The following is a 230686-nucleotide window of genomic DNA, read 5'->3' on the forward strand; positions in this document are numbered from 1 at the left end:
CCGGGTCTTCCTGGGCGCGGCCGCCCTGCACTGCACCTCGGCGCACCTGCGCAACGACGACGCCGACTTCCAGGTCCTCGGCGGGCAGAAGGTCTTCCCGATCCACCACGAGCTGCTCTCGATCGGCAAGCCGGCCGGCGAGGCGGTGGCCGGTGTGACCCGCTCGGAGCTCGACCCGGCCGACGCGGACAAGCCGGTGATGCTGGTCAGCGGCTCCTTCACCGGTGAACTCAACGTGGACATCGGCGAGATCCGCGAGCTGGACCCGGACGTCTACCGCGACGTGGTGCGCCTGTGGACCCCGCCGGTGTGGCCGGACGAGGACCGGGACGCGATGGTGGACGTCTCCTTCAAGGGCACCGGCACCGAGCCGTTCACCGCCGACGACTCCGTCCTCGGCGTGCCCGACATCTGGGACGTCTTCATGTGCAACGTCGCCCTGGACCACCGGGCCTACGAGGTGCTGCCGCTGCTGCCCTCGCTCAGGACCCTCGGCTGCGACTACGTCCTGCTGCACGCCCTGGTGCACTCCCGGATGCCCGGCGTCGTCCACAACCGCCACATCGTCAACTACTACACGCCCGAGCGCCGCACCGGCGACGGCTTCGTCTCCTACCAGATGGGGTTCGTCAAGCTCCTGCTCTCGATGCTGTACCTCTACCCGGTCTACGGCGGGATGATCGACCTCGGCCGCGGGCTGCTGGACGAACGGCACGGGCTGAAGATCGAGCCGATCATCGAGCTGGCGCGGGCGAGCGTCGACTGGGACCGGGCCGGGAACGAGCACTGCCTGGACGTCCTGGACCGCTCCTACCGCAAGCTGGGCGGCAAGTACGCCGACCTCGCGGACGCGGTGGCCGGGCGGCGGGAGCAGCTCCTGGACGAGGCCCGGGAGGACGCCGAGCGCTGGGTGGTGCTGATGGAGGCCTGGGCGGGCATGGCGGCCGCGGCCCGCGCCGAGGGCCTGCACCCCGTCGTGGACGGGGCGGCCGGGTGAGCGACGAGTTCCTCATCCGGCAGCTGACCGACGGCGACTGGGACGCCGTGGTCGCGCTGGAGCACGACGCCTACGCGGCCGACGGCCTGTCGGAGGGCCGGGAGGCCCTGCAGTCCCGCGCCCTCGGCTCGCCGGAGACCTGCTTCGTGCTGGAGCAGGACGGCACGGTCCGCGGCTACCTGCTGAGCCTGCCGTACCCGCCGCTGCGCTGCCCGGACCTCGCCCGGGCCGAGGACGCCGCGTTCGAGTCGGACAACCTGCACGTGCACGACCTGGTGATCGCCGAGGACCTGCGCGGCCGGAAGGTCGCGCTGGAGTTCATGCGGTACTTCCGGGCGCGGGCCGAGGAGATGGGCTTCGAGCGGATCTCGATGGTCGCGGTGCGCGGGGCGGACATCCTGCTGCGGATCATCGGCTACCGCTCGCACCGGGAGGTGGCCGTCCCCGCGTCCTACGGGCGGCGCGCGGTCTACATGTCGATGCCGGTGCACTGACCTGCGGGTGCACCACCACTCCTCCGGCCCTCCGGGCTCCGGTGACCGGCAGTCCCCGAAGGGGGGCTCCCTGCGATGAGCAGTGCCTCATCGCAGGGAGCCCCCCTTCGGGGTACCGGCGTCAGGCGCGGGGAGCCCCCCTTCGGGGAACCGGCGTCAGGCGCCGAGCTCGGTGGTCAGCCAGTCGTGCACGGCGACGGCGCACTCCTCCGAGAACTCCTCCAGCATGCTGAAGTGGTGGCCCGGGACGGTCGACGCCTCGTGCTCCAGCGGCCAGGACGAGCGCCACTCCTCGGTCTCACCGGCCTCGGACGACGGGTGCCGCAGCGGGTCCTGCGCCCTCACCAGCAGCGTCGGAACCGGCACGGCCTCCGGGTGCCACTCGGCGAACACGTCGAAGTACCCGCCCATCGCGCTGAACCGGGTGTCGTCGATGCTTCCGAAGACGTCGCCGCGGTCGAGCATGGTGTCGATGAACCCGTACTGGATCGAGGCCGGCGGCGGGCTGTCCGGGGCGTAGGTGTCGAGCAGCACCAGGGCCGCCGGCCGCACACCGCCCCGTTCCAGCCGCCGCGCCACCGCGGCGGCCGTCCAGCCGCCGGACGAGTGCCCGAGCAGCACGAACGGCCGGTCGCCGAACCGCCGCTCGATCACCTGGGCCTGCTGCTCCACGATCGTCTCCAGATCGGCGGGCAGGAGCTCACCCTTCACGAAGCCCGGCAGCGGGAGCGACAGCACCTCGCGCCGGCCGCCCAGCGGCGCGGAGAAACGCGCGTACTGGTACGGGCTGGACAGCGCACCCAGGGTGGGGAAGCAGACGATCGCCGCCCCGGCCGCCCCGGCCGGTGCCGATGCCAGCGTCACCAGGTCCGACGCCAGCGCGACCGGCGCCGGGTCCTCGAACTTCTCCCTGATCCTGGCGGCCGCGATCAGCAGGTCGAGACCGTGCTCCAGCTTCGCGCGCTCGTAGGCCTGGGTGAACATCGAGGCGAGAAAGCCGTCGGAGACCGGCGCCGAGGCCGGGACCGGCCCCCGGGGAACGGTGCGGGCGCCCGCCGGACCGGTCTGCCGCTCCACGGCCGCCCCCTCCCCCGGCCCGGCCGGGCCCTGGGCGGCGAGTTCTCCGCACAGGCTCCGGACCAGCGCCTCCGGGGTCGCGTAGTCGAGCACGAGGGTCGACGGCAGGCGCAGCCCCGTCACGTCGTTCAGCCGGTTCCGGAGCTCCACCGCCGTGAGCGAGTCGAACCCCTGCTCGATGAACCGGGAACGACGGGCCCGCCTCGGGCACCGGTCGGCGCAGTGGCAGGGGGGCTTACCCGGAATTCATATCCGGATGAATGCAGCCGGAATCAATTCCTCGGACCATTTTCGAACATGCTGGGACGGCCTGGGGAATCATCGACGCAGCGCATTTTTCAGGGGAACGGGAACGCGCCGGACACAGCCATGAAGCTTTCCGTGGAAGGCCGTCGGGAGTCGTCTCGAAAGTGCCCCGGGAGGGGGACTGTGGAGTAGGGGGTGCCGCACGGCCGGAAGAATTCCGGCCCGATGTCGGCGGATAAGGTCAGGCCGCCGCGCTCGACCCGTTCAGATGGTCCGCGAGGAAATTCATCACGTCGGCGTCCCGGTCGGTCAGATGGAAGCGCCCGCCGGGGAACACTTCCAGCCGGAAGTCCCCGGAGGTGAGTTCTCTCCAGGCCCGGGCGCCGTCGATCGAGGTCCGGGGATCGGCGTCGCCGGTCAGGGCGGTGATCGGGGAGGCCAGGGCGGCACCGGGCTCGGTGCGGTACGTCTCGGCGGCGCGGCAATCCGATCGCAGGGCCGGAAGGACCATGCGCAGGATCTCCTCGCTCGCGAACACCGACGGATCGGTGCCGCTCGGTTCCCTCATCTCCGCCACGATGCCGCCGTCGTCGCGGAGGTGGACCCGCTCGTCGGGGCCGGGGCGCGACGGCGCCCGTCTGCCGGAGACGAAGACCCTGCTCAGGCCCTGGCCGTCCTGCTCCAGGCGTCTTGCGACCTCGAAGGTGGGAGCGGAAACGCTCCCGGCAGGATCCGGCACACCGACCCCACGACACCGCGCTCTCCGGAATTCCACCGGGCCGGCCGCATGTGGGCAGCCGGAACCGACATCACCGGACAGAAGGGTGTGACACTCGTGAGCATCGGCGCCGAAACGCCGCTCGGGCACAACTGCGTGTCCGATGAAATCCTAGAACATCCCCCGTGATCGTTTCTAGCTTTTCGATCGAAATCGTACCCCAGGGCAGTTGATCAAGCAACCCTCGCCCAACCGGGCGAATCACGGCCGTAAACACCACGCCGACCTGGGAAAACGGCCCCTGGGCCGATTTGCCCGCCCGGTTCAGCCGCAGACGATCATTTCCGGCCGATCCGGTCGCTTCGGACAGCCGTCGCGACGCCGCGGCGGACCCCCGCGGGAAGGACAGTTCGGCAGCGGTCCACCATTCCGGAATCACCGTCGGGGCAGCCGGGGAATATGCCACCCTCCGTAGTCGGACACATCGCGCACAACAGGTCCGCGTCAAGGAATGCCGGTCGGCGCCGCGCCCGCTCGACTCCGCAGAGTCACCACCTGGCGGACGCCGGCGGCCTGGAGACGCTCTCCATGCGCAGGCTCGGCGAGGCCGTCGGGGTCGAGGCGATGTCCCTCTACAACCACGTGGCCGACAAGGAGGACCTGCTCGACGGCATGGTCGACCTCGTCTTCGGCGAGGTCGAGCCGCCCGCCGTCGGCGACCACTGGCACGGGGCGATGCGGAAGCGGGCCCGCTCGATGCGCCTCGCCCTGTCCCGCCACCGGTGGGCGATCGGGCTGATGGAGTCGCGGTCGAACCCCGGCCCTGCCACCCTGCGCCACTACGACGCGGTCCTCGGCTGCCTCCGCCGGGGCGGACTCTCGCTGACGCTGACCGCCCACGCCGTCTCGGTGCTAGACGGCTACGTCTACGGGTTCGCGCTCCAGGAGAAGGCCCTGCCCCTCGACTCCCCGGAGGAGACCGCCGCCCTGGCGGAGTCGATCATGAGCCGCTTCCAGGAGGGCGAGTACCCGTACCTGGCCGAGATCGCGACCGCCCACGTCCTGCGTCCGGGCTACTCCTACGGCGACGAGTTCTACTTCGGACTCGACCTGATCCTCGACGGGCTCGAACGGGCGGCCGGGGCACCGGAACGCGACTGACCCGGGCGGCGGGCCGGCACGCCCGCCCCGGACCGGCACGCACACCGCGGACCGGCGCGCGCACCCCGCCCCCACAACTCCCCCGGCCCCGCAGCCCACTTGGCCGCACACGGCCCGGCACCGCACACCGCCGGCCGGCTCACCGGACCACCGGCCCCACCGACCCGCCGGGGCCCGGACCGGCGGCGCCTCCCGCGAGGACGGCCCGCGGCCGGATCCACTCCGCCCGAGCCGGCTGCGCCCCCGCCCGCCCCGCGCGCGCCGGGCACCCTCGCCGGGCGCCGGTCCGACCCCGCGCCCGTCACCGCGGCGTTCGGTTCCAGCGGCAACCAGCCGACGGGAAGGCCCAGTTGAGCGGATCCGACCGGCCGCCGCGGCCTGCGGCGACCCCGGGGCGGCACGGCTCCGCCGGACCGGCCCGGCGGAGCCGGCCGCACCCCTCCGACCCGGACCACTTCCGCACCACCCGTCACAATGCACGCCTTCCTCCCCAGGAATCCCGTGCATTCACACTTCAACCGATCAAGCTTCAAATATCGACCACACGTTTCAGACAACACCCCCTTCGAGTGGCCCCGATGCTCTAGATTGACTTTCGCCTCGCTCAGTCGGAAGCGGAGCGGCAAATAACGATCTACGGGTCCGGTGCTGCGTACTGCCAGCAGCCGCACCCTCAGCGGAAGACGTGGAGGTGATCGGTTCTCGGCGCCCGGGAGGGAGTCTTGAACGTGGACAGCAACCGCTGACGGTCACCCACACACACCCAGTACTCCGGCGGGATATTCGCATCCGCCGGCACCGGGGTGGGACATTCGCGCAGAGCCGCAATCAGCGGTTCGCCATTCGGGGGGAGGCGGGGCCTCCCGAAGCTGGGAACAGCGCGGCACGGGAGGCGGGGCCTCCCGAGGGGAGGAACAGGGCGGGAGGTGAGAGCCTCCCGGGGGGAGGAACCGTGTGGAGCGAACACGTCGAACCCACTGCTGACCTGGACGGGGCCGTGAAGCAGGGGGAAGGCGAATTACTCGGCCCGTTCATACCGGCACGGGGGCGTCGGACGAACGGGAGAATCAGCCGGCCCGAGATCGAGTGGGAGCAGCAGTACCGTCGCGCCGTGATCATCTGCGATACCGCGGCCACCGCCTTCGTGGTGGCGGCGATCGGCCGTTTCTTCGGAGTTAGGGACGCGGCCAACTGGCACGAGAAATGGGGAATTCTCGCCTTCTTCACCGAGCTGTTGGTGATGGCTTCACTTGCGATGACCCGGTCATGGGCTCCGGCCGTACTGGGCCAGGGCGCGGAGGAATTCCGCCGGCTCGGACGGTCGCTTTTCACGGCCGCCGTCGTGCTGGCACTCGGCGGGATCGCGCTCACATCGCGCAACATCAAGCTCTGGATCTTCGTCGCGATCCCCGCGATCACGCTCGTCACCATGACCGAGCGGTACCTGCTGCGCCTGTGGCTGCACAAACAGCGGAAGGAAGGGCGGTGCCTGCGCCCGGTGCTCGCCGCCGGGAGCCCGGCCACCGTGAGCGACCTGATCGCCCGGACCCGCAAGTTCCCGCACCTCGGCTGGCGGGTGGTGGCGGTGTGCACGCCGTACGGTCTGGGGCACAACCGGGACCGGCTGGACGAGGTACCGGTGGTCGGCCGGCTGACGGACGTCGCCAACCACGTGCGGCGCGACGGCTACCGGGTCGTGGCGGTCACACCGGACCCGCACTGGTCACCGGACCGGCTCCAGCGGCTGGCCTGGAACCTGGAGGGCGGCGACGCCGAGATGGTGGTGGCCCCCGTGCTGATGGAGGTGGCCGGCCCGCGGCTGCACGTCGACGCGGTGCTCGGGATCCCGATGCTGCGGGTCAGCATGCCGGCCTTCACCGGGGGCCGCCGGGCGGTCAAGGAGGTCGTCGACCGGCTGGGCGCCACGGCCCTGCTGGTGCTGTTCGCCCCGCTGATGCTGCTCGTCGGGCTGCTCGTGGTGATGGACAGTCCGGGCGGGGCGTTCTACCGGCAGCACCGGGTCGGCAAGGACGGGCGGCAGTTCACGCTGTACAAGTTCCGCACCATGGTCGCCGGCGCCGACCGGGCACGTGCCGAGCTGGCCGACCGCAACGAGGGCGCGGGCCTGCTGTTCAAGCTCCGCCGGGATCCGCGGGTGACCCGGCTGGGAGGGGTGCTGCGCCGGTACTCGATCGACGAGCTCCCGCAGCTCCTCAACGTGGTCACCGGCTCGATGTCGCTGGTCGGCCCGCGGCCCCCGCTGCCGGAGGAGTCCGCCGCGTACGGGCCGGACATCCGGCGGCGGCTGCTCGTCAAGCCCGGGCTCACGGGCCTGTGGCAGATCAGCGGGCGCAGCGACCTGCCGTGGGAGGAGGCGGTGCGGCTGGACCTGCGGTACGTGGAGGACTGGTCGCTCGCCCTGGACGCGGTGATTCTCTGGAAGACGCTGCGCGCGGTGCTTCACGGCCAGGGGGCCTACTGATGTGTGGGGGGCGTCGACCGATCGACGCGCGGACGGCGGGCCGAGAGGGCCTGCCCGAGGGGAGGAACGGGTCATGAGGGTCAGTGTCCTGGGGCTCGGCTACGTGGGCTGCGTGTCGGCCGCGTGCCTGGCCAGCCTGGGCCACGAGGTCATCGGGGTGGACGTCAACCGGGTGAAGGTCGACCTGGTCAACGACGGCAAGGCCCCGGTGGTCGAGGAGCGGATCGGCGAGATGATCGCGGAGGTCGTGCGGGCCGGCAGGCTGCGGGCCACCGACGACGTCCGCGAGGCGATCCTGGGCAGCGACGTGTCACTGGTGTGCGTGGGCACGCCGTCGGAGCCCAACGGGAGCCTGTGCACGACGTACCTGGAGCGGGTGACCGAGCAGATCGGTGCCGCGGTGGCCGAGCGGGGCGGGCGGCAGACCGTGGTGTTCCGCAGCACCATGCTGCCGGGCACCTGTCTGAACCTGCTGGTGCCGATCCTGGAGAAGTACGCCGGCGGCACGGCCGGGGTGGACTTCGGGGTGGCGGTCAACCCGGAGTTCCTGCGCGAGGGCACGAGTGTGCGGGACTTCTTCGACCCGCCGAAGACGGTCATCGGGGAGCTCGACCCGGCGAGCGGCGACGTCGTCGCGGCGCTGTACGACGGGCTGCCCGGCGAGGTGTTCCGGGTGCCGGTGCCGACGGCCGAGGCGATCAAGTACGCGGACAACGCGTTCCACGGCCTCAAGATCGGCTTCGCCAACGAGCTGGGCGCGGTGTGCCGGGCGCTCGGGGTGGACTCGCACCAGGTGGTCGACGTGTTCCTGGCCGACCGGAAGCTGAACATCAGCCCGGCCTACCTGCGGCCCGGGTTCGCCTTCGGCGGCTCCTGCCTGCCCAAGGACCTGCGCAGCCTGGTCCACGCGGCGCGGCAGGCCGACGTCGCGGTGCCGATCCTCTCCCACGTGCTGGCCTCCAACGCCGAACACCTGCAGCGCGCGGTGGAGTTGGTCGAGCGCACCGGCAAGCGCCGGGTGGGGCTGTTCGGCCTGTCCTTCAAGCCCGGGACGGACGACCTCCGCGAGAGCCCGCTCGTCGAGCTGGCGGAGAGGCTCTTCGGCAAGGGCTACGACCTGCGGATCTACGACCCCAACGTGAACCTCTCGCGGCTGCTCGGCGCGAACCGCGAGTACATCGAGACCAGGCTGCCGCACCTCGCGCAGCTGCTCACGGACTCCGTCGACGAGGTGCTCGACCACGCCGAGGTGTGCGTGGTCGGGACCAGGGACCCGGCCGTGCTGGCGGCGCTGCCGCACGGCGACAGCCCGGTGGTCGTCGACCTCATCCACCTTCCCGACGCCGAGGCGCGCCGGGCCGAACAGGGGTACGTGGGCCTTGCCTGGTGACGCGACGGGCGGCGACGGGCGGGGACGCCGCGCGCTGGTCCTGGTGGAGAACCTCTCGGTGCCGTTCGACCGGCGGGTGTGGCAGGAGTGCACGACGCTCCGTGACGCGGGCTGGACGGTGGACGTCATCTGCCCGCAGGGGAGCAAGCGGGACACGGAGCCGGAGGCGGTGATCGACGGGGTGCGGATCCACCGCTACCCGCTGCGCGCGGCCACCGGGGGCCCGGCCGGCTACCTGCGGGAGTACGGATCCGCGTTGTGGCACACGGCGCGGCTGGCCCGCCGGGTCGGCCCGGTCGACGTGGTCCACGCCTGCAATCCGCCCGACCTGCTGTTCCTGCCGGCGCTGTGGCTGAAGCGGCGCGGCGCCCGGTTCGTCTTCGACCAGCACGACCTGGTGCCCGAGCTGTACCTCTCCCGGTTCGACCGCGGCGAGGACCTGCTCTACCGCGGTGTGTGCGCGCTGGAACGGATGACCTACCGGGCCGCGGACGTCGTGCTCGCCACGAACGAGAGCTACCGGGACGTCGCGCTGCGCCGCGGCGGCCGGCGGCCGGACGACGTCTTCGTGGTGCGCAGCGCGCCCGACACCGAGCGGTTCCGGCCGGTGCCGCCGGAGCCGGAACTGAAGCGCGGCAAGCCCCATCTGCTGTGCTACCTGGGCGTGATGGGGCCGCAGGACGGCGTCGACTACGCGCTGCGGGCCCTCGCGAAGCTGCGCGACGAGTGCGGGCGGACCGACTGGCACGCGGTGTTCGTCGGCGGCGGCGACACCTTCGACGCGATGGTGGAGCTGTCCCGGCGGCTGGGGCTCTCGGAGCAGGTGGAGTTCACCGGGCGCGTGCCGGACGCCGACCTGGTGCGGTACCTGTCCACCGCGGACGTGTGCCTCTCCCCCGACCCGCGCAATCCGCTCAACGACGTGTCGACCATGAACAAGGTCCTGGAGTACATGGTGATGGGCCGGCCGATCGTCTCGTTCGACCTCCGGGAGGCGCGGGTCTCCGCCGGTGACGCCGCCGTCTACGCGCCGGCGAACGACGAGGCCCGGTTCGCCGAGCTCGTCGCGGAGCTGCTGGACGATCCGGAGAAGCGGGCCCTGATGGGCAAGGTCGGCCAGGAGCGGATCAACGGGCCGCTCGCCTGGCGGAACTCCCAGCGGTCGCTGCTCGCCGCCTACGCCGCCGCCTGCCGTGACCGCGCCCCGGTGTCGGCGGGCGGCCCGGGCCGCGCCGGGAAGAGGCCGCGCCGTTGAGCGACGAAGCGATACGCCTGGTCGCGATCGGTCGGATCCTCCGACGGCGCTGGCGGCTCCTCGCCGTCCTCGCCGTGGTGGGTGCGCTGGTCGGCTACGGCGGTTCCCTGCTGTTCCCGCCGCGGTACACGACGTCGGCGTCGGTGCTGCTGCCGGGGGCGTGGCAGGAGCGCGAGCTGATGACCCAGGCGCAGATCGCGACCAGTTCGGTGGTGCTCGACCGCGTGGCCGCCGAGCTGGCGCGGTCCGGGGGCGGCGGGGCGCTCGGGGTCGGCGAGCTGCGGGAGCGGGTGGCCGCCGCGGCCGCGGACGGCAACATCATCAAGATCTCGGGGACGGGCGACACCCCGGAGCAGGCGCAGCGGCTCGCCGACCTGGCGGCCCAGCAGTTCGTGGCGTTCGCCGCGCGGCTCTCGGGCGACGGCAGCGAGCCGGAGGCGACGCAGCCGCAGGCGCTGCGGGAGCTGGTGGCGCAGGCCAGCCGCCGCATCACCGACCTGGCCGACGCGGCCGATCCGGGGCAGACCGTGGAGAGCGTGCAGACCCGTACCGAGCTCGCGAAGCTGCGGACCGCGCTGCAGGAGGCCGTCAACAAGCTGGAGCAGGTCGACCCGGCGGCCGGCAAGGCCAACATGGTCGTCATGGGGGCCGCCACCCGGCCGGCCTCCGAGGCGCCGCCGACGGCGGTGCAGCTCACCGTCGGCGGGGCGCTGCTGTTCCTGCTGGCCGGGGTCATCGGCCACCTCGCCGCGGCCCGGGTGAGCCGCCGGCTGCGCACCGGGCCGGAGATCGCCGCGGTGCTGGGTTCGGCGTTCCTCGGCACCGTCGACGTGTCCGGTGACCGGTCGGCGCGGCGGACGGGGGGCGGTGGCCCGCGGGCCGCGCTCCGCCGGCTGCTGGGGACGGACGTCCGGTGGGACCTGCCGAGCCCGCACGCCTCCGGTGACGAGGCCAGCCGGCAGGTCCGCTACCGGCGGGTGTGCGCCCGCCTGCGCGACCAGTCGCCGTCTCCGCGGCAGCTGCTGGTCGTCGTCCCGGACGGTGACGAGCCGGCCCGGCGGGCCGCCGGGCAGCTCGTCGCCGAGGCGGGGGGCGATCCGCTGCTGCGGGTGGTGGGGGTGCCGGTGGAGCGGCCGCTGGTGCCGGACCGGGGGGACGAGTCCGGTGCGCTGGTCGTCCTCAGCGCGGGCACCTGGACCGACGGGGAGCTCGCGGGTATCGCGGAGGCGTGTGCGGACGCGGAGCACGAGGTCGTCGGCACGGTCGTCGCCGCGGCGGTGCGGGCCCGTTCGAAGCAGTCGGCCGGCCGTCGTCCGGAGGGTGCCGTGCCGGTGCTCGTGGGCGCCGAGGACACGGGGAGTGGCTCGGGGTGACGACCAGTACGACATCGGAGCCGTCGGCGGCCGCTCCTCTGGTGGACCTGCAGTCGCTGGTGGTCGCGGTGCGCAGGCGGCGGCGCTTCTGGTGCCTGCTGGCGCTGCTGGGGCTGCTGGCCGGTTCGGCGGCGGCGGTGCTGCGGCCGGCGCCGCCGAGCGCGGTGACCACGGTCCTGGTCGCGCACCAGGCGGACCAGCCGAACGACCCCGGCACGCTGATCCGCACCGACGCGGCCCTGCTGAAGACCGTGGGGATCGCGGATGCGGCCCTGAAGGCGCTCGGGTCGGCGGAGCAGCCGGAGGACTTCCTGCTGGAGTACGGGGCGATCGGCCTGACCAACAACCTCCTGCAGATCAGCGTGACGGGCGGCAGCGAGGAGGAGGCGGTGGCCCGGGCGAAGGCACTGGCCGACGCGTTCGTCGCGGACCACGTGCGGCGGATCAAGGAGACCGCGGACGCCGAGGCGAAGTCGCTGCTGGACCAGCGCGACCGGATGCAGGAGGAGCTCACCCAGGTCAACAAGGACATCGGGGACGCGCCGCAGCAGAGCGGGCCGAAGGCGTCCGCGAAGCTGGAGGCGCTGTACGCCAGCCGGGCCGAACTCACGTCGCGGATTGCCGACTTCAGCCGGCGCGCCGCGGAGGCGCACGTCGGCACGCCCCGGCTGGTCGCCGGTACGCAGATCGTGGACGCCCCGCACGCGGTGCGGCTGTCCCTGGTCACGACCGCCGCGACGGACGCCGCGATCGGGCTCGTCCTCGGGCTCGTCGTCGGGCTCACGGTGGCGGCGATCGGCTCGGTGGTGGCGGACCGCCCGGTGCTGCGCCGGGACATCGCGGCCAACCTCGGTGCCTCGGTGATCGCGGAGCTGCGGCCGGTGCCCCGGCGGCCGGTCGGCCGGTGGCAGCTCGGCCGGGCCAGGGCGGCGCGGGCCAGGCTCACCACGACGCTGGTGCGCACGGTGCGCGGTTCCGCGGAGGCGGTGTCGCTGCTGGACCTGGGCTGTGCGCGCACGACGAGCGCGGTCGCCCTGGACCTCGCCGCGGCGCTGGCGGAGGAGGGGCCGGTGGTCGTCGTCGACGGCCTGCCCGGCCCGCAGCTCACCAGGGGCCGTCCGAAGCAGGGCGGCCCGACCGTGGTCCGCGGTGAGCGGGCCGGGGACGCGGCGGGCCAGGAGCGCCGGATCGGTGTCGGCTCGGTGGCGCCGGGCACGGCGTGGACGGACCTGCAGTACCTGGGCGCGCGGACCGTGCTCGTGGTGCGGGCCGGGCACGGCAGTGCCGCGTGGCTGCACACCGTGGCGCGGCAGCTCGCCGACCAGCGCATTCCGGTGGTCGGGGTGGTGCTGGTCGACCCGGATCCGCGCGACCGGACCGACGGCACGCTGTGGGACGGTCCGCGCACCGCGACGCGCGGCCGGTACGAGCGGCCGGCCCGGCCCGCCGGCACGGGCCGCCGCAGGACGGGACTGACGACGATGTGGACCGCGAGGGTCCCGGACAGTGATCAGGAGGTGCGGTAGGACATGTGTGGCATCGCGGGTACGTACCGGTGGCCGGACGGGAAGGTCGTGACCGACCTGCTCACCGAGACCCTCGCCCACCGCGGTCCCGACGGGGCGGGCCGGTACAGCCACCCCGTCGGCGACGGCGAGGTGCACCTGGGGCACCGGCGGCTGGCCATCGTCGACCTGTCCGGGACGGGCGCCCAGCCGATGGTCAGGGACGGCCTCGTCCTGACGTACAACGGCGAGCTGTACAACGCGCCCGAGCTGCGGGCCGAACTGGCGGCCTCCGGGGTGCGTTTCCGGGGCACCTCCGACACCGAGGTGCTGCTGGAGGCGTGGCGGCGCTGGGGCACGGACTGCCTGCCCCGGCTGCGCGGCATGTTCGCGTTCGGGGTCTTCGACGAGCGGACCGGCGAGCTGGTGCTCGCCCGTGACCAGCTCGGCATCAAGCCGCTGTTCCTGCTGCGGCGGGGCGGGGGCCTGGTGTTCGCCTCGGAGCTCAAGGCGCTGGCCGCCGCCACCGGCGGGTCGCTGGAGGTGGACCCGGGGGCGATGGTGGCCTCGTTGCTGTACTACTGGGTGCCGGACTCGCGGTGCGCGTTCCGCGAGGCGGAGAAGCTGCCGCCGGGGAGCTGGCTCCGGTGCCGGCCGGACGGCCGGGTGGACCGCGGCCGGTTCTGGCACCTGCGGGACGTCGCGGCCGAGGGCCGGGAGCGGGCGCTCGCCGGGGAGCTGCCGGACATCGCGGCGATCGTCGAGGAGTCGACCCGGCGCCACCTGCTCTCGGACGTGCCCGTGGCGACCTTCCTGTCCGGCGGGCTGGACTCCAGCTACCTGACCGCGCTGGCGGCCCGCGACCGGCCCGGGATCTCCGCCTACACGATCGGCTTCCGCGCCGAGGACGCCAGGTTCGAGGCGATGCCGGACGACCTGCGCTACGCCCGGCAGGTGGCCGAGCAGTTCGGCGTCGACCTGCACGAGATCGAGATCGCGCCGGACGTGCTCGACCTGCTGCCGCGGATGACGTACCACCTGGACGAGCCGATCGGCGACCCCGCGGCGATCAACACCTTCCTGATCTGCTCGGCCGCCCGGGAGGCCGGGGTCAAGGTGATGCTCTCGGGGATGGGCGCCGACGAGCTGTTCGCCGGCTACCGCAAGCACCTGGCCAACCGGCTCGCGCTGCGCTACCAGCGCGTCCCGCGGCCGCTGCGGCGCGGCCTGTCCGCGGCGGTGGGCCGGCTGCCGGTCGCCACGGCGAGCCGGGGGTTCCGGTCGGTGCGGTTCGCGAAGCGGTTCCTCTCCTTCGCCGACCTGCCGGAGGAGACCGCGTTCCGGCGCAGCTACACCATGTACGACCGGGACGAGCTGCTGGCCCTCCTCGACCCGGACCTGGCCGGGACCGTCGACGACGTGCTGACCGAGCACGCGGACACCTACCAGGACAACGACCTCGACGACTTCGTCAACCGGATGTGCCTGGGTGACGCCCGGATGTTCCTGCCGGGTCTGAACCTCGCCTATACGGACCGGTCGAGCATGGCCGCGTCGACCGAGGTGCGGGTGCCGTACGTGGACGTCGAGGTGGTCAGGGCGGCGTTCGCGGTGCCCGGCGACCGCAAGATCGTCGGGCGGCAGGGGAAGGCCGTCCTCAAGGAGGCGGCCACCTCGGTCCTGCCCCGGGAGATCGTGTACCGGCCCAAGGGCCTGTTCAGCGCCCCGCTGCGGGCCTGGATGAGCCGGGACCTGGCGCCGCTGGTGCGCGAGGTGGTGAACGACGGCGTGCTCGTCTCGTCCGGGTTCCTGCGCCGTGACGCGCTGGCCCGGCTCGTCGCGGCGGACGCCGCCGGGCAGCAGGACTACTCCAAGCACCTGTGGCACGTGCTGACCCTGGAGTACTGGTACCGCGGCGCGACCTCCGGCGCCGGCTCCGGCGCGGGCTCCGGCGCGGGCCCCGGCACCCACTCGACGACGTAGCGCCCGGTCGGCGGCGCGGTGCCCGGCGCACGGCGCGGTGCCCGACGGCGCAGTGCTCAGTTGACGGCTCAGAATCAAGGGGACTTCCGGTGAAACAGGTTGTGCAGAACTACAAGAGCGGTGAGCTGGCCGTGCTCGACGTGCCGGTGCCGGGGTGCAAGCCCGGCGGGGTGCTGGTCCGCAGCGCCTTCTCGCTGATATCCACCGGGACCGAGCTCATGAAGGTGTCCGAGGCCGGCATGTCGATGGTCGGCAAGGCCCGCTCCCGTCCGGACCAGGTGGCGAAGGTCATGCAGAGCGTGGCCACCAACGGGCTGCCCGCGACCTACCGCAAGGTGATGGGCAAGCTGGACTCCTACACGCCGCTGGGCTACTCGCTGTGCGGGGTGGTCGAGCAGGTCGGCGCCGGGATCGACGACGTGAAGGTCGGCGACCTGGTGGCCTGCGCCGGCAACGAGCACGCGCTGCACGCCGAGCTGAACTGGGTGCCGAAGAACCTGTACACCCCGGTGCCGGACGGCCTCGCGCCCCGGCACGCGGCCTTCGGCACCGTCGGGTCGATCGCCCTGCAGGGCCTGCGGCAGGGCGAGCCGCAGCTCGGCGAGACGGCGCTGGTCGTCGGCCTCGGGCTGATCGGCCAGCTGCTGGTGCAGCTCCTCGCCGCCGCGGGGGTCCGCGTGGTCGGGGCCGACCCCGACCGGGCCCGCTGCGAGCTCGCCGAGCGCCTGGGTGCGGCGGCCGCCGGCGATCCCGGGTCCGCAGCGGTGGAGGCGGCCGTCGCCGAGCTCACCGGCGGCCACGGGGTCGACCAGGTGTACCTGGCCGCCGGCGGCGGCAGCAACCAGCCCGTCGAGCTGGCCGCCCGGCTGAGCCGGGACCGCGGCCGGGTCGTCGACATCGGCAAGTGCCGCCTGGACCTGCCGTGGAACGCGTACTACGAGAAGGAGCTCGACGTCCGGTTCTCCCGCTCGTACGGCCCGGGGCGCTACGACCCGGGGTACGAGCTGGAGGGGCGGGACTACCCGATCGGCTACGTGCGCTGGACCGAGCGCCGCAACCTGGCGTGCTTCCTCGACCTGCTCGCCCGCGGCCGCGTCGACGTCGAGCCGCTGATCTCGCACGTGGCCGACTTCGACGACGCCGTCGAGACGTACCGGCGGCTGAAGGACGGCGAACTGAAGGCCGTGGCCGTGCTGTTCCGCTACCCCGGCCCCGCGGCGGAGGAGAAGGCGCCGGCCCCGGAGGTGGCGGTGCCCGCGGTGCGGCGCGGCGGCGGATCCTCCGCCCCGGTCCGGACCGTGCCGGCCCGGGCCGCCAGGACGCCGGTGCGGCTGGCGTTCGTCGGCGCGGGGAACTACGCGACGTCGATGATCCTGCCGCACCTGTCGCAGCGCGACGGCGTCACGCTGTCCACGGTCGTCACCACGACGGCGCTGTCCGCGGCCAACGCGCAGCGGAAGTTCGGCTTCGCCCAGGCGACCACCGACCTCGACGCGGTGCTGGGCGACGAGTCCGTCGACGCGGTGTTCGTGGTCACCCGGCACAGCTCGCACGCCGAGCTGACCCGCCGGGCGCTGCTCGCCGGCAAGACGGTGTTCGTGGAGAAGCCGCTGGCCCTCACCGAGGACGAGCTGGCCGGCGTGCTCGCGGCGGTGGAGGAGTCCGGCAACGACCGGCTGCAGGTGGGCTTCAACCGCCGGTTCGCGCCGCTGCTGCGGGAGGCCAGGACCAGGTTCGGTGCCCGGACCGGTCCGGCGAGCCTGCGCTACCTGGTCAACGCCGGCCGGCTGCAGCACGGCAGCTGGTACCTCCAGCAGGACTCCGAGGGCTCGCGGTTCGCCGGCGAGGGCGGGCACTTCATCGACACGGCGAGCTGGCTGCTGGACGCCGACCCGGTCTCGGTGTACGCGGTCGCCCCGGCCGGCAACGAGGACCTCCAGGTCGTGCTGCGCTACCCGGACGGCTCCACCGCCTCCCTCAGCTACGTCACCACCGGCGCGTCCGGCTTCCCCAAGGAGACGCTGGACCTCGTCGCGGACGGCAAGGTGCTGAAGCTCGACGACTTCGTCCGCGCCTCGGTGCACTTCGAGAGCACGGCCGGGCGCAGGCGGTGGGCCAGCTCGCGGCTGCCGAAGGCCCGGGACAAGGGCCAGGCCGCCGAACTGGCCGCGTTCGTCGCGGCCGTGCGGACCCGCGGGCCGATGCCGGTACCGCTGGAGTCGCTGGTCGCCACCACCGCGGCCACCCTCGCCGTGCAGTCCGCCCTGTCCGGCGGCGCACCGGTGACGCTGGCGGGGCCGCGATGACCATGGGTGCGGGCTGGTACCTGCGGCGGCTGTCCCGGATGGGACCGCAGGAGGTCGGCGGCCGGGTGGGCGACGCGGTGCGCAGGCGGCGGTGGCGGTCGGCGCCGCCGCACCGTCCGCCGGTGACGGGTGCCCGGTTCACCGCCGTGCTGCCCGCCGGGGCGGTCGCCGCGGTGCCGCCGGACGCCGCCAAGCGCCTCGTCGCCGAGGCGGACCGGCTGCTGGACGGGCACGCCGAGTGGTTCGGGGTGGAGCGGGACGATCTGGTCGACCCCGACTGGTGGCGCGACCCGAAGACCGGGCGGCGGGCGCCGTCCGGCTACGCCTTCGACGTGCCGTACCGGGACGAGGACGCGGTCGGGGACGTCAAGCAGATCTGGGAGCCGTCCCGGCACCAGTACCTGACCGTGCTCGCCGCCGCCTACGCCGTCACCGGGGACGAGCGGTACGCCGAGCGCGTGGCCGGGCACCTGCGGTCCTGGTGGGCGGCCAACCCGCCGCTGCGCGGCGTGCACTGGGTCAGCGGCATCGAGCTGGGCATCCGCCTGCTGTCCTGGGTGTGGGTGCGCCGGCTGCTCGACGGCTGGCCGGGCGCGGCCGGGCTGTTCGAGGACAACCCGGTGGCGCTGGACCAGATCTGGCACCACCAGCGCTGGCTGGCCGCCTTCCCCAGCCGGGGGTCGTCGGCGAACAACCACGTCATCGCCGAGGCCGCCGGGCAGTTCGCCGCGGCCTGCGCGTTCGGGTGGTTCCCCTCCTCGACGCGCTGGCGGTCCGCCGCGCTGCGGTCGCTGGAGCGGCACCTGCGCGCCAACACCTTCCCCTCCGGCCTCAACCGCGAGCTGGCCACCGAGTACCACGGGCTCGTCCTGGAGCTCGGCCTGGCCGCGGTGGCGGAGGCGGACGCCGCGTCCGTGCCGGTCCCCGCGACCGTGCGGCTCGTCCTGCTGCGGATGACCGACGCGCTCGCGGCCGTCGTGGACAACCGCCTGCGGCCCCCGCGCCAGGGGGACGCGGACGACGGGCACGGCCTGGTCCTGGACGGCGCGGGCACCGACCGCTGGGGCTCGCTGCTGGCCACCGGGGACGCCGTGTTCGGCCGGCTCGCCTGGTGGCCGGCGGTGACCGGCACCGATGTGCGCACCCCGCTGCTGGCCGCGCTCGTCCGGCCGTACGGGCGGAACGGGACGGTGACCCGCCCGGCCGAGCGGCCGGCCCACTTCGCCGACGCGGGGATGACCGTGCTGCGCGGCCCGGAGGAGATCTGGTGCCGCTGCGACGGCGGTCCGCACGGGTTCCTGTCGATCGCCGCGCACGCCCACGCGGACGCGCTGTCCGTGGAGGTCCGGCACGACGGGGTCGACGTGCTCGCCGACCCGGGGACGTTCTGCTACCACGGGCAACCCGAGTGGCGGCGGTACTTCCGCTCGACGCTGGGCCACAACACCCTGCAGCTGGACGGCGGTGACCAGTCCGTCTCCGGCGGCCCGTTCCTGTGGACCCGGCACGCCGGCAGCCGCGTCCTGGCCGCGGACGCCTCCGAGGAGGGCGTGGCCCGCTGGGCCGCCGAGCACGACGGCTACCGGCCCTCGGTGCACCGCCGCCGGGTGGAGCTGACCGCCGCGACCCGGGAGCTGCGGATCGTCGACGAGGTGCACGGACCGCGCCGGCCCGTGCGCCTGGCGTTCCACCTCGGCCCGGCGGTCACCGCGGACCTGACGGGGAACCGGGCGGTGCTGACCTGGAGCCGGGGCGGCGAGGACCGCTCCGCGGTGCTCGACCTGCCCGGGCAGCTGTCCTGGTCGGCGCACCGCGGCGAGACCGACCCGCCGCTGGGCTGGTACTCCGCGGGCTTCGGACGCCGGGAACCCGCCACCGTGCTGGTCGGCGACGGCTTCGCCGACGGCACGCAGGGGTTCACCACCGTGCTCGGGTTCCGCGGCTAGGGGGGCGCGTGAGGATCAGGAGACGGCACCGGGGAGCGTCGGCGGCGGCGGCGCTGGCACTCGCCCTGCTGGTGGCGACCGGCTGCACGAGCACGCCGGACGCCCCGGCGGAGGTGACCGCCGCGCCGTCCGGGCCGGCGGCCGTGGCCCGGGTGTGCGGCGCCCCCGCGGCGGGGCCGGCGACGGCCCCGGCGGGCGCGGTGACCGTCGACCCCGCGGTGGTCGACGACCTGGCCGTGAAGACCAGGGACAACCCCCCGCACACCACGTTCTGGCTCCTGCCGGGCACGCACACCCTCGAACCGGACCGCTACGCCCAGGTGATGGCCAAGGAGGGGGACACCTACGTCGGCGCGCCGGGCGCGGTGCTCGACGGCCGGAGGACCAACAACTACGCGTTCAGCGGCACCGCCCCCGGCGTCACCATCCGCCACCTGACCGTGCAGGGCTTCGTCGCGCCGCACGACGAGGGCGTGGTCAACCACGACATGGCCGACGGCTGGGTGATCGAGCACGCGACCATCCAGGAGAACTCCGGCGCCGGGCTGATGGCCGGTGCCCGCCAGCAGGTCCGCGCCAGCTGCCTGCGCAACAACGGGCAGTACGGGATGAACGCCTACAAGACCGGCGACACCATCAAGGGGCTGCTGGTCGAGGGCAACGAGATCGTGGGCAACAACACCGACGACTGGGAGCGGCGGCAGCCGGGCTGCGGCTGCACCGGGGGGATCAAGTTCTGGGCCGTCGACGGCGCCGACGTCCGCGGCAACTGGGTGCACGACAACCGCGGCGCCGGGCTGTGGGCGGACAACAACAACAACGACTTCCTCGTCGAGGACAACCTGCTGGAGTCCAACGACGGCACCGCGCTGATGTACGAGACCAGCTACAACGCCGTCATCAGGAACAACACGATCCGGCGCAACAACTGGGTCGAGGGCCGCCGGCACGCGGCCGCCGGCGACGACTTCCCGTACGCGGCGGTCTACGTGTCGGAGGCCGGCGGCGAACCGCGGGTGCCGGCCCGCACGGACCGGATCGAGGTCTACCGCAACGTCCTGGAGGACAACTGGTCCGGGATCACCCTGTGGGAGAACGCCGACCGGTTCTGCAACAGCCCGGCCAACACCTCCACCGGCTACTGCACGCTGCTGGTGAAGGACACCCGGAGCTGCGCGAAACCGGCGATCGACACCGCACCGCTCTACGCCGACTGCCGGTGGAAGACCCAGCGGGTGGACGTCCACGACAACCGCTTCTCCCTCGACACGTCCGTCGTCAAGTGCACGGTGGAGTGCGCCCGGATGGCGGTGCTCTCCAACTACGGCACCTATCCGGACTGGTCGCCGTACAAGGGCAAGCGGGTCTCCCAGGCCATCACCCTCGAACAGGACAACCGCTGGCACGACAACACCTACCTCGGACCGTGGAGCTTCGTCATCGACGACCCGGACCGGAGGCTCGACGCCGCGAAGTGGCAGGGCGAGCCGTACCGGCAGGACGCGGGCAGCACCTTCGCCCCGCAGGCCGGTGGTTGAGGTGGGCGGGGAACCGGTGCGCGGCGCGGCCGCGGGCGGCGGACCGGCGGGCGGGCCGGGCACGGCGCTCCCCCGGCCCGCCGCCGGACGGCGGACCGGCGGCACGCCGAAGGCCGTCTGGGTCGTCTGGGCGCTCCTGGGCCTCAACACGCTCGGCTCCGCCGGGGCGAAGACCATCGTCAGGCTGCCCCGCTCCCTCATCCAGATGGCCACCATGGGCGCGCTGGTCTCCGCGTTCGCGCTGGCGCTCGCCCTCAACCTCAGGCTGCGCATCCGCGCCGGCGCCTTCCTGTTCCTGCTCAGCCTGCTGCTGGTGCCGAGCATCATCTCCAGCCTGCACCTGGAGGTCGGCGTCGGCGCGCTGTTCCGCTGCGCCCGGCTCACCATCTTCATCGCCACGCTGTGGCTGCTCAGCCGCTGGTGGAACGGCAGCCTGATGCTCGTCCGCACCCACATCCGGATGTACTTCGGGGTGCTCGTGTCGGTGGCCGCCGGCCTGGTCATCTCCCCGGGCACCGCCATGCCCGAGTACTACGGCGGGCGCCTGGTCGGCGCGCTGTGGCCGCTCACCCCGCCGCAGATCGGCCAGTACTCCGCGGTGATCATCGGACTCACCGTGCTGCTCCTGCTGGACCGCCGGACCACCGGGACCAGTGCGGCGGTGGTCATCGTGCCGACGCTCGTGCTGCTCGCGATGACCCACACCCGGACGGCCACCGTCGGCCTGCTCATCGGGCTGGCGCTGGCGATCGGCTCGCTCGTCCTGACCAGCGCCGCCGCCCGCCGGTTCTTCGCCTGGGCGGTGGTCACCTCCACGGTGGCCGCGGTGGCGTTCTCCTCCGCCCTGCAGGCGTGGTTCATGCGCGGACAGAGCAAGGAGAACTTCTCCAACCTCACCGGCCGGGCCAAGGTCTGGGACGCCCTGCTGACGGCGCCCCGGACGCTCCCCGAGCGGGTGTTCGGCACCGGCCTGGGCGACAAGTCGTTCGGCGGGCTGCCCATCGACAACAGCTGGCTGGCCGTCTACAACGAGCAGGGCCAGCTCGGCATCGTCCTCGTGGCGGCGATCCTCCTCTCGCTGGGCGGGATCGCGCTGCTGCGCCCGCCCTCGCTGCCGAGGGCCTGCGCGATCTTCCTGATCAGCTACGTCGCGATCTCCTCGTACACCGAGGCCGGACTCGGCGACGCCTCGCCCTACCTGCTCCACCTGGCCCTGGCCGCGTCGCTGCTCGCGGCACCCGCCCCGGCACCCGCCGCGGCCATCCCCTCGACGGCGCCCGCGGGACCGCGGCGTCGCATCCCGCGCTGGGACCGGAACCGGGAGGTGACCTGACCATGCACGTCCTCGTGGTGCACAACCGCTACTCCTCGGCGCAGCCGAGCGGCGAGAACAGGGTCGTCGACGAGGAGGTGGGGCTGCTGCGCGCGGCCGGCCACCGGGTCGACGTGTTCGAGCGGCGCAGCGACGAGATCGCCGGCCGCTCGCTGCTCGGCAAGGTCGCGGTGCCGCTCCTGGTGCCGTGGAACCCGGCGGTCCGCACGGAGCTCGCCGACCGGCTCCGCGCCGAGCCGCCGGACGTGGTGCACGTCCACAACGTCTTCCCGCTGCTGTCGCCGGCGGTGATCGCCGCCTGCGCCGACGCGGGCGTGCCGGTCGTCGCCACGCTGCACAACTACACCCAGGTCTGCCCGCCCGGCACGCTGCACCGGGACGGCGGGGAGTGCACCGAGTGCGTCGGCACGGTGGCGTCGCTGCCCGCCGTCCGGCACGGCTGCTACCGGAACTCGCGGCTCGCGACGGTGCCGCTCGCGGTCAGCCTGGCGGTCAACCGGCGGCGGTGGTGGTCCGGGGTGGAGCGGTTCCTCTGCATCTCCGCGGCGCAGCGCGACATCCTGGTGCGGTCCGGCATGCCGGCCGAACGGCTGGTGGTGAAGCACAACTTCGTGCCCGACCCCGGGGTCCGCCGGGCGGACACCGGCGAGCACCTGCTGTTCCTCGGCCGGCTCACCGAGTCCAAGGGCGTGCGGCTGCTGATGGCGGCGTGGGACGCGCTGGCCGCGGAGGGCGGCGTCGGCGTCCCGCTCGTGCTCGCCGGGGCGGGGCCGCTGGAACCCGAGGTGACCGCCTGGGCGGCGGGCCGGGACGACGTGCGCTACGCCGGCCTGTACGACCCGGAGCAGTGTCGGCGGGCCGTCTCGCGGTCGGTCGCCGTGGTGGCTCCCTCGCTGTCCATGGAGACGTTCGGCCTGGTGGTCGCGGAGGCGATGGCGGCGGGGGTCCCGGCCGTCGCCGCCGGTCACGGCGCCTTCGTGGAGCTGGTGCAGGACGGGGTGACCGGGCTGTTGCACCGGCCGGGCGACGCGGCCTCGCTCGCGTCCTGCCTGCGCCGGATCACGGCCGACCCGGCCGGCAACCGGGAGATGGGCCGGACGGCCCGGACCCGGTACGACCGGGCCTTCAGTCCGGCGGTCGGGCTGGAGCGCCTGGTGGAGGAGTACCGCACCGCGATCGCGGGGCGGTCCGGCGGCGCGGACGGCGCGCCGCCGACGGGAACGACGAACGCTGGCTCGCGGCGGGACGCCCGCGCGAGCAGGAAATGGGGGCAGTAGATGACACGATGCCGACTCTGCGGCTCGACGGCGCTGGGGAGCGTCGTCGACCTGGGGGCGACCCCGCCGTGCGAGAGCTTCCTCGCCGCGGACGAGCTGGACCGGCCGGAACCGACGTACCCGCTGCACCTGCGGGTCTGCACCGACTGCTGGCTCGCCCAGATCCCCCCGCTGATCACGCCGGAGGAGACGTTCACGCAGTACGCGTACTTCTCCTCGTACTCGACCTCCTGGGTGGAGCACGCGCGCACCTTCGTCGACGGGGCGGTGCCGCGGCTGGGCCTCGGCCCGGACTCGTTCGTGGTCGAGGTCGCCAGCAACGACGGGTACCTGCTGAAGCACGTGGTGGACCGGGGCATCCGCTGCCTCGGCGTCGAGCCGTCGGTGAACGTCGGTGCCGCGGCGCGGGAGGCGGGCGTTCCCACGCTCACGGAGTTCCTGGACCCGGCCACCGGCGCGGCCGTCCGCGCCGAGCACGGCCCGGCGGACCTGGTCGTGGCCAACAACGTGTACGCGCACATCCCCGACGTGGTCGGGTTCACCCGGGGGCTGCGCGCCCTGGTCGCGGACGACGGCTGGGTCTCCATCGAGGTGCAGCACCTGCTGACCCTGATCGAGGAGAACCAGTACGACACGATCTACCACGAGCACTTCCAGTACTACACGGTCGCGTCCGCGGCCCGGGCGCTGGAGAGCGGCGGACTCACGCTGGTGGACGTCGAGCTGCTGCCCACGCACGGCGGTTCCATCCGGCTGTGGGCCCGGCCGGCCGCGGTGGCCGGCGAGCCGACCGGGCGGGTGGCCGACGTGCTGGCCCGGGAGAAGGCCGCCGGGCTGCAGGAGCTGTCCGGGTACACCGAGTTCTCGGCCCGGGTGGCGAAGGTGCGCCGGGACCTCCTGCGCTTCCTCGTCGAGGCGGCCGAGCGCGGCGAGACGGTCGTCGGCTACGGCGCCCCGGGCAAGGGCAACACCCTGCTCAACCACTGCGGCGTCCGGCCCGACCTGCTCCCGTACACGGTCGACCGGAACCCCTACAAGCACGGCAGGTTCACCCCGGGCACCCGGATCCCGATCCTGCCGCCGGAGCAGATCGCCACCGACCGGCCGGACTACGTCCTGGTCCTGCCGTGGAACCTGCGCGACGAGCTGGTCGAGCAGCTGTCCTACGTGCACGCCTGGGGCGGCCGGCTGGTCTTCCCCATCCCGGAACTCAGCATCGTCGAGGTGAAGCCGTGAAGGTCGTCCTGTTCTGCGGCGGTTACGGGCTGCGGATGCGCAGCGGAACCTCCGACGACGTGCCCAAGCCGATGGCGATGGTCGGCCCGCGGCCGCTCATCTGGCACGTGATGCGCTACTACGCGTACTTCGGGCACACCGAGTTCATCCTGTGCCTCGGGTACGGGGCCCACCACATCAAGGACTTCTTCCTCAACTACGAGGAGACGACGTCCAACGACTTCGTGCTGCGGGGCGGGCGGACCGAGCTGCTGTCCACCGACATCGCCTCCTGGACGATCACGTTCGCCCAGACCGGCATCGAGTCGCCGATCGGCGAGCGGCTGCGCCGGGTGCGGCACCACCTGGACGGCGACGAGATGTTCCTCGCCAACTACGCCGACGTGCTCACCGACGCCCCGCTGCCGGAGATGATCGACGCGTTCGCCCGGCGCGACGCCGGTGCGTCGATGATGGTGGTGCCGCCGCAGTCCTCGTTCCACTGCGTGGAGCTGGGCGAGGACGGCCTGGTGGGGGGCATCACCGCGGTGAGCGAACTGCCGCTGTGGGAGAACGGCGGCTACTTCGTGCTCCGCCAGGAGGTCTTCGACCACATCCCGGAGAACGGGGACCTGGTCGCCGACGGCTGCACCCAACTGGCCAAGCGCGGAAGGCTGGTGGCCCACCAGCACCGCGGCTTCTGGAAGCCGACCGACACCGTGAAGGAGCGGGCCGCGCTCGACCTCGCCTACACCCGGGGCGACCGCCCGTGGGCCGTGTGGGAGCGGGGCGCCGCGGCGGCGGGTGCGGCCGGCGGGACCGGCGCCGGGCCGGTGACCGCGTGATCCGGCTGGGCGCCGGGCGTCCGGACCGGGTCGTCGCGCTGGGGGCGCACTGCGACGACATCGCGATCGGCGCCGGCGGCACGCTGCTGACGATGTGCCGCGCGCGGCCGGGCCTGCGGGTCGACGCGCTGGTGCTCTCCGGCGGCGGCGGCGAGCGGGAGCAGGAGGAGCGGGACGCGCTCGCCGCCTTCTGCCCGGACGCCGACCTGCGCCTGACCGTGCTCAAGCTGCCGGACGGCAGGCTGCCCGCGCACTGGGACGAGGCCAAGGCCTCGGTCGAGGAGCTGCGCGGGCGGACCGAGCCGCAGCTGGTCCTCGCGCCGCGCACCGAGGACGCGCACCAGGACCACCGCGGACTGGCGCAGCTGGTGACCACCGCGTTCCGCGACCACCTGGTGCTCGGCTACGAGATCGTCAAGTGGGACGGCGACCTGGGCCGTCCGACGGCGTACCAGCCGCTGTCCCCGGAGGTCGCCGAGGAGAAGGTGCGGCTGCTGCAGGAGCACTACCCCTCGCAGCGGCACCGGCCCTGGTACGACCGGGAGGCCTTCCTCGGGCTGGCCCGGATCCGCGGCATCGAATGCCACGCGCGCTACGCCGAGGCGTTCGCCGTCGCCAAACTCGTTCTCGATCTGGAGGGATGAACCTTGCGCGTACTGCTGACCGGTCACCAGGGCTACCTCGGCACCGTGATGGCCCCGGTCCTCGCGGCGGCCGGGCACGAGGTCGTGGGGCTGGACGCCGGCCTGTTCGCGGACTGCGTCCTGGGCCCGGTGCCCGCGGACCCGCCGGGGCACCGGGTGGACCTGCGCGACGTCACGGCCGAGCACGTGGCCGGGGTGGACGCCGTGATCCACCTGGCCGCGCTGTCCAACGACCCGCTGGGCTCGCTGGCGCCGGACCTCACCTACGACATCAACCACCACGCCTCCGTGCGGCTGGCCCGGCTGGCCCGGGACGCCGGGGTGCGGCGCTTCCTGTACGCGTCGACCTGCTCGGTCTACGGTGCCGCCGGCGGCGACGACCTGGTGACCGAGGACGCCCCGCTGCGCCCGGTGACGCCGTACGCGGAGTCCAAGGTGCGGGTGGAGGACGACCTGCACGCCCTGGCCGACGACGACTTCACCCCGGTGTACCTGCGCAACGCCACCGCCTTCGGCTTCTCGCCGCGGCTGCGCGCCGACATCGTGCTGAACAACCTGGTGGGCCACGCGCTCCTGTCCGGCGAGGTGCTGGTGCTCTCCGACGGCACGCCCTGGCGGCCGCTGGTGCACGCCGCCGACATCGCGCGGGCCTTCGCGGCCGCGCTGGCCGCGCCGCGGGAGGCGGTGCACGACCGGGCGTTCAACATCGGCAGCGAGGCCAACAACGTCACCGTCGCCGAGATCGCCGGGCAGGTCGCCGAGGCGGTGTCCGGCGCGAAGGTGGTGATCACCGGGGAGAACGGTGCCGACCCGCGGTCCTACCGGGTGGACTTCTCCCGGTTCCGCGCCGCGCTGCCCGGCTTCGACTGCGAGTGGACGGTGAAGCGGGGCGCGATCGAACTCGCCGACGCCTACCGGGAGTTCGGGCTGACCCGGGAGGCCTTCGAACAGCGCTTCACCCGGCTGGCCGTGCTGCGCGCGGCGTCCGGGGCCGGCACCGTCGACGACACCCTGCGGTGGCGCCGATGACCGCGGTGGGCGACCGGATGCACGCCCTGGTGGAGCGGCTGTACCCGATCTGCCGGAGCATCACCGGCGACGGCGTGCGCGCCACCCTGGACATCGTCGGCGAGCACCTCCCGCTGCGCGTGCACGAGGTGCCGACCGGGACGCGGGTGCTCGACTGGACGGTGCCGCAGGAGTGGAACATCCGGGACGCGTACATCGCCGACGGCACCGGCCGGCGGGTCGTCGACTTCGCCGCGTCCAGCCTGCACGTGCTCGGCTACAGCGTCCCGGTGGCGGCGACCATGCCGCTGTCCGAGCTGCGCGGACACCTGCACACCCTGCCCGAGCACCCGTCCTGGGTGCCGTACCGCACCAGCTACTACAAGCCCGAGTGGGGGTTCTGCCTGGCCCAGGAGACCCTGGACGCGATGCCGGACGGCGAGTACGAGGTGCGGATCGACTCCACGCTCGCGGACGGCCACCTCACCTACGCCGAGCACGTCGTCCCCGGGCAGGTCGCCGACGAGGTGATCGTCTCCTGCCACGTCTGCCACCCGGCGCTCGCCAACGACAACATGGCGGGCGTCGCGGTGGCGGTCTTCCTGGCGCAGGAGCTGGCGGAGCGGACCCCGTACTACACCTACCGGTTCATCTTCGCGCCGGGCACCATCGGGGCGATCACCTGGCTGGCCCGCAATGCGGAGCGGGTGGGCGGCACGGCCCCCGGTCAGGCGGAGCCGGGCACCGGGGGAAGGGTCGAGCACGGGCTGGTGCTGGCCTGCGCCGGCGACCGCGGCCGGCTGACGTACAAGCAGAGCAGGCGCGGCGACGCGGAGATCGACCGGGTGCTGCGGCACGTCCTGCGCGAGAGCGGGCGACCGCACCAGGTCACCGAGTTCACGCCGTACGGCTACGACGAGCGGCAGTACTGCTCGCCCGGCTTCGACCTCGGCGTCGGATCGCTCAGCCGGACCCCGTACGCCGGGTACCCCGAGTACCACACCTCGGCGGACAACCCGGACTTCGTCTCCCCGGAGGCGCTGGCGGACACCCTCGCGGTCTGCCGGGAGGCGTTCGCCGTCCTCGACCGCAACCGGCGGTACCTCAACCTCAGCCCGTACGGCGAACCGCACCTGGGCCGGCGCGGATTGTACGACTCGCTCGGCGGCCGCAGCGACGCCAAGCAGGCGCAGCTGGCCATGCTCTGGGTGCTCAGCCTCTCCGACGGCGGGCACAGCCTGCTGGACGTCGCCGAGCGGTCCGGGCTGCCGTTCGACACCGTCGCCGCCGCGGCCGACGCCCTGCACGGCGCCGGGCTGATCAAGGCATGACGCGGATGGGCACCGAGGAGGAGCGGAGGACGGAACCGGCGGGCCCGCCCGGGCGGGCCCGCCGGACCTCCGGCCGGAGCGTCGCCGGCCGGCTGTCCTGGGGACTGGCCGACCAGGCGGTCTCCAGCATGACCAACTTCGCGGTGGGCGTCTTCGTGGCCCGCTCGCTGGGGGTGACCGCGTTCGGCGTGTTCAGCCTGGCCTGGCTGACCTACGGCCTGGTGCTCAACGTCGCCCGCGGGCTCGCCACGGACCCGCTGATGGTGCGGTTCAGCGGCGTGCCGGAGGCGGTCTGGCGCGCCGCGGCGGCCCGGTCGTCGGGGACCGCGCTCGTCATCGGCTCCTCCCTCGGCGCCGTCTGCTCGCTCATCGGGCTCGGCCTCGGCGGCCGGATCGGGCCCGCGTTCGTCTGCCTCGGCGCCGCCCTGCCGGCGCTGCTGCTCCAGGACTCCCGGCGGTTCGCGTTCTTCGCCGCCGGAGCCGGGCGGAAGGCGTTCACCAACGACCTCGTGCAGGGCGTCGCGCTCGTCCCGGCCATGGTCGTGGCGTCCCGGGTCAACACCGTGGCCGCCTTCCTGCTGGCCTGGGGCGCCGCCGCCGCGGTGGCCGCCGGGTACGGCTTCCTGCAGTCGGGCATCCGGCCCCGGGTGACCGCGGCCCGCGGGTGGCTCCGCGAGCAGCGCGACCTCGGCACCCGGTACCTGGCCGAGAACGTCAGCCTCAGCGCCGCCGGCCAGCTCCGGGCGTACGGGCTGGGCGCGATCGTCGGGGTCGGTGCGGTGGGGACGGTCCGGGGCGCCGAGCTCCTGCTCGGCCCCTTCCTCGCCCTGCTGATGGGACTGTCCCTGGTCACCGTCGCGGAGGCGGCCCGGGTGCTGCGGCAGGCACCGGACCGGCTCGGCGGGTTCTGCCTCCGGCTGGGCGGCGGGCAGGCCGCCGCCGCGCTGCTGTGGGGCTCCGCGCTGCTGCTGATGCCGGACCGGATCGGCGAGCTCGTCCTCGGCGACGTCTGGCACTCGTCCTCGGAGCTCATCGTGCCGGCCACCCTCGGCGTCGCCGGGGCCGGGCTCGGCAGCGGCGCGGCGGCCGGCCTGCGCGCACTCGCCGCGGCCCGGCGCAGCCTGCGCTGCCAACTGTTCGCCTCCGCCTGCTACCTCGGCGGCGGGCTCGGCGGAGCCGCCCTGGCCGGCACGGCCGGCTCCGCCTGGGGCGTCGCCACCGCGACCGCCTGCGGCTCGGCCGTGTGGTGGTGGCAGCTGAGGGCCGCCCTGCGCGAGCACCACCGAACTCCCGTCCCCCGTGTGGAGGACGGCATCCCCGAAGTGAGGACTCCATGACCGCCGTACCCCGGTTGAGCATCGGGCTGCCCGTCTACAACGGTGAGGAGTACCTCGCCGAGTCGCTCGACGCCCTGCTCGGCCAGACCTACGAGGACTTCGAGCTGGTCATCTCCGACAACGCCTCGACCGACGCGACGCAGGACATCTGCCGCCGCTACGCCGCGCGGGACACGCGCATCCGCTACCTCCGGCTGCCCCGGAACATCGGCGCCTCGCCGAACCACAACCACGTGTTCACCGAGTGCCGCGGCGAGCTGTTCAAGTGGGCCTCGCACGACGACCTGTACGCCCGGGACCTGCTGCTGCGCTGCGTGGAGGCGCTGGACGAGCGGCCGGACGTGATCCTCGCGCACGCCGACCAGGCGGTCATCGACGGCGAGGGCCGGGTGAAGGTCCCCTACGACTACGGGCTCGCCACCGGCTCCCCGCACGCGCCGGAGCGGTTCCGCAGCATGCTGTTCGAACCCGGCGGCGACGACTTCTACGGGGTGATCCGGGCCGACGTGCTGCGCCGGGTCAAGCCGCTCGACAGCTACCACCACGCGGACCGCACCTTCGTCGCCGAGATCGGCCTGCGCGGGCGCTTCCACCAGGTGCCGGAGCTGCTGTACTTCCGCCGCGACCACCCCACCCGCGCCGAGCGGGCGAACCCCTCCAAGCGCTCCCGGTGCGTCAACCTGGACCCGCGCCGGGCCGGGCCGCTGCACCCGACGCCCCGGCTGCTCGCCGAGTACGTCTGGGGCTTCGTCGCGACGATCCAGCGGGTGCCGCTGTCCCCCGCCGACCGGCGCGCGTGCTACGGCCACCTCGCCGCCTGGGCGGCCAGCCGGGCCCGGCCGGGCGCCGGCGAGCGGGTCGAGGACCGCTCCCCGGTCGACCCGGACCGGCTCTCCGTCTCCGTGGACGCCCTGGTCGCCGGGCGCGAGGGGAGGCGGGCATGACGGCCACCGGGAGAACCCCGGTGCGGGTCGGGGTGTTCGGCCTGCTCGGCTCCGGCAACCTCGGCAACGACGGCTCGCTCGAAGCCCTGCTCGGCTACCTCCGCACCGAGCACCCGGACGCGGTCGTCGACGCGCTGTGCGGCGGGCCCGAGGCCGTCACGAGCCGGTACGGGATCCCCGCGACCCGGCTGCACTGGTACCGCGGCGAGTACCGGACCGCGTCGCGGGCGGGCTCGATCGCGGCGAAGGGCCTCGGCAAGCTCGTCGACGCCGTCCGCACCGCCGCCTGGGTGCGCCGGCACGACGTGGTGATCGTGCCGGGGATGGGCGTCCTGGAGGCCACCCTGCCGCTGCGGCCGTGGGGCTTCCCGTACGCGCTGTTCCTGCTCTGCGCGAGCGGCCGGCTGCTGGGCACCCGGGTCGCGCTGGTCAGCGTCGGCGCGGCCTGGATCCGCAGCCGGCCGACCCGGGCCCTGGTGCGCTGGTCGGCGCGGCTGGCCGCCTACCGGTCGTACCGGGACGCGCCGTCCCGCGAGGCGATGCGGGCGATGGGCGTGGACACCCGGCGGGACGAGGTCTACCCGGACCTCGCCTTCTCCCTGCCGGCGCCGACGCCGGCGCCGGACGCGCCCGACGGCCCGGCGGGCCCGGTCTGCGTCGGCGTCATGGCCTTCCACGGCGGGAACGACGACCGCGCCCGGGCGGAGGAGATCCACCGGCGCTACCTCGACGGGACGACCCGCTTCGTCCGCGCGCTGGTCGAGGACGGCAGACGGGTCCGGCTGCTGATGGGCGACGACGTCGACAGACCGGTGGTCGCCGCGATCCTCGACGCGGTGGACTCGCCGCTGCTCACCGCCGCCTCGCCGGCCTCGCTGGCCGACCTGATGCGGGAGACGGCCGCCGCCGACACGGTGGTGGCGACCCGGTACCACAACCTGATCTGCGCGCTGAAGGCCGGCACCCCGACGCTCGCCCTGAGCTACGCGGCGAAGAGCGAGGCGCTGATGGCCCGGATGGGGCTGGGCGAGTACTGCCACCCGGCCCGCGAGGTCGACGCCGACCGGCTGATCGAGCAGTTCCGGGCGCTGGAGAAGCAGTCGCCGGAGCTGCGGCGGACCCTCGCCGAGCGGAACCTGGCCGCCCGCCGGGAGCTGGAAGGGCAGTTCAGCTCGTTGACGGCGGCCGTCTTCCCGGCGGCCGGCCGCGGCCGCGGCCGTTCCGGTGCCCAGGACCGGGGACAGGGCCGTGACCGGGACGGGGACCGGGAACAGGACCGGGACCGCGGCCGGAACCACGGCCACCCGCAGAACCGTGCCCACGCACACGACCACACCCACGACCACGCCCCACGGGAGGCTCCATGAAGGTGACCGAAGTCCCGGCGATCGCCGGCGCGTACCTGTTCGAACCGACGCCGTACGCCGACGAGCGCGGCTTCTTCTGCCGCACGTTCGACGCCGAGGTGGTCCGCTCGGTCGGCCTCGACCCGGACGCCTTCGTCCAGCACAGCGTGTCCCGCTCGGTCCGCGGCGTGCTGCGCGGCCTGCACCTGCGCTCCGGCGCCGGCGAGGCCAAGCTGGTGCGCTGCTCGTACGGGAAGGTCTTCGACGTCGTCGTGGACCTGCGGCCGGACTCGCCGACCTACCGCAACCGGGCCTTCTTCGAGCTGAGCGGCGAGACGCAGGTGAGCGTGTACATCCCGGCGGGCTGCGCGCACGGGTTCCAGGCGCTGACCGACACCGCCGACGTCTCGTACCGGATCGACCGCCCGCACGACCCGGCCGAGGACGTGACGATCGCCTTCGACGACCCCGAACTCGCCGTCCCCTGGCCGCTGCCGGCCGTGTCGGTGTCCGAGCGGGACCGGAAGGCGCCGAGCCTCGCCGAGGTCCTCCGGCACGAGGGGCGGCCGGCGTGAACACCCAGGACACCCGGGACGCCCGGGACACCCCCGACAGCCCCGACACCCCCGACAGCCGCGACACCCGGGGCCCGCAGGACGCCGCCGACGGGTTCAGCCTGCCCCGGTCGCGGCGGGCGAACGAGCGGCTGCACGCGCTCGTCCCCGGCGGCGCCCACACCTACGCCAAGGGCGACGACCAGTACCCCGAGAACCTGGCGCCGGTCATCAGCCACGGCCGCGGCGCCCACGTCTGGGACGTCGACGGCAACCGCTACGTCGAGTACGGCTCCGGCCTGCGGTCGGTCAGCCTCGGCCACGCCCACCCGCGCGTCCTGGAGGCGGTGCGGCGGGAACTCGACCGCGGCAGCAACTTCGTCCGGCCGTCGATCGTGGAGGTCGAGGCGGCGGAACGCTTCCTGGCCACGGTGCCGACCGCCGAGATGGTGAAGTTCGCGAAGAACGGCTCCGACGTCACCACCGCCGCCGTGCGGCTCGCCCGCGCCGTCACCGGGCGCCCGCGGGTGGCCGTCTGCGGCGACCAGCCGTTCTTCTCCGTCGACGACTGGTTCATCGGCACCACTCCGCTGTCCGCCGGTATTCCGGCCGAGACCACCGAGCTCACCGTGGCGTTCCCCTACGGGGACCTGGCCGCCACGGAGGAGCTGCTCACCCGGTACCGGGACGAGGTCGCCTGCCTGGTCCTGGAACCGGCCGGCCACGCCGAACCGCCGCCCGGGTACCTCGCCGGCCTGCGCGAGCTGGCCGACCGGCACGGCTGCGTCCTGGTCTTCGACGAGATGATCACCGGCTTCCGCTGGTCCGAGGCGGGCGCCCAGGGCCTGTACGGCGTCGTCCCCGACCTCTCCACCTTCGGCAAGGCGCTGGGCAACGGGTTCGCCGTCTCCGCCCTGGCCGGGCGCCGCGACCTGATGGAGCTGGGCGGGCTGCGGCACTCCGGCGACCGGGTGTTCCTGGTGTCCACCACGCACGGTGCGGAGACGCACTCGCTGGCCGCCGCGATGGCCGTGCAGACCACCTACCGGGAGGAGGGCGTCACCGCCCGGCTGCACGCCCTCGGCGAGCGGTTGGCCGCCGGTGTCCGCGAGGCCGCCGCGTCCGAGGGCGTCGGCGACCACCTCGTCCTGAGGGGCCGGGCCAGCAACCTCGTCTTCGCCACCCTCGACGAGGACCTGCAGCCGTCGCAGCGGTACCGCACCCTGTTCCTGCGCCAGCTCCTCGCGGGCGGAGTGCTGGCCCCGTCCTTCGTGGTGAGCAGCGCGCTCGACGAGGCCGACATCGCGCACACCGTCGACGTGGTGGCCCGGGCGTGCGCCGTGTACCGGAAGGCGCTGGACGCCGCCGACCCCGCCCCCTGGCTCGCCGGTCGGCCGGTGAAGCCGGTGTTCCGCCGCCTGGCGTGACGTCCCGTCGCGTCACGCCACCGTGGTGTGGCGTGACGTGGCCCGGCCTGACGTCACGTAACACGGCGCAACGTCAGCGCCCTTCCCGCAGAACGACTTCGGCCGTCCGGTCGACCGACCACGCGGTCGCCGGCACCACCGCCAGCGCGGTGCACCAGCCGCCGAAGGCGTCGGTCGGGTAGTGCGCGCCCAGCGCGACCTGCGCCCAGCCCATGACGGCGCCGGCGGGCAGCGCCGCGGCGAGCACGAGCAGGACGCCGGTCCGCCCGCCGGGGCCGCCGCCGAGCCCGTCCCGGCCCCGGCGGCGGGTCGCGAGCAGCACCGCCACGACGGCGAGCGCCGTGGCGAAGGCGGTGTGCCCGCTCGGGTAGGACAGGTACCCGCCGTGGATGGTGCGTCCCACCAGGTGCTTGAGCAGCGTCGTCGCCCCCACGGTGATTCCGGCGCCGGCGACGACCAGCACCGCCGCGCGAGGACGCCGGAGCAGCAGGCAGCCCGCCACCATGGCCACGACCAGCGCCGCGGCTCCCGCCGGCTCCCCCAGGGCGTCGACCGCCAGCGCGACGGACCGCCACGGCGGCCCCACACCGTCCACCTCCGCCTGGATCCGCGCGTCCACCGCGGTGGGCCCGCCCTCGCCGGCGTACCGGATCCCGAGCACGAGGACCAGCAGCGCCGCGAGGGCCGCGACCAGTCCGAGCCCCGCGCGCAGCGACGGGGGCAGCACCACGGCCGCCGGCCGGCGGCCGGCCGCACGCACCGGTCCTGACGTCCGATCGGGCTCCACCTCTTCAGGCATGGGCCGAGTATGTCAGCGGCCCACCGGCGCCTGCAGCCGTTCACGGGAACGGCTCCGCCCGGACCGGGCCGGGGCTCCGGCGGGCGGCGCCGGGGGTCACGGCGGGCGGCCCGCCGGTCGCTCCGCCGCGGGGGAGGCGCCCCGCACCGGCGGGCCCGCCGGCCTTCGCGCGCGATCCCCGCCCCCCGTTCCACGCCCCCCGTTCCACGCGACCGAACGACGGAAACGGAATCTTTAACTCCGCCGTCGATGCGCCGGGATTCCGGCCCCATCCAGGAGAAACTCGGCGGACACCGCGCCACAGCCGGACGTGTACGAGCCCCCGATCCCTTGTCCTCGGGCCAGTTTGACCTTGACCTGGCCGTGTCAATGCGGCAGGATACCCCGGGGTCGCAACATCATTTTCCGGTTGCACGTTCCCGTACCCGCACTGCTGAAATGCCCGCAGAACTGCTGCTTTTGGTCGCCACTCGACGTCAAGGAGCTTTGTGTGAGTTCAGCGCACGACGGTACCGCATTGAGTAAGAAGCAGTCCCTTGCCGGCATCCTGGCACGCGCGCGCTCCAGGATCACCGAAGGGCCCAGCCCTCGCCAGGACCGGAACAATGTGCTGCTTTCTCATTCACAGAACACACTGTGGTTCGTCGACCGGTTGCGGAGCGGCCTGTCGACCTACAACGTCGCTTTCCTGTTCCGGCTCGAAGGCGACCTCGACATCGGGGCCCTGACCGATTCCTTCACCAGCATCGTCATGCGGCACGAGGCGCTGCGGACCCACGTCCTCGTGGAGAACGACGAGTACTTCCAGGGGATCGTCGAATCCCCCGAGGTCGTCATCGAGCGGACGAGCGTGGAATCCGAGGGCGAAGCCGACCGGATCATGGCCGAACTCGCCGAGACCCCGCTGGACCTGACCGAGTTCCCGCTGTGGCGGGCCACCCTGGTCACGGTGGGGAAGGATCTCCACCACTTCGGCTTCGTCGTCCACCACATCGTCTTCGACGGCGTGTCGACGGCGATCTTCTTCGAGGAGCTGGAGCAGGAGTACAACGCCCGGCGGGCCGGCACCCTGCCCGAAGTAGAGCCCCCGACCGTCCAGTTCGCCGACTTCAGCCTGTGGCAGCGTAAGCGGATGAGCGCGGGGGCGTGGCAGGAGAGCGTGGACTTCTGGTCCGAGACGCTCCGCGACGTCGATGTCATGGACATACCCGGTGACCGGCCGCTTCCGCCCGAGACGACCTACGCCGGCGCCGCGGAGGTGACCACCCTGCCGGGTCTGGCGGCACAGGTGAACGACCTCGCCTCGTCCCTGTCGACCACGCCGATCACCGTCTACGCCACGGCGATGGGCTGTCTTTTCAGCAAGTACTCGGGGTCCGAGGACGTCATCTTCGGAATGCCGACGGCCAACCGCTCCGAAGTCGAATGCGAAAGAACGATCGGCTTCTTCATCAACATGTTGCCGCTGCGTTTCCGGATCGACCCCGGCACGACGTTCCGGGAATCCCTCGCGGACGTGCAGCGCCGTTTCCGCGACGGCCAGGCCCACGGGCGGCTCCCCCTTGAGGAGATCATCGCCGGGGCCGGCGTCAAGCGTGAATCGGCCCGCTCCACCCTGTTCCAGTACACGCTGACGATGAACGAATGGGCCGAGCCGCTCAAGCTCGACGGAATCACCGCGGTCGAGAACGAGCCCGACACCACGCACGCGAAGTTCTTCCAGTCCTGGACGGTCACCCGGAAGGGCGCGGACCTGGAGATCCACACCGCGTACAACACGGACGTCTTCGACGCGGCGACGATCGCCACGATGCAGCGCGCCTTCGTCGGGATCCTGCGCCGGGCGATTTCCCTGCCGGACGCCACCATCGGCGAGTCGTGGGCCCGTGACGAGGAATCCCGCGCGGTTCAGGCGGTTCTCGGAAAGGGCCCGGAATTCCCGTCGCCCGGCGGCAACGTCTTCACGCACTTCTGCGCCGTCGCGGACGAGCACGCGCAGCGCCCGGCGGTGAGCACGGCCGACACGACCCTGACCTACGGCGAACTCCGGCACCGCGCCGAGGCGCTCCGCGCCCACTTCGCGGCGTCCGGCGTCGGCCCCGGCGACCGGGTGGGCGTCGCGCTCGAACCGTCCCCCGACTTCCCCGCGACCGTCCTCGCGCTGCTGGCGCTGGACGCCGTGTACGTGCCGATCGACGCGATGAACCCGCCGGGCCGCATCGCGTCGATCATCGGCGGCGCCGACCTGCAGCGCGTGGTCTGCGACGCGACGACGGCCGGTGTCGCGCCCGGGCTGGAGTTCCGCCTGCCGGCGGACCTCCCGGCCGCGACGACGCTCCCGGGGGCGGCCCCCGGCGGCGACTCGGTCGCCTACCTGATGCACACCTCGGGGAGCACGGGGACGCCGAAGGGCGTGCTCGTCACCCACGACAACATCCTGGGGTTCATCCGGAACGTCCGGACGCTCTTCGAGCTCACTCCGCAGGATCGTTTCCTCGGCTACGCCTCGTGCGGGTTCGACGTGTCGGTCTTCGAGATGTTCGGCGCGCTGCTGACGGGCGCGTCGCTCCACCTCGTGCCGTCCGCGATGCGCCTCGACATGTCCGGCGTGCAGCGGTTCCTGGAGGAGCACCGCGTCACGGTGACCGACCTGCCGCCGTCGGTCATGAAGCTGCTCGACCCGGCACCGCTCGACGACCTGCGGATCGTGTTCGTCGGCGGCGAGGCCTTCTCCCACGAGCTGGTACGGGCCTGGGGCCGGGGCCGTCGCATCTTCAACGGGTACGGCGTCACCGAGTGCACCGTCACCAGCATCGTCGAGGAGCTCAAGGAGCCGCTGACGACCGCCGCCCTGCCCATCGGCGCCCCGATGGACAACCACGTCGCGTACGTGCTGGACGCGCGGAACGTGCCGGTGCCGCAGGGCGTCATCGGGCAGCTGGCCATCGGCGGGGTCGGACTGGCGGCCGGGTACTGGAACCGGGACGAGGACAACCGGCGGCGGTTCATCCCCGACCCGTTCTCCGAGGACCCCTCGGCCCGTCTCTACCTGACCGGCGACCTCGCCCGGCACAACGGCGACGGCCGTCTGGTGTACGTCGGCCGGGCCGACAAGCAGGTCAAGATCAACGGCGTGCGCATCGAGATCGGCGAGATCGAGAGCGCCGTCCGCGGCGCCCGCGGGGTGCTCAACGTCTTCGTGCAGGTCCAGCAGGAGCAGGACCAGAAGCGGGTCGTCGCGTACTGCGCGACCGGCGGGGCGGGCGACGTCACCGAGAACGCGCTGCGCGAGCACTGCCGCAGGCACCTCGTGTCCACCATGGTGCCGGCCAAGTTCGTGCTGCTGGACGAGCTCCCGATCAACGCGAGCGGCAAGATCGACGAGCGCGCCCTGCCGGCCGTGGACGCCACCGCCGAACCGGAGGAGGCGGACCGGCTCACGGACGTCGAACGCCGGATGATGACCCAGGCGTTCGGTCCGATCCTCGGCCGCACCGACTTCGCGAAGAACGTCAGCTTCTTCGACCTGGGCGGGACGAGCCTCCAGGCCGCCCAGCTGATATCCAAGATCAAGAAGATCTTCGCGACCGACGTCTCACTGGCCGCCTTCTTCGCGGACTCCAGCGTGCAGAGCCTGGCCCTGGAGGTCGAACGCTCCAGGCTGGCGAGTCTGTCCCCCGAGGAACTCCAGCAAGCCATCGAGGAGATGACCGAAGAGGACGTCACCCGGCTCCTGGCGGAGTGACGGCCGGTCCCCGATCGCAACGGCAGGGAACGTGTGATGCAACGTGAAGGCGAACGCCTGAACGCCTACCTCCGAACGAGGTCGGCGGCGGCGGACACATCAAGCCCCATCGAACTGAGCCTCTCGGCCGCCTCCGGCCGGGTGCTCCTGTTCGCCCACCCCGTGGGCGGCAGTCTGCTGGCCTACCAGCCGCTGGTCCACCGGCTCACCGACCACAGGTGTCTCGGGCTGGAGGCGTCCTCGCGGACGCCGGCGGACGGCGGACCCGTCGAATCGGTCCAGGACCTCGCCCGGCGCTACGTCGAGGGGTTCGGCGCGGACGTCCCCGCGGTCGACGTGGTCTGCGGCTGGTCGTTCGGCGGTGCCCTCGCCTGGGAGGTCGCCTGCCTGCTCGCGGAGCGCGGCAACCGCCCCGGGGTCGTGCTCCTCGACTCGACCTGGGCGTGCGGCGACGTCCCGGTGTGGACACCCGCCGAAGCGGTGCAGGGCTTCCTGCTCGACGTGCTGCGGCAGGGCGGGCGCGAGGCCGAGGTCACCGCGCAGACGCCCGCGGAAGCCGCCGCGGTGCTGGACATGGATCCGGAGACGCTCACCGAGCGCCTGGAGATCTTCACCCGCAACCGACGGCTCGTCTGCCGGTGGCAGCCGACACCGGGCGACCTCGACGTCGTCTCGGTGCGCGCCGTGGAGTCCCTCAAGTCCGACTGGAGCGCGGCGACCACGGGCAGCGTGCGGATCCACGACCTGCCCGGCGACCACTACGGCCTGCTCGGCGAGGCCGGCAACGTCGCGGCGATCGAACGGATCATCAGGGAGGAGCACCCCGCCGCCGGGTCCGGACGGCCGGACGAGGCCCGCCGCACCCGCGGGAGCGACGACGCCCACGACACCCGCGAGTCGGGGGAGGCCCACCAGCCCGACGCGGCCGACCTACACGCCTCGCTGGCGAAGCTCGTGGACACGCCGCACTGGCGCGACCTCGTGATCCGCTCCCGCCGGATGGACCCGGACGCCATCGCCGAGGCCTACCGGGAGCTCGGCCGGCGCGGGCTGCTCACGCCCGACTGGCCGCGCGAGTTCGGCGGCGGCGGCACCCCGACGCGGCTCGCCATCGAGCTGTTCGAGGGCTTCTGCTCGACCGGCCTGCCGGACCTCGTGTACGCGCTCACCGTGCAGATCGTCGGGAACTTCGTCCTCAAGTCCGGTTCGGAGCGGCTGAAGCGCGAACTGCTCCCCCGCATCAGCCGGGGCGAGGAGTTCTCCACCGTCCTCTACAGCGAACCGCGCGCCGGCAGCGACCTCGCGGCGCTCCGGACCAGGGCGGAGCGCCGCGGCGACCGCTACGTCCTCAACGGCGTCAAGGTGTTCAGCATCTACAGCGACCTCGCGGGCTCGGCGCTGGTGTCCGCGCGCACCGGGGAGGGCGGGAGCAAGTACGACGGCATCACGCTCTTCGTCGTCGACCTGGCCGCGGACGGCGTGACCGTCGAGCTCGTCGAAACGGTGCAGCGCGAACGGATGTGCCGGGTGCGCCTCCAGGACGTCGAGGTCGAGAGCTGGCGCCGGGTGGGCGAGGAGGGCCGCGGCTGGGCCCTGCTGGACGGGGCGCTGGCCATCGAGCGCACCGGCATCGACCACGTCGTCCGGGCGGCGCGGTGGCTCAGGGCGCTGCGCGGGACGGCCGGCCGGCCCCGGAGTGCGGAACGCCTGGAACGCCTCGAAGGCCAGGTCGAGTGCGCCACGACGCTGGCCCGCTCCGCCACCGAGGTCTTCCTGCGGGCCGACGTCAAGGCCATCGACACCGCCGTCGCCAAGCTGTACACGAGCGAGACCTGCCAGCAGGTCGGGCACGAGGTGCTCCGCCACTGGAGCACGCTCGGCAGGGCCACCGGCGTCGACGACCTGGTCCACGAGGAGCTGTTCTCGGGGCTGACCGAGTCGCCGGGGCTCACGCTGTCCGCCGGCACCTCGGAGATGATGCTGTCCACCATCTCGGCCGACCTCAAGGAGGAGTACTCCCGGCGCTGCCTCGGGATCCTGCACCTCTTCGGCGGGGAGCTGGTCGACACCGTCCTGGAGGTCCTCGAACCCGTCGGCGCCGGCGTCCGGGTGGAGCCGCTGTTCGCCCACTCGCCGGCGCGGCGCACGGCGCTCGCGGCGACCCTGGCGGAGCTCGGCCTCGACGCGATCGAGCGGCCCGAGGAGGAGGGGGGCCTCGGCCTCGGCCTCACCGTCGGCTGCGCGGTCAACCTGAGCCTGGGGTACCTCGGCTACGAGAACGCCTACCGGCCGTGCGCGCTCCCGGGCCGCGCGGCCGAGGCGGGCGACGGCGGCACCGCCCACGACGGCTGCCCTTCCCCCGCGTGCAGGCTGCGCCACGCCGGCTACGTGCTGGGGCTCGGCATCGGCCTGTTCCGCAGCGCCTGGGAACACGCCTCCACCCGGACCCAGTTCGGCCGGAACCTCGTCGAGTTCGACGCCCTGATGTTCCCGCTGATCCGCGGGTACGCCGACCTGAACGCCCTGGGCGCACGCCTCCACGAGATCGCGGAGAACGTGGCGGACGCCGACGAGGGGGTCCTCTCCCGGTTCGAACTCGTCGAACAGGACGCCCTGGTGCGCGTCGTGCGGGCCGCGATGCAGGTCCTGGGCGCCCAGGGGATCACCGAGTGGTCGGTCGCCTCGCGCTTCTACATGAGGTGCGCGGAGAACATCGGGCTGCTCGACCACGAAGGCACGGTGACGGACGACTGACCCGGACTGCGGTTCCGGCGGCCCGCCGCCGACGACGATTCCACGCTCCACCGGATCGTACGAGCGTTTTCGAGTGTCGTGAATCCCATGCGAAGGTGGTCTTTCGATGCGCGTTTCCCTCACGGGCCCCGAACCCTCCGACACGATTTCCCAGGAATTGTACGAGGAATCCCAGTACGCGGTGCGGAACATGCATTCCGTGTGGCAGGATCTGCGGAAGAGCGACGGTCTCACGCGGCAGCGGACCCCGGACGGCCAGGATTTCCTCGCGGCCGTGCGGTACGAGGACGTCCGTGACGTCCTGAACGATCCCGCGACGTTCTCCTCGGCCTACAGCACCATGCTCACGGTGCGCGGAGACGGCGACGTGGCGGCCGGGGCGGCCATCCACCTCACGGACCCGCCGCTGCACCCCGACGTCAAACGCGTCTTCACGCCGCTGATGACGGTGCCGGCGACACAGCGCCTCCAGCAGAGCATCACGGACCGCATGTCGGAACTCTTCGAGACGATCCGCGGACGGGAGTCCTTCGACTTCTGCGACGCCATGGTCACCCTGCCCATGACGATCACGGGAATGCTGATGGGCATTCCCCAGGAGCAGTGGACCGTCACGGGGCGGGCGACGGTCCGCGCGATGGGAGGGGTGGACCCGGCCGGGTCGGAGTACCAGCGCCGGTTCGCCCTCTTCGAGGCGCACACGACCATCATGACCGTGCTCGGGGACGTCCTGGAGAACTCCCCGCCCGCCGACTCGGTGAGCGGCCGCTGCCCGGCCACCGCCCGCGTGGTGGCGGACGAGGACCGGAACGTGCCGCTGCTCAACGCGTACGCGTTCCTCATGGGCGCCAATCCGACGGTGCCCCAGACCATCAACCAGACGCTGATCCTGCTGGCCGGCGACGACGACCTGTGGTCGTGGTTCACCCGCCAGGAGGAGACCGACCAGCGGTTCGTCGACGAGGCGCTCCGCTGGGCGAGCCCGGTCAACCACGTCCTGCGGCGCACCACCGGGGACACCGTGCTGGCCGGCACCGGGATCCCGGCGGGGTCCCTGGTCTCCGCCTGGATCGCCTCGGCCAACCGCGACGAGGAGGTTTTCGCGGATCCGTACAGCTTCATTCCCGACCGTTCCCCGAACCGTCACCTCGCATTCGGACTCGGCGTCCACCGGTGCATCGGTCAGCATGTCGCCGGACTCGGTATGAAGATATTCTTCGATCTCTGGCGAAAGAACGTGCGATCCTTTTCCCTGGACGGCGACCCCAAGCACCTCATCTCGAACTTCCTGAACGGCGTAGTGTGTCTGCCGCTGGCAGTGACCTGGAAGTAGCCGGAAACCGGCGGCCGGGCCGAGGATTCACCACGCGGAAGGCAATTCGGATGAGCGATTTCGTCACCACGGTCGTCGGACCGGACGACTGGCCCACGGTCGGTGCTTTCTTCGAGCCGAAAGGGCTCGTCGAGAACTGCTGGTGCACGTACTTCCGGATGACGGCCAAGGAACGCTCCTCCTGCGGCTCCGCGGCACGCAGGGACCGGCTCCGCGACCTGGTCGAGGCCGGCGAACGGGTGGGCGTCATCGGCACGGTCGACGGCGTTCCCGTCGGCTGGATCGGAGTCGGCCCCCGGCTCGGCTTCCCGAGGCTGCGGGGGTCCCGCGCGGCGAAACTCGTCCCGGGCGACGACCCGGAACGGATCTGGTCCATCGTGTGCCTGTACCTGGCGCGCGAGCACCGCCACCAGGGACTCGTCCGGGTGCTCGTCGACCGGGCGGTGGACTGGGCGCGGGACGAGAAAGCAGAAATCATCGAGGCCTATCCCGAGGACGACCGGAACCCCGCGGCGGAAGTCGAACGCGGAAGCTTCCACGGCAGGGTGACCACCTTCGAGTCCTGTGGCTTCACCGTCGTCGAACCCCGGTTGCAGCACAGGGCATTGGTACGGAAGGATCTCCGTTGACTGTTCACCGAGTGCTTGAGCTCGAACCCTTTCTGAACAACCAGGCGGCGACCACCCCGGAGAACCTCGCCGACGGTCGACTGAACGTGTGGCGCAACTCGCTCCCGGCGCAGCCCGCGCCCCTGGAGCTCCTCGTGGACGACGTCCCGCTGCGCAGCGCCCGGCTCGACGGGCACGGCCCGGACAACGTCCTCTGTGCGGGCCAGCGGATCGAGGTCCCGGAGCGGCGGTGGGACTGGCTCTACGTCATCGGCTGCGGCGAGCGCCGCGTCAGGGACGTCGTCACCTGGCACTTCTCCGACGGCACCGTGGACCGGGACCACTTCGCGCTCTCCGACCTGTGGGAGGGCCGGTCGGGCTTCGGTGAGGAGCTCGCGCTGCGCACCGACGTCATCCACTACCCGCACCACGTCCAGGAGCGCATCGGAATCACGCTCTGGTGCCAGCGCCTGCCGATCACGACGCGCAAGCCGCTCGGCGCCCTGTCGTTGCCCAGGAACCCGGCCGTCCATCTCTTCGCCATGACGCTCGTCGGCCGGCAGGTGAACGCCGGCTCCGACGGCGATCCGCAGATACAGGGAGCCAGCCGTGAACTCAGGTAGTACGAGCGGCGCGCCGGCGCGCGCGGCCCGGTGGGACGGTGCCCCCGGCACCTACCCCCAGTGGTACGAGGACCCGTTGAGCTGTCTGCAGACCACCCTGGGCAGCATCCTGATGGAGCACGGCCTGCGGCCCGTCGAGGTGCTCGGCCTCGCCTGCGAGTTCGCGTTCGCGCCGGACGACGTCATGGCCGAGGAGTTCTACCGCCCCGCGCAGAGCGGCCTGGGCGTGGCGGCCGACCTGTGCCCGTACCACGACGTGGAGTCCGCCTGGACGACCGGCGCGGACGCGGACGACCTGATCGGGCTGATCGAGACCCACGCCGGCGTCATCGTGGCGGTGGACAACTACCACCTCCCGTTCCGCCCGGCCTTCCACGACGTGCACGCGGCCCACCTGGTGGTGGTGCCGGCCTGGCGCCGGACCGCGGACGGCGCCGTCGAGTTCTACGTCTCCGACGCCCAACCGCCCGCCTTCCAGGGATGGTTGGCCGCCGAGCACCTGGTGGCCGCCTGGACGTCCGGCAATCCGTCCGACACCCAGGACGTCTTCTTCTCCAGCCGGGAGATCGGCGGCCGGGTGCTGACGACGAAGGTGGGGTCCCGGCCGGGCGGGCTCACGGCCGACCTGGTCGCCCGGGCGCTCCGCGGCAACCTCGACCGCTGGACCGACGGCACGGCCGAGGCGTCGGACCGCGTGTGGACCGGCCGGAGCGGGCTGCGGCGCTTCGTCGAGCGGCTCCAGGAGGGCGGCGGCGACCCCGCGGACCTCCGCAGCGCCTACACCTTCGGCTGGGCGATGCAGGCGCAGGCGTTCCTGCACGGCCGGCTCGTCCAGGAGTTCGCGCACCGGTCGGGGCAGGACCACCTGCCGGAGGTGGCCGCCTCGGCGGACCGGGTCGTGTCGGCCTGGTCGAACGTGCGGCTGCTCAGCGCGCACGCGGCGGTCACCGCCGGGATCACGGACCTCATACCGCGCCGCGGCGCCGAGCTGGTGCACGCGTACGAGCAGCTGGCTGTCGACTGGCAGCTCGCCCTGTCGAAGGATTGGACGGACGTCTCATGAGTGGCGGGTCTTGGGGCGAGCTGGCGCTCGCCGGGGGCGAGCCCGTACTGGGGTCGCTCGCGCCGGTGGACTGGCCGAGGACGACGGACGCGGACCGCGCGGCGGTGCTGTCGGTGCTGGACTCGAACCTCCTCGTCTCCGACCGGACGAACGGGGTGACCGCGGTCGAACGGCTGGAGCGGTCCTGGGCCGACTACCTGGGCGTGCGGCACTGCGTCGGCGTGAGCAACGGGACGACGGCCATCGAACTGGCGCTCCTCGCGCACGGCGTGGGCCCCGGCGACGAGGTCGTGGTCCCCGCGCTGACCTTCGTCGCGACGGCGATGGCGGTGGTGCACGTCGGGGCGACCCCGGTGTACGCCGACGTCCACCCGGTCACCTACACGATGACCGCGGAGAGCCTCGCCGCCGAGATCACCGAGCGGACCAAGGCCGTCGTCCCGGTCCACCTGCACGGGCTCAGCGCCGACCTGGCCGCGATCGGCGAGGTGGCGCGCCGGCACGGCTGCGTGGTGATCGAGGACGCCGCGCAGGCGCAGGGCGCCCGCTACCGGGGCGTCCCGTCCGGGGCGTCCGGCAACACGGCCACGTTCAGCCTGCAGATGACGAAGAACCTCCCCACCTGCGGGGAGGGCGGCCTGGTGGTGACCGACGACGAGCGCGTCGCCGACCGGATCGTCCAGCTGCGGCAGTTCGGGGAGACGATCCGCGCGGACCGCCCGCGGCGCTACGTGAGCCACCGGCTGGGCTTCAACGCGAAGCTGAACAACGTCCAGGCGGCCTACACCGTGAGCCAGTTGGAGCGGTTCGACGAGTACCACGCGGCCCGGCGCGCCAACGTCGAGGCCTTCCTGTCGCGGCTGCGCCACCTGGACGGCCTGATCTGTCCGTCGGAGCCGGACGGCTACGAGCACGCGTGGCACATCCTGCGCTTCGCCGTCGACTTCGAGCGGCTCCTCCCGGGCGTGGAGACGGGGGCGGCGCGGAACCTGCTGATGCGGGCCCTGCGGGCCGAGGGAATGCCGGCGACCAGGTACCAGATGATGCCGCTCCCGGAGCAGCCGGCGCTGCGCGCCCTGTGCCACCAGACGCCCGCGTCGTGGCCGGTGACCCAGGACGTCGTCGACCGGAGCTTCACCCTCCAGCAGCGCCACCTCCCGCCGGACGCGGGGCCGTTGCTGCAGAGCTTCGCCGACGCCGTCGAGAAGGTCTGGTCGCAGCCGAAGGTCCTGCAGGGACTCGCGGAAGGTGCGGTCCGCTGAGCAGGCCCGAGCACCGGCCGACGGTCGCGCAGCTGGAGGTCCGCGCCCGGGCCGTCCGCGAGCACATCGTGGACATGTGCTCCGGTCCCGAGGGCGGCCACCTGGGCGGCTCGATGTCCGCCGTCGAGATCCTGGTCGCGCTCTTCTTCCACACGATGAACATCGACTCCGACGACCCCGAGTGGAAGCAGCGGGACGTCTTCGTCCTGAGCAAGGGCCACGCGGCGATGGCCCTCTACGCCACGCTCGCCGAACGGGACTTCATCGGCCGCGAGGAGGTCGGCACCTTCTGCCGGCCGGGGAGCAGACTGGCCACGCACGGCAACGTCGCCGTCCCCGGGGTCGAGTTCGCCACCGGCTCGCTCGGCCACGGACTCGCGCTGGCGAACGGCACCTCGTGGGCGCAGCGGCAGGCCGGCGGGTCCCCCGCGAACACCTTCGTGCTCCTCGGTGACGGCGAGCTGCAGGAGGGGACGGTGTGGGAGGCGGCCCAGGTGAGCCGCGCCGTGGGCGCCGACAACCTCGTGGCGGTGATCGACGTCAACGACTTCCAGCAGACGGGGGCGGTGCGCGAGGTGAGCGACGGCGCGCCGGTCGCCGACCGCTGGGCCGGCTTCGGCTGGCGCACCGTCGAGGTGGACGGGCACGACCTGGCGGCGCTCTGCGCGGTCCTCGACGAGGCGGCCCGTACGAAGGGGCCGACGGCGGTGGTCTGCCGCACGGTCAAGGGGAAGGGCGTGGGCGCGCTCGCGGGCCGGGCCGCCTCCCACTTCGTCCTCCTCGACACCGAGCGGAAGCGGGCGCGCGTCAGGGCCAGCATGGGCCCCGCGGTGCCTCCCGCGGCCACCAAGGGGGTTCCCGAGCATGCCTGAGACCGAGTCGACCCTGTCGGAGACCGTGTCGGAGACCGCGTCGGCGGTGCTGGAGGCCGACCGGGCGGCGGTGCCGGAGGCCGGCCCGGCGGCGGACGGCGGGCCGCCCTGGCCGGTGGTCGAGCCGGAGCGGGTGAGCACCAGGGCGGCCTTCACCGACGCCCTGCCGGAACTCGCGGTGCGCCACAACGTGCTGGTGGTGGACACCGACACCGGGAGCATCAAGGCGACGCCCGGGATGGACTACCTCAACGTCGGCATCGCGGAGAACGCGGCCATCGGGTTCGCCGCGGGCGCGGAGCACTGCGGGCGGCGCGCCCTGGTCTGCACGTTCGCCGCCTTCTCGGTGAGCCGGGCGTTCGAGTTCATCAAACTCGACGTCGCCTACCCGCGGCGGCGCGTGTGCATCGTCGGCACGCACGGCGGCGCCAGCGGGGGCTGGCTGGGGCCGACCCACCACGCCACCGAGGACCTGGCGCTGATGAACGCGCTGCCGAACATGCGGGTGGTCGTCCCGGCCGACGCGCGCCAGGCGGTCTCCCTGCTGGAGCAGTGCCTGGAGTACGACGGGCCGACCTACCTGCGGCTCGGCCGCAAGGCCTCGCCGGTCTTCGCGGGACTGCCCGAACCGGAGCTCGGCGTCCCCCAGGTGGTCCGCGCCGGGCGTGACATCGCCCTGGTCGCCACCGGGCCGGAGATGCTGGCCACGGCCCTGGAGGTCGCGCGGGGGCTCGCCGACGCGGGGTACGGCGCGCAGGTCGTCAACGTCCACACCGTCGACCCGGAGTCCGCGGGCGCCGTCGGCCGGGTGATCGCCGCCGAGTGCCGGTGGATGGTCACGCTGGAGGAGGCGTGGACGTCCGGCGGCATGGGCGCGCAGGTCGCGGCCGCGGCCGGGGCCCGCGGGATCCCGTGGCTCCCGATCGGCGTGACCGGCTTCCTCCCGCCCGACGGCCACGGCTCCCTGCTGGAGGCCAGTGGCCTCACCACCGAATCCGTACTTCGCCACGTGCTGGAGTTCGTCACGTGCTGAGGTCCGTCACCCACCCGAAGTGATCGAGAGAGGACACACGGCCATGGAAACGAAGTGCGTCAGCTGCGACGGCCCGCTGCTGATACCGGAGGACGGCTACCAGGGCGAGATCGTGAGCTGCCCGGGGTGTGCGGCGGAGCTGGAGATCCAGTCCACCGACCCGCTGGAGCTGGCCCTCGCCCCCGAGCCCGAAGAGGACTGGGGTGAATGATCCGGGGAGGACGCCGGCACCCCTCGGGATCCTCCTGTCGACCGTCCGGTTCGAGGAGCGGCGGCTGCTGTCGGAGCTGGAGCGCCGCGGCGTCCCGGCCGTCCGGCTGGACCCCCGCGCCATGTCGTTCGCACCGGGGGACACCGAGGGGCTGCGGGGGCTGACGGTCCTCAACCGTGAGATCTCCAGCCAGCGTGCGGCGCTCACCGCCGAGTCGCTGGAGGCGTTCGGTGCCCGGCCGCTGAACGGCGCCGCGGCGACCCGGGTGTGCGGCAACAAGTGGTCCACCTACCTGCGGTTGACGGAGCACGGGATCCCGACGCCGACGACCCTGCTGGCGCCGACCCCGGAGACCGGCCTGGAGGCGGTCGAGTCGATCGGCTACCCGGCCGTGATCAAGCCCCTGAGTTCGTCCTGGGGCAACCGGGTCAGCCTGATCACCGACCGGTACGCGGCGGACGCCGTCCTGGAGCACTGCGCCGCGCTGCCGTCGGCGGTCGCGCGCACGGTGATCGTCCAGGAGGCGGTCCGGCCGGGCTCGCCGGACATCCGGGGGATCGTGGTCGGCGGCGTCTGTCTGGGCGCCGTCGTCCGGTCGAGCGGTGACTGGCGCAACAACGTGGCCAGGGGCGCGACGGTGGAGCCGCTCCCGCCGGACGAGGAGGTCGACCGGCTGTGCGTCCGGGCGGCCGCCGCCGTGGGCGCGACGATCGCCGGGGTGGACCTGGTCCGGCGTGCGGACGGCGGCTACACGGTGCTGGAGGTGAACTCCCGCGTCGAATTCCAGGGGTTCGAGCGTGCGACGGGTGTCGACGTCGCCGCCCGGATCGTCGAGGCCTGTACGGCCGAGCCGAGTGAGGTGAGGGAACCGGTATGAAGCGCATCGCAGTGGTGGGCGGCAGGGGTTTCGTGGGGGGTGAGCTCCTCCGCCTGCTCGTCCACCACCCCGGGGTGGAGGTCACCGCCGTGACCTCCGACACCAACGCCGGCCGTGCCGTGGAGACCGCGCACCCGCCGCTGCGCGGGAGCGGACTGCGGTACAGCCGGCGGGCGGACCTGGAGCCGGTCGACCTCGTCTTCCTGGCCGGCGTCCACGGGTCCACGGCGGAGATCGTCGACGAGGTGGCGGCGCTCGCGCCGAAGATCGTCGACCTGACCGCCGACTTCCGGATCCGGGACGCCGCGCTGATGGAGCGCTACTACGGCTGGAGCCGTGACGGGGCGCACGCCGAGGCGTTCGTCCGCGGGCTGCCGGAGCTGCACCGCAAGCAGATCGTCGACGCGAGCCGGGTCGCCGTCCCCGGCTGCATGGCGACCAGCGCGATCCTGAGCCTGGCGCCGCTCGCGTCCCGGGGGCTGCTCCGGGACGTGCAGGTCGACGCGCGGACCGGGAGCAGCGGCTCCGGCGCCTCCAGCGGCGACGCCAACTCCCACGCGCTGCGCAGCGGGGTGATGCGGGTGTTCGCGCCGTTCGACCACCGCCACGAGGCCGAGGTGTCCGAGGCCCTCCGGGTGGACGTGTCGATGACGGTCACCGCGACGCCGCAGGTCCGCGGCGTGCAGACGCTGGCGAAGGTGGCCGTCGGGGAGGTGGGCGAGCGGGAGCTGCTCGCCATGTACCGGGAGGACTACGGTGCGGAGCCGTTCGTCCGCCTGGTGAACAGCCCGCGCGGGACGTACCGCTACCCGGACCCGAAGGTCCTGCTCGGTTCGAACTTCTGCGACGTCGGCGTCGTCGCGGACAACCGCGGCAGGGCGCTCGTGATGGGGAGCCTCGACAACCTCGTCAAGGGGGCCGCGGGTGGCGCGGTGCAGTGCATGAACCTCATGCTCGGTCTGCCGGAGACGTGCGGACTGACCTTTCCCGGTCTGCACCCGGTGTGACCGCGATGAGGATCGTGGTGAAGTGGGGCGGCAGCCTCCAGGAGAACAGCGGCGCGATCGCCGACGACCTCGCGGCCCTGTGGCGCGACCACCGCATCGTGGTGGTGCACGGCGGGTCCCGGGACATCGACGACACGATCGGGGAACTCGGCCTGCCGCGCCGCACCCTGCGGTCACCGGACGGCATGGTGACGCGGTACACCGACGCGGCGACCCTCGGCGCGCTCATGATGGCGATGCGGGGGCGGACCCAGGCCCGGATCGTCTCGGAGCTGGGGGCCCGCGGCGTCACGGCCGTGGGACTGTCGGGCATGGACGGGGGGCTGGTCCGCACGGAGCGCAAGACGGCGATCCGCGCGGTGTTCGGCGACAGCGTCCGGGTGGTGCGCGACAACTTCGCCGGCCGTGTCGTCGGTGTGGACACGACCGTCCTGGACGCCCTGCACGCGTGCGGCATGGTCCCCGTCGTGTGCCCGCCGGGCATGACGGCCGACGGGCAGGCCACCAACGTCGACGCGGACCGGATGGCCTGCGCGATCGCGGCGGCCTGGCGGGCCGACCGGCTGCTGCTCTTCACGGACACGCCGGGCGTGCTCGCCGACCGCGACGATCCCGGGTCCACCATCGCCTCGCTGAGCCGGGACGACGCCAAGGGCCTGGTCCCCGGGCTGAGCGGCGGCATGCGGATGAAGGTCGCCGCGGCGGTGGAGGCGCTGGGCAAGGGCGCCCGGGCGGTCCAGGTCTGCGACGGCCGGGTGGACTCGCCCATCACAGAAGCTCTACGAGGGAGCGGAACCCTCATCGGAAGGGGCCATGGGTCACCGTGACGATTCGCCAACTCAGTACCCAAGCAGGAGAGCTGACCGACGCTGACGCCGTCGCCCTGCTCGCCGAGGTGGTGGCGGTCCCGTCCGTCTCCGGCAGCGAGCGGCGGCTGGCGGAGCGGCTGCGGGACGTCGCGGCCGGGTTCGGCGCGCAGAGCCGTCTGGACGACGTGGGGAACGTGCACGTCACGGTCGGGCGCGGAACGCGCACGGTCATGCTGCTCAGCCACCTGGACACCGTGCCGGGCGAGGTCCCGTTCGAGCACGGCGAGAGCCTGGTGCGCGGCCGGGGGGCGGTCGACGCCAAGGGGCCGTTGACGGCGATGCTCGTCGCGGCGCTCACCAGCCGTCATCTCGGCCTGCGCATCCACTGGGTGGGCGTGGTCGAGGAGGAGACGCTCTGGTCGCGGGGCGCCGAGCACGTCCGCACGAGCGTGCCCGTCCCCGACGCCGTGATCGTGGGCGAGCCGAGCGGGGCCTCGTCGGTGACCATCGGCTACAAGGGGATGGTCGAGCTCGGGGTGCGCTGCGAGGTCCCGCGCGAGCACACCGCGACCCCCGGGCCGAAGTCCAGCGAGATCCTGGTGCGCGCCCTCGGCCGGCTCTTCGAGAGGTACGGGGCGCGGGGGAACGACGGTTTCGGGGAGGTCGGCATGATCGTCAGGGACGGCGTGTTCGAGCCGTTCTCGAGTTCGTGCTCGCTGGTGTTCCGGACCCCTCCGGGCACCTCGGCCGAGGAACTGCTGCGCGAGGTCTCGACGGTCCTCGGCGAGCCGGTCGAGGTGTCGGCGGTGTACGACGTGCCCCCCGTGGTGGTCCCGCGGACCTCCCCGTGCGTGCGTGCGCTGTCCCGCGCCATCGCGGGCGAGGGGCTCAGGCCCAGCCACAAGCTGAAGACCGGCACGAGCGACATGAACACCCTGAGCAGGACCTGGAAGGTGCCGATGGCCACCTACGGGCCCGGGGACTGCCACCAGGACCACACCGACACCGAGCACATCCTGATCCAGGAGTACCTCGACGGCGTCCGCGTCCTGCGGGCCGCCCTGCGCGAACTGGACAAGACCCTCCCGGAGGCAGCGTCATGACGGAACAGCCGAGTCTGCTGGCCCTGTGGTGCGTTCCGCGGTCGCGGTCGACCGCGTTCGAACGCGCGATGTACGAGCGCGGCGACTTCCTGGTGCTGCACGAGCCGTTCTCGCGGGTGTGCGACTTCGGCGAGGCGGAGGTCGCCGGCCGTACGTGCCGCAGCCAGGAGGAGGTGATGGCCGCCCTCGTCGACACGGCGGCCGACCGGCCGGTGTTCTTCAAGGACACCACCGACTTCCGCTTCGACCGGCTCGGTGCGAACCCGGACTTCCTGCGGCGCTGCCGGCACGCCGCGATGGTCCGCAACCCCCGCGACACCGTGCGCTCGCACCTCGTGATGCAGTCCGACGCCACGTCCTCGGCCATGGGGTTCGGGCACCTGTGGGACATCGTCTCGACGGTGACGTCCGCGGGGCTGCCGATGCACCTCGTCGACGGCGACCGGCTGGTCGGCGACCCCGGGACCGAGATGCGCCGGTACTGCGCGGCCATGGGGATCGACTTCGTCGCCGAGGCGCTGGCCTTCAGGCAGGAGCCGCCGGCCAGTTGGAAGACCACCGAACGCTGGCACGCCGCCGCCGGCGAGTCGAACGCCCTGGGCTCCTCCCCCACCGGGAGGAAGCAACTGCCGGAAGGCCTCGAACGGACCGCCCTTGAGTTCGAGCGGGACCAGCTGCCCTACTACGAGCGGATCACGGCGGCACTGGGCCGGGGTGGCTCCTGACCCGCCGTCCGGCCGGTCCGACCCAATCATGACAACCTCCGAGCGACGTACGGCCCAGGACATTAGGTTGTCATCAGTGCCGGATCACGACGGCCCCGGCCCGGACCGACCCGACGGCCCCAGGTGTCAGCCGGCTTCGGTGCACCGTCGAACGGTGCCCGACCACACAGGACGACGCGTACGTGGAAGAACGACGGAGGAGCGGACATGACGTTAGGCCGTAGCTTCACCAAGCTGTGGTTGTCGCAGGGGTTGTCGAACCTGGGCGACGGCTTGGTGCTGGCGGCTGTACCGCTCCTCGTGGTGACGATGACCCGGGACCCGATGCTGGTCTCGGGGATGACGGTGGCCCAGTTCCTGCCCTGGGTGATCTTCACCCTGCCGGCCGGAGCGCTCGCCGACCGCATCGACCGGCGCCTCATCATGGTGTGGGGCAACGCCATCCGCGCCGTCGGCTTCGCCCTGCTCGTCCTGACGCTCGTGGCCGACCTGCGCAGCATCGTGGTCCTCTACCTCGCGGTGTTCCTCGCCGGCACGGCGGAGACCCTGGTGGACAACGCGGCCCTGACGGTCCCGCCGCGCCTGGTCGAGCGCAGCCAGCTGGAGCGGGCCAACGGGCGCCTGTTCGCCACCCAGTCGGCCATCAACAACTTCGTCGGACCGACGGCGGGCGCCGCCCTGTTCGCGCTGTCGGCGATCCTGGTGTTCTTCTCCACCGCGGGGCTCTTCGCACTCGCCGCACTGGCCGCACTCACGCTCCCCCGGATGCTGCCCACCGCGAGCGACACCAGCGACTCCAAGCACACGCCGGGAGAGGTCGTCCGCAGCATCCGGGAGGGCTGGTCCTACTTCTGGAACCACCGGCTGCTGCGGCGGGTGGCGTTCATCTCCGGCTCGATCAACCTGTTCTCCTCCGCCACCGGCGGCCTGCTCGTCCTCCTGGCGACCGGCCCCATGGGGGTCGCCGAGTCCTGGTACGGCCTCTTCATCGCGGTGCCGGCCGTGGGGGCCGTGATCGGCTCGCTGATCGCGGCGAGGGTGGTCCCGGCCATCGGCGGCGGGCCGGTCACCTGGCTCGCCGCGCTGGTGCCGGCCGCCAGCTACGTCGTCCTCGGCCTCAGCGGGAACATCGTCCTCTCCGAGATCGTGATGTTCCTCGCCGCCATCGCCACGGCCCTGAACCAGATCGTGGTGAGCACGCTCCGCCAGGCCGCCGTCCCCGACGAACTCCTCGGCCGGGCCACCGCCGGGTACCGCCTGATCGTGCTCGGCGCCGTACCGGTCGGCGCGCTCCTCGGCGGCGGACTCGGACGCTGGCTCGGACCCGAGCGCACCTTCGTCGTGTGCGGCATCGGGCTGGCGCTCGCCGCCCTCGTGTTCGCCTCGCGGGTGACGACCCGGGCCCTGCGCGAGGCCGAGCGACCCGTCCAGCCCGCGACCGCCGACCAGATCTCCTGACACGACCCGAACGCCCGGAAAGAGCGCGCCCTGATGAGCCTGATGTTGTCCCACACGACCGTCGACGCACGTGACCCGTACGCGCAGGCGCAATGGTGGTGCGAGATGGCCGAGTTCACCCCGAAGGACGGGGTGCGGCCGGGATCCGACGAGTGCTACGTCGTCAACGGGCACGGGTACACGGTGCTCTTCATCCTCGTGCCCGACGGCAAGACGGTGAAGAACCGGGTGCACTTCTGCATGCGGCCCGAGGGGCGCTCGCAGGACGACGAGGTGGAACGCGCGGTCGCGCTGGGTGCGAGCGTCGTCACCGACTTCCGGCAGTCCGACGGCTGGGTGGTGATGGCCGACCCGGAGGGCAACGAGTTCTGCATCCTGGCCGACCGCTGAGCGGCCGGCGGACGACTCCCGGCCGGTGCCCCGATCCCACGAACGACCCGAACGTACCCACCGCGAAAGGTATGGATCCCGTGACCGCGAACCGTGACACCGTGTGCAAGGCCGAGTACGAGCAGCCGGCCGACGAGCTGGAGGAGCAGGTCGCCGCCGTCATCGCAGAGGTGCTGGACGTCGACCTGGTGGGCCGGCGCGACAGCTTCTACGACTTCGGCGGCACCTCGCTCGCCGCCATCCGCATCTGCGCCCGCATCGAGCGCCGCCTCGGCTTCCGCGTCGACCCCGCCTGGCTGCTGGAGTACGACGAACTGGCCGACTTCGCCGAGCAGATCCGGCTCGGTGCGGCGTGACCGGGCCCCGGACCGGGACGCGGACCGCGCCACCGCTGCGGACCGTGCACGCCGCGGTGGCCGAGTGCGCCGACCGGGCGCCCCACGACCTCGCCCTGGTCCAGGGCGCGGAGCGCGTCGACTACCGGACCCTCACCGGCGCGGCGCGGGTCCTCGCGGGCCGGCTCGCCGCCTGGGGCGTGCGGCCGGGGGACGTCGTCCCCCTGCTGGTGCCGCGCGGCGCCCAGCTGATCGCGCTCCAGCTCGGCGTGCTGATGAGCGGCGCGGCGTACGCCACCCTCGACCCGCGCTGGCCCCCGACCCGCATCGCGTCGATCCTGGCCCAGCTCGACGACCCGGTGGTGGTCGGCCGGCCCGGCGACGAGCCCCTCGGCGTCACCCGGACGCTCGCCCCGTCCCCGCTCTCCGCGCTCGCCATCGGTTCGAACGAGCCGGGCGGCCCGTTCGAACCGGTGGCGGCGGCGCTGGACGATCCGGCGATGGTGTTCTTCACCTCCGGCAGCACCGGTGTCCCCAAGGGGGTGCTGATACCCCACCGCGCGGTCACCCGGATGTTCGGCCCGGGCGGGCTGGACGGGTTCGGACCGGGCCACGTCACCCCGCAGGTCGCGCCCGCCGCCTGGGACATGTACGCCTTCGAGCTGTGGGGCCAGCTGACCACCGGCGGCGCCTGCGTCGTGGTCGACGAGAGCCACCTGATGCCCAGCCGGCTGCGCACCCTCGTCGCCGACGAGGGCGTCGACACGATCTGGCTGACGACCTCCCTGTTCAACCTGGTCGTCGACGAGGACCCCGGCGCGTTCGACGGCCTCGGGACCCTCTACGTCGGGGGCGAGAAGCAGTCCCCCCGGCACGTCGCGCTGTTCCTGGAGCGCTTCCCCGACCTGCCGATCTGGAACGGCTTCGGTCCGGCCGAGAACTGCATGCTGACGACGGTGCACCGGATGGCGCCGGCCGACGGCGCCGCGCCCGCGGGCATCCCGGTGGGCGTGCCGGTCCCCGGCACGACGGTGGTCCTGCTGCGCGAGGACGGGTCGCCGGCGCCGCGCGGCGAACGCGGCGAGATCGTCGCGCTCGGCTCCGGCGTGGCCCTCGGCTACCTGAACAACGAGACCCTGACCCGCGAGCGCTTCCCCACCCTGGAGGTCGCGGGCGGGCGGCACCGCGTCCTGCGGACCGGCGACGTCGGCATGTTCGACGAGGACGGGATCCTGCACTACTACGGCCGCCGCGACCGGCAGATCAAGCTCAGCGGGAACCGGATCGAACTCGGCGACGTCGAGGCCGCCGCCTCCGCGATCCCGGAGATCCGCACCTGCGCCGCCGTCGCGCGCGCCGACGCGGGCGGCACCGTCGAGCACATCGCGCTGGTCTACACCCTGGTCGACGGCGCCGAGCTGGCTCCGCGGGACGTCCGCAGGAGGCTCACCACGAGGCTCCCCGCGTACGCCGTACCCGCCAGGTTCGAGCAGGTGGACGATCTGCCGCGGCGCGACAACGGCAAGGTCGACCTGCAGGCTCTGGAGAGGCGCCCCGTCTGATGCGCGAATTCCCGCAGACCTTCGAGCAAGAGGCGCTCTGGATCGCCGACCAGTTCATGAGCGATCCCTCGCCGTTCCTGGAGACGTGGGCGCAGCACATCACGGGGCCCCTCGACGTCCCGGCGCTGGAACGCGCCCTGGCCTCGCTGGTCGAGCGGCACGCCGTGCTCCGCAGCGGCTTCGTGCTCGGCGACGGCGGCCCCGTGCAGTGCGTCGACCCGGCCGGGACCGTGCCCCTGGAGCGCCTCCCGTGGCCCGGCGGCGACCTGCACGGGACACTGCGGCGGGCCGGGCAGCGACCGCTCGACCTGAGCGTCTCGCCGGCCAGGCTGACCCTGTACGACTACGCGCCGGACCAGTACGTCCTGCTGCTGCAGATCCACCACGTCGCCGTCGACGACGCCTCGCTGGTGCTGCTCGACCACGAGCTGTCCGCGCTGTACACCGAGGAGACCGGCGGCGGACCGGCGGACCTCGCACCACCGGGACCGTCGCTCGGCGAGCACGCCGTCCGGGCCCGGGCCGCCGGGATCGCCCCGGAGGACCTCGCGTTCTGGGCCCGATTCCTGGACGGGGCGCCCGCGCTCGCCCACCTGCCGCCCCGGCGGCGTCCGCTCGCCGCACGACGGGGGCCCGACTGCGACTGCGTGCGCGCCACCGTCCCCGCCGAGCTGGGCGACGCCGTCCGCGCGGCGGCGCGCTCGCTGCGCACCACGCCGCACGTGCTGATGAGCACCTGCATGGCGCTCACCGCCGCCGCGGTGAACGGTGAGGACGTCGTCATCGGGACCCCGGTGTCCCGGCGCGGCGCGCCGGACCTCGACAACGTCTTCGGCTGTCTGACCGACCTCCTGCCGGTGCGCTACCTCGTCCCGTCCGACGCCGTGTTCAGCGAGGTGTGCGCCGGCGCGAAGCGCGGCTCGCTGGAGGTCCTCCGGCACCGCAACGTGCCCTACGCCCGGCTCGGCGGCGGCGTCACCCGCACCCGGGGCGTGCTGTCCGGCGAGCACCTGGGCCGCATCTGCCTCGTCCTCGACCAGTCACCGAGCCGGCTGGAGCTGCCGGGGCTGCGCTGCGAGCGGGTGCACGTCGGGGGAGCCTCGGCGAAGTTCGACTGGCTCCAGTACGTCGTCGCGGACGGCAGCGGCTGGGACGTGCGGGCCGACTACGCCACGGACCACTTCACCGCGGACGAGGCGGCGCTGACGCTGCGGCAGTGGCTGACCGCCCTGTCGGTGGCCTCCGACGACCCCGACGTGCCGGTGCGCGAGCTGTTCGGCCGGCTGGCCGCGACCGCATGAGCGGCGCCCCGCGGCCGGCCGCCGCGCCCCTGGCGGCCACGGACGCCGTGGCGCGGGTCGGCGGCGCGCGCACGGGCCGGGCGGGTACGGGCCGGGCGGGTACGGGCGGCAGCTGTACGCGCGGCACCTGTACGGGCGGGGCGCACCGTCCGCCGCCGCCCGGACCGTGACCCCGTCCGCACGGACGCCCGGGCCGGGCGGGCCGGTGGGAACTCCCCCGCCCCCGGACCGGGTCACACGGCGCCGGACCGCTCCTCGGACGGGTCGACCCGCCGCGGGAAGACAACGCTGGACCACGAGAAAGAGAGCGACACGCAGGTGAAAACGGAGCTGCGAACCGACCTGGCAAGGCGCGAGTGCGAGTGTGGTGCGACGGTATGGCTGACGGGACTGCCCAGCTCGGGCAAGACGACGATCGCCCGCACCGTGGCCGATCGCCTTCGGGGCGAGGGGCACAGGGTGGAGGTCCTCGACGGTGACGAGTTCCGCCTGACCATCTCCTCGGGCCTCGGCTTCAGCCGCGAGGACCGGCACACGAACGTCCAGCGCATCGGGCTCGTCGCGGAGGTGCTGGCCCGCAACGGCGTGCTGGTCCTGGTCCCGGCCATCGCTCCCTACGCGGACAGCCGGCAGGCCGTGCGGGAACGCCACGCGACCTCCCGCACCCCGTACCTGGAGATCCACGTCGCCACGCCCTCCGGCACCTGTGCCGAGCGCGACGTGAAGGGCCTGTACGCCAAGCAGGCGGCAGGGGAGATCACCGGACTGACCGGGGTCGACGACCCCTACGAGGCGCCGGAGGCGCCTGACCTGCGCATCCCCGCACACGAGCAGTCGGTCGCCGAATCCGCGTCGGCACTGCTGCGCCTCCTGGTGGAAAGGCGTCTGATATGAACTCCGGTCACGCCGACCTGCTCGCGGACCACGCCCCCGTCCTCAGTCACCTGGACGCCCTGGAGTCCGAGTCGGTGCACATCTTCCGCGAGGTGGCGGGTGAGTTCGAGCGGCCGGTGATCCTGTTCTCCGGCGGCAAGGACTCCATCGTCATGCTGCACCTGGCGCTGAAGGCGTTCGCACCGGCGGCGGTGCCGTTCTCGCTGCTGCACGTGGACACCGGGCACAACTTCCCCGAGGTCATCGACTACCGCGACCGCGTCGTGGCCGAACTCGGGCTGCGCCTGCACGTCGCGTCCGTACAGGAGTTCATCGACCGCGGCGTCCTGCGCGAACGCCCCGACGGCACCCGCAACCCGCTGCAGACCGTGCCGCTGACAGAGAGGATCCGGACCGAGCGGTTCGACGCGGTGTTCGGCGGCGGGCGGCGCGACGAGGAGAAGGCCCGGGCCAAGGAACGGGTCTTCTCGCTGCGCGACGAGTTCTCGCAGTGGGACCCGCGCCGCCAGCGCCCCGAACTGTGGCAGCTGTACAACGGCCGCCACGCCCCCGGCGAGCACGTCCGCGTCTTCCCGCTCTCCAACTGGACCGAGCTGGACGTGTGGCAGTACATCGCCCGCGAGAAGATCGAGCTGCCCGGGATCTACTACGCGCACCGGCGGCCCGTCTTCCGGCGCAGCGGCATGTGGCTGACCGCGGGCGACTGGGGCGGACCGCGGGACGGCGAGACGGTCGAGGTCCGGCTGATCCGCTACCGGACCGTCGGCGACATGTCCTGCACCGGCGCGGTCGACTCGGACGCGACGACCATCGAGAAGGTCATCGCCGAGATCGCCGCGTCCCGCCTCACGGAGCGGGGCGCCACCCGCGCCGACGACAAGCTCTCCGAAGCCGCGATGGAAGACCGCAAGCGCGAAGGGTACTTCTAGAGATGAGCAGCGACAGCACCACCGCCGGTGACCCGGCCGCCCCGCCGGCCACCACCCTGCTGCGGTTCGCCACCGCCGGATCCGTCGACGACGGCAAGTCCACGCTCGTCGGGCGCCTGCTGTACGACTCCAAGTCGGTGCTCGCCGACCAGATGGAGGCCGTGGAGCAGGCCTCGCGCTCGCGCGGCGCCGAGGGGCCGGACATGGCGCTGCTCACCGACGGGCTGCGCGCCGAGCGCGAGCAGGGCATCACCATCGACGTCGCCTACCGCTACTTCGCCACCTCCCGGCGGCGGTTCATCCTCGCCGACACGCCGGGCCACGTGCAGTACACCCGGAACATGGTGACCGGCGCCTCCACCGCCGAGCTGACGGTCATCCTGGTCGACGCCCGCAACGGCGTCGTCGAGCAGACCCGGCGGCACGCCGCCATCGCCGCCCTCCTGCGCGTCCCGCACGTCGTCCTCGCGGTCAACAAGATGGACCTCGTCGACTACCGGGAGCCCGTGTTCGCGCGGATCGCCCGGGAGTTCACGGCGTACGCCACCGAGCTGGGCGTCCCCGAGGTGACCGCCATCCCGGTGTCGGCGCTGCGCGGGGACAACGTCGTCGAACCGTCCGCGCGGATGGACTGGTACGGCGGCCGCACCGTGCTGGAGCACCTGGAGTCGGTGGAGGTGGGCGACGGGGCGGCGGGCGGCTCCTCCCGCTTCCCCGTCCAGGTGGTGATCCGGCACGAGGGGGAGCGCCACTACGCCGGCCAGCTGCTCACGGGCCGGTTCCGGGTCGGCGAGACGGTGACGGTGCAGCCGTCCGGCCGGGTCACCACCATCGCGGCGCTCGACCTCCTCGGGCAGTCGGCGGACGTCGTGTCGGCGGGCTCCTCGCTCAGTGTCCGGCTCGCCGACGAGATCGACGTCGGCCGCGGCGACATGCTCACCTCCGGACCGCGGCCGCCGCGGATCACCAGGGAGATCGACGCGACGGTGTGCCACGTCGCGGACGCGCCGCTCACCGTCGGCCAGCGGGTGCTGCTCAAGCACACCACCCGCACCGTGAAGGCGATCGTCGAGGACATCCCGTCGCGGCTCACGCTCGACGACCTCTCCCAGCACCCGCGGCCCGGCCGGCTCGTCGCCAACGACATCGGCCGGGTCAGGGTGCGCACCGCCGACCCGCTCGCCGTCGACTCCTACGCGGACTCCCGGCGGACCGGCTCGTTCCTCCTGATCGACCCGGCGGACGGCACCACGCTGGCCGCCGGCATGGTGGGCGACTCGTTCGCGGCCGCGGCGCCGGCGTCGGCGGCCTCCGCGGCGGCGTCGGGCTCCGACGCGGACGGGTGGGACTTCTAGGCCCTCGCTCTCGGATCCCACCGGCCGCGTGCCCCGCCCTGGCGGGGCACGCGGCCGGTGCGGCGTGACGGACGGCCCCGGGGCGGACACCGCTCCTCCTCCTTCGCCGGGACCGGAGGGGTCGCCTGTTCGCCGTCGAATCGATCGGACATGACGGTGTCCTCCCGTCCGTACGGATCGGGATGGGCGTGCATTTTCGGCCACGGCGAAATCCAGCCGAAATAATCGCACGAACGGGATCGGACGGTAGTATCGGTTTCCGCGCCTGACCGGTGATCAAGCACTCGCCGTTCATTGGACATTGATGTCAGAGGGGCGTCGGCCGCCCCTCGGGTGGGGACGACGTGGGAAGTCGACGAGCCGCGCCCCCCGCTCCCACCCTCCGCACCGGAACCGACCACCCTTGGGACCGGCATGAATCCAGAGAGCGTCCATTGGTTTCCATAGCTCATTCCGATCTCGACGTCTTTCCCCTCTGTCTCGGCGGCAGCGTCTTCGGATGGAACGTCGACGAGCAGACGTCCTTCCGCATTCTCGACGCCTATGCCGAAGCGGGCGGGAACTTCATCGACACCGCCGACTCCTACTCCCAGTGGGCCCCGGGGAACACCGGCGGGGAGTCCGAGTCCGTCATCGGCGACTGGCTGGCCGCGCGCGGCGGGCGGGACCGCTTCGTCATCGCCACCAAGGTGGGCCGGCTGAACGGACTGTCCGGGCTCACCGCGAAGGTCGTCCACCGCGCGGTGGAGGAGTCCCTGCGCCGTCTGCGGACGGACCGCATCGACCTCTACTACACCCACGCGGACGACCCCGGCACCCCCCTGGAGGAGACCCTCACCGCCCTCGACGAGCTGGTCACGGCGGGGAAGGTGCGCCACACCGGCGCATCGAACCTCAGCGGCGCCAGGCTGGCCGAGTCCGTCGAGGTGTCGAGGCGTGCGGGCCTCGCCCCGTACGTGGCGGTCCAGCCCGCCTACAACCTCATGGAACGCGAGCCCTTCGAGAGCGGGATCGCCCCGGTCTGCGAGCGCGAGGGCATCGCCTGCGTCCCGTACTTCGCGCTGGCCCAGGGCTTCCTGACGGGCAAGTACCGCGAGGGCGCGCCGGCCGTCACGAGCATCCGCGGCGACGCGGCACGGCCGTACGGCGAGACGGCCCGCGGCCGCGCGGTGGTCCGGGTCCTGGACTCGGTCGCCGCCGAGCACGGCACCGCCCCCGCGGCCGTCGCGCTGGCCTGGCTGAGGGCACAGCCCCACGTCGTGGCCCCGCTCGCCAGCAGCAGGACGCCCGAGCAGCTCGCCGACCTGGTCCCGGGCGCGACCCTGGAACTCTCCCCGGCCGAACTGCGGGCGCTGGACCTGGCGTCGCGGACCACCGAGGCGGACCGCCGTGCGCACGCCGGCTGAGGGCGGGGTCGCCGTGTCCACCGCCCCCCACACCGTCGTGATCGGGTTCGACGCCCTCAAGTCGTTCATCCCGGTGGCGCGCGACGAGTACGAGGCCTGCACCCCCCAGGATCCGCCCTCCTGCTTCGCGCTCCTGCTGGGGACCGTCGTCGACGGTGTCGCCGCCGTCACCTCGACCCACTTCGCGACCAACGTCCGGGCCACCGACCCGCAGGCGCTGGAGGAGTTCGCGAGGTCGATAGGGCCGTGCTTCGGAGCCGCCTACCGGAACCCGCGCCGGGGATTCTGGTGCAGCTCGCAGGACCTGCTCCGGATCCACCGGCAGGCGGACCGCGACGGCGTCGAGATCCTCGGCTCGGTGCACCTGCATCCGGACTGGCACCGGATCGGCCCGCCCGAGGAGCGCGGACTGCGGATCAGTGAGGAGCCGACGCCGATGGACCGCTACATGTTCGACAACAGCCGGTACCCGGTGAACATGATCTGCTACCTGGAGTCCGGCCCGCAGGGGGTCTCCGCCGCGCTCGCGGCCTGGGGTCCTCCCCCCGAGGGCGGGGACGCGGCGCCGTGCCCCCGCCTCCAGCTGAGGTTCGGCGCGTCCTGACGGACGGCGGGGACCCGGCGGGGGTTCCGGTGCTGCGGTCCGCTGCAGCACCGGGCCCCCGTCAGGCCCGCCCCGTCATGCCTACCGCCTCAGGCCTGCCTCCGCGCGCCCACCGCCTCACGCCTGCCGGCGGGCGCCGATGGCCGCCGCGCCCAGCACACACGCCGCGGCGGCCGTGAGGTAGGCGAGGTGGTAGCCCGCGAGCTGGTCGTCGGTGGTCGCCGCGACCAGGACCATCACCGCCACCCCCACACTCGCGCCGATCTGCTGCGTCACGACGTTCACCGCCCCGGCGACGGCGTGCTGCTCCCCCGGGACACCGCCGAGCCCGGCGGACGTCATCGAGGGGAAGTTCAGCCCCTGCCCGATGCCGCTGAGCACCAGGCCGGGCAGCACGTACAGCACGTAGTTCCCGTCGTCCGGCGTGCCCACCCACAGCCCGGTGCCCACACCGATCAGGACCAGTCCGACCGCCATCAGCGTTCGCGGGGCGTACGTGGCCAGCAGGCGCCCGGTGGCGAAGTTGGCGGTGAGGAACACGGCCAGGGACATCGGCACCAGGGCGAGGCCGGACTCGAACGGGGAGTAGTCCAGCATCCCCTGCAGGTAGAGCGGTGCGAAGAACAGCATCCCGACCGACCCCATGTACTGCAGGAACGCCGCCAGGCTCGCGGCCCGCACCGAGGCGATCCGGAACAGGCCCAGCGGGAGCACCGGGTCGTCGGTGCGGTGCTCCCGCACGACGAACAGCACCAGGAGGACCGCCGCCGCGGCGAGCAGGCCCCACGCCGAAGCGCCGTCGCTGCTCACGCCGACGATCAGCAGGGTGAGGCCGAGGGTTCCCGAGAACGCTCCGGGCAGGTCCAGCCGCCCGCGGTGCCCGGCACCGTCGGGCAGTCCGGCGCGCGTCGCGGCCAGCACGGCCGCCCCCAGCAGCACCGAGAACCACAGCACCGAGCGCCAGCCGAAGAACTGGGTCAGGACGCCGCCCAGCATCACCCCGCCGCTGAAGCTCGCGGCGCCGACCGCCGCGTACACGCTGAGGGCCCGGTTGCGCGCCGGACCGGCCGGGAAGGTCTCGGTGAGCAGGGCCAGCGCGGCCGGCCCCGACAGGGCGGCGCCGATGCCCTGGGCGGCGCGCGCGCCCAGCAGCACCCCGGTCCCGGGGGCCACCGCCCCGACCAGCGCGGACACGGTGAACAGGGCGACACCGACCTCGAACACCCGCCGCCGTCCGAGGACGTCGGCGAGGCGGCCGCCCACCAGCAGGAACCCGGCGAACGTGACGGCGTAGGCGGTCATGACCCACTGGAGCGTGCTGTCGCCCAAGTGGAAGCGCTCTCCGATGGACGGCAGTGCGGCGTTGAGCACTCCGAGACCGCTCACGTCCAGCGCGAGCGCCCCGGCGAGTACGCCGAGTGCGAGGCCCGGACGGTGCAGCGACTGGACCACGGTGTCGGTCATGCGCGCCTGCCGTCCCGGTGACAGCCGGCGGTGGCCCGGCCGGTGTGGTCGCCGCGCCGCGGCCCGCTGGACGCTCCCCGGGGAGTCTGCGGCCCGGTGGCCCCGGACCGCGCACCGGGAGGGGCGGACACGGGTACTCGGTGGTGCGGGGAAGGTCCGGCCGGGGAGCCGCCAGTGCGAACTGACGCTGTATCAGGAATCTCAACTGCCATGGTGGTCAGCTTGCATCGGCCACTCATCCGCTGTCCACCCCACCCCGTGCGCACACGACGGTCGAGTACCCTCCGGCGGTTTCCCCCGGTCGGCCCGGCCCTCGCGGGCGCCGGGGGAGGCGCCGGGGAAGGCGCCTCGGACGAGGCCGCGGACGGGGCCGCAAAGGGCTTCCCATGGAACCTTCAGGCCCTCACCTCTGAGGGGAACGAACCGGACACTTTAGCGATCAAATCTCGCCACTCCCCGAGCAGTCGCCCGAACCTGCGCAATCCTGTGGTCGATGCACTCTTCGTGCACGTGGGTGGGTGGGGAGATCCAGCGCTGCGGAGTCCTCGGCAGCGGAAGCGCCCGGCAGACCGATCGTCAAGAGCCATATGCGCCGGCGGCAGTTACACAGTTGACCTGCTGATTCTTGCTTTGCGTTCACCCGAGCAACCTCGAAGACCCTGATCCCCGCCACGCGCCGCCGAGCCGTGCGGCCGGAGTCCCGGGCATTCCTGCGCGCCACGAGAGGAGCGGCATTGCCCCAGCGTGAGCCCACCCATGTCATGTGCAGGTCGAGATCATCCGCGTCCGCGCATCCGCCGGCCGAGGCTCCGGACGCCCGGCACGGGTCGCCGGCCTGCCCCAACGTGCCTCCCCCCTAAGCCTTTTCACCCCACACCCAGGACACCGCCGACGGTGCGGACGAGCCGTCCCGCGGGTCGGAACGGTGCCGTACCACCGCAGGCAACCGCCCGCTCCCCCTCCCTGCCCCGCTCCCTCATCCCCGCCCCGCTCCCTTCATCCCTTCCGGTCTCCCCCGCCGCCCGTCGGCCCCACCCCGCCCCCGGTGCGGCGGACCGGAGACCCGCCTCCGCACGAGCGGCCCCCGGGTCCCGCCGCCCGTGCACCGACCGCCCCGGGCCGTGACCGCCCACGGCCGCCCGCGGCCTGCCGTGAAACCCGCCACCCGCCCGTCCCATCCGCCCTGCTGAGGGAGTCGCCATGCCCCAAGAGCGCGCAGCGCGAGACCTGTCCGCCGTCACCGATTTCCTGCTCTCCCGCTTCGCCGAGTCGGTGGACGTGCCGGCGGGTGCCGTGGACCGCACGGCACCGATGCACCGGTACGGACTCGACTCGCTGAGGTCGGTGACCCTCGCGGCCTCGCTGTCGGAGTTCCTCGGCTGGAAGGTGCCGGCCACCTGGATGTGGCAGTACCCGACCGTCGACGGGCTGGCCCGCGCACTCGTCGAGGGCCCTCGTGCCGCGGAGCCCGCCCCGAGCCCCGGGCGCCGCGCCCCCTCGTACGAGCCGGTCGCGATCGTGGGCATCGGCTGCCGGTTCCCCGGGGGGCCGGACCCGTCCGCGTTCTGGCGGCTGCTGGTCGAGGGCGGCGACGCCGTCGGGCCGGTACCGGCCGCGCGGCGCGAGCTCCTGAGGGACCGGGTGCGCTGGGGCGGGTTCATCGACGGCATCGACCGCTTCGATCCGCTGTTCTTCGGCATCTCACCCCGCGAAGCCGTCCAGATGGACCCGCAGCAGCGGCTGATCCTGGAGCTGTCCTGGGAGGCCCTGGAGGACGCGGGCATCGCCCCGAACAGCCTCATCGGCAGCGACACCGGCGTGTTCATGGCCTCCTGTTGGGGCGACTACGCCGCCCTGGCGCACTACCGCGGCCCCGACGTGCAGATCACCCCGCACACCGCGACCGGCATGCACGACGGCATCATCGCCAACCGCGTCTCCTACGTCCTCGGCCTGCAGGGCCCGAGCATGGCCATCGACGCCGCCTGCGCCGGCTCGCTGGTCTCGGTGCACGTGGGCTGCCAGTCGATCTGGCTGGGCGAGAGCGACCTGGTGCTGGCCGGCGGCGTGAACCTGAGCTTCGTCTCCGACTACTACACCGCCATGGACGCCATGGGCGCGCTCGCCCCGGACGGCCGCTGCAAGTCGTTCGACGCCCGCGCGGACGGCTACGTGCGCGGCGAGGGCGCCGGCGTCGTCGTGCTCGCCCCGCTCAGCGTGGCGCTGGAGCGCGACCTCCCCGTGTACTGCCTGATCAAGGGCAGCTCCTCCAACAACGACGGCCTGAGCAACGGCATGACGGCGCCGAACCCCCAGGCGCAGGAGAAGATGCTCCGCACCGCGTACCAGCGGGCGGGCATCGCGCCCCACCTGGTGGACTACGTCGAGTGCCACGGTTCCGCGACGCCCCTCGGCGACCCGATCGAGGCCAACGCCATCGGCGCGGTCCTGGGCGGCGGCCGCACGGAGCCGCTGCGGCTCGGTTCCGTCAAGTCCAACGTCGGGCACCTGGAGGCGGCGGCCGGCATCGTCGGCCTGGTCAAGCTCGCGATGTCGGTGCGCAACGGCGTGCTGCCGCCGAGCCTGCACTACAGCGCGCCGAACCCGCAGATCATGTTCGACGAGTACAACCTCACCGTCCAGGACCGGTTGACGCCGTGGCCGCGCCGGTCCGACGCCCGCCGCGGAGGCGTCAGCTCGTTCGGGTTCGGCGGCGCGATCTGCCACGTCGCCGTCGAGGAACTGCCGCGCCCCGAGAGCTCGTTGCTCCTGCTGGCCGCCGACTCCCGGGAGGCGCTGGCCGAGCGGGCCGCGGCGGCGCGCGACGGCGAGGACCTGCGTGCGCTCTGCGCCCGCACACCCGGCGACGGCGCCTTCCGGCTCGCGGCCACCGCCCGCGACATGCCCGAACTCAGGGGCCTGCTCGACGCCTTCGGCAGCGGCGCGACCGCCCCCGGGCTGAGCGTCGGCGAGACGGCCGGGCGGCGGCCCCGGGTGGCCTTCCTGTTCTCGGGCAACGGCTCGCAGTGGGTCGGCATGGGCCGGCAACTGCTGGCCGGTGCACCGGTGTTCCGCCGTTCCCTGATGAGGTCCGACCGGCGGATGCGGGAGCTGCTGGGCTTCTCGCCCGTCGACCAGCTGCTGGCGCCCGACGGCCGGCTCGACGACATGGACGTCTTCCAGCCGCTGCTCTTCTCCCTCCAGGTCGCCCTGGCCGAGCTCTGGCGCTCCCTCGGGGTCGAACCGGACGTCGTCCTGGGGCAGAGCGTCGGCGAGTTCGCCGCCTCCCACGTCGCCGGTGCGCTCGACTTCGAGGACGCCTCCCTGCTGGCCGCCCACCACGGCCGGCTCCTCCAGCAGCTGGCCGTGGGACGCGGCGAGGGCATCGTGGTCATGAAGGCCGCGGACGAGGTCCGGCCGTACCTGACCGGCGGGCTCACCCTCTCCGGCCGCAACGGCCTGAACTCCACCCTGGTCACCGGCACCCCGCAGGAGATCGACGACCTCGTCCGGCGGCTGACCGACGAGGACGTCACCAACCACCGGGTGCGGATGGGCCACGCCCCGCACTCGTCGCTGGTCGACCACGTCCTCGCCCCGCTGAAGGCCGAACTCGCCGGTATCCGGCCCCGGACCACCCGCATCCCGATGATCTCGACGGTCACCGGCGCGCTCGTCGACGGCCCGGAACTCGGGCCCGACTACTGGGCGGACAACCTGCGCCGGGAGATCCTGATGGTCGACGCACTGACGCGGCTGCGCGACCACGACGTCGACGCGGTGGTCGAACTCAGCCCGCACCCCGTCCTGCTGAAGTCGGTGGCGGAGATCCTGCCGGCGGCCACCCTGCCCTCGATGCGGCGCGGCGCCGACGAGGCCGCGACCCTGCTCGGCTCGCTCGGCGCCCTGTACACCTCCGGACTCCCCGTCGCCGCCCACCCGTTCCTGGCGGGCGACCGGGGCCGCCACACCGCCCCGGGCCGCGGCGACACCGCGCCCGCCGGGCAGCTGCACCTGGTCCCCGTCACGGCCCGCACGGCGGACGCGCTGGCCGACACCTGCCGCGAGCTGTCCAACCACGTCGAACGCGATCCGGGCCTGCGGGTCGCCGACCTCGCCTACACCCTCTCCGCCCGGCGCAGCCACCACGGCCACCGGATCGCCCTGTTCGCCCGCGACCGGCAGGACGTCCTGGACGGCCTCGCCCGGGTCGCCGCCGGGCAGGCGCACCCCGACGTCCTCCGGGGCACGGTCACGGGCGCCGCCGACCGCCGGGTGGCCCTGGTCTTCTCCGGCGGCGGCACCCAGTGGGTCGGCATGGGCCGTGAACTCCTGCGCTCCCACGCCGGCTTCCGCACCTGGATGCACGCCTGCGACGCCGCCGTGCGCGCGGCCGGCGGCTGCTCGGTCCTCGACCTGCTCGCCGCCCCGGCCGACGAGGCCAGGTACGAGGAGATGGACTTCCAGCAGCCCGTGCTGTTCTCCCTCCAGGTGTCGCTGGCGAAGGTCTGGCTCGGGCTCGGCGTCCAGCCGACCGCCGTCGTCGGGCACAGCCTGGGCGAGGTCGCGGCCGCCTGCGTCGCCGGCGCGCTGTCACTGGACGACGCCGCCCGCGTCGTGGTCGCCCGGTCGCACCTGCTGGAGCGCAAGGCCGCCGCGGGCGCCATGATCTCGGTCGACCTGCCGGAGGCGGAGCTGCTGCCCCGGCTCGCCCCCTACGCCGCCCACGCGGCCGTCGCCGTGGTCAACAGCCCCACCAGCGCGGCGGTCTCCGGCTCGCCCGAGGCCGTCGACGCCCTGGAGGCCGACCTCAGGCGGGACGGCGTCTCGGTGCGCAGGATCCGGGTCGAACGGCCGGTGCACAGCCCCGGCATGGACCCGCTGCTCCAGCCGCTGCGCGAGGGCATCGACGGCATCACCCCGCTGACGCCCGGCATCGACTTCCACTCCACCGCGCTGGCCGACGCCGTGAACCCGGTCACCGACGTCGACTACTGGGTGCACAACCTGCGCAACCAGGTCCGGTTCGCCGGGACGATCGGCGCGCTGGTCGACCGGGGCATCGGCACGTTCATCGAGATCGGCCCGCACGAGACGCTGCGCGGCGCGGTCGAGGAGATCGCCCTGACCCGGGGCGCCCGGGTGCACGCGGTCAACTCCCTGCGGCGCGAGGAGAGCGACGTCCGCTGCCTGCTGGACGCCGCCGCCTCGCTGTACGTCAGGGGCCTCCCGCTGACCTTCGACACCCTGTTCGCCGACGACGTCGAGGTCGTGGAGACCCCGCTCGTCCAGTGGCAGAAGGACCGCCACTGGATCGACACCGAGCCCGGCCGGGCCCCCTCGCCGGCCCCGGCCGCCGAACCCGCCGTCGGTGCCGTGTCCGCGACCGCGTCCACCACCACGGCCGCGGCCGCCCCGGTGGAGCAGCGGCCGGCGGAGGACCTGCCGGCCCCGGAGCGGCCGGTGGCGGAGGTCGTCCTCGCCGAGCTCGCCGACGCGCTGGGCGTGCCGGTGGGCCGGTTCGACGCGGACGCCGGTCTGCGCGACTTCGGCCTCGACTCGATGCTGGCGATCCGCCTCGTCAACAGGATGCAGTCGCTGTTCGGGCACCGGGTGTCGCCGGTGGTGTTCCTGGACGGCCGGAGCATCACCGAGGTCGTCGGCCACTTCGTCGGACTCCTCGGCGGGCCTGCCGCGCCCGCGGCACCGGCACCGGCACCGGCCTCAGCACCGGCACCGGCACCGACCCAGGCGCCCGCCCCGGTCCACGCCACCGCACCCGCATCCGCGCCCGCGCCCGCACCGGACCGGACGTTCCTCGACGAGCTGTCCGAACTGGACGCCGAGGAACTGGTGGAGGAGCTGGACGCGCGCGGACTGCTGGAGGCCACCGACGCACCCGCGTCGGAGCAGCTGCGCGCCGGCGGCCACGGCCTCGAACTGGCACCGGCCTCGCACGGCCAGGCCTCGCTGTGGTTCATGCAGATGGTCGCGCCGGACGCCGTGCCCTACAACTTCATGGTGACGGCCCGGATCCGGGCCGCGGTCGACGAGAAGGCACTGGAACGCGCCGTGCGGGCCGTGCTGGAGCGGCACCCCGCCCTGCGCACCCTCTTCGTGGAGGCGGGCGGCAGGCCGTACCAGGTCATCCTGGACGAGCCGGTCTACGAGTTCGTCGCGGTGGACGGCTCCGGTCTGGACGACGAGCAGGCCCGCGAGGAGCTGGCCCGCCACGGCCACGAGCCGCTCGACCTGGACTTCGGGCCGATCGTGCGGATCGTCCTGCTGACGCGCGGTCCGGCCGACCACTACCTGCTGGTGCTCGTCCACCACATCGCCTCGGACGCGGCGTCGGCCGACGTCATGATCCGCGAACTCCAGGAGTACTACGAGGGCGCCGACCCCGCCGGCAGCGCGCCCGCCGCCCCGTACACGGAGTTCGTCGCCTGGGAGCGGCAGTGGCTGGCGGGGCCGGCGGCCGGCGCGGCCCTGGACTGGTGGTCGGCGAAGCTGGCCGACCCGCCCGCCCGCCTCGACCTCTCCAGCAAGGAGCGGCCTCCGGGCGTCACCTACGAGGGCCGCGACCTCGCGTTCCGCTGGAGCGCCGCGGAGACGCGCCTGCTGCGGGAGTTCGCGGTCCGCGAGGGCGTGTCGGTCAGCACCGTCGTCCTCGCCGGATTCTTCGCCACGCTCAACCGCGCGGTCGGCACCGAGGACTCGGTACTGGCCACCGCCATCGCCCAACGCTCCGAGCCCGGTTGGGAGTCCGCCATCGGCTACTACCTCAACACCGTGCTGGTCCGGGCCAACCCCGCCGCCGGGCGCAGCTTCCGCGACCTGCTCCGCGAGGTCCACGCCTTCTCGCTCGGCCTCCTGGAGCACATGAACTACCCGCTCGACCTGCTGGCGTCCCAGCTGAAGCCGCCGCGCTCCGAGGGCCGCTCCCCGTGGTTCGACGTCGTCGTGAACTGGCTGTCCTCGGACGCGTTCCCCCGGTCGGTCAAGCTCTTCCACGGCGTCGGCGACACGCTCTCGCCCGGCGGCGCCCTGCCCCTCGAACCGCTCCAGGTCCGCCGGCACCTCGCCAAGTTCGACCTGGAGATCTCGATGGCCGACATCGACGGCGAGGTGGCCGGCCACGTCCAGTTCAAACCGAGCTACCTGGACAGGCGGACCGTGACGGCACTGCTCGCGCTGTACCGCACGGTGCTCTTCGACTCGATCGCCCAACCCGACCTGGCCCTCGGCGACATCGCGCCGACCGGCCTTCCCGAGGAGACGGACCAGTGACCGAAACCCTGCACTCCGAGTTCGTCGCGCAAGCGGTCAAGAACCCCGACGCGACCGCGGTCTACTCCGACGCCGGCGTCCTGACCTACGGCGAACTGAACGAGCGGTCCCGGGTGCTGGCCGAGCGGCTCGTCGCCGACGGCGCGGGACCGGGCGTCCCGGTCGGCATCTGCGTCGAGCGCACCCCCGACCTGCTGGTCGGGATCCTGGCCGCCCTGCGCTCCGGCTCCTGCTACCTGCCGCTCGACCCGAACTACCCCGCCGACCGGCTGACCTTCATGGTCCAGGACAGCGGGACCCGCCTGCTGCTCACCACGCCCGCCTCCCGGGCCGCCTGCCCGGCCGGCCCGACCGTCGTCGTGCTCGGCGAGGGCGTGACGACCGAGCCCGGCGCGCGGCCCGTGCCGGTCGTGCCCGAGGACACCGCGTACGTCATCTACACCTCGGGCTCCACCGGCAGGCCCAAGGGCGTGGCCGTCCGGCACGCCGGCGTCGTGGCGATGCTCACCGAGATGGACCGGGTGCTGGAGGGCTGCGACCTGAGCGGGGTCTCGGCGGCCAGCTCGGTCTGCTTCGACATGTCCGTGATGGAGATCTTCAACGCACTGTGCCGCGGCGGCGCCGTCGTGCTCGTCGAGAGCGCGGTCCACCTGCCGGAGAGCCGGTACGCCGACCGGATCACCCACCTGAACGTGGTCCCGTCGGTGATGAACGGCCTGCTCGACGCCGGGGCCCTGCCCCCGAACGTGCGCTCGGTCGTGTTCGGCGGCGAGGCCCTGCGCCGCAAACTGGCCGACCGGACCTACCGGGAGACCGGCGCCGAGCGGGTGTTCAACGCCTACGGCCCCACCGAGGGGACCGTCTTCTGCTCGTTCGGCCCCGTCCCCGAGGACGGCACCGACGAGCCGACCATCGGGCCGCCGACCACCGGCGACCGGGTCTACGTGCTCGACGGGGAGCTGAGGCCGCTCCCACCCGGCGAGGCCGGCGAGCTCTACCTCGGCGGCGCCGGCCTCGCGCACGGCTACGTCAACCGGCCGCGCACCACGGCCGAGCGCTTCGTGCCCGACCCGTTCCGCAGCGGCGAGCGCATGTACCGCACCGGGGACGTCGTCGCGTTCACCGAGGACGGCGAGCTCCGGTTCCTCGGCCGCACCGACCACCAGGTGAAGCTGCGCGGCTACCGCATCGAGCTGGAGGAGGTCGAGGCCCGGCTGACCGGCTGCCCCGAGGTCCGGGAGGCCGCCGCCGCCGTCCGGGGCAACCGGCTCGTCGGCTACGTCGTGCCCGCGGGCGACGGGGCCCCGGCGGACGGCCCCCGGTTGGACGCCGCGCTGCAGAGCGCCGTCACCGGCAGGCTCGCCGTCGAACTGCCCGACTACATGGTGCCGGCGACGCTCGTGTTCCTGCCCGCCCTCCCGCTGGGGCCGGGCGGGAAGCTCGACCGCAACGCGCTGCCCGAGCCGCCGGCCGCCGCGGGCGGGCCCCTGACCCCCGCGAGCACGCCGACCGAGGTGGCCCTGTCGGAGATCTGGGGCCAGCTGCTCGACCTCGAACCGTCGGGCATCGACGTGCAGTCCGCCTTCTACGACCTCGGCGGTGACTCGCTGCTGCTCATCCGCCTCGCCCGGCTGATGACCCGCCGCTTCGACCGCCGGGTCCGCGTGCCCGACCTCTTCAGCTTCCGCGACATCTCCTCCCTCGCCCGCTGGCTCGACGACGAGAGCGGCGCCACGCCCGAAGTGGTCGAGTCGGCCCGCCGGCGCGCCACCGCCCGCCGTGCCGTGCTGCGCGGCCGCGGCGGCGGCACCACCGGCCGCTGAGTCCTCCGGCGCCGGGCCCTCCGGCGCCGAACCCTCCGCAGCGCCACCCCACCCGTCACGAAGCAGGAGCCTTCCCATGACCGACAACCCCGAGCAGGACTACGACCCGGGCGACGTGGCCGTCATCGGCATGTCCCTGCGGGCACCCGGAGCCCGCACCAAGGAGCAGTTCTGGGACAACCTCGTCCACGGCAGGGAGTCCGTGTCCTTCCTGGCCAAGGACGACATCCACGTCGACGAGACCCTGATCCACAGCCCGTTCTACGTGCGGGCCTGCGGGGTGCTGGACACCTACGACAAGTTCGACCCGTCGGTGTTCGGCATCAGCGACCGGATGGCGGCCGCGCTCACCCCCGAGAACCGGCTGTACCTGGAGAGCGCGTGGGAGGCGCTGGAGGACGGCGGCTACGACCCGGCCCGGCTCAAGGCCGAGGTCGGCATGTACGGCGCCAACAACCCGCAGACCGCCGCGCTCTACAGCTCCCCGCCGGACCGGGTGTCGGTCGGCCCCGAGGCGATCGAGGCCAGCCTGGCCTGGTCGCCGGACACCATGACCTCCAACGCGCTCTACTACATGGGGCTGATCGGCGAGGCCGTCACCGTCGCCTCCGTCTGCGCGGGCTTCCACTACGCGGTGCACCTGGCCTGCCAGTCGCTGCTGCTCGGCCAGACCGACGTGGCGATCGCCGGCGGCGCGATGGTCCGCCTGCCGCACCCGCGCGGTCACCTGTGGGAGGAGAACCGCATCCTGTCCAGGGACGGCCACTGCCGCCCGTTCGACGCCAACGGCACCGGCACCGCGCTGTCCAGCGGTGTCGTCACCCTGCTGCTGAAGCCGCTGGGCCGGGCCGTCGCCGACCGCGACCACGTCTACGCCCTGGTCAAGGGCTCGGCCGTCAACAACAACGGCGTCAGCGCGATGGCGTACGGCCTGGCCCAGCCCGAGCGGCTGAGCGCGTGCATCGCCGCCGCCATGGAGGTGGGCGGCGTCACCCCGGACACGGTGTCCATGTACGAGGCCAACGGGCTCGGCCTGCCGATGACCGACGAGCTCGAAGTGCACGCGGCGGGCATGGCGTTCGGGAAGCAGACCGCGACCACCTCGATCGGCGGCGTCAAGGGCAACGTCGGCCACGGCGGCGTGGTGTCGGGCGGCTTCGGCGCGGTGAAGGCCGCACTGGCGATCCACCACCGGACCCTCCCGGCCACGATCAACCTGACCGAGGTCAACCCGGACCTCGACTTCCCCGGCACCCCCTTCGTCCCGCAGGTCGAGGGGGCGTCCTGGGAGCCGGAGGCCGGCATCCGCCGCGCGGGCATCACCTCGATCGGCGGCGGCGGCTACAACGCCCACCTGCTGCTGGAGGAGGCGCCCGCGGCCGCCCGGCGCGCCCCCGAGGAGGAGGGCCGGCCCCGGCTGGCCACCCTCTCCGCCATGGACGACGCCGCGCTGGCCCGTCAGCGCGCCCGGCTCAAGGAGCGGCTGGAGGCCGACCCCGGGCTCCGGCTGGACGACGTCTGCTTCACCCTCAACCTCGGCCGCAAGGTGATGGGGCGCCGCTGGGCGGCCGTGGTCCGCAGCCGCGCGGAGCTGGTCGCGGCACTGTCCGACGACGCCCGCGGCCCGGTCACCACCGCCGCCGCCCCGCGGACGGACCCCGGCGCCTTCACGCGCACCGACGACGGCATCGTGCCCTCCGGCACGGACGCGCAGGCGCTGGCCGACCTGGCCGCCGCCTGGGTGACCGGGGCGCAGGTGGACTTCGACGCCCTGCACCGCGGGGAGGCCGGCCACCGCGTGCCGCTGCCCACCTACCCGTTCCAGCCGCGCCGGTTCTGGCGCACGGACTGGTGAGCATGAGCACACCGGCGCTGGACACCCTGGACCTGGGTGACCCGGCCACCTTCGCCGACCACGACCTCGGCGGGTTCTGGCGCACCCTGCGGGACACCGCGCCGGTGCACTGGAACCCGCCGGCCGACGGCCGCCGGGGGTTCTGGGTGCTCACCCGCCACGACGACATCACCGCCACCTACCGGGACAACGTGAACTTCACGTCCGAGCGCGGCAACGTGCTCGTCACGCTGCTGGAGGGCGGCGACGCCGCGGCCGGCCGGATGCTGGCCGTCACCGACGGGCACCGGCACCACGAGCTGCGCAAGATCCTCCAGCGGGTGCTCTCGCCGAGGGTCCTCGACCAGGTCGCGCGGACGGTCCGGACCAACACCCGGCTGTGGATCCGCGAGGCGGTCGAGTCCGGCGGCTGCGACTTCGCGGAGCAGATCGCCGGCCGGATCCCGATGACCACGATCTCGAACCTGCTCGGCGTCCCCGAGCAGGACCGGGACTACCTGCTCAGCCTCACCAAGGCCGCGCTGTCGGCCGAGGACGAGGACGTCGACGAGGTCGACTCCGAGATGGCCCGCAACGAGATCCTGATGTACTTCATGGACGTCGTCGAGGAGCGGCGCGAGTCCCCGGGCGACGACGTGATCAGCATGCTGATCGGCAGCTCCATCGACGGCGTGCCGCTCTCCGACGAGGACGTCGTGCTCAACTGCTACAGCCTGATCATCGGCGGCGACGAGACCAGCCGGCTGACGATGATCGACTGCGTCCACACGATCGCCGCCCGGCCGGAACAGTGGCGGCGGCTCAAGCACGGCGAGGTCGAGGTCGAGACCGCCGTGGACGAGGTGCTGCGCTGGGCGTCCCCCACGATGCACTTCGGGCGCAGCGTCGTCCGGGAGACCGAACTGCACGGCGTACGGCTGCGGCCGGGCGAGATCGTCACGCTCTGGCACGCCTCCGGCAACCGGGACGAACGGGTCTTCGCGCGGCCCGGGGAGTTCGACCTCGGCCGCACCCCGAACAAGCACATGGCCTTCGGCTACGGCCCGCACTTCTGCGTCGGCTCGTACCTGGCCAAGGTGGAGATCGCCGAACTGCTCAAGGCCCTGCGGGACTTCACCACCGGGTTCGAGCAGACCGAGGAGGCGCTGCGCATCCGGTCCAACTTCCTGACCGGGTTCTCCACGATGCCGGTGCGGTTCGCACCCGATCACTCCGGACTGAAAGAGGTCGACCGATGAGCGGCAACCCCTTCGACGGCGGCGAGGGCGACTGGCTGGTCGTGGCGAACGACGCCGGGCAGCATGCGCTGTGGCGGCCCCACCTGGACCTGCCGGACGGCTGGCGGACCGTCCACTCCTCCGCCGACCGCGACGGCGCCCTCGACTACGTCGAGCAGCACGCCGCCACGGCGGCGGGAACGCCGGCGACCTGACGCTGACACACACCGGCCAACGACCGCAGGAGCGCGGATGAACATCTACATGTCGGGACAAGGGGCCTTCGCGGTGCAGGTCGCGGAAGCCCTGCTGGACAGGGGACACAAGATCGTCGGCGCGGCCGCGCCCCGCCTGCGCAAGGGGAAGTCCGACGAGGGCGACGCGATGTCCTGGGACCGCCTGCGCTCCTGGGCCTACCACCGGGACGCACCGTGGACGGACTCGGCCGAACTGCGCGCCGTACACATCCCGGACGGGGTCGACCTCATCGTCGCCGCACACTCGCACGCCTTCCTCGGCCGGCACACCCGCGCCAGGGCCGCCGTCGCCACCATCGGGTACCACCCCAGCCTGCTGCCGCTGCACCGCGGCCGGGACGCCGTCCGGTGGACCGTCCGCGACGGCGACAGGGTGGCGGGCGGGTCCGTCTACCACCTCACCGAGCGCACCGACGGCGGCCCGCTCGCCGCCCAGGAGCACCTGATCGTGCCCCCGGGCTCGACCGCGCAGAGCCTGTGGCGCGACCACCTGGCGCCGCTCGGCGTGCGGCTCCTCCTGAAGGTGGTCGCCGACCTCGCCGCGGGCCGGCGGATCGAGGTCCCGCAGGACGAGAGGCTGGCGACCTGGGAACCCGCGATGGGGGCGCCGCCGCTGTTCAAGCCCGAGCTGATCGCGCTTCCCGGCACGACGCCGGTCGACAGCAGCAGGTGGGCGCTCTACGAACGGTGACGCCCGCGCGCCGTTCCGAGCCGCGGCCCCGCACACGACCGGTGTGCGGGGCCGCGGCGCTCGCACCGCCGGGGCGGCGCGGCGGCGTCCGGCCGGACGCGCCCCAGGTGTCGCTCACCGGCGCACCGGCGCACTCGCGCACCTGCACGCACCTGCACGCACCTGCACGCACCTGCACGCACCGAATCGTGCGCCTTCAACGTCTCGACGGGGCACCTAGAATGAGGGACCATCGCGAGTGGTCGGTCCGCGCACGCACCGAACGTGCGCACGGGGTAAGGGAAGAGGTGTGCCGTGCCCGACGCAGGCTCCGTTGCGTCCACGCTCGCGGCGAAGCTGGACCGGCTGTTCGACGTCGTCCGCCGCCCGGACCGTGAACAGTACAGCCACGAGGAGGTGGCCCGGGCCTGCCGGGAGGCGACCGGCGAGAGCTTCTCGGCCACCTACCTCTGGCAGCTCAGGACCGGCCGCCGGGACAACCCGACGAAGCGGCACCTCGAAGCGCTGGCACAGTTCTTCCAGGTACCGCCGATGTACTTCTTCGACGACCGGCAGAGCGCCCGGATCGCCGAGGAACTGGCCCTGCTGGGCGCACTGCGCGACGCGGGCGTACGGGACGTGGCGCTGCGCGCGGTGGCCCTCTCCCCCGAAGGGCTCGGCACGATCAGCGACATGATCGAGGCGATCGCCCGCCGCGAGGCCGGTGGCAGGTAGCGGAAATCGACGTCGAAGCGGTTCTCCCGGCGCTCACCCGTCCGTAGGATCGCCTCCCGACCAAGGGCGGTCGGACACCAGGGGGTACGGGCGTGGGGCATTCGGGTGGGGTCGATCACGAACTCTGGCGTCGATGTCGGGGGATCGCCGAGTCGATACCGCTTCCTGAACCGTTCGGAATCGCGGAGCTGAGCGAATCGCTCGCCCGGCTGCGTGGCAGACCCATCGAGCTGATCCCCCTCTCCGGCCCGGCGCCCTCACCGTGCGGGGTACTGATCAGCACCGACCGGGCCGACTACATCGGCTACGCGGTCGACACCACCGCGCTGCACCAGCAGCACATCGTGCTGCACGAGGTCGGACACCTGCTCTGCGGCCACACGGGCGGCGCGGGGCTGAGCACGGCGGTCTCGCGCACGCTGGCCCCCGCGCTCTCGGAGGAGCTGGTCCGGAGGGTGCTCGGCCGGTCGGTGTACACGGACCGGCAGGAGCAGGAGGCCGAGCTCGTCGCCTCGCTGACGCTGCACCGGGTGCTGCGGCGTCCACGGCCGTCGGCGTTCGGCCGGCTCGGCGACGGGATGGCGCAGTTGTGGCACGCGGTCGGCCAGCCGCGGCCGCGGGGCGCGGCGTGGCGCGGGTGACCGGGCTCCCGGCTCCGGCGGCCTGCCTGGCCGGTGCGGCGGCACTCTGGAACGACTGGGGCGGACGGGTCCGCGCCCGGCGCGACCACCGCAGGCTGGACCCGCTCTGGTCGGCCGTGCGGGCGGCGCTCCCGGAGATCGAACTCGTCACCCGGGACGAGCACTCCGGACGTGCGGGGACGCACCGGCAGGACATCCGGTTCGCGCTGTACCGGCGGATCATCGAGATCCGGGACGGCCAGCTGTCCCTCCGCTCCCACCTGCACCCCCACGTACCCCTCTGGGTGCGGGAGGTGGCCGGACCGACCGGTGCCGAGGAGTTCGCCGTCGTGCTGGAGGCCGCCGCGATCGCCGCCGGTCTGGAGGCGGCCCGGGCACGGCACCACTTCCCGGCCGGCCCCGGCGAGGGGTTCGTGCCGCACCCGCTGGTGGCCGAGCTCCGCGAGGAGGCGTCCTGGCTGGTCAAGGTGGCCGCCGCCTACACCGGTTCGCCGGCCGTGGCCCATGTCCGGCGGCGGGTGCGGGAGGAACTGGCCAGAGCCGCCGTGCCGCACTGACCCACCGGGCCGGGCCCGCGCCGCCACGGGGGCGGGCGCAGTCCGGGCCCGCGCGCAGCCCCGGGGTGCCGGTCGGGCCTCCCGGCCCGCCGCACGGGGGCGACGGCGGGCCGGGAGGCCCGGGCCCGGGCCGCAGCCAGGGCGGACTCGGGGCGGACCCGGGCTCAGGCCCGGGACAGCTCCGGCATCAGCTCGTACACCTGCTCGGCGGAGTCCGGGTCCGCCTCCAGGCAGGCGAGCAGGTCGGCCCTGGCGGTGTCCGCCCGGTCGAGTCCGATCAGACAGCGGGCCCGCTGCAGCCGGGCGTCCACGTCCTCGGTGGAGTCGACCACCTCGTCGAGCAGCCGGACGGCCTCCGCGAGGCGCCCGGCGTCGTGGTGGACCACCGCCAGGTTGAACCGGATGCCGGGCTCCGGGGAGAGCTCGACGGCGCGCGCCAGGTTGCTTCCGGCCCCGTCCAGGTCTCCTTCCTGGTAGCGGAGTTCACCGATCAGCGCCCAGGCCTGGGCGCAGTCCGGGTCCGCGGCGAGCGCCTCCGCGTAGGCCCCGGCGGCCGCCGCGTTGTCACCGTCCGCGACCAGCAGCTGACCCTTCAGGCAGAGCAGCCGGGGGTTGTCCGGGGTGCTCGCGAGACCGGCCCGGACGTCGGCCCAGGCGAGCTGCCGCGCGCCCGATTCGAGCAGCAGGGCGGCCCGGTTGAGGCGGGCGTCGGCGAACTCCGGGTCGAGCTGGAGCACGTACCCGAAGTCGGCCACCGCGGCCTCGGTGTCGCCGAGTTCGGCCAGGACGTCGGCCCGGTTGAAGTACGCCTCGGGGAAGGGCGGCGAGAGCCGGATGGCGCGGTCGTAGTCGGCCAGCGCCTCCTCCGGCCGGCCGAGGTCGCGCCAGAGCATGCCCCGGTCGAAGTGGTACTCGGAGTAGTTGGGGTCGCACTCGATCACGGCGGTGTAGTCGGCGACGGCTTCGGCGTGGCGGCGCAGGCCCGCGAGCACCTGCGCGCGGTTGTAGCGCAGCACGGACCGGTGCAGCGTGTGCTCGTGCGGCTCCAGGGTCTCGTCGAGCCGTGCGATGCAGCCGTCGAGCAGCTCCAGCGCCGCGCCGAGGCGGCCCTGGTGGACCTCGATCAGCGCGAGGCCGTTGCGGTTGAACACGACGCGCGCCTCCCGCTCCTTCGGGTCCGGGTGCCAACTGGCGAAGGCGATGGCCTGGTTGACCCAGCCGCGGGCGAGCTGGTGGTCGCGCCGGCCGGCGTCGAAGTGGCGGGTGTGGAGCATGGCCGTGGCGTACGCGGCCTGCATGTGGACGTCGGGCGAGGTGCTGAGCGCGCGGGCCTCGTCGTACAGCGGCAGTGCGCGCTCGGCGAGGCCGAGGGCGGCGAAGGAGGTGGTCATCTTGGTGGTGAAGGCCCACCAGTTGGTCGGGTCGCCGTCGTGGGTGACCAGCTGCCGGCCGCGGGCGCCGATGTCCACGACGGCGTGGTAGAAGCCGAGGTCCATGCAGTGGTCGAGGGCGTGGCGGAGCGTGGCGACGCCGGCGCCGGACGGGTCGCCGCCGTGTTCCGCGTGCCAGGCGATGGCGCCGAGGCGCAGCGAGGACTCGCCGACCGTCTCCAGCTCGGCCCGCCGCAGGTCGTGCAGCCGGGCGCGCTCGGAGTGCGGCATGGCCAGGTAGGCGGCGACCTCGTCGGGGTCGTCGCCGACCCCGTCGGCGGCGATGTAGGCGCGGCCGAGCGCGGCGGCGCCGATCGACGCCAGGGGGGTGTCCGGGTTCGTCCCCGTGTCCGCGCCGGTGCCCGGTGCGTCGAGCACTGCGCAGTGGGCGGCGAGTGCGGTCGGCAGCACCTCGCGCCCGGGGCCGTCGGGGTGCTCCAGCGGTTCGGTGCCGGTGGTGACCACCACCGTGAGCAGCTCGGGATCGATCCGCCGCAGCAGGACGGCGAGGAACTCGCCGTCGGTGGGGTCGGCCCGGTGGGCGTCCTCGACGACCAGCGCGCGCGGTCCCGTCCCGGACGCGCGCAGGTACGCCTCCAGGAACTCGACCAGGCCGTGGGCGATCCGCAGGGTGCGCAGCGCGGAGTAGAACCTGGTGCGCTCCTTGGGGACGGCCAGCGAGGTCAGCGTCTCGCGGGTGGCGGGCACCAGGCCGTGGAGTTCCGGGGTGGTGGAGAGGATCTCGATGTCGTGCCCGGTGACGGCCTCGGGACAGCGCGCGAGCGCGTCCGGGACGATCGCGCGCAGGATCGATCCCACCGCCGTGTAGGGCCCGCGCAGACGGCGGTCCGCGCTGACCAGGGCGAGGACGGGCGGCAGGTCGAGCCGCTCGCGGGCGTCGACGCGGTCGGGGCGCCCGGCGGCGCGGACCCAGTGGTGACGGTGCTCGGCCATGACGCAGCTGCCTTTCGTGCTTCGGTGCGATGACGTGGTGGCGTGGTGGCGTGGTGGCGTGGTTCCGGTGGCGGTGGCGTGGTGGCACGGGGCGGGTGCCGCGGGGAGGGGGAGGGTCAGGCCGGCCGCGCGGTGGTGCGGGCGGCTCGGGCGGCGCGGCGCTCGCGGGCGGCGAGGACGAGGACGGCGCCGGTCTGCGCGAGGCTGAGCACCATCAGGGCGAGCGAGTCGAGGCGGCCCGCCACCGAGGCCTGGCCGCTCAGCCGGAGCCACATGTCGTGCAGCAGTCGGTAGGCCGTCGGCACGACGACGCCGGCGAACACCGTGAGGGTGAACGCGTAGCCCACGAGCATCAGCCAGGCGTACCAGCGGGCGGCCCTCCGGTCGACCGGGTGGTGGGCGTCCAGGTCCAGCGGCGGGCGGCCGGTCGCCCGCCGGAGGGCGTTGCGCAGCACGTCGGCCGCGGCGGCGTGCAGGTTCACGGTGCCGAGGACGGTGCTGAGCAGGACGTAGAGGTCGGTCCGCAGGTAGAAGAAGCCCTGCCAGGCGAGGCGCAGCACGGTGGCGTAGGCCATCGCGAGGCAGAACGACGCGGTGCCGCCGCCCGTCGCGTCGGCGACCAGGGTGAGGACCGCGATCGCCAGGACGTCCGCCAGCATGCCCGCCATGATCGGCAGGTAGCGCTGCCGTCGCGGCACGCTGACCAGTCCGTCGAGCGAGGTCTCCAGGACGAGGTAGACGAGGCGGCGGCCCACCGAGAGCCTCGACCGCAGGCCGAGCCGGCGGCCGGCCAGCGCGTGGAAGGCCTCGTGCAGGGCGAGCAGCGGCGCCTGGCCGAAGAACAGCATCAGCACGACGAGGGTGTAGGACGGGCTGAAGAAGATGTGGTCGATGCTCGGGACGAGGCGGGGGGTCCGGACCATCTCGACCACCGCGAGGGCGGTCACGAGGGCGTAGCCGATCAGGGCCGGCCGGCTGAAGACCAGTCGGCCCAGCCGCTGCCAGCGGACCGGCGCGGCCTCGTCCACCGGGGCGGAGTCCGGGCGGAGGAGGTCCAGGTCCGCGAGGACCTCGACCAGGTCGGCGATGTCGACGCTCTCGCCGTGCACCGCCTCGTAGCGTTCGGCGGCCTCGCGCGGCGTGGCGCCGTCGGCCAGCATCCGGACCAGTTCGGCGCCGTCGGCCGGGAAGACGGCGTAGGTGTCGGTCTCCGGGCTGCCGATGGTGACCTCGTCGGCCTCCGGCAGGTAGACGAGCCGGCGGAGCGGCAGCGGGCGGTCCAGGTCGGAGCCGGGGGCGCCGGAGTCGCTGTCCACGGAGGCGTGCACGGATCCTCCTGGGTAGGGGGCTGGGGGCGGGGGGAGCGGTGCCGGCCGACCGTGCCGCGTCGGGCCGGCACCGCGTCCCCGTTCCCGGGGAGGGGTGGGATCAGACCTGGACCATGCAGTCCCACGGCAGGTACAGCGCGCGCGCCGTGCTGGTCAGGCGGACCGGGCCGGCCTTGCGAACGACGATCTTCTTCATGACGGACACCTCTTTCCTTGGTCGGTTATCAGGAAGCCATGAGCTGAGATGAATCGACATCTGATGTCCAGTCACATCAGCTCGGGCAGCACCAAGACTGCTGACGGTGAGGCGATCGCGTCAAGGGACCGAGACGGCCGACGCCGGGCGACACCGGGCCGACACAAGGGATTGCGCAGGTCGCGAGCGGCGTCCGGTAAGCGGTACCACCGGCTCCGGGCCGGATCCGCGCGGCCCGCCCGGGAAGGCCGCGCGCCAATATATAAACTGAAATGGATGGCCTGGCAGGGGTGAGCTACCTCAGCTGGGAGCCCGGAACGGCGAACGGCCGGCTCCCGGAGGAGCCGGCCGTCGGATCGCCCCGCGGGGCGGGACAGGGCAGGGCAGGGTGGGCGGGGCGGTCGGGGGTGCGGCAGCCGCACCCCCGCCCCGTCAGAGGGTGCGGGTCAGGCGCTCCGTGAGCAGCCTGGTGAAGCGGGCCGGGTCGGGGAGGTCCCCGCCCTCCGCGAGCAGCGCGCCGCCGTACACCAGCTCGGCGACCTCGGCCAGCCCGGGCGCGTCGGCGTTCGCCTCGTGCGCCGAGCGCAGCGCGGTGACCAGCGGGTGCGCGGGGTTGAGCTCCAGGATCCGCTGGACCGGGGGCACGGACTGCCCCATCGCCCGGTACATCTTCTCCAGGGTCGGGGTCATGTCGTGGGCGTCCCCGACGATGCAGGCCGCCGACGTCGTCAGCCGCGACGACAGGCGGACCTGCTTCACCTGCCCGGACAGGGCCGTCGCCAGCCACGGCAGCAGGGCCGCGAACTCCTCCTCGCGCCTGGCCTTCTCGGCCCCGGCGTCCTCGTCGGCGTCCTCCGGGTCGTCGAGGTCGACCTGCCCCTTGGCGATGGACTGCAGGCGGTGCCCGTCGAAGGCGGGCACCCGGTCGACCCACACCTCGTCGACCGGGTCCGTCAGGATCAGGACCTCGAACCCCTTGGCGGCGAAGGCCTCCATGTGGGGCGAGTTCTCCACCGTGGCGCGGTCCTCGCCGGTCAGGTAGTAGATCGCGTCCTGGCCGTCCTTCATGCGCCCGACGTACTCGCGCAGGGAGGTGGACTTCTCGGCGTCGTGGGTGGAGGCCGCCGACACGAGCTCCAGCAGGGCCTCCGTGTTGTCGGTGTCCTCGATCAGGCCCTCCTTCAGCACCCGGCCGTACTGGGTCCACAGCTTCGCGTAGCGCTCGGCGTCGCCGGTCTGGACGCCCTTGAACGCGCCGAGGACCTTCTTGACCAGTCGCCGGCGCACGCCGCGGATCTGGCGGTCCTGCTGCAGGATCTCGCGGGAGATGTTCAGCGACAGGTCGTGGGCGTCCACCACCCCCTTCACGAAGCGCAGGTAGTCCGGCATCAGCGCTTCGCAGTCGTCCATGATGAACACGCGCTTGACGTACAGCTGCACGCCGCGCTTGGCGTCCCGCGAGAACAGGTCGAACGGCGCCTGCGACGGGATGAACAGCAGCGCCTCGTACTCGAAGGTGCCCTCGGCGCGCATGTGGACGGTCTCGGCCGGCGGGAGCCAGTCGTGGCTGATCTGCTGGTAGAACTCGTGGTACTCGGCCTCGGTCACCTCGCTGCGCGGCCTGGCCCACAGCGCCTTCATCGAGTTGAGCGTGTCGACCGCGGGCGTCGCGGCGGCGTCCTCGTCGGCGGTCTCCCCGGCGGGCTCGGCGGCGCGCTCGGCGGCCATCCGGATCGGCCAGCGGATGAAGTCCGAGTACTGCTTGACGATCCGGCGGATGTTCGCCGCGGCCAGGTAGTCGGCCAGGCCGTCCTCGCTGTCGACCGGCTTGAGGTGCAGGGTGACCGAGGTGCCCACGGGCAGTCCCTCGGCCTCGCTGATCTCGTACGTGCCCTCGCCGTCGGACTCCCACCGGGTGCCCGTGTCGGTGCCGGCCCGCCGGGTGCGCAGGGTGACCCGGTCGGCGACCATGAACGCCGAGTAGAAGCCGACGCCGAACTGCCCGATCAGGTTCTGCGCCGCGGCGGCGTCCTTGGTCTCCTTGATCTTCTCCAACAGGCCCGCGGTGCCGGACTTGGCGATCGTGCCGATCAGCTCGACGAGGTCCTCGCGGCTCATGCCGATGCCGTTGTCACGGACGGTCAGCGTGCGGGCGTCCCGGTCGACTTCCAGGGCGATGTGGAGGTCGGACGTGTCGGCGTCCAGGCCCGAGTCGATCAGCGATTCCAGCCGCAGCTTGTCCAGTGCGTCCGAGGCGTTCGAGATCAGCTCCCGCAGGAAGATGTCCTTGTTGGAGTAGATCGAGTGGATCACCAACCGGAGCAACTGGCGTGTCTCGGCCTGGAATTCCAGCGTCTCGACAGTGCTACCCACGCGTGGGCCCCTTTCCTGGAAGTACGTGCTAACGATTACGGCAAGTGCCCGGGTGACTCCCCGTCGGCACCGAAATGATAGGCGCACCGCCGGACGGGGGCTGCAGAACCGGGGTGCGGGCAGGGGTGCGGGTAGGGGTGCGGCCCCGGACGGGCGCCGCCGTCCCTACCCGCAGGTAACGATTCCTCCTCCGGCCCTGGACACCCGGGCGGCACTGGTTCACGATTCACCACCATGACCCCTCCCCCGATCCCCCGGGACTCCGCACACACCGCACTCCTGGACGCCGTGCTCGGCGTGGCCGAGGAGACCGCGGCGCTGCTCCACGGCGGCGCCGACACCGGGGCCCGGATCCCCGGCGCGGAGTGGACGGTGGGCGAGGCCGCGGCCCACCTCGCCCAGGCCAACGAGCTGATGGCCGACCTGGCGGCGGGCGAACGGCGGACCTACGGCGACGGCACGCCGTCCGGCCTGGCCGCGGCCAACGCGTCGGCACTGGCCGCCTACCCCGAACGCGGAGCGGCGGTCCTCGGCGGGGAGATCACCCGGCACGCCCGGGCGTTCGCCGAGGCGTTCACCCGCAGGCCCCCGACGACCCCGGTGCTCACCCCGCTCGGCCCGATGGACCTCGCCACCCTGGGCTCCTACCTGCTCACCCACATGCTCGGCCACGGGTACGACCTCGCCGCCGCCCTGCGGCAGCCCCACATGGTCGACCGTCACCGCGTCGAACTGTCCGTGCCGTTCCTCATGACCGCCATGCCCCGGGTGGTCGACGGCCGCACCGCCGCGGGCCACACCGCCCGCTACGACCTGGGGATGCGCGGCGGCCCCCGTTTCACGGTCGACTTCCGGGACGGTGCCGCCGTCGTCTCCCCCGGACCGGCGGGTCCGCCCCGACTGCCGGATCCTGACCGAACCGGTGACCTTCCTGCTGCTCGCCCTCGGGCGGCGCGGGCCGCTCTCGGCGCTGGCCCGGGGGAAGGTCTTCGCCTGGGGGCGCCGGCCCTGGCTCGCGCCGGGGTTCCCGCTCCTCTTCAAGGCCCCGTAGGACCGGGAGACCCCGCGGCGCCGCCCGGCCGGGGCCGGTCGGCCGGGGCCGGGTCTGCCGGTCGCCGGTCAGCCGTCCTCCGGTCAGCCGTCGATGCGGTGGGCGGCCCAGAACGGCGCCAGGTCCTCGGCCGCGGCCGCCTGGGCCGCGGCCTTGAAGGCGGGGGTGCTGCTCACGCCGTACCAGTGCTCGCGCGCGTAGCCGCGGAGCAGGCCCTCCATCACGTCAGCGCCCAGCAGCCTGCGCAGGTCGTGCAGCGCGCACGCCCCGTAGTCGTAGACGACCGTCCCGTACCGGTCCCGGTGCTCGTCCCAGTACGCCATGCCGTTGGTGATCCGCTCCTGCGGCGAGGACCACGCGACACCGCTCCAGCAGCCCGCACCGTCCCGGCCGAGGGCGAGGTCGGTGGCGTACTCGGAGAACGACTCGTCCAGCCAGGGCCGGCCGTACTGGTCGTCGCCGACGATGCCGTACCACCACTGGTGGGCGACCTCGTGGGTGAGCGCGGTCCGGTTCACCCGGTCCAGGACGAACCCCGGGTACTCCATGCCGCTGAACCAGAGGTCGCCGTCCAGGACGGCGTCCAGTTCGGCGTACGGGTAGGCGCCGAACGCACGGGAGTGCGCGTCCACCGCGCGCTCCGCCACGGCGAGCATCGCCCGCGCGTCCGCCGCCCTGATACCGGCCGTCGTGTGGACGGTGATCGCGGTGCCGCCCCCGGAGCGGCCGGAGACGGTGCCGAACGGCCCGGCGGCCCACGCGAAGTCGCGCACCTGCCGGGCGGTCGCCGTGGTGACGGTCCGGCCGTCGGCGCCCGGGGCGTCGGTCGAGCCGCCGGTGGCGGGGACGCCCAGGCCGGCCGGGTGGTCCAGCACGACGGAGAAGTCGGCGGCCAGGGTGTAGAAGGACTCCCCGGTGTCGGTGTACGGGCCGAGGTGCCAGCCGTCGGCGTCCCGCACCGCGAGCACGGGCAGCGCGTTGCCGAAGTAGCTGTACGCGCCGTGCCGTCCGAACCGGTCCGCGCTGTCGGTGAGTTCGGGCGCCCGGATGGTGAGGTCGAAGCCGATCGTGTGGTGCCCGCCCGGTCCGAGCGGGGCCGGGAGGACGACCCGCAGGACGGTGCAGTCGGCCGAGAGTCCCGCCACGGGACCGGACGCGGGGGCGGACGCGGGCGCGGGACCGGACGCGGGGGCGTCCTCCGCGGCTCCGACCAGGTCCGTCACGGTGACGGCCGGCTTCGAGCAGCCCCCGTGGGCGTTGCCCCAGAGCCTGAGGTGGACCTCGTGGAGCGGCTCCGCCGAGACGTTGGTGAAGCTCACCGCCTCGTGCCCGGACCACTCGCCGCCCGAGGCGTCGCCGGTCAGCGCGACCGTGTACGAGGCCGCCGCCGGGGTCCGGTCCGGTTCGTACCGCCCGGTGCCGGGCAGGACGAACGCCCCGCCCGCGGACCGGGGCCCGCCGTCCGCGGGCACGGGGCGGCCGGGGCCGGGGCCGGAGCCCCGTCCGGGCGGCACGAATCCGGTGGCGGTGGCGGTCAGCGCGAGACAGCCGAGGAGGGCCGGCAGGAGCCGCACGGACCTACTCATCCGCGCTCCCCTCCCCCGGTCGCCCCGTCCACGGTCCACGGTCCCCGGAGGCCGGAGGCCGGCGGACGGCGGGCGGCGGGCGGCGGGCGGAAGGCAGGCGGCAGGGCCCGGACCGGGTTCCCGGTCCGGCACCCGGCCCGTGACGGTCGTCGTTCACCGGCGGCCCAGGCCCTCCCGCTGCCGCAGCACCGCCCGCTCCACCGCCCGGTCCACCGCCGGCAGGCTGGCGGCGATGTCCGTGTGCACCACGTACTCCACCGAGGCCACCGTGTGCAGGCCCTGCACCAGGAAGGTGTACTCCCGGCCGCGTTCCAGCAGCAGGACGATCGGCTTGTCGAAGGCGCTGGCCCAGCCGATCTCGATGTGGGTGCCCGGGGAGGCCGGGTGGCCCGGCAGGGCGACGAAGACGTCGGCCTTGCGGATCTCGTCCTGGTCGAGCCGGGTGCACTGCTCGGGCCGCATCAGCTCCGCGCCCCACGCCTCCCGGCGGTGGGCGTTGTGGACGGAGAGGCCCTGCGCCTCGAAGTGCTTGATCAGGACGTCGAACGGGGCCCGGGCGTCGGCCGGCATCTCGCCGGTCTCCGGGTCCAGGAGCTGGATGAAGGGGCCGGCGAGGAAGATCGAACGGATGCCCGGGGCGGGGCGGGAGTCGTCGGGCGGCGTGACGGTCATGGGGATACCTCCGGAGCGGCGCCGGTGCGCGGTGTCGGGTGGGGGCCGACCGGCGGAGCGGTCGTGGGCGGCGGGCGGTGGACGGGTCAGTCCTTGCGGAAGCACTGGATGAAGGCGTCACCGGTGGTGCCGCCGTGGGTGTACTCCGTGGTGTCGTACGCGACGAACGGGTGCCGCTCGACCCGGATCGTGCGGAAGTGCGGCAGGTACTGCCAGCGCAGCTCCGGCTTGGTGCTGAAGAACGGGATGAAGACACCGCCGGGGCGCAGCACCCGGACGACCTCCGGCATGGTCCTGGCCCACAGCTCGGCGTCCGTCCAGACGTCCATGTCGAGGGCCGGGTCGAAGAACATCCCGTCGATGCTCTCGGACGGCAGCTCGAAGACCCGCTCGAAGAAGTTGCCGCGCTCGATGGCGAGGTTGCCGGGCAGCTCGGGGTGCCGGGCCCGGAACAGGTCCTCGACCTCGTCGAAGAGTTCCAGCACGGTGTGGCTGCGGGTCGCCGGGTTCCCGGCGATGCGCAGCGCGGACAGGCCGAGGCCCAGCCCCACCTCGTAGAAGTCCCGGCCGTACTCGCAGAGCATGTCGGCGCTGGCCCACATCAGCTCGCGCTCCCAGGCCTGCATGGCCTGCTCGCCGCCGATGCTGAGGGTCACCTCGCCGTTCTGCTCGATCAGTTCGATGGCCGGCTTGGTCTGGCTCTCCATGGTTCTCCCTGGGGTTGCGGGTGGGTCAGGCGCTCCGGGGGACGACCCCGAAGTGCCGCCGGGCCGTCGAGACGGCCAGGTCCTGCACGGCGAACACCGTGAAGTAGTAGGCCTGCGGAGCCGTACCGGGGGCGAAGCGGACGCGGAAGGTGACGTCCTCGGCCCGGCCGCCGGTGAGCCGCAGCCTGGTGGTGGCCGGCTCCGCGGTGGCGTCCTCCCGCAGGTAGGACGGGACGAAAAGGCCGAGCCGGACCGGTCCGGTCCGGGCGGCGGTGACCGTGGCGCGCACCTCCAGCACCCCGCCCTGTTCGACCGCGTCCGGGGCGTGGGCGAGCAGGGCGGGGGCGTCCGGGATCCGGAAGGTGACGTCGCCGCAGCGCATGCAGACGGCGCAGGTGGTGTCCAGGACCTGCGGGAGCAGGCCGCGCCGGGTGAACTCCTGCGCGGGGCGGCCGCAGTGGCAGGTGACCTCCCGCACCTGCGGGTCCAGGCTGCTCCGGTCGCCGAAGTGCGCCGGGTAGTTCATGAGCTCGGTCTCGGGGTCGGCCGCGACCTGTTCGGTGATCGCGTGGTCGAGGGACTGCAGGTCCGCGGTGAGCGAGGTGCGGATCTGCTCGGGCGACTGGTCGGCGAGGTGGGTGGGCCGGGCGACCCAGAGGTCGACCTTCCGGGCCAGTTTGGTCAGCCGGGGCCGCAGCGGGTGGTTGTGCGGCAGCAGGTCCGAGGCGAGGTAGGCGGTGAGCCGGGCACCCACGGTGAGCAGCAGCGGGTCGGGGCGGTGGTCCGCGGGGGCGGGGGGCGGCGGGGTGTCGTCCGGCGCGCCGGGGAGTCCGAAGCGCATGAACGCCGGGTAGGGGTGGGAGCCCGCCAGGCTGGCGTTGAGGGTGTCGACGGAGTCCGCGCCGACGAGGGCGCCGTGCATCCACGCGACGTTCTCGGGCCGGTCGGAGTCGTGCACGGAGACGGCCGACACCACCGTGCGGGCCGGGCCGTCGAGCGCGTTCAGCAGCAGCTGGTACTTCGGGTCGTACAGGGCGAGGTCGGCGAGCGGTCCGCTGTTGCAGGCGCTGAGCACCACCTCGACGGCCTCCACCCGGTTGAGGGGCACCAGCTTGTCCTCGGGCTTGTAGCAGGGCAGTCCGTAGGCGCAGCGCGGGCCGAGCAGTCCGGGCACGGCCGGGGCGGTGCCGTTGAGGCCGCAGATGGTGAACTCGCCGAGGTTGACGCTGTCGTCCTTGCCGTGGCCCTGGAAGGCCACCCGGCGCCACCGGGTGCCCAGGATCTCCGCCTGGATGTCGGAGCGCTCGAAGTCGCGGTCGTCGAAGACCCGCACGCCGGACGGCCGGGGCGGCCGGTCGGTGTCCGTGAACAGGCCCACCGCGTCGACACCGGGGGCCGGTTCGGCGTACTGCTTGGCCACGTTCCAGGCCACCGAGGCGCCGTCCCGGCCGCTCAGCAGGGTGAGTCCGTGCCGCGGGCCGCGGTAGGTCGCCATCAGCAGGGCCCGGACGGGGTCGAGGGTGAGCCGGTCGTAGCGGCCGACCACGAGCAGCGAGCCGTCGTGCCGGGCCCGGAAGGCGGCGGGATCGGCGAGTTCCTCCTCGGTCGCCCAGGTCCGGGCGAGCGGGCGGGCCAGTTCGGCGAGTCCGTCGGGCAGGTCGGCCCCGCCGAGGAGGATGCCGACGTCCAGCGGGTGCGGCTGCCGCAGTCCGCCGTACAGCCGGTGGGCGAGCTCGACGCTCACCGCCAGGTCGGGGCGGCCCTCGGTCGGGACCGGCACCGCCAGGACCTCCGGGTCGTCGAGGAACTCCTTGACGGCCTGGGGTAATTGCCGGTGGGTGACCTGGCGGAACAGGGTGTCCGGGCCGGGCGGGCGGCCGGACCGCTGTTCCGGCCGGTCGGAGCGCCGGTCGGCGGGGGCTGCGTTCAAGAGGGACCACCTCGGGTCGTCCGCGCCCGGTGGGCGGGAGGGGTAGGAGGGATGGGAAGGGTGAGAGGGGTGGGAAGGGTGGGAGGGGTAGGGGGGACGGTCGCGGCGCCGGGTGCGGGACGCCGGGTGAGCGGGGCGAGCGGGGCGACGGGCCGGCGGATCGGGCCGGGGCCGGGGGGCCGCCGGGTACTGCGGGTGCCGCGGGGGCCGCGGGGGAAGCTCGGCCCGCTGCCGGGACGGGACCAGGTGGCCGGCCGCCCGGCCGTCACGCCGCGCACTCCACCACCGGCGCCGACCGCCGGGTCAGCAGTCCCCGGCAGGCGAAGGCGGTTCCGGCCGCGGCCAGGGCGGTGCAGGTGGCCACGGCGAACACCGCCCTCGGCCCGAGCGGGTCCATCAGCAGCCCGCCGACCTGCTGTCCCAGCGCGTCGCCCAGGACGGTGGCCAGCGACGCCCAGGTGAACGCCTCCGCCAGTGACCGCCCGTCGGCGATGCCGCTCACCAGGGTCATCTCGCTGGCGGAGACCAGGGCGATGGGCGCGCTGCCCACCGCGAGCGCCACCGCCAGTCCCGCCTGGGAACCGGCGAGCAGTGTCAGCCCGGTCCCGAGCGCATAGGCCAGCAGCAGGCGGGGGAAGCGCACCTGGGGGGCCACCCGGGACTGCGACCGGCCCAGCCAGAGGGCGCCCAGCGCACTGCCGATCCCCCAGCACGCGTACACCAGACCGGCGCCGCCCGGGGCACCGTGCTCGGCGACGAAGGCCGGGATCGCCAGGGTCAGCAGTCCGACGGGCACCGCGGAGACGGCCATGATGCCGGCCAGCGCCAGCAGGGCCGGTTCCCGCAGCGGGCCCAGCAGCTGCCGCGGCTCCTTCGGGGCCTCGGGGCCGGCGCCGTCCGGATCGGCGCCGCCGCCGCCCTCGGTGCCCGGCGGCAGACGGGTGTGCGCGAGGCCGAGCGTGCCCAGCCCGCCCAGGACCGCGACCGTCGTCAGGGCCAGGCCCGCCGAGCCGACCAGCATCAGCGCCGCCAGCATCAGCGGCGCCCCGATCACCAGGACCTCGGTGAGCAGGGCCTCCCAGAGGTAGGCCGTCTCGCGCTCCTCCTCGCGGAGCGGCAGCCGGGCCCAGAGCGAGCGCATGCAGGCGTTCGCGGGCGGCAGTACCACCCCGGCGACGACCGCGGCCGCCGGCTGCTCCCAGCCGCCCGGGCGGGTCGCCCACACCAGGACGGCGAGTGCCGCCGGGTAGGCGACGGCCGTCACGGTCAGCACCGCCGACCGGCCGCGGCGGTCGAGGCGGCGGGCGATCAGCGGGCTGCCGAGGGCCATCCCCAGGGTGTACAGCGCCGCGACCAGACCGGCCTGCGCGTAACTGCCGCCCTGCTCACGGACGGTCAGCACGATGGCCAGTGACATCAGGTAGACCGGGAGCCTGGAGACGACGCTCCACCAGGCCGCCCCGGCCACCCGCGGGCGGGTGAGCAGGTCGAGGAAGCGACGGGGCAGGCCGCTGGTCACGTGGTCGGTCTCCGTTCCGTGGCCGCCCGGGGCGGCGGGGTCGGGGCGGGGGTCGGGGGTCTGGTGGGGCGGAGGCCCGGAGTCGCGCGGGCCTCGCGGGCCCAGCGGGACTCGCGGGCGGGGATCAGAGGGGGACGGCGTCGGCCTCCCGCTCCGGCACCACCTCGATCGCGAACCGGTCGAGCACCTCGCGCATGCGGGCTTCCACCTCCCCCACCGACCGTCCTACGACATGGGCGTACCCCGAGGCGTTGTGCGAGGCCCGCCGGGCCGTCACCGGATCACCGGCGCCGACCTTGAGCACCGCGTCGACGACCCCCGGCATCGCCAGGATCTCCTCGCGGGAGGTGATCCGCCGGATCCTGCCGGAGCCGGGCAGCGGCAGCAACAGGTCGCCCGCGCACCGGCGTTCACGGTAGTCGAGTTCCGGGCGGCGGCCGAGGTAGACCGCCAGGGTGGCCCCGAACACGTCGAACCCGTACGCGTGGCCGTGGTTGGCGGGGATCTCGCAGCCCGCGAGCCGCAGGCCGATCTCGCCCGCGTACACCTCGCCGTCGATCAGGAAGAACTCCATGTGCGCGTAGCCGTGGTCGATGCCCATCCCGGTGACGATGCGCTGGACCAGCGCCCGCAGGTCGACCGGCGGTCCCTCGCCGGTGCCGACGCTGATGTTGGCGTTCATCGCGCCGTCGACGATGTCCAGCGGGCGGCAGGGCATCGCGCTCGGCCAGGCGTCCAGCACCTCCCCGTCGAGGATGAGCGCGCAGACCTCCCACTCGGTGCCGCCGAGGTGCTCCTCCACCATCCAGCGCCGCGCACCGAGGTCGATCCCGGTGAGGTCGCCCGGCCCGGAGAGCCGGTGGGTGTCGACGCAGGCGAACGAGTCCACCGGCTTGAGCACCAGCGGCCAGCCGTGCCGGCCGGCGAACCGCCCGATCTCCCCGGCCGACCGCACCCGGGCGAACTCCGCCGTCCGCAGGCCGAGTTCGCGGAAGCGCTGCTTCATCGCGGCCTTGTCCCGGACCAGGGTCACCTGCGGTCCGGTCAGGTGCGGCAGGCCGGCCAGCCCCGCGAACCGCTGGGCCGCGGCCTGCCGGGGCTCCGACGGGTTGCAGAACCGGGTCGGCGGCACCGGCAGCCCGGCGGCCCACTCCCGGTACCGCTTCGCCTCCTCCTCCGCCGGCACGCCCTCGCGCACCCAGAAGGCGGGCAGGTGCGCGGTCTCGACGAGGTACTCCTCCGGCAGGTCCTGCGCCGTCTCGGCGAACCTCAGCAGGACCAGCCGGCCGGACAGTTCCCGGGCCGCGTACCGGGTGAAGGTGGACGGCCGGTCGTCCACCATCAACAGCACCTCGGCGCCCGTCACACCGCCTCCAGCACCTGGCGGACGGCCTTGGCCGCGAGGGCCTGGTCCTCCTCGGACAGCTCCGGGGAGAGCGGCACGCACAGGGTGCGGTCCAGGAGGTCCCTGGTCCGGGCGAAGCCGTCGCGGCTGAGCGCGAGCGGGCCCTCGGGGGCGTGGTTCCACGGGAAGCCGTCGCGGTAGATCGAACGGCGGCCGGTGAGCACCGGGTGCTCGGGCAGCAGGTACTTCCCGAGCGTCCAGTTGGCGATGCCGGCCGCGGTGAGCGCGGCCACTGCGGCGTCCCGCAGCTCCCTGCTCTCGCACCGGAACCGCAGGCTGACCTTCACGTCGCCGGCCGCCCGGGGCCGGACCTCCAGGTCGGGGCGGTCCGGGAGCTCGGCCATGGCGATGGCGTACATCCGCTCCAGGCCGGCGAGCAGCGTGTCGAGGTGCCGGAACTGCTGGCACTGCACGGCCGCGACCTGCTCGCTGGTGACGAAGTTCTCGCCGAAGTGGGCGTCCTGGTCCCAGGTCGGGTAGTGCCCCGGCACCCGCGCCGAGCCGTGGTCGTGGTAGCGGCGCATGGTCGCCCAGGCCCGCTCGTCGTTCGTGACGAGCAGCCCGCCCTCGCCCGAGGTGAGGACCTTGTTGTGGTGGAAGCTGAACGTCCCGGCGTACCCGGCCGTCCCCACGTGCCGGCCGTCGGGGAACCTCGCGCCGAGGGACTGCGCGCAGTCCTCGACGAGGTACGGCACGCCCTCCGGCAGCGGCGCCACGGTGCCCTCCATGTGGGCCGTGATCACCCGCTGCGCGTCGGGCGGCAGCAGCGTCGGGTCCATCGAGAGCGAGTCGTCGGCGTCGACCAGCACCGGGACCAGGCCGCAGGACAGCACCGCACCGGCCACCGCGACGAACGTGACCGCCGGGATGTGGACCAGGTCGCCGATCGCGGGGCGGGTGGAGATCAGCGCCAGCCGCAGCGCCTCCGTGCAGTTGTGGACGGCCAGGGCGTGACCCGCGCCCAGCCGGTCGGCGACCGTCCGCTCCAGCCGGGAGGCCATGCTCTCGGTCTCGGTCTGGTAGCGGAACAGGACCTGGTGCTCGATCACCTCCTGCAGCTCGGCCATGTCGGACCAGTCGAGGTAGTTCGCTCCGTAGGGCAGGAAGCGCTGCCCGAGCCGCTTGTCGAGAGAGCTCATGGTGTGTCGGACTCCGTGATCGGCTGCGCCGCACCGTCGACGACCATCTCCTGGCCTCGGTAGTTGCGGAGCAGCAGGCCTTCGGGGGTGGGGGTGTAGGAGGGCTGCGCGATGGGGATCTTGCCGATCCTGGTGGTCAGCACGTACTGGGGGACGCCGAACCCGGTGATGTGGCCCTGCAGGCCGGCCATGATCTCCCAGCCCTTCTCCACGGACGTCATGAAGTGCGAGACCCCGGTGACGTTGTCGCAGTGGTAGAGGTAGTAGGGCCGGACCCGGATCCGCAGCAGCTCGGTCATCAGGGTGCGCATGGTGTCGACGTCGTCGTTGATCCCGCGCAGCAGCACCGTCTGGTTCCCGACCGGGATCCCGTGCCGCAGCAGGCGGTCCACGGCGGCCGCGGCCTCCGGGGTGATCTCCTTCGGGTGGTTGAAGTGGGTGTTCAGCCAGACCGGGTGGTAGCGGGCGAGCATCGAGCAGAGCCCGTCGGTGATCCGCTGCGGCAGCAGCACCGGGAACCTGCTGCCGATCCGGATGATCTCCACGCTGGGGATGGCGCGCAGCCCGGAGATGATCTCCTCCAGCTTGCCGTCCTGGTAGGAGAGCGGGTCGCCGCCGGTCAGCAGCACGTCCCGGATCTCGGGGTGGTCGGCGATGTAGCGCAGGTCCTCGTCGTAGGAGCCGCCCTCGTCGTCGCGGAAGTACGTGCCCTCGACGTCGGTGGTGTGGAACTTGCGCGTGCAGTGGCGGCAGTAGACCGGGCAGGCCTCGGTGATCAGCATGATCACCCGGTCCGGGTACTTGTGCACCACCCGGTTGGTCTTGCGGTAGAAGGTGTCCCCGACCGGGTCGACCTCGGCCCCGGGGAACTCCATCAGCTCGCCGAGCGCCGGGACCGCCTGCTGCCGGACCGGGCAGTCGGGGTCGTCCGGGTCCATCAGCGACGCGTAGTACGGGGTGACGCTCCAGCGGTACTTGCCCGCCACCCCGGCGATCGCCTTCTCCTCGTCGGTGCTGAGGTTGATCCACTGCCGGGCCTTGTCGGCGGTGGTGATGCGCCGGCGCATGTGCCAGCGCCAGTCGTCCCAGTCGGTCTCCGGGACCCTGGGGCGGATCAGTTCGGGGCGGGTGACGGCCGTGGCTTCGCGGAGGGTGTCGGAGGTGTCGGACATAGCGGCTCCAGCACGACGCGGACGACGTGGGTGAGGTGGCCGGGACCGGCGTGGCCGGACCGGCGGGCTGACGAGGTGGGGGAACGGGCTGGTGCGGCGGTCACCCGGATGGGGCCGGGTGGCGGCGGGGCCGTGGGGGGCGCGATTGCGGGGGCGGTGGGTAGGGGGCGGGTCGGTGGGTCGGGCGGTGAGTGGGTCGGTCTCACGGTGGGGCGAGCGCGAGCTGGCGGACGGCGCGGGCGACGCGCTGCGCGCCGCGCAGGTCGTCCAGGCCCGGGTCGAGCAGGTGCCACGGCCCCGCGGCGTCCGGCGCGGACGGCGCCCACAGGCCCGGGTCCTCCGGGTCGTCGGCCGAGGGCAGCGGGAGGACCTCGGCGACCCGGCCGGCGAGGTCCTGCTGAGCGGGCCCGAGGGCTGGCAGCAGGGCCAGCGGCGACCGCCTCGCCTGGGCGAGGGCGAGCGCACCGAGCACCGGCGAGGCGAGGAACACGGCGGCCTCGGCGTGCAGCGCGTCCGGATCTGCCTCCGCGGCCCGGCGGACCCGCAGGCCCGGCCGCCCGGCGAGGCCGTCCAGGGCGGACCGCAGGAGGTCGAGCCCGGTGTCGGCGACCACCGTGCACCCCCCGGTGCGCCGCAGCGCGGCGGCGACCAGTCCGGGGAGCGGGCCGGTGGCGAAGGCCTCCGCCTCCGGATCGGGCACGCCCCAGAGGGAGAGCAGCAGCAGGGTGCCCGAACGGTTCCGGCTCCGGCCGGTGCGCTGCGGGGCCAGGACCCCGGTCCGCCGGACACCGGGAGCCGTGGGCCCGGAGGGCGGCAGCCACCCGGGGTGGTGGGTCCGGCGGACGGCCCGCTCCGCCGGACCGGCGGCGCCGGACGGACCCGGGTGGCCGGACTCCAGGTGCACCACCGGGACGCCGAGGTCCAGCAGCCGCGCGGTGGCCGCCGGGTCGTCGCAGACCAGCGCCGCGACCGGCGGCGGTTCGGGGTCGGGCCCCGCCACCGGGCGGAGGTCGCCGAGGTGGGCCGCCACCCTGCGCAGGGCGAGCACCGAGTCCAACCGGTCCTCCCGGGCGCTCAGCAGCACCCGCGGGCCGTTCGGGGCGCGGTCGTCCGGAGCCGTCGGGGCCACCGGTGCGTCGGGTGCGTCGGGTGCGTCGGGTGCGTCCGGGCCTGAGGTCAGTAGTGCCACGGGCCCACCGCCCCGAGCCGGGCGACGTCGTCGCTGTAGCCCGCGGCGGTGGTGGAGCACCCGCTGCACACCTCGGGGCCCCGCTCGCGGAAGTAGTCGGCGTGCGAGCGGAAGACCGGGGTGTCCAGCCGGATCACCCCCTGCTCCCGCAGCGGGGCGCCGCCGGGCCCGTCGTCGCCGTCCCGGTGGGGGATGCAGCTGCACGCGTACATCCGCCCGTACTTGCCGTCCACGTAGATGACGTCGTCGGCGACGTGGCACAGCGGTCGGGCGGCGCGCGGCGTCACGGACCGGGTGAAGTACCGCTCCTGCTCCTCCGGGGTGTCGCCGTAGAAGCGCTTGCCCATCGGGACCAGCACGGCGGCCGGGTCCGCCTCGTAGATCGGGTCGCAGACGCTGCGGACGTGATCGGCGTCCGGGTAGGTGACGGTGCGGTCGAGCTTGAGGGCGGAGAGCTCCCACTGCCGCACCCCCGCCTCGGTCAGCACCTGCTGGAGCCGCGGCATCTCGGTGTAGTTGTGCGGCCCGACCACGGTGTTGACCCTGGGCAGGACGCCGAGCGCGGCGGCGTCGCGCAGGCCCTGCAGCCCGCTGTCGAACATGCCCGGGGAGCGCCGGTAGACGTCGTGGGTGGCGCCCGAGGAGCCGTCCAGGCTGACGATCACCTGGGCGAGGCCGGCCTCGGCCAGCCGGGGGGCCTGCCGGGGCAGCATCGAGCCGTTGGTGATCAGGGACATCTTCATCCCGGCGGCCGTCCCCGAGCGCACCAGCTCCACCACGTCCGGGTGCATCAGCGGTTCGCCGCCGGTGAAGCGGACGTAGCCGACGCCGGCCTCCCGGGCCTTGGGCAGCAGGTCGTCGAAGTCCTCCCGGGAGAAGCGGAACGTGTCGCGGGAGAGGGCGAACTCGCACATGAAGCAGTCGGCGTTGCAGGCTTCGAGGATCCGGATGAAGAGGTAGCGATCACGTGTACGCACGGGGCGGGGACCTTCCAGGCGACTCACGGGACGGGTGGGACGGGGCCGGGGACGCACGGGACGTCGGGGCGGTCGCGGGGGGAGCGGACGAACGGAGGGACGGACGGCGGTTCCGGGGAGTGGCGGGTCAGCCGGGCGGACCGGCCGCCCCCAGGGCCCCGATCAGGGCCTCGGCCACCTGGGCCGCACCCCCGGTGCCGACCGCCGCCGTCAGCGCGCCCCAGTCCTCGACCCCGGCGGACCGGCGCAGCGCCTCCACGACGCCGTCGCGCAGGGCGCGGCCGACGGCCCGCCGGTCGTCGCCCAGCGCCGCGGCGCCGATCGCGCCGTAGATCAGCTCCAGGGCGTGGTCCTCCCCCTCGGACCGCAGCGCCAGCGCCTCGTCCTCGGCGAGCACGTCCTTGGGCCAGAGCACCCGCAGCCGGGCCTTCAACGCCTGGCTGTGGTAGCGGCCGTTGAAGATCTGGCTGAGGTTCTGCGGCGGCAGGCAGACGGTGGGGACGCCCAGCCCGCCCGCCTCCAGCAGCGTGGTGAGGCCGGGCGAGGTGAGCAGGACGTCGCAGTCGGCCAGCCGCTCCAGGAACGCCCCGTGCCCGAGCGGGCCGGTGGTCGTCCGGGGCGGGGCGATCGAGGCGTCGACCAGCCGGCCGGCCAGGTCGGCGGGCAGGTTCCCGGCGATGTGCACCTCGTCGACCCCGAGGGCGGCGAGGGCCTCCAGGGCGGCGGGGACGACCAGGCGCGGGTAGTGCCCGGGATCGCCGAGCCGCGGCGCCCGCAGGCCGCCCAGGCTGACGAGCGCCCTGCGGTACGGGCCGGCGGCGCTCCGCCCGGCCCCGCCGGCCCCGGCGGCGCGTCCGGCGTCCGCTCCCCGGACGCCGGCACGCTCCGGCGGCGCCGTCCGGGGCCCCGCGATGACGGCCTCGACCCAGCGCAGCGCCCGGGCGTCGGCCAGGACGTCCAGGCACTCGGTCGGCAGCTCCACGCTCTTCTGCGCGCAGTAGACCGTCGCGTCCAGCGGCAGTGCGTCCCGGTCCCCCTCCGACCAGAGGAACGGCAGGCTGTCGACGAACACCGTCGGCACGCCGGCCGCCAGCAGCGCCTTCGCGGCCGCGCCGTCGAGGACGACCACGGCGGCCCTGACGTCCTGGGCCCGGACGATCTCCCGGACGGCGGCGGCCAGCCGGCCGGGGTCGTCCGGCAGGTCGTACCAGCCGTCGACGGTGTGCTCGGCGAGCAGCGGCCGGCCGAGCCCCGAGGCCAGCCCGACGAACCGCAGCGGCGGGGCGGGACCGTCCCGGAGCGCGGTGAGGACCGCGCTGAGCTTCCCCGAACTGCCCCATCCGAACTCGGCCCCGACCAGGGCGACGGTGGCGGGCCCGGACCGCGGGGCGCGGCCCCCGGCCCGGTGCCCGGCGTCGTGCCCGGCGCGGCTTCCGGCGTGGTTCCCGGCATCGCCCCCCACGTCGTTCCCGGCGTGGTTCTCGGCGTGCGCAGTGACATCGGACGGCATCGGTTGTCTCTCGCATTCCTGGGACGGCCGACAGGGTGGTGGGCGGAGCGGGTGCGGCGCCACGCTTGCGCGGGGCCGCCCCGGAGGGGTCACGCACCCCGCCGCGCACCCGGTGCGGCGGGGTTCCTTCGGGCACAACCGTTACGCATACGGCCGACCGGCACAAGGGTCCGGCGCGGCATTCAGACTCACGAGTGAATAGCCCGATCGAGCGACTAACTATCATCAGATGATTGCGAGTTGATGATCCGTCGGAGAATCGCCGACCCGTCGCGGCCGACCCCGAAATCGGATCGCCCACCGAGCGCCGGGCGGCTAGGATCCGCTCCCATGGGCTACCTCGAAGCCACCGGCCTCGGTCACGTTCTCGCCGACGGTCGCGAGCTGTTCCACGACGTCTCCTTCCGCGTACCGGCCGGCGAAACGGTCGCCCTCATCGGCGACAACGGCGCGGGCAAGACCACACTGCTGCGCACGCTCTCGGGCGAGCTCCCGGCCCAGCAGGGGTCGTTCCGCGCCCAGGGCGCGCTCGCCGTCATGCCGCAGTTCATCGGCAGCCTGCGCGACGACCGCACGGTCCGGGACCTCCTGCTCACCGTCGCCCCGCCACCGCTGCGGGCCGCCGCCGCCGGCCTCGACACGGCCGAGCTCGCCATGATGGAGACGGACGACGAGCCCACCCAACTCCGCTACGCCCAGGCCCTGGTGGACTGGGGCGAGGCCGGCGGGTACGACTACGAGGTGCTCTGGGACACCGTGACGGTCGCCGCGCTCGGCACCCCGTTCCAGGTCGCGCAGTACCGCGAGGTCTCGACGCTGTCCGGCGGCGAGCAGAAGCGGCTGGTCCTGGAGGCACTGCTCAGGGGTCCGGCCGAACTGCTGCTGCTCGACGAGCCGGACAACTACCTGGACGTCCCCGGCAAGCGCTGGCTGGAGGAGCAGCTCGCCCAGACCCGCCAGGGCGTGCTGCTGATCACCCACGACCGCGAGGTGCTGAGCCGGACGGCCGGCCAGGTCGTGACGCTGGAGGGCGGGTCCGCCTGGACCCACGGCGGCGGGTTCGCCACCTGGGCGGAGGCCCGGGAGGCCCGCTGGCAGCGCGCGGCGGAGCTGCGGCAGCGCTGGAGCGAGAAGCACGAGCAGCTCAAGGAGCTGGTCCGGACCCTGCGCCAGCAGTCGTCCATCAGTGACGAGATGGCCTCGCGCTACCACGCGGCCCAGACCAGGCTGGCGAAGTTCGAGGCGGTCGGGCCGCCGCCCGCCCCGCCCCGGCGGCAGCGGGTCGCCCCGGACCTCCGCGGCGGCCGGACCGGTGTCCGGGCCGTCACCTGCCGCGAGCTGGAACTCAGCGGGCTGATGCGGCCGTTCGACCTGGAGGTGTTCTTCGGCGACCGGGTCTGCGTGCTGGGTTCGAACGGCTCGGGCAAGAGCCACTTCCTCCGCCTGCTGGACGAGGCCGCCGGGGACGCGGAGCCGACGGTGGCGCACACCGGGGAGTGCCGCCTGGGCGCGCGCGTGCGGCCCGGGCTGTTCGCCCAGACGCACCGGCACCCGGAGTGGGCCGGCCGGACCCCGGCCGAGATCCTCGGCGCCGGCGAGGGCGACCGCGACGGGCTCGACCTCGAACGGGCGATGTCGGCCCTGAGCCGCTACGGGCTGGCCGGCGCCGGGCGCCAGAACTTCGAGACCCTGTCGGGCGGGCAGCAGGCCCGCTTCCAGATCCTGCTGCTGGAACTGGCCGGTGCCACGCTGCTGTTGCTGGACGAACCGACCGACAACCTGGACCTCATCTCCGCCGAGGCACTGGAGGAGGCCCTGGCCGCCTTCACCGGGACGGTGGTGGCGGTCACCCACGACCGCTGGTTCGCCCGGGTGTTCAGCCGTTTCCTGGTCTTCCGGGCGGACGGCCGGGTGGTGGAGGCCGACGAACCGGTCTGGGACGAGGGCCGGGTCAGCCGCGTCCGCAGCTGACCCCCGCCCGGCGCAGCCGCTCGGACCCCGGCGGAGCCCGCCGGGATCCGGCCCGGCGCGGGCTCAGCCGGTCGGCTTCCACCCCAGCGCGGGGGCGAGCCGGGTCGCGATGTCGGTGAGGATCTGCACGTAGTCCCGGTGGCCGAAGGTGAACGGCAGCGCGAAGACGACCTCGTCGACCTCCCGGAACCCGGCGTGGGCGTACAGCCGTTCGGCGATCTCGACGGACGTCCCGACCAGGTCCGCCGCGAACATCGTGCGCCCCGGCCCCTGCGGGACGGCCGTGCGCGCGAGCCGGCTCCGGGCGTACTCCTGGTACTTCGCGCGCTGCTCCGCGGAGGCGCTGTCGGTGGGGATGACCACCAGCCCCTGGGAGACCCTGGCGCGTCCGCCCTCGGGGTGGTGGGCGCGGAAGGCCTCGATCTGCGAGCGCTGGATCTCGGCGAAGTCCTCCGACTCCTCCGCCCGCACGACGTTGCTGGTCAGCAGGCTCAGCCCCTGCTCGCCCGCCCAGCGGGCCGAGCGCAGGCTCCCGCCGCCGTACCAGACGCGGCTCGCGAGGCCGGGCGCGACGGGCTGGACGCGGTCGGAGTAGACCTCGATGCCCTCGACGCCACTGAAGTCGGTGGCGGGCTCGCCCCTGACGAAGTCCAGCAGCCGCCGGACCCGCTCGTAGCCGAACTCCTCGGCCTCGGCGGTGTCCGGGTACAGCGCGGGCGCGACCTGGTCCCAGTGGCCGGGCCGGCCGACGCTGATGCCGGGGTTGAGCCGGCCGCCGGACAGCAGGTCGGTGGTCGCGAGGTCCTCGGCCAGCCGCAGCGGGTTCTCCCACCCCAGCGGGATGACCGCGGTGCCCAGCTGGATGCGGCGGGTGCGCTGCGAGGCCGCCGCGAGCACCGCGACGGGCGAGGAGATGCCGTACTGGAGGTGCCGGTGGCGCACCCAGGCGCTGTCGAACCCGAGCTGCTCGCCGAGTTCGATGAGCTGGAGCGTCGACTCGTGCCCCCGGGCGGGGTCCGCGGGGTCGAACAGCCCGATGGTCAGGAAGCCCAGCTTGCGAAGGGGCTGCGAAGGCGACGGCACCGGTTCCTCCGTTATCCGCGACGGGCTCGGCACGGCGCGGCGCGGTTCGACTGTTCACGGCCCGGAGACCGATCGCCGGGCGTCCGGCCACACTCACACGCGGTCGCAAGACGATCAAGTGGCGTACCGGAAACGTCATCGGGAGCAACACGCCCGTGACAGCACCGCAGCAGTCAGACCGCGCGGGCGCGGGCGGCCGGCACCGTCGAGCACCCCGCCGCCGCCCCGTTCCCGCCCCGGCGCCCGCCCCTCACTCCGCCCGGTCGGCCCGGTCGGCGCTGCGGAACAGCGGCTTCCCGGCGTGCAGCCGCCGGCAGATCCGCCGGTAGCTCGGCCGCCCGAGCTTGGGCAGCCGACCCTCCCGGGCCCGCTTCGCGCCCCCGTCGTACAGCTGCGGGACGAGGATCTCCCGCGCGGCCCTCAGCTGCTCCTTCGTCGGGTCGTAGGAGTCGATCCCGACCTCCAGCTCGCCCGTGCCGTAGGAGGCGGACTTGTCGTCCAGGACCAGCGCCCGCCCGTGGACGGCTCCCGCCACCTCGAAGGTGAAGTCGTTGTAGTAGCCGCAGACCATGCCCTCGGCCCGCAGGTCTCCCCCGACGTACACCGACCCCCAGGAGACGAGGTCGCGCAGGACGAGGTCGCCGAGGACGACCAGCATGCCGATCCGGGAGACGTAGTCGTCCACGAAGCCGTGCACCACGAGGTCGCCGTCCACGATCAGCGCCACGTCGTGGTCGAGGTCCTCCGGCACGACCAGGTCGCCGTGGTGGACGTACCACCCGTAGCCGGAGTCGTCGAGGTAGTCGGCGATGTTCGTGTGCCGGCCGATGCGTTCGGCGTACGCGCCGGCGTCGGGCAGGCGGTCGAACCGGGCCCGCCAGTCGGAGGTGGTCAGCACGGCTTCGTCCTCTCCCGTCGTGCGGCCGCGCGCAGGGACCGGACCTCCAGCAGGTCGCGGGCCTCGGCGGCGTGGTCGTCGTCCGGACAGCCCGCGATCGCGGCGAGCACGGGCACCGGGAGCCCGGGGTTCTCCATCATCGCGGAGCAGCGGACGCATTCGGCGGCCCAGCCGAGCAGGAGCTCCTGCGGGGCGGCCGGGTTCCTCGCCAGGTCGTCCAGGTGACTGCCCGTCGGCGCCGGGTCGACCGCGCGGGCGAACTCCGCCAGCGCCCCGGGCGGGACGTGCCGGTTGGCGACCGCGCACTGCAGGTGGTAGACGGGGCTGGCGACCATCGCGGCGAGCACCTGCTCCGGCGGCTCCGTCCCCGCGGCGGCCTCGATCCGCTCGAAGCTCGCCCGTTCCTCGCCCTCCTCGACGGTACCCGCGCAGTAGCCGAGCGCGAAGCCGATGAGGAGGTCGGCCGGCCAGTTCGGCTGGGACAGCGCGTTCCCCTGGTGGAAGTACGGGGTCAGCTCCAGCGCGTGCAGGCGGCGCAGCGACCCGGAGGGCGTGGCGGGGTGGTCGAGGACGGTGTGGACGAGTCGGCGGCGCTCCTCCCGCTCGTCGGGGTCGGGCTCCCGGTCCGCGGCGGCATCGGCGGCGGCGAGCCCGGCCAGGGTGTCGACGAGGCGGTCGAGTGCGGCGGGCGGGGCGAGCAGGTTGTCGCCGAGCGCGGCGAGCACTCCTCGGTCGGGGTCGTCCGCGAGCGCGGTGAGGACCGTGACCGGGGTGTACCAGTTGCCCGCCGCCGCGGCCCGCACCCGCGGCTCGGGGTCCGCGGCGAGGCGGGCGAGCGCGGCGGGGTCGTGGTTGCGCCACCGGGCGGCGACCAGTTCCCGGACCACCGGGTCGGGGTCGCCCGCGAGGGCGGTCAGCCGGGGCGCCAGGTCGCGGTGGCCACGGCGCTCGACGGCGGTGCGGCGCACCCGCGGGTCGGGGTCGGTGAGGTCGGCGGAACTGCTGCGCCCGAGCGCCGACAGGACGCGGCGCACGCGCGGGTCCGGGTCGCCGGCCAGCGCGTCGAGCTCCTCGGGCCGCGCGCCCACCCGGCGGGCGACGGTCAGCCGGACGTCCGCGCACCCGTCGGCGACCAGCACGGCGGCGACCGCCCGGGGCAGCTCCTCGCGGGCGGCCAGTGCGCGGCGCACCGCGTCCGAGGGGTCGGTGGCGAGCGCCTCGACGGCCGCCCCGGGTGTCGCCCGGTGCACGGCGGCGGCCCGCCGCACGCCCTCGTCGGGGTGGGCGGCCAGCAGGGCCAGCCGTTCGGGGGCGGTGGCCGGCTGCGCGGCCAGGGCACGGGCGACGGCCGTCCAGGCCGGGCCGCCGGCCTCGGCCCGCAGGGCGAGTTCCTCGGCCAGGTCGGCGGGCAGGCCGATCCGGGAGGCCGCGATCCGCGCGAGCGCGGGGTCGGCGGCCAGCTCGCGCAGCCGTGCCGGCGGCGTCGCGGGCCGCCAGGCCTCGTCCACCAGCGGATCCCTCGTCATGCCGTCCCCTCTTCCCGCCGGTTCCCGGTCGCCGGCCGCCACGGGGCACAGCCTCGCACGTGGGTCCGACGGCACCGCCACCGGCCGGGTGCCGACCGGTGGGCCGGTGGCGGCCGGGTGCGGCGGCCCCGGCGGCGCGACCGCGCCGGACGCCCGGCCGCGAGCGCTTCGTTCAAGACCGCGGGCGGCTCCGCTCCGAGACTGTGCGTATGACCGAACACACCATCGAACACACCACCGGGCACCTCCCCGAGCACACCACCGAACACACCGCCGAGCACACCGCCGAGCACACCGCCGGACACGGGGCGGAACCGACGGCGGGCCGCGACTTCACCCCCGCGCTGGGCCGGTTCGCCCCGCCCCGCTACTACGACTCCGTGATCGCCCTGACCCGGGAGCGGCTGTGGCGCGGGCTGCTCGCCATGCACGCGGCGCCGCGGCCCGGCGAGGTGGTCCTCGACGTGGGCACCGGCACCGGCTCGCTCGCCCTGCTGGTGAAACGGATCGAACCGCAGGCCCGGGTGGTCGCCGTCGACCCCGACCGCGAGGTGCTGGCGCTGGCGCGGCGCAAGGCGGACGCGCGCGGTGCGGAGGTCGAGTGGCGGGTGGGCATGGGCGACGCGCTGACGGACGTCCTCGGCGCGGGCTCGGTGGACACGGTCGTCTCCGGCCTGGTGCTCCACCAGTGCCCCGTCCCGGTGAAGCGGGCGATCCTCGCGTCGATGGCCGAGGTGCTGCGGCCCGGGGGGAGGCTGGTGATCGCCGACTTCGGGTTCCAGCGGACGCCGTTGATGCGGCTGGCGTTCCGGGTGGTGCAGCTGGCGGACGGGAAGGCCGACACCCAGCCCAACGCCGACGGCGTCCTGCCGGGGCTGATCGCCGGGGCCGGGTTCGGGGACGTCCGCGAGGCCGAGGTGGTCTCAACGGTCAACGGTTCGATCTCCGTCTACGTCGCCCGGCGCGGCTGACGGGTGCAGGGCGCGCAGGACGGCCGAGGGCGTGAGACCGATCATCTCGCGCATCTGCCGGCTGAGGTGCGCCTGGTCGGCGAAGCCCCCGGTGCTCGCGGCCTCGGCGAGCGACTGCCCCTCGCACAGGGCGTCGGCCGCGCGGGCCAGTCGCCGCCAGATCCGCCAGCGGGCGAGCGGCATGCCCAGCTCCTGCCGGGCCAGGGCGCGCAGGCGCTGGGGCGAGAGCCCGACCCGGGCGGCGAGGTCCGGCATCGGCAGGCTCCGGACCGCCAGCAGGTCCAGCGCCGCCGAGAGCCGGGGGTCGAGCCGGTCGGAGGGGCGTCCGCCGGCGTTCCGCAGGTCCGACTCCCGGAGGTGGCGCAGCTCGTGGGCCTCGGTGACGCCGTCGCCGCAGCGGTCGCGCAGCCGGTCCGCGAAGGCGCAGTGCGGGTCGACGAAGAACGTCCGCAGCTGCGGCACCGCGAGCATGCGGTGCCGCACCATCGGGGGGACGACCAGTGCCGCGGCCCGGTGGCGGGTGCCGTGGGCGTCGACCACGGTGACCTCGCCCCGGACCGCGATGGCGATCTGGAAGGCGGCGTGCCGGTGGAGGCTGCCGTCGGCCGTCGCCCGGCCCTGGAAGCACGCGTACCCGTGTCCCACCGCGAAGCACGGCGCCACCTGTTCACTCCCTGCCCCCATGTCCCCGATCCTGCCAGTCGGTCGCCGCTCCGGCGAGGCCGGGCCCGCGGTGGTCCCCCGGGCCGCGTGCCCGCCCCGCCGGGGGCGGTCCGGTCAGGGGCAGCGCTTCCAGGCGAGGTGGTAGACCGTGTTGACGCTGCCGTCGGTGGAGTCCATGGTCATGAAGCTGGTGGTCCTGGTGGTGTCCGAGGTGCCGGCGCTGACCCGGATCTCGGTGTTGATGTTGAAGTTGCGGAGCTCTCCGCAGGGCGCCCAGACCAGGGCGGCGACGGCGACGGTGTCGGTCGCCTGCCAGCTGTCGTCGAGGGTCCCGGCGAACCGGTGGCTGAGCGAGGCGGTCTCGGGCGAGCCCTGGAAGTAGTAGTTGGCCTTCTGGACGGCGCTCGCGCCCTTCTCCAGGTGGGCGAAGCCGCGGTAGTCGGCGGAGGCGATCGCGTAGGTGAAGCCCTGCGGCACGTGGACGTTGAGGTTCAGCTGACAGTTCTTCCGGAAGTCGGTGGGCTTGGAGCCGAGGCCGACCTGCGCCACGTACTGGCTGTAGGTCACGGTGAAGGCCGTGTTGTCCGGGGAGATCGCGATCGCGGCCGTTCCGGCCGGGCAGCCGGAGCCGTTGACGGTGGCGACGTCGATGACGATCTTGTCCGGCGGAGGGGTGGTCCAGCCGGTGGCGGTGGCACCGGCGGTGCCGGCCGACGAGGTGGCGAGCAGTGCCGCGGCGGCGGCGCCGACGGCCATGAGGCGTACGTTCACGGGCGTTTCCTTCCGTTCGACCGCCGACTCCCGGTGACGCACCCCCACGTGCGGACCCGGCCGGCTTGTCACGTACATGTCAGCACGCCGACTCCACCTCGTACAGGGGAGCGAAACAGCGCACCCCGAAGCGCCGGGGCGGGCCCACCGGCGCCCGCCCCCGCGTCCGCGCCCCTCCCGGCCAGCCGATGAGCATTCCAACGCGCTCTCGCCGAAGGCCTTTCGGCGGAATCCCCATGCACGAGGGCGCCGGAGGAAATCCGCAGCGCGGAATGGCAGGAGGGAAGAGCGGGACGATTCACCGCTGTCCGGAGATCCCGGAGGGAGGACCTCCGTCCTCGGAGGCGTGGACGGGGGGATGAATCCGCTCCCCGCCACTCTCAACTTATAACCCATCAGGGGACTTGCGGCAAGGCCCCCGTGATGACGCAGAATCTCCGCTCGTAGTCGGAACCTGCGGAAATCGGAGTACGGAATGCGTGTGCTGTTGTCTGCCTACGATTCGCGCGGGGGCGTCGAGCCGCTGGCGGCACTCGCGGTGCGGTTGCGGGAACTCGGCGCGGAGGTGCGGGTGTGCGCGCCGCCGGACGAGGAGTTCGCGAAGCGGCTGGCCGGGGTCGGCGTGGAGGCGGTGCCGACCGGCCGGTCGGTGCGCGACCTGGTGACCGGGAGGACGCCGCCCTCCCCCGGGGGCCTGCCCCGGCGCGCGGCCGACCTGGTCGCCGCGTTCCACGAGAACGTCACCGCCGCCGCCGAGGGGTGCGACGTGCTGCTGGCGACCGGCCTCGTGCCGGCCGTGGCCGGGGTGAAGTCGGTGGCCGAGAAGCTGGGGATCCGCTACGTCTACGCGAGCTACCAGCCGGTCAGCCTGCCGTCGCCGCACCACCCGCCGATGCCCCGGCCGGGCCGCCCGCTCCCGCCCGGCGTCACCGACAACCGGATCCTGTGGGACCGGGACGCCCGGGACGCGCAGGACGTGTTCGGCGACGCGGTCAACACCCACCGGGTGTCGGTCGGCCTGCCGCCCGTGGACAACGTCCGCGACCACGTCTTCACCGACCGTCCGTGGCTGGCCGCCGACCCGCTCCTGGCCCCGTGGGAGCAGCCGGCGGACCTCGACGTGGTGCAGACCGGCGCGTGGGTCCTGCCGGACGACCGCCCGCTCCCGGCCGACCTGACGGCCTTCCTGGACGCGGGCGCGCCGCCGGTGTACGTGGGCTTCGGCAGCATCCCGCTGCAGGACCCGGAGGAGGTCACGCGGGCGGCCGTCGAGGCGGTCCGCGCCCGGGGCCGCCGGGCGGTCCTCTCCCGCGGCTGGGCCGACCTGGACGCGACCGACGACCGGGACGACTGCTTCGTCGTCGGCGAGGTCAACCACCAGGCGCTGTTCCGCCGGGTGGCCGCCGTCGTGCACCACGGCGGCGCGGGCACCACGACGACGGCCACCCTGGCCGGGGCGCCGCAGGTGGTGGTGCCCCAGGGCGCCGACCAGCCCTACTTCGCGGGGCGGGTGGCCGGCCTGGGCATCGGCGCGGCCCACGACGGACCGGTCCCGACCGCCCGGTCCCTGTCGGCCGCGCTGGAGACCGCCCTGGCCCCGGAGACCCGCGAGCGGGCGACCGCCGCGGCCGGGGCGTTCCGGACCGACGGGGCCGCGGTGGCCGCCCGGCTGCTGCTCGACGCGGTCGGCTGAGGACCGCCGCCGGGAGATCCGGTCCACGGCCGCCGGGGCCGCGGGGGGGGGTGTCACCCCGTCCCCCCGGCGGCCGGTCCGGCCGAGGACGGGGAGCACGGGACGGGGCGGCCCCACCGCGGCCGGCGGGGCTCAGCCGAGGTCGGCGTCCGCCGTTCCCGGACCGGACGGGGCGGCGGCCCGGAACGCGGCGAGCTCCTCGGAGAGCGCCCTGGTCACCGCACCCGCCTCGGAGGCCAGGTAGAAGTGGCCGCCGGGGAAGCTCCGGAGCCGGAACCCGCCGTCGGTGAGCTCGGACCAGCGCTCCGCCTCCGCCCGGGTCACCTGCGGGTCGGCGTCCCCGGTGAAGACGGTGACCGGGGCGCGCAGCGCCGCCCCGGCGCGGTGGACGTAGGTCTCCACCGCCGTGTAGTCGGCCCGCAGGCTCGGCAGGATCATCTGCTGGATGTCCTCGTCCTGCAGCAGCGCCGAGTCGGTGCCGTTCAGCCGCTGGATCTCGGCGAGGACGCCCGCGTCGTCCCGCAGGTGCACCGTCTCGTGCCGGACGGTCGTCGGCGACCGCCGGCCCGAGGCGATCAGACCGAGCAGCCGGACGGCGGACTCCTTCTCCAGCCGGCGGGCGGTCTCGTAGGCGAGGACGGCACCCATGCTGTGCCCGAAGAACACCACCGGGCGCTCGGTCAGGGCGCCGAGCACCTCGCTGAGCGCCTCGACCAGCCGGTCGACGCTGTCGAGGCACGGCTCGGACCTGCGGTCCTGCCGGCCCGGGTACTGGAGGGACAGCACCTCGACACCGGGGGCGAGCGCGGCGGACAGCGGCTGGAAGTAGCTCGCGGAGCCGCCGGCGTGCGGGAACGCGACCAGGGTGAGGCCGGCGTCGGGGGCAGGGTGGTACTGCCTGAGCCAGAGTCGGCTCAGCTCCTGGAGGTCGGACATGCGGTGGATCCGTTCTCGTGGTCGGGTCGCCCCCGGGGACGGACGTCGGGGGCGGGCGGCGGGGTGGGACTCCGAGCAGTCTGTCGGTAGGGCGTCCGCCGCGTAAAGGACGGGCCGGGTCGGGCCCGGTGGCGGGCGGTCAGGCCCGGTGGCGGGCGGTCAGGCCCGGTGGCGGGCGGTCAGGCCCGGTAGCGCACCGGGAGCTCGGCGAGCCCGCGCAGGAAGTCGGAGGAGCGCCAGCTCAGCTGCTCGGGGGCGACGGCGAGTTCGAGGACGGGGAAGCGGGCCAGGACCTCGTTCAGCGCGACCTTGATCTCCTGCCGGGCCAGTTGCTGGCCGAGGCAGAAGTGCGGGCCGTGGCCGAAGCCGAGGTGCGCCGAGGTCGGCCGGGAGATGTCGAAGGCGTGCGGGTCCTCGCGCACGGCCGGGTCGCGGTTGGCGGCCGACAGCAGGAACCGGACCAGCTCGCCCTCGCGGATGACGACGCCGCCGGCCTCGACGTCGGTCAGCGCGACGCGGTTGGTGGTCGACAGCAGCGACCCCCGGTAGCGCAGCGCCTCCTCGACGGTGCCGGCCGCCAGCGACGGATCGGCCCGCAGGCCGGCCAGCTGGTCCTCGCGGGTGAGCAGTTCCAGCAGTGCGCTGGCGATGACGTAGGCGGTGGTGACGTGGCCGGCGAACAGCAGCACCGAGCCGAAGCCGACGAGTTCCTCCCGGGTGAGCGAGGAGCCGTCGTCGAGTTCGGCGGTGACGAGCTCGCTCAGCAGGTCGTCGGTGGGCCGGGCGCGCTTGGCCTCGACGAGGTTGGTGCAGTAGGCCGCGAACGCGTCCTTCGCGGCCTCGCGGACCGGCGCGGACGGCGAGTCCATGTTCCTGACCCGGGTGTGGAACACCTCGCGGTCGGCCAGCGGGACCCCGAGCAGCTCGCAGATCACCTCCAGCGGGAAGGGGTTGGCGAACCCCTCGATGAGGTCGACGGTCCCCTCGGCCGGCAGCCGGTCGAGGATGCCGCGGGCGATGTCGACCAGCCGCGGTTCGAGCCGGCGGACCGTCCGGGACGCGAACGCGGCGCTGACCAGCCGGCGGTAGCGGGCGTGGTCGGGGTTGTCCTGCTCGAAGAGCACGATCGGGCCGTCGGGGGTCTGGGCGGCGCTCGGCGCGTGCGTGTGGAGGTCGTTGGAGAGCCGGGAGTCGCCGAGGAGACGGCGGGTCAGCGCGGCGTCGAGGACGGTCCACGCCTCGACGCCGTCGGCCTGCCGGGTGCGGATCACGGGGTACCGGCGGGCGAGCTGCCCGAGTTCGCGTTCGGCGTCGGGGAGCGAGGAGACCTGGACGAGGTCGAGGACGGGGATCACGGTGGTCCTTCCTGCGAACCGTGGGGCGGGGGCCGGGTGCGGGGCCGGGGCGGGGGCCGGGCGGTCGTCAGAGGGCGGGGACCGGCGGCAGCTCGCGGAGCCACAGGTGCCGGCTCGCGATGCGCCAGCGCCGCCCCTCCTTCTCCAGGAGGTCGACGTACGAGCCGCTGCGGCCCGGCTCCTGGCGGCCGTCGTCGAACGCGAAGGCGACGGACAGCAGGGACCGCGCCTCGGCCGTGGTCCCGTCGATCCGGACGATCACCGTGTTGGTGGTGAGGTGGCGCTGGTGGGCGCCGCGGACGTCGACGTTGTGCCGGTACAGCGCGGCCATCGCCGCCACGATGTGCCCGCGCGTGGTCACCGCGGGCGGGAAGCCCTCCGGCTGGGGCGTGAAGGTGAAGGTCGCGTCCTCGGTGAAGAGGTCGCCGAGCGCCTCGAAGTCACCCGAGTCGTAGAACAGGCTGTAGGCGGCGATCACGTCCTGGATCGCCGCCCGGTCGACGAGGAACCCCGGGTCGAGGTGCTCGGTCGATCCGGGGACGAGGCGGGTCCGGGCGGGTGCGGTGTCGGTCATCTGCGGGGTTCCCCTTTGCTGAGAGGTGTCGCGCGTCCGGGAGGTGTCGCGCGGGCCGAACGGGTCGGTGCGGGCCGGGCGGTGTCAGCGGGCCGGCGCGGTGAGGCCCGCGATCCACTCGCGGACGGCCGCGCCGGTCTGCGCCGCGTGCTCGCCGATCATGGTGCAGTGGTCGCCCTCGACCTCCAGGGCGGTGTGCTCGTACGGCCAGGACGAGCGCCACTCCTCGCCGGTCATCGGCTCGTCGGGCGACCCGGGCACGCAGCGGGACGGCCGGACGAAGAGCGTGGGCACCGCGGTCCGCTCCGGCTCCCAGCCGCGGAACATCCGCCGGTACCGGCCGATCGCCGTGAGCCCCACGTACCCGAGCGCCGTGAACGCCTGCCGGCGGACGATGACCTCGTAGTTCATCGCCTTGCGCATGCTCCGCGACATGGTGGCTGGCAGGTAGGTGTCCAGCAGGACGAGGCCCGCCGGCCGGGTGCCGCCCGCCTGCAGCCGGGCGGCGACGCCCTGGGCGAGCCAGCCGCTGGACGAGTAGCCGAGCAGCACGAACGGCTCGTCGCCCGCGCACCGCAGGGTCGCCGCGGTGAGCACGTCGAGCAGGACGTCACGGGAGGCGGCCAGCGGCTCGTCGGCGCGGAAGCCGGGGACGGTGAGCACGGCGGTGCCGGAGAACCCGTCGAAGGCGGTCGCCAGCCGGCCGAACTGGATGGCGCCGTCGACCGGCGCGAACGGCGGGAAGCAGATCAGCACCGGCTGCCCGGAGCCCTGCGACATCCGGACGAAGCCCGGGGTCCCGGCGAGCCGCGCCGGGTCCTCGCTGGTCTCGCGCAGGCCCGAGGCGCCGACCAGCAGGGACTCCGCGTCGTCCATCTGGCCGCGCAGGGCGAGGTTGCGGTAGACGGAGCCGAGCAGTTCGTTGGAGTCCTCGGCGCCCGGCGCCGGGTGCGCCGTGCGGCGGGCGGCGGATCCGTCGCCGAGGGCTTCGGCGAGGTGCGCGGCGAGGGCGGCGGGGGTCTCGTGGTCGTAGAGGAGGGTCGACGCGAGGTCGAGTCCGGTGGCGGCGGTCAGCCGGTTGCGGAGTCCGACGGTGGCGAGCGAGTCGAACCCCAGCTCGCGGAAGGGCTGTTCGGGGTCGACCGCCCCGGCGTCGGCGTGGCCGAGCTGCGCGGCGACCTCGGTGCGGACGAGGTCGAGCAGTTCGGCGGCGAGGAGTGCGGGGGACCGTTCGGCGGACCGCTCCCAGCGCGGCCGCCCTCCGCTCCCGTCCTCGGGGGCGGGCGCCGGTCCGGCGGCGGCGACGAGTCCGGTGATCAGCGGTCGGGGGCGGGCGGCCGTGTAGCTCTGGGCGAGCAGGGCCCAGTCGACGTCGGCGACCGTCGCGTGGGCCAGGTCCTCGTCGAGGGCCTGGCCGAGGGCGGCCAGCGCGGTGGCGGGCGCCATCGGGCGGACGCCCAGGCGGTCGAGGTGGCGGCCGGCCGCGCCGTCGGCCATGCCGCCGGCCGCCCAGGGCCCCCAGGCGACGGCCGTCGCGGTGAGCCCGCGCTCGCGGCGCCGGAGGGCGAGCGCGTCGAGGTAGGCGTTGGCGGCCGCGTACGCCCCCTGGGCCGTGCCGCCCCAGACGCCCGCGCCGGAGGAGTAGAGGACGAACGCGTCGAGGCTCGCGGTGCCGAACAGCTCGTCCAGGGCCAGTGCTCCGGCGACCTTGGCCGTGACGGTGTCGGCGATGGCGGCGTGGCTCGTGTCGGCCAGCCGGGCGGGTCCGGCCACGCCCGCGGCGTGCACCACGGTCCGGATGTGCGGGAGTTCGCCTTCCAGGAGGCCGCGCAGCCGGGCGGACGCGTCCGGGGCGGTGAGGTCGCAGGCGAGCGGCACCAGGTCGGCGCCGGAGGCGGCGAGTTCGGCGCGCAGCCCGTCCAGCCCGGGGGTGTCGGGGCCGCGGCGGCCGAGGACCAGGACGCGTTCGGCGCCGTGCGCGGCCAGCCAGCGGGCGGTGTGGGCGCCGAGTGCGCCCGTGCCGCCGGTGATCAGCGCGGTGCCGCCGGTCCGCCACGGGCCGGCGGGGCGGGCGGGGCGGGCGGGCACGGTGTCGTCGGCCGCTGTCCTGGTCAGCCGGCGGACGAAGGTGCCGAGCGGGCGGATCGCGATCTGGTCCTCCGCGCCGGGGCCGGCCAGCACGGCGGCGAGGACGGCCAGGGCGCGGGCGTCGGGGGCGGCCGGCAGGTCGACCAGTCCGCCCCAGCGGTCCGGGTGTTCCAGGCCGATGACGCCGCCGAGGCCCCAGACGCCGGCCCCGACGGCGGATCCGAGGTCCTCGCCGGTGACGGAGACCGCCCCCGCCGTCAGGCACCAGAGCGGGGCACCGGTGCCCGCGTCGCCCAGGGCCTGGACCAGGGTGGCCGTCGCGGTGACGGCGCGGACCAGGCTCCGGCCCTCGTCGTCGGCCGCGCCGCCGTCCCCGTGCTCCGCGCCGAGCAGCGAGACGATCCCCGCGAAGCCCTCCGGACCGCCCGACTCCTGGATCCAGCGGGCGAGTTCGGACCGGTCGGCGGTCTTGGCGTCGACCTCCCGGCGCAGCACCTCGGCGCCGTGGCCGGTCAGCGCGTCGGCCACCGCCTCGCCGGGGCCGCCGCCCGTGGCGGTGTGGACGAGCAGCCAGCGCCCGGACGGTCCGGTGCCGGGCGCGGCGCCGGACCACGGCTCCCAGTGCACCTCGTGGCGCCAGGAGCGGGCGGTGCGTGCGGCGAGGCTGCCCGTGCGCCAGGAGGACAGGGCCGGCAGCAGTGCGGGCAGCGGTGCGTCCTCGGGTACGTCCAGCAGGGCGGCGACCGCGCCGGCGTCGGAGCGCCCGACCACGTCCCAGAAGGCCGCGTCCCCGGGGTCGGTGCCCTGTCCGGTGATCCGCTCGCTGCCCGGCGCGGTGGCGGGCGGTTCGGGTTCGAGCCAGTAGCGCCGCCCCTGGAACGGGTAGGTCGGCAGGTCGACGCGGCGCGCGCCCTCCACGGTGCCGGCCCAGTCGACGGGCGTGCCGCGGACGAACACGGCGGCCAGCCCCGCGGCGAGGGTGGCGACGGGGTCGCGGTCGCGTCGCTGGGTGGCGATGGCCGCCACGTCCTCACCCGCCGTGCACTCCGCCACCATCGCCGTCAACACCGCATCCGGCCCCAACTCCACGAACGTACCGACACCCTCCGCACGCACCGCAGCCACCACATCCCCGAACCGCACCGCATCCCGCACCTGCCGCACCCAGTACTCCGGATCACACACCTCCTCCCCCGACACCAACCGCCCCGTCACATCCGACACCAACCCCACCGACGGCACCGACAACCCCACACCCCCCAAAACCTCCCGCAAACCCCCCAACACCGGCTCCATCAACACCGAATGAAACGCATGCGACACCCTCAAACGCGACGAACGCCACCCCCGCCCCCCACACAACCCCGCCACCACATCAACCGCCCCCACCTCACCCGACACCACCACCGACCCCGGCCCGTTCACCGCCGCGATCCCCACCACACCCACACCCGCACCCACACCCGCCAACAACGCCGCCACCTGCGACTCACCCGCCCCCACCGCCAACATCGCCCCACCCACAGGAAGCCCACCCATCAACCGCGCACGCGCCGCCACCACCGCGACCGCACCCTCCAACGAGAACACCCCCGCCACGAACGCCGCCACGATCCCACCCAACGAATGACCCCCCACCACATCCGGCACCCCCACCCACGAACCCCACAACCGCCACAACCCCACCTCGAACGCGAACAACACCGGCTGCGCCACAGCCGTATCCTCCGACCCCTCCCCCGACCCCTCACCGAGCAACACCCCCCGCACCGAGAACGGCACCACCCCCACGAACGCCGCACACACCTCATCCACCGCCCCCGCGAACACCGGGAACACCTCATACAACTCACGACCGATCCCATGCACCCGACCACCCTGCCCGGTGAACAGCACGGCGTGCTTCACGGCCGACCGGCCACCGGCCCCGGCCGCCCGGGGGACGGCGCCGGTCACCACCACGGGCGCTCCGCCGCGACCGGCCGGGGCGGTGGCGCCTTCGGCCACCGCCGTCAGTCCGGCGGTCAGTTCGGCGAGGTCGCGGCCCAGCACCACCGCGCGGTGCTCCAGGAGGGCGCGACCGGTGACGGACGACCAGGCCACGTCCTCGGGCCGGGGCGGCGGGACCGCCGAGGCGCGGTCCCGCAGCCGGGCGGCCTGGGCCCGGAGGGCCTCGGCGGAGCGGGCCGACAGCACCCACGGGACGAGCCCGCCCACCCCGGCGGCCGGCGTCAGCTGCTCCGGGTCGGCGGACGGCGCCGGGGCCGGCGCCGGGGCCGGGGCCTGCTCCAGGATCACGTGCGCGTTGGTGCCGCTGATGCCGAACGAGGACACCCCCGCCCGGCGCGGCCGGTCCGTCTCCGGCCAGACCCGTTCCTCGGTCAGCAGCTCCACCCGGCCCGCCGACCAGTCCACGTGCGGCGACGGCGCGTCCACGTGCAGCGTCCGCGGCAGCACACCGTGCCGGAGCGCCTCCACCATCTTGATCACACCCGCCACACCCGCAGCGGACTGCGTGTGGCCGATGTTGGACTTCACCGAACCCAGCCACAAGGGCTCCCGACGGCCCTGCCCGTACGTGGCCAGCAGCGCCTGCGCCTCGATCGGGTCGCCCAGCGTCGTCCCGGTGCCGTGCGCCTCCACCGCGTCGACCTCGTCCGCCGACAGGCCCGCGTTGGCCAGCGCCTGCCGGATCACCCGCTGCTGCGAGGGGCCGTTCGGCGCGGAGATCCCGTTGGACGCGCCGTCCTGGTTGACCGCCGAGCCGCGCACCAGGGCCAGGACCGGGTGCCCGTGGCGCACCGCGTCCGAGAGCCGCTCCAGCAGCAGCAGTCCGACGCCCTCGCCCCAGCCGGTGCCGTCCGCCGCGGCCGCGAACGACTTGCAGCGGCCGTCCGCCGCCAGCCCGCGCTGCCGGGAGAACTCGACGAACGCGGTCGGCCGGGCCATCACGGTGACCCCGCCGGCGATCGCCAGGTCGCAGTCGCCCGCCCGCAGGGCCTGCCCCGCCGAGTGCAGCGCGACCAGCGACGAGGAGCAGGCGGTGTCCAGCGTCACCGCCGGGCCCTCCAGCCCGAGCACGTAGGCGACCCGGCCCGACACCACGGACATCGAGCCGCCGGTGACCCGGTAGCCCTCGACTCCGGAGTCCCCGCGGCGGTGCCCGCCGCCGTAGCCGAGGGCGGAGGCGCCGACGAACACGCCCGTCCGGCTGCGGCGCAGTGACAGGGGGTCGATGCCGGCGCGTTCGAGGACCTCCCAGGACGTCTCCAGCAGCAGCCGCTGCTGGGGGTCCATCGCGAGGGCCTCGAACGGCGGGATCCCGAAGAAGCCGGCGTCGAACTCGGCCGCGTCGTGGACGAATCCGCCCTGCCGGGCGGCGGCCCTGCCGAGCGCGCCGCCCCCGTCCCCGTCGGGGTCCCCGTGCCCGTCGGAGTCCCAGCCGCGGTCGGTCGGGAAGCCGGAGACCGCGTCGGTGCCGTCGGCCACGAGCCGCCACAGGTCCTCGGCGGAGCGGACCCCGCCGGGGTACCTGCACCCCGTGGCGACGATCGCGATCGGCTCCCGGGCGGCCTCCTCGGCCTCCTGGAGGCGGTGCCTCGTCGCGCGCAGATCGGCGGCGGTCTGCCGCAGGAAGTGCCGGAGCTTCTCTTCGTTGGACATGTGCCTACCCCTGTCGGTTCGAGATGCCTGGTGTGGACGACTGCTCAGGAGATCCCGAACTCCTCTCCGAGGATGTCGAACATCTCGTCGTCGGTCGCGCCGTCCAGGTCCCGGCCGGCCTCGGCCGCCTGGCGCGGGGTGCCGCGCAGCCGGGCCGCGAGTTCGGACAGGCGCGCGGCGACGCGTTCACGCTCCGCCGGGCCGTCGAGGGCCGACAGGTCGGCCTCCAGCCGGTCCAGTCCGTCGAGCGCCGACGCCCCGGGTGCGGTGTCGCCGAACAGCTCCCGGTCGAGGTGCTCGGCGAGCGCGTCCGAGGTGGGGTGGTCGAAGACCAGCGTGGTCGGCAGGGTCAGGCCGGTGGCCGCGGTGAGCCGGTTGCGCAGCCCGACGGCGGCCAGCGAGTCGAACCCGAGGTCGCGGAAGGGGCGTTCGGGCTCGATCTCGGCCGGGTCGGTGTGGCCGAGCTGGGCGGCGACCTCGGCCCGGACCAGGGCGAGCAGTTCGCGGTGCCGGTCCGCGCCGGACAGCCCGGCGAGGCGCTCGCGCAGCAGCTCGGGGGCGCCCGCACCGCTCCCGTCCTCGGGGGCGGCGCCGGTGTCCGCCGGGGTCGCGGCGGCGACCAGGTCCGCGATGAGCGGGCGCGGACGCGCGGCCGTGTAGCCGACCGCGAAGCGCGGCCAGTCGATGTCGGCGACCGTCACGCAGGTCAGGTCCTCCTCCAGTGCCTGGCGCAGGGCTTCGAGGGCGAGCTCGGGCGCCATCGCGGGCACCCCGATCCGGTCGAGCCGGGCGCCCGCCTCGCCGGCGGACATGCCCGCGCCGCCGCCCCAGCGGCCCCAGGCGATCGCGGTCGCGGCGGCGCCCCGGTCGCGGCGCCGGGCGGCGAGCGCGTCCAGGTAGGCGTTGGCGGCCGCGTAGGCGCCCTGGCCCGCGCCGCCCCACACCCCGGCGCCGGAGGTGAACAGGACGAAGGTGTCGGGCTCGTCCTCGCGCAGCAGCTCGTCCAGGACCAGCGCGCCGCCGACCTTGGCGGCGAGCGCCTCGTCGACGTCCTGGCGGGTCGTCAGGTCGAACGGCCCGCCGACCTCGGCGCCCGCCGCGTGGACGAGGGTGTCCACCCGCAGGCCGCGGGCCCGCAGGCCGTCGAGGAGGGCGGCGACCGCGGCGCGGTCGCTCACGTCGCACGCGGCGATCTCGACCTCGGCGCCGGCCGCCGTGAGCTCCTCGCGCAGCCGGGCCGCGCCGGGGGCGGCCCCGCCGCTGCGGCCGGCGAGGACGAGGTGTCCGACGCCCGCCCGGGCCAGCCAGTGCGCGACCCGCCCGCCCAGCGCGCCGGTGCCGCCGGTGACCAGCGCGGTCCGTCCGGGCTGCCAGGCGGCCTCGCGGGCGGACCGGCCCTCGGCGTGCGGCAGGCGGGCGAGCCGGCGGACGAAGACGCCCAGCGGGCGGACGGCGATCTCCTCATCGGCCGGGCCCGCGCCGAGCACGGCGGCGAGGGTCCCGGCCGCCCGGGCGTCGGCGGTCCCGGGCAGGTCGATAAGGCCGCCCCAGCGCCCCGGGTGTTCGAGGCCGACGACGCGGCCGAGGCCCTGGACGGCCGCCGCGACCGCGCTGAGCGGCGGTTCGCCCAGGACCGGCACCGCGCCCTGGGTGACGCACCACAGCGGCGCGTCGACACCGGCGTCGCCGAGGGCCTGCACGAGCGTCACGAAGGCCGCGAGGGCGGGGGCCGGGTCGGTCTCCGCCAGGTCGCCGACCGGCAGGGCGAGGACGCCCGCCAGCGGCCCGGCCCCGGCGGCCTCCCGCAGCCAGGCGGCGAGGTCGGCCCGCCGCGCCGGGAGCTCGTCGGCGTCCGGTGCGAGGACCTCGGCGCCGCGGCCGGTGAGCGCGCCGGTCACGGTGGCGCGCAGCGGGCCGGCGGCCGGACCCCGCGGTGTGACGACGAGCCACCGCCCGGTGAGCCGCTCGGGCACCGGCGGGGCGTCCGTCCACGGCTCCCACTGCTCGGCGTAGCGCCAGGTGCGCACCACCGACTCGGCCTGCTGCCTGGTCCGCCAGGCCGCCAGGGCGGGCTGGACGTCGCGCAGCGGGGCGTCCTCGGCGAGGCCGAGGAGGGCGGCGAGCCCGGTCGTGCCGGCTTCGGCGACGGTGTCCCACAGCCGGGCGTCGACGGGGTCGCCGGCCGGTGCGGCGGCGGGCCGCTTGGCCCGGCCGGGCAGGGCGGTGCCGGCGTCGGGGTCGAGCCAGTAGCGGCGGCCCTGGAAGGCGTAGGTCGGCAGGTCGACGCGGTGCACCCCGTCGTGGTGCAGCAGTCCGGCCCAGTCGACGGCCAGGCCGTGGGCGTAGCCGGCGGCGAGCGCGGCGACGAGCCGCCCCGGGCCGCCCTCGCCGCGGCGCAGGGTGTGCAGGACGGTGCCGCCCGCGCCCGCCTCGGCGATCAGGTCCTCCAGCGGGACGACCAGCCCGGGGTGCGGGCTGCACTCGACGAACACCGTGTGCCCGTCGGCGAGCGCCGCCCGCACGGCGGTGTCGAGGCGGACGGTGCCGCGCAGGTTGTCGTACCAGTACGGGCCGGTGAGTGTCGCGTGGTCGGTGACCGAGCCGCCGGTGACGGTCGAGTACATCGTCACCCGGCCCGGCTGCGGGGCGGTCCCCGCCAGCAGCTCGTGCAGTTCGTCCCGGAGGACGTCCATGTGCGCGGAGTGGGAGGCGTAGTCGACGGGGATCCAGCGGGCCCGCACGTCGGCGCGCTCGCAGTCGGCCGCGATCACGGACAGCGCCTCGACGGATCCGGAGAGCACCACGCTGGTGGGGCCGTTGACCGCGGCGAGCGACAACCGGGCGTCGCCCGCGACGAGTTCGGCGGCGCGTTCGGCGGTGACGCCGACCGAGAGCATCCCGCCGCCGACCGCGGAGACCTGCCGCAGCGCGCGGCTGCGGAGCACCGCGATCCGGGCGGCGTCCGCCAGCGGGAGGAGGCCCGCCACGTGCGCGGCGGCGATCTCGCCCTGCGAGTGGCCGATCACCGCGGCCGGGCGGACCCCGGCCGACTCCCACCAGCGCGCCAGGCCCACCATCACGGCGAACAGGGCCGGCTGGACGACGTCCACCCGGTCCAGCAGCGCCCCGGAGCCGTCGCGCAGCACCTCGGCCAGCGACCAGTCCGTCAGCGGGTCCATCACCGCCGCGCACTCGGCGACGGCGTCGGCGAACACCGGGCTGGTGGCGAGCAGTTCGGCGGCCATCCCGGCCCACTGCGAGCCCTGGCCCGGGAACACCAGCACCGGACCGGTGACCGTTCCTGCGCCGGGCCCGCCCGCGTCACCGGCGGCGACGGACGGGGCGGTCGACGCCGCCCCGTCGGCCAGCGCCCGCAGGCCGGCGGCGAGTTCGGCTCCGTCGCGGCCCCAGACGACCGCGCGGCGCTCCAGGGTGGCGCGCCCGGAGGCCAGCGACCACGCCACGTCCGCCGGGTCGGCGGCGGGGTGCGCGGCGGCCCACTCCCCCAGGCGGGCGGCCTGGGCCCGCAGCGCGCCCTCGGTGCGGGCGGACAGCACCCAGGGCACGACGCCCCCGAGGCCCGCCGGGTCGGCGGGGTCGGCCGGGTCGGCGGGGACTGCGGCGCCTTCCACGGTGGTCGCGGCGAGGGCCTCCGCCGGGGCGTCCGACGGCGCCTCCACAGCGGCGGGCACGGGCTGCGGCTCGGCGGGCGCGGACTGCGGCTCGGCCGGCGCCTGCTCCAGGATCACGTGCGCGTTGGTGCCGCTGATCCCGAACGAGGACACCGCGGCCCGGCGCGGCCGGTCCAGCTCGGGCCAGACCTGTTCCTCGGCCAGCAGCTCGACCCGGCCCGCCGACCAGTCCACGTGCGGCGACGGCGCGTCCACGTGCAGCGTCCGCGGCAGCACACCGTGCCGCATCGCCATCACCATCTTGATCACACCCGCCACACCCGCAGCAGCCTGGGTGTGACCGAAGTTCGACTTCACCGACCCCAGCCAGAGCGGCCGGTCCTCCGGCCGCCCCTGCCCGTAGGTGGCCAGCAGCGCCTGCGCCTCGATCGGGTCGCCCAGCGTGGTGCCGGTGCCGTGCGCCTCCACCGCGTCCACGTCCGCGGTGCCCAGGCCCGCGTTGGCCAGCGCCTGGCGGATCACCCGCTGCTGGGACGGCCCGTTCGGCGCGGTGAGGCCGTTCGACGCGCCGTCCTGGTTGATCGCCGAACCGCGCACCACGGCGAGCACCGGGTGCCCGTTGCGCCGCGCGTCGGACAGCCGCTCCAGCAGCAGCATGCCGATGCCCTCGCCCCACGCGGTGCCGTCCGCACCCGCCGCGAACGACTTGCAGCGGCCGTCCGGGGCCAGCCCGCGCTGGCGCGCGAACTCGACGAACACGCTCGGCGTCGACATGATCGTCACCCCGCCGGCGAGCGCGAGGTCGCACTCCCCGGTGCGCAGCGCGTGGGCCGCCCAGTGCAGCGAGACCAGCGAGGAGGAGCACGCCGAGTCGACGGTGACCGCCGCGCCCTCCAGGCCGAGCGTGTAGGCGACGCGGCCGGAGGCGACGCCGAAGGAGTTGCCGTTGCCGATGTACGCCTCCAGCTCGTCGTCGACGTTCTGCACCCGGCCGGCGGCGTAGTCCGCGTACATCAGCCCCGCGAAGACGGAGGTGTTGCTGCCGCGCAGCGACACCGGGTCGATGCCGGCGCGTTCGAACGCCTCCCAGGAGGTCTCCAGCAGCATGCGCTGCTGCGGGTCCATCGCCAGCGCCTCGCGCGGCGAGATGCCGAACAGCTCGGAGTCGAAGCGGTCGATGCCGCGCATGAACGCGCCCTCACGGGTGTAGCACCGCCCGGAGCGGTCCGGGTCCGGGTCGTACAGCTCGGCGAGGTCCCAGCCGCGGTCGGTCGGGAACGGCGCCACCGTGTCCACGCCGTCGGCCACGCAGCGCCAGAGGTCCTCGGGGCCGGCGATACCGCCCGGGAAGCGGCAGCTCATCGCGACGACGGCGATCGGCTCGTCGAGCACCCGGGCCCGGACGGCGGCCGGCGCCGGGGCGGAGCCGGGCAGGCTCAGCAGCCCGGTGCGCAGGAAGCGGGCGAGGGCGGTGGCGTTCGGGTAGTCGAACAGGACGGTCGCCGGGAGCCGCAGGCCGGTCGCGGCGTTGAGCCGGTTGCGCATCTCCAGCGCGGTCAGCGAGTCGAAGCCCAGCTCGGTGAAGGCCCGTTCGGGCGCGACCGCCTCCGGGCCGGGGTGGCCGAGGACCACGGCGGCCTGCCGGCGGGCCAGGTCGGTGAGCAGTTGCACCTGCTCCGTCTCCGGCCGGCCGGCCAGGCGCTGCGCCAGCTTGCGCGCGTCCTCGCCGCCGGAGCGGCGCTTCGCGGGGACCAGCCCGCTGAGGATCACCGGCAGCTCGTCGTCGAGCCGGCGCAGGGCCGCGAGGTCCAGGCGGACCGGGGCGAGCAGGGCCTCGCCGCGGGAGAGCGCGGCGTCGAACAGGGCGAGGCCCTGCCGGTCGGAGAGCGGCAGCACGCCGCTGCGGTTGATGCGCTGCCGGTCGGTGGCGGTGAAGTCGTCCTTCATCAGGCCGCTCTCCTCCTCCCACAGGCCCCAGGCGAGCGAGACGCCGGGCAGGCCGTGGGCCCGCCGGTGCTGGGCGAGGGCGTCCAGGTAGGCGTTGCCGGCCGCGTAGTTGGCCTGGCCGCGGCTGCCGATGACGCCGGCGACGGAGGAGTAGAGGACGAAGGCGGTGAGGTCCAGGCCGCGGGTGAGCTCGTGCAGGTGCGTCGCCGCGTCGACCTTGGGGCGCAGCACGGCGGCGACCCGTTCGGGCGTCAGCGCGCCGATCACGCCGTCGTCGACGACGCCGGCGGTGTGCACCACGCCGCGCAGCGGGTGCCCGGCGGGGACGCCGGCGAGCAGCGCGGCCAGCGCGTCCCGGTCGGCGGTGTCGCAGGCCGTCACCTCGACCTCGGCGCCCAGCCCGGTGAGTTCGGCGGCGAGTTCGGCGGCGCCGGGGGCCTGCGGCCCGCGGCGGCTGGTCAGCAGCAGCCGGCGGACTCCGTGCGCGGTCACCAGGTGGCGGGCCACCAGGGCGCCGAGGGCGCCCGTGCCGCCGGTGACCAGCACCGTCCCGTCGGGGCCGAAGGCGGGAGCGGCGGGAGCGGCGGTCCCGGCCGGGGCGCTGCGGGCGATCCTCGGGGCGTACAGGGTGCCCGCGCGCAGGGCCAGTTGGGGTTCGCCGGAGTCGGCGGCGGCCGCGGTGGCGACGGCGAGCGCCCGGGCGGACGCCTCGTCGCCGTCGACGTCGACCAGCACGATCCGCTCCGGGTTCTCCGACATCGCGGAGCGGACCAGCCCGCCGACGGCCGCGGCGGCGAGGTCGCGCACGGGGTCGTCGGCGCCGACGGACACCGCGCCGCGGGTGACCACCGCGAGGCGCGTACCGGCGAAGCGCGGGTCGGCGAGCCAGGCCTGGACCAGTGCCAGGGCCCGGTTCACGGCCGCGTGCACGTCCGCGACGGGCGGCAGGCCGGGGGCGCCCGCCACCGCGGCGTCCGCGCCGGGTCCGGTGCCCGGCCACGGGAGGACGACGACCTCGGGTACGGGTGCGCCGCCGTCGACCGCGGCCGTGAGCGCGGCCAGGTCCGCGTGGACGGCCGCGTCCAGGGCTCCGGCGAACGGTGCCGCGTCCCCGGCCACCGCCCACGTCCCCGGGCCGGGTACCGGAACGGCGCCCGGACGGGGCAGCGGCGTCCAGCGGACCTCGTACAGCGGGTCCTGGCGGGCCGTCGCGGCGGACCGCAGCTTCTCGGGCGAGACCGGGCGGACCGCGAGCGAGCCGACCTCGGCGACCGGCAGGCCGTCACGGTCGGCGAGGGTCAGGGCCACCGACTCCGGTCCGGTGCGCCGCAGCCGGACCCGGGCCGCGGCCGCGCCGGGGGCGAGCAGGCGGACGTCGCGCCAGGAGAACGGGAGCGACACCGGTCCGGCACCGGGGTCGGCGCGGTCGGCGAACGCCGCGATGCCGAGCAGGTGCTGGGTCGCGTCCATCAGGGCGGGGTGGGTGCCGAAGCGGTCGGCCTCGTGGGCGACGCCCTCGGGCAGCTCGACCTCCCCGTAGACCTCGTCGCCGCGCCGGGCGGCGGCGCGCACGCCGTGGAAGGCCGGGCCGTAGGTGACGCCGCTGTCGGCGAGCCAGTCGTAGAAGCCGTCGAGCGGGACGGGCTCGGTGCCGGCGGGCGGCCAGACGGCGAGGTCGGCGACGGGTGCGGCGCCGGGCGCGGGCTCGACCGTGCGGGCCAGGGTGCCCACGGCGTGCCGGGTCCACGGCTCGCCCGGGTCGTCCGTCCCGGGCCGCGAGTGGATCGCGACGGCGCTGCGTCCGTCCTCGTCGGGGGCCTCGACCCAGAGCTGGAGCTGGACGGCGCCGCGTTCGGCGAAGACCAGCGGCGCCTCCAGGGAGAGCTCCTCGACCAGCTCGCGGCCGGTCCGCCGGCCCGCGTGCAGCGCCAGTTCCAGGAAGGCCGTGCCGGGGAGCAGCACCGTCCCCAGCACCACGTGGTCGGCGAGCCACGGGTGGGTGTCGAGCGAGAGCAGGCCGGTGAACAGCGAGCCGTGGCCGTCGGCGAGTTGCACCACGGCGCCGAGCAGCGGGTGGTCCGCGGCGCCCTGGCCGAGGCCGGTCGCGTCGGTCGCGGCGACGCCCGCGTCGAGCCAGAAACGGCGCCGGTCGAACGCGTAGGTCGGCAGGTCGACACGGCGGCGTCCGCGGCCCGCACCGAGGGCGTCCCCGGCCGTGAGCGCCGCCCAGTCGACCGCCGCGCCGCGCACGAACGCCTGCCCCAGCGCGGCCAGCACTCCGGTCACCGCGTCCCGGTCGCGGTGCAGCGCGGCGATGGCCGCGACCGTCCCGGCCGCCTCCTCGGCGGCGAGGCACTCCGCGACCATCGGCGTCAGCGCGGCCTCCGGCCCGAGCTCCACGAAGGTGGTCACCCCGGCGGCCCGCAGCGCGCCGACCGCGTCGCCGAACCGGACCGTGCGCCGGAGGTGCTCGACCCAGTACGCCGGGTCGGCGAGCCGCTCCGGGGCGACGATCCCGCCCGTCACGTTGGAGGCCAGCGGGATCGCCGGGGCCCGGAGGCGCAGCCCCTCGACGACCCCGGCGAACTTCTCCAGGACCGGCTCCATCAGCGCGGAGTGGAAGGCGTGCGAGACCCTCAGCCGCGCGACCCGGCGGCCGCGGGCGGCGAACTCGGCGCGCACCCGCTCGACGGCCTCACCGGTGCCGGAGACCACCACGCTCGCCGGCCCGTTGACGGCGGCCAGTCCCACCTCGCCCGGCACCGCCGCCAGCACCGCGGCGGCCTCGGCCTCGGACGCGCCGACCGCGAGCATCGCGCCGCCGGCCGGCAGCGCGCCCATCAGGCGGGCCCGGGCGGCGACCAGGGTGACGGCGTCGTCCAGCGACAGGACCCCGGCGACGTGCGCGGCGGTGATCTCGCCGAGGGAGTGGCCGGCCACGTAGTCGGGTGCCGCCCCCCACGACGTCCACAGGCGGTAGAGGGCCACCTCGAAGGCGAACAGCGCGGGCTGGGCGACGCCGGTGGGCTCGGGCTCCGCCCGGTCGGCGGGCTCGGCCCGGCCGGTGCTCCCCGGGGTGCCCAGCACGGCGTCGAGGACGGAGAACGGGGTCACGCCCTCGAAGGCCGCGCAGACCTCGTCCAGTGCGGCGGCGAACACCGGGAAGGCGCCGTAGAGCTCCCGGCCGGTCCCGCGCGAGCGGGCGCCCTGGCCGGTGAAGAGGACCGCGGTCCGCCCCGGGCCGCGCCGCACGGCGCCGGTGACCACCGTCGCGCCGCCGCCCTCCACGGTGGCGGCGGGCCCGTCGGCCCCGTCCGCGAGGGCCGCGAGCCCGGCCGCCAGCTCGGCGGGCTCCCGGCCGACCAGCACCGCCCGGTGCTCCAGCACCGCCCGGCCCGAGGCCAGCGACCACGCCACGTCGGCCGGGTCGGCGCCGGGGTGTCCGGCGGCCCAGTCCCGCAGGCGGGCCGCCTGCGCCCGCAGCCCGGCCCCGGTGCGCGCCGAGACCACCCACGGGACGGCGCCGGGAGCGGCGCCGGGGACGGCCTCCGTCAGGACCGCAGGCGCGTCGGCCGCCGGTGCCTCGGCAGGCGGTGCGTCGGCGGCCGGTGCGTCGACGGGCGGTGCGTCGGCGGCCAGTGCGTCGGCAGGCAGTGCGTCCGCAGGCGGCTCGTCCGCGGTCAGCGACCCGTCCTCGGACGGCGCCTCCTCGATGATCACGTGCGCGTTGGTGCCGCTCACCCCGAACGAGGACACGCCGGCCCGGCGCACCCGCTCGCCCGCGGGCCAGGCCACCGGCTCGGTGAGCAGCTCGACGCGGCCCGCCTCCCAGTCGACCATCGGCGTGGGTTCGTCGACGTGCAGCGTGCGCGGCAGCACGCCGTGCCGCAGCGCCATGACCGTCTTGATCACGCCGGCCACGCCGGCCGCGGCCTGGGTGTGCCCGAGGTTGGACTTCACCGAGCCGAGGCGCAGCGGCCGGTCCGCGGGCCGCCCCTGCCCGTAGGTGGCGAGCAGTGCCTGGGCCTCGATCGGGTCGCCGAGCCGGGTGCCCGTGCCGTGCGCCTCGACGGCGTCGACGTCGGAGGGGTTCAGCCGCGCGCCGGCCAGCGCCTGCCGGATCACCCGCTCCTGGGCCAGGTCGTTGGGCGCGGTGAGGCCGTTCGACGCGCCGTCCTGGTTGACCGCGGAGCCGCGCACGACGGCGAGCACGGGGTGCCCGTTGCGGCGGGCGTCGGAGAGCCGCTCGACGAGCAGCATGCCGACGCCCTCGCTCCAGCCGGTGCCGTCGGCCGTCGCCGCGAAGGACTTGCAGCGGCCGTCCGCCGCGAGGCCGCGCTGGCGTGAGAACTCGTCGAACGCGCCCGGGGTGGCGAGCACGGTCGCGCCGCCGGCGAGCGCGAGGTCGCACTCGCCGGCGCGCAGCGCCTGGCACGCGAGGTGGAGGGCGACCAGCGAGGAGGAGCACGCGGTGTCGACGGTCACGGCCGCGCCTTCGAGCCCCAGCGCGTAGGCGATCCGGCCCGAGGCCACGCTGACCAGGCTGCCCGTCAGCAGGTGGCCCTCGACCTCCTTGGGGATGCTGGCGAGCCGGGACAGGTAGTCGCCGGCGATCACGCCGACGAACACGCCGGTCCGGCTGCCGCGCAGCGAGGTCGGGTCGATCCCGGCCCGTTCGAGGGTCTCCCAGGACGCCTCCAGCAGCAGCCGCTGCTGCGGGTCCATGGCGAGCGCCTCGCGCGGCGAGATCCCGAAGAAGTCGGGGTCGAAGTCGGCCGCGTCGTCCAGGAAGCCGCCCCGGTAGGAGGCCCCGCCGACGGTCTCGGTGTGCTCCCAGCCGCGCCCGGAGGGGATGCCGGTGATCGCGTCGGCGCCGCTGCGGACCAGCTCCCACAGCTCGTCCGGGGAGGTGACCCCGCCGGGGTAGCGGCACTGCATGCCGACGATGGCGACGGGCTCGTGCCACCGGTCCTCGGCGTCCCGGAGCCGGGTCCGGGTGTCGTGCAGCTCGGTCGCCGCCCGGCGCAGGTAGTCGCGAAGTTGCTCTTCGTTCGCCATCGGGTGTGCTCCGTGAGTGTCCGGGAGGACGGGTTGGCCCCAGCCCCGTGATTCGGTGGTCGGCGGGTCGGTCGGCGTCGGCGGTGGTCGGAAGGTCGGTCGGCGTCGGCGGTGGTCGGAAGGTCGGTCGGTCAGGCGGCCGGTCGGCCGGTCGGCCGGTCAGCGGTCGGCCGGTCAGCGGTCGGTGCCCTGGTCGATGAAGTCGAACAGGTCCTCGTCCGTGGCCGACCCGAACTTCTCCTCCGCGGGCGGGACTTCGGGATCGGTCCGGTCGTCCGCGCGGCGCTCGGCCAGCTCCCGGAGCCGCTCCGCGGCCTTGGCCCGGTCCTGGTCGTCGAGCAGGGCGAGCATCGCCTCGATCCGGTCGATCTCGCCGAGCACGGAGTCCCACGAGACGGTGTGCTCCCGGCGCAGCCGGGCCTGCAGGTGGCGGGCGAGGGCGGCCGCGTTGGGGTGACTGAAGATCAGCGTGGCGGGCAGCGGGAGCCCGGTCGCGGTCTTCAGCCGGTTGCGGACGGCGAGGGCGGTGAGGGAGTCGAAGCCCAGGTCCTTGAACGCCGTCCCGGGGTCGATCTCCTCGGGGTCGGCGTGGCCGAGGATCGAGGCGGCGCAGGACCGCACCAGGTCGACCAGCGCCCGCTCCTGCTCGTCGTCCGGCAGGCCCAGGAGGCGTTCGAGGAGCACCGGGGCGGGCTCGGCCGCGCCGTCCGCGCCCCCGCCGCGCCGGGCCCCGGCGACCAGCCCGCCCAGCAGCGGCGACACGCCCCGGTCGCCGCGGCGCACGGCCGCGGTGTCGGCGCGGACCGGGGCCAGGGCGGCCTCGGGGCGGGTCAGCGCCTCGTCGAGCAGGGCCAGTGCCTGGTCCTCGGTGAGCGTCAGCAACCCGCCGTGGCGGGCGCTCCCGGGGGTCTCCGGGTGGGTGCCCGCCCCGCTCCCGCCTTCGCGGCCGTCCTCACCACCGGTGACGGGGACGTCGCCGTCGCCGGACGCCGCGGCGTCCGGCCCGGCCCACGGGCCCCAGGCCAGCGAGAGGCCCGGGAGCCCCTGGGCCCGCCGGTGCTGGGCCAGCGCGTCGAGGAAGGCCGCGCCCGCGGCGTGCTCCGCCCGGGCGCCTCCGCCGGTCAGACCGGCCGCCGAGGCGTGCAGGACGAACGCGGAGAGGCCGAGGCCGCGGGTCAGCTCGTGCAGGTGCCACGCGCCGTCCACCGCCCGGCGCAGCGCCGCCTCCGGATCCGATTCCACCGGCTCCGCCGCCGCGTCCGGGTCCGCGTCCGCGGCGCCCTCCGTGACCGCCGTCGGCGTGCCGGCCGCGTGCACGACGGCCCGCAGCGGGTGTTCCGCCGGGACGGCCGCGAGCACCCTGGCCAGCGCGCCCCGGTCGGCGCTGTCGCAGACGGTCACCTCGACCGCCGCGCCGAGCGCGAACAGCTCGGCCGCCAGCTCCGTCACCCCCGGGGTGGACGCCCCGTGACGGCTCGCCAGCACCAGCCGGCGGACGCCGTGCGCGGTCACCAGGTGCCGGGCCGTCGTGGCGCCGAGGCGTTCCTCGGCTCCCGTCACCAGCACCGTGCCGTCCACCGGGAAGGGCGGGTCGGCGGCCTCGGCCGCCGGGACCCGGCTCAGCACCGGGAGGAGCAGCCGGCCGCCGCGCACCGCGAACTCGGCCCCTCCCGCGTCCGCCGCCCCCGGCTCCGCCGCCTCCCCGTCCGCGGCGGCGTCCGCGAGGGTCGCCACCGCCGCCGCGAGCGCCTCCGGGGAGGCCTCGTGGTCGTCGAGGTCGGCGAGGACGGTCCCCGCCGGGTGCGCGGACCGGGCCGCGCGGACGAGTCCCCACAGGGCGGCTGCCCCGGGATCGGTGACGCGGTCGCCGAGTTCGGCGAGCACGGCACCGCCGGTGACCACCACCAGGCGGGTGGCGGCGAACCGCGGGTCCGCCGCGTGGTCGCGCAGGGCCGCGAGCACGGCCCGCACCGAGGCGCGCACCGCGTCCGGGGCCCGGTCGCCGTCCGGGGTGGCGGGCACGGCCAGCGCGATCCGGTCGGGCACCGGCGCACCCGCGTCGACCGCGGCGGCCAGGCCGGACCAGTCCGGGTGGACGACCGCCCCGGTCGCCCGGGCCAGCGCGTCGGACCGGCCCAGGACGGCCCAGCCGCCCCCGTTCCGACCGGCCGCGCCGCGCGACGGCGACGACGGCGCGGGCGCCTGGACCCACTCCAGCCGGGTCAGCACGGGCCGTTCGCCGCCCGCCGCGCGCAGCTCCCGCGCCGACCACGCGCGCAGCCCGACCGCCTCCACGGCCCCGACCGACCGGCCGGTCTCGTCTGCGAGCCCGACCGAGAGGGTGTCGGCGTCCGTCACCCGCAGGGTCACCCGCGCGGCCGGCAGCGGCCCGGGGACGACGGTGACGCCGCGCCAGGCGGACACCAGCCGGACGTGGCCGGGCTCGGGCCGCGGCCCGTCCCCCGCCCGCTCCGGTGCGAGTCCGTACACGGCGGGTTCGAGCAGCGCCGGGTGCAGGTCGAGCCGGGCGGTGTCCTGGCCGTCGCCGCCGTGGGCGAGTTCGGCGAAGAGCTCCTCACCGCGCCGCCAGGCGGCCCGCATCCCCTGGAAGGCGGGGCCGAGCCGCAGGCCCGAGCGGGTGAGGCGCTCGTAGGCGTCGGCGACGGACACCGGGGTGGCGCCGATCGGCGGCCACTGCTCCGGCCGGCCCGTCGGACGGTGGGAGCCGGGGGCGACGGTGCCGGAGGCGTGCCTGGTCCACGGTGCGTCCGCGGGCGCGTCCTCGGGCCGCGAGTGGACGGTGAGGGCGCGGGCCCCGGCGCCGTCGGGCCCGGCCAGGGTGACCTGGAGCCGCACGCCGACCGTCTCGGGCAGCACCAGCGGGGTGTGGACGGTGAGGTCCTCGACCACCGGGCAGCCGGCCTCGCCGCCGGCCCGGAGCGCGAGGTCCACCAGCAGCGTGCCCGGGACGACGGCCGCGCCGAGCGCGCTGTGGTCGGCCAGCCAGGGGTGGGAGGTGGTCGACAGCCGTCCGGTGAACAGCGTCCCGGAGCCGTCGGCCAGGTCGACGCCGGCGCCCAGGACCGGGTGCTCGACCGCGAACTGCCCCCAGCCCGCGCCGCCGCCCCCGGCGGCGGCCGTGCCGACCGCGTCGACCCAGTGGCGGCGGCGCTGGAAGGCGTAGGTCGGCAGGTCGACCCGGGTGGTGCCGTCGCGGCGGACCAGCCCCGCCCAGTCGACCGGCAGACCGCGCCCGAAGGCGTCGGCGAGCGCGGTGGCCAGCCGCTCCGGGCCGCCGTCGTCGCGCCGCAGGGTCCCCAGGACGGCCCCGGTGACACCGAGGTCGTCGAGGGTGTCGCCGAGCGGCACCACCAGGCCGGGGTGCGGGCTGCACTCGACGAAGGCGTCGTGGCCGTCGGCGGCGGCCGCGCCGATCGCGGTCTCGAAGCGGACGGTGCGGCGCATGTTCTCGAACCAGTAGGCGGCGTCGAGCGGGGTCGGCTCGTCGACGGCCGCACCGGTGACGGTCGAGTACATCGGGATCCGGCCCGGCAGCGGCCGCAGGTCCGCCAGCAGCCGGGTGACCTCCTCGCGGGCGGCGTCCATCTGCGGCCCGTGCGAGGCGTACGCGGCGGGCACCCAGCGGGCCCGGACGGATTCGGCCTCGCAGCGCTCCATGATCGCGGTGAGCGCCGCGGTGTCCCCGGAGAGCACGACGTTGGCCGGGCTGTTGACGGCGCCGACCGACACCGCGTCACCGGCGCCCGCCCCGGCGATCAGTTCGCGGGCGCGTTCGGCCGTCACGGCCACCGCGAGCAGCCCGCCGCGGCAGGCGTCGACCGCCTGCACGGCCCGGACCCGCATCACGGCGACCCGGGCGGCGTCCTCCAGGGAGAGCAGTCCGGCGACGTACGCGGCGGCGGCCTCGCCCTGGGAGTGGCCGATCACGGCCGCCGGCCGCACCCCGCACGACTCCCACCACCGGGCGAGTCCGACCATCACGGCGAACAGCACCGGGTGCAGCACCTCGACCCGGGCGAGCGTCGCGGCCGTCGCCTCGTCGGTGCCGCGCAGCACGTCGAGCAGCGACCAGCCCTCGGCCGCGACCAGCGGGTCGATCGCCGCCGCGCACTCCGCCACGGCCCCGGCGAACACCGGGCTGGCCTCCAGGAGTCCGGCCGCCATGCCGAGCCACTGCGAGCCCTGGCCGGGGAAGACGAAGACGGGGCCCGGGCCGGAGGACACCGCTCCCGTGGGCGCTCCCCCGCCGTCGGCGAGTTCGGCCAGGGCGGCGAGCAGGTCCGCGGTGTCGCGCCCGCGCACCACCGCGCGGTGGTCGAAGACGGCGCGGCCGGTCGCCAGCGACCAGGCCACGTCGGCGGGGTCGGCCTCCGGGTGCCGCAGGGCCCAGGCGTGCAGGCGGGCGGCCTGGGCGTGCAGCGCCTCGGCGGTGCGGGCCGACAGCGGCCAGGGGACGACCCCGGCCACACCGCGGGCCCGCTCCGCGGCGCCGTCCGGCACCGCGGCCTCCGGCGTCGTGGGGCCGCCCGGGGTGTCCGGCAGGCCGGCCGGGGCCTCGGCGGGCGCCTGTTCGAGGATGACGTGCGCGTTGGTGCCGCTGACCCCGAAGGAGGAGACGCCCGCCCGGCGCGGCCGGTCCAGCTCGGGCCACGGCCGGCGCTCGGTGACCAGGGCGACGTGCCCCGCCGTCCAGTCCACGTGCGGGGTCGGCTCGTCGACGTGCAGCGTCGGCGGCAGTTCGCCGTGGCGCATGGCGAGCACCATCTTGAGCACGCCGGCGATCCCGGCGGCGGACTGCGTGTGGCCGATGTTGGACTTGATCGACCCGAGCCAGAGCGGGTTCTCGGCGGTGTGCTCGCGCCCGTAGGTGGTGAGCAGCGCCTGGGCCTCGATCGGGTCGCCGAGCCTGGTCCCGGTGCCGTGCGCCTCGACGGCGTCGACGTCCGCGGGGGTGAGCCGCGCATTGGCCAGCGCCTGCCGGATCACCCGCTGCTGGGAGGGGCCGTTGGGGGCGGTGAGCCCGTTGGAGGCGCCGTCCTGGTTGACCGCGGAGCCGCGGACGACCGCGAGCACCCGGTGGCCGCGGCGGCGGGCGTCGGAGAGCCTCTCGACGAGCACCAGCCCGACGCCCTCGCCCCACCCGGTGCCGTCGGCGGCCGACGCGAACGGCTTGCAGCGGCCGTCGGCGGAGAGGCCGCGCTGGCGGCTGAACTCGACGAACGCCTGCGGGGAGGTCAGCACCGCGACGCCGCCGGCGAGCGCGAGGTCGCACTCCCCGGAGCGCAGCGCGTTCGCCGCGAGGTGCAGCGCGACCAGCGAGGAGGAGCAGGCGGTGTCGACCGTCACCGCGGGCCCTTCGAGCCCGAGCACGTAGGAGACGCGGCCGCTGATCACGCTGGTCGCGGTGCCGGTGAGCAGGTAGCCCTCCTGGCCCTCGGCGAGCGCCCCGGAGGTGCCGGTGTGGTAGTCCGCGGCCATCGCGCCGACGAAGACGCCGGTGCTGCTCCCGCGCAGCGAGGTGGGGTCGATCCCGGCGTGTTCGAGGGTCTCCCACGCGGTCTCCAGCAGCACCCGCTGCTGGGGGTCCATCGCGGCGGCCTCGCGCGGGGAGATCCCGAAGAACTCGGCGTCGAAGCGGACGGCGTCGTCGAGGAAGCCGCCTTCGCGCACGTAGGACTTGCCGGCCCGGTCCGGGTCGGGGTCGTAGAGGGTGTCGAGGTTCCAGCCCCGGTCGTGGGGGAAGGGCGTGACGGCGTCGCCGCCTTCGGCCAGCAGGCGCCACAGGTCGTGCTCGTCGGCGACGCCGCCGGGGTAGCGGCAGCCGGTTCCGACGATCACGACGGGGTCGTCGTCGGTGCCGGGGGTGCCCGCCGCGGGGAGTGCGGCGCCCGGGGCGGCGGCGGGCAGGCCGAGCAGTTCGGCGCCGATGTGCTCGGCGAGCGCGTCGGGGGTCGGGTGGTCGAAGACCAGGGTGACGGGGAGCCGGAGTCCGGTCGCGGCGGCGATCCGGTTGCGCAGTTCGACCGCGGTGAGCGAGTCGAAGCCGAGGGCCTTGAACGGGCGGGTGCGGCCGATCGCCTCGGGGGTGCCGTGGCCGAGGACGGCCGCGGTCTCCTGCCGGACGAGGACCGACAGGGTCTGCCGGCGCCGGTCCTCGGAGAGCCGGGCGAGCCGCTGGGCGAAGGACGCCGCGTCCGGGTCGGGGCCGGCCGCCGCCCGGCGCGGCCGGGGGCGGACCAGGTCGCGGAGCAGCGCGGGCACCTCGCCCGGGCCGCGCAGTGCGTCGAGGTCCAGCCGGGCGGGGACCACGGTCGGCCGGTCGGCGGTGCGCGCGGTGTCGTAGAGGGCGAGCGCGTGGTCGCTCTCCAGGGCGCTGACGCCGGTGCGGGCGATGCGGTCGAGGTCGGCGCGGTCGAGGTGGCCGGTCATGCCGCTGGCCTGGGCCCAGAGGCCCCAGGCGAGTGAGGTGGCGGCCAGGCCGCGGGCCCGGCGGTGGTGGGCGAGGGCGTCGAGGAAGGCGTTGGCGGCGGCGTAGTTGGCCTGTCCGGCGCCGCCGAAGGTGCCGGCCATCGAGGAGAACAGCACGAACTCGGCGAGGTCGAGGTCGCGGGTGAGGTCGTGCAGGTTCCACGCGGCGTCGGCCTTCGGGCGGAGCACCCGACCGAGCTGTTCGGGGGTGAGCGCGTGGAGGGCGGCGTCGTCGATCGCCCCGGCCGCGTGGACGACGGCGGTGAGCGGGTGCGCGTCCGGTACGGAGGCGAGCAGGGCGGCGAGTGCCGTCCGGTCGGCGGCGTCGCAGGCCTCGATCCGGACGTCGGCGCCCAGGGCGGCGAGTTCGGCGGCGAGTTCGGCCGCGCCCTCGGTGTCCGGGCCGCGCCGGCTGGTGAGCAGCAGGTGGCGGGCGCCGTGTTCCGTGACGAGCCGCCGGGCGAGCAGGGCACCGAGGGTGCCGGTGCCGCCGGTGATCAGGACGGTGCCCTCGGGGTCGGCGGCGGGGCCGGCGACGGTGGGCGGCAGGGTCAGCACGATCTTGCCGGTGTGCCGGGCCTGGCCGAGGTGGCGGAAGGCCGCGGCGGCGTCGCGGACGTCCCAGGTGGTGACGGGCAGCGGCTGCAGGGAGCCGTCGGCGAACAGGGCGCCGAGTTCGGCCAGCATCTCCTGGATGCGGTCGGCTCCGGCGTCCATGAGGTCGAACGCGCGGTAGTCGGTGCCGGGGTGCGCGCCGGTCACCTCCTCGCGGTCGCGGATGTCGGTCTTGCCCATCTCCAGGAACCGGCCGCCGGGGCCGAGCAGGCGCAGTGAGGCGTCGACGTAGGCGTGCGCGAGGGAGTTGAGGACGATGTCGAAGCCGCGCCCGCCGCGGGCCCCGCGGAACCGCTCCTCGAAGCCGAGGTCCCGCGAGGAGGCGATCCGCCGGTCGTCGAGGCCCTGGGCCCGCAGGGTGGGCCACTTGCCGGGTGAGGCGGTGCCGTGGACGTCCAGGTCCCAGTGCCGGGCCAGTTGGACGGCGGCCATGCCGACGCCGCCGGTGGCGGCGTGGACGAGCAGCGATTCGCCGGGCCGCACTCCGGCGAGGTCGACCAGGCCGTAGTAGGCGGTGAGGAACACCACCGGGACGGAGGCGGCCTGCGGGTAGGTCCAGCCGTCGGGCACCGGTGCGAGCAGTCGGCGGTCGGCGACGGCGAGCGGGCCGGTGCCGCCCGAGAACAGGCCCATGACGCGGTCGCCGGGGGCCAGGTCGTGGACGCCGGAGCCGACTTCGAGCACCACACCGGCTCCTTCGCCGCCGGGCGGCCGGGTGTCGGTGACCATCCCGAGGGCGACCACGACGTCCCGGAAGTTGAGTCCGGCGGCCCGCATCGCGACCCGGACCTCGCCGGGGCCGAGCGGCCGGGCGCCGTCCGGGTTCGGGGCGAGGGTGAGGCCGTCGATCGTCCCGGTGCCGAGCAGGTCGAGGCGCCACGCCCCGGTGCCGGCGGGCGCGGACAGCCGGCTGTCCGGGGTGGTGCGGGCGAGCCGGGGCGCCGCGAAGGTGCCTGCCCGGGCGGCGAGTTGGGGTTCGCCGGCGGCGAGGGCGGCGCCCAGGGCGGCGAACGTGGCGGGGTGGCCGTCGAGGTCGGCGAGCACGATCCGGCCGGGGTTCTCGGTCTGGGCCGAGCGGACCAGGCCCCAGACGGCGGCGGCGGCGAGGTCGTGCACGGCCTCGCCGTGCGGGCCGGGCACGGCGCCCCGGGTGAGCACCACCAGCGGGGTGGTGGCGAACCGTTCGGTGCCGAGCCAGGTCCGGAGCAGGTCGAGCACCCGGCGGGTCGCGGCGTGCGCGGCCTCGGCGGGGTGGTGGCCGTCGGCCGCGTGGCCGTCGCCGGGGCCGTCGGCGAGGTGGGCGCAGGTGATCGCGACCACGTCGGGGAGCGGGTCGGCGGGGTCGAGCGCGGCGAGGCCGGGCAGCGCGGCCACGGGCGCGCCCGCGGTGCGCAGGGCGGCGACGGCGCCGAGCTCGTCGGGCCCGACCACCGCCCAGCTGCCGAGCGGGCGGTCCTCCGGCAGCGCGAGGGTGGGCCAGTCCAGGTGGAACAGGTCGTCGGCCGCGTCGCTCCGGGCGGGTGCGAGCGCCTCGGCCGACACGGGCCGGGAGACCAGGGACTCGACGGTGGCGACGGGTGCGCCGGTCGGGTCGCTCAGGGCCAGCGAGACGGCGTCCGGGCCGCTGCGGGTGAGCCGGACGCGCAGCGCCCGGGCGCCGACGGCGTGCAGGCGCACGCCCGTCCAGGCGAACGGCAGCCCGAGCCCGGCGCCCGGGCGCGCGGCACCGTCGGCGCCGGTGCCAACGGTGCCGCCGTCGAGCGCGCCGGCGGTGTGCAGGGCGGCGTCGAGCAGGGCGGGGTGGAGCGCGAACCGGGCGGCGTCGGCGCCGTCCCCGGCGAGGGCCACCTCGGCGAGCACCTCGTCCCCGTGGCGCCAGGCGGCGCGCACCGCGCGGAACAGCGGCCCGTAGCCGTAGCCGGCCGCGTCCAGCCGCTCGTAGAGGCCGTCGGTGTCCAGCGGCTCGGCGCCGGCCGGCGGCCAGACCCCGGCCGCGCCGGGCCGGGGCTCCTCCTCCGGGCGTGCGGGGGCCAGGACCCCGCTCGCGTGACGGGTCCACGCCCCGGCCGCGGCGGTGTCCGGGCGGGAGTGGACGGTGAGCGCGCGGCGGCCGTGCGGGTCCGGACCGTCGAGGAGGACCTGGAGCTGGACGGCGCCCCGGGCCTCCAGGGTCAGCGGCGCCTCCAGGGTGAGTTCCTCGACCACCGCGCAGTCCGCCAGGTCGCCCGCCTGGAGGGCGAGTTCGACGAACGCCGTGCCGGGCAGCAGGACCGTGCCGAGGACGGCGTGGTCGGCGAGCCACGGGTGGGTGTGCAGCGAGACCCGGCCGGTGAGGATGTGCCGGTCGCCCTCGGCGGGCGCGAGGGCGGCGCCGAGCAGCGGGTGGTCGGCCGAGCGCAGGCCGAGCCCCTCGGCGTTCGCCGCGCCCGGCCCTGCCTCCAGCCAGTAGCGCTCGCGCTGGAACGCGTAGGTGGGCAGGTCGAGGCGCTGCGGGGCGCGGCCCGCGGCCAGCGCCGACCAGTCGACCGGGACCCCGCGGACGTACAGGCTCGCGGCCGCCGCGAGGAAGCGGCCGAGGGTGTCGGCGTCGCGCTGGAGCGAGCCGACGACCAGCACGTCCGGCGCCTCCGGCGCGTCCGGCGCGGTCGGCGCGTCCGGCGCGGGCCCCTGCGCGGTCTGCTCGACGGCGGGGGCCATCACCGGGTGCGGGCTGGTCTCGACCAGCACCGTGTACCCGTCGCGCAGCAGCGACCGGGTGGCCTGCTCGAACTCGACGGTCCCGCGCAGGTTCCGGTACCAGTAGTCGGCGTCGAGTTCCGTGCCGTCCACCGGTTCGCCGGTGACCGTCGAGTAGAACGCGACCGCCGGGGTGGCCGCCGGGCCGATGTCGCCGATGGCGTCGAGGAGCTCCCCGCGGACGGCCTCCACGGCGGCGGAGTGCGCCGCGTAGTCGACCGGGAGGCGGCGGGCGCGGACGCCGTCCGCCTCGCACCGGGCGCGCAGCTCGTCGAGCGCGTCGGCGTCCCCGGAGACCACCACGGCGTCGGGGCCGTTGACGGCCGCGACACCCAGCCGCCCGGGCCACCCCGCGATCAGCCGTGCGGCGTGCTCGGCCGGGGCGGCGAGCGACATCATGCCGCCGCCCGCGATCGCGCGCAGCGCCCGGCTGCGGAGCGCGACGATCCGCGCCGCCTCCGCCAGGGTGAGCGCGCCGGCCACGTGGGCCGCGGCGATCTCGCCCTGCGAGTGGCCCACCACGGCGGCCGGTTCGACGCCCAGGGCCCGCCACATCGCGGCCACCGACACCATGACGGCGAACAGGGCCGGCTGGACGACGTCGACCCGGTCGAGCGAGGGGGCGCCGGGCCGCTGCCGCAGCACGTCGAGCAGCGACCAGTCGGTGTGCGGCGCGAGCGCGGCGTCGCACGCCCGGATGTACTCGGCGAAGACCGGGGACTCGTCGAGGAGGCGGGCACCCATGCCGGTCCACTGCGAACCCTGCCCGCCGAACACGAACGCCGTCCGGCCTGGCTGCCCGGGGGCGCCGGTGACCAGCGCGGGGTGCGCCGATCCGGAGCCCAACGCGTCGAGTCCGGCGAGGAGTTCGGCGAGATCGGCGGTGACGAGGACGGCCCGGTGGTCGAACGCGGACCGGGTGGTGGCGAGGGCGTGGGCGATGTCGGCGGCGTGCAGGCCGGGGTGCTCCGCCAGGTGGGCGCGCAGCCGGTCGGCCTGCGCCCGCAGGGCGGCGGGGGTGGCGCCGGAGACCGGCCAGGCGAGCGCGGTCGGCCGGGCGGCGGCGGGGTCGGCGGCCTCCGGCCGGTCGGCGGCGGGCGCGGTCGCGGAGCCGTCCACCGCCGGGGCCCGGTCCGCGGGCGCCGGACCGGTGCGGTCCGCGTCCGCGTCCACCGGCGGCCCGGCCGGGTCGCCCTGTTCGAGGATGACGTGGGCGTTGGTGCCGCTGACGCCGAACGAGGACACCCCGGCGCGGCGCGGCCGGCCGGCGTCGGGCCACGGCGCCGGCTCGGCCAGCAGCTCCACCGCACCCGCCGACCAGTCGACGTGCGGCGAGGGCTCGTCCACGTGCAGGGTGGCGGGCAGTTCGGCGTGCCGCATCGCCATGATCATCTTGATCACGCCGGCGACGCCCGCCGCGGCCTGGGTGTGGCCGATGTTCGACTTCACCGACCCCAGCCGGAGCGGCCGCCCGCCCGCGCGCTCGGCCCCGTACGTGGCGAGCAGCGCGTGCGCCTCGATCGGGTCGCCCAGCGGGGTGCCCGTGCCGTGCGCCTCCACCGCGTCGACGTCCGCCGGGCCGAGCCCGGCCTGGGCGAGCGCGTCGCGGATCACCCGTTCCTGGGCGAGGCCGTTGGGGGCCGACAGGCCGTTGCTCGCGCCGTCCTGGTTGACGGCGCTGCCCCGGACCACGGCGAGCACGGGGTGCCCGTGGCGCCGCGCGTCCGACAGCCGCTCGACGAGGAGCAGGCCGACGCCCTCGGACCAGGCGGTGCCGTCGGCACCGGCCGCGAAGGACTTGCAGCGCCCGTCGGGGGCCAGCCCGCGCTGGCGGGAGAACTCGACGAAGGTCGCCGGGCTGGACATCACGGTCACGCCCCCGGCCAGGGCGAGGTCGCACTCGCCCTGGCGCAGCGCCTGGGCGGCCAGGTGCAGCGCCACCAGGGAGGAGGAGCAGGCGGTGTCGACCGTCACCGCCGGACCCTCCAGGCCCAGCGTGTAGGCGACCCGGCCCGAGGCGATGCTGCCCGCGCTGCCGTTGCCGAGGTAGCCGTCCACGCCCTCGGGCGCGGTGGTCAGCCGGGAGGCGTAGTCCGCGTACATCAGGCCCGCGAACACGCCCGTGCGGCTGCCGCGCAGGGACTTCGGGTCGATGCCCGCGCGTTCCGCCGCCTCCCAGGAGGCCTCCAGCAGCAGGCGCTGCTGCGGGTCCATGGCGAGCGCCTCGCGCGGCGAGATCCCGAAGAAGGCCGGGTCGAACCGGTCCGCGTCGTACAGGAAGCCGCCCTCGCGGACGTACGAGGTGCCGGCGTGGTCCGGATCCGGGTGGAACAGGTTCGCGACGTCCCAGCCCCGGTTGTCGGGGAACGCGGCGATGGCGTCGGTGCGGTCCCGCACGAGCCGCCAGAGGTCCTCCGGGCCGGTCACCCCTCCGGGGTAGCGGCAGCTGACGGCCACGATGGCGATCGGCTCGTCCGACGCCTTCGCCCGCACGGCGGCGGCCCGCGGCCGCCGCTCCGGCACGTCGAGCAGTCCGGCGCGCAGGTGCCGGCCGAGGGCGTTCGCCGACGGGTGGTCGAAGAGCACCGTCGCGGGCAGCCGCAGGCCGACCGCGCCGTTCAGCCGGTTGCGCAGTTCGAGCGCGGCGAGCGAGTCGAGTCCCAGCTCGCTGAACGCGCGGTCCGGGTCGATCGAACCGCCGCCCCGATGGCCGAGGACCGCGGCCGCGTGGGTACGGACGAGGTCGACGAGCACCCGCTCCTGCTCGGCCGCGGGGGCCGCGGACAGGCGGCGGAGCAGGGCGCGCCCGCTCTCCGGGCCCCGGCCTGCGCCCGCCCGGCGGTGCGCGGGCAGCAGGTCGCCCAGGACGGGCGGCAGCTCGTCACCGCCGCCGAGCCGGGCCGGGTCGAGCCGGACCGGGGTCAGCACGGCCTCGGGGCGGGCCAGCGCCGCGTCCAGCAGGGCGAGGCCCAGCTCGGCGGAGAGCGGGGCGACGCCGGTCCGGGCCATCCGCTGCCGGTCGGCGGCGCCGAGCCCGGCGGTCAGTGCGCTGTCCTGCTCCCACAGGCCCCACTGGAGCGAGACGGCCGGCAGGCCGAGCGCACGGCGGCGCTGGGCGAGGGCGTCGAGGACGACGTTGGCGGCGGAGTAGCCCGCCTGGCCCGGGTTGCCGATCAGACCGGCGGCCGAGGAGAAGAGCACGAACGCCTTGAGGGCGGTGCCCGGGGCGGTCCCGGCGGCGGGACGGGCGGTCAGCTCGTGCAGGTGCAGGGCGGCGTCCGCCTTGGGTCCCAGCACCCGGTCGAGCCGTTCCGGGGTCAGCGCCGACACGAGTCCGTCGTCGACGACCGCCGCCAGGTGCACGACCGCCGTGAGCGGGTGCTCGGCCGGGATCCCCGCCAGCACCCCGGCCAGTCCGGCGCGGTCGGCGACGTCGCAGGCGGCGAACCCGACGTGCGTACCGGCCTCGGTCAGTTCGGCCCGCAGGGTGTCGGCGCCGGCCGCCCCGGCCCCGCTTCGGGACACCAGGAGCAGCCGCCGGGCACCGTGCGCCGCGACGAGGTGCCGGGCGACCAGGGCGCCCAGCGCCCCGGTGCCGCCGGTGACGAGCACGGTGCCGCCGTCGGCCAGTCCGAGCCCGCCGACGGCCGCGGGTGCGGCGGTGTCGGCGGGTGCGGCGGTGGCCGGGCGGGGCGGGACGGCGGGCGCCCTCCGGAGCCGGGGCACCAGGAGGCCGGTCCCGCGCAGGGCGGCCTCGGGCAGCCCCGCGGCGGCGGCGAGGGCGTCGAGGCGGGCGTCGGCGGGCTGCGGGTCGTCGGCGTCGAGGTCCACGAGCGCGAAGCGGTCGGGGTGTTCGGAGCGGACGGCCCGCAGCAGGCCCCACACCGCGGCGGCGGCGAGGTCGGGGACCCCGGCGGTCGCGTGGTCCGCCGGACCGGCGGACGCCCCGGCACCGGTGCCCTCGCCGGTGACGGTGCCCTCGCCGGTGACGGTGCCGGTGACGGCGTTGGCGTCGGCGTCGGCGTCGGCACCGCTCCCGGTGACGACCGCGCCCCGGGTCGCCACGAGGAGCCGGGCGTCGGCGAACCGCTCGTCCGCGAGCCAGGCCTGGGCGAGGGCGAGCGCGTCGTGCGCGGCGGCGTGCACGGCGGCCGGGTCGGTGGGCTCCGCGCGCTCCGCCCGTTCGGCGGATGCGGCGGGCCCGGCGGGTCCGGTGGATCCGTGGAGCGGGCGCGGTGCCAGCAACACGGTGTCGGGGGCGGGCGCCCCCGCGTCGACCGCCGCCGCCAGGGCGGCGAGGTCGGCGTACCGCGCGGCGCCGGACCGGGCCGCGAAGGCGGCCAGGTCCGTGCTCTCCGCGCCGCCCACGACCGCCCACACCGCCGACGGGTCGGCGGTCCCGGTGGCCTCCCCGGCCGCCGCGTCGCCGTCGGCAGCACCGTCGGCCCCGCCGACCGGCACCCAGGCGAGGTCGAACAGGTACTCGGCGGCGGGCGCCGCGGCCGTCGGCAGCTGCTCGCGGGACAGCGCACGCACCGCCAGCGACTCGACCGAGACCACGGGCAGACCCGCCTCGTCGGCGGCCGTGACGGCGATCGTGTCGTCGCCCAGCGGCAGCAGGCGCACGCGCAGCCCCCTGGCTCCGGCCGCGTGCAGGTGCACACCGCGCCAGGAGAACGGCAACCGGACCCTCGTCCCCGCGTCCTCGGCCCGCAGCCCGTCGTCCGGGGCCTCCTCGGCCGTGGTCAGGCCCAGCGGGTGCAGGGCCGCGTCGAACAGCGCCGGGTGCAGACCGAAGCGGCCGCCGGCTGTGGCGGCGCCCTCCGGGAGGGCGATCTCGGCGAAGACCTCGGCACCGCGCCGCCAGGCCGCCCGGACCCCGTGGAACGACGGCCCGTAGCGCACTCCGGCGTCGGCCGCGTCCGCGTAGAGGGTGTCGACCTCGACCGGCGTCGCGCCGGCCGGCGGCCACACGGCGAGGGTTGCGAGGGAGTCCCGCGGGTCCTGCGGGTCCCGGGCGTCCGGGAAGTCGGGGGTCAGCGTCCCGGTCGCGTGCAGCGTCCACGGGCCGTCCTGGTGGCCCGGACCGCCCTGGCCGTCCGGACCGTCCGGACCGTGCGGGCCGTGCTGGCCGTGCTGGCCGTCGGAGCCGGGGTGGCCGGAGCGCTCGGGGCGGGCGTGCACGCCGATCGTGCGGACGCCCGTCGCATCCGGTGCACCGACGACGAGTTGGACCTGCACTCCCCCGCTCGCCGGGATCACCAGCGGGGCCACCAGCGTCAGTTCCTCGACGCGCGGGCAGCCGAGGCGGCCGCCGGCGTGCAGGGCGAGTTCGAGGAACGCCGTCCCCGGGACGAGCACGGTGTCCAGCACCGCGTGGTCCGCGAGCCACGGGTGGGTGTCGAGCGCCAGGCGTCCGGTGAGGAGCTCCCCGCGGCCGTCGGCGAGTCCGACGACCGCGCCCAGCAGCGGGTGGTCCACCGCGCCCTGGCCGAGGCCGGCCGCATCACCCGCGCCGGTGCCCGCGTCCAGCCAGTACCGCTGCCGCTCGAAGGCGTACGTCGGCAGGTCGCCCGCCCGGTGGCGTGCCCCGGCGGTGAAGGCGCCGGTCAGCGCGGGCCAGTCCACCGCACCGCCGCGGACGAACACCCGTGCCAGGGCGCCCAGCAGAGTCCGGACCGGGTCGCGGTCGCGGCGCTGGGTGGCGATGGCCGCCACGTCCTCACCCGCCGTGCACTCCGCCACCATCGCCGTCAACACCGCATCCGGCCCCAACTCCACGAACGTACCGACACCCTCCGCCCGCACCGCGGCCACCACATCCCCGAACCGCACCGCATCCCGCACCTGCCGCACCCAGTACTCCGGATCACACACCTCCTCCCCCGACACCAACCGCCCCGTCACATCCGACACCAACCCCACCGACGGCACCGACGGCACCGACAACCCCACACCCCCCAAAACCTCCCGCAAACCCCCCAACACCGGCTCCATCAACACCGAATGAAACGCATGCGACACCCTCAAACGCGACGAACGCCACCCCCGCCCCCCACACAACCCCGCCACCACATCAACCGCCCCCACCTCACCCGACACCACCACCGACCCCGGCCCGTTCACCGCCGCGATCCCCACCACACCCACACCCGCACCCACACCCGCCAACAACGCCGCCACCTGCGACTCACCCGCCCCCACCGCCAACATCGCCCCACCCACAGGAAGCCCACCCATCAACCGCGCACGCGCCGCCACCACCGCGACCGCACCCTCCAACGAGAACACCCCCGCCACGAACGCCGCCACGATCCCACCCAACGAATGACCCCCCACCACATCCGGCACCCCCACCCACGAACCCCACAACCGCCACAACCCCACCTCGAACGCGAACAACACCGGCTGCGCCACAGCCGTATCCTCCGACCCCTCCCCCGACCCCTCACCGAGCAACACCCCCCGCACCGAGAACGGCACCACCCCCACGAACGCCGCACACACCTCATCCACCGCCCCCGCGAACACCGGGAACACCTCATACAACTCACGACCGATCCCATGCACCCGACCACCCTGCCCGGTGAACAGCACGGCCGTCCGGCCGCCGCCGCGCACCACGGACCCGGACACCGTGTCCGCCGCATCGGCCTCGCCGTCCGCGACCGCCGTCAGCGCGGCGGTCAGCTCCGCGGCGTCCCGGCCGAGCACCACGGCACGGTGCTCCATCGCCGCGCGGCCCGAGGCCAACCCGGCCGCCACGTCGGCCGGTTCGAGGTCGGAGCGGGTGAGCGCCCAGTCCCGCAGGCGGGCCGCCTGGGCCCGCAGTCCGGTCGCGGTGCGCGCCGAGACCGCCCAGGGCAGCAGACGGCCGCCGTCCGGGCCCGCGTCCGGACCGTCCTCCGCTTCGGCGCCGGTCCGGACCGGCGCCTGCTCCAGGATCACGTGCGCGTTGGTGCCGCTGATCCCGAACGAGGACACCGCGGCCCGGCGCGGCCGGTCCAGCTCGGGCCAGACCTGCTCGTCCGCCAGCAGCTCCACCCGGCCCGCCGACCAGTCCACATGCGGCGACGGCGCGTCCACGTGCAGCGTCCGCGGCAGCACACCGTGCCGCATCGCCATCACCATCTTGATCACACCCGCCACACCCGCAGCCGCCTGGGTGTGACCGATGTTCGACTTCACCGAACCCAGCCACAGCGGCTCCCGACGCCCCTGCCCATAGGTGGCCAGCAGCGCCTGCGCCTCGATCGGGTCGCCCAGCGTGGTGCCCGTCCCGTGCGCCTCCACCGCGTCCACGTCCGCCGCAGCGAGACCGGCCCCGCTCAGCGCCTGGCGGATCACCCGCTGCTGGGACGGCCCGTTCGGCGCCGTCAGTCCGTTCGACGCACCGTCCTGGTTGACCGCACTGCCCCGCACCACGGCCAGCACCCGGTGACCGTTGCGCACCGCGTCCGACAACCGCTCGACCAGGACGAGGCCCACGCCCTCGCCCCACCCGGTGCCGTCCGCGGCCGCCGCGAACGACTTGCAGCGGCCGTCCGCCGCCAGCCCGCGCTGCCGGGAGAAGTCCACGAACACGGCGGGCGTCGACATCACGGTGACGCCACCCGCGAGCGCCAGGTCGCACTCCCCCGCGCGGAGCGCCTGGCAGGCCAGGTGCAGCGCGACCAGCGACGAGGAGCACGCCGTGTCGACCGTGACGGCCGGGCCCTCCAGTCCCAGGGCGTACGCGACCCGGCCCGAGGCGACGCTCCCCACGTTGCCGTTGCCGAGGTAGCCCTCAAGCTCGTCCGGCACCCGGTTCAGACGGGTCGCGTAGTCGTAGTAGATCGCCCCCGCGAAGACGCCGGTCCGGCTGCCGCGCAGCGACTCCGGATCGATGCCCGCGTGCTCGATCGTCTCCCACGAGGATTCGAGCAGCAGCCGCTGCTGCGGGTCCATGGCCAGCGCCTCGCGCGGCGAGATCCCGAAGAACGCGGGGTCGAAGTCGGCGGCGCCGGGGACGAAGCCGCCGGTCCGCACGTAGGTGCTGCCCGGCCGCGACGGGTCGAGGTCGAAGATCCGGTCCGTGTCCCAGCCGCGGTCGGTCGGGAAGTCGGTGAGCGCGTCCACGCCGCCCGCCACCAGGTCCCACAGCTGCTGCGGGGAGGTGACGCCGCCCGGGAGGCGGCAGCCCATGCCGACGATCGCGATCGGCTCGTCGGCCGGCACCGCACCGGTCGCGGTCGGGAACGCCGGGGCCGACACGGCCGCCGCGGCCCGCCCGTCGGCCCCGGCCTCCGCGAGCCGCTCGTCCAGGTACCCGGCGAGCAGCAGCGGGCTCGGGTAGTCGAAGACCAGGGTCGCGGGCAGGCGCAGCCCGGCGGCGGCGCTCAGCCGGTTGCGCAGTTCGAGTCCGGTGAGCGAGTCGAACCCGAGGTCCCGGAACGCCCGGGCCTCCTCGATGCCGTCCGCCCCCGCGTGGCCGAGCACGGCGGCCGCGTGCGTGCACACGGTCCGGACGAGCAGCGCCCGGCGCTCGGCGGCCGACAGGCCCGCCAGCCGCCCGGCGAGCGCGCCCGACCGTGCGCCCGCACCGGCGGCCCGACCGCGCCGCCGCGGGACGCGGGCGAGGTCGCGCAGCAGCGCGGGCACCGAGTCCGCGCCGGCCCGGCGCAGCACCGCGACGTCCATCCGCACGGCGGTGAGCATCGGTTCGGCGCGGTCGACCGCGGCGTCGAACAGCGCGCAGCCCTGCTCGGCGGAGAGCGGCAGGACACCGAGGCGCGTCATGCGCCGGCGGTCCGCGGCCCCGAGTCCGGCGGTCATCTCGCTGCCCTCGGCCCACCAGCCCCAGGCCAGCGAGGTCGCGGCCAGGCCGTGCGCCCGGCGGTGCCGGGCGAGCGCGTCGAGGAAGGCGTTGGCGGCGGCGTAGTTGCCCTGTCCGGGGTTCCCGATGACCCCGGCCGCCGACGAGAACAGCACGAAGGCGTCGAGGCCGAGTTCGCGGGTGGCCTCGTGCAGGTTCCACGCGGCGTCGACCTTGGGGCGCAGCACGGCCGCCAGCCGCTCCGGCGTCAGGGCCTGGACGACCCCGTCGTCGAGGACGCCGGCCGCGTGGACCACGGCGGTCAGCGGGTGCGCGGCGGGGACGGCCGCGAGCACGCGGCCGAGGGCCTCGCGGTCGGCCGCGTCGCAGGCCGCCACGGTCACGTGCGCGCCGAGTGCGGACAGCTCCGCGACCAGGTCGGCCGAGCCCGGGGCGTCGGCGCCGCGCCTGCTGAGGAGCAGCAGGCGGCGGGCGCCGCGCGCGACGACCAGGTGACGGGCCAGCAGGGCACCGAGCGTGCCGGTGCCGCCGGTGATCAGCACCGTGCCCTCGGGGTCGGACAGCACTCCGGTGCCCGCCCCGGCGGGGCCGGGCAGCGACGCGGCGCGCGCCAGGCGGGGCAGCAGCGCCGTCCCGCGCCGCAGGGCGGTCTGGGCGTCGCCGGAGGCCGCCGCGGCGAGGACGGTGTCGTCGGAGGACGCGGAGTCGGTGTCCACCAGGACGAAACGGCCGGGGTGCTCGGCCTGGGCGGAGCGCACCAGGCCCCAGACGGCGGACGCGGCGAGGTCGCGGATCTCGTCGCCGTCGTCGGCCGCGACCGCGTGGGAGGTCACGAACACGAGCCGTGCGTCGGCGGTCCACTCGTCGGCCAGCCAGCGCTGCACGAGGTCGAGGACCCGCGCGGTGGTGGCGTGCACCCGGGTGTGCTCCGGGCCCTCGGCGGGCTCCACCCGCACGAGGAGGGTGACGGGCGACGGCGGCGGGGTGACGGTGTCGGGGGCCTCAGGGGCTTCGGGGGCTTCGGGGGCCTCGGGCGTGGTTCCGCCGAGGAGGGCGAGCGGGTCGGCGTCGTCGGAGGCTCCGAGGACGGCCCACGCCACCGTGTGCGCTTCCGTCCCGCCCGCGTCCGTCCCGGCGCCCGTGACCGCGTCCGGAGCCGTGTCGAGGTCCGCGGTGGCTTCGCGTTCCGCCCACCGCACGTCGAAGAGCGAGTCCCGGACGAAGGCGTCGGCCGACCGCAGCTGCTCGGCGGAGACCGGCCGGACGACCACCGAGTCGATGGCCACCACCGGCCGGCCCGTCTCGTCGTGGGCCCGCAGCGAGACCGCGCCCCCCTCGCCCGCCAGGAGGCGGACCCGCAGGGCGCGGGCGTGGCGCACGTCGAGCCGCACGCCGGTCCAGGTGAACGGCAGACCGGCCGAGACCGGACCGGCCGCGTCGTCCCGGATCAGCATCGGGTGCATCGCGGCGTCCAGCAGGGCGGGGTGGAGTCCGAAGCGGTCGGCGTCGGCGAGCGCCTCCTCGGCGAGCTCGACCTCCGCGAACAGCTCGGCCCCGCGCCGCCAGACCTGTCGCAGCCCCTGGAACAGCGGCCCGTAGTCGAAGCCGGCTGCCGCCGACTGCTCGTAGACGTCGTCCGCGTCCACGGCCACCGCGCCCGGCGGAGGCCACTGCCCGGCTGCCGCACCACCGTTCGCATCTGCCGCCGCATCGTCCGCATCGTCCGCGGCCACCGTGAGCAGGCCCGACGCGTGACGGGTCCACGGCCGGTCGGCGGCGGCGTCCTCGGCACGCGAGTGGATGCCGATCACCCGGGCCCCGGCATCGTCCGGGTCCTCCACGGTCACCTGGATCCGGACGCCCTCGGCGTCGGACAGCACCAGCGGGGTGTGCAGGGTCAGTTCGTCGAGCACCGGAGTGCCGACCTCGCCGCCCGCCCGCAGTGCCAGTTCGAGGAACGCCGTCCCCGGGACGATCACCGTGCCGAGCACCGCGTGGTCCGCGAGCCACGGATGGGTGGGGACGGCGAGGCGCCCGGTGAAGACCGTCCCCGACGTGCCGGCCAGGTCGACGGCGGCGCCCAGCACCGGGTGGTCGACGGCGAACTGGCCCCAGCCGGCGCCCGATTCGGCCGACGGCTCGGCCTCGGCCCAGTGGCGGCGGTGCTGGAAGGCGTAGGTGGGCAGGTCGAGGGGGCGGCCGGTGCCCTGCGGCAGGACGGCCGTCCAGTCGACGTCCAGGCCCCGTACGAACGCGGCGGACAGCGCCGTCAGCAACCGCTCCGGACCGCCCTCACCACGGCGCAGGGTCTCCAGGACGGCGGCGCCGGGGACTTCCCGCTCCTCCAGCAGATCGGCGACCGGGACGACCAGCCCGGGGTGCGGACTGCACTCCACGAACACCGTGTGCCCGTCCGCCACCGCCGCACGCACCGCCGTGTCCAACCGGACGGTGCCCCGCAGATTGTCGAACCAGTACGAACCACCCAACACCTCGTGATCGGCGACCACTTCACCCGTCACCGTCGAGTACATCGCCACCCGGCCCGGCCGCGGCACCGCAGCCGCCGACAACGCCTCGACCTCCTCACGGACCGCGTCCATGTGCGCCGAATGCGACGCGTAGTCCACCGGGATCATGCGGGCCCGGACGTTCTCCGCCTCACAGGCGGCCACCACCTCCGCCAACGCCTCCACATCACCCGAAAGCACCACACTCGTCGGCCCGTTCACCGCCGCCAACGACAACCGACCGTCCCCGGCCACCAGTTCCTCAGCACGCTCGGCACCCACGCCCACCGACAGCATCCCGCCACCCACCGACGACACCCGCCGCAACGCACGGCTGCGCAACACCACAATCCGCGCCGCGTCCTCCAACGACAGAAACCCCGCCACATGCGCAGCCGCGATCTCACCCTGCGAGTGGCCGACCACCCCGGCAGGGCGGACCCCCACCGACTCCCACCACCGCGCCAGACCCACCATCACCGCGAACAACGCCGGCTGCACCACATCCACCCGATCGAACAACGCCCCAGCCGGATCCCGCAGCACCTCCACCAACGACCAGTCCGTCAACGGATCCATCACCGCCGCACACTCCGCCACCACATCGGCGAACACCTGGCTGGTGGCGAGCAGTTCAGCCGCCATCCCCACCCACTGCGACCCCTGCCCCGGGAACACGAACACCGGACCGCCGGCCGAAGCCGCACCGGAGGCACCCTCGGCCACCGACAACTCGGCCAGCCCAGAGGCAAGTTCACCGACGTCCCGACCCCGCACCACTCCACGGTGATCGAAGACCGTCCGACCGACCGCCAACTCCCGAGCCACCGAAGCCGGATCGGCATCCGGATTCGCCAGCGCCCACTCCCGCAAACGCCCCGCCTGCGCCCGCAACGCCGCACCCGACCGCGCCGACAGCACCCACGGCACCACACCACCCGGACCGTCGGCGACGACGGACTCGGCCTCGGACTCGGCCTCGGGAGCCTCCTCCAGCACCACGTGCGCGTTGGTGCCGCTCGCGCCGAACGACGAGACCCCGAAGCGGCGCGGGCGCTCCGAACGCGGCCACGCGACCGGTTCGGTCAGCAGCCGCACGTCCCCGGCGTCCCAGTCGATGTGCGGCGACGGCGCGTCGACGTGCAGGGTCCGCGGCAGCAGGTCGTGCCTCAGCGCCATGACCATCTTCATGATGCCCGCGGCCCCGGCGGCCGCCTGGGTGTGGCCGATGTTGGACTTCACCGACCCCAGCCAGAGCGGACGGTCCGCCGGACGGCCCTGCCCGTACGTGGCCAGCAGCGCGTGCGCCTCGATCGGGTCACCCAGCGCCGTGCCGGTCCCGTGCGCCTCGACCGCGTCCACGTCGGCCGTCGACAGGCCTGCGCTCGCCAGCGCCTGCCGGATCACGCGTTCCTGGGACGGCCCGTTGGGTGCGGTGAGGCCGTTCGAGGCGCCGTCCTGGTTGACCGCGCTGCCCCGGACCACGGCGAGTACGGGGTGCCCCTTGCGCCGGGCGTCGGACAGCCGCTCGACCACGAACAGGCCCGCGCCGTCGGCCGGGATGAAGCCGTCGGCCGCGGCGGAGAACGGCTTGCACCGGCCGTCGAGCGGAACGCCGCGCTGGCGGCTGAAGTTGACGAAGGTCTCCGGGGTGCACATGACGGTGGCGCCGCCGGCGAGCGCGAGGTCGCACTCACCCGAGCGCAGCGCGTTGACCGCCAGGTGCAGTGCCACCAGTGCCGAGGAGCACGCCGTGTCCACCGTCACCGCCGGCCCCTCCAGGCCGAGGATGTACGCGATGCGGCCGGCGAGCAGGCTGGCCGCGTTGGCCATGCCGAGCGTGCCGTCCCGGCCCTTGGCCGTCCTGGCCAGGACCGTCGGGTAGTCCAGCCAGTTGATCCCGGTGTAGACGCCGGTGCGGCTGCCGCGCAACGAGGTCGGGTCGATGCCGCCGCGCTCGAACGCCTCCCAGGAGGTCTCGAGCAGCAGCCGCTGCTGCGGGTCCATCGCGGTGGCCTCGCGCGGCGAGATCCCGAAGAAGTCGGCGTCGAAGTCGGCGGCTTCGTGGACGAATCCGCCCTCGCGGACGTACGAGGTGCCGGGGTGGTCGGGGTCGGGATGGTAGAGGGCGTCGAGGTCCCAGCCGCGATCGGCCGGGAAGGGCCCGATCGCGTCGCCGCCGTCCGCGACGAAGCCCCACAGCTGTTCGGGGGTCGCCAGCCCGCCGGGGAACCGGCAGGCCATGCCCACGATCGCGATGGGTTCGCGGCCCTTGTCCTCCAGCTCCCGTACGCGGCGATGCGCGTCACGAGCGTCGGCGACGGCTCGCTTGAGGTACGCCCGGAGCTTCTCTTCCGACTCGGCCACGTCTACTTCGACTCCTCGATCGAACGGTCGCTGTCGCTGGGCTGGCGGGTCTCTCTCATCACTCGAACCCCTGGTCGACGAGCGAGAACAGCTCGTCGTCGCTGGCGGTGTCGAGGTCGTCCGGGCCGTCCTCCCCGGCGTCCGCGTCGCCGGGCTCCTCGCACAACGCCAGCAGCGCGCGCAGGCGTTCGGCGATCCGGTCGCGGGCGCCGTCCTCGGACAGGGCCGTGGGCAGGGCCTCGTGGAACCGGTCCAGGTCCGCCAGCACCGGGGTCACCGCCGAGGACGCCTCGGCGATGCGGACCATGACGTGGCGGGCGAGGCTGACCGGGTTCGGGTAGTCGAACACGAGGGTCGAGCGCAGGTGCACCCCGGTGCCGCGGACGAGGCGGTTCCGAAGTTCGACCGCCATCAGCGAGTCGAACCCGACCTCCTTGAAGGCGCGTTCGGGGCCCAGCTCGTCGGTGCCCGGGTGTCCGAGGACCGCGGCGGCCTGGTTCCGCACCAACGCGACCAGTTCGCGCTCGCGTTCGTCCTCGGGCAGTGCGGCGAGGCGACGCAGGAGCGCGTCGGCACCGGGGGCGTCGCCGCCGGCCGCACCCGCGGCGGCGTCCGCCGCGTGCGGGTCCCCCTCGCGGACCAGGTCCCGGAGCGGCCCGCGGGCCGCCTCCGGGTGCCCCCGCAGGGCCGTGCGGTCGATCCGGGCCAGGACGAGCGCCGGCGCGGTGAGGCGCAGCGCGGCGTCGAAGAGCGCCAGCGTCTCCGGCTCCGACAACTTCACGAAGCCGTCCGGGAGTTCCTCCCCGGACCGACTGTCCCCGGTTGCGCCTGCGTCCCGGGCCCCGACGGTGCCGGGCCCCCAGGCGAGCGAGACGGCCGGGAGGCCGAGCGTTCGCCGGTGGGCGGCCAGCGCGTCGACGAAGGCGTCGGCCGCGGCGGTTCCGGCGCCGCCCGGCGCGCCGGGCAGGTCGCCCGCCGGCGAGCAGGTCACGAAGAACGCCAGGTCCTGGTCGGCGGTGAGTTCGTGCAGGGCCCAGGCCGTCCCGGCCTTCGCCTCCACCGCCCGCTGCAGGGGTTCCGGGCCCCCGGGCCCGCCCGGCCCCGGGCGGACGGACGGCGCGGAGCCGTCGACTGCGGAGCCGTCGACCGCGGAGAGCGTGTGGAGGATGCCGGTCAGCGGGTGCTCGGCCGGGATCGCGCCGAGCAGCGCGCGCAGGCCGTCGCGGTCCCCCGGCTCCCAGCCCACCACCTCGACCTCGGCCCCCGCCTCGGTCAGCCGCCCCGCCAGCTTCCCCACCGCGCCGGTGTCCCGCCCGTCCCCCGGCACCAGGACGAGCCGGCGGACGCCGTGGGCGGCGACGAGGTGCCCGGCCACCGCTCCGGCGAGCGCACCGTCGGCACCGGTGACCAGCACCGTGCCGTGCGCCGCCGAGCGGAGGTCCGGCGCGCCCGCGCCCGCCCGGTCGGCCGGACCCACCCTGGCCAGGGTCGGGACGAGCACGGTCCCGCCCCGCAGGGCCACCCGCGGCTCCCCCGCCGAGGCCAGGGCCGCCAGGACTGCCGGCGGGGCCGGGTCCTCGTCGTGGTCGGCGTCGACCAGGACCACCCGGTCCGGGAGTTCCTCCTGGAAGGCGCGCACCGCGCCCCACACCGCGGCCTGGACCGGGTCCAGCGCGGACCCGTCGCCGTCCACGGCGACCGACCGCCGGGTCACCACGACCAGTCGGCCCGCCCCCGGCCCGGCGACATCCGCCCAGGCCGCGACCTCCGCCAGCACCTCGGCCGCCGCGCGGGCCGCCCGGCGCTGCGGGTCCGGGACGGCCGGCCACTCCCCGGACGGGCCGTCGCCGGCCGCGTACAGCACGGCGACGGCGGGCACCGGTGCGCCCGCCCGGACGGCGTCGGCCAGCGCCTGCGCGGTGGCGTACCGCTCCGCGGACTCCGGCCCGGCCGGGACGCGCGCCCCGAGCAGGACGAGGCGACCGGCCTCCTCGGCCGGGGGCCGGCGGACGGACGCGTCGACGGGCGGCCGGACCGGCGTCCACCGCAGCCGGAAGAGCGAGTCCCGGTGCACGCCCCCGGCCGCACGCAACTGCTCCGCCGAGACCGGACGCACGGTCAGCTCCTCGACGCTCGCCACCGCCCGGCCCGCCCCGTCCGTGACGTGCAGTGACACCGCGTCGTCGCCCGCCGGGGCGAGCCGCACCCGCAGGCTCGTCGGACCGGCACCACCGGAGAACCGGACGCCGTGCCACGAGAAGGCCACCCGCACGTCCTCGGAGCCGTCGGCGTCCGTGTCGGCCCTCAGCGTCTGGATCCCGGCGTCGAGCAGGGCCGGGTGCACGGCGAACCGCGCCGCTTCGCGCTCGTGGCCGGCGTCGAGGGCGACCTCCGCGAACAGTTCGTCGCCGCGCCGCCACGCCGCACGCAGACCGCGGAAGGCCGGACCGTAGTCGACGCCGGAGGCCGCCAGCCGCTCGTAGAAGCCGTCCACCGCCAGGGACACCGCCCCGGTCGGCGGCCAGCTCTCCCACGCCTGGTCGATCCCGCCGGGACCGGCCTCGCCGACGCCCGGGGAGTCCGCCGTCAGCGTCCCGTCGGCGTGCCGGGTCCACGGCTCGTCGGCGGGGGCGTCCTCCGCGAGCGAGTGAACGCTCAGGGCCCGCGCGCCCGCCGCGTCGGGAGCGCCCACCACGACCTGCAGCCGGACACCCTCCGCCTCCGGCAGGACGAGCGGGGTGTGCAGGGTCAGCTCCTCGACCGTCGGATCGCCGACCTCGCGACCGGCCCAGGAGGCCAGCTCGGCGAAGACCGTGCCGGGCAGGATCGCCGCCCCCAGCACGACGTGGTCGGCCAGCCACCCGTGCGTCGCGGCCGAGATCCGGCCCGTGAAGAGCACGCTGCCGTCGTGCGCCGAGGCCACCGCCGCGCCCAGCAGCGGGTGACCGGCGGAAGCCAGGCCGAGACCGGCCGGGTCCCCCGTCCGCACACCCTGGTCGAGCCAGTAGCGGCGGTGCTGGAAGGCGTAGGTGGGCAGGTCGAGGGGGTGACCGGTGCCCTGCGGCAGGACGGCCGTCCAGTCGACGTCCAGGCCCCGCACGAACGCCGCGGACAGCGCCGTCAGCAACCGCTCCGGACCACCCTCACCACGGCGCAGCGTCTCCAGGACGGCGGCGCCGGGGACTTCCCGCTCCTCCAGCAGGTCGGCGACGGGGACGACCAGCCCGGGGTGCGGACTGCACTCCACGAACACCGTGTGCCCGTCCGCCACCGCCGCACGCACCGCCGTGTCCAGCCGGACGGTGCCCCGCAGATTGTCGAACCAGTACGAACCACCCAACGCCTCGTGATCGGCGACCACTTCACCCGTCACCGTCGAGTACATCGCCACCCGGCCCGGCCGCGGCACCGCAGCCGCCGACAACGCCTCGACCTCCACGCGCACCGCGTCCATGTGCGCCGAATGCGACGCGTAGTCCACCGGGATCATGCGGGCCCGCACACCGTCGCGCTCGCACGCCTCGACCACCTCCGCCAGAGCCTCCACATCACCCGAAAGCACCACACTCGTCGGCCCGTTCACCGCCGCCAACGACAACCGACCGTCCCCGGCCACCAGTTCCGCCGCACGCTCGGCACCCACGCCCACCGACAGCATCCCGCCGCCCACCGACGACACCCGCCGCAACGCACGACTGCGCAGCACCACCACCCGCGCCGCGTCCTCCAACGACAACAACCCCGCCACATGCGCAGCCGCGATCTCACCCTGCGAATGCCCGACCACCCCCGCCGGACGCACCCCCACCGACTCCCACCACCGCGCCAGACCCACCATCACCGCGAACAACGCCGGCTGCACCACATCCACCCGATCGAACAGCGCCCCGGCCGGATCCCGCAGCACCTCCACCAACGACCAGTCCGTCAACGGATCCATCACCGCCGCACACTCCGCCACCACACCGGCGAACACCGCACTGGAATCCAACAGCCCAGCCGCCATCCCCGCCCACTGCGACCCCTGCCCCGGGAACACGAACACCGGACCACCGACCGGACCCGGGATGGAACCATCCCCGGCATCCGCCAACTCACCCAGACCTGCGGCCAGTTCGCTCACATCACGACCCCGCACCACCGCACGGTGATCGAACACCGCCCGACCGGCCACCAACTCCCGCCCCACCGCCGCAGGATCCGCCTCCGGACGGGCCAGCGCCCACTCCCGCAACCGCCCGGCCTGCGCCCGCAACGCCGCACCCGACCGCGCCGACACCACCCACGGCACCACACCACCCGCATCCGCCGGACCGTCGGTGACGACTGGTCCGGGCTCGGCCTCCGGCGCCTCCTCCAGCACCACGTGCACGTTGGTGCCGCTGATGCCGAAGGACGACACGCCTGCCCGCCGGACCCGGTCGCCCGCCGGCCACGGCACGTCACCCGTCAGCAGCTCCACCTGCCCGGCCGACCAGTCCACGTGCGGCGACGGCGCGTCCACGTGCAGCGTCCGCGGCAGCACACCGTGCCGCATCGCCATCACCATCTTGATCACCCCCGCCACACCCGCAGCCGCCTGGGCGTGACCGATGTTGGACTTCACCGAACCCAGCCACAGCGGCTCCCGACGCCCCTGCCCATAGGTGGCCAGCAGCGCCTGCGCCTCGATCGGGTCACCCAGCGTCGTCCCGGTCCCGTGCGCCTCCACCGCGTCCACGTCCGCCGCAGCCACGCCAGCATTCGCCAGCGCCTGCCGGATCACCCGCTGCTGGGCGGGGCCGTTGGGGGCGGAGAGGCCGTTCGACGCGCCGTCCTGGTTCATCGCGGAGCCGCGCACCACGGCGAGCACCCGGTGACCGTTGCGCACCGCGTCCGACAACCGCTCCAGCAGCAGCAGCCCGACGCCTTCACCGGCGCCCATGCCGTCGGCCGCCGCGGAGAACGCCTTGCAGCGGCCGTCGCGCGACAGTCCGCGCTGCCGCGAGAACTCGACGAAGAACTCGGGGGTCGACATCACGGTCACCCCGCCCGCCAGCGCCAGGTCGCACTCCCCGGAGCGCAGCGCGTTCGCCGCCAGGTGCAGGGCCACCAGCGACGAGGAGCACGCGGTGTCGATGCTGACCGCCGGGCCCTCCAGGCCCAGCGAGTACGCCACACGGCCGGAGGCGATGCTGTTGGCGCTGCCGTAGCCGACGTAGCCCTCGACCTCGTCCGGCACCTGGTCGAGCCGGGACCCGTAGTCGTTGTCGATCACTCCGGCGAAGATCCCGGTCCGGCTGCCGCGCAGCGTGGTCGGGTCGATCCCGGCGCGCTCGATGGCTTCCCAGGACGTTTCGAGCAGCAGCCGCTGCTGCGGGTCCATCGCCAGCGCCTCGCGCGGCGCGATCCCGAAGAACTCCGCGTCGAACCCGGCCACCCCGGCCAGGAATCCGCCCGTGCGGGCGTAGCTCTTGCCCGACCGCTCGGGATCGGGGTCGAACAGCGAGTCGGTGTCCCAGCCCCGGTCGTGCGGGAAGTCGCCGACGGCGTCGCCCCCGGCGGCCACCAGGTCCCAGAGGTCCTGCGGCGATCCGACGCCGCCGGGGAACCGGCAGCCCATCCCGACGATCACGACGGGGTCCTCACCGGTGCCGGGTCCGACCGGGGTGGCGGGGGCGGGCAGGGCGGCCGCCCCGGCCGCCGGTGCGGCGCCGTCCACCAGCCGGCCGAGGAGGAACTCCGCGAGCCGGACCGGGGTCGGGTAGTCGAAGACGAGGGTCGACGGCAGCCGCAGCCCCGTGGCGTCGTTGAGCCGGTTGCGCAGTTCGACGCCGGTGAGGGAGTCGAACCCGATCTCCTTGAACGCGCGGGTGGCGTGCACCGGGTCGACGCTGCGGTGGCCGAGGGCGCCCGCGGCCTCGGTCCGGACGAGGTCCAGTACGGTCTGCTCGCGTTCGGCCTCCGTCATCGCGGTGAGCCGCCCCGCGAGCGTCGCCGCCCCGGGCTCCGCGGCGCGGCGGCGCCCGGCCGTGCCCAGCAGGTCGCCGAAGAGCGCGGGCAGGGCGGCCGCCCCGGCGCGCATCGCCGCGAGGTCCAGGTGGGCGGGGACGAGGGTCGCCTGGGGCTCGCCGAGCGCGAGGTCGAACAGGCCGAGGGCCTCCTCGGGCGGCATCGCCACGGCGCCGGTGCGTCCCCAGCGGGCGAGGTCGGCCTCGCTCAGGCGTCCGCCCATGCCCCGCTCACCCGCCCACAGGCCCCACGCGAGCGAGATCGCCGGGAGGCCGTGGGCGCGGCGGTGCTCGGCGAGGCCGTCGAGGAAGGCGTTGGCGGCGGCGTAGTTGCCCTGGCCCGGGCCGCCGAAGGTGGTGGCGCCCGAGGAGAAGAGCACGAACGCGGACAGGTCGGCGCCGCTGGTGAGTTCGTGGAGGTTGAACGCCCCGTCGGCCTTCGGGCGCAGCGACCGGTCCAGGTGTCCGGCCGTCAGGGTCTCGACGATGCCGTCGTCGACGATGCCGGCCGTGTGGACCACGGCGGTCAGCGGGTGGTCCTCGGGGATCCGGGCCAACTCGGCCGCCAGCGCGGCCCGGTCGGCGAGGTCGCAGGAGACCAGCGTGGTCTCGGCCCCCAGCTCGGCGAGGTCGGTGAGGAGGGAGGCCGCCCCGGGCGCGGTGGGGCCGCGGCGCGACAGCAGGAGGAGGCGGCGGACGCCGTGGGCGGCCACCAGGTGGCGGGCGACCAGGGCGCCGAGTCCCCCCGTGGCTCCGGTGACGAGGACGGTGCCGTCCGGGTCGAGCCGGGGTGCACCGGCGGCCGACGGGGTGGCGCGGACCAGTCGGGGAGCGGACAACCGCCCCTCACGGAGGGCGAGTTGCGGCTCCGGTGAGGCCAGGACGGCCGGCCAGCGGTCGAGCGGGGCGTCGTGCCCGTCGAGGTCGACGAGGACGAAGCGGCCGGGGTGCTCCGACTGCGCCGAGCGCACCAGGCCCCAGACGGCGGCCGCCGCGGGGTCCGTGGCGGGCTCGCCGGGGTGCGCCGCGAGGGCTCCCCTGGTCGCGAAGACCAGCCGGGCCCCGTCGGACCGGTCGTCCGCGAGCCACGCCTGGAGGTGGCCGAGTACCGTCCCCAGCAGGCGGCGGGTCCGCGCGGGGACGTCCTCCCCGGGTGCGGGCTCCGCGTCGACGCACGTCACGACGGTGCCGGGCACGGGTGCGGGCGGCGCCGCGGGGTCGGACAGGCCTTCGTACCGGGCTACGGGCCGGTGCTCCTCGGCGAGGCGGTCGGTGAGTGCGAAGGCGTCGGGGCCGAGCAGGGCCCACTCCGGCACCGGTCGCGCGTCGGCCCGGGCACCGCTGTCGGCGCCGACCGGCCGCCAGTCCACCCGGAACAGCGAGTCGCGGTGCGAGGGGCCCGCCGGACGCAACTGCCCGGCCGTCACCGGCCGGACGGTCAGCGCCGCGACCGAGGCCACGCTGTTCCCGGTGTCGTCCGCGAGGTGCAGGGACACGGTGTCGACACCGGCGGGCGCCAGCCGGACGCGCAGCCGGGAGGCCCCGGTGGCGGCCGATCGGACACCGCGCCAGGCGAACGCGACACGGGCGTCCCCGGCCGGGCCGGTGCTGTCGGAGCCGCCCGAGCCGCCCGAGCGCGGCTCTCCGAGGCCGAGCGCATGGATGGCGGTGTCGAGCAGGGCCGGGTGCAGGTCGAAGCGGTCGGCGTCGTCGAGTGCCCCGGCGGTCGGCTCGACCTCGGCGAACAGTTCGGTGCCGCGCCGCCAGACGCGCCGCAGGCCCTGGAACGCCGGGCCGTAGTCGAACCCGGCGGCGCTCAGCCGCTCGTAGCCGCCGTCGATCCCGACGGGCGTGCTCCCGGGCGGCGGCCAGGCGGTGAGGTCCGGCGCGTCCGGCACGGGGCCGCCGTCGGGGGCTCCGGCGTCCGTCGCGAGAAGCGTCCCACTGGCATGCCTGGTCCACGGCTCGTCGGCGGCCGCGTCCTCGGGCCGCGCGTGGACGGCCACCGGCCGGACCCCGGCGGCGTCGGGCGCGTCCACCGTGACCTGGACGAGGACACCGGCCGTGTCGGGCAGCGGCAGCGGGGCGTGCAGGGTGAGTTCCTCGATCTCGGCATGACCGAGCCGGGCGCCGGCCCGCAGGACGAGGTCCACGAAGACCGTGCCCGGGACGATCACCGTTCCGAGGACCGCGTGGTCGGCGAGCCAGCGGTGCGTGGTCGCCGACAGGCGCCCGGTGAAGACCGTCCCGGACGCACCGGCGAGGTCCACGGCGGCCCCCAGCACGGGGTGGTCCACGGCCGACTGCCCCCAACCGACGGCGGGCGAACCGGAGTCGGCGGCCGACACCCAGTAGCGGTGCCGTTGGAAGGCGTAGGTGGGCAGGTCGAGGGGGCGGCCGGTGCCCTGGGGCAGGACGGCCGTCCAGTCGACGTCCAGGCCCCGCACGAACGCGGCGGACAGCGCCGTCAGCAACCGCTCCGGACCACCCTCACCACGGCGCAGGGTCTCCAGGACGAGTCCGTCGGCCGCGTCGAGCGATTCGAGGATGTCACCGACCGGGACGACCAGCCCGGGGTGCGGACTGCACTCCACGAACACCGTGTGCCCGTCCGCCACCGCCGCACGCACCGCCGTGTCCAGCCGGACGGTGCCCCGCAGGTTGTCGAACCAGTACGAACCACCCAACGCCTCGTGATCGGCGACCACTTCACCCGTCACCGTCGAGTACATCGCCACCCGGCCCGGCCGCGGCACCGCAGCCGCCGACAACGCCTCGACCTCCACGCGCACCGCGTCCATGTGCGCCGAATGCGACGCGTAGTCCACCGGGATCATGCGGGCCCGGACGTTCTCCGCCTCACAGGCGGCCACCACCTCCGCCAACGCCTCCACATCACCCGAAAGCACCACACTCGTCGGCCCGTTCACCGCCGCCAACGACAACCGACCGTCCCCGGCCACCAGTTCCTCAGCACGCTCGGCACCCACCCCCACCGACAGCATCCCGCCACCCACCGAGGACACCCGCCGCAACGCACGGCTGCGCAGCACCACCACCCGCGCCGCGTCCTCCAACGACAGCAACCCCGCCACATGCGCAGCCGCGATCTCACCCTGCGAGTGGCCGACCACCCCGGCAGGGCGGACCCCCACCGACTCCCACCACCGCGCCAGACCCACCATCACCGCGAACAACGCCGGCTGCACCACATCCACCCGGTCCAGAAGCCCGCCCGTACCGTCCCGCAGCACCTCCACCAACGACCAGTCCGTCAACGGATCCATCACCGCCGCACACTCCGCCACCACATCGGCGAACACCGCACTGGAATCCAACAGCCCAGCCGCCATCCCCGCCCACTGCGAGCCCTGCCCCGGGAACACGAACACCGGACCGGCACCCGTCCCGCCGACGGGAACGCCCGTCACCGCGTCCCCGGTCCCCCGGGCCAGCCCGTCCAGGGCCGCCGCGAGCTCCGCACGGTCGCGGCCCCGGACCACCGCCCGGTGGTCGAGTGCCGCGCGGCCCGTGGCGAGGGCGCGGCCCACGTCGGCGGGGTCGGCCTCGGGGTCGGCCGTCAGCCAGCTGCCGAGCCGGGCGGCCTGCGCGTGCAGAGCGTCCTCGGATCCGGCCGAGAGCACCCACGGGACGACGCCGCCCAGGCCCACGGCCGCTGCGCTGCCGTGGAGTTCGGGAACCGTCTCGGGTGCCTCCTCCAGGATGACGTGCGCATTGGTGCCGCTGATGCCGAAGGAGGACACGCCCGCCCGCCGGACCCGGTCGCCCGCCGGCCACGGCACGTCACCCGTCAGGAGCTCGACCCGCCCGGCCGACCAGTCCACGTGCCGGGTCGGTTCCTCGACGTGCAGGGTCCTCGGCAGCACACCGTGCCGCATCGCCATCACCATCTTGATCACACCCGCCACACCCGCCGCCGCCTGGGTGTGACCGATGTTGGACTTCACCGAACCCAGCCACAGCGGCTCCCGACGCCCCTGCCCATAGGTGGCCAGCAGCGCCTGCGCCTCGATCGGATCGCCCAGCGTCGTCCCCGTCCCGTGCGCCTCCACCGCGTCCACCGCGTCCGCCGACAGGCCCGCGTTGACCAGCGCCTGCCGGATCACCCGCTGCTGGGACGGACCGTTCGGCGCCGTCAGTCCGTTCGACGCACCGTCCTGGTTGACCGCACTGCCCCGCACCACGGCCAGCACCCGGTGACCGTTGCGCACCGCGTCCGACAACCGCTCGACCAGCAGCAGCCCGACGCCCTCGGCCGCGCCCATGCCGTCGGCGGAGGCCGCGAAGGCCTTGCTGCGGCCGTCGGGGGCGAGCCCGCGCTGGCGCGAGAACTCGACGAAGAAGTCCGGCGTCGACATGGCCGTCACGCCGCCCGCCAGCGCCAGGTCGCACTCGCCGGAGCGCAGCGCGTTGGCCGCCAGGTGCAGGGCGACCAGCGAGGAGGAGCAGGCGGTGTCGACCGTCAGCGCCGGCCCTTCCAGGCCGAAGGTGTAGGCGACCCGGCCGGACGCGACGCTCGTGGCGTTGCCCGTGAGGACGTGTCCCTCGACGCTCGACGGCATCCCGGCCGTCGCGTAGTCGTGCCCGGCCATGCCCGCGAACACGCCGGTGCGGCTGCCGCGCAGCGTGGTCGGGTCGATGCCGGCCCGCTCGAAGACCTCCCAGGCCGTTTCGAGCAGCAGCCGCTGCTGCGGGTCCATCGCCAGCGCCTCGCGCGGCGCGATCCCGAAGAACTCCGCGTCGAAGTCGGCCACCCCGGCCAGGAATCCGCCCGTGCGGGCGTAGCTCTTGCCCGACCGCTCGGGATCGGGGTCGAACAGCGAGTCGGTGTCCCAGCCCCGGTCGTGCGGGAAGTCGCCGATCGCGTCGCCCCCGGCGGCCACCAGGTCCCAGAGGTCCTGCGGCGATCCGACGCCGCCGGGGAACCGGCAGCCCATCCCGACGATCACGACCGGCTCGCCGGCCGGGCCCGGGGCCGTGACCGCACGGCTGCCGGCCGGCGTCCCGTCGGGCTCCTCGCCCAGCGAGGCGGTGACCAGCGAGCCCGCGAGGCGCACCGGGGTCGGGTGGTCGAAGACCAGGGTCGACGGCAGCCGCAGGCCGGTGGCCCCGCTGAGGCGGTTGCGCAGCTCGACGCCGGTCAGCGAGTCGAACCCGAGGTCGCGGAAGGTCGACTCCGGGCGCACGCGCTCCGCCGAGTCGTGGCCGAGGACGACGGCCGCCTCCGTGCGCACCAGGCGCAGCGCGATCTCGGCGCGCTCCTGCCGGCCGGCTTCCGCCAGCCGCCGGGCCCAGGTCAGTGCGCCGCCGGTGGCGTCACCGGCACCGGCACCGGCCGCACGGCGCGCTGCGGGCGGGCCCGCCAGGGCGCGCAGCAGCGGCTGGACGGGCGCCGAGGGCGCGCGCAGGACGGCGAGGTCCACGCGTGCCGGGACCAGCACGGCGTCCGCGCGCTGCCGGGCGGCGTCGAACAGGGCCAGTCCCTGCGGGGTCGAGAAGGGCACGAGTCCGCCGCGGGCCAGCCGCTTCAGGTCGCCCCGGCCGAGGTGTTCCGTCATCGCGCTGCGTTCGGCCCACAGGCCCCAGGCCAGCGCCGCGGCGGGCAGTCCGCGGGCCCGGCGGTGGTGGGCGAGGGCGTCGAGGTAGGCGTTGGCAGCCGCGTACCCGGCCTGGCCGGCGGTGCCGAGGACGCCCGCGACCGACGAGAACATCACGAACGCGGTGAGGTCGGTGTCCCGGGTGAGTTCGTGCAGGTTGGCGGCGGTGTCGACCTTGGCCCGCAGGACGCGGTCCACCTGCTCGGGCGTCAGTGCCTCGACGGGGCCGTCGTCGAGGACTCCGGCCGCGTGGACGACGGCGGTGAGGGGGTGCGCGGCCGGGATGTCGGCCAGGACGCCGGCCAGGGCCGCCCGGTCGGCCGCGTCGCAGGCGGCGACGGTGACGGTGGTGTCCGTCCCGGCCAGCTCCGCCACGAGGTCGGCCACCCCCGGGGCGTCGGCGCCGGACCGTCCGACGAGCAGCAGGTGCCGGACGCCGTGGCGGGTCGCCAGGTGGTGGGCGAGGCGGCGGCCGAGGGTCCCGGTGCCGCCCGTGATCAGGACGGTCCCGCCGTCGGCGAGGGGCTGCGGCAGGGTCAGGACGACCTTGCCGGTGTGCCGGGCCCGGCTGACGAACCGCACCGCCTCGCGGGCGTGGCGGAGGTCGAAGGTGCGCACGGGCAGCGGGTGCAGCGCGCCCGACTCGAAGAGGCCGACGAGTTCGGCGAACAGCTCGGCGATCCGGTCGGGGCCCGCGTCGATCAGGTCGAAGGCCCGGTAGCGGACGTCCGGCCGTTCGGCGGCGACGGCGTCCGCCGCCCGGACGTCGGTCTTGCCCATCTCGACGAACCGGCCGCCCTCGGACAGCAGGCGCAGCGACGTGTCCACGAACTCCCCGGCGAGGGAGTTCAGGACGACGTCGACGCCCCGGCCGCCGGTGGCCCCGGTGAAGCGCTGCCCGAAGCCGGTGTCGCGGGAGGAGGCGATCCGCTCGGCGGGGACGCCGAGCCCGCGGACGGTTCCCCACTTGCCGGGGCTCGCGGTGGCGAAGACCTCGGCGCCCCAGTGCCCGGCGAGCTGCGTCGCGGCCATGCCGACGCCGCCGGCGGCCGCGTGCACCAGCACCGACTCGCCGGACCGGAGGTCCGCGAGGTCGCGCAGTCCGTACAGCGCGGTGAGGAACACCACCGGCACCGAGGCCGCCTGGGCGAACGACCAGCCGGCGGGGACACGGGCCAGCAGGCGGTGGTCGGCGACGGCGAGCGGGCCGAACGACCCGTCGAAGAGCCCCATCACGCGGTCGCCCGGTGCGAGCGCCGTGACGCCCGGGCCGGTCTCGACGACCACGCCCGCCGCCTCGGCGCCGACGACCGCCCGGCCCGGGTACATGCCGAGGGTGATCAGCGCGTCGCGGAAGTTCACCCCGGCCGCGCGCACCGCGACCCTGACCTGTCCTTCGGTGAGCGGCGCCACGGCGGCCGGGTGTCCGACGACGGCGAGGGAGTCGACGGTGTGCCGCGGGCCCGACTCGACGCGCCACGGCGCGGGCCCGTCCGGCGGCACGAGCGCCGAGTCGGCGGCCGCGCGGACCAGCTGCGGGGTCAGGACGGCGCCGTCCCGGACGGCCGCCTGGGGCTCGCCGGAGGCGAGGACGGCGCGCAGCAGGGCGATCGGCAGCGCGGTCCGCGGTGGAGCGGGCGGTTCGGTGCCCCCGGGGGCGGCGCCGTGCACGACGGGCTCGTGCGGGGCGACGTCGTGCGGGGTGAGGTCGTGCGGGGCGGGCTCGTGCGGGTCGAGGTCGACGAGGACGAAGCGGCCCGGGTGCTCGGTCTGCGCGCTCCGCACCAGTCCCCAGACGGCCGCGTGGGCCGGGCGGGGGACGTCCTCGGACGGGTCGGTGCCGATCGCGCCGTGCGTGACGACGACCAGGCGCGCCGCGGCGAGGCGCTCGTCGGCCAGCCAGTCGCGGAGGGCCGTGAGGGTCCCGTGGACGGCCGCCGCGGCCGCGTCGGGCGCGGTGCCGTCGGCGGGCGGGCAGACCAGGACGGCGACGTCGGCGCCCGCCTCGGCGGCGGCGGCCGGGCCGGCGTGGACCGGAAGGCCCGGGTCGCCGTGGCCGACCGCTGCCGCGTCCGTGACCGTCACGGCGGCGGGTTCGCCCAGCAGTACCCACCGGCCCGCGGCGTCCTGCTCCTCCGGCAGCGCCGCAGGGGTCCACTCCACCCGGTGCAGCCAGGCCGGGTCGGCCTCGACCGAGCCCGCGAGCCGGTCGGCGGCCACCGGCCGGAGCGCGAGCGAAGCGGCCCGGGCGACCGGGGCGCCCGTCTCGTCGGCCACCAGCACCGAGACGGTGTCGCCCCCGGTGCGCCGGAGCCGCACCCGCAGCGCGGTGACCGGTCCGGCGGCGCCCTCCCTGGTCACCCCGGACCAGGCGAACGGGAGCAGCGTCGCGCCCGACGTCTCCACCGCGTCCAGCGCGGCGAGGTGCAGCGCGGCGTCGAGGAGGGCGGGGTGCAGGTCGAAGCCGTGCTCCCCGCGGGCAGCCGCATCGGGCAGGACGACCTCGGCGAACAGCTCGTCACCGCGCCGCCAGCCCGCCCGGAGCCCCCGGAAGGCCGGTCCGTAGTGATAGCCGGACTCGGCGAGCCGGTCGTACACGGCCGTGGTGTCGACGGCCTCGGCGCGGGCGGGCGGCCAGTCGGCGAGGGTGCCGGTGTCCGGCTCGCGGTCGGCGGCCGGCCGGGAGCCGGTGACCGTTCCGGTGGCGTGCCGCGTCCACGGTGCGTCGTCGGAGGCCTCCTCGGACCGCGAGTGCACGAGCACCGCCCGGGCCCCGGCGGCGTCGGGCGCGGCGACGGCGAGGTGCAGCCGGACACCGGTCCGCTCGGGCACCACCAGGGGTGTGTGCAGGGTGAGTTCGTCCACCACGGGGCATCCGGCCTCGGCTCCGGCCCACGCGGCCAGGTCGAGCAGGGCCGTGCCCGGGACGATCACCGTGCCCAGCACCGCATGGTCGGCGAGCCACGGGTACGCCGCCAGGGACAGCCGTCCGGTGAACGACAGGCCGTCTTCCCCCGGTGACCGGACGGCGGCGCCCAGCAGGGGGTGGCCGACGGCGACGAGGCCGAGGTCCTTCGCCGCACCCGGGACCACCGGCGCGTCGAGCCAGTGGCGGCGGTGCTGGAAGGCGTAGGTGGGCAGGTCGAGGGGGTGACCGGTGCCCTGGGGCAGGACGGCCGTCCAGTCGACGTCCAGGCCCCGCACGAACGCGGCGGACAGCGCCGTCAGCAACCGCTCCGGACCACCCTCACCACGGCGCAGGGTCTCCAGGACGGCGGCGCCGGGGACTTCCCGCTCCTCCAGCAGATCGGCGACGGGGACGACCAGCCCGGGGTGCGGACTGCACTCCACGAACACCGTGTGCCCGTCCGCCACCGCCGCACGCACCGCGGTGTCCAGCCGGACGGTGCCCCGCAGGTTGTCGAACCAGTACGAACCACCCAACGCCTCGTGATCGGCGACCACTTCACCCGTCACCGTCGAGTACATCGCCACCCGGCCCGGCCGCGGCACCGCAGCCGCCGACAACGCCTCGACCTCCACGCGCACCGCGTCCATGTGCGCCGAATGCGACGCGTAGTCCACCGGGATCATGCGGGCCCGGACGTTCTCCGCCTCACAGGCGGCCACCACCTCCGCCAACGCCTCCACATCACCCGAAAGCACCACACTCGTCGGCCCGTTCACCGCCGCCAACGACAACCGGCCGTCCCCGGCCACCAGTTCCTCAGCACGCCCGGCACCCACGCCCACCGACAGCATCCCGCCACCCACCGACGACACCCGCCGCAACGCACGGCTACGCAACACCACCACCCGCGCCGCGTCCTCCAACGACAGCAGCCCCGCCACATGCGCAGCCGCGATCTCACCCTGCGAATGCCCGACCACCCCCGCCGGACGCACCCCCACCGACTCCCACCACCGCGCCAGACCCACCATCACCGCGAACAACGCCGGCTGCACCACATCCACCCGATCGAACAACGCCCCGGCCGGATCCCGCAGCACCTCCACCAACGACCAGTCCGTCAACGGATCCATCACCGCCGCACACTCCGCCACCACATCGGCGAACACCTGGCTGGTGGCGAGCAGTTCAGCCGCCATCCCCGCCCACTGCGACCCCTGCCCCGGGAACACGAACACCGGACCGGCACCCGAAGCCCTCACCGGATCGGCGAGCGCCTCGGCACCCGCCAACTCGGCCAGCGCGGCGGCCAGTTCGCCGGTGTCACGCCCGCGCACCACCGCGCGGTGATCGAGCACCGCCCGGCCGGCCGCCAACTCCCCTCCCACCGCGGCAGGATCCGCCTCCGGGCGGGCCAGCGCCCACTCCCGGAGCCGCCCGGCCTGCGCCCGCAGCGCCGCACCCGACCGCGCCGACAGCACCCACGGCACCAGGCCGTCCGGTCCACCGCCGACCGGGGACGGGATCGCTTCGACCGGCTCCGGGGTGGGCCGCTCGATGATCACGTGGGCGTTGGTGCCGCTGATGCCGAACGAGGACACCGCGGCCCGGCGCGGCCTGTCCAGCTCGGGCCAGACCTGTTCCTCGGCCAGCAGCTCCACCCGGCCCGCCGACCAGTCCACATGCGGCGACGGCGCGTCCACGTGCAGCGTCCGCGGCAGCACACCGTGCCGCATCGCCATCACCATCTTGATCACACCCGCCACACCCGCAGCCGCCTGCGTATGACCGATGTTCGACTTCACCGAACCCAGCCACAGCGGCCGGTCCTCCGGCCGCCCCTGCCCGTACGTCGCCAGCAGCGCCTGCGCCTCGATCGGATCGCCCAGCGTCGTCCCCGTGCCGTGCGCCTCCACCGCGTCGACCGCGTCCGCCGACAGGCCCGCGTTGGCCAGCGCCTGCCGGATCACCCGTTCCTGAGAGGGACCGTTCGGCGCCGTCAGACCGTTCGACGCACCGTCCTGGTTGACCGCACTGCCCCGCACCACGGCCAGCACCCGGTGACCGTTGCGCACCGCGTCCGACAACCGCTCGACGACGAGCAGGCCGACACCCTCGCCCCACCCGGTCCCGTCGGCGGAGGCGGCGAACGGCTTGCAGCGGCCGTCGGCGGAGAGCCCGCGCTGGCGTGAGAACTCCACGAACACGTGCGGCGTCGACATCACGGTCACGCCGCCCGCCAGCGCGAGGTCGCACTCCCCCGAGCGCAGCGCGTTCGCCGCGAGGTGCAGCGCCACCAGCGACGAGGAGCAGGCCGTGTCGACACTGACCGCCGGACCCTCCAGGCCGAGCGTGTACGCGACCCGGCCCGTGACCACGCTTCCGACGTTGCCCGCGAGCAGCATGCCCTCGTAGCCGTCCGGGGCGCGGTGGAGGCGCGAGGCGTAGTCGTGGTGCATGACGCCCGCGAAGACGCCGGTCCGGCTGCCGCGCAGCGAGGTCGGGTCGATGCCCGCGTGTTCGAGCGCCTCCCAGGAGGTCTCCAGCAGCAGCCGCTGCTGCGGGTCCATGGCGTCGGCCTCGCGCGGCGAGATGCCGAAGAAGTCGGCGTCGAAGTCCCCGGCCTCGTGGAGGAAGGCGCCGTGCCGCGTGTACACCTTGCCGGTGCTCGACGGGTCGGGGTCGTAGAGGGAGTCGACGTCCCAGCCGCGGTCGTGCGGGAAGTCGCCCACGGCGTCGGCCTCTTCGGCCACCAGGCGCCACAGGTCGTCGGGCCCGGCGACGCCGCCGGGGTAGTGGCAGCCCATGCCGACGATGACGACCGGATCATCGTCCGGGGCCGTCGCGGCCCCGGTCAGGCCGCGGGGTCCGTCCGCCGTCTCCGCCCGGCCGCCGACGGCCTCGCGGGTCAGCCGCGCGGCCAGCGCCGTCGCGCTGGGGTGGTCGAACACGACGGTGGCGGGCAGCCGCAGGCCCGTGGCGGTGTTGAGGCGGTTGCGCAGTTCGAGCGCGGTGAGCGAGTCGAAGCCCAGGTCGCGGAACGCGCGCTCGACGTCGATGCTCTCCGCGTCGCCGTGTCCGAGGACGGCGGCCGTCTGCGTCCGGACGAGGTCGAGGACGGCGCGGGTGCGCCGGTCGGCGGGCAGTTCGGCCGTGCGGCGGGCCCAGGAGGGGCCGTCGACGTCCGCCGCCGCGTTGGCGGCGCGCTGCAGTGGCGCCGGGACCAGGCCCCGGAGGACGGCGGGCACGGTACCCGTCGCGCCGAGCGTGCGCAGGGCGGCGCGGTCGAGCCGCGCGGTGACCGTGTAGGGCAGGTCGCGCCGCAGCGCGGCGTCGTACAGGGCCAGTCCGGCCTCCGTCGACAGCGTCCCGATGCCGCCGCGGGCCATCCGTGCGAGGTCGGCGCGGTCCAGGTGCCTGGTCATGCCGCTGCCTTCGGCCCACAGGCCCCAGGCGAGCGCGTTCCCGGGGAGCCCGGCCGCGCGGCGGTGCTCCGCAAGGGCGTCGAGGAAGGCGTTGGCCGCGGTGTACGCGCCCTGGCCGGCGTTGCCGGTGACGGAGGTGACCGAGGAGAACAGCACGAACGCGTCGAGATCCTGATGGAGCGTCAGTTCGTGCAGGTGCCAGGCCGCGTCGGCCTTGGGTCGGAGGACGGCGGCGAGGCGGTCCGGGGTGAGCGACTCCAGCGTGCCGTCGTCGAGGACGCCCGCGGTGTGGACGACGGTGCCCAGCGGGTGCTCGGCGGGGATGTCCGCGAGCACCGCCGCCAGTTCCTCGCGGCGGGAGACGTCGCAGGCGGTGACGGTCACGTGGGCGCCCAGAGCGGTGAGTTCGGCCGCCAGCGCGTCACTGCCCGCGGCCGCCCCGCCGGCGCGGCTGACCAGCACGAGGCGGCGCAGCCCGTACTCCGTCACCAGGCGGCGGGCGACCAGCGCGCCGAGGGTGCCGGTGCCGCCGGTGATCAGCGCGGTGCGCTGCGGGTCCGGCCGAAGCGGGGTGTCGGCGGGGTCGGCCGCCGGAGTCGTGGGGATGAGGCGCGGACGGTACAGGACGCCGTCGCGGAGGGCCAGTTGGGGCTCCGCGGACTCCGCTGCGGCGTGCAGGGCCCGCCCGGACCGGGCCGGGTCGTCGAGGTCCACCAGGACGAAGCGGCCGGGGTGTTCGGACTGCGCGGTGCGCAGCAGGCCCCACACCGGAGCCTGGCCGAGGCCGTCGACGGGGTCGCCGGGACCGACGGCGACCGCGCCCCGGGTGACGACGACGAGCTTCGAGCCCTCCGGGCGGTCGCCGCCGAGCCAGGCGCGCACGGTGTCGAGGGCCCAGCGGGCGCTCGTGTGGGCGCTCTCGGCGGCGGAGGCGCCGTCGACGTCGGGGGCGGTGGCGAACACCACGGCCGGGGCCGGGTGCCCGGCCGCGGTGCGGGCGTCGAGTTCGGCGAGGCCGGCGTACGCGGCCGGCGGTTCACCCTGCGAGCCCGTGAGGCCGGTGAGGCCCGTGAGGCCGGGGCCGCCGGCTCCCGGTCCGCCGACCAGTGCGGTACCGGCGGCCGGGCGGGGGGCGGATTCGGTGGCGGCCGCGGGCAGCGCCGTCCAGCTCAGGGCGAACATCGCGTCGCGGGGCGCGGCACCGGACGGGGCGAGGCGGTCGGCGGCCAGTTCGCGCAGGGTGAGTCCGCCGACCGAGAGGACCGGCGCGCCGGTGGCGTCCTCGACCCGGAGTGCCCGGCTGCCGTCGGTGCCGGAGGTCAGCCGTACCCGGAGCACGGTGGCACCGGTGGCGTGCAGCCGCACGTCGGTGAAGGAGAACGGGATCCGCGGCGCCGGCCCGTCGGACGGCCCCGTCGGGGAGGCCGGGTCGAGGAGCAGCGGGTGCAGGGCGGCGTCCAGGAGTGCGGGGTGCACGCCGAACGCGGTGTCGCCGTCGTCCGGCTCGCCGGGCAGCCGGACCTCGGCGTACAGGTCGCCGCCGGTCGTGTGCCAGGCGGCGGCCAGACCGCGGAACCAGGGGCCGTAGCCGTATCCGAGCCGGTCGAGGCGGTCGTACGCGTCGGAGAGGTCGACGGCTTCGGCGCCCGGCGGCGGCCAGGCCCCGGGGCCGGAGCCCCCGAGGTCCGACGGCTCGTGGTCCGGCTGGGCGGTGAGCGTCCCCGACGCGTGCCTGGTCCAGGGCCGCGCACCGGAGTCCGCCCCGGCCTCCCCGAAGCCGGACACGACGGACGCGACGGACGCGACGGACTCGGCGAACTCGGCGGACTCCGTACCGCCGGTGGCGCCGCCGGTACCGGCGTCCGGGCCGACCTCGTGCCCGTCCGGCCGGGAGTGCACGGTGACGGTGTGCCGGCCGGACGGGTCGGCGGGGGCGACGGAGACGCGGATCTGCACGCCTCCGGAGTCGGGCAGGACGAGCGGGGCCTCCAGGGCGAGTTCCTCGACCAGGGCGCAGCCCGCGAGCCGGCCCGCCCGGAGGACCAGGTCCAGGAAGGCCGTGCCGGGGAGCACCACGGTCCCGACCACGGCGTGGTCGGCGAGCCACGGCCGGTCGTCCAGGGAGATCCGGCCGGTCGCCAGCGTGCTGCCGTCCGGGGCCGTGGTGACGGCGCCCAGCAGCGGGTGGCCGACGGCGTCGAGGCCGAGGTCGGCGGGTCGGGCGTCGCGTCCGTCCGGCGCGGTCAGCCAGTAGCGGCGCTGCTGGAAGGCGTAGGTGGGGAGGGCGACGGGCCGGGCGTGGTGGGCGCCGAGCAGCGCGTCGGGGTCCGGGGCGGCGCCGTGCACGATCGCCTCCGCGACGGAGGCGAGGAACCGGTCGCGGCCGCCGTCGTCGCGCCGCAGGGTGCCGATCGCCGTGCCGCCGACCGCACCGCTCCCGGCGGCCGCGGAGGCGGGGTCGGGGGCGTCGAGCGTCTCCTGGATCCCGATCTTGAGGACGGGGTGCGGACCTGACTCGACGAAAAGGCGGTAGCCGTCCGCCCGCAGCGCCCGGACGGCGGGCTCGAACCGCACGTCCTGCCGGAGGTTCCGGTACCAGTATCCGGCGTCGAGGACCGAGGTGTCCGGCAGCAGTCCGCCGGTGACGGTCGAGTAGAAGGCGATCCGCGCGGCGCGCGGGGTGATGTCGGCGAGGGCCGCGAGCAGCGGCTCGCGGAGGGACTCCATGTGCGCCGAGTGCGAGGCGTAGTCGACCGGGATCCGGCGGGCCCGGACGCCGTCCTGCTCGCAGCGGGCGAGGAAGGCGTCGAGGGCGTCCGTGTCACCGGAGACGACGGTGCTGGCGGGCCCGTTGCGGGCGGCGACGCCGAGGCGGCCGTCCCACGGGGCGAGGAGGGCACCGACCTCGTCGGCCGGCAGCGGCACGGAGGCCATGCCGCCGCTGCCCGCCGTGGCGAGCAGGGCGCGGCTGCGCAGCGCGACCACCTTGGCGGCGTCGTCGAGCGACAGCGCTCCGGCGACGCAGGCGGCGGCGATCTCGCCCTGCGAGTGTCCGACGACGGCACCCGGTTCGATGCCGACGGACCGCCAGAGCCGCGCCAGCGCGACCATGACGGCGAAGAGCACCGGTTGGACGACGTCGACCCGGTCGAGGTCGGGCGCACCCGGGCGGGCACGCAGGACGTCGACGAGCGACCAGTCGGTGTACGGGGCCAGCGCCTCGGCGCAGTCCTCGATTGCCGCCGCGAACTCCGGTGAGGTGTCGAGGAGTTCGATCGCCATCCCGGGCCACTGGGAGCCCTGGCCGGGGAAGACGAAGGCGGTCGCGCCGACGGCCGTCGACTGCGCGCGGACCAGGTTGTCCGCGGGCTCGCCGGCGGCGAGCGCGGTCAGCCCGCGCAGCGCGTCGGCGTGGGTGCGGGAGAGGACGACGGCGGTGTGGTCGAACCGGGTGCGGGTGCGGAGCAGGGCGTGGCCGACCGCGTGGCGGTCACCGGCACCGTCGGTCCGGTCGGTCCGGCCGGTCCCGTCCGCAGCTCCGGGTTCGGAGCCGGCGGCGAGGTGCCGGCCCAGCCGGCCGGCCTGGGCGCGCAGCGCGGCCTCGGTGCGGCCGGAGACGGTCAGCGGCACCAGGCCCTCGGGGCCGGTCGCAGCCTCACCGGCGCCGGCGGGCTCGGCCCCGGCGGGCACGGCCCCGCCGGTCGGATTCCCGTCCGTCGGGGCGGCCGGTGCCGGTGCCTGCTCGACGATGACGTGCGCGTTGGTGCCGCTGATCCCGAACGACGAGATGCCCGCGCGCCGGGGGCGGCCGCCGGTGCCGCCGCCGGACCCGCCCTCGGTGGCGCTTCCCCCCTCGGCCCGCCCGGGCCACGGGGTCGCGGCGGTCGGCACGGTGATCGCGCCGCCCTCCCAGCGCACCCTGGGCGAGGGTTCGCGCAGGTGCAGGGTGCCGGGCACGACGCCGTGCCGCATCGCGAGGACGGTCTTGATGAGCCCGGCGACCCCCGCCGCGGCCTGGGAGTGGCCGATGTTGGACTTGAGCGAGCCGAGCAGCAGCGGCTGCCCGGGGTCGCGGTCGCGGCCGTAGACGGCGAGCAGGGCGTGCGCCTCGACGGGGTCGCCCAGGGCGGTGCCCGTCCCGTGGGCCTCGACCACGTCGATGTCGGCGGGGGCCAGGCCGGCGGCGCCGAGCGCCTGGCGGATCACCCGCTGCTGGGAGGTCCCGTTCGGCGCGCTGAGACCGTTGCTGGCGCCGTCCTGGTTGATCGCGGAGCCGACCACCAGGCCCAGGACGGGGTGACCGTTGCGGCGCGCGTCCGAGAGCCGTTCGAGCAGGACGACGCCGACGCCCTCGGCCCACGCCGTGCCGTCGGCGTCGGCGGAGAACGGCTTGCAGCGGCCGTCCGGCGCGAGGCCGCGCTGGCGCGCGAACTCGACGAACATGCCGGGCTCGGCCATGACGGTCGCGCCGCCGGCGAGGGCGAGCGTGCACTCGCCGCCGCGCAGGGCCTGGGCGGCCAGGTGCACGGCGACCAGGGAGGAGGAGCAGGCCGTGTCGACGGTGACGGCCGGGCCTTCGAGGCCGAGCGCGTAGGCGATCCGCCCCGAGGCGACGCTCGGGGTGGTGCCGGTGAGCAGGTAGCCGTCGAAGCCGCCGGCCGGCCGGTGCATCCGCGGGCCGTAGTCCTGCGCGGTCGCGCCGACGAACACGCCGACGCGGTCGCCGCGCAGCCCGGCCGGGTCGAGGCCGGCGCGTTCCAGGGTCTCCCAGGAGGTCTCCAGGAGGAGGCGCTGCTGGGGGTCCATGGCCAGCGCCTCGCGCGGGCTGATGCCGAAGAACTCGGCGTCGAAGTCGCCTGCGCCGTGCAGGAATCCGCCTTCGCGCACGTAGGTGGTGCCGGGGTGGTCCGGGGAGGGGTGGTGCAGGCGGGCGACGTCCCAGCCGCGGTCCTCGGGGAACGGTCCGATGGCGTCGACGCCCTCGGCGGCCAGGCGCCACAGCTCCTCGGGCGTGTGGGCGCCGCCGGGGTAGCGGCAGCCCATCGCGACGATGGCGATCGGGTCGTCGGCGGGGGCGGCGACGGCCGGGGCGGGGCCCGCGGCGTCACCGGCCCGGCGCGGGTCGAGGATCCGGTCGCGCAGGTGGCGGGCGAGGTCGGCGGGCGTGGGGTGGTCGTAGACGGCGGTCGCGGGCAGGTCGACACCGGTGGCGGTGGCGAGGCGCTGGACGAGTTCGACGGTGGCGAGCGAGTCCAGGCCCGATTCCCGGTAGGCGAGTTCGGGCCGGACGGCGTCCGTCGACGCGTGTCCGAGGACGGCGGCGGCGTGCGAGCGGACCAGGTCCAGGAGCGCGCGGTCCTGCTCGGGTGCGGGCAGGCCGTCGAGGCGGCGGGCGAGCGCCGTACCGGCCCCGGACACCTCGGCGCGCACCGGACCCCCACGCCCGGGGCCGTCGGACCCGAGGCCGTCGGGTGCGTGGGCGGACCCGGCGGCGGACCCGGCGGCGGGCTCCGCCGCGGTCGCGAGCCCGTCCGGCGCGGCGGAGCGCAGCCAGTGGCGGGTGCGCAGGAACGCGTAGCCGGGCAGCTCGACCCGGCGTGCCCCGCGGCCCGCGAACAGGGCCGACCAGTCGAGTTCCGCGCCCAGTGTGTGCAGACGGGCGGCCGCCGCGCCGAGGGCGGGCACCTCGGGACGGCCCGCCCGCAGAGTGGCGACCGTCGCGACGGCGTGCGGTCCGCCGTCCGGCAGGCTCTCGCGGGCGAGTGCGGACAGGCTGCCGTCCGGGCCGAGTTCGACCAGCACGGTCGCCCCCGCCTCGCGCAGCCGGGCGACGCCGTCGCCGAAGCGGACGGTCTCGCGGACATGGCGCACCCAGTAGTCCGGGGAGCACATCTCCTCGCCGGTGACCAGCCCGCCGGTCAGGTTCGAGACGACGGGCGTGGTGGGCGGCCGGTAGGTCAGGCCGCGCGCGACGTCGGCGAACGCGTCGAGCACGGCGTCCATCCGGGGCGAGTGGAAGGCGTGCCCGACCTGGAGCCGCCGGACCTTGCGGCCCTCGGCGCGCCACGCCTCCGCGAGGGCGAGGACGGCCTCCTCGTCGCCCGAGACCACGGTGGCGGTCGGCCCGTTCACGGCGGCGACGGAGACCCGGTCGCGGACGGGGGCGAGGGCGGCGACCACCTCCTCCTCGCTCGCGCGGACCGCCAGCATGGCGCCGCCCGGGGGCAGTTGCTGCATCAGTCGGCCCCGGGCCGCCACCAGTGCGCAGGCGTCGGACACCGACAGGACGCCGGCCACGTGCGCGGCCGTGATCTCGCCGACCGAGTGGCCGAGCAGCAGGGCGGGGGTGACGCCCCAGTCCGCGAGCAGGCGGTGGAGCGCGACCCCGACCGCGAACAGGGCCGGCTGGGTGAACTCGGTGTGGTGGACGAGCCCGGCCTCCGGGCTGTCCCCGGGCGCGAACAGGACCTCGCGGAGCGGGCGGGAGAGGTGCGGGTCGAGGTGCTCGCAGACGGTGTCGAACGCGGCCGCGAACACCGGGAAGCGGGCGTGGAGTTCACGCCCCATGCCGGGTCGCTGGCTGCCCTGCCCGGCGAACAGGAACGCGGTGCGGCCGGGGCTGACCTCGCCCGCCACGGTGTGGCCGGCCGCAGCCGCGCCGGAATCGCCGCCCCCGCCCAACGCGTCGAGCCCGGCGAGGAGTTCGGACCTGTCCCGGGCGATCACGACGGCGCGCGAGGCGAGGTGGCTGCGGGTGGTGGCGGCGGACCAGCCGAGGTCCGCCGGGGTGGCGTCGGGGCGTTCCCGCAGGAACGCGCGCAGCCGGGCGGCCTGGGCGCGCACCGCGTCGGGCGTGGTGCCGGACAGCGGCACGAGCACCGGGTCCGGCATCCCGTCGGCTTCCGCTCCCGGTCCGGCGGACGCGGTGTCCTCGGCGGACGTGTCGGGGCCGGGGAGCGAGACGTCGGCGGACCGGTCCGCCGTCCGTTCCGCCAGCACCACGTGGCAGTTGGTGCCGCCCATGCCGAACGAGCTCACGCCCGCGACCAGCCGCCGCTCGGGGTGCGGCCACGCGGTCGTCGCGTCCTGCACGCGCAGGCCCAGCCGGTCGAGCGGGATGCGCGGGTTCGGCGTCTCGAAGTTGAGGCTGCGCGGGAGTTCCCGGTGGCGGATCCCCAGGACGGCCTTGACCAGGCCGACGATCCCGGCCGCGCCCTCCAGGTGGCCGATGTTGGTCTTCACCGAACCGACCCGCAGCGGTTCGCCGGCCGGCCGGTCCACGCCGAGCGCGGCACCGAGCGCGGCCGCTTCGACCGGGTCCCCCACCGGCGTTCCCGTACCGTGCAGTTCGACGTACTGCACGGCGCCCGCGGGGAGTCCGGAGCGCCGGTGGGCCGCGCGGATCACCTGCTCCTGCGCTTCGGCGTCGGGCGAGGTCAGCGCCTCGCCGCCGCCGTCGTGGTTCATGGCGCTGCCGGCCACCACGCAGTACACGGTGTCGCCGTCGGCGAGCGCGCGGGACAGCGGCTTGAGCACCACGACCGCGCCGCCCTCGCCCCGGACGTAGCCGTTGGCGCGCGCGTCGAAGGTGAAGCACCGGCCGTCCGGGGAGAGGCCGCCGAGCTTGCCGGCGTCGCCCTCGGGGTCGGCCAGGAGGTCGAGGTTGACGCCGCCGGCGAGGGCGAGTTCGGACTCGCCGCGGCGCAGGCTCTCGCACGCCGTGTGGACGGCGACGAGCGAGGACGCCTGGGCCGCGTCGATCGTCATGCTGGGGCCGCGCAGGCCGAGGGTGTAGGAGACCCGGTTGGCGATCATGCTGCGGTGCAGGCCGGTCACCTGCCGCGGGCCGGACGCGACTCCCGCGCGGCGCAGCAGGGTGGCGTAGTCGTCCCAGATCGCGCCGGCGAACACCCCGGTCGCGCCACCGCGGAGCCGGTGCGGGGGGATGCCCGCGTTTTCCAGGGCCTCCCAGCACAGTTCGAGCATCAGCCGCTGCTGCGGGTCCGTCAGAACGGCCTCGCGCGGTCCGATGCCGAAGAAGGCGGCGTCGAAGCGGTCGACCTCGTCGAGGTAGCCGCCCCGCCGGGACCGCCCCTCGGCCACGCCCCCGTCCCTACTCCCGCCCGGGACGGCCTCCCGGCGCCGGTCGGGGAGCTCCGTCGTGGCGTCGACGCCCTCGCGGAGGAGTTCCCAGAAACCGTCCGGGGTGGTGGCCCCCGGAACGCGGCAGGCGAGACCGATGATCGCGACCGAACCGTCGCATTCTTGTTCGACAGTGTGCGCAGCAGTGTTCGACTCGGCCATACCGTTCCATCACGTCCATACGTCGATTGCACGGGGATCGAGCACCTGAACTCTGGACCGGGGCCTCAATTGGCCGCAACCGTCAGGTTTCGGCCCTGGTCAGCCCTGACGGTGCGCAGTCAAATCGTCCCAAATCACTAGATGATCAGATAAACCAATTCGCTGATGGGTCAGATCCGGCCACCCGGCGAGCCGGTGAGATCCCGCTCTCATCGGCCACCTGAGTGCGCGAACGGACAGGTCGTCACTGCCCGTACGGACAAGGTGACCGGATCCCGCACCCCCGTGGCCGATTCCCCGCACCCTTTACGGCCCGGACGATTTGGGTATCCTTGGCGGCGTCCACCACCTCCCCCGAATGCCGGAAGCGCCCGCCATCAGCGGATCCGTGGGCGAATGATCTTGTCGGACGACAGCACGGCCGCCGGAATTCCGTGAAGTGGAATTCGGTGTGCCGGATTTCCACATCGTGGCAACGAGCGGTACACAAATGGCCGACACCGGCCGTTTGGTAGCCCCGCCGCGCAGGCGTGCCCCGCCATGCCCTGGCATGCCCCGGTGCGCGCGGGCGCGCCCTGACGCCCGGCCGGCTTCCGCCGCCCGCCTACCGGAAGGCGGACCGGCGCCCGCCCGGATGGCGGACGGGCCGCTCCGGGGCGCGGCGGCCGGTCGCCGCCCGCTCGACACGGTGGCCGGCCCGCAGGGGCACCCCGGGGAGGAAGGTGGTCGATCGCGGCATGGGAGGACTCCAGATGTCACTGGGGAGACTCGGCGGCGGCGCTCGGCCGCACGGTTCCGTGCCCGGCGCCCTTGGTGCACAACGGTCCTGCGTGCACAATCATGCTGCAGCCCCAGGAGGCCGGGCGAACCCCACGCGCCACGACTCACCCGTTTGACGGCGGCCGCCCCACGCGGACGGGCCCGCCCGACCGCGGCTCCCCCGGCCGGCCGCCGTGCGGCCCGAAGCCCCCGGATCGACGCGGCGCGGAGCCCCCGGATCCCACAGGACCCCGGACGCCACAGGACCCCGGCCGCACCGGGCCCTGCGCGCCCCGACGCCTGCGTGCCCCGACGCCGGAGCACCGGGAACCGGCACGCCCCCACCGCAACACCCCGCCGATTCGCAGACTTCGCCGATTCGCCGCTTCCAGGTGTACGGAATCCGCCTGTTGGCCTGCTGGATCACCGCACCTCGGCGCGGGAGCCTGGAGCACGTCAGCCCTCCGGAACCACCCGCGCCCACGAGGAGCCCCGTGATCGAGCACCGCGTCCGCGTCCACCCCAGCGCCGACCGCCTCCCCCGGGAGGCCCAACTCGCCTGGAAACTCGCCTCCGTGGCCACCGGCACCGAGGAGGTGGACACCGACAGCGCGACGACGGCCGTCAACCGGGTCATCGACAACGCGTCCGTGGCGGTGGCCTCCCTGCTCCGCCGGCCGGTGGCCGTCGCCCGCGCGCAGGCCACCGCCCACCGACCGGCGGCGCCCGGGGCCGCGGTCTTCGGCACCCGTGCCAGGGTCTCCCCGGAGTGGGCTGCCTGGGCCAACGGCACCGCGGTGCGGGAGCTCGACTTCCACGACACCTACCTCGCCGCGGACTACTCCCACCCCGGCGACAACATCCCGCCGCTGCTGGCCGTCGCGCAGCACACCGGGCGCGGCGGCGCGGACCTGCTGCGCGGGATCGTGGCGGCCTACGAGGTGCACGTCGCCCTGGTCAGGGGCATCTGCCTGCACGCGCACCGGATCGACCACGTCCCGGGTCCAGCCGCGCCTCCAGCCGTTCGGCCTGCTCCGCCGGAAGTCCGGCCAGCACCCGCTCGGCCTCGCTCAGCAGCTCGCGGCCGCGGTGCAGGTCCAGCTTGATCCGGGAGACCTGCGTCCGCAGTCCGCCGAGCTGGCGGCGGGCGGACTCCAGGGCTTCGTACTGCTCGGGGCGCAGCAGGACGAGCGGGACGCCGTTCATCGTCACCGTCCGGGGTTTTCCCGCCTTGGGCATGGTGATGACCTCTCTGGTTCAGGAGTGCGCTGTCCCCGCCGCCCGGGTACCGCTCCCCGCCGCCGGGGCGCCGTCGTCGTCCGGGCCCTCGAACCGCACGGTCGGCTCGAAGTTGGCGCGGCGGGCCGCGCGGCGGAAGACGGTGAGGACGGCCGGGCCGACGACCAGCACGGCCACGAACGTCGTCACGGCGCGGCCGGTGTCCCAGCCGAGCGAGGTGGCCAGGTCGAACAGCAGGTAGCGGTGCCACTGCTCGGTGAAGGGCAGCCCGGGCAGGTAGGCGATCGAGCTGGTGGGGTCGGTCGAGAAGGGCCAGAACGACAGGTTGAGCAGGAAGCCGAAGAGGTAGCCGGAGAACGCGCCGTAGCCCGCCAGCACCGGGACCTCCCAGCGGCGCGGGAGCCTGGGGAGCAGACCGGCGAGCATGCCCACGAAGGCGCAGCCGAACATCTGGTAGGGCATCCAGGGGCCGACGCCGCCGGTGAGCAGGGCGGAGGCGAACAGGGACGTGCAGCCGAGCGTGAAGCCGAAGCCGGGGCCGAAGACCCGGCCGGCGAGGACGAGGATGAAGAACACCGTCTCCACCCCGGCCGTCCCCGCCCCGAGGGGGCGCAGTCCCGCGTTGACGGCCGACAGGACGCCGAGCATGGCGAGGGCCTTGGCGTCGATGCCGCCGGCCGCGATCTCCGCGATCACGACGGCCAGGACGAGGACCAGCAGCGCGCCGAAGATCAGCGGCGGGGCGTAGGAGGAGCCGAACTTCCCCGGGGCCACCACGAACGGCCAGGTGAAGGCGACGAGGCCGATGAAGGCCGCCAGCGCCACGACGACGCGGGCCCGGCCGGGGATCCTGACGGCGGTCACCGGGCGGCCTCCGCCGGTTCGAGGGCCGCCGCGACCTGCCGCGTGGTCAGGTAGGGCAGCGGGGCGAGGATCTTGGCCGTCTGCGGGGCGAAGGTGGGCGAGGCGACGATGACCTCGGCGGTGGGGCCGTCCGCGACGATCTCGCCCTCGGCCATCACCACCACCCGGTCGGCGGCGGAGGCGACGAACTCGACGTCGTGGGTGGAGACCACCACGGTGCGGCCCTCGGCGGCGAGGGCGTCGACGATGCCGGTCAGCGACTCCTTCGCGTGGTAGTCGAGCCCCCGGGTGGGCTCGTCCAGCAGCACCACCCGCGGGGCGGCGGCCAGTTGGATCGCCAGGACCAGGGCCAGCTTCTGGCCTTCGGAGAGGTCGCGGGGGTGGGCGGCGTCGGGGATGCCGGGGGCGAGGCGGTCGAGGATCTGCCGCGCGGTCGGCCCGGCGGGCGTCGCGGCCTCCTGGTCGCTCTGGGCGAGCTCCTGCGCCACGGACTCCAGGTAGAGCAGGTCGGTCGGGGTCTGCGGGACGAGTCCGACCAGCTGCCTGGCCCCGGTGGCGGGCAGCCGCTTGGGGTCCTTCGCCGGCGCTCCCCCGGCCGGGGTGACCTTCACGCTGCCGCCCTGCCGGGGGCCGGAGCCCTGCAGCGCCCAGAGCAGGGAGGACTTGCCGGAGCCGTTGCGGCCCATCAGTGCCGTGACCTCTCCGGCGCGCAGGTCGAGGCCGACCTCGCGCACCGCGGTCACCCCGCCGTGGCGCACCACGATCCGCTCGGCGCTCAGCACCGTCTCCCCGGTGCCCGGTCCGTGGCGCGGGGCCGGCGCCGGAAGGGGCGCCAGCCGCTCCCGCAGGGGGGCGGCGGCCCGGCGGGCGTCGCGGACGGAGAGCGGGAGCGGGCTCCAGCCGGCGATCCGGCCGAGCTCGACGACGGGCGGGGCGATCGCGGTGTGCCGGAACAGCTCGGCGGGCGGTCCGTGCACGACGGTCCCGTCCCCGGGCAGGTAGGCGACCCGGTCGGCGTACTGGACCACGCGCTCCAGCCGGTGCTCGGCGAGCAGGACGGTGACGCCGAGGTCGTGCACCAGCCGGGTGACCGCCGCGAGGACCTCCTCGGCGGCGGTCGGGTCGAGTGCGGAGGTGGGCTCGTCCAGCACCAGGACGCGCGGGTGGGCGGTCAGCACCGATCCGATGGCGACCCGCTGCTGCTGGCCGCCGGAGAGCTCGTACAGCGCGCGGTGGCGCAGGTCGGCCAGGCCCAGCAGGTCGAGGGTCTCCTCGACGCGCTTGCGCATCACCTCCGGCGGGATCGCCAGCTGCTCCATGGCGTAGGCGAGCTCCTCCTCCACCGTGTCGGTGACGAAGCCGGCCAGCGGGTCCTGGCCCACCACGCCGACCACGTCGGCCAGTTCACGCGGCGGGTGGTGGGCGGTGTCGCGCCCGTCGACGGTCACCCGGCCGCGCAGGGTACCGCCGGTGAAGTGCGGCACCAGTCCGTTCACGGCGCCGAGCAGGGTGGACTTGCCGACCCCGGTGCGGCCGACCACCAGGCAGAGTTCGCCCTCCGGGACGTGCAGGTCGACGTCCCGCAGCACCGGGGCGGCCTCGCCGTCGTACACCACGCCGACCTGGTCGAATCGGATCACTTGGTCACCTCGGTGTGCTTGCGGTCGGTGCGGGCGGTGCGGGCGGTGCGGGCGGTGCGGGCGGTGCGGGCGGTGCGGTCGGTGCTGTTCGTCGCGGCGGCCGGGCGCGGCCCGGGGACGCCGCCGGCGCCGGGCGGGCCGCCGGGCGGGCGCCCGGGCGGCGGTGCGATCACCCCGGCGGCGCCGGCCAGCAGCAGGGCGAACACCGGGACGAGCGGAAGCGTGGGCCAACTCAGCGGGTAGAGGGAGGGGTTGAGGTCGGTCGCGTCGTAGCCGACGGTCCCGAACAGCACGACGGCGGCGGCCACACCACAGCCGGCGACACCCCACTCCGCGGCCCGCCACCGGTCCGGCCGGTAGGTGGTGCGCCTGATCCTGCGGCCGCCGAGCGCCAGCCCCGCCGCGCACAGCCCGGCACCCGCCAGCAGCGCGGGGAGCCCCAGCGCGGCGGGGGCGGTGCCGTCCAGGAGCCCGTAGACCCCGGCGCAGAGGCCGCACATGCCCAACAGCATGAGGGCGCCGGTGATCCGGCGGGAGCGGCGGGTGGCGGTCCCGGCGCGCCCGTAGCCGCGCGAGTCCATCGCGGCGGCCAGGTGCAGCGAGCGCTCCAGCGCGTCCTCCAGCACCGGGACGACGATGCTGCGCAGCGCGCGGACGCCCTTGCTCTGCCCGGCGCGCAACCGCCGTGCCCGGGCCACCCGCTGGACGCTCTGCACGAGCTGCGGAGCGACGCTGAGCGAGACCGTCACGGCCACCCCGAGCTCGTACAGCGCGCCGGGCAGGACGCGCAGCGCCCGCTTGGGGTTGGCCAGGGTGTTGGCGGCGCCGATGCAGCAGAGCAGGCAGGCCAGGCGCAGACCGTCGAAGGCCGCGGAGAGGGTGGCCTCCAGGGAGACCGGGCCGCCGATCTGGATGCCCGCGTACCAGGCGGGGGTCGGGATGTGCGGGAGGGAGAAGAGCAGGTGGTCGTGCGGGGTGATGCCGGTGGCGAAGACGCACCGGAAGACCACCCGGATCGCCACCACGGTCAGCGCCACCCACAGGTAGTACTTGAACCCCCGCGCCCACGGGGCCTCGGTGCGGCGGGCGGTGACCACGTACCCCATGACGGCGAGGACGAGGAGGAGCAGCAGCGGGTTGGTGGTGCGGCTGGCCGCGGTCGCCAGGGCGAGGGCCCAGATCCACCAGGCCAGGGGGTGGAGGTCGCGCGGGGTGCGCCGGCCTCCCGCGGCCCGTCCGGGGGCGGACCGCGGGAGACCGGCTTCGTGCTCGTCGGGCATGCTCACCTGTTCACTCGGCCTGTCGGCGGCGGCGGCGCGCGACGCCCAGGGTGGCCCCGCCCAGCAGCACCAGGAGGACGGTCCCGACCACGGCGGGGACCATCGATCCGGAGTCGTGCGGGGCGTCGGCGACCGGTGCCGCGTTCACCACCGCCGGGCCCGCGGCGTTCGCGGGAGCCGACGGGGCCGGGGTCCCGGCCGTCGGCGCGGGCTCGGTGGCCGCCGGGGTCTCCGGCGGGACCGGGGCGGGCGTCTCGGTGGCCTCGGTGGCGGGGGGCTGCGGATCCGCGGGCGCCGGGGCCGGTGGCGCCGGGTCGGGCTCCTCGGCCGGCGGGGTCGTCGGCCGGGAACGGTCGGTGCCGCCGCCGGAGGTGCCGGCCGGCGGGGCGGTCGCGGTCGGCTTCCTCGGGGTTCCGCCCCCGCCGCCGGTGGTGCCGCCGCTGCCGCCGGACCCGCCCGTGGCCGCGCCGCCGCCGGAGGACGTGCCGGTACCGCCGGAGGTGCCGGTACCGCCGGTGGAGGAGCTGCCGCCGCCCGAGGAGGCGGTGCCGCCGGACGACGACGTGCCGCCGGAGGACGCGCTGCCACCCGTGGAGCCGCCACCGCCGCCGCTGCCGCCGGTCGCCGTGCCGGTCGAGCCGCCACCGGTCGAACCGCCGGTCGAACCGCCGCCGGATCCGCCGGTGGCGGCCGTTCCGGGGTCGCCCGGGGCGGGCGGGTCGGGAGTGGTGGTCGTGCCGCCCGGCACCGTGTTGAGCGCGCGCACGGTGTCCGGCGAGAAGGTGGGACGCCCCTCGGTCCCCTCGATGTTGGTGCCGCCGAAGATCCACAGGTCGACGCTGCCGGGCTTCGGGTGGTAGCTCATCGCACCGAGCTGGCTGTAGGACCAGGTGTTCTCCCCCGGGTCCGCGTGCCAGTAGGACCAGTAGGCGGTGGCCGGCGGCGTGAGGACGCACTTCTCCTGGTCCGGGGTCGGGAACTGCTTCCCGCCCTGGAACCCGCTGTAGCCGATCCGGCAGATGAACGCCGGGCCGTCGTGCCCGGTGCCGGTGGTCTTCCAGCCGCCCTGGTTGAGCAGGGTGTACCCGGTGGTCGGGGTGGTCCCGCAGGAGCGCAGGAGGGGACCGCCCCACTTGCTGAAGTCCACCGCCAGGACCACGTTGGAGCCGGTGGTGCACTGTTCGATGGGCAGCGGGGCCGCGGCAGCCGGGGCCGCGCCGACCCAGAGCCCGCCGGACGCGAGGGCGAGGGCCGCGGTGGCCGCTCCGAACAGCCGGCCGATCCGCCGGATCACCGGTGACGCCCCGGGGTGGAGCCCGCGCGGCGGCGGGCGACGAGGACGGCGGCGCCGACGGCGGTCAGCAGGCCGGCGGCGGTCGACAGGCCCAGCACCTGGGCCCCGGTGCCGGCCAGGCTGCCGGTGCCCGCCTCGACCTGGCCGGTACCGACCGGGCCGCCACCGCCGCGCGCCGGATCACCCGCCCCGGCGGGGAGCACCGGGTCGGCGGGCCGGGCGGTCGTGCCTCCGCCGGGCGCGGCCACGACCGTGGACGTACCGGTGGGCACGGGTGAGCCGGAGGCCGTCGGGGAGCCCGAAGCGGTACCGGTCGGTGTGCCGGTCACGGTCGGCGTCGCCGTCGCCGTGGCGGTGGCGGTGGCGGTGGCGGTGGCCGTCGTGGTCGGCGTCGGCGTACCCGTGCCCGTAGGCGTCGGCGTACCCGTAGGCGTACCCGTGGCGGTGGGTGTCGGGGTGGGCGTCGGCGTGCCGCCGAGGTCCCGGCGCAGGGTGCCGAAGGAGATCCCGGTGGCACCGCCCACGGCCTGGGTGGAGGCCCGCACGTCCGAGCCCTGCTGCCCGGTGGAGGCGACGTTGAAGCCGCCGTCGCCGTTCTGCTGCCCGGCGAGGAAGTCGAGCGCCTTCGCGATCCGGGCGCCGTTCGCGGACTGGCGGAGGGCCATGCCCTGGACCGCGAGGGCCGCCGAGTTGGTGGAGTTGCCGGCCGCTCCGGGGAAGCCGCCGTCGGCCAGCTGCTTCCCGGCCAGCCAGGTGACCGCCCTGTCGACCGCCTGTACGGCCTCGTCACCGGGCACGAGCGCGAGCGCCATGGCCGCCATCGCGGTGCTGTCGACGTCGGAGTCGCCGGTGGCGGGGATGAGGCTCGGCCAGGAGCCGTCGGCGTGCTGGAGGCCCTTCAGGTAGGCGACCGCCGCGGCGGCGTTCGCGGCGTCGCCGGCGCGCAGCTGGGCCATGATGCCGAGGGCCTGGGAGAAGACCGAGGTGGCGTAGGTGTAGTTGCCGGGACCGGCGCAGCCGAGGGCCTCGTCGGCCTTGGCGCAGACGGCCGCGGCCAGGGCGGCGATCAGGTCGTGGCCGCCGAAGGCGCGCGGGTCGCGGCCGGCGACCTCGGCGAGCAGGGCCTCCTTGCCCAGGGAGCCGCCGCCGGCGTACTCGGTGCCGATGCCGGTCCAGTCGTTGACGGTGCGCCCGCCGGTGTCCTTGCCCTGCTGGTCGAGGAAGTCCACGATCCGGCGCAGGGCCGCGTCGTCCGCGCCGGTGGCGGCGAGCGCGAAGGCCCCGTCGATGGTGAGGCCGAAGTCCGCGAACTCCGGGAACGCCTCGTAGTACCGGCCGCCGATCAGGTTGGCCGGGGTGGTGAGGTAGGCGCTGCCCCTGGCCAGGTCGGGGGTCCGGCCGGCGGGCGTGGTCGGCGTCGTGGTGGCGCCGTTCGGGTTGTGGCGGACGGTGGTCGGGTCGGTGCCGGTGAGGGCCAGGAGGGCCTGCTCGGTGGCGGCCGGGTCGGCGTCGGCGGTCGATTCGTCGGGCCGGAAGCCGCCGTCCTCGTTCTGGCGGGCGGCGATCCAGGCCTTGGCCGCGGCCTGCCCGGCCCCCTGCCCGGTGGCCGGCAGGACCTGGGCCGCGGCGGCGGTGCTCAGGGTGTCGCCCGCGGCGCCGACGTAGGGGACGTAGGAGCCGTCGGCCTGCTGGCTCCCGGCGAGCTGGTCGGCGGCCTTCTTCGCGGTGGCCTCGTACCCGGCCTCCGGGCGGAGCGCGAGGACGGCCAGACCGGTGGCCCCCGGGTCGGACTCGCAGTAGCCGCCCGCCACGATCATCGAGCCGGCGATGCCGCCGTCGGCGCACTGCAGGACCGTGAAGCGGGAGAGTGCGGCGGCGGGCGGTGTGACGCCCGCGCGCCGCAGGGCGATCACGGCCCACGCCTGGACCTGGGGCGAGGCCGCGCCGTGGAAGTCCCCGGCGGCGGTGCACTTGCCGTTCTCCCCGGCGTCGGCGCACACGTGGCCGGTGAGCGCGGCGATCAGGTCGCGGCCGCCGAAGGCCCGGGGGTCGCCGTCGGTGCTCTCGGCGACCAGGGCCAGCAGGGCGGCGGCCTTGGCGTCGGGCTTCCCCGCCGGTCCGTCCGGGTACAGGAAGGCGTCGGTGTGGGCGGCGAGGTAGGCGACGACCTTGCGCAGGGCCGGGTCCTGGGTGCCCGCGGCGGCCAGGGCGATCGCGGTGAGGGCGGTCCGCGGGTAGTCGGGCCCCTCGAAGGCCCAGTTCCCCATGTACTCGCCGTCGACGAGCCGTCCGGCCAGCCACGAGGCCGCCGCGGCGGGGTCGCCGGCGGGGTGCGACGGGGTGGTGGTCGGGCTCGGGGACGCCGAGGGCGAGGCGGTGGCGGAGGGCGAGGGGCCGGGGTTCTTCGCGCGGACGGAGTCCGGTGTGAAGGAGGGCGCCCCGCTGGTTCCGCCGATGTCGGTGCCGCCGTAGACCCAGGCCTCGACCTCGCCGGGCTTGGGCTTCTGCGTCCCGGCGCCGTACCGGCTGTAGGACCAGGTGTCCTGTCCGGGTTCGGCGATCCAGTAGGACCAGTACGCCGTCGCCTGGGGGGTGTTGACGCAGGGTTCCTCGGCGGCGGTCGGGTACTGGGTGCCGTCGGCGAAGGTTCCGGTGCCGAGCCGGCAGATGAAGGCGGGGCCGTCGTGCTCGGTGCCGGCGGTGGTGAAGCCCGCGTTGTGCAGCAGGTTCATCCCGGTGGTGGGGTGGGCGTCGCAGCCGCGGACGACTCCGCCGCCCCAGTGGCCGAAGTCGACGGCGACGACCGCCCCGGTGGTGGCGGTGCACTCGTCGATCGGGTCGGCGGCGGCGCGGCCGGGGTGTCCGAGGAGGACCGTGCCGCCCGCGGCGACCGCGACGGCGCCGGTGGCGATCAGGGACGTGAGCCCTCGGGCTCTCTGACTCGTACGACTGCTGCTGGCCCTCACCGGCGACTCCCTGGTCAGTCGTCGGGGCGTCACGGCGCAGCCAACGGTCCTCCGCACGCGGGACCGTTTCGACCGCGTCGTAGTCCACGACGACGCAAGCACTCCTGAACAAGGCCCCGGCGCAGGCATTCCGGCTCACCTGCCCCGGGTGGGGCGGGTCTACGGTTGCGGGTCAGCGCCGGATTCGGACCGGCTTCCCCTGGCTGCCGAGGATAAAAAAGCGTTTCATCAGACCACGCGTGCGGACCTGGAGTCAACGGAGCGTCATGTCGCCTTCCCCACCTCGTCCCTCCTCCCCGGTTGCGGTAGCGTCCGCGGTGGCCGAGCGGGGGAACCCGGTGTGAATCCGGGGCTGACGCGCAGCGGTGTGGGGCGGCTCCCGGGCCGGCCCGAGCCCGAATGCCCGCCCGGCCGCGCAGCACCAGCGACAGCCAGCCCACGCGATCCGGGCGGCGGCCGCCCCGCCGCCGCCGTGCCCGACCGGGCACCGGGGCCGGGGCCGGTTCGGCGCCCGCCACCCCAAGGAGCCCGTTCCGTGCCCGTCCTCACCACCTCACGTCTCGCCTCCTCGCGCACCGTCTCCGCGGTCACCGTCGCGCTCGCCGCCGGCGCCCTCGTGCTCTCCGCCGTCCCCGCCCACGCGACCGCGACCCCGGCCCAGACAGCCACCTCGAAGAGCACCGGCGTCACCTACCTGAAGTCCCTCCAGGCCGCCGACGGGAGCTACGTCACCGGCGGCGGGCTCTCCAACGAGTGGGCGTTCAGCGCGCTGGCGGCCGCCGGTACCGCGGCGGCGGACGTGACCCCCGGGGGCGACGCCACCAAGAACGCCCGCCTGGTCTACCGCGGCCAGCTCGCCGCCGCCGGCTGGCCGGGCGCCTCACCGGTCGTCACCGACTACGAGCGCGGCGCCCTCAACGCGTACGCCGCGGGGATCGACCCCGCCCGGGTCGGGCCGGGCCGCAACCTCATCGCGGACCTGGTCGCGTACTGGCAGACCGCCGAGCCCGGCTACTACGGCCCCTCCGCCAACTTCAACGGGACCGTCTTCGGGCTCCTCGCCCTCGGTGGCGCCAGGACCCAGAGCGGCGTGAAGCGCGTCCCGCAGTCCCTGCTGGACGCCTCGGTCACGACCGTGCGCGCCAACCAGCACACCGACGGCGGCTGGAACTACAGCAAGGCCGCCGGCGACCCCACCGCGCTCGCCCAGGGCAGCGACATCGACATGACCGGCGCCGCCATGGCCTCGCTGTGCGTCGGCGGTGTCCCGAACACCGACCCGGCGGTCGTCGCCGCCAAGAACTTCCTCAAGGGCAAGCTCATCTCCTCCGGCGCCTTCAACTCGATGTGGGGCGCCAACACCGACTCCAACGGCTGGGCCGTGTCCGGCCTCAACGCCTGCGGGATCAACCCGCAGGGCGCCGACTTCACCAGCGGCACCGGCAAGACCCCGCTCGACTTCCTGATCGCCCAGCAGTTCAAGCCCGGCGGCGGCTTCAAGTACCTGCCCACCGACACCACCCCCTCCCCCTACGCCTCGGTCGACGGCCTGCGGGCCGTGGCCGGAGCCGGGTTCACCGCCACCCCGCCCGCACCCGCTACGGCCGGCGAACCCGCCTGGGCCGCCAGCACCGGCTTCACCGCCGGCACCGCCGCCCGGCTCGCCCTGGTCGTGGACGACGGCACCGCCCCGCTGAAGGTCTGCGCCGTCACCCTCACCCCGACCGGTGCCACCACGACCCTCGGCGACGTCCTCGACGCCGCCGCCACCGCCACGCCGGCCGGCTGCGTCACGTCGGTCACCCCGTCCACCGGCGGCGGCACCGTCACGGCGGTCAACGGCACCGCCAACAGCGGCGGGTCCACCTGGAAGGTCGCGCTGGACGGCGCCACCGCCACCGGTGCCACCCGGGCGACGGTCGTCCACGTCGGCGACACCGTCTCCCTCCGCTACGGCAGCTGATCCACGACCGGTCCGCAGCCGGTCCACGAACGGCCCCGGGCGGGTCCTCCGGCACGCGGTGCGGCGCCCGCGGGATCACGGCGCCGCACCACGACGCTCGCTCAGCGGTCCTGGAACTTCGGCGGCCGCTTCTCCGCGAACGCGGCCATGCCCTCCTTCTGGTCCGCGGTGGCGAAGGTGGCGTGGAAGAGCCGGCGTTCGAAGCGGACGCCCTCGGCGAGGGTGGTCTCGAAGGCGCGGTCGACGCTCTCCTTCATCATCACCGCCGCCGGAGTGGACATCGCGGCGATCGTGTCGGCCACCGCCAGGGCCTCCTCCAGCAGCCGGTCGGCCGGCACGATCCGGGACACCAGCCCGGCCCGCTCGGCCTCCTCGGCGCCCATCGTCCTTCCGGTCAGGCAGAGTTCCATCGCCTTGGCCTTGCCGACCGCCCGGGTGAGCCGCTGCGAGCCGCCGATCCCGGGGATCACGCCCAGCTTGATCTCCGGCTGGCCGAACTTCGCGGTGTCCGCCGCGATCAGGACGTCGCAGAGCATCGCCAGCTCGCAGCCGCCGCCCAGGGCGTACCCGGCGACCGCCGCGACCACCGGCTTGCGCAGCGCCCCGAAGCGGTCCCAGGCGGCGAACCAGTCGCCGAGGTAGGCGTCGACGAAGCCGAGCGACTGCATCTCCTTGATGTCGGCGCCGGCCGCGAACGCCTTCTCCGAACCGGTCACCACCAGGCAGCCGATCCCCGGTTCACGATCGAACTCCTGGGCTGCGGCGACGACTTCGTTCATAAGCTCGGTGTTGAGGGCGTTCAGCGCCTTCGGGCGGTCGAGCGTGATCACGCCCACCCGGCCGTGGCGCTCCACCCGGATGGTCCGGTACCGGCCGGCCCGGTCACCGGCCGGGTCCGCGGCCCTGCTGTCGATGGTGCCGGTGCCGTCGGTCGTGCCCTCGGTCATGCCGTCTCCTCCCGGAGTGTCGTGTAGATGGCGGAGAAGTCCAGGCCGCCGCCCCCGCCCTCGGCGAAGGCGGCGAACAACTCCGCGGCCCGGCGCCCGAGTTCCACCGGGACGTCGGTGGAGGCCGCGGCGTCGGCGGCCAGCCCGAGGTCCTTGGCCATCAGCGCCGCGGCGAACCCGGCCCGGTAGTCGCGGTTGGCGGGGCTGCCCGGAACCGGGCCGGGGACGGGGCAGTTGGCGGTGAGCGCCCAGCACTGCCCGGAGGCGGTGGAGGCCACGTCGTAGAGCGACTGGTGGCTGAGGCCGAGGCTCTCCCCGAGCGCGAACGCCTCGCTCACCGCGATCATCGAGATGCCGAGGATCATGTTGTTGCAGATCTTCGCGGCCTGCCCGGCACCGGAGGGGCCGCAGTGGACGACCTTGCGCCCCACCCCCGCCAACAGCGGTCCGGCGTCCGCGAACTCGGCCTCCGTACCGCCGACCATCAGGGTCAGGCCGGCCGCCTCGGCGCCCGCCACGCCGCCGGACACCGGGGCGTCGACCGCCCGGTGCCCGGCGGCGCGCGCCAGGTCGGCGGCGGTCCGGGCGTCCCCGACCGCGATCGTGGAACAGTCCACGAACAGCGTCCCGGGCCTCGCCGCCGCGGGGACCAGCGCACGGTAGGCGTCGATGACGTGACGCCCGGTCGGCAGCATGGTCAGGACGGCGTCGGCCTCCGCCACGGCCTCCGCGGCCGATCCGGTGACGGTCACCCCGTGCCCGGCCGCCCGGTCGCGGGCCTGCTCCGAGAGGTCGTAGCCGAGGACGCGGTGCCCGGCCTTGACGAGGTTCGCGGCCATCGGGCCGCCCATGTTGCCCAGTCCGACGAATCCGACGGTGCGGGTCACCAGCGCTCCAGGGGTGCGGGGGCGGCGAGGCCGAGCTCACGCTCGCCCAGGGACAGGAAGTGGCGCTCGATCTCCTTGTCGGGGACGGCCGCCAGGGTGGCCGGCTCCCAGTGCGGCCGCCGGTCCTTGTCGATGACCTGCGCCCGGATCCCCTCCGGCAGGTCGGGGGTGGCCAGCGCGGCGCAGGAGGTGCGGTACTCCTGGTCGAGCACCGCCTCCAGCGGGCCCAGCCCGCGGGCCCGGCGCAGCGCCGCGAGGGCGACCTTGACGGCGGTGGGCGAGTTGGCGGCGATCCGGCCGGCCGCCTCCCCGGCCTCCGGAACTCCCGCCGCGGCCAGCCGTTCGACGGTCTCCTCGACGGTGTCGGCGCCGTAGCAGTCGTCGATCCAGCCGCGCTGCCCGGCGAGCGGCGCGGGCGGCGGGTCGGCGACGTGGCGGGCGAGCGCGTCGTGGACGCTCAGTTCGGCGAGGTCGTCGAGGAGGGCGGGGAGCCGCACGGCCGGGACGAAGTGGTCGGCCAGGCCGCACAGCAGTGCGTCGCCCGCGCCGACGGACCCGGCGGTGAGGGCGAGATGGGTGCCGAGTTCACCGGGGGCGAGGGAGAGCAGGTAGGTGCCGCCGACGTCGGGGACGAAGCCGATGCCGGTCTCCGGCATGGCGATCCGGGTGCGTTCGGTGACGATCCGGACGCTGCCGTGGGCGGAGATCCCGACGCCGCCGCCCATCACGATGCCGTCCATCACCGCGACGTAGGGCTTGGGGTAGCGGGCGATCCGGGCGTTGAGCCGGTACTCGTCGCGCCAGAACTCCTCGGTGGCCCGCCGGTCGCCGCCGGTGGCCGCCCGGTGGATGGCGACGATGTCGCCGCCGGCGCAGAGCCCGCGCTCACCGGCGCCGGTGACGACGACGGTGGCGACGGAGTCGTCGTACTCCCAGGCGTCGAGCGCGGCGGCGATCCGCCGGACCATGCCGTGGGTGAGGGCGTTCAGGGCCTTGGGGCGGTTGAGGACGATCAGGCCCGCCCGCCCGTCCCGGTCGACGACGACCTCGCCGGGGTCCGCTCCGTCCGTGGTGGCCATCAGGCGGCCCCGGTCAGGCCGCGGGCGACGATGACGCGCATGATCTCGTTGGTCCCTTCGAGGATCTGGTGCACCCGCAGGTCGCGGACGATCTTCTCGATGCCGTACTCGGCGAGGTAGCCGTAGCCGCCGTGCAGTTGGAGCGCCTGGTCGGCGACCTCGAACCCGGTGTCGGTGGCGTGGCGCTTGGCCATCGCGCAGAGCTGGGGCGCGCGGTCGTCGCCGCGGTCCAGCGCGGCGGCGGCCCGCCACACCAGGGCGCGGGCGGCCTCCAGTTCGGTCGCCATGTCGGCGAGCCGGAACTGGAGCGCCTGGGCGTGCAGCAGCCGGGCCCCGAAGGCCTCGCGCTCGGCGAGGTACCGGGTGGCGCGCTCCAGCGCGGTCCGGGCGCCGCCCAGCGAGCAGGCGGCGATGCCGAGCCGGCCGCCGTTCAGCCCGGCCATGGCGATCCCGAACCCGCCGCCCTCGGCGCCGAGGAGGCGGTCGGCGGGCAGCCGGACCCCGTCCAGCACCACCTGCCGGGTGGGCTGGGCGTTCCAGCCCATCTTCTGCTCGTTCGGGCCGAAGGACAGCCCCGGGTCGTCGCGGTCCACGACGAAGGCGGAGACGCCCTTCGGTCCGGGGCCGCCGGTCCGGGCCATCACCAGGTAGAGCCGGGCGGCGCCCGCGCCGGAGATGAACTGCTTGACGCCGTCCAGCACCCAGTGGTCGCCGTCGCGCACCGCGCGGGTGGCGATCGCGGCGGCGTCCGATCCGGCGCCCGGCTCGGTGAGGCAGTAGCTTCCCAGATGCTCGGCCGTGCAGAGCGCCGGGAGCCAGCGGCGGCGCTGGTCGGCGGTGCCGTAGCGGTCGACCATCCAGCCCACCATGTTGTGGATGGACAGGTAGGCGGCGATCGACGGGCAGCCGGTGGCGAGCGCCTCGAAGGCCACCACCCCGTCCTGCCGGGTGAGTTCGGACCCGCCGACGTCCTCGCGGACGTACACGCCGGCCAGGCCGAGGTCCGCCGCCTTGCGCAGCACGTCCACCGGGAAGTGCTTGGTCCGGTCCCACTCCACCGCGTGCGGCGCCAGGTACTCGTCGGCGAACGCCCGGGTGGTCTCCGCGACGGCCCGCTGGTCCTCGCTCAGGTCGTGGTCGTGGTCGTGCACGGCGCTCATCCCATCGTCGGCATGGTGAAGCTCGCGCCCTCCTTGACCCCGGAGGGCCAGCGCGAGGTGACGGTGCGGGTGCGGGTGTAGAAGCGGATCGAGTCCGGCCCGTGCTGGTTGAGGTCGCCGAACGCGGACCGCTTCCAGCCGCCGAAGGTGTGGTAGGCGATCGGCACCGGGATCGGCACGTTCACGCCGACCATGCCGGTGTTCACCCGGCGGGTGAAGTCGCGGGCGGTGTCGCCGTCCCGGGTGTAGATCGCCACCCCGTTGCCGAACTCGTGCTCGCTGGGCAGCCGCAGGGCCTCCTCGTAGTCGGCGGCGCGCACCACCGAGAGGACCGGGCCGAAGATCTCCTCGCGGTGGATCCGCATGTCCGGCGTGACCCGGTCGAACAGCGACGCGCCGAGGAAGAACCCGCCCTCGTGCCCCTCCAGCCGGAAGTCCCGTCCGTCGACGACCAGTTCGGCGCCCTCCCGGACGCCCAGGTCCAGGTAGCCGCGGACCCGCTCCAGCGCGTCCGGGCCCACCAGCGGGCCGAAGTCCGCCTCCGGGTCGTCCGAGCGGCCGACCTTCAGCGCGCCGATCCGCTCGACCAGCTTGGCCACCAGGGCGTCGGCGGTCTCCTCGCCGACCGGGACGGCGACCGAGATCGCCATGCACCGCTCGCCCGCCGAGCCGTAGCCGGCGCCGATCAGCGCGTCGGCCACCTGGTCGAGGTCGGCGTCCGGCATGACGATCATGTGGTTCTTGGCACCGCCGAAGCACTGGGCGCGCTTCCCGTGGGCGGCGGCCGTCGCGTAGACGTACTGGGCGATCGGCGTCGAGCCGACGAACCCGAGCGCCTGCACCCGCGGGTCCTCCAGCAGGGTGTCGACCGCCTCCTTGTCCCCGTTGACCACGTTGAGGACGCCCGGCGGCAGGCCCGCCTCCAGGAACAGCTCGGCCAGCCGCAGCGGCACCGAGGGGTCCCGCTCGGAGGGCTTGAGGATGAAGGCGTTGCCGCAGGCCAGCGCGGGCGCCGCCTTCCACAGCGGGATCATCGCCGGGAAGTTGAACGGCGTGATCCCGGCGACGACGCCGAGCGGCTGGCGCATCGAGTACACGTCGATGCCGGTGCCCGCGTTGTCGGTGAACTCGCCCTTCAGCAGGTGCGGGATACCGGCGGCGAACTCCACCACCTCCAGCCCGCGCTGGAGGTCGCCGTGCGCGTCGGCGACCGTCTTGCCGTGCTCGGCGGAGAGCAGCCTGGCGAGCGGCTCCCGCTCCTGCTCGACCAGTTGGAGGAAGCGCAGCAGCACCCGGGCCCGGCGCTGCGGGTTCCAGGCCGCCCACTCGGGCTGCGCCTGCGCGGCGTCGGCGATCACCGCCTCGACCTCGGCGCGGCTCGCGAGCGGCACCCGGGCCTGGACCCGGCCGGTGTTGGGGTCGTACACGTCGCCGAGGCGGCCGGACGTCCCGGGGACGCGCTTGCCTGCGACGAAGTGGGTCAGTTCACGGACCATCGGTTCCTTCTCTCGTCTGGGGTGGGGAGAGGAGGAATGGAGGACTCCGCCCACGGCGGCACGCCGCGCGGTGGCGCGGCGGGGCGGCCGTCGGCGGGGTGCGACAGGCGGACCGTCAGAGCAGGTGGGCCCCGGCGGGCGGCACAGGACGGCCGGGGGCGGTGGAACGGGAGCAGCCCGGAGTCATGCGTGTCGTCTCCATCCTCGTGGAAAACACGGACCGTCCGCGGCCGGTATCCTGACTCCCGGATCGACGCCCGCCCGCGGGCCTTCCCGGCTGGCTGCCAGTGGCCGTGTCCTGCGTGGACGGACTCCCCGGTCACAGTGGCGGGACCGTGCCGGACTCACACCGGCTTCCCTGACACCGCGGACCTTTCCACGACCATATAGTCGGACGTCCTAGTAAGTCCAGGGCCCCACGCGGACGACGGGCGACCCGCCCTCCCTACCCGGCACCGGGCAGGGCCGCCGCCGGCCGGTCGTCGGCGCCGCGCAGCTCCAGGAAGAGCCAGGCCTCCCTGACCGGCGGATACCGCGTGTCGGCCGTGAGCAGGACCTCCGCCTGTCGGCAGGCCTCCTCCACCGGTACGGCACCCTCCCGATGACGGGCGAGCACGTCGCGCAGCCGCTCCAGCTCCTCACTGGTCGGCGCCTCCTCCGAACCGGCCCCGCCCTCCGGCAGGTCCCCGGCCTCCGGGGCGCCCTCGTCCGCCCCGACCGGCCGGTCCACCCGGCCCAGCTCCCCGGGCCGACCGGCGGACGCCTCGCCGTCCCCGCCGCCCGCCACCAGCACGTCCGGGAACAGCCGCACGGCGGCGTGCCGCAGCAGGACCTCGGTCCGCAGCAGCGCCGGAACGTCCGCGCCGACCGCCGTGGACCCGGCCGCCGCAGGCCCGGCCGACCGGAGCGCCGCCAGGGCCCGGTCCAGGGTGAAGCCGGCGTTCCGATGGGAGCCCGCCCGCATGTACAGCGCGCTCAACCTCACCAGGGCGTCCAGGATCCGGCCGCTCGTCCCCTCCCGGAGGCAGTGGTCGGCGGCGGCGTTGCAGAGCTCCGCCGCCGCCGCGAGGTCCCCGGTCGCCTCCGCCGCCTCGGCCGCGATGCCGCAGCAGGTCGCCGCGTCCAGCAGACGCCCCTGCCGCTCCCAGCGGTCCGCCGTGTCCCGGGCCGTGCGCACGGCCGCCGCGTACTCCCCCGTGAGCAGCTCGGCCCGGGACAGGTCGTGCCTGGCGGACGCCTGCTGGTACCCGTCGCCGTGGCGGTCGGCGAGCTCCACCGCACGCCGCCCCCAGAGGAGACCCGCGGGTCCGTCGTCCATCCGCAGCGCGATCAGGCAGTTGTTGGCGGCCACGGGCACCGCCGTCCGCCACCGGCCGAGCCCTTCGAGCGCATCCGCCGCCTCGACGCCCTCCGCCAGCGCCTCCGGGAAGCGCTCCTGCTCCCACCGGAGCAGGCTCAGCCGGAAACGCGCCTCGGCCGCCCGCTCGGGCAGCCCGTACGACCCGGCGATCCGGATCGCCTCCCGGGCCGATGCCTCGACCGCGTCGAAGGCCCGTTTCGCCAGCAGGGTCTCCGCGTTGAGCAGGCAGGCCTTCACGGCCTCCTCCGGCTCCCCCGCCTTCAGGTGCAGGGCGACCCGGGTCGCGTTGATCGCCAGGATGCCGTCGAGCTCGCCGCGCGCCAGGGCGAGGACGTGCAGACCGATCGCCAGCCGGGTGGCGAGGTCGAGCCAGTCGTGCTCCTGGGCCAGCCGCAGCGCGTCCTCGAACCGGGCCGGGTCGAGCTCGCCCGCCTGTCCGCCGTCCACGGTCTCATCGGTGATGCCGGCGATCGCGTCGCACAGGTAGGCCACCGATCGCTGCCGGAAGTCGCTTACGGCGTCCGGCTGTTCCTCCGCCGCGAGGCGCTCCAGCGCGTACAGCCGGACCAGGTCGAAGAGGGTGAAGGTGGCGAGCAGCGGCCGGTCCGGAACGCGGACGACCTCCTTCCCGGCGAGGCTGCGGTCCGCCAGCCGGTTGAGGAGGAGCTCCTGGCGCAGCGGCGGGGCTTCGAGGCCGTGGCCCAGCTCCGGCCCGGTGGTCGCCGAGCCAGGAGCGGCGGCGGTGTAGCGGAACACCCGCCGGGCCGGCCCGTCCAGCGCGTCGTAGCTCAGTCCGATGACCGCCCGCAGGGCCCGGTCACCGGCCTCCAGGTAGTCGAGCCGGGTGGTCTCCTCCTCCAGGACCTGCACCAGGTAGTCGAGGTCGAGGTCGGGATCGCTGGTCAGCCGGGCCCCGACCATCCGCAGCGCCATCGGCACGTCGTCGCACAGGTGGGCGAGCAGGTGGAGCGGGCGGTGGTCGGCCACGTGGTCGTCGCCGCACCAGGACAGCACCCGGACGGCCGCGTCACGGTGCAACGGGCCCACCGTGAAGACGAGTCCGGGATCGGCGTAGCCCTGCTGCCGGTCCCGCGAGGTGACGATGACCGCCCCGCCCGCGGCGGCCCGGGCGAGCGGCGCCACGTGGGCGGCGTCCCGGGCGTTGTCGAGGACCAGCAGGACGCCGCGGTCGCTCAGGGCGCCCGTGAAGGCCGCGAAGAGGTGGGCGTCGTCCATCGCGCCGGAGCCGAGGTCGAGACCGAGCGCCTCGGTCACCACCCGGACGACGGTCCGGGCGTCCCGGCACAGGCCGGGCTGCAGACCGAACAGGTCGAGGTGGAGGGCGCCCCCGGGGAAGTCGGGAGCGAGCCGGTGGGCGACCTCGACGGCCACGGCCGAGGTGCCGACGCCGGGCTGACCGGCCAGGAAGGCGGTGGCCCGCCCGTAGCGGGCGTGGCGTCTGCGCAGTGCCCCGACGATCCGGTCGACCAGCTCCTCACGCCCCAGGAAGCACGGGTCCTGGTCCGGCAGCCGGGCCAACTGGGCTGCCACGGAGGCGAGATGACGTTGGGCCACGGCTCCGCCTGGCCCGTGGAGGCCCTCGACGCCACCGGTGGCGCCCGCTCCGCCGGGGATGCCCGCTCCCCCGGGGGCCGCGCCCGTGGAGGCCGCGCCTCCGGTGGCGGATCCGCCCTCCGGTTCCGAGGCGGGGGCGGTGAGGAGCGCCAGCGCGGTCGAGGTGCCGCGCAGCGGCGGCAGCTGCTCCGCCACGGCGGCGAGGAACGTCCGCAGACCCGGCCCGCCCGCAGACCTGCGCCCGTTTCCGCTCGCGCTACCGGTCCCGCTCGCACCCCCGGTCCCGGTCCCGGTCCCGCCGGTCAGGGCAGCGGCGAGATGGCGCCGCCCGGTGGCCGACAGCCGGGCGAACAGCGGCTCGGCCAGCGCGTCCACCAGAGCCGCCCGGAACGCGTCGAGCAGCGCGGAGAGCCGGTCCGCACCGCCGGACGCAGTGGAGGCTCCGGACCCCTCGGGCTCGGCCTGCACGTCGAGCTCGGCCTGCGCGTCCACCGGGACCGGCGGGGCGAGCGGGACAAGCCAGCGGCGGCGAGCCTCGTCGTGCTCGGGCAGGGCCCGCAACAGCACCCGGGGGTCGAGTCCGTGCCGGCGCAGTCGACGCCGGAACGCCCACACCTCGGACACCTCGCCCGGCCCTCCGCCGAGGGTGCCCGCGGCCCGGCGGAGCAGTTGCTCCAGGACGACGACGAGGCCGCCCGTGCCGCGGGCGGCCTCGTCCAGCGCGGCCAGGACCTGGAAGACCTCCAGCGCCGCCTCGAACGGACCGGCCGACTCGCCGCCCGGGCCGGGCACGTCGTCCGCAGTCGGCCGGTCCGCCCGTACGCCGGTCGCGTTCGGTCCGCTCGCGCCGCTCGCGCCGTTCGGTCCGTTCACGCCGGGTGCGGGCGCCCACCCCGCCGTCACGGCGGTCGCCGCGACGGCGTTCACCCGGTCGGTGAGCACCACCTGGGTGTGCAGGGCCAGGCCGGGGACGCCGGCGAGCAGCGCGGCCAGGTCCTCCGTCCTCGCGGCCCAGACCGTGTCCCGCAGCCAGCCGTCCAGGCTGTTGTACCGCGCCGAGACGACGCCCACCACCAGGTTGTCGCGGATCCGCAGGACCGGCGCACCGCTCATCCCGGGCACCACCGAGTCGGCGCTGAACCTGCCCAGGGAGACCTGCCGGTCCGTCAGGGTGCCGCCCTGCCAGGCACCGGGGGCGTCGAGGTGCCGGTAGTCACGGCCCGGGTCGACGATCGTCGGGACACCCGTCACGAAGACGCCCGTCCGCAGCTCGACCCCGTCGGTGGGCAGCAGGCCCGCGACGGAACCGGCCAGCGGCTCGGCACAGCGCAGCACGGCAAGGTCCCACACCGGTCCGGTCGCCACGACGTCCGCCGCCCGGACACCCGCCTGCCCACCCGCCTGCCCACCCGTCGGACCCGCGGGCGGGCTCGCCGACGAGTCGGCGTCCGGACCGGCGAGCGGGTCGGCGAGCGGGTCGATCAGCACCCGGCCGCCGACCTCGGCGCACCCCAGGTCGGCGAGCACGTGCCACGCGGTGACGATGACGCCCGGGGCCACCTGGAAGCAGGTGCCGACCGGTTCACCCGCCGGGCCGAGGACCCGCCCGAGCGCCCCCGAACTGCGCGGCTCCCGGTAGGCGGCTGCCGTCACGCCTGCTCCGCCGGCCCGACGCGGCCGGCCGGCGCGGTGACCCCGGCAGCCCCGGAGCCGTCCGGCCCCTGAGCGGCCTGCGCGGCGTCGTCCTCGCCGTCCTCGTCGGACGCCTGCGCTTCCCCCTCGCCCGGCGCCACCGGGTCGGTCCCGCCACCCCGGCGGTACGTCAGCTTCACCTTCAGCGTCGCCTGTCCCGCCGTACTGGCCATCAGGACCGTGCCCTTGGCGGAGAAGCTGAGGCCGAACTCGACCTCCATCTCGTCCGGCCGGGCGGCCCGCCGGCCGGCCCCCTCGATCACCTGGACCGTGGAGGCGGCGATCTCGACGATGGCCTGCTGGGCCCGGGTGAAGGCGTCCCGCACCTGCTCGGCCGAGTCACCGAGCCGCGACGTGCCCTGTGTCCCGGCCACCGGTACGGTCTCGACCTCCAGGACGGCGTCGCCCACCTGCACCGTGATCGGAATTCCCGCTGCCACCGACTCTCCTGACCGTTCGTCGACGCGATCGGAACGGCGCTCACCCTACTGTCCCACCCGCACCGCCGCCTGCGATTCGGCGAGAAGCCCGGCCCCCGGCGCGCCGGGCCGAGCGGGCAAGCCCCCAGCGGTCCGGCCCCGTCCCGTCCGGGCCCGCGCGGGGGCGGATCCGGACGGGACGCAGGCGCCTGCGGGCGGAACGCGGTCGGTTCCCGGTTGGGATCCGGTCGCCGGGCCCGAGCGGGGTTCCGGCACCCCCGGGGCGGGCCATGATGTGGACGCCACGAGGCGCACGGACGACGGAGTCGCATCATGACGGTTGGTCAGAACGATCTTCCAGAGCCACAGTTCACCGACGGCAGCGGTCTTGCCGGGGTGCGTGCCTGGGCCCTGGACGCGACGGGGCGGGCCGAGGCGCTGCTGCTGCCCGACCCGTCCGGACCTCCCCGGCCGCGGATCGACGACCCGGTGGCCCACGACCGGCTGATCGGTGAACTCGGCGAGCTGGAGGGGCTGCTGGAAGCTGACGAGCCGATCCGTACCCTCCTCGCGGCGCGCCTCGGCGGCCTGCTCGCCGTCCGCCACAACAGGGGCGGCACGGAACCCGCCGACCGGCCCCGCGCCCTGCGGCTGCTCCGCGAGGCGCGGAGCGGCGGGACGCCGCTCACCGGTTGGGAGGCCCACCGGACCACCGTGTACCTCGCCACCCTGCTGTTCCCGGTGCCCCCCGCGAAGCGTCCCGGGGGCGCGGTGGACTTCTCCACCGTGATCGCCTGGCAGCTGGACAATACCGATGCCCTCGACTTCCGCGGCCCGGAGCTCACCGAACTGCGCGGACTGCTGGACGACCTGCGGGACGCCCCGCTGCCACCACACGTGCGCTTGCACCTGGACACCATGGCCATGGCGCTCGGTCTGGCCCACGGCAGTGCCGCCGACTTCGTCGCGGGCATCGGACCGCTGATCGACTCGCTGCCGCCGGACTTCCCCAACCTGAAGCAGCTACGGGTGATGCTCAGCCTCGCGTCCTCGTCCCTGCCCGCAGCCGCACCGCCCGTCGACCCCCCGGGTCCCGCCTACCGGGCAGCCACGGAACCGGCGCCCGCGAAGCCCGCGTCCACCGAGCCCGCGCCCGACGAACCGACGCCCACGGAATCCGTGCCCACCGAACCGCCCCGGCCCCGTCCACCGCTCGGAGCGGAGGCCGAACGCGAGGAGTTCGACCGGTCCATGGCGCTGGCGCTCGCCCTGGTGGAGATGACGGTGCCGGGCTCCCTCACGCCGGAGCAGCTGGCAGGGCTGGCGGAGCAGGTCCGGACCGGCCGGAGCCACGGCACCGGCGATCCCGCCGACGCGGCGCAGGACGCCCTGGCCTACACCGCGGCCACCATGGTCCCCGCACTGCGGCAGCGGGACCAGGACCTGATCGCCGACGTCCTCGGCGTCCTGCGGCAGGCCTCCGACGGAATGCCGCCCGGCAGCGACTGGCAGCAGATGCTCCACTCCATCGGCCCCGCCGTCCTGTCCACCGCGCAGTACGTCGGCGGGAACCTGGTCGACGCCGAGGCCGCGGAGCGGCAGTTCGCCGAGGTCCTGGGGCAGCTCGTCTCCCTCCCCGGGTCGTTCACCGCCCAGATCCGGGTCCTCGCCACGAGCCAGCGCAGCCGCCGGCTCCACCGCGCCGAGGACCGGGCGGGCGTCGAGGCCTGTCTCGCGGAACTCCTCGCCGTGCGGGAGTCCCTGCCGGAAGGCGACGACGCTTTGGGAGTCACCCTGCTGATGCTCGGAACCGTCCACCGGGACCTCTGGACGCTGACGCACGAGACGCAGACCCTGTGGGCCGGACTGCAGTACATGGAGGAGGGTCTGCGCCTACTGGAGGGCGCACCCGGCGACGGCGGGCTGCTGGAACCGCTGCGGATCACCCTCAGAACGGTCCGTGCCGGGCTCGAAGGCGATCTGGAGCTGCTCCGCGCGCCCCTGGAGCGGGAACCGTCCGGACGCCCGGCCAGCCTGATCACCCCGCAGGGCATGGGACAGCCGCTCACCGCGTACGCCAGCCACCTGAAGGCCGGACTCACCAAGTCCCGCGCCGACCAGGACCGCGCCGTCGAGGAGTTGGAGGAGGTCCGGCGGGGCGCGGCGGTCACCGGCACCTGGAAGCACTCCGACCTGCTCTGGGCCCTGGCCGAGGCCTACCGCGCCCGCGGTGACGCCGGCGACCGGGCGGCCGCGGCACAGGCCATGGTGGAGTCCTTCGAGGTGCTGACCGCCGACGTGCTGCTGGAGGTCGGGGCCGAGCACCGGCTGATCAAGGCCCGGGAGGGGGCCTCGCGTGCCCTCGCCGCAGCCCAGTGGGCAGGCTCCCAGGGGCAGGCCGAACGCGCGGTGACCATGCTGGAGCTCGGCCGGTCGATGGTGCTGCAGGCCGCCGCCGCCTCGGCCGAGGTACCCGAACTCCTGGCGGCACGCGGCCACGGCGAGCTGGCGGACGCGTGGCGGCGGGCCGAGTCGGCCCGGGACGGCGGCGCGGAGCAGCCGGTCCCGAGCCTGTTGCGGCGGCGGGCCCTGAACGCGCTCCGGGGCGGCCCGGGGCTGTTCGAGCCGCCGACCCTGGCGGAGCTGTCCGCCGGACTGCGGCCGGGCGAGACCGACGCCCTGGTGTATCTGCTGCCGGGCGCGGAGGGGACGCCCGGCATGGCGATCGTCCTGGGGCCGGACCTGGAGCCCGGGGTCCTCGCCCTGCCGCAGCTCGCCCTGGCGGAGCGCGCGCCGCTGGAGGCCTTCCTGGACGTGTCGGCGGAGCGCTCACGGCTGCGCCGCGCGGCCGCGGACGCCGGGGGCGCCGACGCGGCCGGAGCAGTCGAGGCCGCCTGGGAGCAGGCGCTCGACGACCTGTGCGACTGGGCCTGGCCGGCCGTCGTCGGTCCCGTCCTGCTCGGCATCGCCGAGCGGCTGGAGGCCAACCCGGACCGGCACCGGGGACGGCCCGGTCCGCCCCGGGTCGTGCTGGTCCCCTGCGGCAACCTCGGCGCCGTGCCCTGGCACGCCGCCCGGCTCCCGGAGGGCTCACGGCACCGCTACGCGTGCGGGATCATGGTGCTCTCGTACGCGGCCTCGGGCCGGGAGTTCCTGCGGGCGGCGGCCCGCGAGCGGCTCGCCCCGGGCGCCCGCACCGTCCTGGTGGCCGACCCGCGGATGGACCTCACCCAGGCCGAGCTGGAGGTCCTCGCCCTCCGCGACGGCTACTACCCGGATGCCGAACTCTACGGCGAGTACTACGAGTTGGATGGGGAGACGGCGGGAACGGGGACGCCGGACGAGGTGCTGGCGCTGCTCCCGGGCGGGGGCGGGCGGCCGCCGCTCTCGCTGCTGCACATCGCCTCGCACGGTTCGGCGGGTGTCCGGCCGACGGTCTCCGCGCTTGCGCTCGCCCTCCCCGACCCGGCGCATCCGGCGGTCACGAACGGAGGCGGGAACGGGAACGGCGGCGGGCCCGCAAACGGGGAGCCGCCGGTCGGCACCCCCGACCCGGGCATGCTCACCGTGACCCGCCTGCTGGACCGCCCCGCCGGGGCCGCGGCCCACCGGGCCGGGCCCCTGGTCGTCCTGAGCGCCTGCGAGACCGACCTCTCCACCCGCGACCACGACGAGGCGCTGACCCTGGCCACCGCGTTCCTGGCGAGCGGCGCGAAGGACGTGGTGGGTTCGCGCTGGACGACCCGGGACGGTGCCTCCGCGCTGATGATGGCGGTCTTCCACCACCACGTGGCGGTGGCCGGGCTCAGCCCGGCCGACGCACTGCGCGCGGCCCAGCTCTGGATGCTGGACCCGCACCGCGAACCCCCCGAGGGCCTCGACGGGGAGCTGCGGCGCGAGGCGGCGCAGCCCCACCTCGACCGGCTGCCGATCTGGGCGGCCTTCATCCACCAGGGCCACCCGGGGGCCGCGGACGGGGCGGCGGGCGGCACGGACGCCGACCCGGTCCGGGCGACGATCCGGCCGACGGCCGACGGGGCGCGACCGGAGGGGGCGGAATGAACCCGGAGGAACTGCTGGCACTGGTGCGGCAGCACTGGGCCGACATGCGGGCCATCCTGGACGACACGCACTACGGGCTGCTGATCGTCCGGCTGACCGCGCTGGCCGAGGCCCGGAGCGGCGGGCAGACCGATGAGCGGAGCACCCGGCGGGCGTTCCAGGGCGTCAGGCTCGTGCTGCTGACCCTGCCGCTGGACCACCCGGTGCGGATGGCCATCGACTCGACGCGGCTGGTCGCCGCCGACTCCGGGCCGACGGTCTCGTCGGCCCGGGACCTGCTGGCCTGGCTGGAGGGGACGGAGGCCGCAGCGGAGTTCAACGCGGAGTTCACCGCGGAGTTCGGCGCGGAGTTCGGCCCGGCCGCCGCGAACCCCGGGGTCGTGGCGGACACCGCCGCCATCATCGCCTTCGCGCAGCACCGCCTGCTCGCCGCTCCCTCGTTCGGCCCCGCCGAACTGGTCGCGCGCGGCCTGGACGCGCCCGCCCTGGCCGGAGCCGGCCTGCTGATCCGGCTGGTCGACGAGGAGGGTGAACCCCGCTACCCCGCCTTCCAGTTCCCCGCCCCGGGGCCGGACCCCGGCCGCGGCGGCGACCGCCCCGGCCCCGATCCCGGCCCCGATCCCGGCCCCGATCCCTTCCCCCTCCCCGGCACCGGCCCACTGCCGGTCGTCGCACGGATCAACCGGCTGCTGCTCGCCGAAGCGGACCCCTGGGGCGCCGCCGACTGGTGGCTCGGCGGAAACAGCTGGCTCGGCGGCACCCCGGCCGCACTGCTCGGACTGGTCTCGGACGAGCTGCTGACCGCGGCCGCCCTGTCCATGGTGGAGGGCGACTGATGCCCGCGTACCCCCCGCCCCGGGAGTCCGACGGCTTCCGGATGCGCCCGCACCTGCGGACCCTGCCCGCCGGCACCGAACTGTGGCGCTGCCACCGGACCGGACGCCCCGGCGCCGGGTTCAACCCGGTGCCGGCCGACTCCCACTTCGGCGGCAGCCGCTTCGACGGCACCATCGCCGACCCGTACTCCTTCCTGTACGCCGCGCCCGAGCCGGCCACCGCGCTCGCCGAGGTGCTGCTGCGCGCGATGCCCTTCGACGCCGGTACCGGGATGCGGCTGGTCCCCTACCGGGCGGTCGCCCAGCGCTCGCTGTCGGCGCTGCGCACCACCGTCGACCTGTGCCTCGTCGAGCTCGTCACCGAGGAGGACCTCGCCGCCGTCTGCCAGGACTCCTGGCTGCTGGAGACCGAGGGCCCCGGGTACGCGCAGACGCGGCGCTGGGCCACCGAGCTGAGGTCCCGGGCGCCGGAGGCGCAGGGCCTGCTCTGGCAGTCCCGGCGGCACCGGCCCCGCCCGGCCCTGGTGCTGTTCGGCGACCGCTGCGGCGAGGAGGCGCTGAAGAGCGCGTCCGGGACGGGACACGAGCTCGGCACCCCGGACGGGGTCGCACAGGTGAACCGGCTGTTCGCCCCGCTGCGGGCCGCGATCGTGCCGCCCGGGCCGCCCACCGGCCGCACCGCCGCCGACGGGCCCGCGAGGGCGGTGGACGCGCCGTGACCACGGACAGCGCGGGCGCGTACGGCGGCATCGGGTTCGGCCGCGGCCTGGACGAGCGGCAGCCGGTGATCGTCCTGCTGGACACCTCCGCCTCGATGAACCGCCCCGCGCACGCCCCGCCGATCGCCGACCTCAACCGGGCGCTCGCCCACGGGCTCGACTCGATCCGCGCCAGCGACCGGCTGCGCTCCAGGGTGGAGGTCTGCCTGGTCGCGTTCGACTCGCGGGTCCGGGTCTTCGACGCCGCCGCCGGGACCTTCCGGCCGCCGGAGGAGGCGGCCGACGAGGCGCTGTTCAGCCCGCTGGACGGGCTCCGCACGCCCGCCCTGACGGCGGGGGGCTTCACCTGCCTGGTGCCGGCCCTGCGGTTCGCCCTGGACGTCGCCCGCCGCCGCCACCGGGACCTCACGGCCCGCCGGGTCCCGGCGCTGCGGCCGCTGGTCTGGCTGATCACCGACGGCGCGCCGAGCGACGGCGCCGGTGTGCGGCTGGGCGCGGCCGAGCTCTCGGCCGTCGCCGAGGAGCTGCGGCGGGCGGAGCACGCCGAGGAGTGCGCCCTGCTCGTGATCGGGGTCAAGGGGGCCGACCTGGAGACCCTGGAGCTCCTGGCGCCGCGCGCCACCCACCTGCTGGAGAGGCTGGACTTCGGCCGGATCCTGGACCTGGTGTTCCAGAGCTCTGACCGGGCCGGCCGGGGCACGGCCGCGGAGGTCTCCGAACAGCTCGACGAGTACGCCGCGAACGCCGACGCCCTGGACAACCTGGAAGAGGAGTACCGGTGACCGGCCCGATCGTGGCGGGCGCCGTGGTCCAGGGCACGGCGCACCTGGCGCGCGGGCGCGGCTGCCAGGACGCGTTCAAGGCGGTGTCCGGCCAGGGCGGTCCCCCGCCCGGGGGCCGGGGGAACCCGCCGGTCGTGCTCGCCGTCGCGGACGGCGCGGGCAGTCGCGACCGCAGCGCGCTGGGGGCGCACCTCGCGGTGGACGCGGCCTGCCGGCTGCTCGCGGCCGGCGTGCCGCCGGCCGACGGCGACGCGGCGGCCTGGCGGGCGTGGATCGGCGAGCGGTCCGTCGCCGTGCTGGACGCGTACCTGCGCGCGGTGCGGGCCGTCCTCGCGGCCGACCGCCCGACCGGGGCGCCGCAGCCGGACGGGCCGGGCGTGGCGGACGGGCCCGGTGCGGCGGACGGGCCGGGCGGGACGGACGGGCCGGGCGGCGCGCACGCCCCGGACGAGGGCGCGTTGGCCGCGACCCTGGCGGCCGCCGTGCTCCGGCCGCCGTGGGTGGCCCTCCTCTCCGTCGGCGACTGCTTCGCCACCGTCCTGACCCGCCCCGGCAGCGGCGACGACCACGACGGCATCGGCACCGACGCCGAAGGCACCGACGGCGGCGACCGCGGTGGCGGCGACCGCGGTGCCGAACAGTGCCGCCTCGTCCTGCCGCCGCACACCCCGGCCGTCTTCCTCTCCTCCCCCGGCGCCCGCGACCGCCTCACCACCCTCGTCCTGCGGGAACCCGACCTCAGCGGCGTCGTCCTCGCCACCGACGGCTGCGCGCCGCTCGCACTGGACCACCCCTCCGCGCTCGGACTCCCGGACCGCCACGGCCCGCTCGCCGCACCGGACTTCTTCCGGCCGCTGGCCGCCGTGCTGCGCGCCAACGGCGGCGACGCCGCGCCGCTGCGCGCCCTGCTCTCCGGCCCGTCCGCGGGCCGCAGCGGCGACGACCTGACGGTGCTCTGCGCCCTGCTGCCGGACGGTGCCCGATGGCCGTGAGGGTGACGGCCGACGACGGCCGGCAGTGGTGGCTGACCGAACGAATCGGGTGGGGCGGCGAAGGCACGGTGTACGCCGTGGCCGACGTCCCGGCGCTGGTCGCCAAACTGGTACCGCGCCCGCCCGACCCCGCCGAGTACCGGGCCCGGATCGAGCGGCTGGTGCGCCGGCGGCGCGAGCCCCGCACCGTCCGGCTGCTCAGCGGCGCCGCCGCCGGGGCCGCCTGGCCGCGGGTCGCGGTCACCGCGGTGCGCGGCGGGGTGCACGGCTACCTGATGAGCGACCTGCGCGGCCGGTACCGGCCGCTGGCGGACCTGCTGGGGACGGACGGGCGCCGGACGGGGCTGCCGTCCGCCACCTGGCGGACCGCGCTGCGGGCGGCGGCCGGACTGGCCACGCTGCTGGCCGCCGCGCACGCGGAGGGCTACGTGGTCGGCGACCTCAAGCCGGACAACCTCTGGGTGGACCGGTCCGGCGCGGTCGGGATCGCGGACCTGGACTCCTGGCAGTTCACCGACCGCGGGCGGGAGTTCGCCTGCCGGATGCGCACGGCCGGGTACACGGCGCCGGAGACGGTGGCGGCGCCGGGTGCCCGGCGGACCGGGGCGGGCGACGACTTCGTCCTCGCGGTCCTCGTGCACCAGCTGCTGATGGCCGGACTGCACCCGTTCGCCGGCCTCCCCGCGGGCGGCGGCCGCTACGTCTCGCTGGACGACAACCTCGCGCACGGCCGCTGCCGGCTGACGGACCGCCGGTCCGTCGCGCTGCGGGGGCCGCTGCCGCCGGTCGACCTGCTGCCCGGCCGGATCGCGGCGCTGCTGCGCGCCGCCTTCGGGCCCGAGGGGCGGCTCCGCCCCGGCGACCGGCCGGAGGCCGCGGCCTGGGCCGCGGCCCTGCACGCGGAGCTGGCGGACGGCAGGCTGCGCGACTGCGCCGAGAACGGGCGTCACGTGTACACGGCGGAGCGGCCCTGGTGCCCGTGGTGCGACCTGGCGCGGCGGGGCCGCGAGGAGTACCCGCTCGCACCGGGCGGGGCGGTGCCCGACGGGGCGGCGGCCGACCGGTGGCCGCCGCGGGCGGGCCGGACGGCGGACACGACGTGGAGGACGGCATGAGCGGAACGGATCCACGGCTCTCGGTGGCGCGCACCCTCGACCGGTGCACCGTCCTCGGGCCCGGCCGGCGGGCGGTGCTCTGGGTCCAGGGCTGCCCGCTGCGGTGCCGGGGCTGCGTCGCGGCGGAGACCCTGCCGTTCACCGACGGACCGGGCCGACCGGTCTCCGAACTGGTCGGCTGGATAGCCGGGCTGCCCGGGATCGAGGGCGTCACGATCTCCGGCGGCGAGCCGTTCGCCCAGGCCGGGGCGCTGGTCGCGCTGCTGGACGGCGTCCGGGCGGCGCGGCCCGAACTGTCCGCGATGGCGTACTCCGGCTTCCGCCACGAGACCCTGCGGCGCGGCACCCCGGCGCAGCGCGCCCTGCTGGACCGGCTCGACCTGCTCGTCGACGGCCCGTACGTGGCCGCCCTGCACGCGGACCTGCGCTGGCGGGGATCGTCCAACCAGCGGATCCACCGGCTGTCGCCGCGCTACCCGGAGCCGGTGGCGGAACCCGACACGGGCGCGGGGATCGAGTTCTCCGTCGGCCTCGACGGTTCGCTCTCCTGGGCCGGGGTGCCGGCGGTCCCCGGCTTCCGGGAGGAGATCGAACGGCGCATCGAGGCCCGGGGATTCGCCCTCCGCGCCACCGCGCCCCCACCGGGCCCGGACCGCCGGACCCCGCGCGCCGGGCGCCCGCGCACCGCCGCCGCCCCGTACACGCCGACCGGGCCACAGGCCGATCCCCAGGCCGAACCGCAGACCGCGGGCCCGCGTACCGGCGGTCCGGAGGCACCGGCGCCGCACCCCCCGAGCGCCCGGCACACCCGACGGCCGGGACACCCGAACCCGGCACGCCCTGACGACAGCCGGAGCCCGGACAGCCGGACCCCGGACACCGACGCCCCCCATCCCCCGGCCGCACCACCGCACACCAACGGCCCGCGCACACCGGGCCGGCACACCGAAGGAGGCGGACAGTGAGCGGATCACCGATGTACAGCAGCGTCACGGTCGGAGCCTCGCGGCTCGCGGCCGAGGCCGCGCAGCGGCGGCGGCAGGCCGAGCGGCGGCGCCGGCTGGAGCAGGAGCGGGCGCGCGAGCGGGCCCGCCGCGCGGCGGCCAGGGCCAGGGCCCGCGCCGAGGCGGAGCGCCGCGCCGCCGCCCGGAACAAGGCCAGGAAGGAGGCCGAACGCCGCGAGCGGGACCGCAGGGCGCAGGCCATGGCCGAGGCGGACCGCCGGGCCGCCGAACGCCGTCAGCAGGAGGAGGCCGAGCGGGCCGGGCGGGTCACGGCCGTGCTGCGCGAGCAGGGCGCGGCGGCGGCCCGCGGCCTGGAGGAGGTGGCTGCCCTGATCGACACGGCGCGGACGGCGGCCGACCCGGCCGCCGTGCGGGAGCTGGCCGACCGGCTGGCCGACCTGCGGTCCCGCGCACTGCACCAGCCGGACGCCGCGCTCGGGGCGGAGGTCGAGCAGCTGCGCGGTCTGGCCCTCGCGCTGCGCCCCGGGGGCGCCGACCACGGCCGGCCCGCCGAGGCCGGGCAGGAGTACCAGATCGCCGCGCTGGAGCGGCAGTTCGCCACGCTCGCCGACACCGGACCGGAGGTCGACGCGGCCGGTGGCCGGCGGTGCGCCGAGCTGCTGCGCGACCTCCGGCAGGCCCTGATGGACCATCAGTCCCTGCGGGTGGAGGCACTGCTGGGCACCGCCGAGCACGAACTCGCCCGCCACACCGCCGCCGTGCAGGCCGCCCGCTCCGCCGCCCTCGCCGCCACCGCCCGGCGGCTGGCCGACGAACGGCACCGCAGATCGCAGGAGCAGGCCGCCGAACGGCAGCGGGAGGCGCAGCGGCGGGCCGCCGAACTGCAGCGCGAGGCCAGGGAGCAGGCCGCCGAGCGGCTGCGGCTGGAGGCCGAGCGGCAGGCCGCGGAGCTGGCCGCCGAACTGGCGGAGGCGGCCGACCGGCTCGCCGTGGTCGAGCGGACCGCGCGCGACGCCGCCCGGGACGCCGCCGACTTCGGGGAGACCGAGCTGCAGGAGCGGCTGCTCGCGGCCGTGCACCGGGTGACCGGCGCGCTCGGCGCCTCCTGGGGCGGGACGGCGCTGACCGCCGTCACGGAGCTGGAGCAGCTGCTCCCGGTGGCGGAGGCCAGGCTGGACGAGCTGCTGCTGGCGTACGAGCGGCGCGCCGAGCTGGCCGGGGTGCTCAAGGAGGCGATGGCCGGCGAGGGGCTGGCGTTCGCGGGCGGCGGCGACCTGGGGAAGGAGTTCGTGCTGGTCTTCGAGCGCCCGAACGGCGCCCGTTACGAGACGAGCGTCGGCAGTGCGACCGACGGGACCGCCGTCCTCAGCTACGTGGTGGAGGGCGAGTCGGACGTGGTCGTGGTGCCCGAGCGGGGCGAGGTGACCTGCGACCGGACCGAGGCGCTGCTGGACCGGGTGCACGAGGCGATGGGCGAGGGCGGCTACCACCCGGGCGAGCTCGACTGGGACGGCAAGCCGCCGCGCGGCGGCGGCCTGGCCGTCGGCCGGAGCGGCACGGCGACCACGGCCGCCACGGCCCGGCACGCGGCGGGCGGCGCCGACGGCGCCCCGAACGGCACGGCGCGGGGCGCCACATGAGCGGCGGACCCGGCACCGACCGGGGCGGAGCCGGCGGCGGGGGCGCCGGCGGCCGGAGCGTGGCCCGGGCGGAGGCGCCGCTCTGGGTGGCGGCGCTGCGCTGGGAGCTCCGGCGCGGGCGTCAGGTGATCCTCACCGGGCAGGTCCGGGACCGCTGGTGGTGGCGGGGCCGGCCGGTCCCGTTCCGTACCGTGCTGGCCCACGCACTGCACGGGTGCGGCGCCGACACGGTGGCCTGGTGGGACCCGGTGGGCGGTCTCGTCTTCCCGCTCGACGGCGACCAGGGGCGTTTCGAATCACTGGACCAGCGGCAGTCCGCGAGGGCTGCCGCCGCACGGCCGGCCACAGGGGAGTCGGCCGCGCACCCCGGCCCGGATGCCGCCCGGCATCCGGGCCGGGGCCCGGAGCCGGGACCGGGGGACGCCGACGATCCGGCGCGGCCCCCGGCCCGGCCCGACGGGGACGCCACCCGCCGCGGCGGGATCCGGCGGCTGGCCTCGGACGGCCTGTTCACCGCGCGGCCGGCCCGCCGGCTGGCCGCGGTGGACGACGCGCTCGCCGAGGCCCACCGGCTGGCGGCCTCCCCGGGGGCGGCGGTCGCCTTCGTCTTCGAGGACGTCGACCTCGCCCTGCCGCTGAACGAGTCCTCCTCCGTGCAGGGCTACCTGCGGCTGCGCGCCGCCATGTCCGACGCCGCCACCCCGCTGCCCCGGGACGCCTCCGGTCCGGCCGCCGCCACCGGGGCCGGTTCCGGCACCGTGAAGGCCGCCGACGGCCCCGCCGCGCCCTCGCCGACCGCCCGCAACGCGGTGGTCGCCGTGGTCGGCGACCTCTCCCGGCTGCCCGCCTGGCTCTACCGGGAGGACCCGCGGACGGTGGTGCTGCACGTCGGCGCGCCGGACCAGGCGGAGCGCCGCCGCTGGTTCGCCATGATCGGCGGGGAGTTCAACGGCGCGGAGGACGCCGGACCGGCGGAGTTCGAGGCGCTGGTCGGCGCGACCGACGGCATGGCGGGCTGGGAGCTGGACGCGCTGGCCCGGACCTCGCACATCCGCCACGTCCCGGTCCGGGAGCCGGGGCGGCTGCTGGAGCGCCACCGCATCAACGTCAACGTCGACCCGTGGAGCCAGATCGACCGCCGCACCGTCGCCGAGGCGGCCGGGGAGCTGGGCACCCGGGTGATCGGGCAGCGGACCGCCGTCGACGCGGTGGTGGGCGCCCTCCAGGCGGCCTACGTCGGGGTGGGGTTCGGCGGGTCCGGGGCGGCCCGGCCGCGCGGCTCGTTCTTCTTCGTCGGCCCGACCGGCGTCGGCAAGACCGAACTCGCCAAGTCCGTGGCCCAGTTGATCTTCGGCGATCCCAGTGCCTACGCGCGCTTCGACATGAGCGAGTACCAGCAGGAGCACGCGGCCGAGCGCCTGGCCGGCGCGCCGCCCGGCTTCATCGGCTACGACCAGGGCGGCGAACTCACCCGGCGGGTGCGGGAGCGTCCGTTCAGCGTGCTGCTCTTCGACGAGATCGAGAAGGCCCACCCGGCGGTGCTGGACAAGTTCCTGCAGATCCTTGAGGACGGCCGGCTCACCGACGGCCAGGGCCGCACGGCGTACTTCTCCCAGAGCCTGATCATCTTCACCTCCAACACCGGCGCGGGCGGCCTGCCCGCCCTGCTGGCCGAGCACGGTGACGACCTGCCGTACGAGGTGCTCCACGAGCACTTCACCGGCGCGGTGGAGGAGAAGTTCCGGGCGATCGGCCGACCCGAGATCTACGGGCGGCTCAAGCCCGGTGTGGTGGTCTTCGACATGCTCCGCACCGAGCACGTGGTGGGCATCGCCGACCGCCTGCTCGGCCAGCTCGCCGACTCCCTGCACGAACGCCACGGCGTCGAGCTGCTCCACGACCCGAAGACCGTCCACCCCTGGATCACCGGACGGATGGCCGACCCCGAGCGGCAGGCCTACGGCGGACGCCAGATCCGCAACGAGTTCGAGCCCGTCCTCGGCGCCGTGGTCCGGTACGTCATCGGGCAGGAGCCGCCCCGGGGGAGCCGGATCCGCCTGGGGATCGCCGACGACGGCACGGTGCGCGTGACACCCGACACCGCCGGGAGCGGGAACGACAGCGGGAACGACAGCGGGAACGACAGCGGGAACGGATACGGGCACGGGGACGGGGGAACCGGCTGATGCACGGCATCGACCTGGGCGACAGCTACGCCCGCATCGCCTGGCCGGGCCCCGACGGGGTGCCGGTGGTGACCGGCGCGACCGACGTCCCGGCCACGGTCGACGCCACCGGCCCGGACGGGCCCCGGCTCGCCCGGACGCCGGGCGCCCGGTCGGCCCGCGACCGGCTCTTCGCCGGCGCCGCGGGCCGGGCCCCGGGCCCCCCGTACGCCACCGACCCGGCCGGTGGGCCCGACCCCGTCCGGCCCGGCGGCCCGGACCCGCTCCGGGCCGCCGCACCGACCGCCCTCGTCCTGGCCGCCCTCGCCCGGCGCAGCCGGGAGTGCGGCGGCGGCGCCCCGCAGGAGGTGGCACTCGCACTGCCCGCCGCCGGGGGCGGCGGCGCGGAGCAGGCCCTGCGGCGGGCCGCCGAGCAGGCCGGGCTGCGGGTCGGCCAGGTCCTGCCGGAGTCGGTGGCCGCGGCGCTGCACTACGGCGCGGTCCGCGAGGGCGTCAGCCTCTCCGTCCTGGTGTACGACCAGGGCGCCACCAGCTCGGACCTGACCCTGCTCGCCGTCGACGGGGACCGCACCGTCCGCGTCCTGGAGACCGCCACCCGGCGGCTCGGCGGCGACGACTGGGACGCGGCGGTCGCCCGGGAGCTGCTGCGCCGGCTCGGCTCCCCCGGCGCGCCGGTCGGCCCGCTGCTCCCGCTCGCGGAACGCCTCCGGCTCGCGCTCGGCGAGGCACCGGAGGCGTGGCAGCGGGTGCGCTGGGAGGGCGGGGAGCACGAGGTCTCGCTCGACCGGGAGACCCTCGGACGGCTCGTCGAGCCGCTGCGCGAGGCGGGCGCGGACGCCGTCGGCGCCCTGCTCGACTCCGTCCGGGAGCGCGGCGGGGACGTCCCGGGGACCCTGCTTCTGGCGGGCGGGCTGAGCGCCGCCCCGGGGACGGACGGGTGGTTCGAGGAGCGCTGCGGACTCACCGTCCGCTCGCGGGCGCCCGGGGCCGCGGTGGCGGGCGGGCTGGCGCTCACCGGGGGGTTCGGCCTGCTCCGGGTGCTCACCGGCGGCCCGGCGGCCCGGCCGCGGCCGGGCGGGGGCGAGCGCGGTCCGCGCGGGTGGGACGGCGGGCCCGCCGGGTGGCCGGCCCCGCCGTCGGGGCACGAGCCCGAGGACCCCCTGCCGGGGGAGGGCCACCCCGGGAAGCCCCGGGCCGGAACCGGGTGGCCCGACATGCCGTGGTCCGAAGCGCCGCGTCCCGAGTCCCAGCGGTCCGAGTCCCCGCACCCGCTGGCCCCGCGTCCGCAGGCCCCGCACCCCGAGGCAGCGGCCCCCGAGGCCCCGCGGTCCGAGCCGCCGTGGCCTGGGCCGCCGCAGCCCGAGCAGCCGTGGCCCGGAGCCGCCGCCGCGCCCCCGCACGAGGAGCCGTGGCAGTCCCCGGCCGAACCTCCCGGACACCTGGGCGCGCCCGGACCGGCCGGTCCCGGTGAGCCGGCGTCACCCCCCGGCCCGTCGCCCCGCACCACGCCCCGGCCCCCGACCGCCCCCGACCCCGCCACCACCGCCGGCGCCGCACCCCCGCCCACCGCTTCCACCCCCACCCCCGCCTCCACCTCCACCTCCACCTCCACCGGCCGGACCCTCCACCCCGGACCGGTCCACCAGCTGCGCGCCACCCGCCGCGACGACCACCTCCTGATCGTCTGGTCCTGGCCCCCCGACAGCCGCCAGGCCCGGGTGCGCTGGACGCTGGACGCCCCCGACCCCACCGGCCTCCCCCAGGGCGGGGACGTCCGCTGCGGCCGCCGGTCCTACCAGCACGACGGCGGACTCGACCTGCGGGTCGGACGCGGCGCCCTCACCGTGACCGTGGAGGCGCTCACCCCCCACCCGGCCGAGCCGCTCGCCGAACCCTCGGCACTGCTCCTGCCCGCCCGGCCGCCGGTGGTCCGCTACGAGGCCGTCGTCCGGCGCGGACTGCGCGGCCGGACGGCCCGGCTGACCTTCGTCGCCGACACCTCCTGCGAGCTGCCCGCCCTCCAGGTGGTGCACGGCCTCGGCCGGATCTGCCCCGGCAGCGCCGCCGACGGGACGGTGCTGCGCGAACTGCCCGCCCGGCGGCTGGACGCGCGGACCCCGTTCACCGTCGAACTGCCCTTCCCCGCCACCCGGGGCGCCTCCTGGCTGATCTGCCTGCCGCTCACCCCGGGCGACCCGGGCGACCCGGAGCCCCCGGACACCCCCACCGCCGAACTCCGTCCCGCCTCCCTGCACCGACTGAAGGTGACCTGAATGGCCGCCGGCCTCGCCTGCCCCTACTGCTACGAGACCTTCACCGTCCGCGAGATCCTGTTCCGGTGCAGCGGCCGCCCCAGCCGCACCGGCCGCCGCTGCGCCTTCGAACGCGACCCGGTGCTCGCCGAACGGACCGGCCGGCGCGGCGACGTGGGCCCGGTCTTCCGCGCCGACGGACGGAAGCCGGCCGCCCCCTGCCCGACCTGCGGGGACGAGACGACGTACCGGATCTGCCCGGTCTGCCACAGCATGCTGCCGGTCCAGTTCGGCATGGTCGCCCACCGGCTGATCGCCATGGTCGGGGCGAAGGCCTCCGGCAAGACGGTCTACATGACCGTCCTGCTGCACGAGCTGATGAACCGGGTCGGTGCCGGTCTGGGCACCGCGCTGATGGCCACCGACGACGAGACGATCCGCCGCTTCGGCAGCGACTACGAGGAGCAGCTGTACCGGCACGGCCGGCTGTTCCAGGGCACCCGGACGGCGACGGCCAACGACGGCCGGGTGGAGCCGCTGGTGTTCCGCTTCAGCCGCAGCCGCGGCCGGCTGCACCGGTCCCGCCCGCAGCACAGCGTGCTGTCCTTCTTCGACACCGCGGGCGAGGACTTCAACTCGCGCGAGAACGTCGAACTGAACACCCGCTACCTGGCGAACGCCGACGGCGTCATCCTGATCCTCGACCCGCTGCAGATGCCCGGTGCCCGCCCGCTGGCCCGGCCGGGCACCGTGCTGCCGGGGTCCGAGGGGGTCGACGAACCGGTCAACGTGCTCAGCCGGGTGACGAACATGCTGATGGCCCGGCAGCAGGGCGCCTCCGGCCGGATCACCGTCCCGCTGGCGGTGGTCTTCGCCAAGCTCGACGCGTTCTGGGACACCCTCGACCCCGGCAGCCCGCTGCGCGGCCACCCGCCGGCCGGGGACCGCTTCGACACGGCCGACAGCCTCGACGTCCACGAGGAGGTCCGCCGGCTGCTCAAGGAGTGGGAGGGCGTGCGGATCGACCAGGACCTGGAGAACAGCTACCGGCGCTACCGCTACTTCGGGGTCTCCGCCCTGGGTGCCGGGCCGACCCGGGACGCCCTGGTCGCGCCCACCGGCATCCAGCCCTACCGGGTCACCGACCCGCTGCTGTGGCTGCTCAGCGAGTTCGGGGCCGTGCCCCGGCGGGGGCGGGGGTGACATGCCGTTCCAGCAGCTCTACTACACCTCGTGCGAGCAGGGCCTGAGCGGCTTCGCCGGCTACCAGTTCAACGCCGTCAGCGCGGACGTCTCCGCCGAGACGATGCGCGAGGTGGAGGCGCTCACCGCCTACGAGCCGCCGCCCTCGCTGCTGTACTCGCACGCCCCGGAGGAGCTGGCCCGCTGCCCCGTCAACCTGGTCTTCGTCCCCGGACCGACGGTGCTGGCGGCCCGGGTCCGGTACGTCGGACGCGACTCCTCCCAGCGCTTCGGCAACTACTTCGCCCACGCCCTGACCAGCGCCGACTTCGCCCGGGACGGCGGCGGCCTGCTCGGCATCGAGCTCTGGGAGTCGCCGGTCTGGTCCTCCCGCCCGGCCGACCGGACCCGTCTCCCGGCCCTGGAGGAGCGGCCCGACGCCGGCCCGCTGACCCCGGGCGCGGTCGGCCGGTTCCTGGCCGCCCACCCGCACGCGGCGCTGCTGCCCGTCCTGCTGGAGGCCGCCCGGACGGCGCTGGCCGAGGACCGGTCGGTGCTGGTGGTGGACTCCAGCACCGACCGGATCGCGCACTGGTTCGCCGCCGCCTGCTTCCTGCTCCCGCCCCCCGTCGCCCGGCGGCTGTCCTTCGCCACCTACCTGCACCGCCCCGGGCGCGGCCGGCTGCACCTGATCGGCGGCCTCCCCGAGAACCGGATCGACCTGGGGCCCGACGACCAGGACGCCTACTACCTGCTGGACTTCGTCCGGGGTCTCGCCCCCGCACTGCCCGTGCACCCGCTGACCGGCCTGCTCGCCCGGGTCGGCCCGGCCTCCGCCCGGACCTTCTGGTCCTGGGCCGGCGAGTACCTGAGCGGCCGCGAACGGACCGCCGAGGACTGGCACGGCCCGGCCGCGGCCGCGGCGGCGGCCGGCGGCACCGCCCTCACCCCGGGCGACCTCGCCGCCCTCACCGACTGGCTGGCCGGCCCGGACGCGCCGCCGGCCGCCGCGCTGACCGCCGCGGTCCGCGACGTCCACCGCCAGCACCGCCTGGACCCGGAGCAGCTGAGGGCGCTCGGCCGGGCCGCCGCCCGCGGCGACGACCAGGAGCTCGCCGAGCAGCTGCTGGACGAGGTCCACGAGTCCGACATGCTCTGCTGCGAGGAGGGGGACGCGCAGGCCCTCCCGGCGGTCCGGCTCACCGACCCGGCCCGGCGCGAGCGGATCACCGCGCGCTGGCTGGCCAGGTTCCGGCAGGCCGACGCCGCCGGGGCGCTGCGCCTGCTCGGCTGGGCCTCCGCCGCCGGGCTGCGGCCACCGCCCGCCGAGCTCGTCCGGCGCTGCACCGAACTCACCGGGGAGCTCCTGGGCGCGACCGTCACCGGCAGTCCCTTCGCCGGGCTGGAGGAGCTGCTGACCGCCGCCGCCCGGCAGTGGCCGGAGTTCCGGCGCGGCCTGGTGGAGACGCTCGCCCGGCTGGAGGACTCGCGCATCGCACAGTTCCCCGACGTCCTGCTCGGCCTGCCGCCGGACCTGCTGGGCGAGGAGGACCTCACCGGCCACGACCGGCTCCTGGAGCACCACCTGGTGGCCCGGGCGACCGGGCGGCCCGAGCTCGCCGCCGGCACCCTGCTGCGCGTCCTCGCGCTGCGCCCGCCGGACGCCCCGCTGGACCTCCGGCTGCTCCGGCACCTCTGGTCGCCCCGCGCCCACTGGTCGCACGCCGAGGCGCTCGCGGTCGTCCCGGCGCTGCCGGCCACCCTGCGCTGGGACGACGGCGCCCGCAGGTGGCTCGACCGGACCCTGGTCCAGGACGTCGCCGACGCCGAGGCGCTGGACGGCTGCCTGCGCCTGTACGAACTGTTCGCCGCCGCACCCCGGGCCGACTGGCCGGGCGCCGACACCGCCGACTGCGTCGCCCGCACCCTGGGGATCCGCGACCGCCTGGAGCGGGCCGGGACGGCCGAGCAGCTCCTCGAACTGCTCGACGCCCCGCCGCCGGTCCGCTGGCACCCCGCCTGGGCGGTGCTCCGCCGCCGGCTGCCCGCCGCGCTGGCCGACCGGCCGGTGGCGCGGCCCGACCGGGTGGCCGCGGGCCTGTCCCGTCTGGAGTACGCGACCGCGCAGGCCTACCTGCAGCTGCTCCGGGCCGGGACCGCCCGCGTCAGCCGGACGAGCCCGGCCCCGGACACCCTGCTCGGCCACCTGGCGGCGGCCGCCGCCTTCCTGGCGCACCACCCGTCCGGTGTCCAGCTGGACCAGGTCCCCCACATCCTGCGGCACGCCCGCGAGCAGTGGCCGCAGGCCGACGCCGCCCGGCTGGCCCGGGCCCTGCGCCGGTACGCGCCGGTCGAGGCGGACCGGGTGGAGCAGCGGCTGGCCGAACGCCGGACCACCCCGCTGCGGCGGGTCGCCGGCCGGCTGGCCGCCCTCGTCCCGCTCCGCCGGCGGCGGCCGCGCGAGGACACCGCCCCGCCCGCCGCCCGCAGACCGCGCCCGCCCGGAGCCGCCGGATGAACGCGCTGTCGGAACTCATGGCGGTCTTCTTCGACCTGCTCGTCCCGCTGGTCCGCTTCCTCGCCCGCCTCGCGGTCTCCCTGGTGCTCGCCCCGCTGGTCGCGGCCGCCCGTGCGCTGCGGCTGCTGGACCAGCTGGTCCGGTCGTACGGCCGCGTGCTGGTGGACGTGCTGCGGCGGCGCGACCCGCAGTACCAGACGCTCCCGCTGCCCCGCCCCCAGGACGAGCCGCAACCAGCCCACCGCACCTACGCCTTCGGCCCCGCCCGGCGCGACCTGCGGCTGGTCGCCGCCCACGGCCCGCGGACCCACCGCCGGCTGACGGCCGACGCCCTGCGCACCGTCACCGACGGGCTGCGGGCCGACCGCGACGTCCTGCTCGCCCTGGCGGGCTACACCGGTGTGCTGGCCGCCGTCCTGGCCGCGCTGCCGCTGGTCGCCGCCGCGCTGCTGGCACACGCCCTGCTGGTGCTGCTCCTGCGGGCCGGCGGCGGGCTCGCCGTGCTCGTCCTCACCGGCCTCGACCAGCCGGCCGTCACCGCCCGGCGGCTGCGCCAGGGGGTGCTCTGCCCGCACTGCTTCGAGCGGGTGCGGCGGCCCGAGTACGAGTGCTCCCGCGCCGCCTGCCGGCGGCGCCACAGCGACCTGCGGCCCGGCCGGTACGGTGTGCTGCGCCGCCGCTGCCAGTGCGACGAGCGGCTGCCCACCACCCTGCTGACCGGCCGTTACCGGCTGCCCGGGTACTGCACCCACGGGCACTGCGGGCGGCTGCTGAGCACCGAGACCGGGCGGCTCGCCGAGCACGCGCTGCCGCTCGTCGGCGGCCGGGCCGCCGGCAAGACCCAGCTGATGGCCGCGATGCTCGCCGTCCTGCGGCGGACCGACCCGGACGGGCGGGCGCACGCCCGGTTCGCCGACGAGGAGACGGCGGAGCGCTACCGGCTGCAGCGCGAGGTGCTGGAGATCCGCGGCCACCCCCGGAGCACACCGCGGACCAGACACCGGGCCCACTCCGTGCTGCTGGACCGCGCGCGGCCCCCGCGGCTGCTGCACCTCTTCGACACCGCCGGCGAACACTTCGTCAGCCGCGAGGACGCCGACGCGCTCCGGTACGCCCGGGCGGCCCGGACCTTCCTGTTCGTCCTCGACCCGCTCGCCGTCCCCGGCTTCTGGGACCTCCTGGACGCCGGGCAGCGCGCCCGGCTGGACCGCACGCTCGCCTCCAGCGTCGATCCGCAGACCGTCTTCGGCCAGGCGGCCACCGCGATCGCGGCGATGGGAGTCCCGCTGCACCGCTCGCGGCTGGCCGTCGCGATCAGCAAGACGGACCTGCTGGACGAGGTGCGGCTGCTCGACGAACTGCCGGACGCCCCGGCGGCCGGCCGGGGCCGACGCCGGGTCCGGGGCCCGCGCCGCGGAGGCCGGACGCCCCGCGGCGGGGCCGTCCCGGCCGGTCCCGGCGGCGCTCGGGACAGCGACCGCGCCGCGCAGTGGCTCAGGGCGGAACTCGGGCTGGGCAACCTGGTCCAGGCGATGCACAACGAGTTCGGCGAGGTGCGGTTCTTCTTCACCGCCGCCGTCCTCACCGAGGACGGGTCGGTCCACCCGAGCGTCGCCCCGCTGCTCGACTGGTGCCTCGCCGACGGCCGCCGGGCCCGCGCCCGGGCCCGCGCCGCCGCGGCCGCCGTCCGGCCGGCCGGCGCCCCGGCCGATGCCCCGACCGCCGATGCCCCGGGCCCCGACGACCCCACCGCCCACGACCCGGCCGGCGCCCCGGCCGACGGCGCCCCGACCGCCGACGATCCGAACTCCGATGCCCCGACCGGCACCGCGTCCGACCCTCCGGCGGCCACCGGCCCGGGGGAACGGCCGACCGAGCGGAGCAGCTTGTGAACACCCCTCCTCCGTGCCATCGTTGGGGCCATGTCGAACCCTCCCGGCGACGGTCCACCGGACTTCGACCACGACGCGGTGCTCGCCGAGCTGCGTGCCGTCCGGCGGGCGGGCCCGGTCCGGCTCCGTGAACTCCGCCTCCCCCTGCTCGGCGCCCTGGCCGAGGCCCCCGGGGCACGCCACCCGCGCACCGTCGAGGACCTGCTGCGCCGGGCGGTCGCCGGACTCGACGCGGGCACCCTCCAGGAGGCCGCCCGGCACACCCTCGGCCTCGCCCCCGGCACCACCGACTCCCCCGCCGCCGACCGCCGCAAACGCGCCGCCGCCGTCTACGGGGTGAGCGTCGAACGGTTCCGCCGGCACCACGAACTCCTGCTCCTGGCCGCCGTCGTGGACGAGATCGGCCGGCTCGCCGGACAGCCCGCCGGGGCGCCGTCCGCCGACGGGCCCGCCCGGACCGCCGGGCCGGTCCACCCGGTGCCCGCCGCCGAGCACCAGCTGCTGCGGGTGCCGGTCCGCGACCGGACCGTCGCGGTGCACCTGCACACCCACTCGGTCGACCTGCTGCGGGACGTGGACGTCGTCGTCTCGCCCAGCAACGTCTACCTGGCGCTCGCCGAGGCCTACAAGAACTCGGTGTCCGCCGTACTGCGCCGGGCCGGTGCGGTACGCGGGCCGACCGGCGACCTCATCGAGGACCGGATCTCCACCGAACTGCGCCAGTGGCTCGACCAGTACCGCAGTTTCGGCCGCCCGGTGCTCGCATCCACGGTCGCCCCCACCGGCGCCGGCGCGCTCGAACGGCAGGGCCTGCGCCGGATCTACCACGCCGCCGTCGCCGTCCCCCGCCCCGGCACCAACGACTACGACGTCCTGCCCGCCGACGTCACCCGCGCCGTCACCCGCGCGCTCGCCCTGCTCGCCGAGGAGCACGGCGCCTTCGACCCGCCGCTCCGCTCGATCTGCTTCCCCCTCCTCGGGGCCGGGCGGGGCGGACTGCCGCCCGAGGCGAGCATCGCCGCCGTGTGGGCCGCCGTGGAGGCCGAACTCTCCCGCGGCGCACCCTGGGAGATCCACCTCGTGGTCCGCGATCCGGCCCGCGCCCGCACGGTCGCCCGCCACCTCCTCACCCCCCACGGCCTGCCGCTCCAGCCGGCCGCCTCCTGACCCTCCCGACCCTCCCGGCTCCCCCGCCCTCGCCCGTCCCCGGGCGGCCCCGGGCGGCCCCGCCGGGGCGCCGCGGACCGGCGGGAAGCCCTCCGCGTTCGGCAGGCCTCCGTATGCGAGAACGTCATGGAACGGCCTCCAATCGGTTACGAGAAGCGCCTCATTGACGTGTCATGCTCCCGGTAACACCACGTCAACACGCGTAGACCGCGGCCCGGCCCTCCCCGGCCCGCGCGGCCCGGCTCGCGTCGTCCGGGAAGGACAGCCCCTCATGTCCGTTGCACAGATACGCAGATGGAAGGCGCTGGCGGCCGCCGCCACCGTCCTCGTCGGCCTCGCCCTCCCCGCGGTCTCCGCCCCTGCCGCGAGCGCCGCCGCCGGCCCGTACGACGGCACGTACTACAAGAACGCGATCGGCAAGTCCGGCCCGGGCCTCAAGGCCGCGCTGCACACCATCATCGGCACCGGCCAGACCAGGATCTCCTACGACGCGGTCTGGAACGCCCTGAAGGTCCTCGACCAGGACCCGAACAACACCGCCAACGTGGTCCTGCTGTACAGCGGCACCTCGCGCTCCAAGTCCCTCAACGGCGGCAACGTCGGCAACTGGAACCGCGAGCACGTCTGGGCCCAGTCGCACGGCGACTTCGGCACCTCCCCCGGCCCCGGCACCGACCTGCACCACCTGCGCGCCGCCGACGTCCAGGTCAACGGCACCCGCGGCAACAAGGACTTCGACAAGGGCGGCAGCCCCGTCAGCGGCGCGCCCGGCAGCTACACGGACGCCGACTCCTTCGAGCCGCGCGACGCCGACAAGGGCGACGTCGCCCGCATGATCCTCTACATGGCCGTCCGCTACGAGGGCGACGACTCCTGGCCGGACCTGGAGCCCAACGACTCGGTCAACGGCAGCACCCGCTTCCACGGCCGGCTCTCCGTGCTGAAGCAGTGGAACGAGCAGGACCCGCCCAGCGACTTCGAGAAGCGCCGCAACCAGATCGTCTTCGACACCTACCAGAAGAACCGGAACCCGTTCATCGACCACCCGGAGTGGGTCGCGGCGATCTGGTAGTCCACCGGATCGGCCGCAGCGGGGCCGAGCAGGCCCGAGCGGGGCTCACCGCCGCGCTCACCGCCCTCGCGGTGCGCCGGTGCTCCAGTACGCCGGTGACCCCGCGGTTCCCCGGGCGCCGAGGCGTCCGGGGAACCGCGGGGCGGGGCGGCCGGACCCGGAGTGCTGCTCGCCCCGGGCCCGGCCGGCGGGATCAGACCACCGAGGTGTACGCGGTGAAGAACCGGCCCGGGACCGGGGAGCCCCCGCCGTTGAAGCAGATGGTGTACAGGCTCACCGTCCCCGAGGTGCGGTTCCACGGCAGCGCCAGGCCGCACCAGTCCGGGCCGGGCCCGAACGCGGTGACGTGCGCGGTGTCCGAGGGGACGCCCACGTTCGGGAGCGTGACGGTGTAGGGCACCGAGCCGGCGAGCGTGTTGGCCGGGCCGGTGGAGTTGAAGTTGCCGCCGGGCGGCAGGCCGCCGTTGAACCACAGGTAGCCGAACCGGTTCGGCGGGAACGCCGGCCCGTGCACCGCGCGCTTCAGCGAGTAGCTCAGCGTCCACCGCGTGTCGTACGGGGCGTTGGCCGCGTTGAAGCAGGCGACCACGACGGTCTGGCCGGTCGCCGAGGGCGCCCAGTCGGCCACCTTGCAGCGCGCGCCCTGGGCCGCGTCGACGGCGGTGACCTCGATGTTCCCGTCGTAGGAGGAGGAGCCCAGGCCGGGGAGCCAGGCCTTCCAGATCCCGGAGCCGCTGCCGCCCCAGCTCGACGTGTTGACCGCCCCGGTGGAGTTGTACTGGGTCAGCACCGAGCCGGTGGAGTTGGAGTAGAGGTAGCCGTAGCCGCCGCCGGGCGGGGCGGGCGTCCCGCTGCTGGTGGTGTACAGCACGGTGAAGAGGGTGTTGGCGGGCGCGCCGCCGGGCTTGTAGCAGGCCACCGCGACGTCCTGGCCGGTGCCGGCCGGGCCCCAGCCCTTGATCTGGCACCAGTTGCCGGTGCGGCCGACCGCGGTGGCGTGGGCGATGCCGCCGGAGCTCGCGATCAGCGGGAAGTGCACGAGGTAGGAGCCGACGCCGGTCTGGTCCACCTTCACCGGGTTGGTGGCCGGCGAGGGCCAGCTGCCCCACTGCCGGGTGGTGTCCGGGACGTAGCCGAGCGGCGGCGTCGGGTTGTCGAGGAACGCGAAGCCCCAGCGGTCGGGCACCGCCGCGGCGGCGCCGCCGGCCCCCGGGAGGCTGACGCCCACCAGTGCGGCCAGCAGGGCGAGGACGAGCAGGGCGGCGCGAACGGGTCTGACCCGCGGCGCGCGGGTGTCGACGTGCATGGGTGTACCCCCAGGGTGGTGAGGAAGGACGGGCGGCCTGCGCGGTGCTGCCTGCACTGCGGGCCCGCTCCCGGTCGCCGGGTCGGGCTCCGGCCGACGGGACGTCCGGCCCACGGGGCCCGGCGGTGCCCGGCGTCGGCCGGCAGTGTCGGGGGTCAGGCCCGACGGCGCTCACATCGTAGGGTCGCGCCATCCGGCGGCACAGGCCTCCGGCATGGGCCGACGGGTGCGTTGTCGGCCGATCCCGGCCCCGGCCCGGGCGCCCCTCCGGCGCCACCGGTCCCCGTGGCCCCACCGGCCACCGCGGCGCGCCGGAGCCGGCCGGCTCCGGAGCCGGTGCCCCGGCGCCCGGCCGCCCCAGTGGTACCGGCGCGCCTCCTGCGTCCCGCCCGTGCACGGCCGCAGCGGCGGCGCGCGGCGGCCGGGCGGTGGCCGGAAGCAGCCGGCCGTGGACGGGCTCCGGGGGGTCCCGGCGGGGGCGGGCGGAGTCGGACGAGGTGTGCGCGAGGCGTGCGCGGGATGTGGGGGTGCACGACGGGATCACGGGCGGGGACGGCCGGTTCGGCGCTTCCTCCGCGGAGCCGTTCGGGCCCGCCGGGCCCGCCGGCCGCCGGACCGTGGACGCCCGGCTCGTCCCGGGGCCCCGGCCGCCCCACGGACGTCCTGCTGCTCCGGCCACGCTGCTCCGGGCAGAGCTGCCCCGGGCACGGACGAGGGCCCCGGCGACGCCGCCGGGGCCCTCCGCGCGAACCGTCCGGTCAGGCCCTCGCGTCCGTGCCGGCGGGCGGCTGGTCGGTGGGCGGCTGCGGCGGGGCCGGGTAGGGCCCGCCCATGTACACCAACTGCTGCGGCCGGGGCGTGACGAGGGCTCCGGCGACGATCAGCCCGAGTCCGGTCAGGTGGAACGGCAGGGAGAGCAGGGTCGGGGCGTTGACCGCCGCGACGATCCCGTACTCGTCGTAGATGTCCTCCATCGCGAAGCCCACCAGCACCGAGACGAGGATCGGACTCACCGCCGTGACCAGGCAACCGATCATCGCCAGGCGGGCGTTGCGCCCCCTGCGGCGCAGGAAGGTGGCGGCCACCACGGCGCCGGCCAGCGGGACGAGGACGTTCACGGCACCCAGGATGATGCTGATCGTCCTGGCCGTCTCGTAGTCAGTCACAGAACTCCATCACGTGTCGGAACCTGCGGGCCGGGACGAGCACCGCAGGGCGCGAGGACAGCGGTCCGGACGGACCGGGTGCAGCCGGATCCCCTGCGGAGCCCCGACCGTCCCCTCCGAAGGACGGCCGGACCGGGACGCCCGGTTCCCCCGGTCACGGATCCCGGCGGCCCGTGACCCGCCGTCACACCGCGGGCCCCGCCGTCACACCGCCGGGTGACTCAGCAGCAGGCCGTCCGGCGAGACGGCGAGCAGCCGGCCGGCGAGGGCCGCGAGGGCGACGGCGGCCGGGAACGGCGCCGCCGGGCCGAACGGCGTGCCCGGCTCCGTGGTCGGGGGCCGGGTGGCGAGACCGGCCGGGGTGAGCGCGTGCAGACGGCCGTTCAGCACCGTCAGCGCGGTGGCGCCGGCGGCCGGTCCCAGCGGGCGCCAGGCGGTCCCGGGGCCGGACGCGGGGCGGTGGTGGAGGGTGTCGTCGTGCGGCGTGACGGCGAACAGGGTGCCGTCGCAGACCGCCAGCGCCGCCGTCCCGGGCGGCACACGGCCGGCGGGTGTCCACGGGGCCGCGTCGGGGACGGGGTCGCGGACCAGGAGCCGGTCGTCGTCGGTGACGGCGAGCAGGGCGAGCGGGACGGGGCCGGAGGCCTCGCGCGGGGCGGTGAGGCAGCGGATCCGGGCGGCGGCGCCGTCCGGCGGGCAGGGCGTCCAGGGGAGGTTCTGGTCGCCGGGCCCGCGGTGGAGCAGGGTGGTGCCGTCCGCGGCGACCGCGAAGAGCAGCCCCTCGCAGGCGGCGAGGGCGCGCAGGCCGGGCGCCCGCCCGACGGTGTGCCAGCGCGGGGCGGGCACCGCACCGCCGAGGCGGTCGAGGACGTTGCGGGTGATCCGGTCGACCACCGGATCGCCCAGGGCGCGGCCCCAGTTGATGGTGGCGGCGTTGAAGACGGTGCCTGCGCCGAGCCGGTGGACGCCCATGGTGGCCCAGCCGCCCTGCCCGTAGCGCCGCCAGTGCCGCAGGTCGGCGGTGGCGAGGACGGCGAAGGAGCGGGGGGTGCCGTCGCGGCCGGTGGCGCGGGGGACGCCCGCGGACCAGTCGAGTTCGGCGGCGTCGGTCTCGTAGCCGAGCGCGCCGCGGGCGAAGGCGTCCCCGTCGGCGAGGCCGGTGCCCTCGAAGACCCAGTGGTCGGCGAAGCGGACGGTGTAGGACTCCCGGCCGATCACGGCCATGCCGTCGCCCCAGGCACCGGCGCCGTGGCGGAAGCTGACGCCGGTCATGGCGTTCTCGGGGCGGTCGACCGGGGAGGCGGACCACTCGACGGTGGCGCGGCGCGGGTCGGTGGCGGTGACCGGGTCGGCGGCGGCGTCGCGGTGGCAGACCAGGGTCCGGCCGCCGTCCTCCAGCCGGATCTGCCACCAGGAGGTGTTGGCCGCGAAGAAGGCCAGGTTCCCGCCCCGGTGGGCGAACTCCTCGACGTTGTCCCGCATCCCGGCGGACCAGTACTCGTCGTGCCCGTTGACGACCAGCAGCCGGTAGGCGGCGAGGAGCCGGGCCCCGCCGGGCCGGTCGTGCAGGTCGAAGCCGGAGCAGAACTCGACCGGGTAGCCGGCCCGCGGCAGCCAGCGCAGCAGCGGTTCCTCCCACCGCTCGGGCGGCGGGCCGCCGCCGGGCGCGTCGAGGGTCACCCGGGCGGCCCGGTCCGGCTGTTCGGCGTAGTAGAGGCCGCGGCCGGGCTGGCCGGCCCGGTGGTAGGCCCGCCAGGTGGCGAACGGGACGGACACCAGGGTGGCGGAGGTGGCTCCGGGCCGGGCGGCGCGCACCACGAACCAGACCTCGTGCTCCGCGTCGCACTCGGGCGCGGGCCGCTCGGGGCGCTCGTCGTGGAAGCTCGCCCGGTAGAGCGAACTCGGCCAGCCCGCGGGCACGGTGAGGTCGAAGCGGGATCCGTCGACGGCGGCCTTGAACCGGACCTCGCCCGTGACCTCGTCGGTGACGACGACCCGCCCGCGCAGCGGCCCGCCGCCGTCGCCCGCTCCGCCGTCCCCGGCGGCCAGGTGGAAGCGGAGCCGGCCGCCCTGGACGCAGGAGGTGGACTCCGCCCAGGCCAGCGGTCTCGGGACGTGGTCCGCGCTCACCGGGCCGCGCTCCGGTACCCGGCGAGCAGGCCGGGCAGGTCGGCGAGCCTGGGCGGGTCCCCCGCGGCGGAGGCGACGACGACCTCCTCGATCGCCCGCAGGTGGGCGTGGACGGCGTCCGGGGGCAGGTGGGCGGTGTCGGCGGTGAGGGTGACGGTCAGGGCGGTGTCGTCGCCGGTCAGGTGGAGGCAGTAGCGGCAGGCGACCAGCTCCTGGGTGGCCGGGAAGTCGAGGACGGTGCGCCCGCGCAGCGCGGCGAGCTCCTCCCCGGTCGGCGGCGCCCCCTCCCGGACCGGCCGTTCGACCAGTCGCATGTCGTTGAAGCAGCAGTAGGGGTGCACCTCGGTGCCGCGCTCGCGGGCGATCCGGGCGAGCAGGGCGTCCCACTCCACCGGGTCGTAGGCGGCGGCCCGGTAGCCGGCCAGGGCGGCCCGCCAGGCGGCGGGGAGCAGGTCGGTGAAGACGGCCCGGCCGTCGGGGTCCGCGGGCAGGTCCAGCACGACCAGGGCGTCCTGGGAGAGGGTGCTGACCAGGTCGCGGTGGTCGCGCCCGGCGCGGTTGCCCGCGATCGGCATGACGGCCGCGGCCGGGTGGCCCCGGTCGGCGGCGACCAGCGCGGCCGAGGCGGCGAGCAGCACGGTGGACCCGCTGACCAGGTGGGCGGCGGCGAGCGCGTCGACCGCGGGCGGGAGCGCGGCGGAGACCAGCCGGCCGGTCCAGAACCGCGGCGTGCGCGGCTCGGCGACCGGCTCGGGGAACATGGTCGGCGGGATCCGCCGCAGGTCCGCCTCCCAGCGGGCCAGTGCGGCGGCGCCCCGGCGGCGGCCCGCCGGTCCGTGCTGCTCGTGCGCGAGGTCGTACGGGGTGTCGGCGACGGGGCGGCCCGCGGAGCCGCGCCGGACCAGCAGCCGCAGGTCGCGCACCAGCACCTCGGCGCCGTGCCCGTCGGACGCCAGGTGGCAGAGGGCGAGCACGGCGTGGGTGATCCGGCCGCCGCTGCGGACCGCGCCGATCCGGACCGGCCACTCCCCGGTGTAG

The 230686-nt window shown here is 75.3% G+C and carries 123 protein-coding genes, 2 pseudogenes and 3 riboswitches (2 of these 128 cut by a window edge); of the genes and pseudogenes, 79 read left to right on the top strand and 46 right to left on the bottom strand.

Annotated features, from left to right (window positions below; all coding sequences use genetic code 11):
- Positions 1–997: the 3' portion of a DUF6271 family protein gene (locus OG550_RS03355; RefSeq protein WP_327674316.1), read on the top strand. The gene continues 338 nt to the left of window position 1, outside the view; only the last 997 of its 1335 coding nucleotides appear in the window; the start codon falls outside the window, past its left edge; its stop codon occupies positions 995–997.
- Positions 994–1491 (top strand): GNAT family N-acetyltransferase, encoded by a 498-nt coding sequence (locus tag OG550_RS03360; protein WP_327674318.1) that lies wholly within the window; start codon positions 994–996, stop codon positions 1489–1491. The genes OG550_RS03355 and OG550_RS03360 overlap by 4 nt, the downstream gene beginning before the upstream one ends.
- A gap of 156 nt (positions 1492–1647) precedes the next feature.
- Here the strand turns inward: OG550_RS03360 and OG550_RS03365 are convergent, their stop codons facing one another.
- The gene (locus OG550_RS03365; RefSeq protein WP_442905919.1) at positions 1648–2718 is read right to left on the bottom strand and encodes an alpha/beta fold hydrolase; all 1071 of its coding nucleotides are present in this window, start codon (positions 2716–2718) and stop codon (positions 1648–1650) included.
- A 337-nt stretch (positions 2719–3055) separates the two neighbouring features.
- Positions 3056–3553, bottom strand: a complete 498-nt coding sequence (locus OG550_RS03370; RefSeq protein WP_327674320.1) for a thioesterase II family protein — start codon at positions 3551–3553, stop codon at positions 3056–3058.
- A gap of 567 nt (positions 3554–4120) precedes the next feature.
- On the opposite strand from OG550_RS03370, the gene OG550_RS03375 reads away from it, so the two are divergent.
- From OG550_RS03375 to OG550_RS03480, 22 genes are all read left to right on the top strand, one after another.
- Positions 4121–4693, top strand: coding sequence for a TetR/AcrR family transcriptional regulator C-terminal domain-containing protein (locus OG550_RS03375; RefSeq protein WP_327674322.1), 573 nt, complete (start codon positions 4121–4123; stop codon positions 4691–4693).
- Between the two features lie 997 nt (positions 4694–5690).
- Positions 5691–7175, top strand: a complete 1485-nt coding sequence (locus OG550_RS03380) for a sugar transferase (protein ID WP_327683669.1) — start codon at positions 5691–5693, stop codon at positions 7173–7175.
- Between the two features lie 73 nt (positions 7176–7248).
- Entirely contained in the window at positions 7249–8565 is a 1317-nt protein-coding gene (locus OG550_RS03385) for a nucleotide sugar dehydrogenase (RefSeq protein WP_327674324.1), read from the top strand.
- A complete protein-coding gene (locus OG550_RS03390) occupies positions 8555–9820 on the top strand; it encodes a glycosyltransferase family 4 protein (RefSeq protein WP_327674327.1) in 1266 nt (421 codons plus the stop codon). Before OG550_RS03385 ends, OG550_RS03390 begins: the two co-directional genes overlap by 11 nt.
- The gene (locus tag OG550_RS03395; RefSeq protein WP_327674329.1) at positions 9817–11193 is read left to right on the top strand and encodes a Wzz/FepE/Etk N-terminal domain-containing protein; all 1377 of its coding nucleotides are present in this window, start codon (positions 9817–9819) and stop codon (positions 11191–11193) included. Before OG550_RS03390 ends, OG550_RS03395 begins: the two co-directional genes overlap by 4 nt.
- Positions 11190–12719, top strand: coding sequence for a Wzz/FepE/Etk N-terminal domain-containing protein (locus OG550_RS03400; protein ID WP_327674331.1), 1530 nt, complete (start codon positions 11190–11192; stop codon positions 12717–12719). The genes OG550_RS03395 and OG550_RS03400 overlap by 4 nt, the downstream gene beginning before the upstream one ends.
- 3 nt (positions 12720–12722) lie before the next feature.
- Complete coding sequence (gene asnB / locus OG550_RS03405) at positions 12723–14681, top strand: asparagine synthase (glutamine-hydrolyzing) (protein WP_327674334.1); 1959 nt, start codon at positions 12723–12725, stop codon at positions 14679–14681.
- Positions 14682–14770: 89 nt separating this feature from the next.
- Positions 14771–16987, top strand: coding sequence for a bi-domain-containing oxidoreductase (locus OG550_RS03410; RefSeq protein WP_327674336.1), 2217 nt, complete (start codon positions 14771–14773; stop codon positions 16985–16987).
- Positions 16984–18933, top strand: a complete 1950-nt coding sequence (locus OG550_RS03415) for an alginate lyase family protein (protein WP_327674338.1) — start codon at positions 16984–16986, stop codon at positions 18931–18933. Before OG550_RS03410 ends, OG550_RS03415 begins: the two co-directional genes overlap by 4 nt.
- A gap of 14 nt (positions 18934–18947) precedes the next feature.
- Positions 18948–20471: a right-handed parallel beta-helix repeat-containing protein gene (locus OG550_RS03420; RefSeq protein WP_327683671.1), complete on the top strand. Its 1524-nt coding sequence runs from the start codon at positions 18948–18950 to the stop codon at positions 20469–20471.
- The gene (locus OG550_RS03425) at positions 20464–21804 is read left to right on the top strand and encodes an O-antigen ligase domain-containing protein (RefSeq protein ID WP_442905920.1); all 1341 of its coding nucleotides are present in this window, start codon (positions 20464–20466) and stop codon (positions 21802–21804) included. The genes OG550_RS03420 and OG550_RS03425 overlap by 8 nt, the downstream gene beginning before the upstream one ends.
- A 2-nt stretch (positions 21805–21806) precedes the next feature.
- Complete coding sequence (locus OG550_RS03430) at positions 21807–23081, top strand: glycosyltransferase (RefSeq protein ID WP_327674340.1); 1275 nt, start codon at positions 21807–21809, stop codon at positions 23079–23081.
- A complete protein-coding gene (locus OG550_RS03435) occupies positions 23082–24317 on the top strand; it encodes a class I SAM-dependent methyltransferase (protein WP_327674342.1) in 1236 nt (411 codons plus the stop codon).
- Complete coding sequence (locus OG550_RS03440) at positions 24314–25141, top strand: glucose-1-phosphate cytidylyltransferase (protein ID WP_327674344.1); 828 nt, start codon at positions 24314–24316, stop codon at positions 25139–25141. The genes OG550_RS03435 and OG550_RS03440 overlap by 4 nt, the downstream gene beginning before the upstream one ends.
- Positions 25138–25785 (top strand): PIG-L deacetylase family protein, encoded by a 648-nt coding sequence (locus tag OG550_RS03445; RefSeq protein WP_327674346.1) that lies wholly within the window; start codon positions 25138–25140, stop codon positions 25783–25785. Before OG550_RS03440 ends, OG550_RS03445 begins: the two co-directional genes overlap by 4 nt.
- A 3-nt stretch (positions 25786–25788) precedes the next feature.
- On the top strand, positions 25789–26814 hold the full coding sequence (locus OG550_RS03450) for an NAD-dependent epimerase/dehydratase family protein (protein ID WP_327674348.1): 1026 nt from the start codon (positions 25789–25791) through the stop codon (positions 26812–26814).
- On the top strand, positions 26811–28124 hold the full coding sequence (locus tag OG550_RS03455) for a DUF4910 domain-containing protein (protein WP_327674351.1): 1314 nt from the start codon (positions 26811–26813) through the stop codon (positions 28122–28124). The genes OG550_RS03450 and OG550_RS03455 overlap by 4 nt, the downstream gene beginning before the upstream one ends.
- A gap of 5 nt (positions 28125–28129) precedes the next feature.
- Positions 28130–29461, top strand: coding sequence for a hypothetical protein (locus tag OG550_RS03460; RefSeq protein WP_327683675.1), 1332 nt, complete (start codon positions 28130–28132; stop codon positions 29459–29461).
- Positions 29458–30405, top strand: coding sequence for a glycosyltransferase family 2 protein (locus tag OG550_RS03465; protein ID WP_327674353.1), 948 nt, complete (start codon positions 29458–29460; stop codon positions 30403–30405). Before OG550_RS03460 ends, OG550_RS03465 begins: the two co-directional genes overlap by 4 nt.
- Positions 30402–31772: a polysaccharide pyruvyl transferase family protein gene (locus OG550_RS03470; protein ID WP_327674355.1), complete on the top strand. Its 1371-nt coding sequence runs from the start codon at positions 30402–30404 to the stop codon at positions 31770–31772. The genes OG550_RS03465 and OG550_RS03470 overlap by 4 nt, the downstream gene beginning before the upstream one ends.
- Complete coding sequence (gene rfbC / locus OG550_RS03475; protein ID WP_327674357.1) at positions 31769–32326, top strand: dTDP-4-dehydrorhamnose 3,5-epimerase; 558 nt, start codon at positions 31769–31771, stop codon at positions 32324–32326. Before OG550_RS03470 ends, rfbC begins: the two co-directional genes overlap by 4 nt.
- Before the next feature lie 101 nt (positions 32327–32427).
- On the top strand, positions 32428–33732 hold the full coding sequence (locus tag OG550_RS03480; protein ID WP_327683676.1) for a glutamate-1-semialdehyde 2,1-aminomutase: 1305 nt from the start codon (positions 32428–32430) through the stop codon (positions 33730–33732).
- 73 nt (positions 33733–33805) lie between these two features.
- Here OG550_RS03480 and OG550_RS03485 read toward each other — a convergent pair whose 3' ends face one another.
- Positions 33806–34531 (bottom strand): phosphatase PAP2 family protein, encoded by a 726-nt coding sequence (locus tag OG550_RS03485; RefSeq protein WP_327674359.1) that lies wholly within the window; start codon positions 34529–34531, stop codon positions 33806–33808.
- A 607-nt stretch (positions 34532–35138) separates the two neighbouring features.
- On the opposite strand from OG550_RS03485, the gene OG550_RS03490 reads away from it, so the two are divergent.
- From OG550_RS03490 to OG550_RS03610, 25 genes are all read left to right on the top strand, one after another.
- Positions 35139–38276 (top strand): non-ribosomal peptide synthetase, encoded by a 3138-nt coding sequence (locus tag OG550_RS03490; protein ID WP_327674361.1) that lies wholly within the window; start codon positions 35139–35141, stop codon positions 38274–38276.
- 36 nt (positions 38277–38312) lie between these two features.
- Positions 38313–41030, top strand: a complete 2718-nt coding sequence (locus OG550_RS03495) for an acyl-CoA dehydrogenase family protein (protein WP_327674363.1) — start codon at positions 38313–38315, stop codon at positions 41028–41030.
- 199 nt (positions 41031–41229) lie between these two features.
- Entirely contained in the window at positions 41230–42363 is a 1134-nt protein-coding gene (locus OG550_RS03500) for a cytochrome P450 (protein WP_327674365.1), read from the top strand.
- Positions 42364–42413: 50 nt separating this feature from the next.
- Positions 42414–42992 carry a GNAT family N-acetyltransferase gene (locus OG550_RS03505; protein ID WP_327674367.1) on the top strand — a complete coding sequence of 193 codons (579 nt, stop codon included), beginning with the start codon at positions 42414–42416 and terminating at the stop codon, positions 42990–42992.
- Between the two features lie 11 nt (positions 42993–43003).
- Entirely contained in the window at positions 43004–43594 is a 591-nt protein-coding gene (locus OG550_RS03510; RefSeq protein WP_327674369.1) for a hypothetical protein, read from the top strand.
- Entirely contained in the window at positions 43581–44657 is a 1077-nt protein-coding gene (locus OG550_RS03515; RefSeq protein ID WP_327674371.1) for a BtrH N-terminal domain-containing protein, read from the top strand. Before OG550_RS03510 ends, OG550_RS03515 begins: the two co-directional genes overlap by 14 nt.
- Positions 44654–45919, top strand: coding sequence for a DegT/DnrJ/EryC1/StrS family aminotransferase (locus OG550_RS03520; RefSeq protein WP_327674372.1), 1266 nt, complete (start codon positions 44654–44656; stop codon positions 45917–45919). The genes OG550_RS03515 and OG550_RS03520 overlap by 4 nt, the downstream gene beginning before the upstream one ends.
- Before the next feature lie 32 nt (positions 45920–45951).
- Positions 45952–46791, top strand: coding sequence for a transketolase (locus OG550_RS03525; protein WP_327683678.1), 840 nt, complete (start codon positions 45952–45954; stop codon positions 46789–46791).
- Positions 46784–47824 (top strand): transketolase family protein, encoded by a 1041-nt coding sequence (locus tag OG550_RS03530; RefSeq protein WP_327674374.1) that lies wholly within the window; start codon positions 46784–46786, stop codon positions 47822–47824. Before OG550_RS03525 ends, OG550_RS03530 begins: the two co-directional genes overlap by 8 nt.
- 43 nt (positions 47825–47867) lie before the next feature.
- Positions 47868–48035, top strand: a complete 168-nt coding sequence (locus OG550_RS03535; RefSeq protein ID WP_327674376.1) for a lysine biosynthesis protein LysW — start codon at positions 47868–47870, stop codon at positions 48033–48035.
- The gene (locus tag OG550_RS03540; protein ID WP_327674378.1) at positions 48028–48912 is read left to right on the top strand and encodes a RimK family alpha-L-glutamate ligase; all 885 of its coding nucleotides are present in this window, start codon (positions 48028–48030) and stop codon (positions 48910–48912) included. Before OG550_RS03535 ends, OG550_RS03540 begins: the two co-directional genes overlap by 8 nt.
- Entirely contained in the window at positions 48909–49919 is a 1011-nt protein-coding gene (gene argC, locus OG550_RS03545; RefSeq protein ID WP_327674380.1) for an N-acetyl-gamma-glutamyl-phosphate reductase, read from the top strand. The genes OG550_RS03540 and argC overlap by 4 nt, the downstream gene beginning before the upstream one ends.
- 5 nt (positions 49920–49924) lie before the next feature.
- On the top strand, positions 49925–50746 hold the full coding sequence (locus tag OG550_RS03550) for a [LysW]-aminoadipate kinase (RefSeq protein WP_327683680.1): 822 nt from the start codon (positions 49925–49927) through the stop codon (positions 50744–50746).
- Positions 50743–51831 carry a M20/M25/M40 family metallo-hydrolase gene (locus tag OG550_RS03555; protein ID WP_327674382.1) on the top strand — a complete coding sequence of 363 codons (1089 nt, stop codon included), beginning with the start codon at positions 50743–50745 and terminating at the stop codon, positions 51829–51831. Before OG550_RS03550 ends, OG550_RS03555 begins: the two co-directional genes overlap by 4 nt.
- Entirely contained in the window at positions 51828–52556 is a 729-nt protein-coding gene (locus OG550_RS03560) for a sulfotransferase family protein (protein WP_327674384.1), read from the top strand. The genes OG550_RS03555 and OG550_RS03560 overlap by 4 nt, the downstream gene beginning before the upstream one ends.
- A 207-nt stretch (positions 52557–52763) precedes the next feature.
- Positions 52764–54014 (top strand): MFS transporter, encoded by a 1251-nt coding sequence (locus OG550_RS03565; RefSeq protein ID WP_327674386.1) that lies wholly within the window; start codon positions 52764–52766, stop codon positions 54012–54014.
- Between the two features lie 33 nt (positions 54015–54047).
- Positions 54048–54404 (top strand): VOC family protein, encoded by a 357-nt coding sequence (locus OG550_RS03570; protein WP_327674388.1) that lies wholly within the window; start codon positions 54048–54050, stop codon positions 54402–54404.
- A gap of 80 nt (positions 54405–54484) precedes the next feature.
- Complete coding sequence (locus OG550_RS03575; RefSeq protein ID WP_327674390.1) at positions 54485–54760, top strand: phosphopantetheine-binding protein; 276 nt, start codon at positions 54485–54487, stop codon at positions 54758–54760.
- A 44-nt stretch (positions 54761–54804) separates the two neighbouring features.
- Positions 54805–56301: an AMP-binding protein gene (locus OG550_RS03580; RefSeq protein WP_327674391.1), complete on the top strand. Its 1497-nt coding sequence runs from the start codon at positions 54805–54807 to the stop codon at positions 56299–56301.
- Entirely contained in the window at positions 56301–57602 is a 1302-nt protein-coding gene (locus OG550_RS03585) for a condensation domain-containing protein (protein ID WP_327674394.1), read from the top strand. Before OG550_RS03580 ends, OG550_RS03585 begins: the two co-directional genes overlap by 1 nt.
- A 342-nt stretch (positions 57603–57944) precedes the next feature.
- Positions 57945–58496, top strand: a complete 552-nt coding sequence (gene cysC / locus OG550_RS03590; RefSeq protein ID WP_327683681.1) for an adenylyl-sulfate kinase — start codon at positions 57945–57947, stop codon at positions 58494–58496.
- The gene (cysD, locus tag OG550_RS03595; protein ID WP_327674396.1) at positions 58493–59425 is read left to right on the top strand and encodes a sulfate adenylyltransferase subunit CysD; all 933 of its coding nucleotides are present in this window, start codon (positions 58493–58495) and stop codon (positions 59423–59425) included. The genes cysC and cysD overlap by 4 nt, the downstream gene beginning before the upstream one ends.
- A 2-nt stretch (positions 59426–59427) precedes the next feature.
- Positions 59428–60780 (top strand): sulfate adenylyltransferase subunit 1, encoded by a 1353-nt coding sequence (locus tag OG550_RS03600; protein ID WP_327674398.1) that lies wholly within the window; start codon positions 59428–59430, stop codon positions 60778–60780.
- A gap of 434 nt (positions 60781–61214) precedes the next feature.
- Positions 61215–62186, top strand: a complete 972-nt coding sequence (locus OG550_RS03605) for an aldo/keto reductase (RefSeq protein WP_327674400.1) — start codon at positions 61215–61217, stop codon at positions 62184–62186.
- A gap of 13 nt (positions 62187–62199) precedes the next feature.
- Positions 62200–62790 (top strand): hypothetical protein, encoded by a 591-nt coding sequence (locus tag OG550_RS03610; RefSeq protein ID WP_327674401.1) that lies wholly within the window; start codon positions 62200–62202, stop codon positions 62788–62790.
- A gap of 117 nt (positions 62791–62907) precedes the next feature.
- Here OG550_RS03610 and OG550_RS03615 read toward each other — a convergent pair whose 3' ends face one another.
- Positions 62908–64254, bottom strand: a complete 1347-nt coding sequence (locus tag OG550_RS03615) for an MFS transporter (protein ID WP_327674403.1) — start codon at positions 64252–64254, stop codon at positions 62908–62910.
- Positions 64255–65454: 1200 nt separating this feature from the next.
- Here OG550_RS03615 and OG550_RS03620 point away from each other — a divergent pair.
- The 9 genes from OG550_RS03620 (at position 65455) to OG550_RS03660 (ending at position 79299) form a co-directional block, all read left to right on the top strand.
- Complete coding sequence (locus OG550_RS03620; protein ID WP_327674405.1) at positions 65455–71544, top strand: polyketide synthase; 6090 nt, start codon at positions 65455–65457, stop codon at positions 71542–71544.
- Positions 71541–73367: a non-ribosomal peptide synthetase gene (locus OG550_RS03625; protein ID WP_327674407.1), complete on the top strand. Its 1827-nt coding sequence runs from the start codon at positions 71541–71543 to the stop codon at positions 73365–73367. Before OG550_RS03620 ends, OG550_RS03625 begins: the two co-directional genes overlap by 4 nt.
- Positions 73368–73443: 76 nt before the next feature.
- Entirely contained in the window at positions 73444–75222 is a 1779-nt protein-coding gene (locus OG550_RS03630; protein WP_327674409.1) for a beta-ketoacyl synthase N-terminal-like domain-containing protein, read from the top strand.
- A complete protein-coding gene (locus OG550_RS03635) occupies positions 75219–76460 on the top strand; it encodes a cytochrome P450 (protein WP_327674411.1) in 1242 nt (413 codons plus the stop codon). Before OG550_RS03630 ends, OG550_RS03635 begins: the two co-directional genes overlap by 4 nt.
- The gene (locus OG550_RS03640) at positions 76457–76654 is read left to right on the top strand and encodes an MbtH family protein (protein WP_327674414.1); all 198 of its coding nucleotides are present in this window, start codon (positions 76457–76459) and stop codon (positions 76652–76654) included. The genes OG550_RS03635 and OG550_RS03640 overlap by 4 nt, the downstream gene beginning before the upstream one ends.
- Positions 76655–76691: 37 nt before the next feature.
- Positions 76692–77387, top strand: a complete 696-nt coding sequence (locus OG550_RS03645; RefSeq protein ID WP_327674416.1) for a formyltransferase family protein — start codon at positions 76692–76694, stop codon at positions 77385–77387.
- 294 nt (positions 77388–77681) lie between these two features.
- Entirely contained in the window at positions 77682–78101 is a 420-nt protein-coding gene (locus tag OG550_RS03650; RefSeq protein ID WP_327674418.1) for an XRE family transcriptional regulator, read from the top strand.
- Between the two features lie 92 nt (positions 78102–78193).
- Positions 78194–78742 carry a ParH-like protein gene (locus OG550_RS03655; RefSeq protein ID WP_327674420.1) on the top strand — a complete coding sequence of 183 codons (549 nt, stop codon included), beginning with the start codon at positions 78194–78196 and terminating at the stop codon, positions 78740–78742.
- Positions 78730–79299 (top strand): DUF6545 domain-containing protein, encoded by a 570-nt coding sequence (locus OG550_RS03660; protein ID WP_327674422.1) that lies wholly within the window; start codon positions 78730–78732, stop codon positions 79297–79299. The genes OG550_RS03655 and OG550_RS03660 overlap by 13 nt, the downstream gene beginning before the upstream one ends.
- A gap of 164 nt (positions 79300–79463) precedes the next feature.
- On the opposite strand, the gene OG550_RS03665 is transcribed toward OG550_RS03660, so the two are convergent.
- From OG550_RS03665 to htpG, 3 genes are all read right to left on the bottom strand, one after another.
- Positions 79464–81683, bottom strand: coding sequence for a tetratricopeptide repeat protein (locus OG550_RS03665; RefSeq protein WP_327674424.1), 2220 nt, complete (start codon positions 81681–81683; stop codon positions 79464–79466).
- A 116-nt stretch (positions 81684–81799) separates the two neighbouring features.
- Positions 81800–83011 (bottom strand): hypothetical protein, encoded by a 1212-nt coding sequence (locus OG550_RS03670; RefSeq protein WP_327674426.1) that lies wholly within the window; start codon positions 83009–83011, stop codon positions 81800–81802.
- A 628-nt stretch (positions 83012–83639) separates the two neighbouring features.
- Positions 83640–85580, bottom strand: coding sequence for a molecular chaperone HtpG (gene htpG / locus OG550_RS03675; RefSeq protein ID WP_327674428.1), 1941 nt, complete (start codon positions 85578–85580; stop codon positions 83640–83642).
- Positions 85581–86502: 922 nt separating this feature from the next.
- Between htpG and OG550_RS03680 the strand changes: the two genes are divergently transcribed.
- The gene (locus tag OG550_RS03680; protein ID WP_327674429.1) at positions 86503–86631 is read left to right on the top strand and encodes a hypothetical protein; all 129 of its coding nucleotides are present in this window, start codon (positions 86503–86505) and stop codon (positions 86629–86631) included.
- Between the two features lie 83 nt (positions 86632–86714).
- Here OG550_RS03680 and OG550_RS03685 read toward each other — a convergent pair whose 3' ends face one another.
- From OG550_RS03685 to OG550_RS03735, 11 genes are all read right to left on the bottom strand, one after another.
- Positions 86715–88217, bottom strand: coding sequence for a M1 family metallopeptidase (locus OG550_RS03685; protein ID WP_327674431.1), 1503 nt, complete (start codon positions 88215–88217; stop codon positions 86715–86717).
- A gap of 153 nt (positions 88218–88370) precedes the next feature.
- Entirely contained in the window at positions 88371–88889 is a 519-nt protein-coding gene (locus OG550_RS03690; RefSeq protein WP_327674433.1) for a nucleoside 2-deoxyribosyltransferase, read from the bottom strand.
- Between the two features lie 86 nt (positions 88890–88975).
- Entirely contained in the window at positions 88976–89596 is a 621-nt protein-coding gene (locus OG550_RS03695; protein ID WP_327674435.1) for a class I SAM-dependent methyltransferase, read from the bottom strand.
- Positions 89597–89621: 25 nt separating this feature from the next.
- Positions 89622–91526 (bottom strand): hypothetical protein, encoded by a 1905-nt coding sequence (locus OG550_RS03700; RefSeq protein WP_327674437.1) that lies wholly within the window; start codon positions 91524–91526, stop codon positions 89622–89624.
- A 265-nt stretch (positions 91527–91791) separates the two neighbouring features.
- On the bottom strand, positions 91792–93045 hold the full coding sequence (locus tag OG550_RS03705) for an MFS transporter (RefSeq protein WP_327674439.1): 1254 nt from the start codon (positions 93043–93045) through the stop codon (positions 91792–91794).
- A 124-nt stretch (positions 93046–93169) separates the two neighbouring features.
- Positions 93170–94411 (bottom strand): ATP-grasp domain-containing protein, encoded by a 1242-nt coding sequence (locus tag OG550_RS03710; protein ID WP_327674441.1) that lies wholly within the window; start codon positions 94409–94411, stop codon positions 93170–93172.
- Complete coding sequence (locus OG550_RS03715) at positions 94408–95589, bottom strand: DegT/DnrJ/EryC1/StrS family aminotransferase (RefSeq protein WP_327674442.1); 1182 nt, start codon at positions 95587–95589, stop codon at positions 94408–94410. The genes OG550_RS03710 and OG550_RS03715 overlap by 4 nt, the downstream gene beginning before the upstream one ends.
- Positions 95586–96761, bottom strand: coding sequence for an arginine 2,3-aminomutase (gene blsG / locus OG550_RS03720; RefSeq protein WP_327674444.1), 1176 nt, complete (start codon positions 96759–96761; stop codon positions 95586–95588). Before blsG ends, OG550_RS03715 begins: the two co-directional genes overlap by 4 nt.
- A gap of 202 nt (positions 96762–96963) precedes the next feature.
- On the bottom strand, positions 96964–97950 hold the full coding sequence (gene blsF, locus OG550_RS03725; protein WP_327674446.1) for a CGA synthase-related protein: 987 nt from the start codon (positions 97948–97950) through the stop codon (positions 96964–96966).
- Positions 97938–98927: a cytosylglucuronate decarboxylase gene (gene blsE, locus OG550_RS03730; RefSeq protein WP_327674448.1), complete on the bottom strand. Its 990-nt coding sequence runs from the start codon at positions 98925–98927 to the stop codon at positions 97938–97940. Before blsE ends, blsF begins: the two co-directional genes overlap by 13 nt.
- A gap of 127 nt (positions 98928–99054) precedes the next feature.
- Positions 99055–100437: a hydroxymethylcytosylglucuronate/cytosylglucuronate synthase gene (locus OG550_RS03735; RefSeq protein ID WP_327674450.1), complete on the bottom strand. Its 1383-nt coding sequence runs from the start codon at positions 100435–100437 to the stop codon at positions 99055–99057.
- A gap of 330 nt (positions 100438–100767) precedes the next feature.
- On the opposite strand from OG550_RS03735, the gene OG550_RS03740 reads away from it, so the two are divergent.
- Positions 100768–102408: an ATP-binding cassette domain-containing protein gene (locus OG550_RS03740; RefSeq protein ID WP_327674452.1), complete on the top strand. Its 1641-nt coding sequence runs from the start codon at positions 100768–100770 to the stop codon at positions 102406–102408.
- Between the two features lie 63 nt (positions 102409–102471).
- Here OG550_RS03740 and OG550_RS03745 read toward each other — a convergent pair whose 3' ends face one another.
- The 3 genes from OG550_RS03745 to OG550_RS03755 form a co-directional block, all read right to left on the bottom strand.
- The gene (locus OG550_RS03745; protein ID WP_327674454.1) at positions 102472–103491 is read right to left on the bottom strand and encodes an LLM class flavin-dependent oxidoreductase; all 1020 of its coding nucleotides are present in this window, start codon (positions 103489–103491) and stop codon (positions 102472–102474) included.
- A gap of 250 nt (positions 103492–103741) precedes the next feature.
- Positions 103742–104389: a hypothetical protein gene (locus OG550_RS03750; protein WP_327674456.1), complete on the bottom strand. Its 648-nt coding sequence runs from the start codon at positions 104387–104389 to the stop codon at positions 103742–103744.
- Positions 104383–105915, bottom strand: coding sequence for a hypothetical protein (locus tag OG550_RS03755; RefSeq protein ID WP_327674459.1), 1533 nt, complete (start codon positions 105913–105915; stop codon positions 104383–104385). Before OG550_RS03755 ends, OG550_RS03750 begins: the two co-directional genes overlap by 7 nt.
- Positions 105916–106124: 209 nt before the next feature.
- On the opposite strand from OG550_RS03755, the gene OG550_RS03760 reads away from it, so the two are divergent.
- Entirely contained in the window at positions 106125–106886 is a 762-nt protein-coding gene (locus tag OG550_RS03760; RefSeq protein ID WP_327674461.1) for a class I SAM-dependent methyltransferase, read from the top strand.
- Here the strand turns inward: OG550_RS03760 and OG550_RS03765 are convergent.
- Entirely contained in the window at positions 106839–107570 is a 732-nt protein-coding gene (locus tag OG550_RS03765; RefSeq protein WP_327674463.1) for a helix-turn-helix domain-containing protein, read from the bottom strand. The genes OG550_RS03760 and OG550_RS03765 overlap by 48 nt on opposite strands.
- A gap of 93 nt (positions 107571–107663) precedes the next feature.
- Positions 107664–108305, bottom strand: a complete 642-nt coding sequence (locus OG550_RS03770; protein WP_327683683.1) for a DUF4360 domain-containing protein — start codon at positions 108303–108305, stop codon at positions 107664–107666.
- Between the two features lie 490 nt (positions 108306–108795).
- On the opposite strand from OG550_RS03770, the gene OG550_RS03775 reads away from it, so the two are divergent.
- Positions 108796–110013, top strand: a complete 1218-nt coding sequence (locus OG550_RS03775; protein WP_327674465.1) for a glycosyltransferase — start codon at positions 108796–108798, stop codon at positions 110011–110013.
- Between the two features lie 132 nt (positions 110014–110145).
- Here OG550_RS03775 and OG550_RS03780 read toward each other — a convergent pair whose 3' ends face one another.
- The 7 genes and pseudogenes from OG550_RS03780 to OG550_RS03810 all read right to left on the bottom strand — a co-directional run bounded on the left by OG550_RS03780 (position 110146) and on the right by OG550_RS03810 (position 179046).
- Complete coding sequence (locus tag OG550_RS03780) at positions 110146–110949, bottom strand: thioesterase II family protein (RefSeq protein ID WP_327674467.1); 804 nt, start codon at positions 110947–110949, stop codon at positions 110146–110148.
- A gap of 179 nt (positions 110950–111128) precedes the next feature.
- A complete protein-coding gene (locus OG550_RS03785) occupies positions 111129–112304 on the bottom strand; it encodes a cytochrome P450 family protein (RefSeq protein ID WP_327674469.1) in 1176 nt (391 codons plus the stop codon).
- 67 nt (positions 112305–112371) lie between these two features.
- Entirely contained in the window at positions 112372–112878 is a 507-nt protein-coding gene (locus OG550_RS03790; RefSeq protein WP_327674471.1) for a nuclear transport factor 2 family protein, read from the bottom strand.
- 84 nt (positions 112879–112962) lie between these two features.
- A pseudogene (locus OG550_RS03795) lies at positions 112963–118530 on the bottom strand (type I polyketide synthase); the annotation flags it as partial.
- Positions 118531–118673: 143 nt separating this feature from the next.
- Complete coding sequence (locus tag OG550_RS03800; RefSeq protein WP_327674476.1) at positions 118674–129266, bottom strand: type I polyketide synthase; 10593 nt, start codon at positions 129264–129266, stop codon at positions 118674–118676.
- A 174-nt stretch (positions 129267–129440) separates the two neighbouring features.
- On the bottom strand, positions 129441–152798 hold the full coding sequence (locus OG550_RS03805; RefSeq protein ID WP_327674477.1) for an SDR family NAD(P)-dependent oxidoreductase: 23358 nt from the start codon (positions 152796–152798) through the stop codon (positions 129441–129443).
- 58 nt (positions 152799–152856) lie between these two features.
- Positions 152857–179046: an SDR family NAD(P)-dependent oxidoreductase gene (locus tag OG550_RS03810; protein WP_327674479.1), complete on the bottom strand. Its 26190-nt coding sequence runs from the start codon at positions 179044–179046 to the stop codon at positions 152857–152859.
- Positions 179047–180299: 1253 nt separating this feature from the next.
- Here OG550_RS03810 and OG550_RS03815 point away from each other — a divergent pair.
- A pseudogene (locus OG550_RS03815) lies at positions 180300–180827 on the top strand (MmgE/PrpD family protein); the annotation flags it as partial.
- A gap of 235 nt (positions 180828–181062) precedes the next feature.
- Here OG550_RS03815 and OG550_RS03820 read toward each other — a convergent pair.
- The 5 genes from OG550_RS03820 to OG550_RS03840 are packed head-to-tail and all read right to left on the bottom strand — an operon-like array spanning position 181063 to position 189088.
- Positions 181063–181908 (bottom strand): ECF transporter S component, encoded by an 846-nt coding sequence (locus OG550_RS03820; protein ID WP_327674481.1) that lies wholly within the window; start codon positions 181906–181908, stop codon positions 181063–181065.
- Complete coding sequence (locus OG550_RS03825) at positions 181905–183548, bottom strand: ABC transporter ATP-binding protein (RefSeq protein WP_327674483.1); 1644 nt, start codon at positions 183546–183548, stop codon at positions 181905–181907. Before OG550_RS03825 ends, OG550_RS03820 begins: the two co-directional genes overlap by 4 nt.
- The gene (locus OG550_RS03830) at positions 183545–184828 is read right to left on the bottom strand and encodes an energy-coupling factor transporter transmembrane component T (protein WP_327674486.1); all 1284 of its coding nucleotides are present in this window, start codon (positions 184826–184828) and stop codon (positions 183545–183547) included. The genes OG550_RS03825 and OG550_RS03830 overlap by 4 nt, the downstream gene beginning before the upstream one ends.
- Before the next feature lie 10 nt (positions 184829–184838).
- Positions 184839–186122, bottom strand: a complete 1284-nt coding sequence (locus tag OG550_RS32735; RefSeq protein ID WP_442905921.1) for a hypothetical protein — start codon at positions 186120–186122, stop codon at positions 184839–184841.
- Positions 186119–189088, bottom strand: coding sequence for a prenyltransferase/squalene oxidase repeat-containing protein (locus OG550_RS03840; protein WP_327674488.1), 2970 nt, complete (start codon positions 189086–189088; stop codon positions 186119–186121). Before OG550_RS03840 ends, OG550_RS32735 begins: the two co-directional genes overlap by 4 nt.
- A 135-nt stretch (positions 189089–189223) precedes the next feature.
- Positions 189224–189341, bottom strand: a riboswitch (cobalamin riboswitch).
- A 76-nt stretch (positions 189342–189417) separates the two neighbouring features.
- A riboswitch (cobalamin riboswitch) is annotated at positions 189418–189492 on the top strand.
- A 131-nt stretch (positions 189493–189623) separates the two neighbouring features.
- Between OG550_RS03840 and OG550_RS03845 the strand changes: the two genes are divergently transcribed.
- Positions 189624–191051, top strand: a complete 1428-nt coding sequence (locus OG550_RS03845; RefSeq protein WP_327674489.1) for a hypothetical protein — start codon at positions 189624–189626, stop codon at positions 191049–191051.
- Positions 191052–191152: 101 nt separating this feature from the next.
- On the opposite strand, the gene OG550_RS03850 is transcribed toward OG550_RS03845, so the two are convergent.
- The 7 genes from OG550_RS03850 to OG550_RS03880 all read right to left on the bottom strand — a co-directional run bounded on the left by OG550_RS03850 (position 191153) and on the right by OG550_RS03880 (position 201687).
- Entirely contained in the window at positions 191153–191998 is an 846-nt protein-coding gene (locus OG550_RS03850) for an enoyl-CoA hydratase (RefSeq protein ID WP_327674491.1), read from the bottom strand.
- Entirely contained in the window at positions 191995–192885 is an 891-nt protein-coding gene (mmsB, locus tag OG550_RS03855; protein ID WP_327674493.1) for a 3-hydroxyisobutyrate dehydrogenase, read from the bottom strand. Before mmsB ends, OG550_RS03850 begins: the two co-directional genes overlap by 4 nt.
- Positions 192882–193964, bottom strand: coding sequence for an enoyl-CoA hydratase/isomerase family protein (locus tag OG550_RS03860; protein WP_327674495.1), 1083 nt, complete (start codon positions 193962–193964; stop codon positions 192882–192884). Before OG550_RS03860 ends, mmsB begins: the two co-directional genes overlap by 4 nt.
- Positions 193964–195124 carry an acyl-CoA dehydrogenase family protein gene (locus tag OG550_RS03865; RefSeq protein ID WP_327674497.1) on the bottom strand — a complete coding sequence of 387 codons (1161 nt, stop codon included), beginning with the start codon at positions 195122–195124 and terminating at the stop codon, positions 193964–193966. Before OG550_RS03865 ends, OG550_RS03860 begins: the two co-directional genes overlap by 1 nt.
- On the bottom strand, positions 195121–196620 hold the full coding sequence (locus OG550_RS03870; protein WP_327674499.1) for a CoA-acylating methylmalonate-semialdehyde dehydrogenase: 1500 nt from the start codon (positions 196618–196620) through the stop codon (positions 195121–195123). The genes OG550_RS03865 and OG550_RS03870 overlap by 4 nt, the downstream gene beginning before the upstream one ends.
- A 211-nt stretch (positions 196621–196831) precedes the next feature.
- Positions 196832–197024, bottom strand: a riboswitch (cobalamin riboswitch).
- 41 nt (positions 197025–197065) lie between these two features.
- Positions 197066–201208, bottom strand: a complete 4143-nt coding sequence (locus tag OG550_RS03875) for a trypsin-like peptidase domain-containing protein (RefSeq protein ID WP_327674501.1) — start codon at positions 201206–201208, stop codon at positions 197066–197068.
- Positions 201205–201687: a CU044_2847 family protein gene (locus OG550_RS03880; RefSeq protein WP_327674503.1), complete on the bottom strand. Its 483-nt coding sequence runs from the start codon at positions 201685–201687 to the stop codon at positions 201205–201207. Before OG550_RS03880 ends, OG550_RS03875 begins: the two co-directional genes overlap by 4 nt.
- A 312-nt stretch (positions 201688–201999) precedes the next feature.
- On the opposite strand from OG550_RS03880, the gene OG550_RS03885 reads away from it, so the two are divergent.
- The 15 genes from OG550_RS03885 to OG550_RS03955 all read left to right on the top strand — a co-directional run bounded on the left by OG550_RS03885 (position 202000) and on the right by OG550_RS03955 (position 225046).
- Positions 202000–205728: a CHAT domain-containing protein gene (locus OG550_RS03885; RefSeq protein ID WP_327674505.1), complete on the top strand. Its 3729-nt coding sequence runs from the start codon at positions 202000–202002 to the stop codon at positions 205726–205728.
- A complete protein-coding gene (locus OG550_RS03890; RefSeq protein ID WP_327674508.1) occupies positions 205725–206564 on the top strand; it encodes a hypothetical protein in 840 nt (279 codons plus the stop codon). Before OG550_RS03885 ends, OG550_RS03890 begins: the two co-directional genes overlap by 4 nt.
- Entirely contained in the window at positions 206564–207283 is a 720-nt protein-coding gene (locus tag OG550_RS03895) for an RES family NAD+ phosphorylase (RefSeq protein WP_327674510.1), read from the top strand. The genes OG550_RS03890 and OG550_RS03895 overlap by 1 nt, the downstream gene beginning before the upstream one ends.
- Positions 207280–208065 carry a vWA domain-containing protein gene (locus OG550_RS03900; protein ID WP_327674512.1) on the top strand — a complete coding sequence of 262 codons (786 nt, stop codon included), beginning with the start codon at positions 207280–207282 and terminating at the stop codon, positions 208063–208065. Before OG550_RS03895 ends, OG550_RS03900 begins: the two co-directional genes overlap by 4 nt.
- Positions 208062–209057, top strand: coding sequence for a protein phosphatase 2C domain-containing protein (locus OG550_RS03905; protein WP_327674514.1), 996 nt, complete (start codon positions 208062–208064; stop codon positions 209055–209057). Before OG550_RS03900 ends, OG550_RS03905 begins: the two co-directional genes overlap by 4 nt.
- Positions 209048–210172: a hypothetical protein gene (locus OG550_RS03910; protein ID WP_327674516.1), complete on the top strand. Its 1125-nt coding sequence runs from the start codon at positions 209048–209050 to the stop codon at positions 210170–210172. Before OG550_RS03905 ends, OG550_RS03910 begins: the two co-directional genes overlap by 10 nt.
- The gene (locus OG550_RS03915) at positions 210169–211137 is read left to right on the top strand and encodes a 4Fe-4S single cluster domain-containing protein (RefSeq protein ID WP_327674517.1); all 969 of its coding nucleotides are present in this window, start codon (positions 210169–210171) and stop codon (positions 211135–211137) included. The genes OG550_RS03910 and OG550_RS03915 overlap by 4 nt, the downstream gene beginning before the upstream one ends.
- The gene (locus OG550_RS03920; protein ID WP_327674519.1) at positions 211134–212777 is read left to right on the top strand and encodes a hypothetical protein; all 1644 of its coding nucleotides are present in this window, start codon (positions 211134–211136) and stop codon (positions 212775–212777) included. The genes OG550_RS03915 and OG550_RS03920 overlap by 4 nt, the downstream gene beginning before the upstream one ends.
- Complete coding sequence (locus tag OG550_RS03925) at positions 212774–214963, top strand: AAA family ATPase (protein WP_327674521.1); 2190 nt, start codon at positions 212774–212776, stop codon at positions 214961–214963. Before OG550_RS03920 ends, OG550_RS03925 begins: the two co-directional genes overlap by 4 nt.
- Positions 214963–217236: an Hsp70 family protein gene (locus OG550_RS03930; RefSeq protein WP_327674523.1), complete on the top strand. Its 2274-nt coding sequence runs from the start codon at positions 214963–214965 to the stop codon at positions 217234–217236. The genes OG550_RS03925 and OG550_RS03930 overlap by 1 nt, the downstream gene beginning before the upstream one ends.
- On the top strand, positions 217237–218418 hold the full coding sequence (locus OG550_RS03935; protein WP_327674525.1) for a TRAFAC clade GTPase domain-containing protein: 1182 nt from the start codon (positions 217237–217239) through the stop codon (positions 218416–218418).
- A 1-nt stretch (position 218419) separates the two neighbouring features.
- Positions 218420–220915 carry a GTPase-associated protein 1-related protein gene (locus OG550_RS03940; RefSeq protein WP_327674527.1) on the top strand — a complete coding sequence of 832 codons (2496 nt, stop codon included), beginning with the start codon at positions 218420–218422 and terminating at the stop codon, positions 220913–220915.
- A complete protein-coding gene (locus tag OG550_RS03945; RefSeq protein WP_327674529.1) occupies positions 220912–222807 on the top strand; it encodes a TRAFAC clade GTPase domain-containing protein in 1896 nt (631 codons plus the stop codon). Before OG550_RS03940 ends, OG550_RS03945 begins: the two co-directional genes overlap by 4 nt.
- A 30-nt stretch (positions 222808–222837) precedes the next feature.
- Positions 222838–223974: a hypothetical protein gene (locus OG550_RS03950; protein ID WP_327674531.1), complete on the top strand. Its 1137-nt coding sequence runs from the start codon at positions 222838–222840 to the stop codon at positions 223972–223974.
- 271 nt (positions 223975–224245) lie between these two features.
- The gene (locus tag OG550_RS03955; RefSeq protein ID WP_327674533.1) at positions 224246–225046 is read left to right on the top strand and encodes an endonuclease I family protein; all 801 of its coding nucleotides are present in this window, start codon (positions 224246–224248) and stop codon (positions 225044–225046) included.
- Positions 225047–225239: 193 nt separating this feature from the next.
- Here OG550_RS03955 and OG550_RS03960 read toward each other — a convergent pair whose 3' ends face one another.
- The 4 genes from OG550_RS03960 to OG550_RS03975 form a co-directional block, all read right to left on the bottom strand.
- Entirely contained in the window at positions 225240–226352 is a 1113-nt protein-coding gene (locus tag OG550_RS03960; RefSeq protein ID WP_327674535.1) for a hypothetical protein, read from the bottom strand.
- A gap of 758 nt (positions 226353–227110) precedes the next feature.
- Complete coding sequence (locus OG550_RS03965) at positions 227111–227518, bottom strand: hypothetical protein (RefSeq protein ID WP_327674536.1); 408 nt, start codon at positions 227516–227518, stop codon at positions 227111–227113.
- A gap of 204 nt (positions 227519–227722) precedes the next feature.
- A complete protein-coding gene (locus OG550_RS03970) occupies positions 227723–229648 on the bottom strand; it encodes a N,N-dimethylformamidase beta subunit family domain-containing protein (protein WP_327674538.1) in 1926 nt (641 codons plus the stop codon).
- Positions 229645–230686 carry the 3' portion of a condensation domain-containing protein gene (locus OG550_RS03975; RefSeq protein ID WP_327674540.1) on the bottom strand. It continues 428 nt past the right edge of the window, so only the last 1042 of its 1470 coding nucleotides appear in the window; its start codon lies off the right edge, out of view; it ends in the stop codon at positions 229645–229647. Before OG550_RS03975 ends, OG550_RS03970 begins: the two co-directional genes overlap by 4 nt.

This window comes from Kitasatospora sp. NBC_00458 (genome assembly GCF_036013975.1).
GTDB lineage: Bacteria > Actinomycetota > Actinomycetes > Streptomycetales > Streptomycetaceae > Kitasatospora.

Excerpts from the sequence above, each read along its gene's own strand:
- OG550_RS03375 (WP_327674322.1), top strand. The coding sequence starts at position 4,121 with ATGCGCAGGCTCGGCGAGGCCGTCGGGGTCGAGGCGATGTCCCTCTAC.
- OG550_RS03385 (WP_327674324.1), top strand. The coding sequence starts at position 7,249 with ATGAGGGTCAGTGTCCTGGGGCTCGGCTACGTGGGCTGCGTGTCGGCC.
- asnB (WP_327674334.1), top strand. The coding sequence starts at position 12,723 with ATGTGTGGCATCGCGGGTACGTACCGGTGGCCGGACGGGAAGGTCGTG.
- OG550_RS03415 (WP_327674338.1), top strand. The coding sequence starts at position 16,984 with ATGACCATGGGTGCGGGCTGGTACCTGCGGCGGCTGTCCCGGATGGGA.
- OG550_RS03430 (WP_327674340.1), top strand. The coding sequence starts at position 21,807 with ATGCACGTCCTCGTGGTGCACAACCGCTACTCCTCGGCGCAGCCGAGC.
- OG550_RS03435 (WP_327674342.1), top strand. The coding sequence starts at position 23,082 with ATGACACGATGCCGACTCTGCGGCTCGACGGCGCTGGGGAGCGTCGTC.
- OG550_RS03455 (WP_327674351.1), top strand. The coding sequence starts at position 26,811 with ATGACCGCGGTGGGCGACCGGATGCACGCCCTGGTGGAGCGGCTGTAC.
- OG550_RS03460 (WP_327683675.1), top strand. The coding sequence starts at position 28,130 with ATGGGCACCGAGGAGGAGCGGAGGACGGAACCGGCGGGCCCGCCCGGG.
- OG550_RS03465 (WP_327674353.1), top strand. The coding sequence starts at position 29,458 with ATGACCGCCGTACCCCGGTTGAGCATCGGGCTGCCCGTCTACAACGGT.
- OG550_RS03470 (WP_327674355.1), top strand. The coding sequence starts at position 30,402 with ATGACGGCCACCGGGAGAACCCCGGTGCGGGTCGGGGTGTTCGGCCTG.
- rfbC (WP_327674357.1), top strand. The coding sequence starts at position 31,769 with ATGAAGGTGACCGAAGTCCCGGCGATCGCCGGCGCGTACCTGTTCGAA.
- OG550_RS03485 (WP_327674359.1), bottom strand. The coding sequence starts at position 34,531 with ATGCCTGAAGAGGTGGAGCCCGATCGGACGTCAGGACCGGTGCGTGCG.
- OG550_RS03495 (WP_327674363.1), top strand. The coding sequence starts at position 38,313 with ATGCAACGTGAAGGCGAACGCCTGAACGCCTACCTCCGAACGAGGTCG.
- OG550_RS03505 (WP_327674367.1), top strand. The coding sequence starts at position 42,414 with ATGAGCGATTTCGTCACCACGGTCGTCGGACCGGACGACTGGCCCACG.
- OG550_RS03520 (WP_327674372.1), top strand. The coding sequence starts at position 44,654 with ATGAGTGGCGGGTCTTGGGGCGAGCTGGCGCTCGCCGGGGGCGAGCCC.
- OG550_RS03530 (WP_327674374.1), top strand. The coding sequence starts at position 46,784 with ATGCCTGAGACCGAGTCGACCCTGTCGGAGACCGTGTCGGAGACCGCG.
- OG550_RS03535 (WP_327674376.1), top strand. The coding sequence starts at position 47,868 with ATGGAAACGAAGTGCGTCAGCTGCGACGGCCCGCTGCTGATACCGGAG.
- argC (WP_327674380.1), top strand. The coding sequence starts at position 48,909 with ATGAAGCGCATCGCAGTGGTGGGCGGCAGGGGTTTCGTGGGGGGTGAG.
- OG550_RS03550 (WP_327683680.1), top strand. The coding sequence starts at position 49,925 with ATGAGGATCGTGGTGAAGTGGGGCGGCAGCCTCCAGGAGAACAGCGGC.
- OG550_RS03560 (WP_327674384.1), top strand. The coding sequence starts at position 51,828 with ATGACGGAACAGCCGAGTCTGCTGGCCCTGTGGTGCGTTCCGCGGTCG.
- OG550_RS03565 (WP_327674386.1), top strand. The coding sequence starts at position 52,764 with ATGACGTTAGGCCGTAGCTTCACCAAGCTGTGGTTGTCGCAGGGGTTG.
- OG550_RS03570 (WP_327674388.1), top strand. The coding sequence starts at position 54,048 with ATGAGCCTGATGTTGTCCCACACGACCGTCGACGCACGTGACCCGTAC.
- OG550_RS03585 (WP_327674394.1), top strand. The coding sequence starts at position 56,301 with ATGCGCGAATTCCCGCAGACCTTCGAGCAAGAGGCGCTCTGGATCGCC.
- cysD (WP_327674396.1), top strand. The coding sequence starts at position 58,493 with ATGAACTCCGGTCACGCCGACCTGCTCGCGGACCACGCCCCCGTCCTC.
- OG550_RS03600 (WP_327674398.1), top strand. The coding sequence starts at position 59,428 with ATGAGCAGCGACAGCACCACCGCCGGTGACCCGGCCGCCCCGCCGGCC.
- OG550_RS03615 (WP_327674403.1), bottom strand. The coding sequence starts at position 64,254 with ATGACCGACACCGTGGTCCAGTCGCTGCACCGTCCGGGCCTCGCACTC.
- OG550_RS03620 (WP_327674405.1), top strand. The coding sequence starts at position 65,455 with ATGCCCCAAGAGCGCGCAGCGCGAGACCTGTCCGCCGTCACCGATTTC.
- OG550_RS03630 (WP_327674409.1), top strand. The coding sequence starts at position 73,444 with ATGACCGACAACCCCGAGCAGGACTACGACCCGGGCGACGTGGCCGTC.
- OG550_RS03640 (WP_327674414.1), top strand. The coding sequence starts at position 76,457 with ATGAGCGGCAACCCCTTCGACGGCGGCGAGGGCGACTGGCTGGTCGTG.
- OG550_RS03645 (WP_327674416.1), top strand. The coding sequence starts at position 76,692 with ATGAACATCTACATGTCGGGACAAGGGGCCTTCGCGGTGCAGGTCGCG.
- OG550_RS03665 (WP_327674424.1), bottom strand. The coding sequence starts at position 81,683 with ATGGCCGAGCACCGTCACCACTGGGTCCGCGCCGCCGGGCGCCCCGAC.
- OG550_RS03685 (WP_327674431.1), bottom strand. The coding sequence starts at position 88,217 with ATGAGTAGGTCCGTGCGGCTCCTGCCGGCCCTCCTCGGCTGTCTCGCG.
- OG550_RS03690 (WP_327674433.1), bottom strand. The coding sequence starts at position 88,889 with ATGACCGTCACGCCGCCCGACGACTCCCGCCCCGCCCCGGGCATCCGT.
- OG550_RS03695 (WP_327674435.1), bottom strand. The coding sequence starts at position 89,596 with ATGGAGAGCCAGACCAAGCCGGCCATCGAACTGATCGAGCAGAACGGC.
- OG550_RS03715 (WP_327674442.1), bottom strand. The coding sequence starts at position 95,589 with ATGAGCTCTCTCGACAAGCGGCTCGGGCAGCGCTTCCTGCCCTACGGA.
- blsG (WP_327674444.1), bottom strand. The coding sequence starts at position 96,761 with ATGTCCGACACCTCCGACACCCTCCGCGAAGCCACGGCCGTCACCCGC.
- OG550_RS03735 (WP_327674450.1), bottom strand. The coding sequence starts at position 100,437 with ATGCCGTCCGATGTCACTGCGCACGCCGAGAACCACGCCGGGAACGAC.
- OG550_RS03740 (WP_327674452.1), top strand. The coding sequence starts at position 100,768 with ATGGGCTACCTCGAAGCCACCGGCCTCGGTCACGTTCTCGCCGACGGT.
- OG550_RS03755 (WP_327674459.1), bottom strand. The coding sequence starts at position 105,915 with ATGACGAGGGATCCGCTGGTGGACGAGGCCTGGCGGCCCGCGACGCCG.
- OG550_RS03760 (WP_327674461.1), top strand. The coding sequence starts at position 106,125 with ATGACCGAACACACCATCGAACACACCACCGGGCACCTCCCCGAGCAC.
- OG550_RS03765 (WP_327674463.1), bottom strand. The coding sequence starts at position 107,570 with ATGGGGGCAGGGAGTGAACAGGTGGCGCCGTGCTTCGCGGTGGGACAC.
- OG550_RS03770 (WP_327683683.1), bottom strand. The coding sequence starts at position 108,305 with ATGGCCGTCGGCGCCGCCGCCGCGGCACTGCTCGCCACCTCGTCGGCC.
- OG550_RS03775 (WP_327674465.1), top strand. The coding sequence starts at position 108,796 with ATGCGTGTGCTGTTGTCTGCCTACGATTCGCGCGGGGGCGTCGAGCCG.
- OG550_RS03780 (WP_327674467.1), bottom strand. The coding sequence starts at position 110,949 with ATGTCCGACCTCCAGGAGCTGAGCCGACTCTGGCTCAGGCAGTACCAC.
- OG550_RS03790 (WP_327674471.1), bottom strand. The coding sequence starts at position 112,878 with ATGACCGACACCGCACCCGCCCGGACCCGCCTCGTCCCCGGATCGACC.
- OG550_RS03800 (WP_327674476.1), bottom strand. The coding sequence starts at position 129,266 with ATGGCGAACGAAGAGCAACTTCGCGACTACCTGCGCCGGGCGGCGACC.
- OG550_RS03810 (WP_327674479.1), bottom strand. The coding sequence starts at position 179,046 with ATGGCCGAGTCGAACACTGCTGCGCACACTGTCGAACAAGAATGCGAC.
- OG550_RS03830 (WP_327674486.1), bottom strand. The coding sequence starts at position 184,828 with ATGCCCGACGAGCACGAAGCCGGTCTCCCGCGGTCCGCCCCCGGACGG.
- OG550_RS03850 (WP_327674491.1), bottom strand. The coding sequence starts at position 191,998 with ATGACCGAGGGCACGACCGACGGCACCGGCACCATCGACAGCAGGGCC.
- OG550_RS03860 (WP_327674495.1), bottom strand. The coding sequence starts at position 193,964 with ATGGCCACCACGGACGGAGCGGACCCCGGCGAGGTCGTCGTCGACCGG.
- OG550_RS03865 (WP_327674497.1), bottom strand. The coding sequence starts at position 195,124 with ATGAGCGCCGTGCACGACCACGACCACGACCTGAGCGAGGACCAGCGG.
- OG550_RS03870 (WP_327674499.1), bottom strand. The coding sequence starts at position 196,620 with ATGGTCCGTGAACTGACCCACTTCGTCGCAGGCAAGCGCGTCCCCGGG.
- OG550_RS03885 (WP_327674505.1), top strand. The coding sequence starts at position 202,000 with ATGACGGTTGGTCAGAACGATCTTCCAGAGCCACAGTTCACCGACGGC.
- OG550_RS03890 (WP_327674508.1), top strand. The coding sequence starts at position 205,725 with ATGAACCCGGAGGAACTGCTGGCACTGGTGCGGCAGCACTGGGCCGAC.
- OG550_RS03895 (WP_327674510.1), top strand. The coding sequence starts at position 206,564 with ATGCCCGCGTACCCCCCGCCCCGGGAGTCCGACGGCTTCCGGATGCGC.
- OG550_RS03910 (WP_327674516.1), top strand. The coding sequence starts at position 209,048 with ATGGCCGTGAGGGTGACGGCCGACGACGGCCGGCAGTGGTGGCTGACC.
- OG550_RS03915 (WP_327674517.1), top strand. The coding sequence starts at position 210,169 with ATGAGCGGAACGGATCCACGGCTCTCGGTGGCGCGCACCCTCGACCGG.
- OG550_RS03925 (WP_327674521.1), top strand. The coding sequence starts at position 212,774 with ATGAGCGGCGGACCCGGCACCGACCGGGGCGGAGCCGGCGGCGGGGGC.
- OG550_RS03930 (WP_327674523.1), top strand. The coding sequence starts at position 214,963 with ATGCACGGCATCGACCTGGGCGACAGCTACGCCCGCATCGCCTGGCCG.
- OG550_RS03935 (WP_327674525.1), top strand. The coding sequence starts at position 217,237 with ATGGCCGCCGGCCTCGCCTGCCCCTACTGCTACGAGACCTTCACCGTC.
- OG550_RS03940 (WP_327674527.1), top strand. The coding sequence starts at position 218,420 with ATGCCGTTCCAGCAGCTCTACTACACCTCGTGCGAGCAGGGCCTGAGC.
- OG550_RS03945 (WP_327674529.1), top strand. The coding sequence starts at position 220,912 with ATGAACGCGCTGTCGGAACTCATGGCGGTCTTCTTCGACCTGCTCGTC.
- OG550_RS03950 (WP_327674531.1), top strand. The coding sequence starts at position 222,838 with ATGTCGAACCCTCCCGGCGACGGTCCACCGGACTTCGACCACGACGCG.
- OG550_RS03955 (WP_327674533.1), top strand. The coding sequence starts at position 224,246 with ATGTCCGTTGCACAGATACGCAGATGGAAGGCGCTGGCGGCCGCCGCC.
- OG550_RS03960 (WP_327674535.1), bottom strand. The coding sequence starts at position 226,352 with ATGCACGTCGACACCCGCGCGCCGCGGGTCAGACCCGTTCGCGCCGCC.